Source organism: Pseudomonas sp. UW4 (assembly GCF_000316175.1).
Classification (GTDB): Bacteria; Pseudomonadota; Gammaproteobacteria; order Pseudomonadales; family Pseudomonadaceae; genus Aquipseudomonas; species Aquipseudomonas laurylsulfatiphila.
This window is the reverse complement of sequence record NC_019670.1, coordinates 4218100-4441941: the sequence shown is the minus strand read 5'-3', so window position 1 is coordinate 4441941 and position 223842 is coordinate 4218100. Positions and strand designations below refer to the sequence as shown.

Here is a 223842-nt window from a genome sequence, read left to right as displayed (position 1 = left end):
TGTTTTAACGACTTGTTTGTGTTTGGCGGTAGTGGGCTTGTAGTTTGTGCGTTGACAGGTGGAAACATAATTATTTAAGTATTGTTTGCGAGAGGTGTTCAAAAGGAATCGATAAAGGAAAGAGTCGGATGAAAAAAATTTATATTCTGGGCGCTGGTCATATGGGTGGCGCAATATTGTTCGGGTTAAGAGGCAGGTATGGGGCTGGCCATCTAAGGGCGGTTGAAACCAACGCAAGTCGAGCTGCATATCTCACAGCCTGTGGGTTCGAGGTGAGTGAACGGATTGAAGGCTTTGATTGCAATGATATTGTTGTTTTAGCAGTCCCGCCGCAGCGGTTTCAGATTGCAATTCAGGATAATCAGGTACTGCTTTCTCACGAAGGTCCGGTCATATCCGTAATGGCCGGTATTACGACTAAATCGCTTTGCAGGACTTTAGGACATTCACGAGTCATCCGTTCGATTCCAAACACGCCATCAGAAGTGCGGGAAGGAATTACTATTTACTACGCTCAAAAAAATGCTGGCACTGATGTGATTGCAGCTGCGCAGATGGTTTTTGGGGCGATTGGGGACTATATAAAAGTTGATGATGAATGCCTGATTGATTCGGGCACTGCACTCGCGGGGGGCGGCCCCGCACTGGTCGCTTATTTTGCTAACGCATTACAGCAGTATGCGGAGAATGAGGGATTTGACTCCGAGGTCGCTTGGCAAGTTTGTATGCAGTTGTTATATGGAACTGCATTGTTGATGAGGTCGACTGGCAAAACGTCGATGCAACTATGTGAAGAGGTGCAAACGGCTGGCGGTACAACTGAGCGTGCTATCCAGATTTTCGAGCGGAATGACTTGAATAGGACTGTTGCACTGGCTTTGACAGCTGCTGCTGAGCGGTCGGTAGAGTTGGGAAACAGTGCTTTTCAAGGGAGGGGTTATGAAAAGTGAACAACTGCCGTTTAAGTTTGCTCGAGCCAGTACCCCAAGCATGGAGGGGAGTTTATATAGTGTTTATTTTGGAATGGGTCTCAGCTTTAAGCTGATTGATGAGCCTGGAGTTTTTAAAGTCAGTCTTGCCGGATTGGCGTTTGGCTCGCTGTTGATGCGCTATTTGAATAAAGAATGCATTGGTTCCAGATTTTTGGATCTTGGGACTGGGAGTGGCGTGCATTCTTTTTTGTTGAAAGGAATGGGTGTTAAGTCCATAACCGCGACTGATATTTCCAAGGAAGCAGTTTTTGTAGCACGGAGGAACGAGTTGTATAATTTTGGGGCAAATACTATCGATTTTGCATTTGGTGATCTTTTTCAAGGACTTTCAAGCGGTTCAGAAAAATACGATGTTGTCTTGTTTAATGCGCCAGGCTGGAGAACTCCTTCTGCTTCCTTTCTGAAAGCTCTCAAAAAGTCAGGCTGTGGAGAAGGGCTTCCGATTGATTCGATGTTTTATGGCGATAGAACATTGGAGAGGTTTTTTGAGGAATTGCCAGATCATTTGAGCGATGGTGGCAAGGTCATAATAGGGCTGAATTCATTAGTCGGTATTCGGCAGGTAATGAGCAGGCTTCAAGAGTTGCATGCAGAAAAATATGTGATCGATTGTAGGCTTTTGGAACGACATGACTTTCCATTGCTTTTCTATACAGAAGAATGGGCGCGGATACGAAATCTTTTGGTTGATGAAGTAATGAGTTGGACAAGGAAGGGCGAAGCCTATTGCAGCATGCAGGAGGGTGGCAAAATAATATGGTCGTATGAAATAGTTGAAATAACTTTGTGGAGAAGGTAGAGGGATGGTGCCTTCAAATAGAGGTCAACATTTTTTTATCGGCGCGCTCAGTGGGATATTGGCGAACGTTCTATTGGGATTGTCTTCAGTTTTTTGGAAGTATATCGGGTCTTTGAGTGCAGTGGCGTTGCTCAGCTATAGGGTTTATTTGTCTTTGCTGACGGTGTTTCTTGTCGTGTACGCTGGTCGGGAGCTAAGACCACTTTTTGCTCAACTTAACATTAGGCTACTAGTGTTACATGCCGTCGCAGCCATACTGATAGCGATCAACTGGGGGGCGTTCATTTGGGCATCTGTACACGGTCGAGTACTTGAAAGTAGTCTCGGTTATTTGGTGGCACCTATTTTGAGTATCGCGGTTGGTGTTATTGTTTATAAAGAGCCAGTCACTGTGTTTAAAGCTGTGGCCGTGTTGGTTATGCTGATTAGTGTGATGAGTCTTTTCGTCTTGAGTAGCGATCTTGATGTGAGAGTTTATCTAGGTATCGGTCTCGCTTGGGGTTTTTATTCGTGTCTGAAAAAAATGACATCTTTGAATGTTTTTAGTGGTTTGTTGTTGGAGTCACTTGTGCTTTCTTTTTTGTGCACTTTGATTTTTGTTTTTTCAGATCTCGGTATGGCGATTCCCGATGATTTTGGTTTGTGGCGCACGCTTCTTGTTTTTAGTTGTGGGGTCGTATCAATTGTTCCGTTGGCGCTGTTTTCGTTTTCAGCTAAAAGACTTTCTGTGATGTCTATGGGGTTGTCGCAGTTTGTATTGCCACTCACGCAGTTTTTTGTGGCAACGATGATTTACAGGCAAACTGCTTCTCCAGTAACTGTAATGGCTCTTTTAGCCGTAATAATTGGGCTGTTAGTAGTTGTGTTCGAGCCAATTCTTAAAAAGCTGTGTTTTTGTAATGGCGGAGGTCAAGATGAAGTGTAAATACAAAGTCGTCGTAGTTGGCCTGGGTGTTGTTGGAAGTGCTTCGCTTTGGAGGCTTTCGTGCTCTGAGCGCGAGGTGCTTGGCGTCGATTCAGGGGCACCTGTAAACCTGTCGGCATCATCGCATGGCGCTTCCCGTATTTTTAGGCGTGCTTATTGGGAAGGTCAGTCTTACCTGCCATTGCTTTCCCAATCAGATAAATTGTGGCGTGAGCTTGACAGAACTTGTAGTAGGCATCTGATTTTTCATACTGGAGGGCTGTTTATTGGGCCGGTTACTTCAGGTGTTGTGCCAAAAAGTGCAGCCACCGCTCAGCAGGGTAATATCAATCATGCGTTGTTTTCTGCGGAGCGGACTGCTGAGTTTTTCCCCGCGTTTCACATTCTTGAGGGTATGGAAGCGGTTTATGAAGACGGTGCATACACTATTGCAGCGGATGATTCAAAGTTACATATGCTTAATTTGGCTGTCAGGAACGGTGCTGAAGTCCGATTTGGAACTTCAGTGGCGAGTATTATTAAAACCTCGCAGGGGTTGGCGGTGCAGTTCGGTGGAGGGGAGCTTGTCCACACTGAACGAGTTATCTTGTCGATAGGCGCTGCTTTAGGTAATACCCTGATTAGCGATCTCTCGGGATTGCTACAACCTAAAAGCGTACCCGTTTACTGGTTTAAACCAAAATCCAAGGGGGATTTGGATTTTTTAAAGGGATTCCCCGCTTTTTTGTATCAATTGCCAGACGGGCGCCTGCTTTATGGTACACCGGAAATCGGCACGGAAGAGCCAGGAGTAAAAATTGGGTTTCATAATTATCAACAGCTCCGATTTGATGCTAGCACGCACGCCCAGCCGGTAAAGGATAGTGATGTTGAGCAGATATCTGCCTGTGTCGAGCAGATATTTCCTGGATTGAATTCGATTCCATTTGCATCTAAAAAGTGCATATATACGATGAGTCAGGATGAGTCTTTTATAATCGGCGAGTCAGTGGATTTGTCAGGCGTATTTTACGTTTCTGCATGCTCCGGGCATGGATTTAAATTCGCCACGGGTTTGGGGGATGTGCTTGCGAGAGCTGCTTTAAATGGTTTTCTTTCAGAGGAAGTGTCGATATTTTACGCAAGCAGGTTTTCTGTTAATAATAAGTAATGGTGTTCAATAGTTACGAGGGGTATGTGCTGATCTCCGTTGTTGAGTGTCTCTCAGTGTTGATCAATAGTCGTCCCCACGATCCGTCACATCCTTCTCCACCATCAGCGCATCCGGGTCCTGTCCCGCCGGAAACTTCCCCTTCAAACTCCACGCAAACGCAATGATCTCGGCAATCGTCAGATACAGCTCCTGTGGAATGCTGTCCCCAAGCTCCATGCGCGCCAGCAGCCTCACCAACTCGGCATTTTCGTAGATCGGCACTTGGCAGTCGCGGGCTATCCGCAGGATTTCTTCCGCCAGTTCTTCGTCGCCCTTGGCGGTGAGGGTGGGGGCGTGGGTGCCGTCGTATTTGAGGGCGATGGCCTGGCGTGGGGCGTTGGGGTTTTTCATGCGGTTTCGTCGACCCAGCGTTGTTCGAGGCGGGTTTGTGGGCCTTGGGGCGGTGTGCCGAGGTGGCAGTCCAGGTCGCCGACGTTCAGGCCGGCGGCCAGCAGGCGATCACGCAGCCCGGCCAGATTGCTTTCGATCAGGCTGGCGGTGTACGGCCGTTCGGCCCAGAGCTGGCTGGAGAGGCTGCCCTTGATCAGTTGCGCCTGGATTTGCAGGGGGCCCAAAGGCTCCATGGCGAAGGCCAGTTCGACTCGCCACAGCTGTTGCCTGGGTTCGCGTTCTTCGCGACGCTCCTTTGGCTGTTCTTTCTCGGGGGCGTCCTCGCGCTGGAACTTGACCTGCAAGGGCACGATGTCCTGCATGTTGCGCATCGGGATTTCCAGCTGCCAGGTGCTCATCAGCCGTCCGTCGGCGGTGACGCCGGTTTGTTCCAGGCTCGCCAGCTGATGGCTTTGCAGGCGTGAAACCGCAGCGGCGGCCAGGCGAAGCAGGTGTTCGAGGTCATTTTCACCCACGACGCTTTGCAGCAGGCGGTCGGGCAGCGGGAAACCGCTCGGCGACGGTTTTGCGCTGACCTGGCCGAGCATGCCCAGGGCATTGCGGACAAAATTCGGCATGGCCTGGGCCAGGGTGTTGGCGGCGATGATCGCGCCAAGGCTGGTGTTGGCCGGCAAGCCCTGGCTCAACTGCGCAACCAGCTTGAGCAGGTCGCCTTTCATGTCCGGCGTGAGTGTCGGGTTTTGCCCGTTCAGCAGTTTGCTTTCGAGGAACGCACCACTGCTGGCCAGGGCTAGGGCCAGGCCCTTGGGGGTGCTCAGTTGCTGGACATCCGGCAGGTTGGCGAGCAACCGGGCAGCGGCGCTGCGCAGTTCGGCGGAGGTCTGGTCCGAGGGCGCAAGGTTCTGCAGGCGCTGGAGCAAGCCATCCAGCGAGCCCTGGCGGCTTTGCTGGTCGACCAGTTGCCGGGTGACTGCCAGTTGTTCCTGGCGGCTGCTCAGGGGCACGAATTTCAATGTCTGGCTGTCTTGCACCTGCGCGCTCAACAAGGTGCCGATGCGCAAGGGCTGCGGACTGTCGATGCTCAGGGTGCTGCCGCTCAGCGCGGTATTGAGCAGGCTCACCATCGAGCGAAACACCAGGGGCTGGCCGGGCACTTGCGGCAGCACTTGCGAGGTCAGCACCTTGCCCTGCAGCAGGGTGCCAACGGGCAGTTGCGCGGTGTCGAGGCGGGTGAGGGTGGCGACGCTGGAGGCGATGGCCTGTTGCACCGTCACGGCCAGGTTGCCGGCCGAGGGCTGGCTGACGACCAGCGTGGTGCCCAGGGCCAGCGGTTGATTGCTGGTGGTCTGGACCGTGGTCTGGCGGCCGCTGTCGAGGGTGACCTTGAGCAGCATCTGGAAAGTCTGATCCGCCTGCTTGAGCGACAACACTTCGGCCTGAGCGGTTTGACCGACGCTGATCAACCCCTCCACCGGCGTCAGCAACTTGAGCAGCTCACCGCTGAGCACCTGCGGGCGTGAGGTCGCCGGGAGAGGCTGCGGTAGCGGGAGGATGTTCATTTCGCCTGTCATACGCGGTCACAACCTGAGGAAAATGCACTCTTTAGAGTAGGGCCTGGCATGTATAATGCCGCGCCGTTGTATCCAAAAATGGCGAAAACTTTGCAATTGTTTGACGCAGCTCTCTAGAACAAGACGTCATTGCATCTATGCTGCATCTCTTTAACGGCCGCGCCAGTGCCGACTTGAACCGTATAAGGCCCGTGAACCCTTGACCAGTCCTGTCCTGCAAACCGTAGCCCTTGCTTGTGAGCGAGACCTTCGGCTGCTCTTCGAAAATCTCGATTTGAGACTGGCCAGTGGCGAAATGGTGCAAATCAGTGGCCCCAACGGCAGTGGCAAGACCAGCCTGTTGCGCCTGCTCTCGGGGCTGATGCAGCCAACCGCCGGTCAGGTGCTGCTCAACGGCCAGCCGCTGAACGAGCAACGCGGCGAACTGGCGCGCAACCTGTTGTGGATCGGCCACGCGGCCGGGATCAAGGATTTGCTGACACCGGAAGAGAATCTGAGCTGGCTGTGTGCCTTGCATCATCCGGCGACCCATGAAGCGATCTGGCAGGCGCTGGCTGCGGTCGGGCTGCGCGGATTCGAGGATGTGCCTTGTCACACCCTGTCTGCCGGTCAACAGCGCCGCGTCGCGCTGGCGCGTCTGTATCTGGATAGCCCGGCGTTGTGGATCCTCGATGAACCCTTTACCGCCCTCGACAAGCAGGGCGTGGCGCAACTCGAAGAGCACCTGGCCGGCCACTGCGAACGCGGCGGCATGGTGGTGTTGACCACTCACCACACGCTGAGCCGGATGCCGGCCGGTTATCGCGATATCGATCTGGGGAGCTGGGCCGTATGAGTGTGTTCGGCCTGTTGGTCGCCCGCGAGGCGCGTCTGCTGTTCCGTCGTCCGGCGGAGCTGGCCAATCCGCTGGTGTTCTTTGCCATTGTCGTTTCGCTGTTCCCGCTGGCGGTCGGACCCGAGTCTCAATTGTTGCAAACCTTGTCTCCGGGCTTGGTCTGGGTGGCAGCACTTTTATCGGTCCTGCTCTCGCTGGACGGGCTTTTCCGCAGTGATTTCGAAGACGGATCCCTTGAACAGTGGGTCCTTTCGCCGCACCCCCTGGCTCTTCTGGTTTTGGCCAAAGTGCTGGCACACTGGGCTTTTTCCGGCCTGGCACTGGTTTTGCTGGCCCCCTTGCTGGCGCTGATGCTCGGTTTGCCTGCCGCCTGTCTGCCGGTGTTGCTGCTTTCGTTGCTGCTCGGTACACCGGTACTGAGCCTGCTCGGTGCAGTGGGTGCGGCGCTGACGGTCGGCTTGAAGCGCGGTGGCCTGTTGCTGGCCCTACTGATTCTGCCGTTGTACATCCCGGTGTTGATCCTTGGCAGTGGCGCCTTGCAGGCAGCCTTGCAGGGGATGCCGGCGACCGGTTATCTCCTGTGGCTTGGTAGCCTGACCGCCCTGGCGATAACCCTGACACCTTTTGCAATAGCCGCTGGCCTGAAGATCAGCGTCGGCGAATAATGAGGTCTGGTTAAAAAATGACCAGTAAAGGCCCTGGCTCTTCACAGTAAAGAGCAACCGTGATGGAAACAGTATGAACTGGACGTGGTTTCACAAGCTCGGCTCGCCCAAATGGTTTTACGGCATCAGCGGCAAAATGCTGCCCTGGCTGAGCGTCGCGGCGTTGCTGCTGATCAGCGTTGGCGTGGTCTGGGGGCTGGTCTTCGCGCCGCCGGACTATCAGCAGGGCAACAGCTTCCGCATCATCTATATCCACGTTCCGGCCGCCATGCTGGCGCAGTCCATCTATGTGATGCTGGCGGTGTGCGGCATCGTCGGGCTGGTGTGGAAGATGAAACTGGCCGACGTCGCCCTGCAGTGCGCGGCGCCCATCGGTGCGTGGATGACTGCCGTGGCGCTGGTCACCGGGGCGATCTGGGGCAAACCGACCTGGGGCTCGTGGTGGGTCTGGGATGCACGCCTGACGTCCATGCTTATCCTGCTGTTCCTGTACTTCGGTCTCATTGCGCTGGGCAACGCGATCAGCAATCGTGACAGCGCGGCCAAGGCCTGTGCGGTGCTGGCGATTGTCGGCGTGATCAACATCCCGATCATCAAGTACTCGGTGGAGTGGTGGAACACCCTGCACCAGGGCGCGACCTTCACCCTCACCGAAAAACCGGCAATGCCTGCCGAGATGTGGCTGCCATTGCTGCTGACGGCGCTGGGTTTCTACTGTTTCTTCGGCGCGGTGCTGTTGCTGCGCATGCGTCTTGAAGTGCTCAAGCGCGAAGCCCGGGCCAGTTGGGTCAAGGCCGAAGTGGAAAACAGCCTGGAGGTCGCTCGATGAGTTTTGCTTCATTCGGCGACTTCATCGCCATGGGTCATCATGGCCTGTATGTCTGGTCAGCCTATGGCATCTGCCTGGCGGTATTGGCCCTCAACGTGGCGGCGCCGATCCTGGCCCGCAAGCGGTATCTGCAACAAGAGGCGCGTCGTCTGCGCCGGGAGAACGGCAAGTGAATCCGCTGCGCAAAAAGCGTCTTATCATCATTCTCGCGATCCTGGTCGGGGTCGGCGCTGCCGTCGGCCTGGCCCTGAGCGCCCTGCAGCAGAACATCAACCTGTTTTACACACCGACCCAGATCGCCAACGGCGAAGCCCCCCATGACACGCGCATCCGTGCCGGTGGCATGGTCGAGGCCGGTTCCTTGCAGCGTTCTGGCGACTCGCTGGACGTGAAGTTCGTCGTCACCGACTTCAACAAATCCGTGACCATCACCTATCGCGGCATCCTTCCGGACCTGTTCCGCGAAGGGCAGGGCATCGTCGCCCTGGGCAAGCTCAATGCCGATGGCGTGGTGGTGGCCGATGAAGTGCTGGCCAAGCACGACGAGAAGTACATGCCGCCGGAAGTGACCAAGGCGTTGAAGGACAGCGGTCAATCGGCTCCAACGCCCGCGAAGGAGGGTTGATCCATGACATCCGGCATCTTTATTCCCGAGCTTGGCCATCTGGCGATGATCCTGGCCCTGTGCTTCGCCCTGGCCCAGGCCGTGGTGCCGCTGTTCGGTGCCTGGCGCGGTGACCGCCTGTGGATGAGCCTGGCCCAGCCGGCCGCCTGGGGGCAGTTCAGCTTTCTGCTGTTTGCCTTCGGTTGCCTGACCTACGCCTTCATGGTCGATGACTTCTCCGTGGCCTATGTGGCCAACAACTCCAACAGCGCCTTGCCGTGGTACTACAAGTTCAGTGCGGTGTGGGGTGCCCACGAGGGTTCCTTGCTGTTGTGGGCCTTGATTCTCGGTGGCTGGACCTTCGCGGTGTCGGTGTTCTCCCGGCAGTTGCCACAGGTCATGCTGGCCCGTGTGCTGGCGGTGATGGGCATGATCAGCACCGGTTTCCTGATGTTCCTGATCATGACCTCCAACCCGTTCAAACGCATCCTGCCGCAAATGCCCAGCGACGGTGCCGACCTCAACCCCTTGCTGCAAGACATCGGCCTGATCGTGCACCCGCCAATGCTGTACATGGGCTACGTCGGGTTCTCGGTGGCCTTCGCCTTCGCCATCGCCGCGCTGATGGGCGGTCGCCTGGATGCCGCGTGGGCGCGCTGGTCGCGTCCGTGGACCATCGTGGCCTGGGCGTTCCTCGGCATCGGCATCACCCTCGGTTCGTGGTGGGCGTACTACGAACTTGGCTGGGGCGGCTGGTGGTTCTGGGACCCGGTGGAAAACGCTTCCTTCATGCCATGGCTGGTGGGTACCGCGCTGATTCACTCGCTGGCGGTCACGGAAAAACGTGGCGTGTTCAAGAGCTGGACCGTGTTGCTGGCCATCGCTGCGTTCTCGTTGAGCCTGCTGGGCACTTTCCTTGTGCGCTCCGGGGTGCTGACGTCGGTTCACGCCTTTGCCTCCGATCCGGAACGCGGCGTGTTCATCCTGATTTTCCTGCTGTTCGTGGTTGGCGGTTCATTGACGCTGTTCGCCCTGCGCGCGCCGGTGGTCAAGAGCCAGGTCGGCTTCAACCTCTGGTCCCGGGAAACCCTGCTGCTGGGCAACAACCTGGTGCTGGTGGTGGCCGCCTCGATGATTCTGCTGGGCACCTTGTACCCACTGATTCTCGATGCCATGACTGGCGCCAAGCTGTCGGTTGGCCCGCCGTACTTCAACGCGCTGTTCATTCCGTTGATGGCGTTGTTGATGGTGGTGATGGCGGTCGGCGTGATCGTGCGCTGGAAAGACACCCCGGTGAAATGGCTGCTGAGCATGCTGACGCCGGTATTGCTCGGCAGTGCGGCCATGGCCGTGGTGGCTGGCGTCGCGTACGGGGACTTCAACTGGGCAGTGCTCGCGACCTTCATGCTTGCCGCTTGGGTGCTGTTGGCCGGTGCGCGTGACATTGTCGACAAGACCCGCCACAAAGGCCTGATCAAAGGCCTGCCCACCCTGACCCGCAGCTACTGGGGCATGCAGATCGCACACCTTGGTATTGCCGTGTGTGCGCTGGGTGTCGTGCTGTCGAGCCAGAACAGTGCCGAGCGCGACCTGCGCCTGGCGCCGGGCGAGTCCATGGACCTGGCCGGTTATCACTTCATCTTCGAAGGCGCCAAGCACTTCGAAGGCCCGAACTTCACGTCCGACAAGGGCACCGTCCGGGTGATCCGCAACGGCAAGGAAATCAGCGTGCTGCACCCGGAAAAACGCCTGTACACCGTGCAGAACTCGGTGATGACCGAAGCCGGCATCGACGCCGGTTTCACCCGCGACCTCTATGTCGCCCTCGGTGAACCGCTGGGTAACGGCGCCTGGGCTGTGCGCGTGCACGTCAAACCCTTCGTGCGCTGGATCTGGTTCGGTGGTTTGCTGACAGGTGCAGGTGGTTTGCTGGCGGCGCTGGATCGGCGTTATCGGGTCAAGGTAAAAAGCCGCGTGCGTGAAGCACTGGGCATGTCGGGAGCCACTGCATGAAGCGTTGGTTGATGTTGTTGCCACTGGCGATTTTTCTGGTGGTTGCCGTATTTCTCTACCGTGGGTTGTACCTGGATCCGGCCGAGTTGCCTTCGGCCATGATCGGCAAGCCGTTCCCGGAGTTTTCCCTGCCGGCGGTGCAGGGCGACAAGACCCTGACCCGCGCCGACATTCTGGGCAAGCCGGCGCTGGTCAACGTCTGGGGCACCTGGTGCATTTCCTGCCGGGTCGAGCACCCGGTGCTGAACAAGCTGGCCCAGCAGGGCGTGGTGATCTACGGCATCAACTACAAGGACGTCAACGCCGATGCCTTGAAGTGGCTGACGGACTTCCACAACCCGTATGTGCTGGACATCCGTGACGACGAAGGCTCGCTGGGCCTGAACCTCGGTGTGTACGGCGCGCCGGAAACCTTCTTCATCGACGCCAAGGGCATCATCCGTGACAAGTTCGTCGGCGTGATCGACGAGCAGGTCTGGCGCGAAAAACTGGCGGGCAAGTACCAGGCGCTGGTCGACGAGGCCAAGCCATGAAGCGCTGGATTGCTGCCGCTGTCCTGGGCTTGAGTCTGGCGGGCGTAGCCCACGGGGCCATCGACACCTATGAGTTTGCCAAGGAAGGTGACCGCGAGCGTTTCCGCGAGCTGACCAAGGAGCTGCGTTGCCCCAAGTGCCAGAACCAGGACATTGCCGATTCCAACGCGCCGATTGCCGCCGACCTGCGCAAAGAGATTTTCCGCATGCTCGGCGAAGGCAAGGACAACCAGCAGATCATCGACTTCATGGTCGACCGCTACGGTGACTTCGTCCGCTACAAACCTGCGTTGAACGCCAAGACTGCCTTGCTCTGGTTCGGCCCCGCCGGCCTGTTGCTGGGTGGTGTCGTGATCATCGCGGTGATCGTCCGCCGTCGTCGCGTGCAACGCGCTGGCACCCCGGGCTCGCTGTCTGCCGAGGAGCGCTCGCGCCTCGACCACCTGTTGGATAAAACCAAGAATGATTGATTTCTGGCTCGCTGCAGGTCTGCTGCTTCTGGTTGCCCTGAGTTTTCTGTTGATCCCGGTTTTGCGCAGCCGTCGTGCCCAGCGTGAAGAGGATCGTACCGCCTTGAACGTCGCGCTTTATCAGGAGCGCGTGGCTGAGTTGCAGACTCAGCAGGAAGAGGGCGTGCTCGATGCGGCGCAAATGGACGCCGGTCGCGCCGAAGCCGCCCGTGAGTTGCTGGCCGATACCGAAGGCGTCGAAGCGCCGCGGGTGTCGCGACTGGGCAAACCCCTGCCGTTGCTGGCGGCCGTTCTGGTGCCGGTGCTGGGCCTGGGGCTTTACATGCATTACGGTGCCAGCGACAAGGTCGAACTGACCCGCGAATTCTCCCAGGCACCCAAGTCGATGGAAGAAATGACCCAACGCCTGGAGCGTGTGGTCGCCGCTCAACCGGATTCCGCCGAAGGCATGTACTTCCTCGGTCGTACCTACATGGCGCAGGATCGCCCGGCGGACGCGGCGAAGATGTTCGAGCGCACGGTGAACCTGGCCGGTCGTCAGCCCGAGCTGCTCGGTCAATGGGCCCAGGCCCAGTACTTCGCCGATGGCAAGAAGTGGTCGGACAAGGTCCAGGCCCTGACCGACGAAGCGCTCAAGGCCGATCCGAAAGAAGTCACCAGCCTCGGCCTGCTCGGCATTGCCGCGTTTGAAGGCGAGCGTTATCAGGACGCCATCGATTACTGGAATCGCCTGTTGGCGCAGTTGCCGCCGGATGACCCATCCCGTGTGGCGCTGCAAGGCGGGATCACCCGGGCCACGGAGAAACTGGTGGCCAGTGGTGGCAAGGTTGCGCAAGCATCGGCGACCAAGTCCACGGCGTTGCTAAAGGTCAGCGTCGATCTGGCTGCGGAGCTCAAAACCAAGGTCCAGCCTGGCGACAGCGTGTTCATCTTCGCCCGTGCGGTCTCCGGTCCGCCGGCCCCGCTGGCGGTCAAGCGCATGACCGTGGCCGACCTGCCGGTGACCGTCGAGCTGAGCGATGCCGACGCGATGATGCCGCAATTGAAACTGTCGAACTTCCCTGAAGTCCAACTGGTTGCGCGTATTTCCCGTGCCGGCAAACCGACCGCCGGCGAGTGGATCGGTCGCAGCCAGCCTTTGGCCAGCAGCACCACCGCGCCGCAAACACTGACCATCGACAGCCCGGACAAATAACAGGAAACGCTACCATGACCGCCATCGCTCGTATTGCCCTGCTCAGCGTCGTTTTGGGGTTAAGCGCTTGTGCGGTCCAGCGACCACCGGAGCAAACGGCTCCGCCGCCGATTCCGCCGTCGCAGCCCAGCCCCACGCCATCGACGTCGCCGGTACCGAGCAAGCCGTCTGTTCCGGTAAAACCCTCCAAGCCGCTGCCGCGCACGTCCGCCAGCTTTGCGCCACCACCGGGGGGCAATAGTCATTGGGATCCGAAGCTTGGGGTTTATGTGCTTGATGATCAGCCCAATACCTTTTATCGCCAGCGTACCTATTACCGCTGGGATAACGGCTGGAGCCGGTCGATCAGTCCGAAAGGGCCGTGGGAGGAAACTGACATTCACGGTGTTCCGGGTGGGCTTGGGCGGCAATTCGGGCAGTGAGGCACTAAGGCGACTTTCGGGTCGCCTTTTTTGTGCCTGCTGAAATGTGATCGTTGGGCTAGTGCTGAACCCCTGTGGGAGCGGGCTTGCTCGCGAAGGCGGCCTGACAGCCGACCTGTCTTTGTTGACTGTGTACATATCCGTTTCTTCGGTAACGGCGACTTACGGTTCCGCTCTTACAGCGGGTCACTTTGGCAAACGCCCCAAAGTAACCAAAGGTCTCGCCCCTTACGTACGGCCCCTCGCTGAGGCTCGGGGTTCCTTCGCTCCGGTGTCCATCCGGGGGCATTGCCCTCCGGTCGGCTTCGCTTCGACCTACATGCAATGAGTTCGACTGCGTCGAACGGCGCTGCGCGCCCATCCCCGGATGAACACCTGCGCTCAGCCTGCCGAGGGGGCGGGTGGATCAAGATCAAGAGCGGCAGGCGAGCTAACGCTCGGCCTGTTGAGTGGTGAAGAGCGTTTGTGTACACCGTTCGGCTAAACGCACTCCCCCTGTAGGAGCTGCCGAAGGCTGCGATCTTTTGATCTTGATCTTCCGCCCCTTCGACATTGTCAAAAATCAAATTCAAAAGATCGCAGGGTATGACTCACCCACATAGGTAACAAAACAGTTCAAGCACATAGGTAACAGTTTTTAACCGGCACTGGTCGAACACCCTGGGCCTATACCGTGATCGGGTGGAAAACCTGCTGGTGCAACGGGTGCAGGTGATGGATCATTCGCCGGGCCAGCGGGCTGATCGGGTGCAAGCGCAGTCAGGATGGTTTGCCGGTGGTCCAGCAAGCATGGCGACAAATGAAGAGGGTGTTTTGATGGCGGGCAGGTTGATCTATCTCATCGGGCCTTCAGGTTCGGGCAAGGACAGCCTGCTGGATGCCGCGCGAACGCGGTTGGCCGAACGCGGCTGTCGTATCGTGAGGCGGGTCATTACCCGCTCGGCCGAAGCCGTGGGCGAGGCGGCGCTGGGTGTCAGTGCGCAGCAGTTTGCGGATATGGAAGCTCAGGGCGCGTTTGCCCTGAGCTGGCACGCCAATGGGTTGTCCTATGGCATCCCGCGGGAAATCGACGATTGGCTGGCCGCCGGCCAGGACGTGCTGGTCAATGGCTCTCGGGGGCATTTGCAGAGCACGCGCCTGCGCTATCCAGACGTGTTGGTGCTGTTGTTGACTGTGGATCAAACGGTACTGCGCCATCGCTTGCTGGCGCGCGGACGAGAATCGTTGATCGAGATCGATCAGCGCCTGGCGCGCAATGCGCGATTCAGCGAGCGGCTGCTGGCCGACGACCCGGCCGTGCTCCTGCTCGACAACTCCGGGCCGCTGGAGTCCACTGTCGAACACTTGCTGGCCTGTATTGACGAGCAATCCCCATGTGCCTGACGTTGCAGTGCATCGTCGAGTTGCAGCCGAAGCCGCTGGTGTTGACCCGTGTCGGGCACACCCTGGATGCGTGGTTGATAGAGCATCGTGGTGATTTTCAAAGCATTGCCCGGAAACTGTTCAATGCCTTGACCGACTGAACCAGGCCTTGACGTAACAATAGATCGAGATAAGTGTCACTGTTCATCGGTGGGGCCTTCAGTTGCTTGCGCTGTCGTTGTGCCGCGGCGACCACTGCTGCCGGATCCAGGTCGAAAAGGTCATTGACGAATTCGTCGGGGTGCTGGGCCTCGATGCCATAAGGTTGCAGCGCGGTGCGGGGGAAGTCTTTCTGGTTGAAGGTGACAATGACGCTGGCGTTGCAACGAATGGCAGCCGCCAGGACATGTCGGTCATTCGCATCGGGCAGCGTCAGTCCCTGTATCAAGGCTTCGTACCCCGACACGCAGGCGTCGGGAATCGCCAGATCCATTAGCTCGCAGGTGCGATTCAATTGCGTGGCGTTGAGATCCGGGCGGTTTTTCAGCAGATTGCGTTTCCATTCATCGTGTATTGCCACTGACCATTTCGCCCTGAAAAGCCCGGAGAGCGCTAGCCACATCAGAAAGTCTCTCAAGGGCGCGGGGTAAAGCACGCAAGCGTCATATACAGCGGTAAATGAAGAGTGCCTCACTCGTATCCTGTCCTTAACGCCTGTGCCTGCTCGGCGAGAAGCATCATTGCCTGCTCGCTGGCGGTGTCGCGCCGGTTTTTATAGTTCATCAAATCGGCAAAACGCACACGTCGGTGCTTGCCGGTTTTGTGGTAGGACAGTTCGCCGGATTCGAGCAGTTTGATCAGGTGTGGACGTGAGACATTGAGCAGGTCTGCCGCTTCTTGCGTAGTCAGTTCAGCGTGAATCGGGACTACTTTCACAGCGTTACCGGCTGCGAGTTCCGCCAGAATATCGACTAGCAAACGGAGCGCCGAGGTGGGCAGTTCGATGTTATGCGCTTCGTTCTGCTCATCGAATATCTGGATATGCTGAGTTTCGAACTGGGTGGCGAGATAGGCAGCCAGGGTGCGTTGCCCCTCGATTGCGGCCTGTATTTCGTGTTTCGCGGGCAAATTGATTGGCGGATGGATGACGGTCGACATGACGGCTTCCAATTTCTGAATAATCGATTTCAGCAGGCTATTCGAATTAATCGAAAATCGCAATAAACGAAACGTCTGCTTTCAAACCTTGTTCTTCAACACCCCCTGCACATTCTCCCGGTGGGGAACCGCGCCTACAGATCCAGGTTCGGCGAGGATTAAGGTTTTAAGCTGTCGCCAACGATGCCTTCGACGAAACACTCAAGAACCGCAACAACGCCAGCAGCGGAAAAGCACTGCCGACGATCACGATCCACAACCAGCTGCCCTGTTCGTACACCGCGCTGGCCACCGAAGAACCGAAGGCGCCGCCGATGAAGATGCTGGTCATGTACAGCGCATTCAGGCGGCTGCGGCTTTTGCCGTCGAGGGCGTACACCGCACGCTGGCCGAGGACCATGTTCATCTGCACGCAGAAGTCCAGCACCACACCGGTCACGGCCAGGCCGATGACGCTGTAGGCCGGATGGATGAACGCCGGCATAAAACTCAGGCTGGCGAACAGCAGGGCCAGCAACGACGCGATGCGGGTGTGCCCGGCATCGGCCAGGCGTCCGGCGATCGGGGCGGCAATGGCGCCGATGGCCCCGACCAGGGCGAAAATCGCGATTTCGCTTTGCGACAAACCGTGATTGCGCGCCAACTCCAGCGGTACGGCGGTCCAGAACAGGCTGAAAGTGGCAAACATGCAGCCCTGGTAAAACGCCCGCTGACGCAGCACCGGTTGCTTGCGCAGCAGCGTCCACAGCGAGCCCAGTAACTGGCCATAGGAGGCGCTGTGATCAGGCTCACGCTTGGGAATGGTCACGGCCAGCACGATGCTGATGGCCGCCATCAACACGGCGGCAATTACAAACATCGCGCGCCAGCCGAAGTGGTCGGCCACCACGCTGGACACCGGCCGGGCCAGCAAAATGCCGAGCAGCAAACCGCCCATGATCCCGCCCACCACACGGCCACGGGTTTCCTCCGGCGCCAGGTGTGCGGCCAGTGGAATCAGGATCTGCACCGAAACCGAGCTGAACCCCACCAACAGCGAAATCAGCAAGAACACGTTCGGCTGATCGGTGAACGCCGCACCCAGCAGGCTGGCAATCGCCACCAGGGTGGTGATGATCATCAACCGGCGATTCTCCAGCAGATCCCCCAGCGGCACCAGGAAAAACAGCCCCAGTGCATAGCCGATCTGGGTCAGGGAAACGATCAGGCTGGCCATGGTGTTGCTCAGGCCGATGTCCGGGGCGATCAGGCCGATGACCGGCTGGGCGTAGTAGATGTTGGCGACAATGGCGCCGCAGCAGAAGGCGAACAGCAGCACCATGCCTCGGGTCATTGTCGCGGTGCCGCGGGGCGCCTGGGTCGCTGGGTTCATAACGGGTCTCGCTGTACGGAAAGGAATGCGCGCAGGCTAACGGGCTGACTGAAACGGCGGAAGCGGGATTGGAGTGATAGCTATCATTCCATTGCGGAATGACTGGCGGACGCGTGTGTCGTCCGCCGAATGGCCTTGCCTGTAGGAGCGAGCCTGCTCGCGATGGAGTCACGGTCAACGCGTTTATTCAGAAAAAACGCATTATCGTTGACGTCCATCGCGAGCAAGCTCGCTCCTACAGGTGTTTATTGCGCATAAATCTGGTCGAAAATCCCGCCATCGTTGAAGTGGGTCTTCTGCACGGTACGCCAGTCACCGAAGGTCTTCTCGACGGACAGGAAGTCCACTTTCGGGAAACGGTCGGTGTACTTGGCCAGCACGTCCGGGTCACGCGGACGCAGGTAATTGGCGGCAGCGATCTCCTGGCCTTGCGGCGACCACAGGTACTTCAGGTATTCCTCGGCGGCGGCGCGGGTGCCTTTCTTGTCGACGGTTTTGTCGACCACCGACACCGGTGGCTCGGCTTCGGCGGAAACGCTTGGGTAGATGACTTCGAACTGATCACGGCCGAACTCGCGGGCGATCATTTCCGCTTCGTTCTCGAAGGTCACCAGCACGTCGCCGATCTGGTTGGTCATGAAGGTGGTGGTGGCGGCGCGGCCACCGGTATCGAGTACCGGCGCTTGCTTGAACAGCTTGCCGACGAAGTCTTTGGCCTTGTTCTCGTCACCGCCGTTTTTCAGCACATAACCCCAGGCCGAGAGGTAGGTGTAGCGACCGTTCCCTGAAGTCTTCGGGTTCGGCACGATGACTTGCACGCCATCCTTGAGCAGGTCCGGCCAGTCTTTCAGGGCTTTCGGGTTGCCCTTGCGCACGATGAACACGGTGGCCGAGGTGAACGGCGCGCTGTTGTTCGGCAGGCGCGTGACCCAGTTGTCCGGAACCAGTTTGCCGTTGTCCGCCAGGGCATTGATGTCGGTGGCCATGTTCATGGTGATGACATCCGCCGGCAGGCCGTCGATCACCGAGCGCGCCTGTTTACTGGAGCCGCCGAAGGACATCTGCAGGGTGATGTTTTCGTTGTGCTCGGCTTGCCAGTGTTTCTGGAACGCAGTGTTGTAGTCCTTGTAGAAATCGCGCATCACGTCATACGAGACGTTGAGCAGTGTCGGTGCGGCCTGAGTTACGCTTGTCAGTGCCAGGCCAGCGGCTAGAAGAGAGGCGCTAAAGAGTTTTTTCACTGCGCAATCCTTGTTCTATTTAAAAGATGGGGCATTTTGCCAGCGACTATAACCGTGCTCGCATAGATCTTTAAAGATTAAAAATCTCTTTGCTTATTCCAGATTTTTGAATAGTGCGTTGCCACAACGGGAGCAGAATGCAGCACCCTGTTCGTGGCTGTTTTTCTTGCACACCGGGCAGTCGTGTTGAAGTTGATCGCCGCGCATGGCGTTGGCCAGTTCAGCGGTGAAAATCCCGGTTGGCACGGCGATGATCGAGTAACCGGTGATCATCACCAGCGACGAAACAACCTGGCCCAGCGGCGTCTTCGGCACGATGTCGCCGAAGCCCACGGTGGTCAGCGTCACGATAGCCCAATAGATGCCTTTGGGAATGCTGGTGAAGCCATGTTCCGGGCCTTCGATCACATACATCAGCGTGCCGAATACCGTCACCAGCGTGCAGACGCTGACCAGGAACACCACGATTTTCTGCTTGCTGCCGCGCAGCGCCGACATCAGGTAGTTGGCTTGCTTGAGATAAGGGCTGAGCTTGAGCACGCGGAAAATCCGCAGCATGCGGATGATCCGGATAATCAGCAGATACTGCGCATCGGCGTAATACAGCGCGAGGATGCCGGGCACGATGGCCAGCAGGTCCACCAGTCCGTAAAAACTGAAGGCGTAGCGCAGCGGTTTGGGCGAGCAGTACAGGCGCAGGATGTATTCGCCGAGAAAGATCACCGTGAAGCCCCACTCGATGTAGGCGAGCACATCGGCGTAGTTGCGGTGAATGCTGTCGATGCTGTCGAGCATCACGATCACCAGGCTGGCGAGGATGATCAACAGCAGGATGCCGTCGAAGCGCCGACCCGCCTGGGTGTCGGTCTGGAAAATCATGACGTAAAGGTCTTCACGCCAGTGTTTGTTGCTGTCCATGGATAACGCCTGACTCGATGATCAGCGCAGCCTAGGTTGATTCTCCCCGGTAGCGCAAGGCGCGCTTTCGACTGTGGCTTTGCCGAGCATCTGCACAATCGTGCGGATCAGCCAGCAGGCAAGAATGAACGGCGCGGTCAGCGTGGGCAGACCAATGGCGGCAAACACCGGCGTCAGCATCAGCGCCAGGCCGATGCCAACCAGCGGCAGCCACGGTTGGCGACGCTGCGAGCTGAAGGCGAGGGCGGCGAGTACGGCGTTGTAGCCACCGAGGCCGAGCAGTGCGGTGTAGAAGTCGTGCTGCAGCAGGCTCCAGCCCATGCCCGCGACAGACGCCAACAACGCCCAGCAGAAAGCGCGGCGATCAGCGATGAGCAAACCGGCGGCAATCATCGCACCGGCCAGCGGATGACCGAGGAGCATCACCTGGCCGATGCCTTTGAAAGGGGCGGCGAGCATGTTCAGGGTGCTGACCTCGATCAAATGCGCCTCTGTCGAGGGAGTGGCGAAGCACAGCAGCACCCAGCTCAGCACCACGAACGGCGTGGTGTAGGCGGGGAGGTATTGGCTGAACCGGACGCGCTTTAGCCACTGCTGGGTGAGAATCGCGCTCAGGCCGCCGGCGGCCAGAATCAGCGGCGGCATCATCGCCGACCAGGGGAAGTACAGGCTCAGCAACAGACCGAGCAGAACGCCGTTGTAGCTGAACAACCCGGCCTGACGGTCAGCCTTGGCGTAGTTGCGACGTTGTGCGGTGAACAACCCGGCGACACCGCCGAGCAAGGCACCGCCCAGCAAGGCGGGCGCAGTGAACAGAATGGCCAACAGACACAGCAGGCCGCACAGCGGATTACGCTGGAGAAAGATCTGGCTGAAGCCGTTGAGCAAGGCTTCGGCCCAGTCGGGGCAGTGGGTGTTGAAGTGATTGGCAGGCATGGCAGGTCTGAAAGTCAGTGAAACCGAGTTGCCTGCATCGCGAGCAAGCTCGCTCCCACATTGAGTCTTTGCTCAGTCATTGTATTTGTGCCGTACACAAATCAACTGTGGGAGCGAGCTTGCTCGCGATGAGGCCGGTATGGGCGCTAGATCAATGTCTCGATACGCAGAGAGTTAGTCGATCCCGGCTGCCCAAAGGGCACACCGGCGGTGATCAATAAGGTGTCGCCACGCTGCGCCATGCCTTGGGCCTGGGCGATCTCCAGCGCTGTGGAGCAGACTTCATCGACCTGGCGCAGGCGATCGTTGACCACCGAGTGCACACCCCACGCCACGCTCAGGCGACGGGCGGTCTGCAGGTTCGGCGTCAGGTTGAGGATCGGCACGGTCGGCCGTTCCCGCGCCGCACGCAGGCTCGACGCACCGGATTCGCTGTAATTGACCAGCACCGCCACCGGCAGCACGTTGCTGATACGGCGAATGGCGCAGCTGATCGCGTCGGAAACAGTGGCCTCGGCTTTCGGTCGGCTGACGTCGAGTTGAGTCTGGTAGTCCGGACCGTTTTCCACCTGGCGGATGATCTTGCTCATCATCTGCACGGCTTCGAGCGGGTATTCGCCGGACGCGGTTTCCGCCGACAGCATCACCGCGTCCGCCCCTTCGGCCACGGCGTTGGCGACGTCTGTGACTTCGGCGCGGGTGGGCGCCGGCGAGAAGCGCATCGACTCCAGCATCTGCGTGGCCACCACCACCGGCTTACCGAGCTGGCGGCAGGTACTGATGATGTTCTTTTGAATCTGCGGCACGCTTTCGGCCGGCACTTCCACGCCCAGGTCACCGCGGGCGACCATGATCGCATCACTCAATTCGGCGATCTCGCGCAGTTGTTCGACAGCCGAGGGCTTCTCGATCTTGGCCATCAGGAAGGCCTTGTCGCCGATCAGGCTGCGGGCTTCGCGGATGTCGTCGGGACGCTGCACGAACGACAGCGCCACCCAGTCCACGCCCAGCTCCAGACCGAAGGTCAAGTCGCGGCGATCCTTGGCGGTCAGCGGGCTCAGGTCGAGCACCGCTTGCGGCACGTTCACGCCTTTGCGGTCCGACAGTTCGCCGCCATTGAGCACGGTGGTGTCGATGGCGTCGGCGTATTTGGTCACGACCCGCAGGCGCAATTTGCCGTCGTCCAGCAGCAGGTCCATGCCCGGCTCCAGCGCGGCGATGATTTCCGGGTGGGGCAGGTTGACCCGGCGCTCATCGCCCGGCGTGGCGTCAAGGTCCAGGCGCAAGGCCTGGCCGCGTACCAGTTGCACTTTGCCTTCGGCGAACTTGCCGACCCGCAGTTTCGGGCCTTGCAAGTCCATCAGAATGCCCAATGGATAATTCAGTTGGCGCTCGACTTCACGAATCCACTGAAAACGCTGGGCGTGGTCGGCGTGATCGCCATGGCTGAAGTTCAGGCGGAAGATGTTGACCCCGGCCAGCACCAGCTCACGGATGGCGTCGATGCCATCGATGGCAGGGCCGAGCGTAGCGAGGATTTTGACCTTTTTGTCAGGCGTCATGTTTAGTGCTCTCAAGGATCAGAATGGCGCGGAAGTCGTTGACGTTGGTTCGGGTCGGCTCGGTGACGATCAGGGCGTCGAGTGCCTCGAAGTAGCCGTAGCCATTGTTGTTGTCCAACTCGTCGCTGGCGCTCAGGCCCTTTGCGGCGGCGCGGGCGTAGCTGTCCGGGGTCATGATTGCGCCGGCGTTGTCTTCCGAGCCGTCGATGCCGTCGGTGTCACCGGCCAGTGCGTAGACGCCGGGCAGGCCTTTGAGGCTGTCGGTCAGGCTCAGCAGGAACTCGGCGTTGCGCCCGCCGCGGCCATTGCCGCGCACGGTGACGGTGGTTTCGCCGCCCGAGAGAATCACGCAGGGCGCCGCCAGCGGCTGACCGTGCAGGACGATCTGTCGCGCGATGCCAGCGTGGACCTTCGCTACTTCGCGGGATTCGCCTTCGAGGTCGCCGAGGATCAGCGGGCTGAACCCGGCCTGACGGCATTTCACTGCCGCCGCTTCCAGGGATTGCTGCGGACGGGCGATCAATTGGAAGTGACTGCGCGCCAGGCTCGGGTCGCCGGGTTTGACGGTTTCCGATTCGGGGCTTTGCAGCCAGGTGCGCACCGACGCCGGAACCTCGATGGCATAACGCTTGAGGATCGCCAGGGCTTCGGCCGAGGTGCTCGGGTCGGCCACGGTAGGGCCGGAAGCGATGACCGTGGCGAGGTCGCCCGGTACATCGGAAATCGCATAGGTGTAGACAGTGGCCGGCCAGCAGGCTTTGCCCAGGCGGCCGCCCTTGATCGCCGAGAGATGCTTGCGCACGCAGTTCATCTCGCCGATGGTCGCGCCGGACTTGAGCAGGGCTTTGTTGATCGACTGCTTGTCCGCCAGGGTGATGCCTTCGGCCGGCAGTGCCAGCAGGGCAGAGCCGCCGCCGGAGAGCAGGAAGATCACGCGGTCGGATTCGTTGAGGTCGCTGACCAGTTCCAGCACACGCGTGGCCACGGCCAGGCCGGCGGCGTCCGGTACCGGGTGCGCGGCTTCGACCACTTCGATTTTTTCGCAAGGTGCGCCGTGGCCGTAACGGGTCACCACCAGGCCTGACACTTCACCCTGCCAGCAGCGCTCGACCACCTGGGCCATGGCGGCTGCGGCTTTGCCGGCGCCGATGACAATGACGCGACCGCTGCGGTCGGCAGGCAGATGGGCTTCGAGGACTTGTTGCGGATGCGCCGCGTCGATGGCTGTGGCAAACAGCTCGCGCAGCAATTGTTGCGGATCGACCGACATGGCGGGCTCCCGGAATTCTTGTTATTTGAATGGCAACTCGGATCCCTGTGGGAGCGAGCCCTGTGGCGAGGGGGCTTGCCCCCGTTTGAGTGCGTAGCACTCACAAGATCTTCGGTTCATCAGAGATTTTGGGGCTGCTTCGCAGCCCAACGGGGGCAAGCCCCCTCGCCACAGGCCCGCTCCCACATGGGGATGGGGCAGGACTTACTTCTTGTCGCGAATCGAGAAGTTCGCCATGTGTTCCAGACCCTTGATCAGCGCCGAGTGGTCCCAGTTGCTGCCACCGATGGCCGCGCAGGTGCTGAACACTTGCTGGGTGTTGGCGGTGTTCGGCAGGTTGATGTTCAGTTCCTTGGCGCCTTGCAGGGCCAGGTTCAGGTCCTTCTGGTGCAGGCTGATGCGGAAGCCTGGATCGAAGGTGCCCTTGATCATGCGCTCGCCGTGCACTTCGAGGATCTTCGAGGAAGCGAAACCGCCCATCAGTGCTTCACGCACCTTGGCTGGGTCGGCACCGTTTTTCGAAGCGAACAGCAGGGCTTCGGCCACCGCCTGGATGTTCAGGGCCACGATGATCTGGTTGGCCACCTTGGCGGTTTGACCGTCGCCGTTGCCACCGACCAGGGTGATGTTCTTGCCCATGGCCTGGAACAGCGGCAGGGCGCGTTCGAAGGCGTTGGCATCGCCGCCGACCATGATGCTCAGGGTCGCCGCCTTGGCGCCGACTTCACCGCCGGAGACCGGGGCGTCGAGGTATTGCGCGCCTTTTTCGTTGATCTTCGCGGCGAAAGCCTTGGTGGCGGTCGGCGAGATCGAACTCATGTCGATCACTACTTTGCCTTTGCCCACGCCAGCAGCGATACCGTCGGCACGGAACAGCACGTCGTCGACCTGCGGGGTATCCGGCACCATGACGATGATGAATTCAGCTTCCTGGGCGACTTCTTTCGGGTTCGCCAGAGCAACGGCGCCAGCGGCGACCAGGTCGGCAGGGGCGGCGTCGTGGTGCGCCGACAGGAACAGGCTGTGACCGGCTTTCTGCAGGTTCAACGCCATTGGGTGGCCCATGATGCCGGTGCCGATAAATCCGATTTTAGCCATGAGAAAATCCTCTTGTTTTTGTGTTGCTCCCGGTTTTGGGCCGATGAGCTCTTTGTGGCGAGGGGGCTTGCCCCCGTTGGGTCGCGAAGCGGCCCCAATTGTTTTCGTCAGTTGAGGCGCGGGTGCAGCGCTACGACTGCTTCGCAGCCGAACGGGGGCAAGCCCCCTCGCCACAAGGGCACAACTTCAATCTCAGATTGCGTTATGGGTTTTGAGCCAGCCCAGGCCCGCTTCGGTGGTGGTCAGCGGCTTGTATTCGCAACCGACCCAGCCCTGGTAACCGATGCGGTCCAGGTGTTCGAACAGGAAGCGGTAGTTGATTTCACCGGTGCCTGGTTCGTTGCGCCCCGGGTTGTCCGCGAGCTGCACATGGTTGATCTCGCCCAGGTGCGATTGCAGGGTGCGGGCCAGGTCGCCTTCCATGATTTGCATGTGGTAGATGTCGTATTGCAGGAACAGGTTGGCGCTGCCGACCTGCTCGCGAATCGACAGGGCTTGCGCCGTGTTGTTCAGGTAGAAACCTGGAATGTCACGGGTGTTGATCGCTTCCATCACCAGCTTGATGCCCGCCGCTTGCAGCTTGTCGGCTGCGTACTTGAGGTTGGCGACGAAGGTTTTCTCCACGGTGGCATCGTCAAAGCCCTGCGGCCGAATACCGGCCAGGCAGTTGATCTGGGTGTTGCCCAGCACTTGCGCGTAGGCGATGGCCAGATCGACACCGGCACGGAACTCCTCAACCCGGTCCGGCAGGCACGCGATACCGCGCTCGCCCTTGGCCCAGTCACCGGCCGGCAGGTTGAACAGCACTTGGGTCAGACCGTTGGCGTCGAGCTTGGCCTTGATTTCGGCGGAGCTGAAGTCGTACGGGAACAGGTACTCGACACCACTGAAGCCGGCTTTGGCGGCCGCTTCGAAACGGGCAAGAAAGTCCTGTTCGGTGAACAGCATGGACAGGTTGGCTGCGAAACGCGGCATGGTGGTCTCCTGTATATGTATGAAGTCCCTTGTGGGAGCGGGCTTGCTCGTCGAACGGCGGAGTGTCAAGTCGACATCAATGGTGAATGTCAGACTGCCTTCGCGAGCAAGCCCGCTCCCACAGGGAGAGCGGTCAGCAGTTAGTCCAGCAGCGAAATCGCGGTTGGTGCGTCGTTGCCGACCAGCGCCAGGTCTTCGAATTCATTGACGGCGTTGATCTCGGTGCCCATGGAAATGTTGGTCACGCGCTCCAGGATGATCTCGACGATCACCGGCACCTTGAACTCTTCGATCAGTTCCTGAGCCTTGCGCAGGGCAGGCTGGATCTGAGCCGGTTCGAACACACGCAGCGCCTTGCAACCCAGGCCTTCGGCCACTGCAACGTGGTCGACACCGTAGCCGTTGAGTTCCGGCGCATTGAGGTTGTCGAAGGACAGCTGTACGCAGTAGTCCATGTCGAAACCGCGTTGCGCCTGGCGGATCAGGCCCAGGTACGAGTTGTTTACGACAACATGGATGTACGGCAGCTTGAACTGCGCGCCCACCGCCAACTCCTCGATCATGAACTGGAAGTCATAGTCCCCCGACAGGGCCACGACTTTACGGTTCGGATCAGCCTTGACCACGCCCAGCGCTGCCGGAATGGTCCAGCCCAGAGGGCCTGCCTGACCGCAGTTGATCCAGTGACGCGGCTTGTAGACGTGCAGGAATTGCGCGCCGGCAATCTGCGACAGACCGATGGTGCTGACGTAGCAGGTGTCCTTGCCGAACACCTGGTTCATCTCCTCGTAAACGCGCTGCGGCTTGACCGGCACGTTGTCGAAGTGAGTCTTGCGCTGCAGGCTGGCTTTACGCTGCTGGCAGTCTTGCAGCCAGGCGCTGCGGTTTTTCAGTTTGCCGGCGGCTTGCCATTCGCGAGCGACTTCGATGAACACGGTCAGCGCGGCAGCGGCGTCGGAAACGATGCCCAGGTCCGGGGTGAACACGCGGCCGATCTGAGTGCCTTCGATGTCGACGTGGATGAACTTGCGGCCTTCGGTGTAGACGTCAACCGAACCGGTGTGACGGTTGGCCCAACGGTTACCGATGCCCAGTACCACGTCCGACTTGAGCATGGTCGCGTTGCCGTAGCGGTGCGAGGTCTGCAAGCCAACCATGCCCACCATCAGTGGGTGATCGTCCGGGATGGTGCCCCAGCCCATCAGGGTCGGGATCACCGGAATGCCGGTCAGCTCGGCGAACTCCACCAGCAGGTCGCTGGCGTCGGCGTTGATGATGCCGCCACCGGCCACCAGCAATGGACGCTCGGCCTGATCCAGCAAGGCCAAGGCCTTCTCGACCTGAACCCGGCTAGCGGTCGGCTTGGCCAGTGGCAGTGGCTGGTAAGCGTCGATGTCGAATTCGATTTCCGCCATTTGAACGTCGAACGGCAGGTCGATCAGCACCGGGCCTGGACGGCCGGAGCGCATTTCATAGAAGGCTTTCTGGAACGCGTAAGGCACCTGGCCCGGTTCCAGAACAGTGGTCGCCCACTTGGTGACTGGCTTGACGATGCTGGTGATGTCGACAGCCTGGAAGTCTTCCTTGTGCATACGGGCGCGGGGTGCTTGCCCTGTGATGCAGAGGATTGGAATCGAGTCGGCCGAGGCGCTGTAGAGCCCGGTGACCATGTCGGTGCCGGCAGGGCCGGAAGTACCGATGCACACGCCGATGTTGCCGGCCTTGGTGCGGGTGTAGCCCTCGGCCATGTGCGAGGCGCCTTCAACGTGGCGAGCGAGTACGTGATCGATGCCGCCGACCTTTTGCAGGGCGGAGTACAGCGGGTTGATCGCGGCACCCGGGATGCCAAAAGCGGTATCGACCCCTTCACGGCGCATCACCAGAACGGCGGCTTCGATTGCTCTCATTTTGCTCATGGTTTTGTGCCTCTTTACGTTTTGTAATTGTATACAAGTGGCTTTGCGCAGAGTGTATTCACGGCGGACGGCGCAGGTCAATCCATTTTCTCAAGCGCTTGTTTCATTCGTCGGAAGCCCGTTCTACTGTGGCTTTTCGTCGCATGTGGCGCCTTTCGAGAATTATTGTATACAAAAAAATAATTCATTGTGTTCTATTTGTTGCATCGGGCCGCGGCACAAACGCGCAGCCCCACGACTTTCCCTATAACAAAATGAGGACGGCACCATGAGCGCTTTAACCTTGAAAGTCGCAGTCAATCTGGTCAACGAGGCCATCACCGCCGGGCGTGCAATCGCCGCGGCACCCTTGACCATCGCAGTACTGGATGCCGGTGGGCATCTGATCACCCTGCAACGCGAAGACGGCGCCAGCCTGCTGCGCCCGCACGTCGCCATCGGCAAAGCCTGGGGCGCCATCGCCCTGGGCAAGGGCTCACGCCTGCTGGCGCTGGACGCCCAGCAACGCCCGGCGTTTATCGCCGCGTTGAACAGCCTGGGGCAGGGCAGCGTCGTGCCGGCACCGGGTGGTGTGCTGGTGCGGGATCAGGATGGGAACGTGCTGGGGGCGGTGGGGATCAGCGGCGATCTGTCGGATGTTGACGAGCAGTGCGCGATCAATGCCATCGAGGCGTTGGGGTTGGTGGCGGATGCGGGGGTGGCGGCTTGATCTGTAGCGCCTGATCAATCGCCTTCGCGAGCAGGCTCGCTCCCACAAGGGACGGTGGCGGACACAAAATGTCCGATCAGCGCAAACCTATTGTGGGAGCGAGCCTGCTCGCGAAGGCATTCTTCCAGTCACATTCAGCTAAAAGTCTGCATTAGCCTCCAGCAAATGCGGGGCTAGCCTTTTCATGACTTCATCATGAGAGTGGCAAGGGAATGCCCAAGTTGTCTGCCTCACATCGCCTGCGTATCGGCCGTTACGCAGAACAAAACCGTATCTACCTATTGACTGCCAATACCTTCGAACGCAGACCTGTCTTCAAGGATTTCACCTTGGGCAGATTGGTCGTTGACCAATTTCGCAATGCTCAGGCGCAAGGTTGTGCCAAGTCATTGGCATGGGTCGTCATGCCTGACCATTTTCATTGGTTGGTCGAGTTGCAGCGGGGTTCGCTCAGTGGATTGATGCAAAGGACCAAGTCGCTAAGCACCAAGGCAGTCAATCGGTCCGTCGGCCGGAAGATCTGCCTTTGGCAACAGGGTTATCACGACCGAGCACTGAGGCAAGATGAGGATTTGGTGAAGATGGCGCGGTATGTTGTGGCCAACCCGTTGCGGGCAGGGCTGGTCGAGAAGCTGGGCGACTATCCACTGTGGGATGCTGTTTGGGTTTGAGTTGAAACCGTGGTGTTGCTATTCGCGAGCAGGCTCGCTCCCACAATGGATCTCCAGTGCTCACAGATTCCCTGTGGGAGAGCCTGCTCGCGAAGGCCGCGCTACGGTCTACCGCTCCGGCTCACACCCCTTGAGCACCAACCGGATAATCGTCTGCGCCGCCGCTTCGTAGTCTTCTTCATCCAGCCTGGCCTTGCCGGTGATGGCGGTGATCTGCCAGTCGAAGTCGGCGTAGGTCTGGGTTGCGGCCCAGATGCTGAACATCAGGTGGTTGGGGTCGATGGGGGCGATTTGTCCGCGGTCGATCCAGGTCTGGATGCACTCGATGTTGTGTTTGGCCTGGCCATTGAGTTGTTCGACCAGGTCGCTGCTCAGGTGGGGCGCGCCGTGCATGATTTCGCTGGCGAACACCTTGGAGGCGAAAGGCAGGTCGCGGGAGATGCGGATTTTCGAGCGAATGTAGCCGCTGAGCACTTCACCGGGTTCGCCGTCCGGATTGAACGGTGTCGAAGCCTGCAGGATCGGTTCGATGATGCTTTCCAGGACCTCGCGGTAGAGGTTTTCCTTGGATTTGAAGTAGTAGTAGACGTTGGGCTTGGGCAATCCCGCCTTGGCTGCGATGTCGCTGGTTTTGGTCGCAGCGAAGCCTTTGTCGGCGAACTCCTCACTGGCGGCACGCAGGATCAATTGTTTGTTGCGCTCGCGGATAGTGCTCATAAACCCGGTGATTCCTTGCCTGTTCTGGCGGTTGCGCATGGTATCACCGGCCTCGCGCGGCGCTCAAGAATGCACCGTAGGCTCTTGTGTCGCGCTATGCTGCTGCGCATTCATTGCAGAAGGAAACCCGATTCATGGCAGGAAGCAGTTTGCTGTTGCTGATCGACGATATCGCGGCCGTGCTGGACGACGTGTCGGTAATGACCCAAATGGCCGCCAAGAAAACGGCCGGCGTACTCGGTGACGACCTGGCACTCAATGCCCAGCAAGTCAGTGGTGTGCGGGCCGAGCGGGAAATCCCGGTGGTCTGGGCGGTCGCCAAGGGTTCGTTCATCAATAAATTGATCCTGGTGCCGTCGGCATTGGCGATCAGTGCGTTCATTCCGTGGCTGGTCACGCCGTTGTTGATGGTCGGCGGCGCTTATCTGTGCTTCGAAGGCTTTGAAAAGCTCGCGCACAAGTTCCTGCACAGCAAGGCTGAAGACGCCGCCGAGCATGCGCAACTGGTCGAGGCGGTGGCCGATCCTGCCACTGACCTGGTGGCGTTCGAGAAGGACAAGATCAAAGGCGCGATCCGCACCGACTTCATTCTTTCGGCGGAGATCATCGCCATCACCCTCGGCACCGTGGCCGGTGCTCCGTTGACCCAGCAGATCATCGTGCTTTCGGGCATTGCCATTGTCATGACGGTCGGCGTGTACGGATTGGTGGCGGGTATCGTCAAGCTCGACGACCTTGGCCTGTGGTTGACCCAAAAACCCGGGCAGATGGCGAAAAGCATCGGCGGCGCGATTCTGCGTGCGGCACCGTACATGATGAAGAGCCTGTCGGTGATCGGTACCGCGGCGATGTTCCTGGTGGGCGGCGGGATTCTCACGCACGGTGTGCCGGTGGTGCATCACTGGATCGAAAGTGTCGGTGCGGCGGCGGGTGGCGGCGGATTTATCGTGCCGGTGTTGCTCAATGGCGTGGCGGGGATTGTGGCGGGTGCGGTGGTGTTGGTTGGCGTGATGGCCGTCAGCAAAATCTGGAAAGCCCTGAAAGGCTGAAGGCAACACATAACAAATGTGGGAGCGGGCTTGCTCGCGAATAGGGTGTGTCAGTCACCTAAAAGGTTGTCTGACACACCCTATTCGCGAGCAAGCCCGCTCCCACAGTGTTTTTCGGCTACCGGGTTTACTCGGCAATCTGCAACTTGCGCGCTTCGGTGTACACGTAACGCACTTTCTCGTACTCGAACGGCGAGTTCATCTGGCCATAACGGAAGCTGGTCTGGTTGCGCTTGTCGATGCCACGCAGGATCAAGACTTCCGGATGGTTGGAGCTGACCTCGGCCACGTTGAGGTAGTTGATCGCATTCTCGGCCGTGTAATCCACCAGCAGGCCGCCGGTATCACGCAGGTTCGACGGACCGAGGACGGGCAGCACGAAGTAAGCGCCGCCCGGCACGCCGTAGAAGCCCAGCGTCTGGCCGAAATCCTCGCTCTGGCGCGGCAGGCCCATGGCGGTGGCCGGGTCCCACAGGCCGGCGATGCCGATGGTGGTATTGACTAGCAGTCGCCCGGTGGTTTCCAGTGAGCGCTGGCCCTTGAGTTGCAGCAGGCTGTTCAACAGGTTCGGCACGTCGCCGAGGTTGTTGAAGAAGTTGCTGACGCCGGTGCGCAGGAAGCTCGGGGTGACGTAGCGGTAGCCATTGACCACCGGCAGGAACACCCATTGGTCAAAGCGGTAGTTGAAGTGATAGACGCGACGGTTCCACTCTTCCAGCGGATCGTAGACGGCCAGTGCACCGAGCGTCGAACGCTCGAACTCGCGCTGATCCAGGCCCGGGTTGAATTTGAGTTTGCTCAATGGTTCCTTGAAGCCGTCACTGTCGACGACTACGGGGGCGTTGGCTTTGCTGTTGTCTGCATGGGCGACGCCTGCACAGAGTAACGCTGCGAAAAGCAGGAGAAATTTAGCCACGGAAGAACTCCAGCATGGCGTCGCTGTTGACGCGGTAGTTAATGTTGCCGCAGTGGCCCCCGTACGGGTAAACGGTCAGGCGATCACCGAAGGTCTTGCGCAGGAAGCCCAGGTCGCCTGGACCGAGGATCACGTCGTCGGCGTTGTGCATGACGGCGATTTTCGGGCTTTCGTGCAGATAGTCCTTCAGCGCATACAGGCTGACCTGATCAATCAGTTGCAGCAGGCTGCCGCCATCGGTGCGGGCGCGCCACATAGGGATGACTTGTTCGGTGATGTAGCAGTCGAAGTCGCATTGCAACGCACGCTTGAGGAACGGCGTGAGGCTGGTGCCCTCGGTGATCGGGAACTTGGGCGGGGTGATCAGGCCGCGACGGTTGACCAGGTCCGAAGTGAAGGCGATGTCCGCCGCCGAAAAGCGGAACGAGGTGCCGATCAGCATGGCCATCTGTTCGTTGGTCAGGTGCTGTTTGGACTGCTGGAAGTCGTAGAGCAGGGCATCGTTGAGGTCGATGTAGCCCTTCTGCTGGAAGTAGCGGGTCAGTTTGTTCAGAACCAGTTCATAGAACGTGGTGCTGTTGTTGATGCCCTTGACCTCGGTCTGGACCAGCTTGTCGAGGTTGGTGATCGAGGTGTAGAGGTTGACCGGCGGGTTGAGCAGCAGGACTTTCTTGAAGTTGAAGCTGCGGCGGGTTTCGTCCAGGTGCGCGACGAAGGCGGCATCCAGTGCCCCCAGGCTGTACCCGGTCAAGTAGTAGTCGGTGACTGGTACTTTCGGGTTCTGTGCCCGCACGGCCTGCATCACCCGGTACAGATCTTCGGCATCTTCCTTGGAAACGCCCGGCGTGGCGAAGCGCGAGGCGGCGCTCATGAAGTCATAGCTGGTGGGCGATGACAACTGCACCACGTGGTAGCCGGCTTTGTAATAGAGCTTCTTCAGGTATTCGTTCAAGGTACTGTCATAGCGCGCACCGGTGCCGGCGATCAGGAAAATCAGCGGCGCGGCGTGATCCTGCGTGGCAATGCGGTAGTCGAGTTTCTTGACCGCCCAGAAATTGTCCGGCAATTCGAACGCCCGTTCCGGACGCAAGGTGACGCTGCGCACTGCCTGATCGATGTCATCGTCCAGGGGGAGCTCCGGACGCAGGTCCGGCGGCGTGGTCGCGATGGTCGCCTCGAACGGGTTGGTCAGGGGGTAGCCATAACTGGCGGCGTCAATGTCGACTGCCAGTGCGGACGCACTCAAAATAAGGCCGCCAAACAGGGCGGCGAAGCGCAAGGAACGGAGCATGACTAAATCCCTTAGAAGAAGGTGTCAAATGAATTTCGCAGGCTATGACCACCGGATATACGCCAAAGTGCCAACCCTCGGCACCAAACAGGCCTGATTTCGAAGTTATAGTAGCTGGACGATACACTTTGCAGCGATTGAATGCCCAGTTAACAGTTGTTATCGCTTGCGAAACGCTTAAGGGCGATTAAGCTGGCCGCCGTTTTTCGCCAATTGGAGTGTTTCATGTCCCGCCACCTGCCCGTGATCCTGCTGCTTGTTTTGTTGCCTGTATGGCTGGCCGCCAGCTATGGCGCGCGTTATGGCTTCATGGAGGATGCGCAGTGGGTCGGCATTTGCGTGGATGAGGCGAGCCGTTGGGAATGCCAGGTGCGTTCGAACCTGGGGCTGATGATTCACTTCGCAGTCCTGGGATGGGTTGCGTTGGCGGCTGCGATCGTCGGCTTCGTTGTTCCGGGGCGGGCAGGGTGGTGGCTGGCGGTGCTGGCGCTGGTGTTCGGGTTTCCGGCATTGGCGTTGTACAACACGACGCTGGCGGTGTTTGCGGTGGTGATTGCGGGGTTGCGGTTGGTCAGGGCTTCCCGCAGCGCCTGATAGTTCGCTATCGCGAGCAAGCTCGCTCCCACAGTGGATCTTCAGTGAACACAAAATCCGTGTGCGACAAAGATCAATTGTGGGAGCGAGCTTGCTCGCGATGAGGCCAGTCGGGTCAATGCAACATCAAGCTGTGCGAACCCGCAAGCAGCGCCACAACGCCGCCACCATCAACACACTCACCAGCGCCCAGCCCCAGGCCTGCTGGTTCAGTAAACCTTCACGAAACAGCTGCGGTGCGATGCCGGCGCCAATGATGAAGGTCAGCAGGGCGATTTCCCGGCGCGGCACGCTCACCGGACGGCACAGATACACCAGCGCCGGCACGATGAACGCCACGCTCGGGAAGCTGCGATAGCGCGGGTCGAATACCAGTTCCAGCATCATCACGGCCGCCGCGAAACCTGCCGTTGCAACCAGCCAGCCAGCACGGCGCTCCAGTAAATCGAAAGCCTGCCCGCGCCACCCGTCACGTGGACTCAGTGTCAGTGCTGCATGGGTCAGCACCAGCAGATTCAGCACGGTCAGCAGTCCGACCCACAGCCATTCACTGGTGAAGCGAGTGGTGACGCGTGCCAGGTCGCCCCAGGCGCCAATCGAGCAAGCGGCCAATGCGCCGAGCAGTGGCAGTACCAGCGCCGCTCGCGTTGTGCGAACCCGGCCGCCAAGCAGCAGGGTGCCGATAAAGATCAGGCCGCCCACCGCCAGCCATTGCGACCAGTACGGGACGTTTGTCACTGGCCCGGCCAGTACGCCCTTGTCGTGGCGATCGGCATCGAACAGTCCCCAGTAGCCGCCGACCGCGCCTTCACTGGCGCGCTTCCATGGCTGGTCGAAGGCTTCGATCAGGTTGTAATGCCAGCCTTGCTGCTCGGCCATGGCGACAAAACCACGAATGAATTTGGCTTCATTGACCCGGCTCGGCAGGGCGGTTTCGCGCTGGCGGCCTTCGCTCGGCCAGCCGGTTTCGCCGATCAGTACGTCCTTGGGCGCGAATTTGTTGCCGAACACCTGACGCACTTCGGCCACATGCTGCAGGGCGGCGTCGATGTTCGATGGATCGTCCTCCCAGTAAGGCAGCAAATGGATGGTCAGGAAGTCCACGGCAGGGGCAATTTCAGGGTGCTTGAGCCAGAACTCCCAGACGTCGGCATAGGTGACGGGCTGTTTGACCTGGCTCTTGACCTTGTTGATCAGCTTGGCCAATTGCGCACCGGTGACTTCCTTGCGCAGCAGGGTTTCGTTGCCGACGATCACTGCGCTCACCACATCCGGGTTGGCGTTGGCCGAAGCGATCAGCAGGTCGACTTCTTTTTCCGTGTCCACCGGGTTGCTGTTGACCCAGGCGCCGATAATCAACTTCAGACCGTGTTTGCGCGCAAGGTCCGGCAGGGCTTCAAGGCCGGTCATGGAATAGGTGCGGATGCACTCGAAACGGGTCGCCAGCAACGCGAGGTCGGCGTCCATGCGCTCGGGGCGCAGCTTGAAGGGTTGGTCGAACGGCGATTGGTCCTTGTCGAACGGCGTATAGGACGCGCATTGCAGCTTGTGCGTGGCGCTGGCCGCGTCCGGCAGGACCACCGGTTTGCCGAGGCCGTACCAGAAGCCGCCAAGGGCGAACAGCCCGAGCAGGCAAGCGAATAGATAAGCAGCAAGAGGGAAGCGGTATGTCGCGGACATGGTCAGGCCGTGTGGGAGCAAAGCGGCGCATGTTACCTGCATTTACCGCGTGCTTGGTGGCCTGCATGATTTTGACATGCAAAGTTCGGGCGGTTTGGCAGGCGCGTTTTCCGTGGTCAGGATTAATGGCTTTCTGATGTCGTTTCTCGATGCCTTGAGGTCGCTGGCAGAGCAGGTCGCGATGAGCGTCAGGTTGATCATCGAAGGCGTCAGTACTCCGCTGATGTCGGGACGGGTTTGCTGTGAGGCGTGATGGGGGCGCTGTGCACCATAACTATACGTTTAAGCGACTCGGCATCCGTCGAGCGCAGCACTTTCGGGGAAGTAACGATGAAGATGCGACGACTCTTGGGCGCAGGTGCCGCTTTGGTGCTGGCGATCAGCTCTACCGTGGCCAGTGCCGCCGGAAAGGAAGTGACGATCGGTTACGTTGACGGCTGGTCGGACAGCGTTGCCACGACCAACGTGGCCGCTGAAGTGATCAGGCAGAAACTCGGTTATGACGTGAAGCTGCAAGCCGTTGCCACCGGGATCATGTGGCAGGGCGTGGCGACCGGTAAACTCGATGCCATGCTTTCGGCCTGGCTGCCGGTGACCCACGGCGAATACTGGACGAAGAACAAGGATCAGGTCGTCGATTACGGCCCGAACTTCAAGGACGCAAAAATCGGATTGATCGTGCCGGAGTACGTCAAAGCCAAGTCGATCGAGGACCTGAAAACCGACGACACCTTCAAGAATCGCATCGTCGGCATCGACGCCGGTTCAGGCGTGATGCTCAAGACCGACCAGGCAATCAAGGACTACGACCTGACCGGTTATCAGCTCAAGGCCAGTTCCGGTGCCGGCATGATTGCCGAGCTGACCCGTGCCGAGAAGAAGAACGAATCCATCGCCGTTACCGGCTGGGTACCGCACTGGATGTTCGCCAAGTGGAAACTGCGCTTCCTCGAAGATCCGAAAGGCGTGTATGGCGCGGCAGAAACCGTGAACAGCATCGGCAGCAAAGGCCTTGAGGCCAAGGCTCCGGAAGTGGCCAAGTTCCTGAAGAACTTCCAGTGGGAATCCAAGGATGAAATCGGCCAGGTGATGCTGGCTATTCAGGATGGTGCCAAACCTGAAGCCGCGGCGAAGGACTGGATCGCCAAGCACCCTGAGCGCGTGGCTGACTGGACCAAGTAATAACAAAGAGCACGCTTGACCCTGTGGGAGCGAGCCTGCTCGCGAAGCGTTCTGTCAGTTGACTGAGTTGTCGGCTGATCAGGCGCCTTCGCGAGCAGGCTCGCTCCCACAGTTGTTTGGTGCATGCTGGAAATTGGCAAAAACGTCATGTCGTTCTAAGACTAAGGTCGTCTGGAACCTGCCCCGCAGCCGCATAGAGTGGATACCGTTCCAACTCAATCTGTGCTGCGAGGATAAAAACAATGAACGACAGCATTTACCTCTCGATTCAAAACAGCCCGCGCTTCAAGGAGCTGGTTAGCAAGAGGGAACGATTCGCCTGGATTCTTTCGGCGATCATGCTAGGGCTTTACTCCGGATTCATTCTACTGATTGCCTATGGGCCGCAGGTGCTGGGGGCGAAAATCAACCCTGAGTCCTCGATTACCTGGGGCATACCGATAGGCGTCGGGCTGATTGTTTCGGCCTTCGTCCTGACCGGTATCTACGTACGACGCGCCAATGGCGAGTTTGACGACCTGAACAATGCGATTCTCAAGGAGGCTCAGCAATGATCCGCCGTCTAATGGCTCTTTTGAGCATCGCAGCCTTCGCGCCTGGTGCCTGGGCGGCTGAAGCCCTGACCGGTGCCGTACAGAAGCAACCGCTTAACGTGTCCGCGATCGTGATGTTTGTCGCCTTCGTCGGTGCCACCCTGTGCATCACCTACTGGGCCTCCAAGCGAAACAAGTCGGCTGCCGACTACTACGCCGCTGGCGGCAAGATCACCGGGTTCCAGAACGGCCTGGCGATTGCTGGCGACTACATGTCGGCGGCGTCTTTCCTGGGGATTTCCGCGCTGGTGTTCGCTTCTGGCTACGACGGGCTGATCTATTCGATCGGTTTCCTGGTGGGCTGGCCGATCATTCTGTTCCTGATTGCCGAGCGCCTGCGTAACCTGGGCAAGTACACCTTTGCCGACGTGGCGTCCTACCGCCTGGGGCAAACCCAGATCCGTTCGCTGTCCGCCTGCGGTTCGCTGGTGGTGGTGGCGTTCTACCTGATCGCCCAGATGGTCGGTGCCGGCAAGCTGATCCAGCTGTTGTTCGGCCTCGACTACCATGTCGCGGTGATTCTGGTGGGCGTGCTGATGTGTCTTTATGTGTTGTTCGGCGGCATGCTGGCAACCACCTGGGTGCAAATCATCAAGGCTGTTCTGCTGCTGTCCGGCGCTTCCTTCATGGCGCTGATGGTGATGAAGCACGTCAACTTCGACTTCAATATGCTGTTTTCCGAGGCGATCAAGGTTCACCCTAAAGGTGAAGCGATCATGAGCCCGGGCGGTCTGGTGAAAGATCCGGTCTCGGCGTTCTCCCTCGGGCTGGCATTGATGTTCGGTACTGCGGGTCTGCCGCACATCCTGATGCGCTTCTTCACCGTGAGTGATGCAAAGGAAGCTCGCAAGAGTGTGCTGTACGCTACCGGCTTCATTGGCTACTTCTACATCCTGACCTTCATCATCGGTTTCGGCGCGATCCTGCTGGTCAGCACCAACCCGGCCTTCAAAGACGCGGCCGGCGCGTTGCTCGGCGGTAACAACATGGCGGCGGTGCACTTGGCCAATGCGGTCGGTGGCAGCATCTTCCTGGGCTTCATCTCGGCCGTGGCGTTCGCGACCATTCTGGCGGTAGTGGCCGGCCTGACCCTGGCGGGTGCTTCGGCGGTGTCCCACGACCTGTATGCCAGTGTGATCAAGAAGGGCAAGGCCAACGAGAAGGATGAGATTCGCATTTCGAAGATCACCACCGTTGCCTTGGCTGTGCTGGCCATCGTTCTGGGCATTCTGTTCGAAAGCCAGAACATCGCGTTCATGGTGGGCCTGGCGTTCTCCATCGCGGCGAGCTGCAACTTCCCGGTACTGCTGCTTTCCATGTACTGGAAAAAGCTGACCACTCGCGGCGCGATGATCGGTGGCTGGATGGGCCTGATCAGTGCGGTAGGCCTGATGGTCCTTGGTCCGACCATCTGGGTGCAGATCCTGCATCACGAGAAGGCTATCTTCCCGTATGAGTACCCGGCGTTGTTCTCGATGATGATTGCCTTTGTCGGGATCTGGTTCTTCTCGGTCACTGACAAGTCGACTGCGGCTGACAATGAGCGGGCGCTGTTCTTCCCGCAGTTTGTTCGTTCGCAGACTGGCCTTGGGGCGAGCGGGGCGGTATCGCACTAAGTCTTGATGCTTTGATATAGCTGGCGATGTTTTATGAAGTGCTCCGGTCGAGAGATCGGGGCACTTTTTTATTGTGCGTTAATCGACCTGAATTTTGCGGATGTACCGATTTACTGTGGGAGCGGGCTTGCTCGCGAAGGCGGCCTGCCAGCCGACCTGTCTTTCGCTGATCGTGTACATATCCATTGCTGCGGTAACGGCGGCTTATGGTTTCGCCCTTACGGCGACTCACTTTTTTACAAGCGCCTAAAAAGTAAGCAAAAAACGCTCGCCCCTTACGTACGGCCCCTCGCTGAGGCTCGGGGTTCCTTCGCTCCGGCATTCATCCGGGGGCATTGCCCTCCGGTCGGCTTCGCTTCGACCTACATGCAATGAGTTCGACTGCGTCGAACGGCGCTGCGCGCCCATCCCCGGATGAACACCTGCGCTCAGCCTGCCGAGGGGGCGGGTGGATCAAGATCAAGAGCGGCAGGCGAGCTAACGCTCGGCCTGATGAGTGGTGAAGAGCGTGGGGGTGCACCGATCGTCCTTTGCTCTTCTGTGGGAGCGAGCCTGCTCGCGAAGGCGGCCTGACAGGCGCAGGTACATCACAGACGAACGAACCCAGCAAACAGGCCGGCCGGTAGGCCGCCTCGCTTTGCTTTTGCGGTGTACGCCCCCTCGTGAGGCCGAGCGCAGGTACTGCGCAGTGGGCAACCCGGCATGGATGCCGGGTTAGCCGCCCCCGGCCATGGATGGCCGATGGCGACGGGCCCACGGAGCAGGACCGGAGCGAGGGCATGCCGAGCCACGGCGAGGCACCGAATGTCAGGGGCAAGAGCCCTTTGGTTACTTTGGGGCTTTTCCAAGTGACCCGCCGTAAGGGCGGAACCATAAGCCGCCGTTACCTAAATAACGGATATGCCCACGATCAAAAAACCGCCAAACACAAACAAAAACGGCCTCTATATAAATAGAGGCCGTTCCCGGTACAACTCAACTCGCTACAGCAAGACAGATCTTACTTGCGGTCTTCCAGCTTGGTGATGTCACGCGACTCGTAGCCGGTGTACAGCTGGCGCGGACGGCCGATCTTGTACGGGCTGGAGAGCATTTCCTTCCAGTGGGAGATCCAGCCGACGGTCCGCGCCAGGGCGAAGATCACGGTGAACATGCTGGTTGGAATGCCGATCGCCTTGAGGATGATCCCCGAGTAGAAGTCGACGTTCGGGTACAGCGAGCGCTCGATGAAGTACGGGTCGGTCAGGGCGATCTCTTCCAGGCGCATGGCCAGTTCGAGTTGCGGATCGTTCTGGATGCCCAGTTCCTTCAATACTTCGTCGCAGGTTTGCTTCATGACGGTGGCGCGCGGGTCGCGGTTTTTGTAAACGCGGTGACCGAAGCCCATCAGTTTGAACGGATCGTTCTTGTCCTTGGCCTTGGCGATGAACTTGTCGATGTTCGAAACATCGCCGATTTCATCGAGCATGGTCAGTACGGCTTCATTTGCACCGCCGTGGGCAGGGCCCCACAGTGCAGCGATGCCGGCAGCGATACAGGCGAACGGGTTGGCGCCCGAGGAGCCCGCCAGGCGCACGGTGGACGTCGAGGCGTTCTGCTCGTGGTCGGCATGGAGGATGAAGATCCGGTCCATGGCCTTGGCGAGTACCGGGCTGATCGGTTTGATCTCGCACGGGGTGTTGAACATCATGTGCAGGAAGTTTTCCGCGTACGACAGGTCGTTGCGCGGGTACATCATGGGTTGGCCCATGGAGTACTTGTAAACCATCGCTGCCAGGGTCGGCATCTTGGCAACCAGGCGGATCGCGGAGATTTCGCGATGCTGCGGGTTATTGATGTCCAGGGAGTCGTGGTAGAAGGCCGAGAGGGCGCCGACTACGCCACACATGACGGCCATCGGGTGAGCGTCGCGACGGAAGCCGTTGAAGAAGGTCTTCAACTGCTCGTGAACCATGGTGTGGTTTTTCACGGTGCTGACGAACTGGGCCTTCTGTTCTGCGGTCGGCAGTTCGCCGTTGAGCAGCAGATAGCAGGTTTCCAGGTAGTCCGACTTTTCAGCCAGCTGTTCGATCGGGTAGCCGCGGTGCAGCAGGATGCCGTTGTCGCCGTCGATATAGGTGATCTTCGATTCGCACGAGGCGGTCGACATGAAGCCTGGGTCAAAAGTGAAACGGCCCGTGGCCGTCAGGCCCCGAACATCGATAACATCGGGACCAACGGTGCCGGTTAAAATGGGCAGCTCGACGGGGGCTGCGCCCTCGATGATCAACTGCGCTTTTTTGTCAGCCATGTGGCCTCCTATTTATGCTTGAAATCATCAGACAGACCCCCCACGCAGGGCCCGCACCACTATAGTGAGATAAATTCGAATGTCAATTTGCCTAAAGTCTTGCTCCAGAAGGCTTTAACCGGACTTTTTTCTCGAAATTGGCTGCCATTTACGCCTTTTATGTCAGTTGCGCAATCAGCTGTTTGGGTTAGGTCTTTGCGTTGTCATTAGTAGCCTAACTGTCTATACTCGGCCACCGACCGCCAGGGGCTTTTGGGCCTGCTTTATTGGGGGTCGCATCCCTGGGTGGTGGTTACCTGACCAGTGCACTCCCCAACAACTTTGCCCTGATTGTTAGGGGCTCTTCAGTGTGAAAAAAAAGCCGTGAAAAGCCAACGACCTGTAAACCTAGACCTAAGGACCATCAAACTCCCCATCACCGGCGTTACGTCGTTTCTTCACCGTGTTTCCGGCATCATCCTCTTCCTGGGCCTTGGCTTCATGCTTTATGCATTGGGCAAATCCCTGGGTTCCGAGGAAGGTTTCGCCGAGGTGAAGGCATGCTTGACCAGCCCGCTGGCCAAGTTCGTAGCATGGGGCCTCCTGTCCGCTCTTCTGTATCACCTGGTAGCCGGTGTGCGCCACTTGATCATGGATATGGGCATCGGTGAGACGCTGGAAGGCGGCCGCCTGGGCTCGAAAATTATCATCGCCGTTTCCGTGGTGTTGATCGTTCTGGCAGGAGTTTGGATATGGTAACCAGCGTTACGAACCTTTCGCGTTCCGGTCTTTATGACTGGATGGCGCAACGTGTGTCTGCGGTCGTTCTCGCGGCTTATTTCATCTTCCTGATCGGATACCTCGCAGCGAACCCGGGCATTGGCTACGACCAATGGCACGGCCTGTTCGCCCACAACGGGATGCGTATCTTCAGTCTGCTGGCCCTCGTTGCCCTGGGCGCTCACGCCTGGGTCGGCATGTGGACCATCGCGACCGACTACCTGACGCCGATGGCGCTGGGCAAGTCCGCAACTGCAGTACGTTTCCTTTTCCAGGCAGTATGCGGCGTTGCGATGTTCGCTTACTTCGTCTGGGGTGTGCAGATTCTCTGGGGTATCTGATTCATGGCTAACATTCCAACGATTTCTTTCGACGCCATCATTATTGGTGGTGGCGGTGCCGGCATGCGCGCAGCGCTGCAACTGGCACAAGGTGGTCACAAGACTGCCGTGATCACCAAGGTGTTCCCGACCCGTTCGCACACTGTATCCGCCCAGGGCGGCATCACCTGCGCGATCGCGTCTGCTGACCCGAACGATGACTGGCGCTGGCACATGTACGATACCGTCAAGGGTTCCGACTACATCGGTGACCAGGACGCTATCGAATACATGTGTCAGGAAGGCCCGGCCGCCGTTTTCGAGCTGGACCACATGGGTCTGCCGTTCTCGCGTACCGAACAAGGCCGTATCTATCAGCGTCCGTTCGGTGGCCAGTCCAAGGACTACGGCAAGGGCGGCCAGGCTGCGCGTACTTGCGCTGCCTCCGACCGTACCGGTCACGCACTGTTGCACACCCTCTATCAGGGCAACCTGAAAGCCGGTACCACGTTCCTGAACGAGTACTACGCTGTCGATCTGGTGAAGAACGGCGAAGGCGAGTTCGTCGGTGTGATCGCGATCTGCATCGAAACCGGTGAAACCACCTACATCCGCGCCAAAGCCACCGTGCTGGCGACCGGCGGTGCAGGCCGTATCTACGCGTCGACCACCAACGCCCTGATCAACACCGGTGACGGCGTTGGCATGGCGCTGCGTGCCGGCGTACCGGTACAAGACATTGAAATGTGGCAGTTCCACCCGACAGGTATCGCCGGCGCCGGTGTACTGGTTACAGAAGGCTGCCGTGGTGAAGGTGGATACCTGATCAACAAGCACGGCGAGCGTTTCATGGAGCGTTATGCTCCGAACGCCAAGGACCTTGCCGGTCGTGACGTTGTTGCCCGTTCGATGGTTAAAGAGATCATCGCCGGCAACGGTTGCGGTCCGAATGGCGACCACGTGATGCTCAAGCTCGACCACCTGGGCGAGGAAGTGCTGCACAGCCGTCTGCCAGGCATCTGCGAACTGTCGAAGACTTTCGCACACGTTGACCCGGTGGTTGCTCCGGTTCCGGTTGTTCCGACCTGCCACTACATGATGGGCGGCGTTGCCACCAACATTCATGGCCAGGCGATCACCCAGAACGCCGAAGGCGTCGACCAGATCATTCCTGGTCTGTTCGCTGTGGGTGAAGTGGCTTGCGTATCGGTTCACGGTGCCAACCGTCTGGGCGGCAACTCGCTGCTCGACCTGGTGGTATTCGGCCGTGCTGCCGGCCTGCACCTGGAAAAGGCGCTGACCGACGGTATCGAGTACGACGACGCTACCGAAGCCGACATCGAAGCTGCCTTGTCGCGCCTGAATGCACTGAACAACCGTACTGATGGCGAAGACGTGGCTACCCTGCGTCGCGAGCTGCAAAGCTGCATGCAGAACTACTTCGGTGTATTCCGTACCGGAGAATACATGCAGAAAGGTATTGCCCAGCTGGCCGAGCTGCGCAAGCGCATTGCCAACGTGAAGATCAACGATAAGTCGCAGGCGTTCAACACTGCCCGTATCGAAGCGCTGGAACTGCAAAACCTGCTGGAAGTGGCCGAAGCTACCGCTATCGCTGCTGAAGTTCGCAAAGAGTCCCGCGGTGCACACGCCCGTGAAGACTTCGAAGATCGTGACGACGAAAACTGGCTGTGCCACACCCTGTACTTCCCGGGTGACAAGCGCGTCACCAAGCGTGCCGTGAACTTCTCGCCGAAGACTGTTCCGACTTTCGAACCTAAAGTCCGGACTTATTAAGGGTGACCGCCATGTTGCAAGTCAGTGTATATCGTTACAACCCTGATCAGGACGCTGCGCCGTTCATGCAGGAATTCCAGGTCGATACCGGTGGTAAAGACCTGATGGTGCTGGACGTGCTGGCCCTGATCAAAGAGCAGGACGAAGGTTTCTCCTATCGTCGCTCTTGCCGTGAAGGTGTTTGCGGTTCCGACGGCATGAACATCAACGGCAAAAACGGCCTGGCGTGCATCACGCCGCTGTCTGCCGTCGTAAAAGGTAACAAGTTGATCGTTCGTCCTCTGCCAGGTTTGCCGGTTATCCGTGACCTGGTCGTCGATATGAGCATCTTCTACAAGCAATACGAGAAGGTTAAGCCATACCTGCAGAACGACACGCCGGCTCCGGCCATCGAGCGTCTGCAGTCCCCTGAAGAGCGTGAAAAGCTGGACGGTCTGTACGAGTGCATCCTGTGCGCTTGCTGCTCGACTTCCTGCCCGTCCTTCTGGTGGAACCCGGACAAGTTCCTGGGCCCGGCTGCCCTGCTGCAAGCGTACCGCTTCCTGGCAGACAGCCGTGATACCAAGACGTCCGAGCGTCTGGCTTCGCTGGATGACCCGTTCAGCGTATTCCGCTGCCGCGGGATCATGAACTGCGTCAACGTATGTCCGAAAGGCCTGAACCCGACTAAGGCCATCGGTCACATCCGTAACATGTTGCTCTCGAGCGGCGTGTGATTCAGCTGCTGTACCCGCTGTACCCGTAGATGCTGCGGCGCAGGCTTCAACCGGCGCCGTAGTTTTAACCTGGGCAGCAGCTTAAAAGGCTGCGGCTCTTATTTTGAAGAAATGAGACAAGCAGGGGCATCCGGGCTGGTACCCGGACTATCAGTGTGATCCTAGTGGCTTGTTTTGGTCGCTGCATTCGGACTTCTGCAAGTTTGCTCGGTGTCGACACCGGTGGTGTTCCCCTAACCGAGGGTGACCAAGCATGCAAGAAAGCGTGATGCAGCGCATGTGGAACAGTGCCTACCTATCCGGTAGTAACGCTGCCTATGTGGAAGAGCTTTATGAGCTCTACCTGCACGACCCTAACGCTGTGCCAGAAGAGTGGCGCACCTACTTCCAGAAGTTGCCTGCTGACGGCAACTCTGCCACCGATGTTTCGCACTCCACAATTCGCGATCATTTCGTCTTGCTGGCAAAGAACCAGCGCCGCGCCCAACCGGTTTCCGCCGGCAGCGTGAGCAGTGAGCACGAGAAGAAGCAAGTTGAAGTGCTGCGATTGATCCAGGCCTACCGTATGCGTGGCCACCAGGCAGCCCAGCTTGACCCGCTGGGACTGTGGCAGCGTCGTGCACCTACAGACCTGTCGATCAATCATTACGGCTTGACCAATGCCGATCTTGATACGACCTTCCGTGCCGGCGACCTGTTCATCGGCAAAGAGGAAGCGAGCCTACGCGAAATTCACGAAGCGTTGCAGCAGACATATTGCCGCACCATCGGCGCCGAGTTCACGCATATCACCGATTCCGAGCAGCGCCAGTGGTTCCAGCAGCGTCTGGAAAGCGTGCGCGGCCGTCCGACGTACTCCGCCGACATCAAGAGCCACCTGCTCGAGCGCGTGACCGCCGGTGAGGGCCTGGAAAAATACCTGGGCACCAAATACCCGGGTACCAAGCGTTTCGGTCTGGAAGGCGGTGAAAGCCTGATTCCGATGCTCGACGAGCTGATCCAGCGTTCCGGTTCCTACGGCACCAAGGAAATCGTCATCGGCATGGCCCACCGTGGCCGTCTGAACGTGCTGGTCAATACCTTCGGCAAGAACCCGCGCGAGCTGTTCGACGAGTTCGAAGGCAAGAAGAAGGTCGAGCTCGGTTCCGGTGACGTGAAATACCACCAGGGCTTCTCGTCCAACGTGATGACCACTGGCGGTGAAGTTCACCTGGCGATGGCGTTCAACCCGTCCCACCTGGAAATCGTTTCCCCGGTGGTCGAAGGTTCGGTTCGCGCCCGTCAGGATCGTCGCAACGACCCGACCGGCGAGAAGGTTCTGCCGATCTCCATCCACGGTGACGCTGCTTTCGCAGGTCAGGGCGTGGTCATGGAAACCTTCCAGATGTCGCAGACCCGCGGTTTCAAGACCGGCGGCACCGTGCACATCGTGATCAACAACCAGGTCGGTTTCACCATCAGCAACCCGCTGGACTCGCGTTCCACCGAGTACGCGACCGACGTTGCGAAAATGATCCAGGCGCCGATCCTCCATGTGAATGGTGATGATCCGGAAGCCGTATTGTTCGTGACCCAGCTGGCCATCGACTACCGCATGCAGTTCAAGCGTGACGTGGTGATCGACCTGGTCTGCTACCGTCGTCGCGGCCACAACGAGGCCGACGAGCCAAGCGGCACCCAGCCTCTGATGTATCAGCAGATCACCAAGCAGCGCACTACCCGTGAGCTGTATGCCGATCGCCTGACTCAGGCCGGTGTGCTGGATGCAGAGCGTGTTCAGGCGAAAGTCGACGAATACCGCAACGCACTGGACAACGGTCTGCACGTTGTGAAGAGCCTGGTCAAAGAGCCGAACAAGGAACTGTTCGTGGACTGGCGTCCGTATCTGGGTCACACCTGGACCGCGCGTCACGACACTCGCTTCGATCTGAAGACCTTGCAGGAACTGTCCGCCAAGCTGCTGGAAATCCCGGAAGGCTTCGTGGTTCAGCGCCAGGTTGCCAAGATCTACGAAGACCGCCAGAAGATGCAAGCCGGTGGCCTGCCGATCAACTGGGGCTACGCCGAAACCATGGCGTACGCGACCCTGGCGTTCGAAGGTCACCCGATTCGCATGACTGGCCAGGACATCGGCCGCGGTACGTTCTCGCACCGTCACGCTGTCCTGCACAACCAGAAAGACGCGGGCACCTACATCCCGCTGCAGAACCTGTACGACGGTCAGCCGCGTTTTGACCTGTACGACTCGTTCCTGTCCGAAGAAGCGGTATTGGCGTTCGAGTACGGTTACTCGACCACCACGCCGAATGCCCTGGTTATCTGGGAAGCCCAGTTCGGCGACTTCGCCAACGGCGCCCAGGTCGTAATCGACCAGTTCATCACCAGTGGCGAGCACAAGTGGGGCCGTCTGTGCGGTCTGACCATGCTGCTGCCGCACGGTTATGAAGGTCAGGGGCCGGAGCACTCCTCGGCTCGTCTGGAGCGTTACCTGCAGCTGTGCGCCGAGCACAACATTCAGGTGTGCATGCCGACGACGCCGGCTCAGATCTACCACTTGCTGCGCCGTCAGGTGATTCGCCCGCTGCGCAAACCATTGGTAGTCCTGACTCCGAAGTCGCTGTTGCGCCACAAGCTGGCCATCTCGACGCTGGAAGATCTGGCCGAAGGTTCGTTCCAGACCGTCATCCCGGAAATCGATGCCCAAGACCCGAAAAAGGTCGAGCGCGTTGTTCTGTGTAGCGGCAAGGTCTACTACGACCTGCTGGAAAAACGCCGTGCCGAAGGTCGTGACGACATCGCCATCGTGCGTATCGAGCAGCTGTACCCATTCCCTGAGGACGACTTGAAAGAAGTCCTGGCTCCTTATACCAACGCCAAACATGCCGTCTGGTGTCAGGAAGAGCCGATGAACCAGGGTGCGTGGTACTGCAGCCAACACCACATGCGTCGCAGCATCAGCAACCTCAACAAGTCTCTCGTACTCGAGTACGCGGGCCGTGAGGCTTCTGCTGCACCGGCATGCGGTTACGCATCGATGCACGCCGAACAGCAGGAAAAACTGCTGCAAGACGCCTTTACTGTTTAACGCCTTCGCGCACCTGAAACCGAATTTAAGGAACCACAGACAATGGCTATCGAGATCAAAGCCCCCACTTTCCCGGAATCGGTTGCCGATGGCACCGTTGCCACCTGGCACAAACAACCGGGCGATGCGGTCAAGCGCGACGAACTGATCGTCGACATCGAAACCGACAAAGTCGTGCTGGAAGTGCTGGCTACCGCTGACGGCGTGCTGGGCGCTATCGTCAAGAACGAAGGCGACACCGTTCTGTCCGACGAAGTCCTGGGCTCCATCGTTGAAGGCGGCGCTGCTGCTGCCGCTCCGGCTGCCGCTGCTGCTCCGGCTGCTGCTGCTGCTGCCGCAGCTCCGGCTGCCGGCGCTGACGAAGACGCTATCGCCGCTCCAGCCGCTCGCAAGCTGGCCGAAGAGAACGGCATCAACCTGGCTTCCGTCAAAGGTACCGGCAAAGATGGCCGTGTAACCAAGGAAGACGTGGTTGCCGCTGTCGAAGCCAAGAAAGCCGCTCCTGCTGCCGCACCTGCCAAGGCGGCTGCTCCGGCTGCCGCTGCTCCTGTGTTCGCTGCTGGCGACCGCATCGAGAAGCGCGTGCCGATGACCCGCGTTCGTGCCACCGTGGCCAAGCGTCTGGTTGAAGCCCAGTCGAACATGGCGATGCTGACCACTTTCAACGAAGTCGACATGACCGAAGTCATGGCGCTGCGTTCGAAGTACAAGGACCTGTTCGAGAAGTCCCACAACGGCGTGCGCCTGGGCTTCATGTCCTTCTTCGTGAAAGCGGCTACCGAAGCACTGAAGCGCTTCCCGGCTGTCAACGCCTCGATCGACGGCGGCGACATCGTTTACCACGGCTACGCTGACGTCGGCGTTGCAGTTTCCAGCGATCGCGGCCTGGTTGTACCGGTTCTGCGTAACGCCGAACTGATGAGCCTGGCTGAAATCGAAGGCGGCATCGCCACCTTCGGCAAGAAAGCCCGCGACGGCAAACTGTCGATGGATGAAATGACCGGTGGTACTTTCACCATCACCAACGGCGGTACTTTCGGTTCGATGATGTCGACCCCGATCGTCAACCCGCCACAAGCCGCCATCCTGGGCATGCACAACATCATCCAGCGTCCTATGGCCATCAACGGTCAGGTCGTTATCCGTCCGATGATGTACCTGGCACTGTCCTACGATCACCGCCTGATCGATGGCAAAGAAGCTGTGACCTTCCTGGTGACCATCAAGAACCTGCTGGAAGATCCGGCTCGTCTGTTGCTGGATATCTGATAGAAGCAGCCATGAGCTGCAAGCCCGTGCTGTCGGAAAACCCGCAGCCTGGCTTGCCGCTCGCGGCTTGAAGCTTTTCGCTAAAGAGGATTTTTTGAATGTCGCAGAAATTTGACGTAGTAGTGATCGGCGCTGGCCCTGGCGGCTATGTGGCTGCCATCAAGGCCGCCCAGCTTGGTCTTTCGACGGCCTGCATCGAGAAGTACACCGACAAGGAAGGCAAACTGGCTCTGGGCGGTACTTGCCTGAACGTCGGCTGCATTCCATCCAAGGCCCTGCTGGACAGCTCGTGGAAATTCCACGAAGCCCAGGACGGTTTCGCGATCCACGGTATCAATCACGCTGGCGTGACCATGGACGTACCAGCGATGGTCGGCCGTAAAGCCAACATCGTCAAAGGCCTGACCTCCGGCGTTGCGACCCTGTTCAAAGCCAACGGTGTGACCTCCATCCAGGGTCACGGCAAGCTGCTGGCCGGCAAGAAAGTCGAAGTCACCAAGCCTGATGGCTCGGTAGAAATCATCGAAGCCGAAAACGTCATCCTGGCACCAGGTTCGCGCCCGATCGACATTCCGCCAGCTCCGGTTGACCAGAATGTGATCGTCGATTCGACTGGCGCCCTGGAATTCCAATCCGTTCCAAAACGTCTGGGCGTTATCGGCGCTGGCGTGATCGGTCTGGAGCTGGGTTCGGTCTGGTCGCGTCTGGGTGCAGAAGTGACTGTCCTGGAAGCCCTGGACACCTTCCTGATGGCAGCCGACACCGCTGTTTCCAAGGAAGCGCTGAAAACCCTGACCAAGCAAGGTCTGGACATCAAGCTGGGCGCTCGCGTCACCGGTTCCAAAGTGAACGGCGATGAAGTCGTGGTGAACTACACCGATGCCAACGGCGAACAGAACATCACTTTCGACAAGCTGATCGTAGCCGTTGGTCGCCGTCCGGTGACCACTGATCTGTTGGCTGCCGACTGCGGCGTGACCCTGGACGAGCGCGGTTTCGTGCACGTTGACGATCACTGCGCCACCACCGTACCGGGCGTTTACGCCATCGGCGACGTGGTTCGCGGCATGATGCTGGCGCACAAGGCGTCCGAAGAAGGCATCATGGTTGTCGAGCGCATCAAGGGCCACAAAGCCCAGATGAACTATGATTTGATCCCTTCGGTTATTTATACTCACCCGGAAATCGCGTGGGTTGGTAAAACCGAGCAGGCCTTGAAAGCCGAAGGCGTTGACGTTAACGTCGGCACCTTCCCGTTCGCAGCCTCCGGCCGTGCCATGGCTGCCAACGACACCGGTGGTTTCGTCAAGGTCATCGCAGATGCCAAGACAGACCGCGTACTGGGCGTCCACGTGATTGGCCCAAGCGCTGCCGAACTGGTTCAGCAGGGCGCGATCGGTATGGAATTCGGCACCAGCGCTGAAGACCTGGGCATGATGGTTTTCTCCCATCCGACCCTGTCTGAAGCCTTGCACGAAGCTGCTTTGGCAGTGAATGGCGGCGCCATCCACATCGCCAACCGCAAGAAGCGTTAAGAGATAATAAGAAACCACGGCGGTTTGGCCCGTCGTGAGCCTTGCATGCAAGACTCACCGCGGAATATCCGCTGGACGCAGTCTTGCATAGCTCAGCTATGCAAGCAGCAGTCACAGGTGGTGCGGCACTTGAATAAGTGCAGCACCGAATGCGCAGTACCTAACGAAGACGGTAATAAGCATGAATCTTCACGAGTATCAGGGTAAGCAGCTGTTCGCTGAGTACGGCCTGCCAGTATCCACCGGTTACGCGGTAGACACCCCGGAAGCAGCAGCAGAAGCTTGCGACAAAATCGGCGGCAGCGAGTGGGTTGTCAAAGCCCAGGTCCACGCCGGTGGTCGCGGTAAAGCGGGCGGCGTCAAGCTGGTTCGCAACAAAGAAGACGCCAAAGCCTTCGCACAGCAGTGGCTGGGCAAGCGTCTGGTGACTTACCAGACTGACGCCAATGGTCAGCCAGTCACCAAGATCCTGGTTGAATCGTGCACTGATATCGCTAAAGAGCTGTACCTGGGCGCTGTCGTTGACCGTTCGAGCCGTCGCATCGTGTTCATGGCTTCCACCGAAGGTGGCGTGGACATCGAGAAAATCGCTCACGACACTCCAGAAAAAATTCTGAAAGCCACTATCGATCCACTGGTTGGCGCTCAGCCATTCCAGGGTCGTGAGCTGGCTTTCCAGCTGGGTCTGGAAGGCAAGCAAGTTGCCCAGTTCGCCAAGATCTTCGTAGGTCTGGCCAAACTGTTCCAGGATCACGATCTGGCCCTGCTGGAAGTGAACCCGCTGGTGATCAAGGCTGACGGCGATCTGCACTGCCTGGACGCCAAGATCAACATCGACGCCAACGCCATGTACCGTCAGCCTAAGCTGAAGACTTTCCACGATCCGTCGCAAGACGATCCGCGCGAAGCGCACGCTGCCAAGTTCGAACTGAACTACGTAGCACTGGAAGGCAACATCGGTTGCATGGTCAACGGTGCTGGCCTGGCCATGGGTACCATGGACATCGTCAACCTGCATGGCGGCAAGCCAGCCAACTTCCTCGACGTGGGCGGCGGTGCTACCAAGGAACGCGTTACCGAAGCGTTCAAGATCATCCTGTCCGACACTAACGTCGCTGCAGTACTGGTCAACATCTTCGGCGGCATCGTTCGTTGCGACATGATTGCCGAAGGCATCATCGGCGCGGTGAAAGAAGTCGGCGTGAAAATCCCGGTTGTTGTTCGCCTTGAAGGCAACAACGCTGAGCTGGGCGCTAAAGTACTGGCAGAAAGCGGTTTGAACATCATCGCTGCTACCAGCCTGACCGACGCTGCTCAACAAGTCGTTAAAGCTGCGGAGGGCAAATAATGAGCGTCCTGATCAATAAAGACACCAAAGTTATCTGCCAGGGTATTACCGGTTCGCAAGGTAGTTTCCACACCCAGCAAGCCATCGAGTACGGCACCAAGATGGTTGGTGGTGTAACTCCAGGCAAAGGCGGCACCGAGCACCTGGGTCTGCCAGTGTTCAACACCGTTAAAGACGCAGTCGCTGCCACTGGCGCTACCGCCAGCGTGATCTACGTTCCGGCTCCTTTCTGCAAGGACTCGATCCTGGAAGCTGCTTTCGGCGGCATCAAGCTGATCGTCTGCATTACCGAAGGCATTCCTACCCTGGACATGCTGGACGCTAAAGTTAAGTGCGACGAGCTGGGTGTTACCCTGATCGGCCCTAACTGCCCAGGCGTGATCACTCCAGGCGAATGCAAGATCGGCATCATGCCAGGTCACATTCACTTGCCAGGCAAGGTCGGTATCGTTTCCCGTTCCGGCACCCTGACCTACGAAGCTGTCAAGCAGACTACTGACGCCGGTTTCGGTCAGTCGACTTGCGTCGGCATCGGTGGTGACCCGATCCCGGGTTCGAACTTCATCGACATCCTGAAGCTGTTCCAGGAAGACCCGAAGACCGAAGCGATCGTGATGATCGGTGAGATCGGCGGTTCGGCTGAAGAAGAAGCGGCTGCCTACATCAAGGCACACGTGACCAAGCCGGTTGTTTCCTACATCGCTGGTGTGACTGCTCCTCCGGGCAAGCGCATGGGCCATGCTGGCGCAATCATCTCTGGCGGCAAAGGCACTGCAGACGAAAAATTCGCTGCTCTGCAAGACGCAGGCGTTAAAACCGTGCGTTCGCTGGCAGACATCGGCAAGGCCCTGGCCGAGCTGACTGGTTGGGCTGTCAAGTAAGCCTCGTGCTTGGCTGACGCCTTACCAAACAAAGGCCACCTTCGGGTGGCCTTTGTCGTTTCCGGGATATGTGTTGATCGAACTGACGCCTTCGCGAGCAGGCTCGCTCCCACATCGGAATGCGTCCACCTGTGGGAGCGAGCCTGCTCGCGAAGACGGACTTACAGTCGACAATCATTAACATGTAAAAACGCGACACAAAGATGTCGTATATCGGATAGTTCGCCCTCTAACAGTGCGTTTCTGATCCAAATTCGTTAGGCTACGCGCCATTTTTGCGTCTGCGGCCCACAAGGCACCAACGCGCTAAAAGGGTCGGTCTTATACGGACTGACAGCATTTCCCTCACCCATAGGGAAATCCCTCTCTAAATTCCGATTCAGTAGTGTGGTATTTCCTTAATGAAAGTGTTGAAAGGCCAGGACATCCTGGCACTTGGTTTTATGACGTTTGCCCTGTTCGTCGGGGCTGGCAACATCATCTTCCCGCCTATCGTCGGTTTACAGTCCGGGCCTAATGTCTGGATGGCGGCGCTGGGTTTCCTGGTCACGGCCGTTGGTCTGCCGGTGATCACCGTTGTGGCGCTGGCGAAGGTCGGCGGCGCAATGGATGCCTTGAGCAGCCCGATCGGTAAAGTCGCCGGTGGCCTGTTGGCAGCGGCCTGCTACCTCGCTGTTGGCCCGCTGTTCGCGACGCCACGTACCGCGACGGTATCCTTCGAAGTGGGCCTGGCACCGCTGACCGGCGAGAGCCCGCTGGCATTGTTCCTGTACAGCTCGGTTTACTTCCTGCTGGTGTTCTTCATCTCGCTGTACCCAGGCCGTTTGCTGGATACCGTAGGGCGCTTCCTGGCTCCGCTGAAGATCATTGCCCTGGCCGTGCTGGGCATTGCAGCATTCGCCCTGCCGGCCGGAGACATTGGCCAGGCTACGCCTGAATACGTGGCGGCGCCGTTTTCCCAAGGTTTCATCAATGGTTACCTGACCATGGATACCCTGGGTGCCCTGGTGTTCGGCATCGTCATCGTCAACGCCATTCGCTCCCGCGGCGTCGAGTCGCCAGCACTGATCACCCGTTATGCGATCATCGCCGGCCTGATCGCCGGCGTCGGCCTGGCGCTGGTTTACGTCAGCCTGTTCCGTCTCGGTTCGGGCAGCCATGAAGTGGCCGCTGGCGCTACCAATGGCGCGGCGGTACTGCACGCTTACGTGCAGCACACCTTCGGTTCGCTGGGCAGTGGTTTCCTGGCCGTGCTGATTTCCCTGGCGTGCCTGGTGACCGCGGTCGGCCTGACCTGTGCCTGCGCCGAGTACTTCAGCCGAGTGCTGCCGCTGTCCTACAAGACACTGGTGATCATCCTCGCGGTGTTCTCGCTGCTGGTGTCCAACCTGGGCCTGACCAAGCTGATTGCGTTCTCGATCCCGGTGCTCACCGCGATCTACCCACCGTGCATCGTTCTGGTGGCGTTGAGCTTCTGCAAGGACTTCTGGCATGAGCAGGGTCGTATCCTCGGCCCGGTCATGCTGGTGTCGTTCCTCTTCGGCCTGATCGACGCCCTCAAGGGTGCAGGCCTGGCGGACTGGATGCCGACGCAAATGGCCCACCTGCCGCTGAGCGAGCAGGGCCTGGCCTGGCTGGTGCCTTCGGTGATGACGCTGGTGGTTGCCGTGGTCTGCGACCGTCTGCTGGGCAAGCGCGAAGAAGCGCTGGCTTAAGCTTTACCGGCCCGTCACAAAACAGAAATGCCCCGTATCAATCGATGCGGGGCATTTTTTATGGGGTGATGCGGTGTCTTTTGCGTTGAGCTAACGTCGAAGCACTGCAACACCCTTTGTGGGAGCGAGCCTGCTCGCGAAGGCGTCGCTTCATTCAACGCAAATGTTGATTGATCTACCGCTTTCGCGAGCAGGCTCGCTCCCGCAGGGGGTCGGTACTCCTCTTGCACATCACAAGGACCTGCATGTCGTTTATCCAAGCCAACCTGATCCACATCCTTGCCGCCATCTGGTTTGTCATCTGCTGGGGCGGGTACACCCGTTATGCCACCTGGAAAGGCCGTGACACCGCGTGCCTGGCCAGTGTGCTGCACCTCTATCGTGAAGACTGGATGCGCCGCATGCTGCTGCGCGACAACCGCATCGCCGATGCCAGCGTGATCGGCAACCTGGAGCGCAACGCTTCGTTCTTCGCCTCCAGTACGTTGATTATCCTGGCCGGTATTCTCACGGTGCTGGGGGCTTCGGAAAGGGCGGTATCGTTGCTGGCGGATATCCCGATGGTGCAACAGGCGTCCCAGGGCATGTCAGAAATCAAGTTACTGTGCCTGGCGCTGGTGTTTGTCTATGCGTTCTTCACGTTCAGCTGGTGCATGCGCCAGTACAACTTTGCGGCGGTACTGGTGGGGTCGGCGCCAATGGTCGGCGAGCGTCTTGTGTCGGAGCAAGAGCGCAAGGCGTTTGCTTCCCGTGCGGCCCGCGTCATCTCCATGGCCGCCAACCAGTTCAACTTCGGGCTGCGTTCCTACTACTTCGGCATGACCATGCTGGCCTGGTTTGTCAGCCCCTGGTTGTTCATGTTGATGAGTGCCGGCGTGGTATTTGTGTTGTACCGTCGCGAGTTTCATTCCGACGTTCTCGACGTGATGGTCTATACCCCTACAGAGGCGCCATCGCCCGAGGTGATCAAAGAGGCTGCTTGATGAGTGTTCCGTTCTGGTGTGTGTTTATCAGTGCCGTGCTGATTTACGTGGCGCGTATGCCTGTGACCAAGGCCATGAAAGAGCAGGGCGGTTACAACAATCACCTGCCGCGCCAGCAGCAGGGCCAACTCACAGGTTTTGGTGCCCGTGCGCTGGCGGCGCATCAGAATAGTTTTGAAGCCTTCATATTGTTTGCGGTGGGTGTGCTGATGGCGCATACAACGCAGACGGCAGGCTGGCTCATCGATTTGCTCGCGATCATCTTTGTGATCACTCGGGTTATTTATCTGGTGTGTTACTGGAAGGACCTTGCCTGGCAACGCAGCCTGGTCTGGCTGGTGGGATTAATCTGCTCGCTGTTGCTGATGATTAGTCCGACTTTTCGAACGATTTTGCTCTAAGCATTTTTTTGAAGGCAAAAGAAAACCCGCACTTGGCGGGTTTTCTTTTATCACGCTAAAAACCGGATTAGTTCTTAGGCGCTTCCGGAGCGGCTGGAGCGGCTGGAGTGGCCGGAGCAGCCTCTTTTGCCGCTTCCGCGTTCGATTCAGCCTGAGCTTTGGCAGCTTCGGCGTTTTCTTTCGCGGCGTCGTTCACTTTATCCTGAGCTTTGCTCATGTCTTGCTGAGCTTGCTCAGCATGTTTGTTAGCTTCTTGAGCTTTGTCCTCGGATTTTTTATCGCAGGCAGCGAGACCGAGGGAAGCGGTCAACATCAAGGCAATAGCTAAAGTCTTACGCATGGGGTGTTTCTCCTGATGAAAAGCATGTACTGGCATTAAGAGCTCAGACATCAGGGTTAAGTTCCTTAATTCTTTCAGATATATAAGTTTTGTTCTAATGCGGAACTTTTACCCCGACTGCCACCGCATTGCACGAACGTAAACAAGAGTGTTTATCAAATGGCTGAGAACCCCGTTTTTGAGCGAGCGAAGCGTCTTTTTGTCGGCGCTGCGACATTGTCAGGTACTTGGACTAAGCGTTCACAGCGCCAGCAACGAAGGACTGACGATCGTGCTGCCGTACAGCCCACAGATCGTTGGCAATCCCGAAACCGGCGTGATTCATGGCGGGGCACTGACCTCGCTGATGGACACGGCCTGTGGCATGGCGACGCTCTGTGTGCTCCCGGAGTTCGAAGTCTGTCCGACCCTCGACCTGCGCATCGACTACATGCACGCCGCTGAACCGCACAAGGACGTCTATGGCTTCGCCCAGTGCTACCGGGTCACCACCGACGTAATTTTTGCCCGTGGCTTCGCCTATCAGGATGATCCCGGGCAACCCATTGCCCATGTGATGGGCACATTCATGCGCATGGGCAAGAACATTAAAGGCACCAAGGGCTTTGGTGGCGCGGTTGCCGGAGGTGCGCAATGAGCGACTCGTTGAAGGATCAATTGCAAAAGGCCCATGAGCAGGGTGATTACGCCTCGCTGCTGGGTTTGATTCCCTATGCCCGGCTGATCGGCGTCGAATGTTCACGGGTGGGCGATGAGCTGCTGTTCAAGCTGCCGGCGAGCAAGGACAACATCGGTAACCCATTGCTGCCGGCGATTCATGGCGGTGTGATCGCCGGGTTCATGGAATTGGCAGCGGCGCTGCACCTGCTGGTGTTTACCGGATCGCCCGGGGTGCCGAAGATCATTGACTTCTCCCTGGATTACCTGCGAGCCGGGCAGTTTCGCGACACCTGGGCCCGATGCCAGGTTTGCCGCCAGGGGCGGCGGGTTGCCAACGTGGCGATTACCGCCTGGCAAAGCACTGAGGCCGAACCCATCGCCACGGCCCGTGCACATTTCAAACTCGAGGAGCCCTTGAAATCCTGAACTCAGCCCCAAACTCTGATGACAACCCGCCGCTGACCCTCAAGGTCGCGGCTTATGCCATCTGATTGGAGTTTGATGACCATGAGTGTGGAAACTCAAAAGGAAACCCTGGGCTTCCAGACCGAGGTGAAGCAGCTGCTGCATCTCATGATCCATTCGCTGTATTCCAACAAGGAAATTTTCCTTCGCGAATTGATCTCGAACGCCTCTGACGCTGTCGACAAATTACGTTTCGAAGCCCTGGCCAAGCCAGAGCTGCTGGAAGGCGGCGCCGAACTGAAAATCCGCGTGAGCTTCGACAAGGACGCTAAAACCGTCACTCTCGAAGACAACGGTATCGGCATGAGCCGCGAAGATGCGATCACCCACCTGGGTACCATCGCCAAGTCCGGCACCGCCGATTTCATGAAGCACCTGACCGGCGACCAGAAGAAAGACTCGCACCTGATCGGCCAGTTCGGTGTCGGTTTCTACTCCGCCTTCATCGTCGCCGACAAGGTCGATGTGTACAGCCGTCGTGCCGGCAGCGCTGCCAGCGAAGGCGTGCACTGGTCGTCCAAGGGCGAAGGTGACTTCGAAGTCGCGACAATCGACAAGGCTGAGCGCGGCACTCGCATCGTCCTGCACCTGAAATCCGGTGAAGACGAGTTCGCCGATGGCTGGCGCCTGCGCAACATCATCAAGAAATACTCCGACCACATCGCCTTGCCGATCGAGTTGCCCAAAGAAGTGGCAGCCGCCGAAGGCGAAGAGAAGCCTGCCGTTGAATGGGAAACCGTCAACCGCGCCAGCGCTCTGTGGACCCGTCCGCGTACCGAGATCAAGGACGAGGAATACCAGGAGTTCTACAAGCACATCGCTCACGATTTCGAAAACCCGCTGAGCTGGAGCCACAACAAGGTCGAAGGCAAGCTGGAATACAGCTCGCTGTTATACGTGCCGACCCGTGCTCCGTTCGACCTGTACCAGCGTGAAGCGCCAAAAGGCCTGAAGCTGTACGTGCAGCGCGTGTTCGTCATGGATCAGGCCGAGTCCTTCCTGCCGCTGTACCTGCGCTTCATCAAGGGTGTGGTCGACTCCAACGACCTGTCGCTGAACGTGTCGCGGGAAATCCTGCAGAAAGACCCGATCATCGACTCCATGAAGTCGGCGCTGACCAAGCGCGTGCTGGATATGCTGGAAAAACTGGCGAAAAACGAGCCTGAGCAATACAAGGGCTTCTGGAAAAACTTCGGTCAGGTCATGAAGGAAGGCCCGGCAGAAGATTTCGCCAACAAGGAAAAAATCGCCGGTCTGCTGCGTTTCGCATCGACCCAAGGCGACGATGGCGAGCAGGTTGTCGGCCTGGCCGAGTACCTGGCGCGCACCAAGGAAGGTCAGGACAAGATCTACTACCTGACCGGCGAAACCTACGCGCAGGTCAAGAACAGCCCGCACCTGGAAGTCTTCCGCAAGAAAGGCATCGAAGTGCTGCTGTTGACCGACCGCATCGACGAGTGGCTGATGAGCTACCTCAGCGACTTCGACGGCAAGAGCTTCGTCGACGTGGCGCGCGGTGACCTGGACCTTGGCAACCTGGACTCGGAAGAAGACAAGAAGGCCGCGGAAGAAGTCGCGAAGTCCAAAGAAGGTCTGGTTGAGCGTCTGAAAACTGCACTGGGCGAATCCGTTGCGCAAGTTCGGGTGTCCCATCGCCTGACCGATTCGCCGGCGATCCTGGCCATCGGCGAGCAGGACCTGGGCCTGCAGATGCGCCAGATCCTCGAAGCCAGCGGGCAGAAGGTTCCGGATTCGAAGCCGATCTTCGAGTTCAACCCGGCTCACCCGCTGATCGAGAAGCTCGACAACGAGCAGAGCGATGAGCGCTTCGGCGATCTGTCGCACATCCTCTTCGATCAGGCGGCCCTGGCAGCCGGCGACAGCTTGAAAGATCCGGCGGCCTATGTGCGCCGTCTGAACAAACTGTTGGTCGAGCTATCAGCTTAACTGTGTTGTAGAAAAACCCGCTTCGGCGGGTTTTTTCATTCTGGTGTTCAACAATCAGGAGTCAGAAATGAGCCAAATCACTGTACGTTCCGTTGCCTATCAGATTGATGGCCAGGCCTACGAAAGCCGTCTGGCCTTCGATGCCGACCATAAAGGCCCGCGTCCGGGCTTGTTGATGGCACCGAACTGGATGGGCGTCAGCGCCGGTGCCGAGGAGATCGCCAGGTCCGTGGCGGCCAAGGGCTACGTGGTGCTGATCGCCGACCTTTACGGGCAATCACTTCGTCCGTCGAACAATGACGAGGCCGGGGCGGCAATGATGCCGTTGAAGAATGACCGTGGGTTACTGCGCAAGCGCATGCAGGTGGCGTTCGAGCAGTTGCAGAGCCAGGGCGAGGCGGCAGTCGATACGTCGAAGCTGGCGACCTACGGTTTCTGTTTCGGCGGTTGCTGTGCCCTGGAGTTTGCCCGTACCGGTGCGCCGGTGAAGGCTGCGGTATCCTTCCACGGCACGCTGGACACACCGAATCCGGCCGACGCGAAAAACATCAAGGGTAAGGTCCTGGTCCTGCACGGTGCCTCCGATCCACTGGTGCCGAAGGAGCAGTTGCCGGCGTTCGAAGATGAAATGAACGCGGCCGGTGTGGACTGGCAGTTGCTGAGCTACGGCGGTGCGTTTCACTCGTTCACCGACCCGCATGCGAATGTGCCGGGGATGATGATGTATGACGCGAAGATCGCCGCTCGGGCGTTCACGTCGATGCATAACTTGCTGGATGAAGTGTTCAAGGTTTAATTCAGTATCAGGTACTGACAGAGTCGGTGTCTGATTAGGCCTCTTCGCGAGCAGGCTCGCTCCCACAGTTGACCGCGTTCCAGTGTGGGAGCGGGCTTGCCCGCGAAGGCAGCCTGACTAACAATAGAAAAACTAAGGCAATTCGATCCTCTCACTTTCCCCCGGCACCGTCGGCCAGTCCCCGGCCGCCCAGCGCCGGCGCGCTTCATCAATCGCCGCCGGATCGCTCGCGACAAAATTCCAGTTGATCCGCCGTGGCCCGTCCAGCGGTGCGCCGCCAAACAACACGGCGTGACTGTCGCTTTCAGCAAACAGGGTCAACTCTTCTCCGGCAGGCAGTACTACCAGCGAATGCGGTTCTATCAGCTCGCCATCCAGTTGCATCTCGCCGCTCAACACATACAGCGCACGTTCTTCATGCTCGGTGGGAATCAGCAATGTCGTCGCCGTTTGCAGATGCAATTCCGCGTACAGCGTAGGAGAAAGCACCGGAACTGGTGATTCCAGGCAAAAGCCCGACCCGGCAATCATGCGGATCTTCACCCCCAGGTTTTCGCTGACTGGCAAGGTGGACGCCGGATGGTGGCTGTAATGCCCCGGACCCTGTTCTTTGTCCTTGGGCGATGCCAGCCAGATCTGCAAACCGTGCATCGTGAAGCCGCTCTCCTTGAGAGCCTCGGGCGTGCGTTCGACGTGGGCAATGGCGCTGCCGGCCGTCATCCAGCTGACATCGCCGGTATCAACAACCTGATCGGAACCCAGGCTGTCCTTGTGCTGGATTTGCCCCTGGAACAAATAGGTCAGGGTGGACAGGCCGATGTGCGGGTGCTGGCGGATATTCATGCCTTTACCCGGCGGATAACGGGTTTCCAGCATGTGATCGAAAAACACGAATGGCCCGACGCTGCGGCACTTGGCGGATGGCAGTGGACGCAGGATCGGCTGACCTTCGACGTCTTCGGTGCGGGGGCGGATCACGAGCGGAGTGTTCATGGTGCGTTCCAGGCTGGGCGGGTGATGCGTTCGAGCATAACCCGCTTGCGCAGCCCTTGCCGCTATTGGCTGAAGGCGCCTTCGGACAAATGCGTTTCGATGCTGACTTCAGACGTGGTCATCAGCTTGTGGATCGGGCAGCGATCGGCCACGCGGTGCAGCTCGTCGCGCTGGGCGTCGCTGAGTGCGCCCTTGAGGGTCAGTTTGACGTGCAGCGTGTATTGGCCTTTCTGTTCCAGGCTGTTGTCGCGCTTGACCTCGACGCCGACACCGGTCAACGGGATGTCTTTCTTCTTCGCATAGAGCTTGAGGGTCAGGGCTTTGCAGGCGCCGAGCGCAGCATCGAAATAATCGTGCGGTTCCGGCGCGCTGCCTTCACCGCCCGCCGTGACGGGCGCGTCGGCGAAGAGTTCATGGTCATCGATTTGTACGCTGTGGCGAAAGCCTTCGGCAGAAACGGTGTTGACGGTGACAGTCATGGGAAACCTCGCAAGCAACAGGATATTTATTCGATCAAAAAGACCTTGAAGGTATAGAGCATGGTGCCGGATGTGCGTTCCGGTTTTCTTGTACAGGTGGGGCTTTTCGCTGAATCGTTACCGTAGCAGTGATGGTGTTTTGCATGCAGCAACGTCGCAAGCTTCGCGCGAGTCCGACCGCATTGCCCGGCACGGACGAGAACAAGTGCACCAGACGGTGCTGTCGATCGAGTCGCTGGCCGAGGAGTCAAAAGATCGCAGCCTTCGGCAGCTCCTACAGGGTTATGCGAGCCATGTAGGAGCTGCCGAAGGCTGCGATCTTTTGATGCAAAAAAAAGCCCCGCGATGGCGGGGCTTTTCGTGTCGATCCGGATCAGCTGCCTTTGACAGTCTTGCCGTTGACCTTGCCGTCCAGGAGCATGATGTTGTACTCCTTTCCGTCGGTTTCGACCTGTTGCAGGCGGACCAGCAGGTGATCCCAGTCCTTGGCGAACCACATCACGGTGATGCGTTTGCTCTGCGTCGGGTCGCGCACGCGCTCAACCTTGATTGCATCGATCTGACCGGCCTTGGTGTCGACTTTTTCCGGGCCCAGCACGCGGAAGTCATAGGTGTCGACTTCACCGCCATCGACCACTTGATAGCTCATGGTCTTTTTGCCGGCAGCGACATCATGTTGCAAAGCCAACTGGTAGGTGGACTTGTCGAGCATGCCGCGGTTGAGGGGGAGCTTGACGGCGTCACCGCGGTCGGTGCCGGTGATCATCTTGGTGTTCCAGTCGAAATCCAGGTCCGATTTCTTGGCTTTGCCCAGGCCGCCACGTTCAAAGTGGTACGACTCCGGAAGAAGCGTGTCCTTGTCCAGGGTCAGGGTGCTTTCCTCGGACAGGCTGGCAATCATCATCGATGCCTTGAAACTCAGTTTCCATTTGCCGTCGCTGGTTTTTTCGAGGCTGCGCTCGGCAGTGCCGCTCATGGGGAGCTGTTTCCAGTCGGCGGTGTAGCTGGCGGAGAAAGGTTGAAGTTCTGCCGCCTGAGCGAAGGGCATAGCGAGCAGAGCGCAAGCGAAGAGCAGGGCGCGACGCATAAAATCTCCTAGTTTCGAATCAAGTGGCCGCTGGCCGCGAGTAGCTGTCCATCCAGTAAAGCACCTTGCTCGCCGAGGGCCAGACGACCTTCGGCAAACCAGCGTACGGCCATCGGGTAGACCAGGTGTTCCTGAACATGGACCCGCTGCGCCAGACTCTGCGGCGAATCCTGTAACTCTACCGGTATTACAGCTTGTACGACCAGTGGTCCGCCATCGAGTTCCTCGGTGACGAAGTGCACGGAGCAGCCGTGCTCGGCGTCGCCAGCCTCCAGCGCGCGCTGATGAGTGTGTAACCCTTTGTATTTGGGTAGCAGCGAGGGATGGATATTGAGCAGGCGACCCTGATAGTGGCGTACGAAACCCGCGCTGAGAATGCGCATGAATCCGGCCAGTACCACGAGTTTGGGATTGAAGGCGTCGATCAGTTCGATCAGCGCGGCATCGAAGGCCTCGCGACCTTCGAAAGCCTTGTGATCCAGGGTGCGGGTGTCGATACCCGCGTCCCTGGCGCGTTGCAGGCCGTAGGCGTCGGCGCGGTTGGAAATCACCGCAGCGATGCGGACCGGGCTGTCGCCGGTCCGCGTGCTGTCGATCAGGGCCTGCAAGTTACTGCCGGTGCCGGACAACAGCACCACGACATCACAGGTCTTAGGCATCAGTGAGCCTTGAGGTTTTTCAGTTCTACCTGAGCCGCGCCTTCGGTAGCGGTGGAGATCTGGCCGATGACCCAAGGCTGTTCGCCCGCTTCACGCAGAACGTTCAGCGCGGTTTCAACGTGCTCTTGAGCGACGCAGATAACCATGCCGACGCCGCAGTTCAGCACGCGGTGCATTTCGTTCTCTTCGACGTTGCCTTTCTCTTGCAGCCAGTCGAACACGGCCGGACGGGTCCAGCTCGCCACGTCAACCACGGCTTGAGCGCCTTTTGGCAGAACGCGCGGGATGTTGTCCAGCAGGCCACCACCGGTGATGTGGGCCATGGCTTTGACCGCGCCGGTTTCCTTGATCAGCTTGAGCAGCGGCTTCACGTAGATGCGGGTCGGGGCCATCAGCAGGTCGGTCAGCGGCTTGCCGTCGAGCTGGGTGTTTTCGATGTCGGCGCCGGACACTTCGATGATCTTGCGGATCAGCGAGTAGCCATTGGAGTGCGGGCCGGAAGACGGCAGGGCGAGCAGGGCGTCGCCGGCAGCAACCTTGGAGCCGTCGATGATTTCGGATTTTTCCACGACGCCGACGCAGAAGCCGGCCAGGTCGTAGTCTTCGCCTTCGTACATGCCCGGCATTTCAGCGGTTTCACCGCCAACCAGCGAGCAGCCCGACAGTTCGCAGCCAGCGCCGATGCCGGTAACAACCTGGGCAGCGGTGTCGACGTTCAGTTTGCCGGTGGCATAGTAGTCGAGGAAGAACAGTGGTTCTGCGCCGCACACCACCAGGTCGTTGACGCACATGGCAACCAGGTCGATGCCGATGCTGTCGTGCTTGTTCAGGTTCAGTGCCAGGCGCAGCTTGGTGCCGACGCCGTCTGTACCGGAAACCAGCACAGGCTGTTTGTAGCCGGCCGGGATTTCGCAGAGGGCGCCGAAACCGCCCAGGCCGCCCATGACTTCCGGGCGCGCAGTGCGCTTGGCGACGCTCTTGATGCGTTCGACCAATGCTTCACCGGCGTCGATGTCTACACCGGCGTCCTTGTAGCTCAGGGAGGGTTGCTTGCTCATGATCCAGGCCTTTAGGGGGGGATTTCTGGGTAACGACCGAGTCCGTCGGGAGCGCCGAAGCTGCGTAGGCGAGAACCATGCGCGCTATTCGGACACTGCCCGGCTGTTGCCGGTCTGCGAAGGCGCGCGATTTTATCAGGCTTGAGCCGCAGCGGCCATCCTCAGGCCGACAGCAGGGCCATATCCGTTAAAAAAAACCGTTGATGCGCGGTGTCGGTGGCATCCTGCCTGGCTGTATAAGGTGTCGCGATTAACCGTCTATCGTTATGACAGTGCGAAAACTTACCCGGAACGTGTGAATGTTTTGCATCGGGCAATGGTCACAGCCTTGCTCGATCGTCTTCATGCGGTCTGTTCCAGCCGCTCTTGTCGTCAGGAATCTTCCATGCGTTTTTGTAAATTCTTGCTTGTGAGTTGTTTGTCAGTGGTCAGCCTGGTCAGTCAAGCCGAAACCGTCAAAGGCCTTTATCAGGTGCGCGAGCCGGTGAATGGCCAGTCGCCCGAGGAGCGTGAGCAGGCGACTCAACGTGCATTGGACACTTTGGTGTTGCGCCTGACCGGCGATCCCAAGGCCGCTCAAAATCCGGGGCTGGCGGCCATTCGTAAAGAGCCGCAACAGATCATCAGCCAATACGGCTTTGAAGCCGGTCCGCCGGAAGTCCTGAAAGTCGATTTCGACCCGGGTACCACCGAGCAGGCCTTGCGCCGCGCCGGCCTGGCCATGTGGGGGGCCAATCGGCCGTCGATCCTCGGCTGGTGGCTCAACGATTCCACCGAGGGTTCAAGCCTGGTGGGCGACGGCCAGGCCAGCGCGGCTCCGCTGCGTCGGGCTGCCCAGCACCGGGGCTTGCCATTGCGCTTGCCATTGGCGGACCTGAACGAACAGATCGTCGCGACCGCACCGAATCTGGAAGGCGCAGATTCCGGCCCTTTGCTTGCGGCATCGGAACGCTACAACGCCGACGCCCTGCTCGCGGTACACGCCAAAGAGGAGGGCGGGCAGTGGCAAGCCAAGTGGCAATTGTGGCTGGGAGATAAAAAAGAGGCAGGCAGCGTGCAGGGCGCCGATCAGGCCGCCGTGGCCGATGCGGTGATGCTGGCGGTCAATGAGCGCCTGGCGCCGCGGTTTGTCGCCAAGCCCGGTGCTTCAAGTGCGCAATTGCTGGAAGTGCAAGGCATGAATCTTGAACACTACGCGTCCCTTGGGCGCTTGCTGGAGCCATTTGGCGGGCGCGTGCAAAGCGTTGACGGCGACCGGATCGTCTACCGGGTCAATGGCAGCGCCGAGCAGTTGCGTGCTCAACTGTCGCTGGCAAGGTTGCAGGAAGCGCCGGCGGCTCAGGCACCGACTCCGGCAGTGCCGGTTCAGCCTGCCGTCGGTGGTGCGGTGCCTACCCCGGCGCCTGCGCCAGCCCCGACACCGCAACTGCGGTTTCGCTGGTAGTTTTTCTCTCTTTATATAGAAGCAATGGAGTGGTTCATGGCCGATACGCGGCGTTGGTTCTGGCTCGGCGGGGTGGTCCTGCTTTGTGTTTTTGTCTGGTTGTTGCATCCGATCCTGACGCCGTTCCTGGTGGCCCTGCTGTTGGCCTATCTGTTCGACCCGCTGGTGGATCGACTGGAGAAGGCGGGGCTGTCTCGAACCTGGGGTGTAGTGGCGGTGTTTGCCCTGTTTACATTGATCCTCACCGCGCTGCTGTTGGTCCTGGTGCCGTTGCTCGCCCGGCAGCTGTTTCGTTTGTATGAACTGGCCCCGCAAATGCTTGACTGGCTGCAGCACACGGCGTTGCCCTGGGCGCAATCGAAGTTCGGCCTGTCGGAGGGCTTCTGGAAGTTCGACCGGCTCAAGGCAGCCATCGGCGAGCATATGAGTCAGACCTCCGATGTTGTCGGCGTGGTACTGAGTCATGCCACTGCCTCCGGGCTGGCGTTGATTGGCTGGTTGGCGAATCTGGTGTTGATCCCGGTGGTGAGCTTCTATCTGTTGCGCGATTGGGACCTGATGATGGCCAAGGTCCGCAGCCTGCTGCCCCGGGATCGTGAAGCGCGCGCGATGTCGCTGGCGGGTGAATGCCATGAAGTGCTCGGAGCGTTCATTCGTGGCCAGTTGCTGGTCATGGTGGCCCTGGGGGTGATCTATGCAGCAGGCCTGATGCTGGTCGGGCTGGAGCTGGGCTTGCTGATTGGCGTGATTGCCGGTCTGGCAGCGATCGTGCCGTACATGGGGTTTATCATCGGCATCGGTGCGGCGCTGATTGCAGGGCTATTCCAGTTCGGTGGCGATCCATACCCGATGCTCGGCATTGTCGCGGTGTTCATGGTCGGCCAGGCGCTGGAGGGTATGGTGCTGACACCGTTGCTGGTCGGTGACCGGATTGGTCTGCACCCGGTGGCGGTGATTTTCTCGATTCTGGCCGGGGGTGAGCTGTTTGGCTTTACCGGTGTGCTGCTGGCATTGCCGGTCGCCGCGGTGATCATGGTGCTGGTGCGCCATGTGCAAGATTTGTATAAGGATTCCGATATCTACGGGGGGGTCGACGAACCGCAGGGGTAAAGGGTGTCGATGGGCGATGGCGGGCTGCCCGGGTTCGTGCCGGGTCAGCCTGATTACACAGCGCGAGTGTTACATGCACCGCCAAAGAAACTGTCATAAAACCGGTGCGTTAACGCAAACCTTTGATTTTGCTTGTGGTCTATCGCATTGTGCGGCCCGCTTCACGGGTATAAACTTCGCAAACTTTACACAGAGGCCACTAACGGTTCCTTTGGAACTGTTCAGTCAGCATGAAACCGATTCAGCTGCCCCTAGGTGTGCGTCTGCGTGACGACGCCACCTTTATCAACTACTACCCAGGCGCCAATGCCGCTGCACTCGGCTATGTCGAGCGGCTATGCGAAGCCGACGCCGGCTGGACCGAAAGCCTGATCTACCTTTGGGGCAAGGATGGGGTAGGGCGTACGCACCTGTTGCAGGCTGCGTGCCTGCGCTTCGAGCAATTGGGAGAGCCTGCGGTGTATCTGCCGCTGGCCGAGCTGCTCGATCGCGGTATCGAGATTCTCGATAACCTTGAGCAGTACGAACTGGTTTGCCTCGATGACCTGCAGGCGGTTGCCGGCAAGGCAGACTGGGAAGAGGCGCTGTTCCATCTGTTCAATCGCCTGCGCGACAGTGGCCGGCGCCTGCTGATTGCCGCGTCGACATCCCCGCGCGAGTTGCCGGTGAAGCTGGCGGACCTCAAGTCACGCCTGACCCTGGCCTTGATCTTCCAGATGCGCCCACTGTCCGACGAGGACAAATTGCGTGCCCTGCAATTGCGCGCATCCCGTCGCGGACTGCACCTGACTGATGAGGTCGGGCATTTCATCCTGACTCGCGGCACCCGCAGCATGAGTGCACTGTTCGAGCTGCTTGAGCGCCTCGATCAGGCCTCCCTCCAGGCTCAGCGCAAGCTGACAATCCCGTTTTTGAAAGAAACCCTCGGCTGGTAGATCCGCTGAAACCGGGGCTTACAGCCAGTTCGGCATATTTCAGGCGCCAGAAAATCCGCTTTCCTGCAAGGTTGCAGGCCGCGTGCATGTTTAAAATGGGCTTAAGCGCTTAGATGTAAACGAGAAACCAATAAGTCACAAAAAGATTGATTGAATTTGCAAATGAGGTCGATAGCGGGCATAGTCTCGACTTCTTTACAACTTCAGCCACGGTCGTGCCCATGCTAAATCGCTTCGCACCCCTCGTGCCTCTCGCACTCGTCACCCTGTTGTTCGGTTGCGCTGCCCACACTCCAGTGGCCCAGCAGCAACAGCAGGTTCAAAACCCGGCCACTGCCCAGTCTTCCGCTCTTTATCAGGAAGCTTTTTACCAGGAAGAGAAGGCCACCGAAAAAGAACTCGCAGACTTCGCTGGCGGCAAGTCCTACCAGCTTCCGGTCCTGGCCGACAGCATCCTCGAACGTGGCATGTCCCTGATCGGTACCCGTTACCGTTTCGGCGGCACTTCTGAAGCCGGCTTCGATTGCAGTGGTTTCATCGGCTACCTGTTCCGCGAAGAAGCGGGCATGAACCTGCCGCGCTCCACCCGCGAAATGATCAACGTGGACGCTCCGCTGGTCTCGCGCAGCAAGCTTGAGCCGGGCGATCTGCTGTTCTTCGCAACCAACGGTCGTCGTGGTCGCGTCAGTCACGCCGGGATCTACCTGGGTGACAACCAGTTCATCCACTCCAGCAGCCGCCGCAGCGGTGGTGTGCGCATCGATAGCCTGGGCGACAGCTACTGGAGCAAGACCTTCATCGAGGCCAAGCGCGCCCTGGCGATGGCACCTAACACGTCGCCAATCGTCACAGCACGTAAATAAGCGGACATTTTGTAAGGCGAACTTAAAGTCTTACTTGAAGTTTGTCGTGTAGCCGCTAAAATCTTGATCTACAAATGATGGCAAACCGCCTGCGTCCAGCGCAGGCGGTTTTCTTTTCTGCGCTCCCCGCAGAAAAAAGCCGCAGCCAGATCAGGATGTTCTGCTTATGACGACGTCGGCCCGCCTCGCAATCATGTTCTTCGCAGCGCTGCTCAGTGCCTGCGCCAGCCGCACACCGCCTCCTGCGCCGGTGGTTCGCGCGCCCATCGTATTTGGTTCCCCACAAGCATTTTCGCCCGAAGCGGAAGACGTGCTGTTTCGCGCGCTCGGCCTGGTGGGTACGCCTTATCGCTGGGGTGGCAACACGCCGGATTCCGGATTTGATTGCAGCGGCCTGATCGCGTACGTGTACCGCGATGTCACCGGCATTGCCTTGCCGCGCACGACTCGCGAGATGATCTCCATGCAAGCGGCGAGTGTTGGCAAGGAAGGCCTGCAGACTGGCGACCTGCTTTTCTTCGCTACCAATGGTGGTTCCCAGGTCAGTCATGCCGGGATCTACGTGGGAGAAGGGCGTTTCGTCCACGCGCCGGCCACTGGCGGCACCGTGAAGCTCGACAGCCTGTCCAAGGCCTATTGGCAAAAGGCTTACCTGAGCGCCAAGCGTGTTCTGCAGCCTGAACATCTGGCGCGTAACCCGTAACGTCCGGAGCTGCTGCTCATGACTGCTCGCACGCTCAATCTCGACGACGCTCTGTATCAATACCTGCTTGATGTTTCCCTGCGCGAAACACCACTGCTCAAGCGCTTGCGCGATGAGACCCAGGCGCTGCCGATGGCGCGCTGGCAGGTGGCGCCGGAGCAGGGACAGTTTCTCGCCTTGCTGGTAAAGCTGACAGGCGCCAGGCGCTTGCTCGAAGTCGGTACTTTCACCGGATACAGCGCGCTGTGCATGGCGGCGGCATTGCCGGCTGACGGTTCGCTGATTTGCTGTGATATCCCCGGCGACTACAACGCCATCGCACGGCGCTACTGGCAGGAAGCGGGACTCACCGGACGGATCGACCTGCGCCTGGCACCCGCACTGGAAACCCTCGCCGAGCTTGAGTGGCAAGGTGGGGGCGAGCAGTTCGACCTGGTGTTCATCGATGCCGACAAGGCTAACTACCCGAGTTATCTGGAACATGCCCTGCGTTTGCTGCGGGTCGGTGGGCTGGCGCTGTTCGACAACACCCTGTGGAGCGGGCGCGTGCTTGAGACCAACCCCGAGAGTGCGGACACCCGGGCGATCCAGGCGCTCAACCTGGCGTTGAAGGATGATGTGCGGGTGGATTTGTCGTTGTTGCCGTTGGGGGATGGACTCACACTCTGTCGCAAACGCTAAGCCCTTGTGGGAGCGAGCCTGCTCGCGAATGCGCACGGTCAGTCGACAAGTTTGGTGACTGATACACCGCTTTCGCGAGCAGGCTCGCTCCCACAGGTTAAGTGGCTTACTTGACTGCCGACACCCGCCACACCTTGTTCCCCACATCATCGGCCACCAGCAGATCGCCCTGCCGGTCGATCACCACGCCCACCGGGCGGCCCATGGCTTCTTCCTTTTCGTTGAGAAAACCGCTGAGCACTTCAATCGGTTGTCCCGCAGGTTTGCCTGCGCTGAACGGCACGAAAATCACTTTGTAGCCACTGTGGGGGTTACGGTTCCAGGAGCCGTGCTGGCCGATGAAGGCCCCTTGGGTGAACGGCGCCGGCAGCTTGCTGTTTTCGGCGAAGGTCAGGCCCAGTGATGCCGTGTGCGGGCCGACGGCATAGTCCGGAGCGATGGCCTTGGCCACCAGACCGGGGTTTTGCGGCTCGACGCGGCTATCGACATGCTGGCCGTAATAGCTGTAAGGCCAGCCATAGAATGCGCCGTCCTTGACCGAGGTGATGTAGTCCGGGACCAGGTCGCTGCCAATTTCATCCCGTTCGTTGACCGCAGTCCACAGCGCGCCACTGTGCGGTTCCCAGGCCATGCCGTTGGGGTTGCGCAGGCCGGAGGCGAAGATCCGCTGCTGGCTGGTGGCACGATCCACTTCCCAGATCGCTGCGCGACCTTCTTCCTTGTCCATGCCGTTTTCCGCGACGTTGCTGTTGGAGCCCACGGTGACGTAGAGCTTGCGGCCGTCCTTGCTGGCGATGACGTTTTTGGTCCAGTGGTGGTTCAGCGGGCCACCCGGCAGGTCGACCACTTTGACCGGTGGTGACTTGATCTGCGTATCGCCACTTTCATAGTGAAAGCGCAGCAGGCGATCAGTGTCGGCCACATACAGGTCCTTGCCGACCAGGGTCATGCCGAAGGGCGAGTTGAGGTTTTGCAGAAACACCGTGCGGGTTTCCGCGACGCCATCGTGGTCCTTGTCGCGCAGCAAGGTGATGCGGTTCGCGCTGGGCACCCTGGCCCCGGCGCGTCCCATGACTTGCTTCATGACCCAGCCGCGAATGCCTTTGCCGTCTTCGGGTTTGGGTGGCGCGTTGGTTTCCGCCACCAGTACGTCGCCGTTGGGCAGTACATAAAGCCAGCGGGGGTGATCGAGGTTTTCGGCAAAAGCGGCCACTTGAGTGCCCGCGGCGGCGACGGGTTTCGCGTCCTGTGGCCAGCCGATGGCCGGGGCGATGTTCACAGTCGGGATCAGGGTTTTGTTGGGGGGCGGCAGTTGGGGTGAAGGGCCGGTGCCGTCGGAGACTTGCAGGCCGGCGGTCTCACTACAACCGGCGAGCCCTCCGCAGATCGCGAAAACGAGAACGAGCGGGGGCGTGCGCATACGGGTGTTCCCTATGAATGCCTTGTTCTAATCATAGAGACGCGTTGTCGTCCAATGGTTCAACCCCTAGCCACGTGCTTCCTTGAACAGCACCGCAATGCCGGGGTGATAGTTGCCGGCTTCATTGCGCAACTTGCGGTAGGCATACGGGAAATACCAGGCGACTGCGCAGGTGTGTTCCTTTTGCAGGTCGTCGACCATGTCCTGGAGTTCTTCCGGTGTCGCGCCTTGCTGGGCTTTTTGCGGGGCGACGAACAGGCAGCCGAGTTTCAGGTCGCTGGCGTGGCTCAGGCGCTTCGCATCGCTGGCGATGTCGAGCAGGGCCTGGCTCAGATTGAGGCTGTTGACCCGTGGCCAGCGCTGGCTGGTCTGGATGTAGGCGCGGGTTTCGGGCGAGGCGAGGAACAGGTCGGCGCGGCTGTTGCGTTCGCCTTCTTCGGTCTGCTTGCGGGTGGGTGTCTGTTGCAGTGTGACCATCTCGGCCATCCAGGCGGCGGCCGACAGCAGTCCGAGATTGGCTTTTTCGTCGTGCCAGTAGGGTGTGTCGCCATCACCGCGGACGGCGTTGTAGCGGTCGATGCATTCGAACCAGCGCTCGAGCACAGGGCGCAGGAATTCCAGCTTTGGATTGCTGATGATCATGCCTTGCATGGGCTCACCCTTGTTATTGTGTTGTGAGGTTGTGGCTCTTTGATATCACTGCTGAGAGCGAGGCACAAGATTGACGTCAGTTTTTTGATTGACGACAGTTATTCGGCAGCTGGCCTCCCGGCTTTAATTGACGCTCCACCCCCAACCCTCTAACCTTCGCGGCTTGTTTCAGGTGCTCTGTGACTTGGGTCGACAGAGTGAAACAGGGAAGCCGGTGAGCGAGTTCTTCTGTTGGTCGAGGAACCGCAATTCCGGCGCTGCCCCCGCAACGGTAAATGAGTGAAAACTGTGTCTGATGCCACTGTGTCGATTCGATGCGGGAAGGCGCACAGTCTGGCTTTGCGCCACTCATGAGCCCGGAGACCGGCCTGATTCATCCAGCGGCATCACGGTGGGCGATGCCAGGCTTGTTGCCTTCTATTGCTGTGCCTGCCCGCCGTTATTCCTGCCTCAACGGAGAGCTCCCCCATGACTGATACCCCCGATCGTGACGAACGCCACCTGGCGCGCATGCAGCGCAAAAAAGCCGTGATCGACGAGCGCATCGCCAATTCCCCGAACGAGTGTGGTCTGTTGCTGGTGCTGACCGGCAACGGCAAGGGCAAGAGCAGTTCGGCTTTCGGCATGCTCGCCCGCGCCATGGGGCACGGCATGCAATGCGGCGTGGTGCAGTTCATCAAGGGCCGCAACAGTACCGGCGAAGAGTTGTTCTTCCGGCGCTTTCCCGAGCAGGTGCGTTTTCATGTGATGGGCGAAGGGTTTACCTGGGAAACCCAGGACCGTCAGCGCGACATCGCTGCCGCCGAAGCGGCGTGGGCGGTGTCCCGGGAACTGCTGCGCGATCCGTCCATCGGCCTGGTGGTGCTCGATGAGCTGAACATCGCCCTCAAGCACGGCTACCTCGATCTCGATCAGGTGCTCAGCGACTTGCAGGCACGGCCGCCGATGCAACACGTGGTGGTCACCGGGCGTGCCGCCAAGCCGGAAATGATCGAGATGGCCGACACGGTCACCGAAATGGGCATGATCAAACACGCCTTTCAGGCCGGGATCAAAGCGCAGAAAGGCGTCGAGCTGTGAACCAGCCTCGTCATTGCCCGGCGGTTCTGATTGCCGCGCCGGCCTCCGGCCAGGGCAAGACCACCGTTACTGCGGCGCTGGCCCGCTTGCATCGCAATCAGGGGCGCAAAGTTCGCGTGTTCAAGTGCGGCCCCGACTTTCTCGATCCGATGATCCTCGAACGCGCCAGCGGTGCGCCGGTGTATCAACTGGACATGTGGATGGTCGGCGAGCAGGAGAGTCGCCGGTTGCTGTGGGAAGCGGCTGCTGACGCCGACCTGATCCTGATCGAAGGCGTCATGGGGCTGTTCGACGGTACGCCGTCGAGCGCCGATCTGGCGCGGCATTTCGGTGTGCCGGTGCTGGGTGTGATCGACGGCACCGCCATGGCCCAGACCTTCGGCGCACTGGCCCTGGGGCTGGCGCGTTATCAGCCGGACTTGCCGTTCGCCGGCGTGCTGGCCAACCGCGTCGGCACGCTGCGCCACGCGCAACTGCTCGAGGGCAGCCTGACTGAAGGGTTGCGCTGGTACGGCGCGCTGTCCCGGGAAACCGGGATTGAACTGCCGAGCCGACACCTGGGGCTGGTTCAAGCCAGTGAACTGAATGATCTCGACCTGCGCCTCGATGCGGCAGCCGATGCCCTGGCCAGCAGTTGCGAGGTCGCGCTGCCACCGGCAGTCGAGTTCGCCGCCCCCGATGTCATCGTCGCCGAACCGCTGCTGGCCGGTGTGCGCATTGCGGTGGCCCGTGATGAAGCCTTTGCGTTCACCTACGGTGCGAGCCTGGATTTGCTGCGGGCGATGGGTGCCGAGTTGTCGTTCTTCTCGCCGATCCGCGACCGCCAATTGCCGGAGGCGGACAGCCTGTATCTGCCGGGCGGTTACCCGGAACTGCACCATGTTGCGCTGGCGCAAAACACTGAGATGCTAGAGGCGATCCGCGCCCACCACCAGGCGGGCAAACCCTTGCTCGCCGAGTGTGGCGGCATGCTTTACCTGCTCGACTCCCTGACCGATGTCGAGGGTACTCGCGCTGAACTTGCGGGCTTGCTGGCCGGTGATGCGGTCATGCAAAAGCGTCTGGCGGCGCTGGCGTTGCAAGCGGTGGAACTGCCCGAAGGTTCGCTGCGCGGGCACACCTATCACCATTCGCTGACCAGCACTGAATTGGCGCCGATTGCCCGAGGCGTGAGCCCTAACGGCGGGCGCGGCGCGGAAGCGGTTTATCGCGAGGGGCGGATGACCGCCTCTTACGTGCACTTTTATTTTCCGTCGAACCCCTCGGCGATTGCCGCGCTGTTTGCGCCGGACCGTGGGACGGCCTTCGCGAGCAGGCTCGCTCCCACATTTGATGGTGAGTTGCCTGAAGAAACGCAATCCTCTGTGGGAGCGAGCCTGCTCGCGAAGAGGCCATGACGAACAACACATTTTCTGAAGCCGAACGCGCAGCGGTCTATCGCGCCATCGCCGAGCGCCGCGACATGCGCCACTTCAGCGGCGGCACCGTCGAGCCCGAGTTGCTCCAGCGCCTGCTCGAGGCTGCGCATCAGGCACCAAGCGTCGGCCTGATGCAGCCCTGGCGCTTCATCCGCATCAGTGATCGCGCCTTGCGCGGGCAAATCCAGGCCCTGGTGGAAGAGGAGCGCGTGCGCACCGCCGAAGCCCTCGGCGAGCGCAGCGACGAGTTCATGAAGCTCAAGGTGGAAGGCATCAACGATTGCGCCGAGGTACTGGTCGCCGCACTGATGGACGACCGCGAGCAGCATATCTTCGGCCGTCGCACCTTGCCGGAAATGGACATGGCCTCGCTGTCCTGTGCCATCCAGAACCTGTGGCTCGCGTCTCGCGCCGAAGGGCTGGGCATGGGCTGGGTGTCGCTGTTCGAACCCCAGGCACTGGCGGACCTGCTGAGGCTGCCGCCGGGAGCCAAACCGCTGGCGGTGTTGTGCCTGGGGCCGGTAAAGGCGTTCTACCCGGCGCCGATGCTGGTGCTCGAAGGCTGGGCGCAGGCGCGTGCGCTGCATGAATTGCTGTATGAAAATTATTGGGGAGTGAGTCAATGAGTGTGGCGTTGTTGAGTGTCGCCGCGGTTGCGCTGGATGCGCTGCTGGGTGAACCCAAACGCTGGCATCCGCTGGTGGCGTTCGGCCGTTTTGCCGATCGCATCGAACAACGTTTCAACGGCGGCGGTCGCGGCTGGCGCAGCCATGGCGTCACCGCGTGGGTGATCGCCGTGCTGCCGCTGGTGCTGCTGGTCACGGCATTCTCCTGGGCGCCTTACGTTGGCTGGATCGTCGAGATTCTCGCGCTCTATTGCGCCCTCGGCATGCGCAGCCTCGGTGAACACGTCACGCCGGTGGCCAAGGCCTTGCGCGGCGATGATCTTGATGAAGCACGCAAGCGTGTGAGTTATCTGGTCAGCCGTAAAACCAGTGACCTGGATAAAACCGAAGTCGCCCGTGCCGCCACCGAGTCGGTGCTGGAAAACGGTAGCGACGCGGTGTTTGCCGCGTTGTTCTGGTTTGCCGTGGCCGGTGCGCCGGGCGTGGTGCTCTATCGCCTGAGCAATACGCTGGATGCGATGTGGGGCTATCGCAATGAGCGCTTCGAACGGTTCGGCTGGGCGGCGGCGAAGATCGATGACGTGCTCAATTACATTCCAGCGCGTCTGGTGGCACTGACTTACGCGCTGCTGGGCAAAACCCGGCTGGCGTTGAAATGCTGGCGCGCCCAGGGCCCGACCTGGGACAGCCCGAACGCCGGCCCGGTGATGGCGGCAGGGGCAGGGGCCCTTGGCGTCGAGTTGGGTGGCGCGGCGATTTATCACGGCGAACTGCACCAGCGTCCGCAACTGGGCGAAGGCGTGCCGGCGGACGCCGACTCCATTGATCGGGGCTGGCAACTGGTCCAGCGCGGGGTATGGTTATGGCTGCTGATTCTCTGCCTGGGGGCCGAATTTTATGCTTGAGCACGGTGGACGATTGCGCAAGGCGGCGCTCGAATACGGCATAGATGAAGCCGACTGGCTGGACCTGTCGACGGGCCTTGCGCCCTGGCCGTTCCCGGTGCCGGATATTCCGCTGCGGGCCTGGGCCCGTTTGCCGGAGGCGGACGATGGTCTGGAACAGGCCGCCTGTGATTACTACGGCACCTTGCAGGCATTGCCGGTGGCCGGTTCGCAAATGGCGATCCAGCTGCTGCCGCGATTGCGGCGGGCAGGCAAGGTGGGTGTGTTGTCGCCGTGTTACGCCGAGCACGCCGAAGCCTGGCGTCGCAACGGCTACATCGTGCGGGAAGTACTGGAGCAGGAAGTCGACTTCTTCATCGACAGTTTCGACGTGCTGGTGGTGGTCAATCCGAATAACCCCACGGGCCTGAGCCTCACCCCCAGTCGCCTGCTCGACTGGCACACGCGACTGGCCCAGCGCGGCGGCTGGCTAGTGGTGGACGAAGCGTTCATGGATAACACGCCGCAACTGAGCCTGGCGCCGTTTGCCCATCAGGTCGGGCTGATCGTCTTGCGCTCCTTCGGCAAGTTTTTCGGCCTGGCCGGTGTGCGCCTGGGGTTTGTGCTGGCCGAGCGCAAGTTGCTCAAGTTGCTGGCAGAACAAGTGGGGCCCTGGGCCGTGAGCGGGGCAACCCGGGTTGTGGGACAGGCCTGCCTGCGCGATACGCAGGGGCAAACGCGGCAACGGGTGCGCACCGAAGAGGCCAGCGAGCGCCTGGCGTCGTTGCTGCAGCAACACGGCTTCGAGCCCCAGGGCGGCTGTGCGCTGTTCCAGTGGCTGGTCACCGAGCGCGCCGAAGCACTGCATGAATTCATGGCCCGGCGCGGTATTCTCCTGCGGTTGTTCACGCACAACAGCAGCCTGCGATTCGGCCTGCCCGGTGACGAAGCCGCTTGGGTGCGACTGGCTCAGGCCTTCGAAGATTTCGCCAAGGAAAACCAATGACCACGCTGATGGTGCAGGGCACCACGTCGGATGCCGGTAAAAGCACGCTGGTGACTGCGTTGTGCCGTTGGGCCACGCGTCAGGGCGTCAGGGTGGTGCCGTTCAAGCCGCAGAACATGGCACTCAACAGTGCGGTGACCGCCGACGGCGGCGAGATTGGCCGTGCCCAGGCGGTTCAGGCCCAGGCCGCGCACCTCGCACCGCACACCGACATGAATCCGGTCTTGCTCAAGCCCAACAGTGATACCGGTGCCCAGGTGATCATCCATGGCCGCGCCGTCACGACCATGAACGCCGTCGCCTATCACGACTACAAAAGCATCGCCATGCAAGCGGTACTGGCCTCCCACGAGCGCTTGAGCGCGGCGTATCCGCTGGTGATGGTCGAAGGCGCAGGCTCGCCGGCGGAAATCAATTTGCGCGCCGGCGACATCGCCAACATGGGCTTCGCCGAAGCGGTGGATTGCCCGGTGTTGCTGATTGCCGATATCAATCGCGGCGGGGTTTTCGCCCATCTGGTGGGTACCCTCGAACTGCTGTCGCCGAGCGAACAGGCGCGGGTCAAAGGCTTCATCATCAATCGTTTTCGCGGTGACATCGCGTTGCTGCAACCCGGTCTCGACTGGCTTGAAGAACGCACCGGCAAACCGGTGATGGGCGTGCTGCCGTACGTGATGGACCTGCACCTGGAGGCCGAAGACGGCATCGATCAACGCCAGACCGATAAAGCCGAACGGGTGCTGAAAGTCGTGGTGCCGGTGCTGCCGCGCATCAGCAATCACACCGATTTCGATCCGCTGCGCCTGCATCCGCAAGTGGACCTGCAATTCATCGGGCCCGGCCAGGTGGTTCCACCTGCCGACCTGATCATTCTTCCTGGTTCGAAAAGTGTCCGCAGCGACCTCGCGTACCTGCGGGCCAACGGCTGGGAAAACGCGATTGCCCGGCATCTGCGTTACGGCGGGAAACTGCTGGGGATCTGTGGTGGCCTGCAGATGCTCGGTGAGCAGGTGCATGACCCGCTGGGCCTCGAGGGCGCGCCGGGTTCCAGTGCCGGTTTGGGGCTGCTGGCGTTCCAGACCCGGCTCGAACAAGAGAAACAGCTGCGCAATGTCTGCGGTCGCCTGGCGCTGGAAGATGCGCCGGTATCAGGCTATGAAATCCATGCCGGCGTGACCACCGGACCGGCTCTGGAAAATGCCGCCGTGCATCTGGATGACGGACGCTGCGATGGTGCGCAAAGTGCAGACGGACAGATTGTCGGCACCTACTTGCACGGGCTGTTCGAGTCGCCGGCGGCGTGCAGTGCGCTGTTGCGCTGGGCCGGTTTGCAGGAGGTGCAGGCCGTGGATTACCACGCCTTGCGCGAGCGCGATATCGAGCGGCTGGCGGATCTGGTGGAGAAGCATCTGGATACCGGGCTGTTGCGGCAGCTCTGTGGAATTTGAGGCGTCTGTGCTGGCCTCATCGCGGGCAAGCCAGCTCCCACAGGGGATTGCAACTAGACACAAATCCCGGGAACGCCCAATAACCTTGTAGGAGCGGGCTTGCCCGCGATGAGGCCAGTCGCCTCAGCGAAAATTTCAAGGAAAACAACCATGCTCCAACTGATCCTCGGCGGCGCCCGCTCCGGCAAGAGTCGCCTGGCTGAAAAACTCGCCATCGACAGCGCCCTGACCGTGACCTACATCGCCACCAGCCAGCCACTGGATGGCGAAATGAGCGAGCGGGTGGCTCATCACCGCGCCCGTCGTCCTGCCGAATGGGCACTGATTGAAGAACCGCTGGAACTGGCCCGGGTACTGCGTGAAAGCGCCCGTGCCGACCACTGTCTGCTGGTGGATTGCCTGACCCTATGGCTGACCAACCTGCTGATGCTCGACGATGCCGGGCGCTTGCAAGCCGAGCGTGATGCCCTGCTGGACTGCCTGGCAGCGTTGCCGGGTGAAATCATTTTTGTCAGCAACGAGACCGGAATGGGTGTTGTGCCGCTGGGTGAATTGACTCGCCGCTATGTCGATGAAGCCGGTTGGCTGCATCAAGCTCTGGCTGAGCGCTGTCAGCGTGTCGTCCTGACCGTCGCCGGCCTGCCCCTGACTCTGAAAGGAACTGCGTTATGACTCAATCCTGGTGGCTGAACCCGTGCAGGCCGGTCGATACCCAAGCGCTCGAACAGGCCCAGGCGCGGCAACAGCAACTGACCAAGCCGGCCGGCTCCCTCGGTCAGCTGGAATCGGTGGCGGTGCAACTGGCAGGCTTGCAGGGGCGGGTCAAGCCGAGTCTGGAACAGGTGTGGATCGCGATATTTGCCGGCGACCATGGCGTGGTCGCCGAGGGCGTGTCGGCCTATCCCCAGGAAGTCACCGGGCAGATGCTGCTCAACTTCGTCAGCGGTGGTGCGGCGATCAGCGTACTGGCGCGACAACTGGGCGCTTCCCTTGAGGTGGTTGACCTTGGCACGGTGACGTCGTCGCTGAACCTGCCCGGTGTGCGTCACCTGAACGTCGGCCCGGGCACGGCGAATTTTGTACAGGGGCCGGCCATGACCGCAGCCCAGGGACAACTCGCTCTACAGGCTGGCCGTGACAGCGTGCAACGGGCGATTGCCAGCGGCGCGCAGTTGTTCATCGGTGGCGAAATGGGCATTGGCAACACCACCGCCGCCAGCGCCCTGGCCTGTGCCTTGCTCGATTGCCCGGTGGGCCATTTGACCGGGCCTGGCACCGGGCTCAACGCCGAAGGTGTCAGCCACAAAGCCCGGGTGATCGAGCGCGCCCTGGCATTGCATGGCCCGCAGCGTGGCGATGCCTTGCAGACCCTGTTCAACCTCGGTGGCTTCGAGATTGCCGCGCTGGTCGGTGCCTATCTCGCCTGTGCTCAAGAAGGTGTCGCGGTGCTGGTGGACGGCTTCATCTGCAGTGTCGCTGCGCTGGTCGCGGTGCGCTTGAATCCTGAATGCCGTCAGTGGCTGTTGTTCGGTCATCGCGGCGCCGAGCCGGGGCACCGTCATGTGCTGGAAACCCTGGATGCGCAACCCTTGCTTGATCTTGGTCTGCGGCTCGGTGAAGGCAGTGGCGCGGCATTGGCTGTGCCGCTGTTGCGTCTGGCGTGCGACCTGCACGGGCAAATGGCGACCTTCGCCGAAGCCGCCGTGGCAGATCGTCCGGCATGACCCTGCGCGTGGATCTGTTGCGTCACGGTGAAACCGAATTCGGCGGTGGCCTGCGCGGCAGCATCGATGATGCCTTGACCGACACGGGATGGGCGCAGATGCGCGCCGCCGTGGTCGGGCAGGGGCCATGGGACCGGTTGGTCAGTTCGCCGTTGCAGCGTTGTGCGCGGTTTTCCGAGGAACTCGGTGCACAACTGGGTGTACCGGTGCAGTTGGATAAAGACCTGCAAGAGTTGCATTTCGGTGCCTGGGAAGGGCAGAGCGCGGCGGCGTTGATGGAAACCGACGCGCAGGCGCTCGGCTTGTTCTGGGCCGATCCTTACTCGTTCACGCCGCCTCAGGGTGAGCCGGTTGCAGGCTTTTCGACACGGGTATTGGCAGCGCTGGAGCGTTTGCACGCGACCTGTGCCGGTGAGCGCATTCTGCTGATCAGCCACGGCGGGGTGATGCGCCTGTTGCTGGCACAAGCTCGCGGGCTGCCGCGAGAGCAGCTGCTCAACGTTGAGGTCGGGCATGGCGCACTGTTTTCGCTGACGATGGAGTCCGATGGTTTGTTGAAGGAAGTGCTTTGACCATGTTGCCATTCTGGATCGCCCTGCAATTTCTCAGCAGCCTGCCGATTCGCCTGCCCGGCATGCCTGAGCCTGGGGAACTGGGGCGGTCACTGCTGTTTTATCCGCTGGTGGGATTGCTCTTTGGCGTGATTCTGTGGGCAGTGAGCTGGCTGTTGCAGGGTACGCCGGCGTTGTTGCACGCGGCGTTATTGCTGAGCGTTTGGGTACTGCTCAGCGGCGGGTTGCATCTCGATGGACTGGCGGATAGCGCCGACGCCTGGCTCGGTGGTTTTGGCGACCGTGAGCGTACGCTGACCATCATGAAAGACCCGCGCAGCGGGCCGATCGCCGTGGTGACGCTGGTGCTGGTGTTGTTGCTCAAGTTCACTGCGCTGCTGGCGTTGATCGGGCAACCGGATTCGCTGGCATTGATCATCGTGCCGTTGATCGGTCGCAGCGCCTTGCTCGGCTTGTTCCTGACCACACCCTATGTGCGTGCCGGTGGCCTGGGGCAGGCATTGGCCGATCATCTTCCGCGCTCGGCGGGCAGGCAGGTGTTGGCGGTCAGTGCACTGGCCTGTGTGCTGATTGCCGGTTTGAGTGGTGTGCTGGCGGTGGTGTTGGCGGTTCTCGGGTTTGTCTGGTTGCGGCTGGTGATGCTGCGGCGTCTGGGTGGCACGACGGGGGACACGGCGGGCGCAATGCTGGAGTTGCTGGAAGTTGCAGTGCTGGTAGGCTTGGCGCTGTTCTGATGGGGGTGTATTGAATGTTCCGGCCTCATCGCGAGCAGGCTCGCTCCCACAGTTGATCGCATTCCAATGTGGGAGCGAGCCTGCTCGCGATGGCGATGTACAGGACGCCGTCCATTCACCGGTCAAAACCCATGCCACTTGATTTAACCGACTCGCGGGTATATACACGCACCATGCTCGATTCCCAATGTTTATGCATCAACCTGCGTCGCGCCGCCCGTGGCGTCAGCAGGCATTACGACGGCGCTCTCGACGGCTTCGGGATCAACGTTGCGCAGTATTCTTTGCTGTGCAATCTGCAGCGTCTGGATCAGCCGAGCATTTCAACCCTGGCCGAGGCCATGGGCCTGGATCGCAGCACCTTGGGGCGCAATTTGCGGGTGCTGGAGGGGGAGGGCCTGGTGACACTGGTCGAAGGCGAAGACATGCGCAACCGCATCGTCCTGCTGACCGAGGCCGGGGCGGAGCGTCTCAAGGCTGCCTTGCCGGCCTGGGAAGCCGCACAACAGCGCTTGATCGATCGCCTGGGGGCCGAGAAGCGCGAAATCTTATTGAAGCTGCTGGACGAACTGGCGTGACGCCGGTTTTTCCGAGCATAAGCGGGTATATACCCGCTACCGGAGAACAACAATGACATCAATGTGGCGTACGTGCGGTTGGGTTCTGTTGGGGAGTGCGCTGATCCTCGCGTTGTCTCTGGGGGTTCGACATGGCTTCGGGCTGTTTCTGGCGCCGATGAGTGCCGAGTTCGGCTGGGGTCGTGAAGTCTTTGCCTTCGCCATCGCCTTGCAGAACCTGATCTGGGGCCTCGCCCAGCCATTCACCGGCGCGCTGGCCGACCGCTTCGGTGCGGCGAAAGTGGTGTTGATCGGTGGCGTCCTTTACGCAGCCGGGCTGATTTGCATGGGGCTCTCCGACTCGGCAGTGACCCTGTCCCTGAGCGCCGGCCTGCTGATCGGTATCGGTCTGTCCGGCACGTCGTTCTCGGTGATTCTGGGTGTGGTCGGCCGCGCAGTACCACCGGAAAAGCGCAGCATGGGCATGGGGATCGCCAGTGCTGCCGGCTCGTTCGGCCAGTTCGCGATGTTGCCCGGCACGCTCGGGTTGATCGGATGGCTTGGCTGGTCCGCGGCTTTGCTCGCGCTGGGCTTGCTGGTGGCGTTGATCGTACCGCTGGTGAGCATGCTCAAGGACAAGCCATTACCCGTCCTGGGCCATGAACAAACCCTTGGCGAAGCACTGCGCGAAGCCTGCTCGCATTCCGGATTCTGGCTGCTGGCGTTCGGCTTTTTTGTCTGCGGATTCCAGGTGGTGTTCATCGGTGTGCACTTGCCCGCCTATCTGGTGGATCAACATCTACCGGCCACGGTCGGCACCACGGTGCTGGCGCTGATCGGCCTGTTCAACATTTTCGGCACCTATACCGCCGGGTGGCTCGGTGGGCGCATGTCCAAGCCGCGTTTGCTCACCGGCCTGTACTTGTTGCGGGCGGTGGTCATTGCGTTGTTTCTGTGGGCACCGGTGACCACCACCACGGCCTACCTGTTCGGCATGGCCATGGGCTTCCTGTGGCTGTCGACGGTGCCATTGACCAACGGTACGGTGGCGACCTTGTTCGGCGTGCGAAACCTGTCCATGCTCGGTGGGATAGTTTTCCTGTTTCACCAGCTCGGTTCGTTCCTGGGCGGCTGGCTGGGCGGGGTGGTGTATGACCGAACCGGGAGTTATGACTTGATCTGGCAAGTGGCAATTCTCCTGAGCCTGTTGGCCGCTGCCCTCAACTGGCCGGTGCGTGAACGGCCGGTGGCGCGTCTGCAAACACAGATGAGTGCGACATGAACAGTCTTTGGCCTCGGATCGCTGTAGCCGCCATCTGCGCCTTGTTGCTGGCGTTGTCGTGGTGGGGCTGGCATCAGGGCGGGCTGGCGCTGATGCAGTTGGGCATGGGGGCTTGCTCGTGAGCGGCGAGGGCGAGTAACGTCGCTTTTGACGAATTATCAAGGAGGCTCGAGATGCTCAAGCGCTGGTGTGCTGTTCCCGCGTTGCTGATGGCGTTGTCCGGGCCGGCTTGGGCCGCTGACTGTCCGGAGGTGCTGCAGGGCTCGCTGCCGAAGTTGCGGGCCAAGGAGTCCATCGACCTGTGCCAGCGTTACGCCGACAAGCCGCTGGTGGTGGTCAATACCGCCAGTTTCTGCGGCTTCGCACCGCAGTTCGAGGGCCTTGAGGCACTCAATCAGCGCTACAAGGGGCAAGGGCTGGAAATACTCGGCGTGCCGTCAAACGACTTCAAGCAGGAGTCCAAAGACAGCGCCGAGACTGCGAAAGTCTGCTATGCCAACTACGGCGTGACCTTCACCATGACTGAGCCACAGAAGGTTCGCGGCGAAGACGCAACGCACTTGTTCAAAGTCCTCGCCCGTCAAACCAGTGCGCCGAAGTGGAATTTCTACAAGTATGTGGTCGATCGCCAGGGCAAGGTGATCGCCAGTTTCTCCAGCCTGACCAAACCGGATGATCCCGAGTTCATCGCCGCGGTAGAAAAAGCCCTGGCTTCGCCACCGCTCGCTTCGACCCCCTGATCGACGCCCACAGAAAAAGCCCCGCCTCTATAAAGAGAGCGGGGCTTTTTTTGATTCCGATGGCGAGCGGTTCAGGCTCGCCGGGAATCATCAGAAGCGGTAGGTTGCACCGAGACCGAAACCGTTCGCGTAGTTTTCATACTTGGCGTTGTAGTGTTGGTTGCGGTCGTTGCTGTTGTCGATCTTGACCGACTCTTCGCGCAGGTACGAGTACGCCAGGTCGATGGTCAGGTCGTCGGTCGGGCTCCAGCCAGCGCCCACGCTGAAGATCTTGCGATCGCCCGTTGGGATGCGTGGGGAACGGTCAACGTTGTTGGTCGGTGCCTGGTCAATGGACAGACCGGTACGCAGTACCCACTGCTTGTTCAGCTGATAGGACGCGCCGATGGCGTGAGCCCAGGTGTCGTGCCAGTTCTGTTCTTCGGTGATGGTACCGAACTGGCCATTCAGAACGGTTGGAACACCTTTGTTTTCAACGGTGATTTCTTCCAGGCGGCTCCAGCGGGTCCAGGTACTGCCTGCGTACAGAGTCCACTTGTCGTCGAGCTGGTGAGTGACCGAGAAGTCCACCGATTCAGGTGTGGTCAGGTCCAGCGAGGCATCGTACTTCTGGTTCGGGTTCTGGCCGATCAGGCCCAGCACGCCGTAGTTGACCTTGGTGTCACCTTCGAGCTTGTACTTCACTTTCGAGTGGTAGGTCAGGCCGACGCGAGTGCTGTCGGTGGCTTGAACCAGCAGGCCGATGTTGTAGCCCAGCGCGGTGTCGTCACCTGTGATCTTGACCTTGCCATCTGGCTGGGACTGGGTGATCGACAGGTTCGATTCCAGGGTGCCGTCGATGCGGTTGATGGTCGGGCCGAAACCAATGGAGACCTTGTCGTTGAAGGCGTAGCTGACAGTCGGTTGCAGGGTGACGATTCTAACTTCGCTCTTGCTGCCGAAGTAGCGGCCGGCAAAGTTGTTTTCGTAGTCGGTGACCAGACCGAATGGTGCGTACACGCCTACACCGAAGGCCCACTGGTCATCGATTGGCTTGACGTAATAGCCCATAGGCACGCCCATGAAGGGGACCATGTCACCCTTGTTGGTGCCGCTGTTCGGACTGGAGCTGGCATCACTGATGTCGGTGTGTGCGTCGATAAATGCAACGCCGCCGGTCACTTGTTCGCGTTTGAGGCGAGACATGCCGGCAGGGTTGCCAAAAATGGTGGATGCGTCGTCGGCAGAGGAAGATCGCCCGGCAAAACCTGACCCCATCCCGCTGATGCTTTGTTCGTTGAGGGCAAAGCCACTTGCGAAAATCTGGGTGGATGCCATGGCAACGGCGAGACTAATGGTGGTTTTGAGCATTACTTTTTTCATTATTAGAACTCCTGGTGATCAGCGGGGCGAAAATTACCAACATTTTCGTCCCGGCGCCATAGGCTGTATGCCTTGAGTTAGAGCGGTTTTGTAGGACAATCAGACCAAAATCACCACATGTTTCGCGATGTTTGGATCCAGAGGTGTCAGCAGGCTACCTGATTCAGGGGTGAAACACAGGTTTGCCAGGCGCTGGTGAAATCACGCAGACGGCCCTGGGGATGAAATGTCTGGCGCCAGATCCTGGCCATGCCCAACAGATCATCAGGGGAGGGGAGGGGGGTATTCTGTTCTTCCACCAGCAGCCAGGCGATGGCTGTGGCGTAACGCAGGTTGACGGTCAACTCGAGGTGCGGCCCGCTCAGAAACGCATGTTGGCTGGCCAGGCCGCGGACCAGGCTTGCACGCTCCGGATCAAGGGCCAGGTAATGGTCCCAAAGGGCCTGGTGGCGGGGCTCGGCGATGCGATACAGGCCGTGCCCACGGCGGTCATGCAGGGCGGAGCCAAGGGCTGACTGGCTGGCGGCAATGCCCAGCAGCAGGGATTCGGCAGTAGCGCTATGACGTCCGAGGTAGATCAATGTCGGACGAATCACATAGCGGCACAGTTCGCTGGCAGCGATACCCATAAAACCCTCGAAACATGAATTGGACGGCGATGCCTGAAGGGGGGGCTTGGCAGCTGTGAATCGGTTCAGGCTCGCCGCAAGCGGGTCAAGCCGCTTGAGTTGAAGTGTAGTGTCATATTCGCGCTGTAAAGGACTGTTTTTAAAATATTTCCAGCGACCAGTTATAACCCTTATATCGGATCGTGCTTAGTCGTGGTTCGAGGATAGGGAAACATCGGGCAATAAAAAGCCCTGCTTTTCGGGCAGGGCTTTCGGGTTTTTCAGCCTTTCTGGCGTTTCAGGCAACCAGGGCCTGACGGGTACGTTCGATCACGGCCTGCAGCGGCTCGGCGCTGGAGTATTGATCGGGGTACAGGCGTTCGCTGTGACGAGCGATGCCGTGTTCGTTGACCAGGGTGAAGCTGAAGCAGCCTTTGCGAGCGGCCATGATCAGGCAGTTCATTGGTGCAAAAGCGTTGGTTAGGGTGCGAATGGCATCCTGAGTGTGGATTTGAGTAGACATTATTGGGTGTTCCTACAAATGACACGGATAAGAACCGTGCAACGTTAAAACGTTCCAGTAACGTCGATCACCATTGATCGAACGAAGAACCCGACTGGAACAAAGCAGCCAGTTTGAAGCGCTGATAAGTTGGCGCGCTTGGGCTGGCAGGTAGGTACTTAGGAGGGCAGGCAACACATCGAGGGCAAAGGTTCTGGGCCCGGGGTGAAGATCCTGATCAATTTGCAGGTTGGTTCGAGCAGAGTAGGCAGGCGGAGTAACACCCTTTGCTTTCGATTCAAAGGTTGTGTCGGCGCAAGATTTACCTGGAAACCATCGAGGTGGTCGATCCCGCTTGTTCGGTGGAGGCTTCCTTCGGGAAGGCTGACCGGGGGGATTTGTTCGACCAGAATTGACTTTCAGCTTGGTACTAACGCCGCGGATACTAACGGATTGAACCGGCCAAGGGAAGTGCGATAGCAAAAAGAATTTCCCTGCGGGTGCTGTTTTGCCTTGTAGATAAGCGCATGAAGCGGCGCTGCCTCCAATTGATACGCCCTGTAGCAGAGCAGAATCCGACCATCGGTCATCGATGTTGGTAGCAACGCAGCTGTCTAAATACCGGGTTTGCCAGGGCTTATCCCCAGGCATGACCAAAAAACGCGCCGAAAAAGTGCATTGATATAACCGTCGCAGAGGCACTTGTGCACATTAGTTGCAGAGTCTGTCACCCCGCTGTCATCTCACGTTCAAGCGCAATGGCTGCCTGTAACCAAAATTTAAGTCAATGAAAAACATCGCTTTTTTTTACTGGTGAAAAAATCGTCAGTTTGACTGCGAACCCCATTCCACAGGGCTTTGAGCGGGTTCAAGGACGGTTGTCCACTGAGTTATCCACAGCTTCTGTGGATTGTCCCGAGCGCTTGCTCTAGGACGGGCGTGCCGGGACATTTTCAGCTTTACCTGTAAGAAAAAGAGAGTAAAGTTGCGCGCCTTCCGATCTGCCCCACAGTGCTTTATGAAGTTTCGCTCAGCCCCTGTTTCCTCTACCTCCACACCACCCTCTGTTGCCCCTACCAAGCGCTTTTCCATGCGCGTGGCAGAGTGGCTGTTGGACAGTCCGCACCTGGGCGAAAACCCTAACGTCAAACACATTGCCGGACGTCTGCTCAAGCAACCGGCCCGTGAGGGCGTGGTAGCTGCGCAAAGTCGCCTTGGCCAGTTGATGTGCCGCGAATGCGGGAATGCCCGGGATCGCCGTATCGGTCAGGACCTGTTGCGTCAGGCCGCTCGGGCTGGCGATCGCCGCGCTCAACAGGAACTGGGGCTGATCGAAGACTGAGCTGTCCAAGACCGGACGCCTTGGTTAACCTTCAGGCTTTACCCGAATGGCAGGAGTGGCTATGGCAATGGACTTGACCAGCGTATTGCTGGGTCTGGCAGCGGCAGGGTTGCCGTTGCTGGTATTGGCCTGGCAACTTCAGCGTCGGGCCAGCACCACGCAGGCAGACGTTGCACTGCTGCAGGAACGGCTGGCCATGGCTCAACTGGCGCAGGACGGCTTGAATGCACAACTGGAGTCCAGCCGCGATGAAATCGCTGATCTGACCCAGGCCAACTCCGTAAAACTGGCTGATCTGGCTGCACTGCGTCGTGAAGTCGAACTGTTGCAGATCGAGCGCGACGACGCCCGGGACGCCGCTCATGCGTGGAATATCGAACGCGCTGGCAAGGAAGCCGAACTGCGCCGCCTGGATGCCCAGGCCGCGTCGCTCAACGCCGAATTGCGCGAGCAACAGGACAGCCATCAGCAACGCCTTGCCGACCTGCAAGGTTCGCGGGACGAATTGCGCGCGCAGTTTGCCGAGCTGGCGGGGAAGATTTTCGATGAGCGCGAGCAGCGTTTTGCCGAAACCAGCCAGCAGCGCCTGGGGCAGTTGCTCGATCCGCTCAAGGAGCGCATCCAGTCCTTCGAAAAGCGTGTCGAGGAAAGCTATCAGAACGAGGCCCGTGAGCGTTTCTCCCTGGCCAGGGAACTGGAGCGCCTGCAACAGCTGAACTTGCGCTTGAGCGACGAAGCCACCAACCTGACCCGCGCCTTGAAAGGGCAGAAGACCCAGGGCAACTGGGGTGAACTGATCCTTGAGCGCGTGCTTGAGCATGCGGGGCTGGAGAAGGGCCGCGAGTACCAGACTCAGGTCAATCTCAAGGGACCGGACGGCGAACGCTTCCAGCCGGACGTGATCATTTACCTGCCGGGCGACAAGCAGGTGGTGGTCGACTCCAAGGTCAGCCTGACGGCCTATCAGCAATACGTGGCGGCTGAGGACGAGGCCATCGGCCAGATCGCCATCAAGCAGCACGTGCTTTCATTGCGCAATCACGTCAAAGGCCTGGCCGGCAAGGATTACAAGCGCCTCGATGGCTTGCACAGCCTGGATTTCGTGTTGCTCTTCGTGCCGATCGAGGCGGCGTTTTCTGCTGCGTTGCAGGCTGAGCCGACGCTGTTTCAGGAGGCATTCGACCGCAACATCGTGATCGTCAGCCCCACCACGTTGTTGGCGACCCTGCGTGTCATCGACAGCCTGTGGAAACAGGAACGCCAGAGCCAGAACGCCCGGGAAATCGCCGAGCGGGCCGGGTGGCTGTACGACAAGTTCGTGCTGTTCATTCAGGATCTGGACGAGGTCGGCAATCGCCTGCAGCAACTGGACAAGGCCTACAGTTCGGCACGCAACAAGCTGACAGAGGGGCGTGGCAATCTGGTCAGTCGCAGTGAGCAACTCAAGCTGCTGGGGGCACGGGCGAGCAAGAGCCTGCCGGCGGATTTGCTGGAGCGGGCGATGACCGATGTCGATGGGTTGGTCGAGTTGCCGGAGTAGCTGAAAAGCATCGTCGGAACGCCGCCCGGAGCAAGCTCGCTCCCACAGTTGACCGCGTACCCTGTGGGAGCGAGCTTGCTCGCGATGACGGCAGTCGCGCCATCGCAAAGGTCAATTCTTGAGCGTTACAACGGCAAATACCGGCTCAACAACGCCCGCAACGCCGCCGGTTTCACCGGTTTGGCCAGGTAATCCAGCCCTGCTGCATGCACCTTGTCGACCGTCTCCGGCCGGCCATCGGCGCTGATCACCACACCAGGAACCGGCTCGCCCATTTGCGTGCGCAACCAGGCCATCAGATCGGTTCCGGTTTCGCCATGATCGAGGTGGTAATCCACCAGCGCCAATTGCGGGCGCATGCCTTCGCCCAGCAGTGTTGCGCATTCCTCGCGATTGCGTGCGGTCCAGACCTGGCAACCCCAGCGGCTGAGCAAACTGTTCATGCCGATCAGGATGCTGTCCTCGTTATCGATGCACAGCACCTGCGCGCCATTGAGCAATTTGCCATTGAGTTCGGCGACTTTGACCGGCGCTGCGGTTTGCGCCCGGGCCAGCGGTACGCTGACGCTGAACACGCTGCCACGTCCCGGCCAGGAGCGCACGCGCAAGGTATGACCGAGCACGCGACATAGCCCATCGGCAATCGCCAGCCCCAGGCCGAGGCCTTTTTCGGCCCGTGTCTGGTGGCTGTCGAGGCGCTTGAACTCTTCGAAAATCACCTGTTGTTTATCTTCCGGAATACCCGGCCCGCGGTCCCAGACTTCCAGGCTCAATGCTTCCTTGTGCCGGCGAACGCCCAGTAGTACCGGCCCTTTGCCGTAGCGAAACGCATTGGTCAGGAAGTTCTGCAAAATTCGCCGCAGCAGTTTGATGTCGCTGTCGACTCGCAGCGTGCTGCCACGAACGCGGAACTCCAGGTCTTGTTCCTGCGCCAGCACCTTGAACTCTGCACCGAGGGTGTCGAACAGTTCGTTGAGCGCGAACGGCTGGCGATTCGGGTTGATTTTGCCGTTCTCCAGGCGGGAAATGTCCAACAGGTCGCTGATCAGGTCCTCGGCCGAGCGCAGCGAGCTGTCCAGGTGTCCGACCAGTTTCTGCGCTTCGCCGGAGAGTCCATCGTGCTGATGGGAGAGGGCGGCGGAGAACAGGCGTGCCGCATTCAACGGTTGCATCAAGTCATGGCTGACGGCCGCGAGAAAGCGGGTCTTGGACTGGTTGGCCGCCTCGGCGGTGCCCTTGGCTTCGGTCAGGGCGACGTTGAGCTGCGACAGTTCGTGGGTCCGTTCGGTGACCCGTTGCTCCAGGCCTTCGTTGGCTTCGGTCAGCGCCTGCTCGGCTTCGCGGAATGCGGTGATGTCGGTGAAACTCATGACGAAGCCGCCGCCCGGCATCGGGTTGCCGATCAACTCGATGACCCGGCCGTTGGGGAACAGGCGCTCGGAGGTATGCGCGCGGCCCTGGCGCATCCAGTGCAAGCGACGTGCGACGTGAACTTCGGCTTCGCCGGGGCCGCACAGGCCGCGCTCGGCATTGTGGCGAATGATGTCGGCGATCGGCCGACCGACACTGATCAAGCCGTCCGGGTAGTTGAACAACTCCAGGTAGCGACGGTTCCAGGCCACCAGTTTCAGCGACTGGTCGACCACGCTGATGCCCTGGGTGATGTTCTCGATGGCGCCTTGCAGCAAGGCGCGGTTGAATTGCAGCACCTCCGAGGCTTCGTCGGCGATGCGCACGACGTCTTCCAGTTGCATCTCCCGGCCTTCAATGGCGGCTTTGACCACCGCGCGGGTCGAAGAGGCACCGAGTACACCGGCCAGCAGGCGTTCGGTATGGGCGATCCATTCCCCGTCAGCGTTCTGGCTCGGGTTGAAGCCTTTGCCCTGGCGATAGGCAAAGCGGATGAAGCTCTGACGGGCGCGTTCTTCGCCAACGAAGCGCGCCGCCAGTTGCAGCAGGTCGTCGATGTGCACTGCCAGCATCGAGCGTGCGCTGGGGCGGGCACTGATTTCCTGGCCGATGAAGCGGCCCGCCTGCCAGTGCTCGGAAACCCGGGTGCGCGACAGCACCGAGACCCAGGCGAACAGCGTGAAGTTGCCAGCCAGCGACAGCACCACGCCTTGGGTCAGCGGGGTGATCGGCAGGTTCAGTGGATTGCTGTGCAACCAGGCCAGCCCCGGGAATGTGCTCAAGGAAAGGCCGAGACTGAGGGCGGCAATTGGCAGGATCAGGGTGTAGAACCACAGGAAGGTGCCTGCGGCAAGGCCGGCGAAAACGCCGCGGCGGTTGGCCTGTTTCCAGTACAGCGCACCGAGCATGGCAGGGGCCAGTTGGGTCACGGCAGCGAAGGCGATCTGGCCGATGGTCGCCAGGCTGGCGGTCGAGCCCAGCAGGCGGTAACTGACGTAGGCCAGCAACAGAATGACCACGATGCTGACGCGGCGCACCGACAACATCCACTGGCGGAACACTTCGAACGGGCGCTCGGCGTTGTTGCGACGCAGCAGCCAGGGCAACAGCATGTCATTGGATACCATGGTCGACAGCGCCACGCTGGCCACGATCACCATACCGGTGGCCGCCGATGCGCCACCGATAAACGCCAGCAGGGCCAGCGCCGGATGCGCCTGTGCCAGGGGCAGGCTGATTACGAACGAGTCCGGCAACACCGAACTGGGCAGCAGCATCTGGCCGGCCAGGGCGATCGGCACGACAAACAATGCAGCAAGGGCGAGGTAGGCCGGGAATACCCACTTGGCCAGGCGCAGATCCTGGGGGTCGATGTTCTCGACAACGGTCACGTGGAACTGCCGCGGCAAGCAAATGATCGCCATCATCGCCACACCGGTCTGCACCACCATCGACGGCCAGTTGATGGTTTCCTTCCAGTACTGTTCGAGACGCGGCGCCAGCATGGCCTGGTCGAACAGGTCGTCGAAACCGTCGTACAGGCCGTAGGTCACGAACGCGCCGACGGCAAGAAACGCGAACAGCTTGACCAGTGATTCGAAGGCAATGGCCAGCACCATGCCCCGGTGGTGCTCCGTGGCGTCGAGGTTGCGGGTACCGAAGACGATGGTGAACAGCGCCAGCACCAGCGACACGATCAGCGCCGTGTCCTGGGCCCGGGTGCCCATGGCATCGGCGCCAGCACCGATCAGCAGGTTCACACCGAGCACAATGCCTTTGAGCTGCAACGCGATATAGGGCAGCACGCCGACCAGGCAAATCAGTGCCACCACCACCGCCAGCGACTGGGATTTGCCATAGCGCGCGGCGATGAAGTCGGCGATCGAGGTGATGTTCTCCTGTTTGCTGATCATCACCATTTTCTGCAGGACCCACGGCGCGCCGACCAGCAACAGGATCGGCCCGAGGTAGATCGGCAGGAATGACCAGAGCTGTTCGGCGGCCTGACCCACGGCGCCGAAGAACGTCCAGCTGGTGCAATAGACCGCCAGCGACAGGCTGTACACCCAGGCACGCACACGCGGCGGCAAGGGCGCGCTGCGACGGTCGCCATAGAAGGCGATGGCGAACATGATGGCCATATAGGCCAGGGCGACGACGGCAATCAGCCCGGTGGACAGCGGCATGGGGACTCCAGACAAAGACACCCGGGCCTCTCGCCCGGACAGACAGTCTCGCACGACCGCCAGCGTTAGTCAGTGTCGACCAAGGTCGTGGCGTGGCTGGGTGTCGCAGGTTGATTTTCAGTGTCTGGACTGGCCTTGCCACATTCCACCAGCACTTGTATCCGGGTTAGCCTTGGCCTCTTCTCAGCTCACTCGAAGGATCGGACCATGAAGATCATCCGCAGCAAATCTTTCACTGGCGAGCGTGCCTGGGCCGCGCTGGACATCGCCAGCATGAACGGCATCACCACGCGGCTGCATTGGACCGATCAACCCTACAAATGGCACGTCAACGACGGCGAGGAAGTGTTCGTGGTGCTCGATGGCCAGGTGCGGATGCTTTATCGCGAAGAGGGGGTGGAGCGGGAAGCGTTGCTGGAAGTCGGTGACATTTTTCATGCCTCGGTCGGTACTGAGCATGTGGCGCATCCGGTAGGGCCGGCTCGGATATTGGTGGTCGAATCGGAGGGGAGTGTCTGACCATATATAGGTAATATCGATAAGATATAGAGATATTACCCGTTATATAGATATTCTATTCGGATCTAACATGGACTCCACCTCACGAGAGGACAGGAGTTCGCCATGACATGCGCCAATAGCATCAAGCCCGGAATCAAACCTTTCAGTCACTTGCAGCATCCCCGCGAAGTGATCCGCCAGTTCACCCCCAACTGGTTCGCGGCCACCATGGGCACCGGTGTGCTGGCGTTGGCACTGGCGCAATTGCCGGTCGCCATGCCCGCCTTGCGCGCCTTTGCCGAAGCCCTGTGGCTGTTCAACATCGCGTTGTTCCTGCTGTTTACGGCGTTGTACGCCGCGCGTTGGCTGCTGTTTTTCGACGAAGCACGACGGATCTTCGGCCACTCCACGGTCTCGATGTTTTTCGGCACTATCCCGATGGGCCTGGCGACCATCATCAACGGCTTCCTGGTGTTCGGCCTGCCGCGCTGGGGCGACGGTGTGATTCACCTCGCCGAGGTGCTGTGGTGGCTGGATGTGGCGATGTCGCTGGCCTGCGGTGTGCTGATTCCCTACATGATGTTCACGCGTCAGGAGCACAGCATCGACCAGATGACCGCCGTCTGGTTGTTGCCGGTGGTCGCTGCAGAAGTGGCGGCCGCCAGCGGTGGCCTGTTGGCGCCGCATTTGGCCGACGCTCACTCGCAACTGGTGGTGCTGGTGACCAGCTACGTACTCTGGGCCTTCTCCCTGCCGGTGGCCTTCAGCATCCTGACCATTCTGTTGCTGCGCATGGCCTTGCATAAGCTGCCCCACGAAAACATGGCCGCCTCGAGCTGGCTGGCCCTTGGCCCGATCGGCACCGGCGCGTTGGGCATGCTGGTACTGGGCGGCGATGCACCGCTGATTTTCGCGGCCAACGGTTTGCCGGGCGTCGGTGAGATTGCTGCGGGATTGGGCCTGGTGGCCGGTATCACCCTGTGGGGCTTGGGCCTGTGGTGGATGCTGATGGCGTTGCTGATCACTGTGCGCTACCTGCGGGCCGGCATCCCCTTCAATCTGGGCTGGTGGGGTTTCACCTTCCCGTTGGGCGTCTATTCTCTGGCGACGTTGAAGCTGGCCAGTACCTTGAACCTGACGTTTTTCAGTGTGTCTGGTTGTGTGCTGGTGGCGTTGCTGGCGGTGATGTGGCTGATCGTCGGCAAGCGCACGGTGCTGGGCGCCTGGCGTGGTGAACTGTTTGTCTCGCCATGCATTGCCGGTTTGAAGAAATAACCGGCAAAGATTAGGTAAGGTGTGGCCTGGATCGAGTTTCGATACTCCAATTACAGTATCCAGGCCACTCTCTACATAATCAGGGACACATGGAAGATGAGTCACCCCTCACAGTTCACCTTGTTGCGTACCCGGCGCTTCCTGCCGTTCTTCATTACCCAGTCCCTTGGGGCATTCAACGACAATGTGTTCAAGCAGTCGTTGATCCTGGCGATTTTGTACAAGCTGAGCATCGAGGGTGACCGCTCTGTCTGGGTCAACCTGTGTGCGCTGCTGTTTATCCTGCCGTTTTTCCTGTTCTCGGCCCTGGCCGGGCAATTCGGGGAAAAGTTCGCCAAGGACGCGTTGATCCGCCTGATCAAGCTTGGGGAAATTGCCATCATGGCGGTCGGCGCCGTCGGTTTTCTGTTCGATCACCTGTCGTTGATGCTGCTGGCGCTGTTCGCCATGGGCACCCATTCGGCGCTGTTCGGGCCGGTGAAGTATTCGATCCTGCCGCAGGCCCTGCGTGAGGAAGAACTGGTCGGTGGCAACGGTCTGGTGGAGATGGGCACCTTCCTGGCGATCCTCGCCGGCACCATTGGCGCCGGAATCATGATGTCTTCGGCGCATTACGCACCGGTGGTGTCCACGGCGATCATCGGCATTGCCGTGCTCGGCTACCTGGCCAGCCGCAGCATTCCCCGGGCGGCGGCCGCCACGCCGCAAATGCGCCTGAACTGGAACATTTTCAGCCAGTCCTGGGCCACATTGAAACTGGGCCTGGGGCAAACACCGGCGGTGTCACGCTCGATTGTCGGCAACTCATGGTTCTGGTTTGTCGGGGCGATCTATCTGACGCAGATCCCGGCCTATGCCAAGGAATGGATGCACGGCGACGAAACCGTGGTGACGCTGATTCTGACGGTGTTCTCGGTCGGCATCGCATTGGGTTCGATGCTGTGCGAGAAGCTTTCCGGGCGCAAAGTCGAGATTGGCCTGGTGCCGTTCGGATCGTTCGGCCTGACCGTCTTCGGTCTGCTGCTGTGGTGGCATTCCGGTGGAATTCCGGACAGCGCCGCCGGCCATGGCTGGATCGACATCCTCGGTTTCGGCCACACCTGGCTGGTGTTGCTCGACATCCTGGGTCTGGGCGTCTTCGGCGGTTTCTACATTGTCCCGCTGTACGCGCTGATCCAGTCGCGCACGGCGGAGAACGAGCGGGCGCGGGTGATTGCCGCCAACAACATCCTCAACGCGCTGTTCATGGTGGTGTCGGCGATTGTCTCGATCGTCTTGCTGAGCGTGGCCAAGCTGTCGATCCCGCAGTTGTTCCTGGTCGTGTCGTTGCTGAACATCGGGGTCAACGCCTACATCTTCAGGATTGTCCCGGAGTTCACCATGCGTTTCATGATCTGGCTGCTCAGCCATTCCATGTATCGCGTGGAGCACCGCAATCTGGACCTGATCCCCGACGAAGGCGCAGCGCTGCTGGTGTGCAACCACGTGTCGTTCGTCGACGCCTTGCTGATTGGCGGCGCGGTACGTCGGCCGATTCGCTTTGTGATGTATTACAAGATCTACAACCTGCCGGTACTGAACTTCATCTTCCGTACCGCGGGGACGATTCCTATTGCCGGGCGCCAGGAAGACATCCAGATATATGAACAAGCCTTCACGCGCATTGCCCGGTATCTGAAGGACGGGGAGCTGGTGTGCATCTTCCCCGAGGGAAAATTGACCGCCGATGGCGAGATCAACGAGTTCAAGGGCGGGTTGACGCGGATTCTCGAGGAGACACCGGTGCCGGTGATTCCGTTGGCCTTGCAGGGGTTGTGGGGGAGTTTCTTCAGTCGCGATCCGAATAAAGGGCTGTTTCGCCGGTTGTGGTCGCGGGTGACGTTGGTGGCCGGGCCGGCGGTAGCGGTTGAGGTGGCGCAGCCGGTGAAGTTGCAGGCGTTGGTGGGGGATTTGCGTGGGGCTGTTAGATAGCCGGTGACAGTTCGGGCCTCTTCGCGAGCAAGCCCGCTCCCACACTTGGAATGCGATCAATTGTGGGAGCGGGCTTGCTCGCGAAAGCGGTAGTGGCCTAAGCGCTGACCTTGAGCCCAACGAGCCCGCTAATGATCAACGCCACACTAGCCAGCCGCACCAGCGCCATCGACTCGCCAAACAGAATGATCCCGGCGATCACTGTGCCAACGGCGCCGACACCGGTCCAGATCGCATAGGCTGTGCCCAGCGGCAATTCCTTCATTGCAAGGCCGAGCAAGCCAAGGCTGATGGCCATGGCCGCTACGGTCAATACAGTGGGGAGGGGGCGGGTGAAACCGTCGGTGTACTTGAGGCCGACGGCCCAGCCCACTTCGAAAAGGCCGGCGAAAAACAGAATGATCCAGGACATGAAGACCTCCATCGTCTGACGGGGTCGTCCCCTGATTAATGACTCGATCGAGCCGCGAGGTCGTCCTCGCGATGGGCAATATAGTGCCCAGCATTAACCCGGGGATCAAGTTTTCCAGTCAGTCGCTGACCTGTTGCGCTGTCATTTCCCGATCCTGTTTCTCGCTCATGCGACGGAAATACGTGGAGAGCAATGCCCCGGAAATGTTGTGCCAGACACTGAACAATGCACTGGGCACTGCCGCCAGCGGCGAGAAGTGCGCACTGGCCAACGCGGCGCCCAAGCCGGAGTTCTGCATGCCGACTTCCAGGGCCAGGGACTTGCGCTGGGCCAGAGGCAGCTTGAACAGGCGCCCTGTGAAGTAACCCAGCAGGTAGCCAAAGCTGTTGTGCAGCATGACCACGACCATGATCAACAGGCCCGACTCGGCAATCTTCGCCTGGCTGGCGGCCACCACTGCCGTGACAATGATCACGATGCTGACCACCGACACCAGCGGCAACACGTCCACAGCGTGGCGAACCTTGTCGCCGAGCACCCGTTGGGCAACCACGCCCAGCACGATCGGCAACAGCACCACTTGCAGGATCGACCAGAACAACTCCATGAACGACACAGGCAACCAGGCCGAGGCCAGCAGCCAGATCAGCGCCGGCGTCAGCAGGGGGGCGAGGAGGGTGGTGACGGCGGCGATGGCCACCGACAGCGCCAGGTCGCCACGGGCCAGCCAGGTCATTACGTTCGACGAGGTGCCGCTTGGGCAGCAGCCGACCAGAATCACACCGACGGCGATTTCCGGCGGCAAGTGGAACGCCTGGCAGAGCAACCACGCCACGCCCGGCATGATCACGAAATGGGCAACCACGCCCAGGGCCACGCGCCAGGGATGGCGAGCGACTTCGGCGAAGTCTTCGAGCTTGAGGGTCAGGCCCATGCCGAACATCACCAGCCCCAGCAGTGGCACGATGGCGCCTTTGAGACCGAGGAACCATGCCGGCTGCAGAAACGCCACGACAGCGAAAATCAGTACCCAGTAAGCGAAGGTGTTGCCGACAAAACGACTCAATGCAGCCAGTGCGCGCATGGCCATATCCTTTTTATTGAGTAGCACCACAAAACCAAATGTGGGAGCGGGCTTGCTCGCGAAAGCGGAGTGTCAGTCAATACTTATGTCGACTGACACTCCGCTTTCGCGAGCAAGCCCGCTCCCACAGTTTGAGATCACAAGGCTTTAGATACCCTGAGGAGTCTCTTCGCCGCCCAGTGCTTCAACCAGCGCCGGCAGGAAGTCGCCGAAGGTCAGCATCATCAGGGTGAAGCTGGCGTCCAGTTGGCCCAGGGCTTCGTCTCCGCCGTCCTGTTCCGCCTGGTCTTGCAGCAGGTCTTCGAACTTCAGGCGCTTGACCACCATCTTGTCGTCGAGGACGAACGACAGTTTGTCCTGCCAGGCCAGGGACAGTTGAGTGACCACTTTGCCGGTGCTCAGGTGCAGCTGGATTTCTTCGCTGGTCAGGTCCTGGCGCTTGCAACGCACAATGCCGCCGTCTTCGTGGGTGTCGCGCAGTTCGCACTCGTCCAGCACAAAGAAATCGTCCGCGGCTTTCTGCGTGGTGACCCACTCGGTCATGGTCGCGGTCGGCGACATTTTCACGGTCAGCGGACGCACCGGCAGGGTGCCGATCACTTCACGCAAGGTCGACAGCAAGTCTTCGGCGCGCTTCGGGCTGGCCGAGTTGACCAGGATCAGGCCCTGTTTCGGCGCGATGGCAGCGAAGGTCGACGAGCGGCGGATAAAGGCGCGGGGCAGGAAGGCCTGGATGATTTCATCCTTGATCTGATCGCGTTCCTTCTTGTAGACCTTGCGCATTTGCTCGGCTTCGATCTCTTCGACCTTTTCCTTGACCGCGTCACGCACGACGCTGCCTGGCAAAATACGTTCTTCCTTGCGCGCGGACACCAGCAGGAAGTCACCGCTGACGTGCACCAGTGGCGCATCTTCGCCTTTGCCGAACGGCGCGACGAAACCGTAGGTGGTCAACTCCTGGCTTGCACATGGGCGCGCCAGTTTGGTGGCCAGTGCAGTTTCCAACGCCTCGGCATCAACAGGCAGATCTTGGGTCAGGCGATAGATAAGCAGGTTTTTGAACCACATGGGGTGAGTCTCTCCTTTATACAAAGGGGGGCATTATTGTCTTCGCCGTGCCATAGGCCAACCTTTCTCTAAGCCTTTGGAAGGCCTGAGAAAATTATTTAAAAAAGTGCTTGCCAGAGGTTGGGTCGCTCCGTAGAATGCGCGCCACACCGAAGCGAAGGGTGATTAGCTCAGCTGGGAGAGCGTCTGCCTTACAAGCAGAATGTCGGCGGTTCGATCCCGTCATCACCCACCATTCGTTTCATGTGTTTAGCGCAGCGGTAGTTCAGTCGGTTAGAATACCGGCCTGTCACGCCGGGGGTCGCGGGTTCGAGTCCCGTCCGCTGCGCCATATTCGGTAACCTGGAACACTGAACGCCAGGTCACCACGGAAAAACCCGCGATAGCGGGTTTTTTTCTGCCTCAAGTTTGTACGTTGTACCCGCGGGATGTGTCGTTTTTCCGGTTTTCGGATTTATTTGAAAAAACTTCAAATAAATCAACACTTTACGAAAACTTGTGGCATAATGCGTCCCGTAACGAAGCGAAGGGTGATTAGCTCAGCTGGGAGAGCGTCTGCCTTACAAGCAGAATGTCGGCGGTTCGATCCCGTCATCACCCACCATTCGTTTTAAGCGTTTCGCGCAGCGGTAGTTCAGTCGGTTAGAATACCGGCCTGTCACGCCGGGGGTCGCGGGTTCGAGTCCCGTCCGCTGCGCCATATTCGGTAACCTGGAACACTGAACGCCAGGTCACCACAGAAAGCCCGCCTTGTGCGGGCTTTTTGCTGTCTGGCATTTGGCCGGCCTTCAAAGCGATCCCGGGATCGCTTTTTTGTGTCTGCGCAGTTATTGCTCGGCGTTGCGCCTGTGTCGGTAGTCGCTGACAGCTTCATACACGGCTTTGCGCAGGCGATTGATCCCGCCGATGGGACGGTGTGCCTCGATACCGAACCAGGGATTGAATGACTGGTTGTCGCATTGCAGGTTCAGTGCCGGTGTATCGAAGTCCTGCGCCGGCACCCTGATCTGCGCCACCGTCTCGAAGGGCGCATCGCTTTCGCGCCATTCAATGCTGGTGTCTTCAATCGGCATGTACTTGTTGGCGTCCTGTCGCTGGATTTGCAAGACGAAACACGCGGGTACCCGGTCGGTCGACAGCTGTTGATTGAGCGCATTGCGCAGGAAGTTCGGCAACTCGCGGTTTTGTTCCGGCAGGTTGTAGGCCGGGCAACTGCCCGGATCGGGCATGACCCGGAACTTCGCATTGGCCTCACCGAATTTGTAGGGTGAAACCGAAAAGTAGGTCGTCCGGGTTGGGCTCGATGGAGCGGGGGACAACGTCGCCAGGGCAATAAACAGGTGGCGAACCTGCCACGAACGCGGATCCCAGCCCGGGAAGAACGCCATCATTTTTTTACCCTCGGCCTGGGCAGCAACGTTCTGACGGTATTCGGCCACGTTACTTACAAAGAAGTTCGGATGGCTGAACATCACAAAGTCCTGTTCGCTTCGCCCCGGCTGATCGCTCAGTAATTGTTTGCCCGCAACATCGAACAGCTTGATCGCCATGCCCCGGGCGTCGCGGATGCTGTCGAACTGCGGGTAGGCATTGCCATTGGACAGGCGCATCGTCGCTTGCCAGGTTTTGCCCGGTTCGCTGAACACGCCCTGGCGCAATTCGCTGGCCAGTTCCGGTAACACCTGGACTTCGGCTTTGACGCAACCGTGGGCCTTGGCGTGGGCATCGCGCAGGTAGCGGGTGCTTTCGCGGTGCTGATCGACGATGCGCACGGCGGTCTGGATGATATCCCGGGTCATCGCGGCTTCACCGTCCGCAATCGACTCCTGCGCCGACACCGGTCCGCGCTGCTGCCAGGCAAACCAGGCGGCGGCCAATGCCCAGCCAAGCACGCCGAGAACCAGCAGCCACAGCAACAGCTTGCCGAGGAAGGCGCCCAGGCGCAGCCAGAGTGTAATCAGCATGAGAGCGTCCTTTTGGCTGAGTCCGTGGTCATGGCAATTGCGCTTCCAGCGGGCCGCCCAGCACTTTCAGATACTCCAGCAGCGCCCAACGCTCCTGCGGCTGCAACCAGCGGCCGATCACGCCATTGCCGAGTTTGCCGGCACGAAATTCATGACCACTGTTGTGGTTGCCGGTGATTCGCGTGTCGAACAGAAAACCGTTGGTAAAGGCTTCGGTGCGGTAACCCAGGTGTCTTGGGTCATATTCGAAAGTGCCTTTGTAGAACGTGGTTGCTCGCTCATCCTGAGGCGACAGCAATTGATAAAGGCTCGGTACCGAGCCGTTGTGCAGAAACGGCGCTGTCGCCCATACACCCGCCAACGGTCTGGCCTTGTACGAACGCAATTCGCGTACGCCGATTGGCAGGCCGAAACCGTCCATTTCCGGGTGCTCGGCGGGGGGGACATTGGCGTCCTGATAGGCGCGGTCGCGGACAAATGCAGTGACATAGGCCAGCCCCGAGGCCACGGACATCTTGCTCAGGTCCAGTGGTTCGTCGGGTTTTGGCTCTATATCGAGTTTTTCCAGTTCCGCCTGCTTCCATTGCAGCGCCGTCAGGTCAAAGCGATGGTCGGCGATGTTGCTGGCCGCGCCCGGGTCTGTGCCGATGTCATCCACCGGGAGCATTTTCAGGTGCTGAACGTATCGTCCCTCGCCCTGGGTAGTACGCGGTACATGACAGCCCGCGCAGTTTTCTGCGAACAGGTTGCGCCCCTTGGCGGCCAGCGGCTTGTCGATCGCGCCCAGCAGGTCTTCCGGCCAGGCCGGAGGCGAGAGTCGTTGCAGGGTTTGTTCGATCAGGTGCAGGTCGCGCACACGGACACTGGAGGGATAGCGGGCATCGCCCATCAGCGGCTGGCCGTTCTGGTCGAAGAAGTTCAGCGTGGCACCGACGCCCAACGCCTCGCCGATGTTGCGGGCCATCGGTTGTTTCGCCGAGCCGTTCCACTGCACCCATTCGAACGTCCACATGTCCCACAACTGCGGATAATCGACCGGAGCGTTGGCCACGCGGTAGTTGTCAGGGGAAATCGCGTCACCGAAGCTGGCGTTGGCAATGCGCCCGAAGGCATCGGTGCGGCCCGGGCCTTCCTCGGTTGGATAGAGCCCGCGATAGGTGTCGTTCCAGGCCACTTTGAGGAATGTATCGAGTGAAGCCTTGAATTCTTTGCGCAGTTGCTTGTGGCGCGTCTCGTAGTCCTGGCCCAGTACGTTGCGTGCGAAACGTTCGAATTTCCACGGGTTGTAGTAGGTCGAGACCAGGCTGGCGACCAGGGCTTGTCCGAAACTGCCCCCTTTGAGCGTAGGAACGCTGGACGGCAGCACATGCTGCGCCGAACCGCCGTCGATACGCACGGCTTGCCCCTTGAAGCGCAGTTCGCCGGTGTGGCAGGCCGCACAGGTGATATCCAGAAACACATCCGGGCTGTCGGCATTCTGATGCCGGGTAAAGCCTGCGGGGAGGTTGCCGGGGTTGTTCGGCGTCGGTTTCTGGCCGGGGTCCACCAGAAAGCCGAAGCGCGCGAGGTACTCGGGGGCGGCAAAGCGTTGCTGCGAGAAGGGCAGTTCGAGGGCGGTGAACCAGTCATAGCGCAAGCCTTTGACCTGGGTGCCCTGGGGGGTGAAGTAATAAGTCTCTCGGTCGACGGCGCTCCATTGCTCCAGGTAATGCACCTGTTGAGCAGGCGACCAGGCCGGCAATTTCGGGTTGGCGACGTAATAGAGAACCACGGCCAGGGCCAGCCCGAGCAGGACTGCTATGAGAACCAGCAAGCGTAGGAAGAGGCGCAAGATAAACATCCTTGTCGAATTATCATGCCGTTATGCCCGAGTGCCCAAGGTGCGGCAAGAGGCCATTACGCCAGATTGCCGGTTCAGCAATCAGCCTCTGTCGGAGCAAGATGAAAGAAGCTTCATCACTCCAATTATGAAAAGCGTTTAAACACCTGAACTTATCAATTGATTCCGGCTCTCATGCCGGTAGCCATTGGTCGTGGCGGCCTGATAAGCTCGCGGCTTTACTCGATTGCCCTTTAGGCGCATGAACAAGGAAATAGCATGAAACAGCATCGGTTGGCGGCGGCGGTGGCCCTGGTTGGCCTGGTACTCGCGGGTTGTGATTCGCAGACCAGCGTAGAGCTGAAAACTCCGGCGCAAAAAGCTTCCTACGGCATTGGCCTGAACATGGGCAAGAGCCTGGCTCAGGAAGGCATGGATGACCTGGATTCCAAGGCTGTAGCCCAGGGCATCGAAGACGCCGTCGGCAAGAAAGAGCAGAAGCTCAAGGACGAAGAACTGGTCGAGGCGTTCGCCGCACTGCAAAAACGTGCCGAAGAACGCATGGCCAAGATGAGCGAAGAGTCGGCCGCTGCCGGCAAGAAATTCCTCGAGGAAAACGGCAAGAAAGCCGGCGTGACGACCACTGCTTCGGGCTTGCAGTACGAAGTCGTGCAGAAAGCCGATGGCCCTCAGCCAAAGCCGACTGACGTGGTGACCGTTCACTACACCGGCAAGCTGACCAACGGCACCGTTTTCGACAGCTCCGTCGAGCGCGGCAGCCCGATCGATCTGCCGGTCAGCGGTGTGATCCCGGGTTGGGTCGAAGGCCTGCAACTGATGCACGTTGGCGAGAAGTACAAGCTGTACATCCCTGCTGACCTGGCTTACGGCGCCCAGAGCCCGAGCCCGGCGATTCCGGCCAACTCGGTGCTGGTATTCGACCTGGAGCTGATGGCCATCAAGGACCCGGCAAAAGAAGACGCCGCTGCCAAGTAAGCAGCGCCTGCTTCGATAACAACGCCTCGCTCATGCGGGGCGTTGTTGCATCTGGCGTTCGGCAGGGGTAAACAAAACGAACAGACGCTCTAGGCCGGAGTCTTAGGCATAGTAGTGTCGGCGGTAGACGCACAAGGCCGCCAAGTCAATGAAATTATGGGTTTTTTTTGATGAGTAAAAAACGCCCGATCTGAACGCAGGCCTTGTAAAACGGGGCTTGCAGCGATGAAAAGCAGCTCTGTTCACAAGGTTATCCACAATTTGTGTGGATAACATTTCAACGGGAGGAATGATGAAAGCACCCTGGAGTTTCGCTCGTTTCCTGCCACTGGCCGGACGTCTGCTGGCACGCGGTCGATTGCCGACCCTGTTGTTCGCAGTCGCCAGTAAAGGCGCAAGCCAGGGCAATCGACTAGGCAAGATCAAGGACGACCTGAAGCTGTTGCAGGCACTCTGCCTGGCCTACTGGCGTGGCGAGTATCGCGCCATCAGCCCCAAGGCGCTGGTTTCGGTTGTCGCGGGCCTGATGTACTTCCTCAGCCCGTTGGATGCGGTCCCGGACTTTATTCCGCTGTTCGGCATGTTCGACGACATCGCAGTCCTGGCGTGGTTGATGAAAGTGCTCGACGACGAGCTCAATGCCTTCCGCGCCTGGCGCAAACGGCAGGTCCCGGAGAAGCTCGCGGTGGTTGAGCGTCTACCCGATACCCCCGAGCAACTTCAACTGCAAGGCCCGAGAAAACGCTGAGTCGATTTCGACGACTTCATAGATTGATGCCCCCCGCGACCTTGGCCGCTGTTAGGATTACACTTCTAGGGAAAAGTGCCGACTCGCTAAGTGTTGTTGTCCTACGGGGTAGTGATGGATATTCAGATAATTACACGCGAAGGCGAGCCCGAGTATGCGGTTCTGCCATGGGCTCAGTATCAGGCGTTATTGAACGCAGCGGGCATCAAGGAGCAAGCGTCGCCTCAAGCCACGAAGCCTCAGGCGGCGACACCAGACGCGATTCTTCCGGGTCTGGATCAACTACGCAGTTTGCGCGAGGGGAAGGGCATCGCCATCGAGGCGCTGGCCCGCACGGTAGGCATCAGCCCGTCTTACCTGGCCATGATCGAAAGTGGCGAGCGTCTGCCCGACGCCGCGATTCGCCGCAGCCTGGCTTGGGAATTGACGGTGCCAGGATGGAGGGATGAATCGTGAGTGTACGCATCAGCCGTCAACACTGGGACGGATTGCTGGGCGAACTGGATCAGGCGCGGCGCCAGCGCCATCTGTTGACGTATCGGGCATTGCTGGAGCGTTTGCAGTTGCCGACCCCGGCCATGCAGACCCTGACGGCGGCCCTTGAGCATCTGGCGGCTCTGGACGCCAAGGCGGAGCAGCCACTGCGCAGTTCGCTGGTGATCAGCCAGGGCGCCAGCCGTTTGCCGCGCACCGGATTCTTTGAGTGTGTCGAGCGTCTCGGGCGTTTTTCCGGGCCGTCGGACGGCGTTGCCGCCGCGTCCTGGCACGCTTCGGAAGTGGTGCGGGTGTTCGAGTACGAATACCCGGAATCGGCCGAGGCCTGAATGTTTTTGCAACTCAAGGCGCGAGCCGGGTACTGGCTCGCGCGCCGGTTGTTTCACTGGTCGTGGTTTGTTCGCCAGCCGCAGGGCTGGCGCTGGCTCGAAGGCCAGTTTGCACGCATGGCCAACCTGGGCGACGTCGGCGCCCAGAGCTTCTATGGGCACATCCTGACGTTTCGCGGTGTCGGCCTCGGTGCTCGTGAAGAGGGCGCGCGTTTGTTGCGCATGGCGGCATTGGCGGGCGATGGCAAGGCGGCTTATCAGGTTGGCGTGATCTGTCTGGCCGGGACGGCGAGCAAGGCGCCGGATCCCCTTGAAGCGGCTCGGTTTTGGGAGATCGCGGCGAAGGCCGGGCATCCGTTGGCGCCGATCAAGTTGCAAGAGTTGGCGTCTCGCGAGTCTGAGCTATAACCCTGGGCTGGCAGGTGGATGGCTATTTGGGGAGTTGTCCTGCGCCTGTTTGCAAGGCGGCCTGCTCGCGAAGGCTGCTTGTCTTTTGTTGACTGTGTACATATCCGTTTCTTCGGTAACGGCGGCTTATGGTTTCGCCCTTACGGCGACTCCCTTTTTTACAAGCGCCTAAAAAAGGAAGCAAAAAACGCTCGCCCCTTACGTACGGCCCCTCGCTGAGGCTCGGGGTTCCTTCACTCCGGTATTCATCCGGGGGCATTGCCCTCCGGTCGGCTTCGCTTCGACCTACATGCAATGAGTTCGACTGCGTCGAACGGCGCTGCGCGCCCATCCCCGGATGAACACCTGCGCTCAGCCTGCCGAGGGGGCGGGTGGATCAAGATCAAGAGCGGCAGGCGAGCTAACGCTCGGCCTGTTGAATGGTGAGGAGCGTGGGGGGACGCGGATCTGCTTTTGCTCTGCTCTTCTGTGGGAGCGGGCTTGCCCGCGAAGGCGTCCTGTCAATCACCGCTACCCCATCAGGCAAGCACCTTCACGTCCCTGCACCACCCGGCTATCAATCACATGCACGCTATACCCCTGCGCATTCTTCGCATGGTGCTTGGCTTGTGACGCCATTTCCGCCAGCTGGCTTGCATCGAGTTGTCCACAGGCCTGTGGATGAAGATGCACCACGCCGATCGACAGCGACAACAGCGAAAACTCCTGCCGCATGCCCTGGCGATTCGGTGCGATGAAGCAGCCGGCTTCCAGGTGCTCGCTGCGGTAGAAGCGCCGGCACTGGCTCTGGAAGTCGTCGAGCAACTGGTTCAATCGTTTGCGCCAGTCTTCCGGGCCGAGCACCAGCAGGAAATCATCACCGCCAATGTGGCCGACAAAGTCGCGGGACGGGTCGATGCGGTCGTTCAGGCATTGCGCCAGGCACAACAGGACTTCGTCGCCGCGGCCATAGCCGTAGATGTCGTTGAAGGGTTTGAAGCTATCGATGTCCACGTAGCAGATCACCGACTCCCGTTGCTGTTGCAGCAGCCGCGTCAGGCATTGCTGGATCGGCACGTTGCCCGGGAGCAAGGTCAGCGGGTTGGCGTAGCGGGCTTGCTGGATCTTCAGTTCGGTAATCAGCTTGAGTACGTCTATCACGCGGCCCAGCCCGAGATAGCCGCCATTGAGGGTGATGATGAAATCTTCTTCGATGCGCTGGCGGGCACGGCCTGTGATCAGGCGGCTGACTTGTTGCAGCGACTGACTCAGCTCGACGGCGAGGAAGTCATCGTTCATCAGGCGGCTGATGGGTTTGCGGGCGAACAGATCAGTGGCAAAGGGCTTGAGCAGGGCATCGGAGAGCGAATGCCGATGGACGATACCGCAAGGCTGACCCTGTGCATCCAGGACCGCCAGCGAGTTCAGGTTGGCCTGGCGGCGAAAGGCTTCGAGCACCGTGGCGGTCGGGGTGTCCCGATTCACGGCGGGTTGCTCGTTGAGCAGTGCGCTGAGGTCGCTGCCGTCTTCGCTCAGTACAACGCTGGTGCTGTCCTGGCGGGGCATCATTGCCCGGGCATCCCGTGGCGGGTGTTCCTGGGGGCGGCAGAGCAGATAGCCCTGGACCAGATCCACGCCCATTTCGGTCAGTACCGTGAGTTCTTCCGGTAACTCGATACCTTCGGCTATGACTTGCGCCCGCGAGGCCTTGGCGATTTGCAGGATCGAGCCGACGAACTCGCGCTTGAGCGCATCCTGATGAATGCCATCAATGAAATGCCGGTCGATTTTCACGTAATCCGGCCGCAGTTCGGACCACAAGCGCAAACTCGAATAACCCGCCCCCAGATCGTCCAGCGCAATCGAAAATCCCATCGCCCGATAGTGATGCAGGGCGGTTTGCAGCAGCTGGAAATCATCCGTCGGTGTCTGTTCCGTGAGCTCGATGACCACCTGACCCGGCGCAATGCCGAAGTCCTGCAGCAATTGCAGGGTGCGTCCCGGTTGATGGGCCGCTTCGAGCAGGGATTCCGGGGATACGTTGAGGAACAACAGGCCGGGCAGTTGTTGTTCATTGAAGCGTCGGCAAGCGCTTTCGCGGCAGGCAATTTCCAGCTCGCTCAAACGACCGGCCTGACGGGCGACGGCGAACAGGGCGACAGGGGAGTGCAAAGGGCTGTTGGACGGCCCGCGACTGAGTGCTTCGTAGCCGAGAATGCGCCGCTCAGAGAGGCTGATGATCGGTTGGAACAAACTGTGCAAACCGCCTTGAGTCAGGATCGAGCTCAATGCACTCAGCTGTTCGGTTGTGGTCATGGCGATCTCTGGCGATAAAAAAAGGACTGGCGTGGTCCCTTTCTACAAGGGGCACGCCAGTCCCGTATTTCACGACAGAATGATGACTGTTTGATGACGCCCCGGAGGGCGTTAGCATTAAATTGCCATCAGTCGCTTAACACTCAGTGCTTTGCCACTGCCGTATTGAGTTTCAGGTAGTCCAGCAGAATCCGCCCGGTTTCGCTCAGGTAGGCATCGTCTTCCGGTTTGGTCTTGTCATCCTCGGCCGCGAGGGCATCTTCGTCTTCTTTCTTCAGCTCTTTGAGCGGTTCTTCGCCCTTGGCCTTGCGACGGATGTTTTCCATGGTCAGCTGTTTGGTTTCGATGTCGGCGTGCTGGGCACGACGCTCGGCTTCATTGAGGCTGACGGTTTTTTCGGCCATCAGTTTCTGCGCCAGGGCCAGCTTGTCGCGGATGAACACGAACTCCGCATCCTTGGCCGTACGCATGTCATGCTCGGACTTGAGCTGCGAAATGTACGGTTTGAATGGGTCGACCGCCGGCTTGATCGCCGCCTTGATGGTGTCCCACGGCATGGCTTCGGGCAGGGCGCTTTCGCCGATTTCCTTGGTGTCGATGATCGACGGGTAATCGATGTCCGGCAAGACGCCCTGATGCTGGGTGCTCTGTCCGGAAACCCGGTAGAACTTGGCCAGGGTCAGCTTCAGCTCGCCATGGTTGAGTGGCTGAATGGTCTGCACGGTACCTTTGCCGAAGGTCTGGCCGCCGATGATCAGTGCGCGGTGGTAGTCCTGCATGGCGCCGGCAAAAATCTCCGAAGCCGAAGCGGACAGGCGGTTGACCAGCAACGCCATCGGGCCTTTGTAGAACGCGCCCGGGTTTTCATCTTCCAGCACGTCAACACGGCCATCGGCGTTACGCACGAGCACGGTCGGGCCTTTGTCGATGAACAGGCTGGTCAGCTCGGTGGCTTCCTGCAAGGAGCCGCCGCCGTTGTTGCGCAGGTCGATGACCACGCCGTCGACTTTCTCTTTCTGCAGTTCGGTCAGCAGTTTCTTGACGTCGCGGGTGGTGCTCTTGTAGTCCGGGTCGCCGGCACGGAAGGCCTTGAAGTCCAGATAGAACGCCGGGATCTCGATGACGCCGAGCTTGTAGTCCTTGCCGTCCTGCTTGAGGTTCAAGACCGATTTCTTCACGGCCTGGTCTTCGAGCTTCACCGCTTCGCGGGTGATCGGCACGATCTTGGTGGTCTGGTCGTTCGGCGCATTGCTGGCCGGAATCACTTCCAGGCGTACCACGGTGCCTTTCGGACCACGGATCAGCTTGACCACTTCGTCCAGGCGCCAGCCCACCACGTCGACCATTTCCTTGTTGCCCTGGGCAACGCCGATGATCTTGTCGGCCGGTGCCACCTGCTTGGTCTTGTCCGCCGGACCTGCCGGCACCAGACGCACGACTTTCACCTGGTCGTTATCGCTCTGCAACACGGCGCCGATGCCCTCGAGGGACAGGCTCATGTTGATGTCGAAGTTCTCCGCGTTATCCGGCGACAGATAGTTGGTATGCGGGTCGTAGGACATGGCGAAGGTATTGATGTACGCCTGGAAGATGTCTTCCGCGCGGGTCTGGTCCAGGCGCGCCAGCTGGTTCTTGTAGCGCTTGGTCAGGGTTTCCTGGATCTGCTTGGAATCCTTGCCGGCGATCTTCTGGCGCAGGACCTCGTCCTTGACGCGTTTGCGCCACAGGTCGTCGAGTTCCGCGGTGGATTTGAGCCAAGGGGCGTCCTTGCGGTCGATCAGCAAGGTTTCCCTGGTGTTGAAGTCGATCTTGTCGACGCCTTTGTTCAGCTCGGCAAGGGCAAAGTCCAGACGCGCTTTTACGCGGTCCAGGTAGCGCTTGTAGATGGTGAACCCGGCGTTGAGGTCGCCGCTCTTGAGAAAGTCGTCGAACTGCGTCTTCCACTTGTCGAATTCGGCAATGTCGCTGGCCATGAAATAGCTGCGCGATGGATCCAGCAGCTTGAGGTAGCTGTCGTAGATGATCACCGAGCGCGCGTCATCGAGTGGCGGCTTGCTGTAGTGGTGGCGTTTGAGCAATTCCACGACGTTCAGACTGGCGATCACTTCGTCACGATCGGGTTGAAGCTTGTCCCAGCTATTGGCTGCGAATGTATTGCTCGACAGCGGCAGCAAGCCGATACCGATGAATAAGGCGAGGGCAGTGCTGGGGAACAGATGCTTCATGCTGATTCGACGCGGGGACAATTGATAACGCATATTAGGCCGTCTTTGAAGTCGCCGGCTCTTTGGGAACCGGTCGCATAATGCAAAAAGCCCGGCGATATAGCTTCGGGCTCAGTCCAGACTCACTATGGAGGCACTGTGAAAGCATTGCAAGGCGTTGACGGTCAAGTGGTATGGGTTGATGAGCCCGGTCCTGCATGCGATGTAGGGCAAGTTCGTATTCGAGTGGCGGCAGCGGGCCTCAATCGCGCCGATTTGTTGCAGAAAGCCGGTCTTTATCCGCCGCCACCAGGGGCCAGCAAGGTGCTCGGTCTAGAGTGCTCGGGGGTCATCAGCGAGGTTGGCGCCGGCTCCTCCTGGCAGGTGGGCGATCGGGTTTGCGCCTTGCTGGCCGGGGGCGGGATGGCCGAAGAGGTGGTTGTCGACGGGCGGCATGTGCTGCCGGTTCCCGACGGAATGTCACTGGTCGAAGCGGCGGCATTGCCTGAAGTTTATGCAACAGTCTGGCTGAATTTGTTTCAACTGGCTGCGCTCAAGCCGGGACAGAAAGTTTTGCTGCACGCCGGAGCAAGTGGCATTGGTTCAGCGGCCATTCAGCTGTGCAAGGCCTTCGGTAACCCGTGCTGGGTCAGCGTCGGCTCTGCCGAGCGACTGGCGTACTGCGAAGGGCTGGGTGCCCAGGGTGGCGTGGTGCGTAACGGTGATCTGGAGGGCTTGCGGGATCTGGGGCCGTTCGACGTGATTCTCGACCCGGTGGGCGGCAGTTACGCGGCATTGAACCTGAAGTTACTGGCTCAGGATGGTCGCTGGGTGTTGATCGGTCTGATGGGCGGGCGCGAGGCCAAGCTGGATCTGGCCCAGGTACTGGCCAAGCGCGTGCAGTTGCTGGGCTCGACCCTGCGCAGCCGGGATGATCAGTTCAAGGCAGATCTGTTCAGCGATCTGGGCCTGCACGTGTGGCCGTTGTTCGCCGAGGGGCGCTTGAGTGCGCAACTGGCCAGGACATTCCCGATCAAGGATGCCGAGGCAGCGTTTGCCGAGCTCGCGAGTAATAACGTGGCGGGGAAGGTGGTGCTGGTGATTGATGAGAGCCTGAGCTGACAACGAGAAACCTGTGGGAGCGAGCTTGCTCGCGATTAGCGGAGTGTCAGTTGATATTAATGCAACTGACTCGCCGCCATCGCGAGCAAGCTCGCTCCCACAGGGGGGCGGGTTATTTCCAGTCGTGGATCGGCCACCCGGCCTTTTCGGCCTGCTCGCGCAACACGGGGTCAGGATTGACCACATGCGGGTAGTCCACCTTCAGCAACAGCGGCAAATCATTACGTGAGTCGGAATAGAAACTCGCGCCTTCGAGGTTTTCCTCCTCCGCATCCAGCCACTCCAGCAAGCGGGTGATCTTGCCTTCGCGGTAGGTCAGGGTGCCCACGGTATGGCCGGTGTAAGCGCCGTGGGCCACTTCCAGTTCGATGCCCAGAATTTCGTCGATGCCCAGGCGCTCGGCGATGGGACCGACCAGATGGGTGCCCGAGGCCGAGATCACCAGAATCCGGTCGCCGGCCTTGCGATGCGCCGCGATGGCTTTGGTGGCGTCACTGAAAATGATTGGCTCGATGTAGTCCTCCACCCACGGACCAATCAAGTGCGCGACTTCTTCAGGCGTACGACCAATCAACGGTTCCAGGCTGAAGGCCATGTAGTCTTCCATGGCCAGATGGCCCCTGCCGTAGGCATCCATCAATTCCTTGTCGCGACGCAGGAACGATTCGCCGTCGACCCAGCCGAGGCGAACCATTTGCTCGCTCCACAGTGAGGCGCAGTCGCCGTGGATCAGGGTTTCGTCCAGATCAAAAATTGCCAGGGCCATCAGTGCAGTTCTCTCTTCAGCATAAGCAAAGGCATCAGGCTACCTCACACAGGGCCGTCGGATCGATGGAAAGCGCCAGGCGCTGACCATCGGGATGCAGGTCGGCCGCCGAGCGGTTCAGCACATCCACCACCAGTTCCACGCCCCGGGCTTCGACCCGGTAGCGGATTACGTTGCCCAACAGGCTGTGGCTGCGCACCTGCGCGTCCAGTTCGCCGTTGAGGCTCAGTTCGATGGCTTCCGGGCGAATGGCGATGCGCTTGTTGATTGGCCGCTGCAGCAGCTTCGAGGCGCTGTCGGCGTCCAGCAGGTTGTAGTTGCCGATGAAACCGGCAGCGAACACATCCACCGGCGCAGTGTAGAGGGTTTCGGCGTCGCCGCTTTGTACGATTTTCCCCTGATTCATCAGGAAAATGCGGTCAGACATGGTCAGGGCTTCTTCCTGATCGTGTGTAACGAAAATCGTGGTCAGGCCCAGTTCGCGCTGGATCTGACGGATCTGTTCGCGCAGGTGCTTGCGAATGCGCGCATCCAGCGCCGACAGCGGTTCGTCCAGCAGCAACAGGCGTGGCCGGGTCACCAGCGAGCGGGCGAGGGCGACGCGCTGGCATTGGCCGCCGGACAGCTGATGTGGATAGCGTGCGGCGAAGTCCTGCAGCTCCACCAGTTTCAGTACTTCGGCGACGCGTTTGTGGCTGTCATCGGCATTGACCTTTTGCATGCGCAGACCGAAGGCGACGTTTTGCTCCACGGTCATGTTGGGGAACAGCGCATAGCTCTGGAACACCATGCCGATCCCGCGTTTCTGCGGGCTCACCGGCACGATATCGGCACCATCGAGCAGGATTTTGCCGCCATCCACCGAAGTCAGGCCGGCGATGCAGCGCAGCAGGGTGGATTTGCCGCAGCCGGAGGGGCCGAGCAGGGTGACGAACTCACCTTTCTGGATTTCGCAATTGATGTCGCTGAACACTGTGGTGCCGGCGAAGCTTTTCTGAAGATGTTGGACGCTGACATAGCTCATTCGCTTTTGTCCCTGTTCAAGATATTGGCAATCCAGGTCAGAACCAGCACAAAGAAGAAGTAGGAAATCACCAGCGCACTGGTGAAATGACCGCTGCTGTTGCGCATGTTGTTGAGGTAGACCTGCAGGGTTTCGTAGCGGGTGCCGACGAGGATGTTGGCGAACACGAACTCACCGAACAGGAACGAGAACGACAGCAGCAGCGCCACCATCAGCCCCTTGCGCAGGTTCGGCAGCACCACCAGGAAGGCGGCTTGCCAGGTGCTGGCGCCGAGCAACTGGGCGGCGTCCATCAGGTCGCGCAGGTTGATCGCCTGCAGGTTGTTGGTGATCGCCCGGTACATGAACGGCAGCGCCACGGTGAAGTAGCAACCGATCAGGATCCAGGGTGTACCGACCATGGCGAACGGTCCGGAACCATAGAGCTGCAGCAGCCCCACCGACGACACCACCGGTGGCACGGCGAAGGGCAGCAGGATCAGGATGTTCATCAGCGCATCGAGTTTCGGGAAGTGGTAATGCACCACGAACAGCAACGGCAGGATCAGCACCACGGAAAGAATCAGTGAGCCGACGCAGACCAGCAGCGATTGCCCGAACGCATGCAGGAAGCGCGGATCGCTCCACAGCTGGATGTACCACTTGAGGGTGAAGCCGCTGGGCAGAATGGTGGCCGACCAACTGCTGGCGATCGAATAGACCAGTGTGCCGGCCAGCGGCAACAGCAGGATGGCAAACAACAGGTAAACCACGACGCGGTGGTAGACACCGGCGGGCCCCAGTTCAGCGCGAGACATGGTAGCTCCTCTTCAACAGCAACTGATGCACGATGGTCACCAGGGTCATCAAGGCCACCAGTACCACGGCCAGGGCGCTGGCCAGGTTCGGGTCCAGGGAAATGTCACCGGACACCATCGCCGCAATGCGGATCGGCAGCACGTTGAAGTTGCCGGTGGTCAGGGCGTACACCGTGGCGTAGGCACCGAGGGCGTTGGCCAGCAGGATCACGAAGGTGCCCAGCAGTGCCGGCGTCAACACCGGCAATCCGATGTGCCGCCAGTACTGCCAACTGTCGGCGCCGAGTAGCGCAGCGGACTCTCGCCAGTCTTCGCGTAGCGCATCGAAGGCCGGGTATAGCAGCAGCACGCCGAGGGGAATCTGGAAGTAGGTGTAGAGAATGATCAGCCCGGTTTTCGAGTACAGGTTGAAATCCTGGATGATGCCGGCCTGCTTGAGCATGATGGTGAAGCTGCCGTTGAAGCCGAGCAAAATGATGAACGCAAAGGCCAGGGGCACGCCGGCGAAGTTGCTGGTCATGTTGGCGAAGGCGTTGACGAAGTTGCGCAGTTTCGAATCGACCCGGCGCAGGGAGTAGGCGCCCAGTATCGCGATGATGATCCCGAACACGCTGGACCAGAAGCTGATCTCGAGGCTGTACTGGATCGCCTGCAGGTAAAACTTCGAACTGAAGATTTTGTTGAAGTTGGCCAGGCCCCAGCCGAATTCTTCCGATTGCAGGCTGTTGATCATCACCCAGGTCAGCGGTGCGATCTCGAACACGATGAAGAACAGTGCGAACGGAACCAGGCATAAGGCTGCCAGCCATTTACTGCGGGTCATGGCATTCACTTGAGCAGCTCCCGGCAGACCGGTTTGTCGTGGGGCGCGCCCAGCAACTCGCAGATGGTGCCGCAGATCTCGGTCTGTTTCGGCGCTGCACCGGCGTCGAAGCTGAATGCGTCACCGAGAACGAACAACGGCACCTCACGTTCTTCCGGCAGCAGGCCGTTGTGGGAGCGGTCGTTGTTCATGCCGTGGTCGGCAGTGACCAGCACCTGATAACCGGCATCGAGCCAGCCTTGCAGGTAATCGGCCAGGATGATGTCGACCGAGCGCGCGCTGTTGCGGTACTGCGGGGTGTCGAGGCCGTGCTTGTGCCCGGCGTCGTCGATGTTCATCGGGTGGATCAGTAAAAAGTGCGGCGCATGGCGCTGGCGCAGGTTTTCGGCGTCGGCGAACAGGTGCGAATCGGGGTAGTGGTCGTTCCAGTAGAAATGCCCATGCTGGATCGGCAGTTGCGGGTCGTCGGTGTGGCGGTCCCGTGCCGCCACGAAGGGCGAACGGTTGTACAGTTCGCTGACCCAGTGATAGGCCGCCGCCGCGGTGACAAGACCTGCGTCGCTGGCGTAGTGATAGATGCTGCGCTGGTTGGACAGGCGCGAAACGTTGTTGTGGACGATACCGCTGTCGATGGGCGAAACGCCGGTCAGGATGCATTCGTACAGCGGGCGGGACAGGGCCGGCAATTCGCACTCCAGCTTGTAGAGTGCCGCTCGTCCTGCACCGACGTACGCCTGCAGGTGCCCCATGGCGTGACGGGCGACCTCGTAGTTGAGGCCGTCGAGCACCACAAGGATGACGTTGTGCTTCATAGGGGGCAAAACTCCGTGAAACAGATATTCGAAGCTCACTCGATCCACTGTGGGAGCGGGCTTGCTCGCGAAAACGGACTGACATCCTGCATCGATGTCGACTGACGCACCGCTTTCGCGAGCAAGCCCGCTCCCACATTTGGATCGCCATCAGATCCCGAAATGGGGATCTTCCCGGTTATTGCATATTGATAATGACTTCTTCCTGCCACTTCTGAGGAAGGGCCTTGGAGGTCTTTTCCCACGCATCCGCGTCTTTGATCGGCGTCACTTTCTTGTACTGCTCATTAGGCAGCAGCTTGGCCTTCACGTCGGCCGGCAGTGTGATGTGCTCGGCACGGATCGGACGGGCGTTGCCCTTTGCCAGGTTGATCTGGCCGGCGTCGCTGAAGATGTATTCGCGGGTCAGCTTGGCGGCGTTCGGGTTTTTCGCGTACTTGTTGATGATGGTGGTGTAACCGGAAATCACCGAGCCGTCGGACGGGATCAGCACCACGTAGTCATCCGGGTTGGCCATCTTGGCCTTGTAGCTCAGGCCGTTGAAGTCCCAGACCACGCCGACTTCGATTTCGCCTTTTTCCATGGTGGCAATCGTCGGGTTGGACATCGACAGGCGACCTTGCTTGGCGATGTCGGCGAACAGATCCAGGGCGGGCTTGAGGTTTTTCTCGTCGCCACCGTTGGCCAGTGCCGCAGCCAGTACGCCGTTGGCTGCCTGGGCTGCAGTGCTCACATCACCGATGGACACCTTGTATTTGCCGCTCTTGAGGTCAGCCCATTTGGTCGGGGCTTCGGAGCCGTGTAGCAACTTCTTGTTGACGATGAAGGCGATGGTGCCGGTGTAGGCCAGTGCCCAGTTGCCGTCCTTGTCCTTGGCCCAGGCTGGCACCTGATCCCAGGTGGAAGGCTTGTAGGGCTGGACCACGCCTTGCTTGACCGCGATCGGACCGAACGCTGCACCGACGTCGCCGATGTCGGCGCTGGCGTTGTCTTTCTCCGCGGCGAACTTGGCGATCTCCTGGGCCGAGCTCATGTCGGTGTCGATGTGCTTGAGGCCGTACTTGTCGCTCAGGTCTTTCCAGGTGCCGGCCCAGTTGGCCCAGTCATCGGGCATGCCGACGCTGTTGACGGCGCCTTCCGCTTTCGCAGCGGCTTCCAGGGTTTTCAAATCATCGGCCGCCATGGCGGCAGTGCACATTGCGATGGTCGAGCCTAACAGTGATGCCAGGAAAAGCTTTTTCATTCCGAAGCTCCTTGGGTCGTGTTCAACGCTGCGATTGCGGTTTGTGTTGGTCTAGGTCAGCAATACCTGAGCCAATTTAAGGGGGCTGGATGACACTTTGATGTCGCTCGTCGCCCTGGAGGACTTTTTGTTCAGCGGTATCGCGACTGGCCTGATAAGCGTAGACCATGGTCAAGGCCTCGGCTGGCAAGGGACTTGGCCGATGAATTGCAGGTTTTCGAGTTCGCAGAATGGCGACCGTTGGGCAGCTTTGTCACATCTCGGTCATCTACGCTGCCTACGCTTGCAGACTATTGAATGAGCCGGTTTGCGCGGCGGTTCTGCCCTGAATTGGTGCTGGTCTAGTCCAGATAGGAAACATTGATGCGTGACGAGGCAACAAAAGCGGTAACAGCCATCGGCCAGGTGCTTCAGGAGCAGATCGACCACGGCCTGTTGACCCCTGGCAGCAAATTGCCGGCCGAGCGCAAGCTCAGTGAATTGTTCGGCACCACGCGGATCACTTTGCGTGAGGCGTTGTTGCAGCTGGAGTCGCAGGGGCAAATCTATCGCGAGGAACGACGTGGCTGGTTCGTCTCACCGCCACGCCTGGCGTACAACCTGATGCAGCGCAGCCACTTTCACGCGATGGTCAGTGCCCAGGGGCGGGTGCCGTCCACCGAGGTGATTTCGGCGCGATTGCAACCCGCGTCGGCGGCCGTTTGTGCCTGGCTGCAATTGCCGGCGCTGTCGAGCGTGATCCAGATCTGCCGCTCACGGCGGATCGACGGGCGGCTGGTGCTGTATGTGGAGCACTATCTGAACCCGCAGTACTTTCCGGGAATCCTCGACTTCGATTTGAATCAGTCGATCACCGAGTTGTATGCGCGGCATTACGATTTGCACTACGGACGGGTGCGCTTCGAGATTGTGCCCACGGCGTTGTCGGTGGATGCGGCGGCAGCGCTGAAGGTGTCGGCGGGTAGCCCGGGCTTGCGGATTGCCCGTGTCAACTATGACCAGCATGAACGACTGATCGACTGCGACCTGGAGTTCTGGCGACATGATGCAATTCATGTCGGTGTGGATGTTGTCTAGCGTCCGACCTTCCTGTAGGAGCGAGCTTGCTCGCGATGGTCGTTAACGATTACGCGTGTTTACTGGCTAAACGCGGTGTTCTTGAGTTCATCGTCGGAACGCCGCCCGGAGCAAGCTCGCTCCTACAGGGGCTATTCATCCTGCGGGCCACCACCCGCGGTAATCACCTGAATGCTCATCCGCGGTGTCGCCAGGTCCAGCCCGGCTTCATCCATGTGCCGCTTGAGTGACAGGTTGAACGCTCGCGACACTTCCCACTGCTTGATCGGCGCGGTCTTGAATCGGGCGCGCAGGATCGCGTTGCCCGACTCGAAACTTTCCACTCCCTGGAACTCCAGCGGCGACCAGATATTGCGCCGCTGCAACGGATCGGTGCGCATTTTCTGGCCGACTTCGCGCATCAGTTTGATGGCGTTGTCGATGTCCATGTTGGCCGGCACCGCTACCCGGAAGATTGCGTAGCCGAATTCCCGGGAGTAGTTCTTGATGCTTTTGATTTCACTGAACGGAATGGTGTGGACGATGCCGTCGATGTCCCGCAGGCGCACGGTGCGGATGGTCAGGCCTTCGACCGTGCCGAGGTGGCCGCCGACATCCACGTAGTCGTCGATGGCCAGTGAGTCTTCGATGATGATGAACAATCCGGTAATCAGGTCGGCTACCAGCGATTGCGCACCAAAGCCGATGGCCAGACCGATCACCCCGGCACCGGCCAGCAGGGGCGTGACGTTCATGCCCATGTTCGCCAGGGCAACGATCAGCGCGACAATGAAAATGGCCACGAACAGCACGTTGCGAATCAGCGGCATCATCGTCTGCGCGCGGGCATTGGCCAGGCCTTTGCGCGAGCGGGTCAGTGCGTGATGCACGGCGGTGTCGCTGAGAATCCAGATCAACCAGGCGAACAGCAGCGTGCCGGCGAGGCTGAACAACTTGACGCTGACTTCGTGGCCGTCGCCTTCGGTAAAGCGGATCAACGACATGCCCCAGACCCGCAGGCCGAGTTCGATAAAGGCCAGCCACACCAACAGGTGGAGGATTGTGTAGAAGAAATTCTTCAGCCGTTCCGAATACACGGCGTAACGCCGGATGCCACGCTGGGGTTTGAGGGCGTGGCGGCGTACCAGGCCGTTGATGACCATGCACAACACCAGCAACACGGTGCAGATCAGCGACTGGCGTAGGGCCGTGCTGGTGTCGCCGGCGGAAATGAAGGTCGCGAACAGGGAAATGGCCACCAGCACCAGCGCCGGCACGTACCAGAAGGTGCCGAGAATCGAGAGGGTGTCGTTGAGGGCGCGGCGGGTCAGGCGTCGGGACAGCGGCTGGTTGCGGATCAGGTGGGCGATCGGGCGGCGGAAACGCAAGATGAACCGGGCGGTGGACAAGGCTGCCAGGACGTTGGCAATCGTGGCTGCCGTATGGGCCAGATGGCTGCCGAGGCTGTCGACCAGTTTTGGATCGCTCAGTGCTTCGCCAAACGCAGCGAAACTGCCGATCAGCCACAACGGTCGAAACGCCTGGTGCCGCAGAATGTACAAGGCGCGGTGGCGGTGTGGGCCGTCGAGCAGGGAAAAGGCAATCACGCAGATGGCCGAGAAGCAGGTGCCGACGACCAACGCATAGGCCAGCACCATGGCCAGGCTTTTACCCAGGGACGAGGGCAGGGCATAGCTCATGTAGATCGTGATCACCAAGGCGATCAGCCATGGCCCGAGCTTGCGCAAGGCAAAGCGCAACATGTCCAGGGCACGGGGGTGCTGCGGCAGTTCTTCAGTCAGGCCGAAACGCATGCGCACGCGGTGGCTGATCCAGATCAGCGCGGCGGCCAGCAGGCTCCAGACCATCAGGATCATGGCGAACGCAAAGAGCATCGGCAGCCATTCATTGGCCGGCAGCGCCAGGGCCATCAACTCTTCCTGGGCCTGGTCGAACTCGCTGGACCAGCGCGTGAGCGGACTGTCGTCGCCGGAAAATTTCTTTTCGATCGTGGCCAGGGTTCCGCCAATCAGGCCCAGCACGCCTTCTTCGGTAATCGGCTGGGCCTGTTTGGTGGTGTCACGCAGCCTTTTCAGATCGGCCAGCAGCTTTGTGCGTTGCTGATCGTTTTCCAGTGACTTGATCACTTCGTCCAGGGACTGCCCCAACGGTTCCTGTGCTTCGGGCTGTGCCTTGGCCTGGCCGCCGAGCAGGCTTGGCAGTCCGGCCGCCTGGGCAGGTGCCACTGGCAGCAGCATCAGGCAGACAAGGAAAAAATACGGAAGGGCAAAAAGACGAGCGAACACTAGGCGGTCAACCTCGCAAGGAGCGGATCGACCGAGTGTACGAGCCCGTCAAAATCAATGCGAGCCAAGGGCGATGAATTATTCGTTGAGTTTGGCGAGGATCTTGATCACCACGGTCGCGAGGATGGTCAGCATGCCGATCCACATGGCGAACACACCGGCATTTTTGTCGCGAAAGTTGAAACCGACGGCCAGCAGGAGCATCCCGGCAAGAATCGGGATCAGCATGGCGTGGAAGGAGGACATCGAAATCATGGAGACAGCCTTGTCGAAGGGATACTTGAAGTCTAGGCCGCTTTTGACGCGGCCGGCGTGATGTGTGTGTAGGAGCGAGCTTGCTCGCGATGGATTTCAGGGCGCCGCGTTTATCCAGTAAGCACGCATGACCGTTCACGTCCATCGCGAGCAAGCTCGCTCCTACAGGATTTACGGCAATTCGCGGCAGGCGTAGAACGCGCTCAGTACCTTGACCAGGTGTGCCAGGTCGTGGCTGCCGCACAGTTCGCGGATCGAGTGCATGGCGAACGTCGGCAGGCCGATGTCCACGGTGCGCACGCCCAGGTGGCTGGCGGTGATCGGGCCGATGGTCGAGCCACAACCCATGTCACTGCGCACCACGAAGCTTTGCACCGGCACTTCTTCAGCCATGCACAGATGGCGGAAGAACCCGGCGGTTTCGCTGTTGGTGGCGTAGCGTTGGTTGCTGTTGACCTTGATCACTGGGCCGGCGTTGAGTTTCGGGCCGTGGTTGGCATCGTGCTTGTCGGCGTAGTTGGGGTGCACGCCGTGGGCGTTGTCAGCCGAAACCAGCAGGGATTTCTGAATGGTGCGTACGAATTCATCCCCTTCAGGCAGCAGGCGACGCAAGGTTTGCTCAAGCATCGGGCCGTCGGCACCGCAGGCCGAGCAGGAACCGACTTCTTCGTGGTCGTTGCAGACCAGCACGCAGGTTTCGTCGGTGTCGGCCGTCAGCAGTGCTTGCAGGCCGGCATAGCACGACAGCAGGTTGTCCAGGCGCGCGCCGGCAATGAAGTCGCCATGCAGGCCAATGACCGCAGCGCTTTGGGTGTCGTAGAAACTCAGCTCGTAATCGAGCACCACATCAGCGTTCAGGCCATGTTCGCGGGCGAGCTGGTCGGTGAGCACTGCGCGAAAGTCCACGCGTTCGTCACCGGCGAATTGCGCGAGGATTGGCGGCAGTTCGGTCTGTGCGTTGATGGCCCAGCCCATGTTGGCTTCGCGGTTGAGGTGAATCGCCAGGTTCGGAATGATCGCGACCGGGGCCTTGAAGTCGATCAACTGGCTCTCGACCTTGCCGTCACGCCGGAAGGTCACGCGGCCGGCCAGGGAGAGGTCGCGGTCGAACCACGGTGCCAGCAGTGCGCCGCCATAGACTTCGACACCCAACTGCCAGAAACCCTGGCGCTGCAGCTCCGGTTGCGGCTTGACGCGCAGGCACGGGCTGTCGGTGTGGGCGCCGACCAGGCGAATGCCGCCGTGCAGCGGCGAATGGCGGCCCATTTTGATCGCGACAATCGAAGAGTCATTGCGGGTGACGTAGTAGCGGCCGTTGGCTTCGGTATTCCACGGCTCGCGCTCGTCGAGGCGTTGATAGCCCGCCGCTTCCAGGCGCTGAACAAGGCTGGCGGTGGCATGGAACGGGGTAGGGGAGGCCTTGAGGAAATCGATCAGGCCTTGGTTCAACTCTTCGCGCATAAAGTAGCTCCAGACAGCAGTGGCGCCAGTTTAACGTATTGGTCAGGGAATTGGCGGTGGTGTGCGGGTGGAGTGGCGCCCCGCCCCGCCCTGTAGGAGCGAGCTTGCTCGCGATGGTCCCAAGAACACCGCGGGGCGCCAGGCTTCCCGCGTTATCGTTGACGACCATCGCGAGCAAGCTCGCTCCTACAGGTGGGAGTGCGTTGCGTTCAGAACGGTGCCGGGCACTCGAAACGCAGGCGCTCGCCACTTTGCGGATGGGTGAAGGTCAGCATGCTCGCGTGCAGACACAGGCGCGGCCAGGCCGCCAACGCCTGCTCGTGGGCATAGAGCCCGTCACCCAGCAGCGGATGACCGATCGAAAGCATGTGCACGCGCAACTGGTGGGAGCGGCCGGTAATCGGTGTCAGCTCAACGCGGCACCAGTCGCCGCAACGCTCCAGCACGCGCCAGAAGGTCAGCGCATGTTTGCCGAACTCATGATCGACCACATGCCGCGGCTTGGTCGGCGGGTCGTAGCGCAAGGGCAGGTCGATGCTGCCGCTGTCCAGTTCCGGTTGACCCCAGCACAGTGCGGTGTAGGCCTTTTCGGTTTCGCGGTCGTGAAATTGCCGGGACAGCTCGCGATGGGTATCCGGGTCGCGGGCCAGCAGGATGATGCCGGACGTTTCCCAGTCCAGCCGATGGACGATTCGCGCTTCCGGGTAGCCGTTTTCCTGCAGGCGGGTAATCAGGCAGTCCTTGTTGTCATCGGCCCGGCCAGGGACAGAGAGCAACAGGGTCGGTTTGTTCACCACCAGTACGGCAGCGTCCTGATGGATGATGTGGATGTTGGACAGCGGCATTAAAACAGCCTCGTAACAAACGCCAACGGCGGCTCAGGCCCCTTCCGGTTGCAGAAGGGGCCTGAGCCGCCGTGGCTCCTGGCGGATCGACTCAGCGATCAGGCAGGGTGATGTTGAGTTCCAGAATCGAGCAGCTGCCCTGGCTTTCCAGTGCGACGTGCACGTCATCGGACCCGATATTGACGTACTTGCGGATCACCTCGACCAGTTCCTTCTGCAAGGCCGGCAGGTAGTCCGGGGTGCTGCGTTGGCCGCGTTCGTGCGCCACGATGATCTGTAGACGCTCTTTCGCTACCGACGCGGTGCTTTGCTTTTTGTTGGCACGAAAGAAGTCAAAAAGGTTCATTGCTTAGTTGCCTCCAAACAGGCGCTCGAAGAATCCCTTCTTCTGTACATCAAGGAATCGATGATCCACGGTCTTGCCCAGCAGGCGGTCAACGGTATCGCTGTAGGCCTGGCCGGCATCGCTCTGGTCGTCGAGAATCACCGGAACACCCTGGTTGGATGCCTTGAGCACCGCCTGGGATTCAGGGATCACGCCGAGCAGAGTCACCGAAAGGATTTCCTTGACGTCTTCTACGCCGAGCATTTCGCCTTTGCTCACACGCTCCGGGTGATAACGGGTAATCAGCAGGTGTTCCTTGATCGGGTCTTCGCCGCGTTCGGCGCGACGGGACTTGCTGGCCAGCAGGCCGAGCATGCGGTCGGAGTCACGTACCGAGGACACTTCCGGGTTGGTCACGACGATCGCTTCATCGGCGAAGTACATGGCCAGGTGGGCGCCTTTCTCGATGCCCGCCGGGGAATCGCAGACCACGAACTCAAAGTCTTCCTTGAGTTGCATCAGGACTTTTTCCACGCCTTCGACGGTCAGCGCGTCTTTGTCGCGGGTCTGGCTGGCGGCCAGCACGTAGAGGTTTTCCAGGCGCTTGTCTTTGATCAGGGCCTGTTGCAGGTTGGCTTCGCCGTTGACCACGTTGACGAAGTCATACACCACGCGGCGCTCGCAACCCATGATCAGGTCGAGGTTACGCAAGCCCACGTCGAAGTCGACGATAACTGTTTTGTGGCCGCGCAGAGCGAGGCCGGTACCGATAGCGGCGCTGGTGGTGGTCTTACCCACACCACCCTTGCCGGATGTAACCACGAGAATCTTGGCCAAGGTGTTTCACCCCTAAGGAAAAAGGACTTTTCAGCCCCTGAAAAACATCTCCTGAAAAACTACTGCAGTCGGACAGCCTTGGCTGGAATCCGGTTTTGAGCGGCGCTTACCCCCGGTAAACACTGCTTTCGGCCTTTTTCCTACTTCGTTTGAGCCGTTTTCGCTACGTTTTAGAGATGCTTGGAAAATGCGGCAGTATCCGTTAAAGCCGAATGATGTTCAACACGTCGCCGGACAGGCTGACCTGCACACCCGAACCCCACAGAGGATCGCGGCGCAGATCTTCGGAAACCTTGTAATGTCCGGCAATGGAAATCAGTTCAGCACTCATTTGCTGACAGAAAATCCGCGCCTTGGTGTCGCCCTTGACGCCGGCCAATACGCGACCACGCATCGGGCCGTATACATGGATGTTGCCATCGGCGAGAAGTTCCGCCCCCGGGCTGACCGAGGAGATCACCACCAGATCGCTGCCCTGGGCATAAATCTGCTGGCCACCACGTACCGGCGAGGTGATGATTTTTGTCGGCTTGATGGTCGGTTCAGGCGGTTTTTCCGGTTTTTTCTTCGGTTCGCCTTCGGTCAGGTCCAGTGGACGCTCCCGGGCACCGGACGGTGGCAGCACCGGCAGGTCGACCGCAATGGCGGCGGCAATGTCTTCGATGCGGCTGGCGCGGATCGCCAGGGTGCGCAGGCCGTGCTGGCGGCATACGCGCATCAGGCCGGGCAGATCGACGGCGCCTTCGTTGGCCGGGAGTTTGTCCAGGGCCAGTACCAGCGGCGCGTTGCTGAAGAAGTTGGGCGCCTGGGCGACCTTGGCGGCCAGTTGCCGATCAAGGCTTTCCAGGTCGTTACGGGCCAGTTCCAGCACCGTAATGGCCAGCATGCTGCCCTTCAACTGGAACACGGGATCTTGGTCTAGCGGTTCGGTTTGGCTCATGGTCGGCATACAACGACTTGTCACTAAAAGTGCCGAGACTTATAACGAGAACGCCCGCAGGCCGCAAGCCGGGTCGAACGATGTAGAATGCGCGGCCATTGTCATTCCGGAAGCATTAATGGACCGCCCGCGTTTTCGAAAAGCATTTCTATCTCCACGTTTCTGGCCGTTGTGGTGTGGCCTGGGGCTGTTGTGGCTCATCGTCCAGTTGCCGTATCCGGCACTGCTGTGGATCGGCCGAGCATTGGGCGCATTGATGTATCGCGTGGCCGGCGACAGACGGCGCATTGCCAAGCGCAATCTGGAACTGTGTTTTCCGGAAAAAACCGCCGCCGAACGCAAACGCCTGCTCAAGGAAAACTTCGCCTCCACCGGTATCGCGTTTTTTGAAATGGCGATGAGCTGGTGGTGGTCGCGCAAGCGCCTGGCGAGTCTCGCTCACGTTGAAGGGCTGGAGTATCTGCAGCAGGCCCAGCGCGAAGGCAAGGGCGTGATCCTGATGGCGCTGCACTTCACCACGCTGGAAATCGGCGCGGCGTTGCTCGGTCAGCAGCACACCATCGACGGCATGTACCGCGAGCACAAGAATCCGCTGTTCGACTACATCCAGCGCCAGGGCCGCGAGCGGCACAACCTCGATTCGCTGGCGATAGAGCGTGAAGACGTGCGCGGTATGCTCAAATTGCTGCGCTCGGGCCGCGCGATCTGGTACGCGCCGGATCAGGACTACGGCGCCAAGCAAAGCATCTTCGTGCCGCTGTTCGGCATTCAGGCGGCGACCGTCACCGCCACGAGCAAGTTTGCGCGGCTGGGCAAGGCGCTGGTGGTGCCGTTCACCCAGGAGCGTCTGGCGGACGGCAGCGGTTATCGCCTGGTGATCCATGCGCCGCTCGAAGGCTTCCCCGGTGAAACCGAGGAAGAAGACTGCATTCGCATCAACCAATGGATCGAAGGCGTCCTGCGCCAATATCCCGAGCAATACCTGTGGGCCCACCGCCGCTTCAAGAGCCGTCCACCGGGCGAGCCGAAGCTGTACGCCAAACGCCGTTGAACCCCGATCCCCTGTAGGAGCGAGCCTGCTCGCGATGGACTGGAGAGCGCCACGGGGCGTCAGGTTACCCGCGTTATCGTTGACGTCCATCGCGAGCAGGCTCGCTCCTACAAGGCAGCGTCATCCCATCAAGCACCATGGAGAGTTGTGCATGAGTCCAGCTGAACCGGTTACAGGGCTGATTCTTTCCGGCGGCGGGGCTCGGGCGGCTTATCAGGTCGGGGTGCTGGCGGCGATTGCCGAATTGCTGCCGCCGGGGGCGAGCAATCCGTTTCCGGTGATCGTCGGCACTTCGGCGGGCGCGATCAACGCCGTCAGCCTCGCCAGCGGGGCAATGGATTTTCGTCATGCCATCCAGCGCCTGACGGCCTTCTGGCAGGGCTTTCGCAGCCCTCTGGTATTGCGCAGCGACTGGCCCGGGGTCATTCGCCAGGCCACTCGCTTTGTCAGCCACAGTTTGCTCGGCATCGGTTCCCAGGTTCCGGTGGCGCTGCTCAACAGTTCGCCGCTGCGGGATCTGCTCAACGACAAGCTGCATATGGAGGGCATCGCCGAAGCGATCGCACAGAAGCAATTGCATGCGGTGGCGGTCACGGCGTTCGGCTATGAGTCCGGCCAGGCCGTCACTTTCTATCAGGGCGGCGGCAAGATCGATGCCTGGTTGCGCCATCGACGCATCGGCGTTCCCACCCGACTGTCGGTTGAACACTTGCTCGCCAGTTCAGCGATTCCGCTGCTGTTCGCCCCGGTGAAGATCGGTGAAGAGTATTTCGGTGATGGCGCGGTGCGTCAGTCGGCGCCGATCAGCCCGGCGCTGCATCTGGGCGCCAGTCGGGTGCTGGTGGTGGGCGTCAGCGGCAACCCCCGCGGTATCGACCCGCAACAACCCTTGCAGCGCAGCTACACCGGGCAGCAGCCGACCTTGGCGCAGATCGGCGGGCACATGCTCAACAGCACGTTCATTGACAGCCTGGAAAGTGACATCGAGCTGTTGCAGCGTCTGAACCAGTTCAGTCACCTGATGCCTGACGGCACACCGACCCGCGCATTGGGCGTGGCGCCGGTGGACGTGCTGGTGATTTCACCGAGCCAGCCGATCGATGAGATTGCCGCGCGACATCGTCAGGAGTTGCCGGCGGCGCTGCGTCTGTTCCTGCGGGGCCGGGTGCGACCAAGACCAGCGGGGCAGGGGTACTGAGCTACCTGCTGTTCGAGGCGGGGTATTGCAGCGAGTTGATCGAATTGGGGCGCAGCGATGCGTTGGCCAAGCGCGGGGAGTTATGCCGGTTTCTCGGCTTGGCGGAGCCTGCAGTCTCGGCTTGAGATAGGTGGTGCAGCCATTCGCGAGCAAGCCCGCTCCCACACTCGATTTTCAGCGAACACAATAATTGCGTACGGCGCAGATCAAATGTGGGAGCGGGCTTGCTCGCGAAGGCGCCCATACAGACGCCTACAGAATTAAATGATCAGAAGTGAACCTTGACCAGGAAACTGGTCACGCTCTGATCCGTCTTGAAGCCTTGGCTGTCTTCAATCCCGTACTTGTTTTTCCAGTAGTCATACTCGACACCGACGTACAGCTGCTTGGCACCCAGGTTCAGCGCCTTGCCCAGGTCGTATTTGACCTGTGGGTTGAAGTGCAGGTTGGCGTGGTATTCGCCTTTGCTGTTGACGTCGTTGTCCACCACCCAGTCCATGAAGCCGTCGATCAGCACGTCCGAGTCACCCACCGGGATGGTGTAGGACCAGACCGGTGTGACCTGCCAGATGTTGTCGCCCGGGCGGTCGCCTTCGCTGTGACGGTTGTAGAAGTTCAACTGGAAGTAGTCGAAGCCGGGGATGGCCAGGTCGAAACCTGGACCGATCAGGTACGACTCGGTGTCGTCTTCGCCGAACTCATAGGTCATGGCCAGCAGGACGTCCTTGATCGGGCCTAACTCGAACTTCTGGTCGAAGATCTTGTTGAACGACAGGCGCGGGCTGAGCTCGCCATAGTGGGTGTTTTCACCCGCGAAGTGGTCTTCCTTGCCGTTGTAGAAGATCTTGTCGATGAAGAAGAAGTTGTCACCGTACTTCCAGCCATCGGCGTGTTCGAAGGTCACCGTTTGCTGGATGCGCGGGTTGACCTGAAAGTCCTTGCCATACAGGTAGGTCAGGCTGTTGTTCTGCCACTGCAGCAAATCGCCGGCCATGGCCTGGCCCCCGGCCAGCATCGATCCCGCCAGCATCAGGCTAGTGCACGTACGTTTCATTCGGTTGCTCCCAAAAAGTAGGTGGTTCCACGTTATTTTTTTAAGGTCGACGCTCTGGTGTGGCGCCTTTTTCCGTAGCGGTAAAAAATCATCCAGTCGGTCAGCTTTGTGCTGATAGCAAGAGCTGAGCCAAGGCTTTCAAAAAGCAAAAAAACTCCCGCTCGACGGCTCAAAAGCGGTCGATTGAGAGGGGGGTGGAGTGCCTTGGTGCCTGCCAGCGCCGGGATAAGTTGGCCTGCTGGTCAGGTTTTACATCCGGGCTTTTTTTTAAACCGGATTCGGGCGGCCGCGGAGAATACTGACTCCTCGGCCAGGTCTCAAGTGCTCCGCAACGGCGCACCGACGACAGGTTTGGCGCACGGTTGCGGGGCAGCATCAGAAATGCACCTTCACCAGCAGGCTGGTGGTGTTTTCATTGGTGTCGAATTTGCCGCTGTTTTCGATGCCGTATTTGTCTTTCCAGTAGCTGTATTCGGCGCCGACGTACACCTGTTTCTCTCGCCAGCCCAGGGCCTTGCCCAGGTCGTACTTGATCTGCGGGTTGAAGTGCAGGTTGGCGTGATAGGTGCCATGGGCGTTCTGGTCGTTATCCACTACCCAGTCCATGTAGCCGTCGATCAACAGGTTCGAGTTGCCCAATGGCAGGGTGAAGGACCAGGCCGGCGTGATCTGCCAGACATCGTCGCCGGGACGCGAGCCTTCGGTCTGGCGGTAATAGAAGTTCAGGGTGAAAAAATTGAAGCCCGGTACTGCCAGGTCGAATCCGGGGCCGATCAGGTAGGCCTCGGTGTCGTCTTCGCCATTTTCGTAGGTCATGGCCAGCAGCACGTCCTTGATCGGGCCGAATTCGAAGCGACGGTCGAGGATCTTGCCCAGGGAGAGGCGCGGGCTGAACTCGCCGTAGTAGGCGTGGACACCTTTGTTCCGGTCTTTCTCGCCGTTGTAGTAGGTGCTGTCGATGAACATGAAGTTGTCGCCGTACTTCCAGCGGTCGGCGTGCTCGAAGGTTATCGTCTGCTGGATCGACGGGTTGACCGCGAAATCCTTGCCGTACAGATAGCTCAGGCTGTTGGTTTGCCACAGCAGTAAATCGCCGGCCATGGCCTGACTCGCGGCCAGCAGGCCGGCACCCAACAGCAGGTTGGTTTGTTTGCGAATCATCTGTTGCTCCCTCTTGTTTTTATTTTCAAGGCGCAGGAAACCCCTACCCCTGTAGGAGCGAGCTTGCTCGCGATGGTCGTCAACGATTACGCGTGTTATCTGGATAAACGCGGTGTTCTCGGGTTCATCGCGAGCAGGCTCGCTCCTACAGGGGGGTGTGTATTTCTGTCTTAGTGGGCGTGGCAGTCGTTGATGGCCGCGCGTTCGGCGCCACCGAGGATGTTGAACAGCAGGTTCAGCGTCAGCGCGCTGAGGGTGGCCATGGCAATGCCGCTGTGGGTGATCGGGCTCATCCATACGGGCAGGTGGGCGAAAAACTCCGGGCGCACCACCGGGATCAGGCCCATGCCGATGCTCACCGCCACCAGCAACTGGTTGCGACGGTCACCGATGTCGGCTTCCTGGAGAATCTTGATGCCGGTGGCGGCGACCATGCCGAACATCGCAATCGCTGCGCCACCCAGAACTGCCGGAGGGATCGAGGCCACCAGGAACGCGGCCTTGGGGAGCAGGCTCAGGACGATCAGCAAACCGCCGGCGACGATGGTCACGGAGCGGCAGCGCACGCCGGTCATCTGCACCAGGCCGATGTTCTGGGCAAAGGAGGAGTGGGTGAAGGTGTTGAAGAACCCGGCGAAGAACGAGGCGCCGGCATCGCACAGCAAACCGCGACGCAGCATCCGTGGGCAGACTTCCTGGCCGGTGATCTTGCCCAGCGCAAGAAACATCCCGGTGGACTCGACGAAAATGATCACCACCACCAGGCACATCGACAGGATCGGTGCGAGTTCGAATTTCGGCATGCCGAAGTGCAGCGGGGTGACGAATTGCAGCCATGGCGCCTGAGCCATGCCGCTGAGGTCGACCATGCCGAGCAGGCCGCAGAGCACGTAGCCCAGGCACATGCCGATCAGCACGGAAATATTGACCCAGAAGCCGCGCATGAAACGGTGGACCAACAGGATGGTGCCCAGCACCAGGGCGGCGATGGTCAGGTAGATCGGCGAGCCGAATTGAGCGGCGCCGGCACCGCCGCCGGCCCAGTTCACGGCCACGGGGAACAGCGACAAACCAATCGAGGTAATGACCGTGCCGGTCACCAGCGGCGGGAAGAAGCGAACGACCTTGGACATGAACGGGGCGATGAGCATGCCGAAGAAACCGGCGGCGATGGTCGCGCCGAAGATCCCTTGCAGGCCGATACCGGGCATGCCGGCCATGGCGACCATGCTGCCGACGGCGGCGAAACTGGCCCCCATCATCACCGGCATGCGAATGCCCATGGGGCCGATGCCGAGGGACTGGACGATGGTGGCAATACCGGCCACCAGCAGGTCGGCGTTGATCAGAAAGGCGATTTCTTCACGACTCAGGCCAGCGGCCTGTCCGATGATCAGCGGCACCGCGATGGCGCCACCATACATCAGCAGAACATGTTGCAAACCGACCAGGATCAGTTGCAAGAGGGGCAAACGCTGAATGGCGGGTGCGTCGGGGATGCGCGCTGCGGATAGCTCGGACATGCAACACCTCGGATCTTTTTTATTCTTGTGATTTTGTGCATCGGGCAAACCTGTGGGAGCGGGCTTGCTCGCGAAGAGGCCATAACATTCAACATCGTTGTTGACTGACCCGACGCTTTCGCGAGCAAGCCCGCTCCCACAGGTTTTGTGTTGCCTGTGTGGGAGCGAGCCTGCTCGCGAAGCGTTCAGCGATTAATTGGTCTGGGCTCCCTGCACAATCCAGGCACCGATCAGGTCACGTTCCTGCTGGGTCATCTGGGTGATGTTGCCCAGTGGCATGATCTGGCTGGTGACGGCTTGCGCCTGGATCCGCGGTGCGTTCTGGCGGATTTGCTCGGGGGTGTCGAGCATCACGCCGGCAGGGGCCGCACTGAACAGCGGGCTGGTGGGCTTGGCCGAGTGGCAGACCGTGCAACGTTCCTGAATCACGCTGTGCACTTTGTCAAAGCCAGGGCCGGCGTTGGACGCTTGCGCCGGAGCGGCGGCTGGCGTTTCTGCAGGTTTGGCTTCGGCGGGTTTCAATCCACCGCCCACTGCGGTTTCCGGTAGCGGCTGGTATTCGATTGTCGCTGGAGCGTTGGCCACTTCAGGGGCGCTGGACATCGGCTTCGGACCGGACACATAGGCCAGGCAGATCATGCCCACCGCTGCCACCGGCAGGGTCCAGGCAAACTTGTGGCTGTCATGACGGGTGTTGAAGTAGTGACGCACCAACACCGCCAGTACCGCGATCCCGGCCAGGATCAACCAGTTGTACTGGCTGCCGTAGGTGCTCGGGAAGTGGTTGCTGATCATGATGAACAGCACCGGCAGGGTGAAGTAGTTGTTGTGACGCGAACGCAGCAGGCCTTTGGCCGGCAGGGCCGGATCCGGCGTGCGGTTCTCGGCGATCGCCGCCACCAGTGCGCGCTGTGCCGGCATGATGATGCGGAACACGTTGCCGACCATGATGGTGCCGATGATCGCGCCGACGTGCAGGTACGCACCGCGACCGCTGAACACCTTGCTGAAGCCGTAGGCTGCGCCGATGATCAGCACGAACAGGATGAAACCGAGCAGGGCAGGGCGTTTGCCCAGGGCCGAGTCGCACAGGAAGGAGTAGATGAACCAGCCGATGAACAGCGAGCCGAGACCGATGGCCACGCCTTCAGGACCGCTCAGGGTGCTGCCCGGAGCCAGCAGGTAGAGCGTCGGGTTGGAGTAGAACACCACGCACAGCAGCGCGATCCCCGACATCCAGGTGAAGTAGGCTTCCCATTTGAACCAGTGCAGGTTGTCCGGCATGGTCGGTGGAGCCAGTTTGTATTTTTCCAGGTGGTAGATACCGCCGCCGTGGATCGCCCACAAATCACCGGCCAGACCGCTTTTCGGGTTGACCCGATTGAGGTTGTTTTCCAGCCAGACGAAATAGAACGACGCACCGATCCAGGCCACGCCAGTAATCATGTGAACCCAGCGCACGCTCAGGTTCAGCCATTCCAACAGATGTGCTTCCACAGTCTTTACCTCTCGCCCGTCACTCTGTTGTCGAGTGATCGGACCTTCTCTTATTGGTGGGGGGCGAGGATCAAACGCTCATCCTCTTTGAAAAAATGCTCATCGCAGTTATTGCCTGTGCCACTGCGATCAACCACCAGGAAGTCATCCCGCTTTTCGATCGTCAGCACCGGGTGGTGCCAGACGCCGCGATGGTAATTAATGCCCTGCCTGCCGTTGGTGACGAAGGCGCGGACCAAGCCTGATACAGGTTCATCGCCAAGTGGCGCGACCACGATCAGAAAGGGGTTGCCGAGCAGCGGAATGAAAGCCTGGCTGCCCAGCGGATGGCGCTCCAGCATGCTGACGGTCAGCGGCATGTCCTGCGCGTCGGCGCGGAAGATGCTGATGATCGCCTTGTCCTCTGGCGTAGCGGTTTCGACCGTCGCCAGTTTGTGGAAGCGCATGGTCGAACCGTTGTTGATCATGAAGTGATCGCTGCCGTCGGTTTCGATCACGTCACCGAAAGGGGCGAAGGCTTCTTTGGTCAGCGGTTCAATCGTCAGTGTGCGCATGCTGTTCTAATCCGAATTCTGTGTTGTTTGTTTTGACGCCATCGCGAGCAAGCTCGCTCCCACAGTGGACTGTGGCGTTCACAAAACCTGTGGGAGCGAGCTTGCTCGCGATTGGGTTCAGCGCTTATTTAGCGACCTTGCCCAATACGCGCAGGCGGCTTACACCACCATCCGGGAACACGTTCAGGCGGATGTGGGTGATCGGGCCCAGAGCCTTGATCTGCTCGGCGAAGGTGTGTTCGGCGTGCATTTCCAGCTTCTGGCTTGGCAACAGTTCGCGCCAGAACAGCGATTGGGTTTCGATCTGGCTGTCGGTGCCGCCCTTCACGAAGGCGCCCTGGATCGAGCAGCTGTCCGGGTAGTTGCCCTTGAAGTGCAGGGTGTCGACGATGACTTTCTCGACTTCACCGGCATGACCCAGCGCGACGATGACCCAGTCATTGCCCGGGGTACGGCGACGCGCGGTTTCCCAGCCGTCGCCCATGTTGATGCCACGGCCCGGGTTGAGGATGTTGCTCATGCGGCCGAAGTGCTCGTCGGAGCAGGCGAGGGCACGGCCACCGTTGAGGGCGGCGGCGAGGTCGACTTGCTCGTTGTCGCCGATGGCCGACCAGTCACGGAACGGCACGCCGTACACACGCAGACGGGCCACGCCGCCATCCGGGTAGATGTTGAAACGCAGGTGGCTGAAGGCCTGGTCATTGCTGATTTCGTGGTAGTGGTGGCTGTTGCCTTGCAGCTCGACGGCGGACAGCACTTCAATCCACTGGGTATTTTCATCAGGCTCGCCCGACGCCAGGAAGCAGGCTTCCAGGGACGCCGATGGCGGGAAGTTGCCGGTGAAGAATGAAGTGTCGATGTCGACGCCCTTGATCGAACCCGGTACGCCCAGGCGGATCACGGCGCTGTCGAAGCCTTCGAAGCGCTTGCGGCGCGATTCCCAGCCATCCATCCACTTGCCGTTGTCATCGAACACGCCCTCCTTCCATACGGCCGGGGTCGGTTGGAACAGACGGTTGGCGTCTGCGAACCAGTCATCGGTGACCGAGATGATTTTGGTGCCCAGGCGGGCGTCGGCCAGGTTGACGAACTTCTCGAAAGGTACGGCGTAAGCTTTCATTCTTCTTGTCTGCCTTTAATAAGTTGGCTTGGGATGCTTGCAAGGCCCTGGGCGGTTTCGGCGTTCATGAAATCGCTGGGCCAGGCTTGCTATAGGGTCAGTAATCGGAACAGGGCGATCTTGTTGATCTGCGCCAGCGCGCATTTGAACTCGGTGTCGACCGGGTTGTGGATGCGCGTTTCGAACGCTGCGAGGATCTGATGCCGGTTGCTGCCTTTTACCGCCATGATGAAGGGAAACTTGAACTTGGCTTTGTAGGCGTCGTTCAGCTCGGTGAAGCGCTGGAACTCTTCGGCCGTGCATTGGTGAATACCGGCGCCAGCCTGTTCATTAGTGCTGGCTTCGGTCAACTGGCCCTGGACGGCGGCTTTGCCGGCCAGGTCCGGGTGAGCGTTGATCAGGGCCAGTTGGCTTTGATGATCGGCGCTCAACAGGATGTCGCTCATGCGCTGGTGCAGGGTTTCGATCTCGTCGATCGAGGCATCCTGGCCCAGGTCGAAGGCCTTTTCGGCCACCCATGGCGAATGTTCGTAGATGTCGGCGAAGGCTTTGACGAAGGCGTCGCGGCTCAATGTCGAGGGTTTCAATGTTTGAAAGGCGCTCATTTCGCGGCCCCTTGGTACGGGTGGGTTTCCTGCCAGTGGCGGGCAATGTCGACGCGACGGCTGAACCACACCTGTTCATGACTTTTAGCGTATTCGATAAAGCGCTTGAGCGAAGCCAGACGCGCCGGACGGCCGATCAGGCGGCAGTGCAGGCCGATCGACAGCATCTTCGGTGCTTCGGCGCCTTCGGCGTAGAGCACGTCGAACGCATCCTTGAGGTATTCGAAGAAGTCGTCGCCCTTGTTGAAACCCTGGACCTGGGTGAAACGCATGTCGTTGGTGTCCAGGGTGTACGGGATCACCAGGTGCGGCTTGCCGGTCGGGTTGTTCGGTTCCCAGTAGGGCAGGTCGTCGTCGTAGGTGTCGCAGTCGTAGAGGAAACCGCCTTCCTCCATCACCAGGCGACGGGTGTTCGGGCCGGTGCGGCCGGTGTACCAGCCCAGCGGGCGTTCGCCGGTGATTTCGGTGAGGATGCGGATCGCTTCGAGCATGTGCTCGCGTTCCTGGGCTTCGTCCATGTACTGGTAGTCGATCCAGCGGTAGCCGTGGCTGCAGATCTCGTGGCCGGCATCGACCATGGCGCGGATCACGTCCGGGTGACGCTGGGCGGCCATGGCCACGGCGAAGATGGTCAGCGGAATGTCGAATTCCTTGAACAGCTTCAGGATCCGCCACACGCCGGCACGGCTGCCATACTCGTAAAGCGATTCCATGCTCATGTTGCGCGCGCCTTGCAGCGGCTGGGCAGACACCATTTCCGAGAGGAAGGCTTCGGACTCTTTGTCGCCGTGCAGGATGTTGCGCTCGCCGCCTTCTTCGTAATTGAGTACGAACGAAAGGGCAATGCGGGCATTGCCCGGCCAGTGTGGATGAGGAGGGTTACTGCCGTAACCGACCAGGTCGCGTGGGTAGTCAGCGCTCACTGCAGGCTTCCTTCTTGTTCGATGATGACGGTTGGTGTGACGCAGCTGAAGATTGGTGGCAGGCTGGCGTCACAGCGATGGGCTGATTGTATACAACTTTATATTCACTTTGTAAGCCTGAATTTTCGCATTTTTAACCGACTGTCATCTTTTACTGCTATTGGCGTGAGCCTGCAAGAAATCTGCCTGACTGGTCAGTAATTTGATGACGGGTCCATGGAGTGTGCAGTTCGGCGGGAAATCGCCGGTAAATGTGCAAGTGCCGGGTATAACGCGAAAAATGTCGTTTTTATTGTGTACAATTTTTTTAAAAGTGTCTTAATCAGTCGCTCGCCGCAACTTTTCGTGCTCCGAATCGGTGCGGTCTCCTTTTCAACTGACTTCGGGAGGCGCGAAGTCTGACTGCTCCACGCAGGCAGGCGCGCAGAATCAATGGGACGTTTGACTACACACGTTTTGGACGCAGCACACGGTTGCCCGGGCAGCTCGATCAAGGTCGAGTTGTACCGCGTTGAAGGATCGCACCTGGAATTGGTCGCCAGCGCGATAACCAACAGCGATGGCCGTGTCGATGCACCGCTGCTGCAAGGTGATGACTACCGCACCGGGGTCTATCAGGTTCAGTTTCATGCCGGCGATTACTACCGCGCCCGCGGCGTCAAGCTGCCGGAGCCGGCCTTCCTGGATGTCGTGGTGCTGCGTTTCGGCATCTCCGCCGAGCAGGATCACTACCATGTGCCGTTGTTGATTTCGCCTTACAGCTACTCCACCTATCGCGGCAGCTGATCCCCCAAGCAGCTGCTGCACCCTGGAAGCGACTGCGCATATAGCTTCTTTGGTCTTTCGCCCGCTCACACTGCGGGCTTTTTTTCGTCTGTAGGAGCGAGCTTGCTCGCGATGGAGGCCCAGACAAAGCGGGCATTCAGATGGCCCGCGTCATCGTTAACGTCCATCGCGAGCAAGCTCGCTCCTACAGCTTTTAGCGGCTCAGCAGGGACGCAGTCCCCGCACCACTGAACAACCCCGCACTGATCCGGTTAAACCAGCTCTGGCCCTTGCCACTGCGCAGATACCGCGCCGCACCATGGGCACCGAGGCCATAAGCCAACTTGCAGGCCAGATCCAGCAGTGTCCAGGTGACTATCATCACCAGCAGCTGCGGCAGGAACGGCTGTTCGGCACTCAAGAACTGCGGCAGGAAAGCGGCGAAGAACAGGATGTCCTTCGGGTTGCTGGCGCCCAGCATGAACGCACGCCCGAACAGCGCACGAAAGCGTGGCACCGGCGCGGCTTGTGGCACTTCAGCGCCATGGGAAGGCAGGCGCGACTGTTGCCAGCTCTGCCAGGCGAGGTAGAACAGGTAAAGGGCACCCAGAATCTTCAGGGCGCTGAACAGCTGTTCCGACGCCAGTAGCAACGCCCCCAGACCCAGCGCCGAAGCACTCAGCAGGCAGATCGATGCAGACACGCCGCCGAGAAAGGCCGGGTAAGAGCGGCGCAGGCCGTAATTCAGACTGTTGCTGATCATCAGCAAAGACAGCGGCCCCGGGATCAGGATCACTATCAGCGCAGCGCCGCTGAACAGCAGCCAGGTTTCCAGACTCATCACTTTCCTCCATTTGCACAAAAGCCTCACCCGACGGGGTGAGGCTGTTTTGAAGCGGGTCCCGCGTAAGGTTTAAAGGAAGATGAACTTGGCGATGAAGATCGCGCAGAGCACCCACAGGCTTACGGAGATTTCCTTGTACTTGCCGGTGCCGGCCTTCAACGCCACGTAGGTGATGAAGCCCAGCGCGATGCCATCGGCGACCGAGAAGGTCAGAGGCATCATGATTGCAGTGACGATCGCCGGGATGCTGTCGGTCGCTTCATCCCATTCGATGTGGGCCATGCCGCCCATCATCAGCATTGCTACGTAGATCAGTGCACCCGCGGTTGCATAGGCAGGGATCATCCCGGCCAGCGGCGCGAAGAACATGGCTGCAATAAATAACACACCTACGGTCACTGCGGTAAGACCAGTCCGACCACCCGCTGCAACACCGGCAGCACTTTCCACGTAGCTGGTGACCGGCGGAACGCCGACTACTGCTCCGAATACGCTGGAAGCACTGTCGGCTTTCATGGCGCGGGAGAGGTTTTCGATCTTGCCGTCAGCGCCTACCAGGTTGGCGCGTTGAGCAACCCCCATCAAGGTGCCGGCGGTGTCGAACATGTGTACGAAGAGGAACGCCAGGACCACGCTGATCATGCTGACGTTGAACACGCCGGCGACGTTCATGGCCATCCAGGTCGGAGCCAGGCTTGGCGGGGCCGACATGATGCCCTCGTAGTGCACCAGGCCCAGACCCCAGCCAGCGAGGGTCACGGTGATGATACTGATGAGGATTGCGCCGAACACCTTGTGATAGCTGAGGATGGCGATCATCAGGAAGCACACGGCAGCGAGCAGCGGGCCGGGTTCGCGCAGGGAGCCGAGCTTGATCAGCGTGGCCGGGCTATCGACGACGATACCCGCGGTTTTCAGGCCGATCAGGCCCAGGAACAGCCCAACGCCGGCGCCCATGGCGAAGCGCAGGCTGACCGGGATGCTGTTGAGCAGCCATTCGCGGATCCGCGAGAAGGTCAGGATCATGAACAACACACCGGACACAAACACCGCGCCGAGGGCGGTTTCCCAGTTGTAGCCCATGGTGCCGACTACGGTGTAGGTGAAGAAGGCGTTGAGCCCCATGCCTGGCGCCAGGCCGACCGGCCAGTTGGCGTACAGGCCCATCAACAGGCAACCGAGTGCTGCAGCGATACAGGTGGCGACGAATGCCGCACCATGATCGATCCCGGCGTCAGCCATGATGTTGGGGTTGACGAAAATGATGTAAGCCATGGTGATGAAGGTTGTCAGACCGGCAATCAGCTCGGTCTTCACCGTGGTGCCGTGCAAGCTGAGTTTGAACAGACGCTCCAGCAAGCCATTGCGTAATGGCGGCGAGAGATCCAGCGTCGATGCTTCGGATTTGCGGCTTTCCACAGCGAATACTCCTCAAGAGTTTTATTTTTATTTCCAGGGCCGGACCCATGAGGGTGGCAGCGGCCCTTTGAGGCACTTGCGAATTTGTTGACCGCTTGGTCAGGAACTCGCACGAAGTGGATTATGCTTTTGTATACAAAGAATGCAAATAATGTTTTTGATTTTGTCGACGAAAAGTTTGGCAATAGGGATATATCGCCTGTACCGGCCCCTTCGCGGGCAAGCCCGCTCCCACAGGAAACCCGGTCAGGCACAAGATTTGTGGACACCATCCATCACTGTGGGAGCGGGCTTGCCCGCGAAGAGGCCGGAACAGCCAGCATAAAAATCAGCAGGCAGACTGATTCAGTCGGTAAGCGCCTGACTTTTCCCCAACGCCAGATTCACCGCCAACCACCCATTCACCGCCGTCTCTCCAGCCTCGGCAAACACCCGCTCCAGCAATTTCACCTGCTCGCGCCTCAACGCTTGCTCAAACCGCGCGCCTTCCGCAGTCAACTCCAGCAACCGCTTACGCTTGTCCGATTCGGACGCGACGCTGTCGACCAGATGCATCTCCAGCAATTGCCGCAACGGCATGTTCAGCGCCTGCTTGCTTACGCCAAGCAAGGCCAGCAATTCCTTGACGCTCAGGTTCGGATAACGAGCGATGAAAAACACAATGCGTTGATGCACCCGGCTCAGGCCGCGGCGTTCGAGCATTTCATCGGCCTTGGCGGTGAAAGCCTGGTAGCCGAAGAAAAACGCTTCCATGGCTTGCTGTTGGGAAAGCGGATTTTTAAGGTCAAGCATGTTGACGTATCCATTCGAAGAAGCGTAATTTCGGTCAACAAGTTTGACTCATTTTCCTCATGCCTCGCTACCGGTGATCCCCATGGCTTTTTCCGAACGTGTCTCACGCCTTAAAAGTTCTTTGATCCGTGAAATCCTCGCCGCGGCCCAGCGCCCGCAAGTGATGTCGTTCGCCGGAGGTCTGCCGGCTGAAGCCATGTTGCCGAAGGTCGATTGGGCCGACATGCCGCTTTCCATGGGCCAATACGGCATGAGCGAGGGCGAACCGGCGTTGCGTGAGGCGTTGGCCGCCGAGGCGCGAGCGTTGGGAGTGGCATGTGAGGCAAGTCAGGTACTGGTGGTCAGTGGTTCACAGCAAACTCTGGATCTGGCCGCCAAGCTCTACATCGACAAGGGCACCGAAATCCTGCTCGAAGCGCCGACTTATCTGGCGGCATTGCAGATTTTCCAGCTGTTCGGCGCCGATTGCCTGACCGTGCCGCTGGAGGCTGACGGGCCGGACCTGGCAGAGCTGCGCGCTCGCCTGGAGCAACACCGCCCGGCCTTCATCTACCTGATCCCGACCTTCCAGAATCCTTCGGCGGTGCGTTACAGCGAAGCCAAGCGCGACGCGGTGGCAGCGCTGCTCGACGAGTTCGGCGTCACCCTGATCGAAGACGAGCCTTATCGCGAACTGACTTTCGACGGTGGCAGCGCCACGCCGATTGCCGGTCGCTTGAACAAGGCCAGCTGGATCTATACCGGTACGGTGTCGAAAACCCTGTTGCCAGGTTTGCGCGTTGGCTATCTGATCGCCAGCCCGGACCTGTTTCCCCATCTGTTGAAACTCAAGCAGTCGGCGGACCTGCATACCAACCGGGTTGGCCAGTGGCAGGCACTGCAATGGATCGGAACCGAGAAGTATCAGCAGCATCGCAGTGAACTACGGGATTTTTACCGGGAACGCCGGGATGCGTTCCAGCTGGTGCTGCAAACCCACTTCTCTGATCTGGCGGACTGGAACGAGCCACAGGGCGGGCTGTTTTTCTGGTTGAAACTCAAGCAGCCGCTGGACACTCGAACCTTGCTCAATGCGGCGTTGGCCAAGGATGTGGCGTTCATGCCGGGCGAGCCGTTCTTCCCCGAGCCGGACAAGCATCACGGGTATTTGCGGTTGAACTTCAGCCACATTGACCCGGCGCGGCTGGAGGAGGGGCTCAAGCGGCTGGCGGCGGTGGTGCGTCAGGCGCAGGCGGCGCAAGCGGCCTGAAAACTAATAAACCGGCGCAAGGGCCGGTTTACTTTTGTCTGAAGTTTGCGGTGCCTGTGCCGGCCTCTTCGCGAGCAGGCTCGCTCCCACAGGGAAATGCGGTCAACTGTGGGAGCGAGCCTGCTCGCGAAGGCGTCAGTCAGAACACCACAAGCAAATCAGGCTGCCGCGAAACGCTTGTCCAGATAATCAATGATCACCTTGGACTCATACATCCAGGTGGTCTGGCCATTTTCTTCGATACGCAGGCACGGCACCTTGATCTTGCCGCCTTGCTCGAGCAAGGTCTGGCGATCCTGTTCGTTGTTCTTCGCATCGCGAAGGGCCACCGGCACGTTCAGGCGGCGCAGGGTGCGGCGAGTCTTTACGCAGAACGGGCAGGCGTGGAATTGATACAGGGTCAGGCCTTTGGCGGCCGCTTCGACCTGGGCCTGAGCCGCGGCGGGGCGCTTTTTCTTGCCCGGACGCGTGATGAAGTCGATGAAGATGATCAGTTGGCCAAGGCCGACACGAAGCGCTTTTACGAACACGTTGAAAGCCTCACGGTGCTAACGAAGAAGGGCGCGCAGCTTACCTGATTTTTCACGGACGAAAAAAAACCGGCGATGAATGCCGGTTTTCTTCGTGCCGCGAATTACTTGATGAGGCTGAGGAATTCGCTGCGGGTGGCGGCGTTCTCGCGGAATTCACCGAGCATCACCGAAGTGATCATCGTCGAATTCTGCTTCTCCACACCGCGCATCATCATGCACATGTGCTTGGCCTCGATCACCACCGCAACGCCCAGGGCGCCGGTGACCTGCTGGACCGCGTCGGCGATCTGGCGGCTGAGGTTTTCCTGGATCTGCAGGCGGCGGGCGTACATGTCGACGATCCGCGCCACCTTCGACAGGCCCAGGACCTTGCCGCTCGGGATGTAGGCAACGTGCGCCTTGCCGATGAACGGCAGCAGGTGGTGTTCGCACAGCGAGTACAACTCGATGTCCTTGACCAGCACCATTTCGCTGTTGTCGGAGCTGAACAGGGCACCGTTGGTGACCTCTTCCAGTGTCTGTTCATAGCCGCGGCAGAGGTACTGCATGGCTTTGGCGGCACGTTTTGGCGTGTCGAGCAGGCCTTCGCGGGAAACGTCCTCGCCGAGCTGGCCGAGGATCGCCGTGTAATTCTGTTCCAGGGACATGAAACTACCTGTGGGATTTTACGCAAAGGGCAAGGGTACGGTGACGGACACGACGCTGCAAGCGTGGCGCATCAGCTTTACTCGTCGCGGCCTTCCATCATGGTGCGTTTGAGCATCACATAAACCGCCCCGGCACCGCCATGTTTGGCCTGGCACGAGGTGAAGCCGAGCACTTGCGGATGCTGGCGCAGCCAGGTGTTGACGTGGCTTTTGATCATCGGCCGCTTGCCGTCCAGGCGTACTGCCTTGCCATGGGTGACGCGCACGCAGCGGATTTCGAATTTGGTTGCTTCGGCGAGGAACGCCCAGAGGGTTTCCCGGGCCTTTTCCACGCTCATGCCGTGCAGGTCGAGGCTGCCTTCGAATGGAATCTGACCGATCTTGAGCTTGCGCATCTGGCTTTCCTGCACGCCATCGCGGGCCCACATCAGCTCGTCTTCAGGGCCGACGTCGATGACGAATTGATCGGACAGACCGTCAACGGTGGTGGCATCGGTGCGCACGGTGGCCGCTTGACGCAGCTTGGCAATCTGCGCACGGTCACTCTTGGGTTTGCCGGTTTCGGCGCGATCGTGCTTGATCGGCTTGACGCCGTGGATCGCGCTTTTGAACAGGGAAAAATCGTCGTCTTGCATGTCAGCCTCCGCGAAGGGCGGCCAGTTTACCCAACTCGAAGCGAATCGGGCGCGACAAAAACGCGCGCGGCGTTTGGCTCAGTCGTGTTTTTTCATCAGGTGCGGGGACATGGCCAGTTCCCGCGACTGCCGCGAGCGACGGCGGCAACGGCGCCACAGCCATACACCGAGGTACAGCACGAACAGGCCAATGGCCAGGATCACGGCAGCACCGGTGCGGCTGGTGTTCAGTTCACCCAGGGCAGGTACGTGGCCGAACAGGCTGGCGGCACCGGCCATGGCGAGCAACACGCCGCACATCGCCAGCAATGCCGCGAACGTCGCGCCGATTCGAAAACGCCAGTTGCGTTGGCCTTTGGGCCGCAAGCGGCGAGCGTCAAAACCATCGGATAACTTCATTCCGACCTTCCTCAATGGGTATCGGCCCTTCGACCGGGAGTTGACCGGGATGTTCCTGAGGCTAAGACAATTACGGCAAATGAGAGGTTTTTGCGGATGAGCGGCGCTCCTGGCCGCTCATTGAGCGTCGATCAGATCAGTTCACAGGTCAGCGCGAGGGTGGCGAAGTTGTCGCCCATGATCGCCATTTCGGTCTGATGAACGTGCGCGGCGCTCAGGACACCGCCCTTGTAGGGCAGGTCGCGTGTGGCGCAGGCGTCTTCGATAAGCGTGCAGCGGAAACCCAGGTTCTTCGCCGCGCGCACAGTGGTGCTGACGCTCGAGTGACTCATGAAGCCGCAGACGATCAGGTCGAGGGCGCCGAGGTCCTCCAGGCGTTTGGCCAGTTCGGTACCGTGGAACGCGCTCGGCAGCAATTTGCCGATGATGGTTTCGTCGCTCTGTGGCTCAAGACCCGGAATGAATTCACCACCGACGCCTTGCGGGTTGAACATGCCACCGAGCGTGCCGAGGTGGCGCACATGCACGATCGGCCGGCCGGCGGCACGGGCGGCGGCGAGTAACTGCTTGATGTTCGCGACGGCCTCATCCATGCCGCTGAGGGCCAGCGGCCCGCTCAAATACTCTTTCTGGGCATCGATGATGATAAGGGTCGCATGACTCAGTTTGGCTGCCGGATAACCGCGACCGCTGAGTTGAAACATCGTTTTTGGAACGGACATTCTGGGGCTCCTTGGAGTGGGGCTTTTGCGCCATTGTCCTCTGGCTGAGCGGTTCTGTGAATCGCTACGATCGTAGGTGCCGTGGTTGCTGGCCTCTAGCCTTGTCAATAGTCACGTTTTGTTCAATAGCCTGGCGAAAAAACGGATAACTCCTACATTTGAGTCGGTCGTTTTCCTGCGTCGTCGTGGCGCCGTTTGACTGGTAGAATCGCCCGTCGATTTTTCTGGAGTTTGCCGTCGTGATCACTTCCCGCCTTCGCACCCTGCGTGACCATATCCGTTGGGCCGTCAGCCGCTTCCATGGGGAGGATCTGTTTTTCGGCCATGGCACCGACAATGCCTGGGACGAAGCCCGTCAACTGGTGCTGGGCGCGCTGCACCTGCCGTGGGAAATCGCCGACAGCTACCTCGACTGCAATCTGGAAGAAGACGAAGTGGTTCACCTGCAGCTGCTGCTCAAGCGCCGCATCGAAGAGCGCGTGCCAACGGCCTACCTGCTGGGCGAGGCCTGGTTCTGCGGCATGTCGTTCATCGTCGATCAGCGTGTGTTGATCCCGCGTTCGCCGATTGGCGAGCTGATCGAAAATCGTTTTACCCCGTGGCTGGCCAACGAGCCGGCGCGGATTCTCGACCTGTGCACCGGTTCCGGCTGCATTGGCATCGCCTGCGCCTACGAGTTCCAGAACGCCGAAGTGGTGCTGGCGGACCTGTCGTTCGAAGCACTGGAAGTGGCCAATCAGAACATCGAGCGCCATGGCGTCGATGAGCGCGTGTACACGGTGCAGGGCGACGGCTTCGAGGGCTTGCCTGGCCAGCGTTTCGACCTGATCGTGTCGAACCCGCCCTACGTCGATGCGGAAGATTTCGCCGACATGCCGGACGAATACCAGCACGAGCCGGAACTGGGCCTGGCGTGCGGCGATGACGGTTTGAACCTTGTACGTCGCATGCTTGCCGAAGCGGCGGATCACCTGACCGAGAAAGGCTTGCTGATTGTCGAAGTGGGCAACAGCCAGGTGCACGTCGAGGCGTTGTACCCGGAAGTCGACTTCGCCTGGCTGGAGTTCGAGCGCGGTGGTCACGGTGTGTTCATGCTGAGCGCGCAGCAGTGCCGGGAGCATCAGGCGTTGTTCGCTTCCCGCGTCTGATTGGTTGAAATCCTATCGCTGGCAAGCCAGCTCCCACAGTTTCAGTGTGTGCCGCATCATTTGAGTACGGCGCGAATCCTGTGGGAGCGTGGCTTGCCCGCGATAGCCGCACCGCGGTCTCAAGCCTTCAGCGGTGCGTGGCAATCCAGATCAGCAACCCCGCCTGAAACACCGCAAACGCCACCAGGCACGTAATGGTGAAACGCAGCCCGGCGTCTTCGCGTTTGTATTTGCTGACCTTCTCTTCGTGTTTCTTGAGTTTGACTTCCTGCTCGGCCAGGTTCTGCTCGGCTTGCTGGAGCATCTGTGCTGCCTCGAGAATTTCCACGACCTGCAGTTTTTCGCTGTTCCAGTCCCCCGCGAGGTCGCCGACCTTGACTGCTTTGACACTGCCTTTCAAATGCTGGGCATCGGCATACACCACGTCGAAACCGTGCACGCGCAAAAAATGATCGCGGCGCAGGCGGGTGTCTTCGTTGAGCGCTTCCTTGTTGTTCAGGTCAAAGCCGTCGACGGTGTAGGTGGGCCAGCGCTTCTTCGCCCAATTGATGCCCTGGGCGATCATGAATCGGCCGATGCCGCGGTTCAGCGGTTCGACCTGCAAACCGCTTTCCGGTCCGAAATGCACGCGTTTTTCGGCGTGATCGACCCACACATCCAGATGATTCTGTTCCTTGCGCACGCGTTGGGAGGGCAGGGTGATGCTCATGCGCATCAGGCTGCGCGCTTTGTCGTTGCGCTCGGCATAGCCGAACTCGACAAAGCGCAATGGGCGCCCGCCTGTGTTGCGGTCAGTCTGCAGCGGCGCCAGACGGAGCATCTTGTGGTGCTCGACGTGGACGTCCGCCCAGGGCAGCTCGACCGCTGGCGGTGCTTCTGTTTCAGCGGTGGTGTCGGTTGAAGTCTGGGTGTCAGTCATAACGGCGAGATCCTGTCCAAGCTCAGCTTGTTGCCAACCAATGTGTTGGCGACAAAGGCTTATCGGCCGTTTTTCCCGGGGCTGGAGGGTAAGGAGCCGTTAACTGGTGCGAATTCCGTCAATAAACCCGAGGATTCGCGCGCCCAGTTCCGCTGCCAGAGGCAATTGCGGGTCTTTATAGGAAGCCAGCTGGCGTTTGACGTCGTTGGGCACGATGCGCATGACGTGGTTCATGCCCTCGATCAGGGCCAGTTCGGCGTCCGGTTTGGCGGCCTTGAGCAGCCTGGCGTCATTGACGCCGACCTGGATGTCGTTGCTGCCCTGGATGATCAGCGCCGGCATCTTCAACCTGGCAAACGCTGCAGCCGGTTCCTGGCGGAACAGTGAAATCAGGTACGGCTGCACGCTCGGACGGAAAATGGCCTGCAAGGGTGGTGGCACATTGTCGTCGGGCTTCCCGGCCTTGAGGCTGTCGAGCAACTCATTACTGCGCAGCAGCAACGGCGGTGGCAGGCGATTGCCCAGTTGCTGGCGGATCACCTGATCGACCGGTCGCGCGCTACCCGAGACGGAAATCACCGCATCGGCGTCGATGGTTGGCGCGGCCAGGCTGGCGATCAAGGCGCCTTCGCTGTGTCCGAGCACGATCAGTTTGCCGAAGCGCGGATCAGTCTTGAGCTTCTGGCCCCAGGCCTCGGCGTCGGAAACGTACGCGTCGACCGTCAGATTGCGTTCGTCCGGCGTCGCGGCCAGGCTTGCTGCAACACCGCGTTTGTCGTAACGCACACTGGCGATGTTGTGTTTGGCCAGCACCCAGGCCAGGCGCTTGAGACTGTCGTTGCGCCCGCCGTCAGGGTTGTTGCCGTCGCGATCCGTAGGGCCGGAGCCGGAAATGATCAGGACAACGGGTACCGGGTTGTCGGACTTGGGCAGCAGCAAAGAGCCGAAAAGCTCGCCGGTGCCGGTGTCCAACGTGATCGGCCGTTGCAGGACAGTCGCCTGGGCGAAGCCGGAAATCAGGGTAAGGCTCAAGGCTAGAACTCGCAGCATCATCACGCCATCATCAAGAAGATGCCGGTTGGACTCACAGGCACCCATAAGGTTCGAGGATGAACTACTTGGGTAGCCTGCGTATACTGGCGCGCATTACGTATTCAGGTTCATTTCACGGAGCGTCCTGCATGTCCGGCAATACCTACGGCAAGCTGTTCACTGTCACCACCGCGGGCGAAAGCCATGGCCCGGCGTTGGTCGCCATTGTCGATGGCTGCCCGCCGGGCCTGGAGATATCCCTGGAGGATCTGCAGCGTGACCTGGACCGCCGCAAGCCCGGCACCAGCCGCCACACCACCCAGCGCCAGGAAGCCGACGAAGTCGAAATCCTCTCTGGCGTGTTCGAAGGCCGCACCACGGGGTGCGCCATCGGTTTGTTGATTCGCAACACCGACCAGAAGTCCAAGGACTACTCGGCGATCAAGGATCTGTTCCGCCCGGCCCACGCCGACTACACCTACCACCACAAATACGGCGAGCGCGACTACCGCGGTGGCGGTCGCAGCTCGGCCCGCGAAACCGCGATGCGCGTCGCGGCAGGGGCGATTGCGAAAAAATACCTGGCCAGCCAGGGCATCGTGATTCGCGGCTACATGAGCCAGCTCGGGCCGATTGAAATTCCGTTCAAGACCTGGGAGTCGGTCGAGCAGAACGCTTTCTTCAGCCCGGATCCGGACAAAGTGCCGGAACTGGAAGCCTACATGGACCAATTGCGCCGCGACCAGGATTCGGTCGGCGCGAAAATCACCGTGGTGGCCGAGGGTGTGATGCCAGGCCTGGGCGAACCGATCTTCGACCGTCTCGATGCCGAACTGGCCCATGCGCTGATGAGCATCAACGCGGTCAAAGGCGTGGAAATCGGCGCCGGTTTCGCCAGCGTCGCCCAGCGCGGCACCGAGCATCGCGATGAAATGACTCCGCAAGGTTTCCTCAGCAACAACGCCGGCGGCATTCTCGGCGGTATTTCCTCCGGTCAGCCTATCATTGCGCACCTGGCGCTGAAGCCGACGTCGAGCATCACCACGCCGGGCCGTTCCATCGACATCCATGGCAACCCGGTGGAAGTGATCACCAAGGGCCGTCACGACCCGTGCGTCGGTATCCGTGCCACGCCGATCGCCGAGGCGATGATGGCCATCGTGCTGATGGATCATCTGCTGCGTCACCGTGGGCAGAACGCCGATGTGCGTGTGAGCACGCCGGTGCTGGGTCAGCTGTAAATGGCTGACCTCCTGGTCGCAGCCGTCTGATGGCGACTGCGGCGCTCCCGTACTGGCGGCTCTCCAGTTTCTATCTGTTCTATTTCGCCTTGCTCGGTTCGACAGCGCCGTTTCTGGCGCTGTATTTCGATCACCTGGGATTCAGCGCCGCACGCATCGGCGAGCTGGTGGCGATCCCGATGCTGATGCGCTGCGTAGCGCCGAACATCTGGGGCTGGCTGGGCGACTTCACGGGGCAGCGGCTGGCCATCGTGCGTTTTGGCGCGGTGTGCACGCTGCTGACCTTCTCGCTCATTTTCGTCAGCAAGACCTACGCCTGGCTGGCGATGGTCATGGCCTTGCATGCGTTCTTCTGGCACGCGGTGTTGCCGCAGTTCGAAGTCATCACCCTGGCGCATTTGCAGGGGCAGACCTCCCGCTACAGCCAGATTCGCCTGTGGGGATCGATCGGTTTCATCATCACCGTGGTCGCACTGGGCCGGCTGTTCGAATGGCTGAGCCTCGACATCTACCCCGCGGCGCTGGTGCTGATCCTGGTCGGCATCGTGCTCAGCAGCCTGTGGGTGCCCAATGCCCAACCGACACCGGGCAACCGGGTGGCGGGGGAAGGATTTCTCAAGCAACTGCGCAGCCCTGGGGTATTGGCGTTTTACGCCTGCGTGGCGCTGATGCAGATGAGTCATGGGCCGTATTACACGTTTCTGACCCTGCACCTTGAGCGGTTGGGTTACAGCCGCGGCGTGATCGGCATGCTCTGGGCGGTCGGCGTGGTCGCCGAGGTGCTGATGTTTCTGGGCATGAGCCGGATACTCGCGCGCATTTCGCTGCGTAGGGTGCTGATGGCCAGTTTTCTGCTGGCGGCGTTGCGCTGGCTGTTGCTGGGCTCGCTGGCGGAGTTTCTCTGGGTGCTGTTGTTTGCCCAGGTGTTGCACGCGGCGACATTCGGCAGCTTTCACGCCGCTGCCATTCAATTCGTGCAACGTAGCTTCGGTGCGCGCCAGCAAGGTCAGGGTCAGGCACTGTATGCCGCATTGGCCGGCACCGGTGGGGCATTGGGCGCGTTGTACTCCGGTTACAGCTGGAACGCCCTTGGCGCCGCATTGACCTTTAGTATTGCCAGCCTCGCAGCGCTCGCGGCTGCCGTTATCATTGCCACATGTATGCAAGAGGACAGGCCATGAGCCTTACCCGTGAACACCTCGCCCAACAAATCATCGACGCCGGGCGTTTTCTCTATGGCCGCGGCTGGTCGCCGGCCACCAGCAGCAATTACTCGACCCGCCTGTCGCCGACCGAAGCCTTGCTGACCGTCTCCGGCAAGCACAAGGGCCAGTTGGGCATGGACGATGTACTGGCCACCGACCTGTCAGGCAATAGCCTGGAGCCGGGCAAGAAGCCGTCCGCCGAAACCCTGCTGCACACTCAGCTTTACAGCTGGCGGCCCGAGATCGGCGCGGTGCTGCACACCCATTCGGTGAATGCCACCGTGCTGTCACGCCTGACGCCGCAAGACTTCATCGAATTCGAAGACTACGAACTGCAAAAAGCCTTCAGCGGTGTGACGACCCACGAGTCCCGGGTGCGTGTGCCGATTTTTGACAACGACCAGGACATTGCGCGCCTGGCCGCCAAGGTGCAGCCTTGGCTGGACGCCCATCCCGATTGCGTCGGCTACCTGATTCGCGGGCACGGCCTGTACACCTGGGGTGCGCGCATGAGCGATGCCCTGCGGCAGATCGAGGCCTTTGAATTTTTGTTCGAGTGCGAGTTGAAGATGCGCTCGCTCTCGAACGTTAAAGCATGAACCGTTAAGGAGTTGCCCTGATGAGCAGCCTGTCCGTTTATCACGTCTCCAGCCCTGAAATCCCCAACAAGGTGCTGACCCATTTCGAAGACATCGCCTCGACCCTGGCTGAACAAGGCGTGCGCTTCGACCGCTGGCAAGCCGCCACCAGGCTTCAGCCGGGCGCCACTCAGGAAGAAGTGATTGCCGCCTATCAAGAGCAAATCGACCAGCTGATGACCGAGCGCGGTTACATCACAGTCGATGTGATCAGCCTCAACAGCGATCACCCGCAAAAAGCCGAACTGCGCGCCAAGTTCCTCAATGAACACCGCCATGGCGAGGACGAAGTACGATTTTTCGTTGCCGGCCGTGGTCTGTTTACCCTGCACATCGACGATTACGTCTACGCCGTGCTGTGCGAGAAAAACGATCTGATCTCGGTGCCGGCCGGTACCAGACACTGGTTCGACATGGGCGAGCACCCGCATTTCATTGCGATCCGCCTGTTCAACAACCCGGAAGGCTGGGTGGCCAATTTCACCGGTGAAGACATCGCCAGCCAATTCCCGCGTCTGGAGGACTGAGTCGATGCCGATCAAAGCGATTCTCACCGACATCGAAGGCACCACCAGCGCGGTGAGTTTTGTGTTCGACGTGCTGTTTCCCTATGCCGCCAAACACCTGCCGGCGTTTGTTCGTCAGCAGGCCGGGCGCGCTGACGTAGCCGAACAACTGGCCGCCGTACGCCGCGACAGCAATGAGCCGGACGCCGACGTTGAACGGGTCGTCGAGATCCTGTTGGGCTGGATTGCCGAAGACCGCAAGGCCACGCCGTTGAAAGCGTTACAGGGCATGGTCTGGGAGCAGGGATATAAGGCCGGGCAGTTGCAGGGCCACGTGTACCCGGACGCCGTTGAAGCGCTCAAGCGCTGGCATCAGGATGGCTTTCAACTGTTCGTTTATTCGTCCGGCTCTATCCAGGCCCAGCGGTTGATCTTCGGCTGTTCGGAGGCGGGGGACCTGACGCCGCTGTTCAGCGGCTATTTCGATACGACTTCAGGGCCAAAGCGCGAGGCGCAGTCCTACGCCAACATCACCCAGGCGATCAACCTCCAGGCGCGGCAGATTCTGTTCCTGTCGGACATCGTCGAAGAGTTGGATGCGGCGCGTGCAGCAGGGATGGCCACTTGCGGCCTGGCTCGTGAAGGTGGGGAGCTGGCGGGGCACGTGACCGTGGACAGCTTTGCGCGGATAAACCCCGCAACTTTCTAAACGCCACAAACCCTGTGGGAGCGGGCTTGCTCGCGAAAGCGGTGTGTCATTCAACGTTGATGTTGACTGACACACCCTCTTCGCGAGCAAGCCCGCTCCCACATTTTTTTACAGCGAGTGATAAGTCGGCAAGGCAAACCGTTGCTGGCTTTGCAGCAAGGAAATCTGCGGCAGTTCACTGGCTTGTTCGGCGAGGTCGCGGCGAATCGCACTGATGACCCACGTCAGTTGGTCGCCGTTGTGCAATTGCTGGTAGGAAATCGAGCGTTTGAACACTTTGCCTTCGCCGCCGCTCAGGGTCAGCAGGATCCCGCCGTCAGGACGGGCCTGGGTGGCGACTGTGTAGTTGGAGAACAGGGACGAAAACTTTTCCTGGATCAGGCTCATGTCGTTCAGCTCCGTGATGACTTGAATGGCGTGGAGAGACCGTTGCAGCCTTTGTGCCAGTGTTTTTAGTTGATCAATATCAATAAAAATCAATGGCTTACTGTTTTTGGCGATTTTTGCATTCGTGCAATCTGCATGAATGGCCATCGTGCATCCTGCATTTTGCGAGGTCGCTCGGCGATTCGATGGAACCATTGTTCATGGCAGGGTTCACGCGGGGCATCGTATCGACCGTGGATCAGATCGCGGATCAAGATCGCAGATACAAAACATTTCAAAAACCGCGTGTACAGCTCAAGAACCGTTGACGTATTTTCGGCCTCAGACATCGCCGCCCGACAATAAAAAAACAGCGAACGGGAGCATCATGAGCCGCACGTCGAACGACACGATTACCTGGGGCATGATGCTCCGCAAGCTGCCTTCCATCGCCAAAGCCATCCCCCGGGTGGTCAAGGGCATGAAGGCCGCCAACGTCAAGGACCCGACCCAGGCGTGTGGTTTGGGCTGGAGTTTCGAGCAAGCCACATTGCGCAATCCGGATGGCCCGGCGCTGCTGCAGGACGACGTCACGCTCAGTTACTGCGAGGTCAACCAGTGGGCCAACCGCATCGCCCATCACCTGATTGGCCAAGGTATCGGCAAGGGTGACGTGGTGGCGGTCTTCATCGAGAACCGCCCGGAACTGCTGGTGACGATTCTGGCGGTGGCCAAGGTCGGCGCGATCAGTGCCTTGCTCAATACCTCGCAGACCCGCGACACCCTGGTGCACAGTGTGAATCTGGTGGCGCCGGTGGCGATCATTGTCGGTGAGGAGCTGGTTCCGGCGTATCTGGCGATACGAGATCGGGTGGCGATCCAGTCTGCCCGAACCTGGTTCGTCGCCGATCAGGACACCTCTCGCCAACCGGGTATCGCGCCTGAAGGGTTCATCAACCTGATGACTGTCAGCCTCGACGACGCCTGCGACAACCCGGCCAGCAGCCAGCAGATTTTCTTTGACGATCCCTGCTTTTATATCTACACCTCGGGCACCACGGGGCTGCCCAAGGCCGGAGTGTTCAAGCATGGCCGCTGGATGCGCAGCTGCGCGAGCTTCGGCATGATCGCGCTGGACATGCGCCCGGACGATGTCGTCTATTGCACCTTGCCGCTGTACCACGCCACCGGCCTTTGCGTGTGCTGGGGCTCGGCCGTCAGTGGTGCCAGCGGGTTCGCCATCCGCCGCAAATTCAGCGCCAGTCAATTCTGGAGCGATGTACGCAAATACCAGGCAACCACCATCGGTTATGTTGGCGAACTGTGCCGCTACCTGGTCGATCAGCCACCGAGCGTCGACGACAGCCGGCACGATGTGAAGAAGATGATCGGCAACGGCCTGCGTCCCGGCGCCTGGAACGAGTTCAAGACCCGCTTTGCGGTGAATCACATTTGCGAACTCTATGCCGCCAGCGACGGCAATATCGGGTTCACCAACATTCTCAATTTCGACAACACCATCGGTTTTTCCCTGATGTCCTGGGAACTGGTCGCGTACGACCACGACAGCGGGGCACCGATTCGTGAAGCCAACGGCTTGATGCGCAAGGTCGCCAAGGGCGAGCAAGGGCTGTTGCTGGCAAAAATCGACGACAAGGCTCCGCTGGACGGCTACACCGACCCGCAGAAAACCGCCAGGGTCGTGCTTGAGGATGTGTTCCAAAAGGGTGACCGCTACTTCAACACCGGCGACCTGTTGCGCAACATCGGCTTTGGTCATGCGCAGTTTGTCGACCGCCTGGGCGACACCTACCGCTGGAAGGGCGAAAACGTGTCGACCACGGAGGTCGAGAACATCCTCCTGCGGCACCCGCATATTTCCGAAGCCGTGGCCTACGGCGTGGAAATCCGCAACACCAATGGCCGGGCCGGGATGGCCGCGATCACGCCCGCCGAATCCCTGGCCACCCTGGACTTCAGCGAACTGCTGGCCTTTGCCCGTGAGCAAATGCCGGCCTATGCGGTGCCGTTGTTCCTGCGGGTGAAAGTGAAAATGGAAACCACCGGGACTTTCAAGTATCAGAAGACCCGGCTCAAGGACGAAGCCTTCGACCCGGGTAGAACCGGTGATGATCCGATCTATGCCTGGCTGCCGGGAACCCAGACTTACGTGCAGGTCACGGAGCAATTGTTGTCCGACATTCACGGCGGCAAGTACCGCTATTGAATCTGGCTATGGCGGTCCATGAGAAAAAACAAGTGACAGTGCCAGGACCGCTCGGGAAACTGTCGGCTTTTACGAATGACAGAAAAGGGAGTGCCCAATGTCAGACAAAAGCCGCCAGATGACCCCCGAAGAAGCCGCCGAATTTGCCGAACAGGTATTCAACAAGGCACGGGAGGGCGATGCGGCGATGATGGCCGCGCTGCTGACCAAGGGTTTGCCGCCGAACCTGCGTAACCACAAGGGCGATACCTTGCTGATGCTGGCCGCGTACCACGGTCATGTGGACACGGTAAAAGTCCTGCTGGAGCACAAGGCCGACCCGGAGATCCGCAACGACAACGGCCAGAGCCCGATTGCCGGGGCAGCCTTCAAGGGCGACCTGGCGGTGATCAAGGCCTTGGTCGAGGGCGGCGCGCAGGTTGAAGGCTCGTCCTTCGATGGCCGCACGGCGCTGATGATGGCGGCGATGTTCAACCGCGTCGAAGTGGTCGACTACCTGATCAGCAAGGGGGCCGACCCGCAGGCCAAGGACGCCAATGGCATCACTGCGCTGGAGGCTGCCAGGACCATGGGGGCTGCCGATACGGTTGCTCAACTGGAAAAACTGCTGGGCTGACGTTGAACCCTTTGGCGAGGGAGCTTTTGTGGCGAGGGGGCTTGTCGGGACGCCGCACCGCCCCGTTCGGCTGCGCAGCAGTCGTAAACCCGGTAGACACGATTTATCTGAATTTCCGCCATTGGGGCCGCTTCGCGACCCAACGGGGGCAAGCCCCCTCGCCACAGGGAATGCCTCACCACAGGTCCGCATTTCCCTCATTAATGCGCTATCCTTCGCGCCCTCAAATCCCCCTCGCTACAGGATCCTCCCCATGAAAACCGCACTCGTCGAACTCATCAGCAAAATCAGCTCCGGGTGCATGGGCGAAGACGAAATCCTCAAGGTCGCAGACGAAGCGGCCCAGGCCTACGCCGATCCGCAGGCTTTTCTGAGCGCCAATCCGGACATCAACTACGACGAAACCTTCCCGATCCCGTTGGGTGAATGGGTGGTGGTCGGCAGCCTGCCGGAAACGGTGCTGTTCCAGGCTGACACCTACATGGACCTGTTCGCGCAGATCGTCGCCTCGTTCGGCCCGGGTGTGGAATTCAATCTCAAGCCCAAGCAACTGGCCAAGACCGAAGCCTTGACCGCGCTCAACCGCATCCAGGTGCAAATGAGCAGCCTGAACAAGGAAAACGGGGGCTACACGCTGATGAACTTCAGCCAGTTGCTCGATGACGAATTGCAGGTGGTGCTGGTGTACGGCAATGACGTGCCCCGCGTGCTGCAATTGTGCGCAGAAGCCGGCATCGCAGCCGCGCCCGCCCTGGAAGCCCTGAAAGTGGCGATTCACGTCTGATAGCCAAATACTGTCAAATCAAAGGGAACCCTCACGACGACCGTCTATCCTAAGAGGGCAAATCACCTTTCAGGAGCGTCACCATGGGTTCCACGTTCAACAGCCTGGTTGCCTTGATCATTTTTGCCCTGGACATCTGGGCCATCATCAACGTATTCAAAAGTAGTGCCGGGACCGGGATGAAAGTCCTCTGGGTACTGTTGATCGCACTGTTACCGGTGCTGGGGCTGATCATTTGGGCTATCGCCGGGCCGCGGGGCAACGTACGGGCCTGAACAAGCGGCACTGAACCTGTGGGAGCGAGCCTGCTCGCGAAGAACGATGACGCGGAGCAACTGAACACCGCATCGTCCGCTTCGCGAGCAGGCTCGCTCCCACAATGTTCTGCGGGTACATCGATGACGAAGGTTCGACCTGTCATGTTCCGCAACGTAGAATGCGCGCCTTTCCCGGTCATTCGAGACGAACGAATGGCCATCATGGGCGGGTAACCGTCCGTTGCCACCCGCATTCATCGGAGCACTTCCCATGAGCATCACCCCGACCAGCGACTACCTGGAAACCCTCTACGAAGGCTACGGCCAGCGTTTTCGCATGGAAAAACTGCTGCACGAAGTGCGCACCGAACACCAGCACCTGGTGATCTTCGAGAACCCGCGCATGGGCCGCGTGATGGCGCTGGACGGCGTGATCCAGACCACCGAAGCCGACGAATTCATCTATCACGAAATGCTGACCCACGTACCGATCCTCGCCCATGGCACCGCCAAGCGCGTGCTGATCATCGGCGGCGGCGACGGCGGCATGTTGCGTGAAGTAGCCAAGCACCGCAGTGTCGAGCACATCACCATGGTCGAGATCGACGGCACCGTGGTCGACATGTGCAAGGAATTCCTGCCGAATCACTCCAAGGGTGCATTCGATGATCCACGCCTGAACCTGGTGATCGACGACGGCATGCGTTTCGTCGCCACCACCACTGAAAAGTTCGACGTGATCATTTCCGACTCCACTGACCCGATCGGGCCGGGGGAAGTGCTGTTCTCGGAAAACTTTTACCAGGCTTGCCACCGCTGCCTGAACGAAGGCGGCATCCTGGTGACCCAGAACGGCACGCCGTTCATGCAGATCGAAGAAGTGAAGACTACCGCCGGTCGCCTGCGCAGCCTGTTCCCGGACTGGCACTTCTACCAGGCTGCTGTGCCGACCTACATCGGCGGCTCGATGACCTTCGCCTGGGGCGCGACCGATACCGCTTATCGCAAGCTGACCCGCGAAACCCTGCAACAGCGTTTCACGGGCAGCGGCATCGTCACGCGCTACTACAATCCTGAGATCCACATCGGCGCTTTCGCCCTGCCGCAATACGTGTTGCAGGCAGTGAACAAGCCAAGCAACGACTGATATCCATCGGTTGGTTCGCAAACCTGTGGGAGCGTGGCTTGCCCGCGAATACGGTGTGTCAGTTGACATTAATGTGCCTGAAACACCGCCTTCGCGGGCAAGCCACGCTCCCACAGGTCCTTATCTGACCCCGATGGAACAATTAGCCAGCTAACAAGGTCCAGATATGTGTAAGCCCATCCATGGGTTTTATCGAGGAGGCATCAATGCAAAAGTGGAAAATCACTTTCGTGGATGATCATGGCGAAACCGTTAACGAGGTCTTTGAGTGCGATGAGCGCCCGGACAACGAGTGCGCCGCCAAGCTCATCAAGTCCCGGCTTCTTCCTGTCGCTGCCGAACTGGATCTGAACGATCTGGAAGGGCGGACCGCCGATGCGAGCGTCAAAGAGCTCAAGTCCCAGAACAGCATTGAAATCCTCGACATTACTCCAATCTGAACAACACCTGTCGCATTCACATCCGGGCCTTGGCAGAGGCTCTATCTTGAGGCTACTCTGCAAGCGAGATCAGCGAATGAATCGCTAAGGTCTGGTCTTGTCAGCTCCATGCTTGTTTCCCGCCGGCACATCGTTTGCCGTCGCTCGCGCTGTTCGGTTGCGGGTGAGGGAGTACGGAAAGTCTATCCATCGTTTTGAGGAGGACGTTTCATGAGCACAGCCTATCAAGAAGACATCAGCAGCAGCGTGCTGCGCCGCATGAAAGAAGGCGGTTTTGACTTTTCACGGTTTCATCCCATCGAGTTCTACGCCATTTTCCCGGATGAGGAGCGGGCACGCAGGGCGGCAGGTCATTTCCACCGTGGTGAATCCCTGGATGCGCAAGTCAGTGTGCGCGACGATGGCGCCTGGGCGCTGGAGTTGTGCAAAGTCATGTATGCCACCTACGACGACATCGGCGACTTCGAACAGGGTTTCGAAGCGGTTGTCGAGCCGTTGGGCGGCATCATCGAAGGCTGGGGTGTGAAACAGGAGGTACGAGGGCGACTCGCATAAGCTTATGAACAGTGACAACCGGCATTGACGGCTGACCTTTGGGTTGGCCGTTTTCATTTATGGCCTGTAGGAGCTGCCGAAGACTGCGATCTTTTGATTTTGATTCTCAACATTTCAACAAGGCAAAAAAAAGCCGCCTGAGCAGGCGGCTAAAAGGGAAGTTCGGTGTGCTTTTCAGCGAATGCCTGGATTATCCGCACCCGTTACCGGGCAGTGAAATCAACTCTGGCTATGCTGGTGATAGGCGATAGCCACGCCTTGCAATGAAGCGGGGGCGATCAGATTGGAGCATTTGCCGCACAGGAATGGTGCGGTACTTGCGCATTGATTATCCAACTGATTGATATCAAAGCGTTTATGCCGCTGGCACGGGCCTTGCGAAGGTCTGGACGTCCGAGTGACAAGGAGTACGGCATGATCCGCACCTATTTTGATGAGATGTACGATGCCGGCGGCCAGGTCCGCCCGCATTATCGGGAGTTTGCCCGTTGGCTGGCCGAGACGCCTGACGAGCTTCTGGCACAACGGCGACGCGAGGCCGATCTGTTGTTTCATCGCGCCGGGATTACCTTCACGCTCTATGGGGACGAGCAGGGCACAGAGCGCCTGATTCCCTTCGACACCATCCCCCGCAGTATTCCCGCCAGTGAATGGCGGGTCGTCGAGCGCGGCTGCATCCAGCGGGTCAAGGCGTTGAACATGTTCCTCGCCGACCTGTATCACGAGCAACGCATCATCAAGGCCGGCATCATTCCGGCCGAGCAGGTGCTGGCCAACGAGCAGTACCAGTTGGCGATGCAGGGGCTGGACCTGCACCGCGATATCTACTCGCACATCTCAGGTGTCGACCTGGTGCGCGACGGTGACGGCACCTACTACGTGCTCGAAGACAATCTGCGCACACCGAGCGGCGTCAGCTACATGCTCGAAGACCGCAAGATGATGATGCGCCTGTTCCCCGAACTGTTCGCGGCGCAACGCATCGCGCCCATCGATCACTACCCGAACCTGTTGCTCGATACCCTCAAAAGCTCAAGCCCCATCGATAACCCCAGCGTGGTGGTGCTGACGCCGGGGCGCTTCAACAGTGCGTTCTTCGAGCATGCGTTTCTGGCGCGGGAAATGGGTGTGGAACTGGTGGAAGGCGCGGACCTGTTCGTGCGTGACGACAAGGTCTTCATGCGCACCACCGACGGGCCGAAAGCGGTCGACGTGATTTATCGTCGCCTCGACGACGCCTTCCTCGATCCGCTGGCCTTCAACCCGGAATCGATGCTCGGCGTGCCGGGGCTGCTGTCGTCCTACCGTTCCGGCAACGTGGTATTGGCCAATGCCATCGGCACGGGGGTGGCGGACGACAAATCGGTGTATCCGTTCGTTACCGACATGATCCGTTTCTACCTCGATGAAGAACCGATCCTGAAGAACGTGCCGACCTGGCAGTGCCGAAATCCGTCTGAGCTTTCCCATGTGCTGGCCAATCTTCCAGAACTGGTGGTCAAGGAAACCCAGGGCTCCGGCGGTTACGGAATGCTGGTGGGGCCGGCCGCGACGGCGGCGGAAATCGAAGCCTTCCGCGCGCGCATCATCGCCAAGCCCCATGCCTATATCGCACAACCCACGCTGTCGCTGTCGACCTGTCCGACCTTTGTCGAAAACGGTATTGCGCCACGCCACATCGACTTGCGGCCGTTTGTCCTGTCGGGTCGTGAAACCCGGGTGGTGCCCGGCGGCTTGACCCGTGTCGCCCTGCGCGAAGGCTCCCTGGTGGTCAACTCCTCCCAGGGTGGCGGAACCAAGGACACCTGGGTGGTCGAGGATTAAAGGAAGCCTGCCATGTTAAGTAGAACTGCCTCGGATTTGTATTGGATGTCGCGTTACCTGGAGCGGGCGGAAAACCTCGCACGGATGCTCGACATCAGCTATTCACTGTCGTTGATGCCGCAAGACGGCCGTGGCGACGGTTTGCACGAATTGGCCATGCCGTTGTTGATCACCGGCACCCTGGACGATTATCTGGAGCGCCATGGCGAACTGCATGCCGAACGGCTGCTGCATTTCTTCGCCCTGGATGCGGCCAACCCGGCGAGCATCTACAGCTGCCTCGGTGCTGCACGGGCCAGCGCCCATGCGGTGCGTGGACGCATCACCGCCGACATGTGGGAAAACATCAATGCCACCTGGCTGGAAATTCGCGGCATCGCCGAGCAGGGCCTCAGTCGCTACGGCATGAGCCGTTTCTGCGAGTGGATCAAGGAGCGTTCCCACCTGTTCCGGGGCGCGTCCTACGGCACCATCATGCGCAACGATGCGTTTCGCTTCATTCGTCTGGGGACCTTCATCGAACGGGCGGACAACACCTTGCGCCTGCTCGATGCCCGCTACGAAATGGCCGGCGACCAGGCCGAAGCGGTCAGCGATGGCACCGCTCACGCGTATTACCAGTGGAGCGCGTTGTTGCGGGCGTTGTCATCGTTCGAGGCCTACACGGAAATCTACCGCGACGCCCCTGGCGCCCGGCATGTTGCCGAATTGCTGTTGCTGCGCGCCGATGTGCCGCGTTCCCTGCGCGCCTGCACCGAAGAAATCGACCAGATCCTCGCACAATTGCCGGGGGCCAACGGTCGTCCTGCACAGCGCCTGGCGGCGGAAATGGATGCACGCCTGCGCTACACCGGCATCCATGAAATTCTCGAAGAAGGCCTGCACGCCTGGCTGACCGAGTTCATCCCGCTGGTGCGCCAGTTGGGTAACGCGATTCACAGTTCTTATCTGGAGGCGGCATGAGACTTTCCATTAGCCACGAAACCACCTATCACTACGAAGACAAGGTGCGGGCGAGCATCCAGTACCTGCGGCTGACGCCCCACGACAGCGAGCGCCAGCACGTGCTCAGTTGGCAGCTCGACCTGCCGCGTCCGGTGCGGGCGCAACTCGATCCGTTCGGCAATATTCTGCATGTGCTGACCATGGATGAGCCTCACGAGGCGATCATCATCGGTGCCCGCGGCCAGGTTGATATCGATGAATTACGTGAGGCCGAACACGAGAGCCAGTCGGCACTGCCGTTTCTGCGCTTCACCCGTTTGACTGAAGCCGATGGCGCCCTGCGTGCGTTCGCCGAGAAGGCGTGCAAGCAACGCCGCGACCGCACGGCGTTGATCGATCTGATGCATGGACTCAACCAGCATATGACCTACACGCCCGGTTCCACGGAAGTGGACACCAGCGCGGCCCAGGCCTTTGCCGGACGCTCCGGCGTATGTCAGGACCATACCCATGCGTTTCTTGCCTGCACCCGCAGCCTGGGCATTCCTGCACGTTATGTGTCGGGCTATCTGTACAGCGAAAGCAGCGAACACCTGGCCAGCCACGCCTGGGCCGAAGCCTGGCTGGATGACGCCTGGTACAGCTTCGACGTGACCAACGAACTGGCCCGGCCGGAGCGTCACCTGAAACTGGCCGTTGGCCTGGATTACCTGGATGCCTGCCCGGTACGAGGGATGCGCCGGGGCGGCGGGTGTGAGCAGATGCACGCGAAGGTGCTGGTCTCACCGACGCCGGCGCCGGTGATTTTGGTGCAGCAGCAATAACTAGAGGTCTGCAAAATCCTGTGGGAGCGAGCTTGCTCGCGATGGCGATCTTTCAGTCGATACTACCGTGACTGACACACCGCTATCGCGAGCAAGCTCGCTCCCACAGGGATCATGTCAGTGCTAGTGCTGAATCTTGCGCCCGACCATATGCTGCAAATACCCCACCAGCATCCCCAGATCCCCATCCGGCAACACCTCGGCCGAGAACCCGGGCATCTTCGCCTGCGGCCATTGGCGCAAACTCTGTGGATCGCGAATGTAGCGCTTGAGGAAGTCCGCGCCGAAATACTCGGTCGGGTTGTATGGAATATTCAGGTCCGGCCCGAACTGCGCATCCCCGGCACCATTGAGTCGATGGCATGCCAGGCAGTTCTTCTGGAACAACGCAAAACCCTTGTTCACCGGATCATCCGCCTTCAAGGACGGATCGGGCAGCAGGGCAGGAAAACGCTCGGCCACGGGCGCCAGACGCTTGATGCTCGCCACCTGGAACGGCCATTGCTCGGGGCTGATGTTGCCGGCCTGCGGATCGGTCCAGACCAGGTAGAACGGCCCGGCACCCGGCTTGCCTTCCGATAGCGCTGGCCACGGTTTGGCCGGGTCTTCAATCGCCAGCCAGGCCCGCGCCCCTTGGGTATTGAGCAGCGGCGCCGCGGCCATTTCGGCGGCAAAGCCATCCAGGGCCACGGCTTGCAGGTGGTCGTCCGGCTTGATGCCGGTCAGCAGCGCGGACAGAGGCACGGCGCGGTAGCTCATGTCCCGTTTGTAGGAAACGTCGTTGCTGATGTTGATGGTTTGCACTTGGGGATGCTTGAGCAATTCCTCCGTCCGCCAGGTGCGACTGTTCGCGCCCAGCTCCAGATTCAGCTGTGCGGCATAAAGGGGCGAGCCGAACAGCAGGGCCCCGAGCAGAATGAGCATTTTCAAAGTGATTGCCGTCCATGTCGTGGAAGTGCCATGAAGGGTGGCACAGCCACGCTGGCCCGGGTAGCGGGCCAGTCACATTTTGATAGTGGCAATTCAAAAACTGTGACGCCGTATCTTTCAGACGCGACTAGCCGATGACCTTGGTCAGGTTCGGCACTATCAACAACAGCGTGGTGGCAAAAAGGATGAGCCCGGCTTGACGTACTTTCGATTGTTTGAACATGGCTTGACCGCCTTTATTGTTATTTCCTGATGCCTGCCTGCATATCTCCATGTTGGCAGCGCGTTGCACTTCCTGTAGTGACGAGCGCCTCGGCAAAACCCGACGACAACTTCGTACAAGTTCACCTTAGAGCCCGCGCAGCGCTTGGTTTAGATCCATTTCGTATGGTGTTGTCACGATTTGCTTTAAAAAAGGTATGAGGCCTATTGCCATCTTCTTTGCCGCCCGTTGGCTAGACAGCTTGGTGTCCTGAATCGGTTAATCCGCTCATTCACGACCGTCCGTCTGAGCGTGTGCGTCAACATCTGTGAGCGCTGCGGTCATTGAATCAAACGCGGCTCGGGCCAAGAGTGAGCGCTCTGCTTTTACTCTCCTGCACTGCGGTTCGAGGACGTCATGACCCAAGCATTGATTTTCGACGCATTACGCACGCCCCGTGGCAAAGGCAAGGCCGACGGCGCCTTGCACAGTGTCAAGCCGGTGAACCTGGTGGCCGGTTTGCTCACCGCGCTGCAGCAGCGCACGGCGCTGGACACCAGCCAGGTCGATGACGTGGTGCTCGGCTGCGTGACGCCGATTGGCGATCAAGGTTCTGACATCGCCAAGACCGCCGCCCAGGTGGCCGATTGGGATGTCAGTGTGGCGGGGGTACAAATCAATCGTTTCTGCGCTTCGGGGCTGGAGGCGGTCAACCTCGGCGCAATGAAAGTGCGTTCCGGCTTCGAGGATCTGGTGGTGGTCGGTGGTGTCGAGTCGATGTCACGGGTGCCGATGGGCAGCGATGGCGGCGCCTGGGCGCTGGACCCGGCGACCAATCTGCACAGCCATTTCACGCCGCAAGGGGTGGGTGCCGACCTGATCGCTACCCTTGAAGGCTTCAGCCGTCAGGACGTCGATGCCTACGCCCTGCATTCCCAGCAGAAGGCAGCTCGGGCGCGGGCCGATGGTTCGTTCAACAAGTCGCTGGTGCCGGTGCAGGACCAGAACGGCATCATCCTGCTCGATCATGATGAGTTCATCCGCGCCGAATCGACCCTGGAAGGTCTGGGCAAGCTCAAGCCGAGTTTCGAGATGATGGGGCAGATGGGGTTCGATGCCACCGCGCTGCGGGTCTACAGCCATGTCGAACGGATCAATCATGTTCACACCCCCGGCAACAGCTCCGGGATTGTCGATGGCGCGGCGCTGATGCTCATCGGCTCCGAAGCCAAGGGCCGGGAGCTGGGACTGCAGCCCCGGGCGCGGATTGTCGCCACGGCGGTCACCAGTACCGACCCGACCATCATGCTCACCGGTCCCGCGCCGGCGACCCGCAAGGCATTGGCCAAGGCCGGGCTGCGGGTCGAAGACATCGACCTGTTCGAGGTCAACGAGGCGTTCGCTTCGGTGGTGTTGAAATTCATCAAGGACATGGCGATCGACCCGGACAAGGTCAATGTCAACGGCGGTTCCATCGCCATGGGCCACCCGCTGGGCGCCACCGGTTGCGCCATTCTCGGCACGCTGCTCGATGAGCTGGAAGCCCGACGCCTGCGTTATGGCCTCGCGACCCTGTGTGTCGGCGGCGGCATGGGCATTGCCACCATCATCGAACGCCTCTGAGCCCGGACTTCAAGGAACCCCGTTATGAGCGAAGCCATTCGTTACGAAAAAGACCAGGACCGCATTGTCGTCCTGACCATAGACCTGCCGGACCAGAGCGCCAACACCATGAACGCGGTGTACCGCGAGGCCATGGCCGACTGCGTCGCGCGCCTGGTGGGTGACAAGGACAACATCGCCGGTGTGATCATCACTTCGGCCAAGAAAACCTTCTTTGCCGGTGGCGACCTCAATGAATTGATCAAGGTCGGCAAGCCCGAAGCCAAAGCCTTCTACGACATGGTGCTGACCCTCAAGGGGCAGTTGCGCACCCTGGAAACCCTGGGCAAACCGGTGGTTGCGGCGATCAACGGCGCGGCACTCGGCGGCGGCTGGGAAATCTGCCTGGCCTGCCACCATCGGGTGGCGCTGGATAATCCTGCGGTGCAACTCGGCCTGCCGGAAGTCACCCTCGGCCTGCTGCCGGGCGGTGGTGGCGTGGTGCGCATGGTGCGTATGCTCGGGATCGAAAAAGCCCTGCCGTACCTGCTGGAAGGCAAGAAGGTGCGGCCGCAACAGGCATTGCAGGCAGGCCTGATCGACGCTTTGGCAACCGACCGCGAAGATCTGTTGGCCAAGGCGCGGGCGTGGATTCTCGCCAACCCGGTGGCGGTACAACGCTGGGACGTGAAGGGCTATCAGATTCCGGGCGGTACACCGTCAAGCCCGAAAGTCGCCCAGATGCTGGCGATTGCCCCGTCTATCCTGCGCAGCAAAACCCAGGGCACGATGCCCGCGCCGGAGAAAATCCTCTGCGCAGCGGTCGAGGGCGCGCAGGTGGATTTCGACACCGCGCACCTGATCGAAACCCGCTACTTTACCGAACTGACCACCGGCCAGGTCTCGAAAAACCTGATCGGCACGTTCTGGTTCCAGCTCAACGAAATCAACGCCGGTGGCTCGAGGCCGCAAGGTTTTGCGCCTTATGTCACCCGCAAGGTCGGCGTGCTCGGCGCCGGGATGATGGGCGCCGGTATTGCGTTTGTCAGCGCGTCGGCGGGTATCGATGTGGTACTCAAGGACATCAATCTCGCCGCAGCCGAGAAGGGCAAGGCGCATTCGGCAGCGCTGCTGGACAAGAAAGTCGCTCGCGGACAAATGAGCATCGAGCAACGTGATGCGGTGCTGGCGCGCATCCAAACCAGCGAAAACGATGCTGACCTGGCCGGTTGCGACCTGATCATCGAGGCGGTGTTCGAGGATCGTGACCTCAAGGCCAAAGTCTCGTTGGCCGCGCAGAAGGTCGTCGGCGCGGACGCGGTGATCGCGTCCAACACCTCGACCTTGCCGATCAGCGGCCTGGCGTGCGCCGTGCCCGATCAGAGCAAGTTCATCGGCCTGCATTTTTTCAGCCCCGTGGAAAAAATGCCGCTGGTGGAAATCATCAAGGGTGCCAATACCAGCGACGAAACCCTGGCCCGCGGATTCGATTACGTCCTGCAAATCAGGAAGACCCCGATTGTGGTCAACGACAGCCGCGGTTTCTTCACGTCGCGGGTGTTCGGCACCTTCACCAACGAAGGCATTGCCATGCTGGGCGAAGGTGTGAACGCGGCGATGATCGAGACTGAAGCACGCAAGGCCGGCATGCCTGTAGGACCGCTGGCGATCTCTGATGAAGTTTCCCTCAGCCTGATGAGCCATATCCGCCTGCAAACGGCCAAGGACCTGCAAGCAGAAGGCAAGCCACTGACAGAACATCCTGCGTTTGCCGTCATCGACTTGCTGCTCAATGAGTTCAAGCGTCCGGGCAAGGCTGCCGGTGGAGGTTTCTACGAGTATCCGGTGGGCGGCCAGAAATACCTGTGGCCGGAGTTGAAAAAACGCTTCGAGAAAGCCGACGGGCAGATTTCGCCAGTGGATGTGCGCGATCGCTTGCTGTTCGTGCAAGCCATCGAAACCGTGCGTTGTGTGGAGGAGGGCGTGTTGACCTCGACGGCGGACGCCAACGTCGGCTCGATCTTCGGCATCGGTTTCGCCGCCTGGACTGGCGGTGCACTGCAGTTCATCAACCAGTACGGCGTACAGGACTTTGTCGCCCGCGCCCAGTACCTGGCCAAGCAATATGGCGAACGGTTCGCGCCGCCTGCACTGCTACTGGAAAAAGCGGCAAAAGGGGAGGCCTTCTAAGGGCGCGATGACACATTTCGGGGCTTGCCTTGTCACAGTGTTTCGAGGCAGGCTCTGGGGTGTGCATTATTCCCATCACGTGTCAGGTATTTTTTATGTCGTTACGCATCTGCATTCTGGAAACCGACCACCTGCGTCCGGAATTGGTTGACCAATATCAGGGCTACGGGCAGATGTTCAAACACCTGTTTTCGCAGCAGCCGATTGCCGCCGAGTTCACCGTCTACAACGTGGTGCAGGGTGAATACCCAAGCGACGACCTGACATTCGACGCCTACCTGGTGACGGGCAGCAAGGCCGATTCCTTCGGCACCGACCCGTGGATCGAAACCCTCAAGAAGTATCTGCTGACCCGCTACGAGCGTGGGGACAAGTTGCTCGGCGTCTGCTTCGGTCATCAGTTGCTGGCATTGCTGCTCGGTGGCAAGAGCGAGCGTGCGACCCAGGGTTGGGGTGTCGGCACCCACAACTACAAACTGGCCGCCAAGGCCCCGTGGATGAGTCCTGTACGCGAAGAGCTGACGCTGTTGATCAGCCACCAGGATCAGGTCACGTCGCTGCCGGAGAACGCCACGGTCATCGCCTCCAGCGATTTCTGCCCCTATGCCGCCTATCACATCAACGATCAGGTGCTGTGCTTCCAGGGGCATCCGGAATTCATCCACGACTACTCCCGCGCCTTGCTGGAGATTCGTCAGGATGCGCTGGGCCAGCAGATTTACTCCAAAGGCATTGCGAGCCTGGAGCAGGAGCACCACGGCACCACGGTTGCTGAATGGATGATGCGGTTTGTCGCGCACAAGCCGGCCGCTGTCAAAGGCTGAAAACATCGCGAGCAAGCTCGCTCCCACAGTGGATCTTCGGTGTTGCAGAGATCGATGTGGGAGCGAGCCTGCTCGCGAAGGTCGTGAACGATAGCGCGTTGAACCAGGTACACAGCGGCGCCCCTGGATTTTTCGCGAGCGAGCTCGCTCCTACAGCCAGCCGGACTTTTTGAAGCTGGCCCACAACCCCAGGCAGCCCACCGTAATAAACCCCAGCACCCCGAAATAGCCGTAGTGCCAGCCCAACTCCGGCATGTTCTGGAAGTTCATCCCGTAAATCCCCGCCACCGCCGTCGGAAAGGCCAGAATCGCCGCCCAGGCCGCAAACTTGCGTTGCACCACGCTCTGGCGAGAGGCCTCCAGCAGCACCCCGACTTCAATCGTCTGGCTGGCAATATCCGCCAGGGTAGTGAGGTCTTCCATCTGCCGCGTTACATGGATCTGCACATCGCGAAAGTACGGACGCATGTTCTTGTCGATGAACGGGAAGCTCAGATTTTGCAGTTCTTCGCCAATCTCCACCATCGGCGCCGCGTAACGACGCAGGCGCAAGACATCCCGACGCAAGCCATGAAGTTTCTGAATGTCATGCTCATTCAGCGCACTGCACAGCACGTTGTGTTCCAGCTCATCGATTTCAGCATGGATGGCTTCACCCATTGGCTGGTAGTTTTCGATGACGAAGTCGAGGATGGCGTAAAGTACGAAATCTTCTCCGTGCTCCAGCAGAATCGGACGTGCCTCACAGCGCTGTCGGACATAGGCGTAGGAAGCCGAATGGCCGTTGCGTGCGGTAATGATGTAACCCTTGCCAGCAAAGATATGTGTTTCGATGAACTCGAGTTTGCCTTCATTGCGAATCGGCGAGTAGGTAACGATGAACAGCGCATCGCCGAAGGTTTCCAGCTTCGGCCGACTGTGCTTTTCCAGGGCGTCTTCAATGGCCAGCTCGTGCAGGTTGAACTGGCGTTGCAGGTTGTAGAGTTCCTCGGCATTCGGCTCTTCCAGGCCGATCCAGACAAAGTGCCCGGGCTTTGCCGCCCAGGCTGCGCCTTCGTCGAGGGTGATATTGGTGACTTTCTTACCGGCGCTATAAACCGCAGCAGCAACAACTCTACCCATGATGGTGATTCACTTCTTCTTGGCAGCTTTCAATTGGCAACAAATGCAATGGCAGTGTCGATCAGCTTAGCCTCGCGAGGGTTTGAGAGTCAGTTAAATCTGCCGAGTTCGCCGGTAAAGTCTCGCAGGCAAAAGAAAACCCGCACCAGGCGGGTTTTCTTGTTCAGGCGGCTTGCAGTTGCCGGTCCATCGACTCGATGCATTCACGCATCTGCTCGCGGCACTGGGCAATCAGCATGGGCATGTCGTCCAGGCTCAATCCGGCGGTAGGAATCGCCGGCAACGAGCGGATCAGGATTTTCCCGCTGCGCCAGCGGTTCAATTGCATGTGTTTGACGTAACTGCTGACACACACCGGCACGATGGGTACCCCTGCGGCAATGGCCATCTGGAATGCGCCTTTCTTGAAGGGGAGCAACTCCTCACCCAGGTTGCGCGTGCCTTCCGGGAATACCCAGATCGAGGTGTCTTTGTTTTGCAGGGTGTGGGTGGTGGTCAACATCGACTTGCGCGCCTTTTGCGCATTGCCGCGGTCGATCAGCACATTGCCGGCCAGCCAGAACAACTGCCCGAACAGTGGCACCCATTTCAGGCTCTTTTTGCCGATGCACACGGTACGGCGGGGTACCACGTTGCCAAACACAAACAAGTCATAGTTGGACTGGTGATTGGCGATGATCACGCAGCTGGCAGGTTTATCCATCAAAGGCCCGACATCGGTCTTCACCCGCAAACGCAAAATGCACATGGCCGGCCACGCATACAGGCGTGCGCACAGGCGGCTGTTGTCCGGGTTGAAAGGCCGGCACAGGCCGAGGATTACACCCAGCACGCCCGCCACGATAAAATGCAGACCCATCAATGACATACGGAACAAAAACAGCATTTACAGGCCCCGCCGGGACAAAAGGTGGCGCAGTGTACGGACGTGCACTGTTTTCGGCAATTGCTGCCAGAGTAGTGAGAGATAGCCGATGTTTGTGCTGATGTTTCCGACCAATTGGTCAGATGCGGTCTAGAGCGGTCACAGAAGTTTTACCAGGACAGGTACGAAAAAGCCCGACACGACGGTCGGGCTCTTCGTTGCAGCAGATCCGGGCTTAACCCAAATGCTCCTGGTCCTGGATGATCGCGTTATCCAGGGCTTCCAGCAGTGCTTTGCGCACTTTCAATTTGGTGTTCTTGTGCGCGGTCATGTTGATCTTCTTCAACTGACGAGCCGCCGCCAGTGCCGTGCCTTGCAGTTCTTCCGCCGACACCACGACATCCAGGAAGCCGGCAGCCACGGCGCCTTGCGGGCTGAACATCTCGCCGTTGACCACCGAGCGCTGAAGCGCCACTTTGTTCAGGCGGTCACGGGCAATCTCGATGCCCGCGTGGTGCATGGTCATGCCGATCTGCACTTCGTTCAGGCCAATGCTGAACGGACCGTCTACGCCGATGCGATAGTCGGCCGACAACAGCAGGAACGCACCCTTGGCCACCGCATGCCCCGGGCACGCCACGATCACCGGGAAGGGGTGCGACAGCAGGCGGCGGGCCAGGGTCGAGCCGGAGGTCACCAGTGCCACGGCTTCTCTAGGACCGGCCGTCATCACCTTCAAGTCATAACCGCCAGAGAGAATGCCCGGCTGCCCGGTAATGATCACCACCGCACGATCAGTCACCGCCTGATCCAGCGCAGCGTTGAATTCGGCAATCACATCCGGGGAGATGGCATTGACCTTGCCATTGCTCAAGGTCAGGGTCGCGATACCGTCTTCGAGATGGTAGGAAATCAACTCACTCATGACGCTATTCCTTTCAATAAAGTTGGGCAGACGTTACCCACCGCCGCAGGCCAGGTAAAGCGCCGTGACTGACCCGCCAGTCACCCTTTGTCTGCCCGCCAGGCGCAGCCCGCCGCGCCTGCTGCGCATTCCCCTCTATATAGATGAGGGTACGAAGCCGGAGATTGGCCGGTTTGCCATGGCCCAGAGGGCGCGCAAACGCTGAATCGCGTTAACCGCATGAAAATTCTGAAAAAAATATTTGCCATCGGAAAAGCTTTCGACTACATTAGCGCGCCTCGACAGACAGAACATGTTTGAAGAGATACGGTGAAGTGTCCGAGTGGCTTAAGGAGCACGCCTGGAAAGTGTGTATACAGGAAACTGTATCGAGAGTTCGAATCTCTCCTTCACCGCCACATTCTGAAAACCCCCGCAAGCTTACGGTTTGCGGGGGTTTTTCTTTTTCAGTTGTGCCAATCAATACATCCCGCCACTTCCCGAGTCTCCGCTACGTCAGCTCAAACCGCTCTTGCGCATAATCCTTACCTGCCAGGGTAAGTTCAAAAATGGTGGCGCCGAACGTACCCCGTGTCACTTTTTGATTCACAAGACGTTTAGCCTGGAGTTGCTTCAGACCCTCTTCCACTTCAAGCTTGCTGAGTGAGACCAGTTTGCAAATCGAGTCCAGGTTTGCAACTTTTCTGAAGTTTGCGTGATAGGCCAAAGCTTCCATCAGCAGCGTTTGGTTATCTGTCAACTGTGGAAACTGTGGGTTGTTCTTTTTGTAAATTTTTCGCTCTATCTCATGTAGCTCGCTGTAGGCTCCCTCATTGCCGCGGTAGTAGATCACTAAAGTCAGGGTGCTGACGAAAGCCACGATAATCGTCAGTAGTGACCAATTCGGCATTGGCGTTTCCAGCTGAAGCCAACTCCATGTACGTAGCAGCCAGCCCTTGGTCTCAGCCAACAACGTCAGCTCGAAGTAAGTGTCGAGCAGCTTTGTGGCAATGATCAAGGCGATAAGGAAGCCTGTGGCCGAGTAGGCCATAGCCTTGCAAGTGAATGGGGAATGATTGCCTTCTGCCGCCATGCTGATGGTCTCAAGTGCAGGGAACCGATTTTTTCAGCATAGCAGCAGGGCACTCTGGCATTGGCCACGCAAGCAGTGAACAAGGCGAGCCGGCTGTTAGACTGTCCGGATTCTTCGAATGGAATCGACATCATGCTCCATCCTCCGCAAGTTTTCGTGGCACAGCCAGGTTCATAGCGACTGTGCCGATGGTCATCGTCCGTTACGCATCACACCCAGTGACCAGCAACTCGGCCAATGATCCCGTGACTTTGCCGGCGTTTGATGCGCCGGCTGAATATCTGAACAGGAATAAACAGCAATGATCACCACCACAACCCACTCCATTGAAGGCCGGCAAATTACCGCCTACCTGGACATCGTCAGCGCCGAGTCAGTGCAAGGGATCAACGTTGTTCGTGACGTATTTGCCGGTATGCGCGACATTTTCGGCGGGCGTTCCCAGACGCTGGAGCGAGCGTTGAAGGAAGCACGCATTCAGGCCACCGATGAGATCAAGGAGCGGGCGCGGGCGCTTCAGGCGGACGCGGTGGTGGGGCTTGACTATGAGATCAGCATGCCGGCCGGCAAGGGCGGGATGGTCGTCGTGTTTGTGACCGGGACAGCGGTCAAGTTGCGATGAGGGATCGCAGCCATTCGTCGGTCACATGGGAATTCGAACGGACAGTCCATTGGTGACCGGCTAGTCTCAAAAGCCTTGGAGGTCGATATTTTTCAGGCAAAAGGCTTGCCGGTGTCGATCCCGCTCTTTGAAAGGGGTGAAGAGATGGCTGATCCGTATATCGAGGACGATGGCGCAGAGTTTCCGATCAACAATTGCGTGCAGTGTGGCCAGACCCAGTATGTGGCCAGTTTCGGCGAAGACCAGACAGAGGTCGGCAAGATCAAGACCAGGGCGTGCCGGGTCCTGAAGGGCAAGTTCCTGCCCAAGGTGACAGCACCGGTCAGGAAGTAGACGAACGCAGGCAGACCCCGTCATTGAACGGGTTTTTTCATGTCTGAAAGGTTTTCATGACAAGTTCTTTAAAGTGGAGATCTTTCACAAACTTTTCACAACAGCTGCCGTAGTCTCGACTTATCCGTTAGAAAGCAACACCTGGCCCGTTTCCCCAGCGGGCTTTTTTTTGCCCGTCGTAAAACCTTTTCCAAAATAGCTGTCCAACCGTCGCCAATCGCGAAGTTGGACCGGCGTGCCGGACTCTATCCGCGCAAAAGCATTCAATCTCGCCCCTTTTTGTGTACCCCTATTTTTTGAGGTTTTTGTCATGCGTTTAACACTGCCTGCTCTGGTTCTGGGGCTTCTGGTTGCTCAAGGTGCAATGGCCGGTGACGGTACTGCCGCACTGGGTGGTGGCTTGGGCGGCGCATTGGGTAACGTGGTCGGCCAGAAGATGGGCGGCAGCACTGGCGCAGTGATCGGTGCGGGCGTTGCTGGCGCGGCAGGCAGCGCAGTTGCCGCCAAAAAAGGTCATCGCACCAGCGCTGCCATCGGTGGCGGTGTCGGCGCAGCCGGTGGTTCGGTGATCGGTAAAAGCCTGGGTGGCAAGTCCGGTGCCACCATCGGCGCAGGTCTGGGCGGTGCATTGGGCGGCGGCGTAGGCAGCAACCTGGCCAACGGTCACAAGCGTCACTGATGCTGATCCAGATTTGAAACAGCCCGGCTTGATGCCGGGCTTTTTCATATATGAACGATTCCCGCCGCAGCGGCTCAAAACTTCCATACCCCTGAAGATGCGAGGCGTGCCATGAACTCCCAAACCGACGGCAAACAGAACGCAAGCCCGATGACTCGACGATTGATGTTGCCTGCGATTGTTTTTGGATTGCTGCTCTCCCAGGTGGCGCTGGCAGGCGGTAATGGAGATGCCGCGGTGGGCGGTGGTCTCGGTGGGGTGCTGGGCAACGTGGTTGGTGGCCAGGTGGGTGGCAGTACTGGCGCAGCGATTGGTGCGGGTGTCGGCGGAGCGGCCGGCAGTGCCGTTGCCGCGCCCAAGCACAATCGCACCGAAGCGGCGGTAGGCGGTGGTTTGGGCGCGGCGGGAGGATCGGTGGTCGGCAACAGTCTTGGTGGTTCGACCGGATCGGCCATCGGTGCTGGTCTTGGCGGTGCAGCCGGCGGTGCGATCGGCAATGATCTGGGGGATGACAGTGGCCGATCCCATTCCGGTGGCGGCCATAAACACTCGAACAAGCACCACAAAAAGCATCACTGATTGAGCGAGGCATACCATGACTCTGGAATCCGAAGGCACGGAAGACAAAGACCCAAGCGGACAGCCATCCATCAACGATCCCGGCAATGAAGATCCGGGGTCGCTGATGGATGATGCGACGGTGCCACTTAACGATGCTGATGATGCAGGCGATGTGGGAAATATCGAGTTTGATGATGAGGAAGAGGACGAAGATTGATTGAACCCTGTTGCCAAATCAACCGATCGTCTACCTGGTCGAACGCGTCCATCGCGCAGCCCTCGATATGTCATGACCTGCTCTTGAGGTCAGATGAGAGGTGCAATATGAACACTGATCCAAAGGCCTCCGACGTTGATGAAACTCCGGAATATCCGCTGCCGTCACCTACCGACTCCTTGAGCCGCGACCAACGACCGCCGGACGATGATGCCGGCGTGGAGCAAGTGCCGAGCGACGAGAGCGACGAGAATGTCGAGGCAGATCCGCACGATCGACGCGATGCAGATACCGATGGCTCGGGAGAGCCGGCTACTTCGAAGCTGCGGTGAGGGCATCCGGGTCTTTAATGCTTCCTGAGTGAATCGAGCCGAGGGGATCACCCGATCCCAGCGGATCCACCCACCCCGTCGGGTTGCGGGTGTACCGATACGGGTTCAACCCAGCGCCCGACCTGAGCGGATCCGGTGTCAGAAAACGACCGAAGTCCGGATGGTAATAGCGATGCCGGTTGTAGTGCAGGCCACTCTCAGCGTCGAAGTATTGCCCCTGAAACCGTAAGGGTTGTTCGAGCCATTCGCGGCTCGATTTGCGGAGTTTGCCGTGGGCGGTGTATTTGGCCGACCAGACGATCGCTCCGCCGTGGCCGGTCAGTTCCAGCGGGGTACCGAGGTGGTCGAGTTGAAAGTAGTAGGCGCAGGCTTGTGCCCGGCCTTTGCCGTCGAGCAGCGCTAGCGGGCGGAAGCTACCGGGCTCGCCGGGCTCGCTACGTTCGTAGATGTAGCTGCGGTAGTGCCGGGGGCCGCTTTCGGCGATCAGCCGGTCGTCTTGCCAGACGTATTGCGTGGTGTAGCCTTCAACCGTTTTCTGGACGCGCCGGCCGAAAGCGTCGTAGCGATAGCTGACACTTTTACCGTCCGGGGGGCTGACGCCGATCAGGCGGTGCTGGCTGTCGTAGGCGTATTCGGTGACCAGGGGCGGCAGGCCGCGGCGTTCGCGGATCAGATTGCCGAAGGCGTCGTAGTCGTAGTAGCTGCCGTCATTGCCACTGCCACTGCGCTGCAGGCGGTTGCCCTGGAAAACACACGGGCCGGGATGTTCGTGGATCAGCAGGTTACCGGCCGGGTCGTGGGTGAAGTGCTCTGCGCACTGGTCGCGGGCGTGATGTACGCCGGTCAGGCGGTCGAGTGCATCGTATTGATAGCGGCGTGAACCGTGGCGGCTGTCGGTAACCTTCAAGAGGTTGCCCTTGGCGCTGTAGGCATACTCACGGCGGTACAGCGGCCGTTGTTTTTGGCTGATGACATGGGCCTGCAAACGGCCTTGCTCGTCGTAGGCGTAATCGCTGAGCAGAAGGCCCTGTTGGCGCTGCTGTTCGCGCCCGCCGACAAAACGATGGCGGGTCAGGGGTGTACCGTTGAGGTCGATGGCCGTGAGGGCGCCTCCCTTGGCGTGGTGATAGACGAGGATACAGGCGTCGGGCAGGTGCAGGCACTTGAGCCGACCGCAGACGTCGTAGTGGTAACGCAGGGTGCCCCAGCCCTGATGCTCGGTGATCAGTCGGTCCTGAAGGTCGTATTCGAACTGCAACGGAGAATCCCGGCCATCATCCACGCTGACCAGTCGCCCGAGCGTGTCGTAGCGGTACTCGATCCGGACCCCATCGGGCAAGGTTTTGACCCGTAATCGCCCAGCGCTGTCATGCTGATAGCCGGTAACCAGCTGCGAACCTTCGTCGCCAAACTCGGTTTTCTTCAGCAATTGGCCTTTGGGGTCGTAGCTGTAGGTGGTACGACGTCCATCGAAGGCGGTTTCCTGTCGGATCAATCCTCCCGGGGTGTAGTCCAGACGGTAAGTATCGCCCACCTCGTTTTCGATCTCGGTAAGCAACAATTGCGCATGGTCGTAGCGGTACTTCAGCGCGCTGCCGTCGGGGTTGATCCGGCGGCTGATCAAATGCAGGTCGTCGGCGTATTCGTAACGGGTTACCCGTCCCAGTTCGTCGGTCTCGGCGGTGATCCGACCGTAGGCGTTGTAGCGCCAGGCACGGCAGGCGCCCGTGGGCAGCTTGGTCCGGCTCAGTCGACCCACGGCGTCCCACTCATAACGGGTGATAGCACCGTGTTCGTCCTGCCCGGTAATCCTCCGCCCCAACGCATCGTAGGAAAAAATGCGCTGAGAACCATCGGGCAAGGTTTCTTCCAGCAATTGCCCCAGGGAGTTCCAGGCAAGCCGGTGAATGCTCTGGTCTGGAAACCTGATTGTCAGCAAGCGCCCCAGCGAGTCGTAGGAATAGTGGGTGGTCTGTCCGTTGGGATCGGTGACGGCAGTGATGTCTCCCTGGGCGTTGCGCTGGTAGCTCCACGTCGCCTGAGCGCGGGTTCGGGCGTGCAGGAAGCCGTGGCGATACTTGTAGGACGTGGGCGCCTCATCCGGGGCAAGCAGCGCGCTCAGTCGACCGGTTTCGTCATAATGGTACTGGGTGACGGCACCGAGGGCGTCCTGCTCGAAGATCAATCGACCCAGATTGTCGTAGGCCTTGTGCTGTTCGCCGCCGTCCAGCCCGATGTGGCGCACCAATCGCGCGAATGGGTCATGAACGTAAACCTCTTGGCTGCCGTCGGCGTTGTTCACCGTCACGGTGCCTTGATCGTCCCAGACGTAACGCGTCTCCATCTGCGCAAACGAAGCCCAATGATGGACGCAGCGGGCGGTTTTGCCGGAGCGTTCCCACGCCCAGAAGAAACTCGCGCCGCCCGCCAGTTGCCGTTGCAGGATCACGTGCTGCTCGTCGTAGTCATAACGCTCGCTTTCACCCGCGGCGTTGGTCACCTCGACCAAGCGCTGGCGGGCGTCGTAGCGGTAGCTGGCCAGTGTCTGTTCGGTGCGCCAGGTGTACGCCTTGGGCCCGCAGCGCTGAAACACCTGATAGTCGACGGCCACCAGGTGCTTGAGGTCATAACGCAGCAGCAAGGCACGATCAGCGCCGTTATCCAGGCGCTGAATCCGCTCAAGGCCGTCCCGATGTACCGTCAGGCGGTTGTCGTAGGCGTCGCTGATCGCGATCAGTCGGCCATCGCGGAAATGAAAAAAGCGTGCCGCGTCGCCAGCCTGGGCGAGGATCAGTTCGCCGGGTTCTTCGCCGAGGTAAATCGCCGCCCGCGACAGTCTGTTACGGATCATTGGGCGCGCCGTCGTCGGCCATGGAAATGGCGTGCGGCGGTTTTCGGCGTTGATCCACAGCACCTGCTCGCCGTGGAATTCCAGATGCTGGGACAGCGAGTGCCGCCAGCCGAAACCGAGCCCGTTGTCGAGTTCGACGGTACGGGTGCGATAGAGGCGGGTGAAGTCGAACGGCAAGTTCCCGTCGAGGGTGCCGTCCGTGAGGGCCAGCGAAACTTCACCGGTGACCATCGACACCGGGCCTTTTTGGGGGCGGTGCGCTCGATGGTATCGATACTGGCGGCGAACCTGTGCGCCTGTGTCAGGGAACCGCTGGCGGGACATGCCAATACCTTTTGGGAATCGAACATCTGCAGACTTTCGCTTGGCGGAATGTAGGACCTGAGACTCTGCGGAGGATCTTCCAGGAAAGAAGTCGGGAAAGTTGGCGTTTGATGTAGGGCGAATCGCTAAATCACGAGAGCCATTCGGCGTGGATCGGGATTTCAACGTTGCTCTGATACGGCCACGCTCGTTATGCTGCTGAATCCTTTAATCCATTCGGGTGCGGGCCTCACCTGCGCCGCCCGGGATGCCTTGGAAAACGGATCAGATGCGATGAATGCACCACTGAAAACATTCGGCCCGATCAAGGCCGTGATTTTCGATATGGACGGCTTGCTGCTGGATACAGAGGGCATCTACACCGAAGTCACGTCCATCATCGCCGCGCGTTATGGCCGAACGTTCGACTGGAGCATCAAGCAGAACATCATTGGCCGGGGCGCAGGGGATCTGGCGCGCTATGTGGTTGAAGCGCTCGACCTGCCAATTACCGCCGAAGAGTTTCTGGTGATCCGCGAGCCGCTGATGCGCGAGCGCTTTCCTACAGCACAGGCGATGCCTGGCGCACAGGAACTGGTACGGCATCTGAAGACCAACAACATTCCCATTGCCGTGGGTACCAGTTCATCGAGCCAGTCGTTCGGTCAGAAAACCACCCTGCACCGCGACTGGTTCACCCTGTTCGACTTCATCGTCACCGCCGATGACCCCGAGGTGGCGGCGGCCAAACCGGCACCGGATATTTTCCTGACGGCGGCGCGGCGTCTGGGCGTCGCGCCTGAGGATTGCCTGGTGTTCGAGGATTCGCCATTCGGTGTCACCGCGGCGAAAGCGGCAGGGATGACGGCGATTGCGATTCCGGATGCGGCAATGGCCGACGCCAGGTACGCACACGCCGATGGCATTCTTCGTACGTTGAAGGCGTTCGAGCCGGGCGCTTTTGGTTTGCCTGCGCTTGAGTGGGTCTGATCCAGGAGGCTACATGTGGGAGCGAGCCTGCTCGCGAAAGCGGTGTTTCAGACAACATCAACGTGTCTGATATTCCCTCTTCGCGAGCAGGCTCGCTCCCACAGTTATTGCAGTTGACAGATATGCATCAGGCCCCGAAGCCACCGTCGATGGTCAGGCTGGCCCCGGTGATGTAACCCGCTTCCGGGCTGACGAGGTAGGCGACGAAGCTGGCGATCTCTTCAGCCTTGCCGTACCGGCCCACGGCCATCAACGGGATCAGGCTCTCCGCAAAGTCACCCTCGGCCGGGTTCATGTCGGTGTCGACGGGACCCGGCTGCACGTTATTGATGGTGATGCCTTGGGGGCCGAGGTCACGGGCCAGACCTTTGGTCAGACCGACCAGTGCCGATTTGCTCATGGCGTACGGGCCGCCACCGGCAAAGGGCATGCGATCGGCGTTGGTGCTGCCGATGTTGATGATGCGACCGCCTTCGGTCATGTGTCTGGCGGCGGCCTGGGTGGCAATGAACACGCTGCGTACGTTGATGGCCAGAGTCTGGTCGAAGTCTTCGAGTTTAAAGTCGGCCAGTGGAGCGACGGCCAGCACGCCTGCATTGTTGACCAGGATATCCAGGCGACCGAAGGCTTCCACCGTGGCGGACACGGCGCCGCGGATCGCGTCGGCGTCGGCGCTGTCGGCCTTGATGGCCAGGGCCTTGCCGCCCTTGGCGGTGATGCTGTGTTGCAACTCTTCGGCTTTGGCTGTCGAGCTGACATAAGTGAAGGCAACGGTCGCGCCTTCAGCGGCCAGGCGCTTGACGATGGCTGCACCGATACCGCGCGAACCACCTTGAATCAATGCCACTTTGCCGCTGAGGTTCTGAGTAGTCATGTCGATCTCCAAGTCCCGAGGCGAGATGTCCCGGTTGATGGAGGCTAGTATCGATTCAGGATTACGAGCTGTGTAGGCCATAATTGCGATAGTCTGTGTAAACCAAAAGTTTATAGTGGCGTCTATGGAAACCTTCAGCAGTATCGAATGCTTTGTGCGCAGCGCCGAGGTCGGCAGCTTTGCCGAAGCGGCGCGACGCTTGAGCCTGACGCCGGCGGCGGTGGGCAAGAGCGTTGCCAAGCTTGAGGCGCGCCTGGGCGTCAGATTGTTTCAGCGCAGCACGCGCAGCCTGACGCTGACCGAGGCCGGTCAGTTGTTTCTCGGCGAAGTCAGCACCAGCCTGCACACCATCCAGAATGCCGTGGCCAACCTCGCCAGCGCCGGTGGGCAGCCAGCGGGTACATTGAAGGTCAGCATGGGGACGGTATTCGGTTGCCTGTACATAGTGCCGATGCTCGGCGAGTTTCTGCGGCGATTCCCGGCGATCAACCCGGACTGGCACTTCGACAACCGCCAGGTCGATCTGATCGGGCAGGGGTTTGACGCGGCAATCGGCGGTGGCTTCGAATTACCCCAGGGCGTAGTCGCGCGCAAGCTGAGTCCGGCGCATCGGGTATTGGTGGCTTCGCCGGATTACCTGGCGATTCATGCGTCAATCACCGAGCCGGACGACCTCAAGCACCACGACGGGATTCTGATCCGCTCGCCGCAAACCGGTCGCGTGCGCTCCTGGCAGTTGACCCACCGCAATCAGCAACACAGCCCGTTGACGCTAAAGGCGCGGATGACCATGAGCGACTCCGAGGCCGCCTGCGTCGCCGCCGCACAAGGTCTGGGCATTGCGCTGGTGAGTATGCCGTTCGCCTCGGGATACCTGGAGGCGGGCAGGTTGCAGCGGGTGTTGCCGGACTGGTACATCGACGACGGCTACACCTCCATCTATTACGCCGAACACAAACTGCTGCCCGGCAAGACCCGGGTGTTTGTCGATTTCATCATCGAGCAGTTTGCCGAGCGGGGGTTGGGGCAGAGGTTCAGTGCGGTTTGAGTCAGGCTCGGGACCGAGGCGTGGCCATCGCGGGCAAGCCACGCTCCCACAGGTATTGCTTCGTTCTCATCACCGCGATACGACGCAGAACCTGTGGGAGCGTGGCTTGCCCGCGATGAACGATAACGCGGTCTACCGGGCAAACCGCCCCGGCCAGCCAATGATGTTTTTCGGCCGCGGCGTCGCATAGGTCCGCACCTTCGAGGTCGACAGTCCCAACCGCACCAGCGACTCGGCAATGGTCACCGCCGCCGTCACCCCATCCACCACCGGTACCCCGGTACGCCGGCGAATCTGCTCGTCCAGCCCGGCCATGCCGCCGCAACCGAGGCAAATCACTTCGGCCTTGTCCTGGGTCACCGCCAGTTCGGCCTGGTGCACGATGGCTTCCAGTGCGCGTTGCGGTTCGTGTTCCAGTTCCAGCACCGCCAGGCCACTGGCCCGTACCGAGGCGCAACGGTCCCACAGGCCCGAGAGCTTGAGGCGGTCTTCGATCAGCGGCACGGTGCGGTCGAGGGTGGTGACCACGCTATAGGCGTGACCGAGAAACATCGCCGTGCTGGCGGCGGCATCGGTGATGTCCACCACCGGCACGTTGAGCAGTTCCTGCAAGCCTTCGCGGCCGTGCTCGCCGTAGCCAGCCTGGATTACCGCGTCGAATGGCTGGTCGTAGGACATCACCCGGTCCATGACCGCGATGGCCGCCAGGTAACTTTCGAAATTGCCTTCGATGGAGTCGGCGCCGAAGTGCGGGGTTAGGCCGACGATTTCCGTGCCGGGTGAGGCCACGGCCTGCGCCGAGCGGGCGATGGCCTGGGTGATGGATTCGGTGGTGTTGACGTTGACCACGAGAATACGCATGGGGAGTCCTTATTGCGGATGGTTCTGCGGCCCGACTTTGCCGGGCCGCCATGGAGTCAATGGCTGACGTTTTCGACCGCGATGGTTTCGCCGCTGACATCGGCGTAGTGCTGCTGGCGCTTGGCGATGATCAGGTAGAGCATTCCGGCGATGCCGGCACCAATCAGCCAGGAGAACGGCGACACGCTGTGGAAACCCGGCACCAGGGCCAGGACGATGGCGATCAACGCTGCGGGAATGAACGCCGCCACGGCGCGCAAATTGACCCCGCGGCTGTAGTAATAAGGACCGTTGGGGTCTTCGCTGTACAACTGCGGCACGTTGACCTGGCCTTTTCGTACCAGCCAGTAGTCGACCATGATCACGCCGTACAAAGGGCCGAGCAGGGCTCCGAGGCCGGACAGGAAGTAAACGATCACCAGCGGACTGTTGTAGAGGTTCCACGGCAGGATCAGCACGGCGATGGTCGCGCTGATCAGTCCGGCGCGACGGAACGTCAGGTATTTCGGCGCCAGGTTACTGAGGACGAACGCCGGGGCGACGAAGTTGGCCATGATGTTCACCGCCACGGTGACGATCAGGAACGCCAGGCAACCGAGTACCAGGAAGAAGGTGTTGGGGATCGAGGCGATGATTTCGGTCGGGCTTTCGATGATCCGGCCGTTGATCTGAAACTGCGCGCCGCACAGCAGGACAGTGATGCTGGCGAACACCAGAATATTCACCGGCAAGCCCCAGAAATTTCCGACCTTGATGGTCTTGCGGCACGGTGAAGAGCGGGCGAAGTCGCAGAAATTGAGGATCAAGGTACCGTAGATCGCCAGCCACAGTGCGCCACCGGCAAAGATGTTGCGCCACATCTCGCCACCGGTCAGCGGCTCACGGATCGACCAGGCAATGGTCGCGTTGGCCTGCAAGTACATCCACGCGGCGAGGGCGGCAACGGTCAGCAGAATCACCGGGCCGGCAAACGCCTCGTAGCGCCGCACCATCTCCATGCCATAGGCAAGGATCGCCAGTTGCACGAACCAGATCGCGACAAAACACACCCAGCCCAGGGTCGACAGGCCGAGGATCGAGTTGTGGTCGTAGTCGGCGAACCCGGGATGGATCGCCGTCAACAGCACACGGAAGACGACGGACGCGAGGTACGTCTGAATTCCGAACCAGGCGATGGCGATCACGGCGCGGATCAACGCAGGAATCTGCGCCCCATGAATACCGAAACTGATCCGGCTGATGACCGGAAACGGCACCCCGGTTTTCTGGCCCATGTAGCCAGACAGGTTCATGAAGAAGTAAACCAGCGCCGCACCGATCCCCAGGGACAACAGGATCTGCCAGCCGCCCAGGCCCAAGGCATACAGGCCGATGGCAAAGGAGTAGTTGGCAATGTTGTGAACGTCATTGGTCCACAGGGCAAAGATGCTGTAGCGACCCCAGCGCCGGCCTTCGGCCTTGGTCGGTGCCAGGTCCTTGTTGTGCAGTCGAGGACTGAGCACCACGGGGGAGTCCTGCGCCTGATTGTCGGCGGTGTGGGTAGATTGGGGGGAGGGTAGATCCAGAGCGATATTGTTATTGGAGAGACTGGTACGCATTCCGGCAGGCTCCTGATGCTCGACGCCGCGATGACTGTGCATGAGCCTTGGCTCGACAAATCTTCGTCGCGGGTGGCGAATATCATTGGTTACGGGGCATCTGCAGCCTGTACGGGATAGGGCGCTTCAGGCTTGCGGATCTAAGGTGTGTGTATGTTTTGAGATGATTGTATACAAAACATGTATGCACTTAAGCTAGATCCATGCCAGTCGAGCGTTCTATGAACGGCGCTGTTCATTTCTTTTTGTTATGGCTTTTCGCCAAGTTATTGAAAAATTGACAATATAAATTGACCGTTTGAACAGGTATTTATTTTTTTGAGAGGGGTTCGGTGAGGCGACGGGAAAGGAGATGTAACTTTTTGGGGCGCAAAAACTAAAAGTGCACACACAAATGGCACCTATGGTGACAATCGTGTGTACAAATTTTTTGAAACTGCAGATAACACTGTAGGAGCGAGCCTGCTCGCGATGGTCGTCAACGATAACGCGGGGTGCCTGATACCCCGCTGCGTTCTCGGGTTCATCGCGAGCAGGCTCGCTCCTACAGTGGGCTTACGCTTTGGACTTGCTGATGATATTCCCCGCGTGCAACCCGCATTCCTTCTGCGTCGCTTCTTCCCACCACCAGCGGCCTTCGCGCTCATGCTGGTTCGGCAATACCGGGCGGGTGCAGGGTTCGCAGCCGATGCTGATGAAACCGCGTTCGTGCAGGCTGTTGTAAGGCAGTTCCAGCATGCGGATGTAACCCCAGATCTCTTCGCTGGTCATTTGCGCCAGCGGGTTGAACTTGTACAGGGTGCGTTCCGGGGTGGAGAACGCGGTGTCGATTTCCATCACCGCGACGGCGCTGCGGGTACCGGGGCTCTGGTCACGACGCTGGCCGGTGGCCCAGGCTTTCACGCCGGAGAGCTTGCGGCGCAGCGGTTCGATCTTGCGGATGCCGCAGCATTCGCCATGGCCGTCCTTGTAGAAGCTGAACAGGCCTTTTTCCTTCACGAAGGGTTCGAGTTTGGTGTAGTCCGGCGACACCAGCTCGATGTCGATCTTGTAGTGCTCGCGCACCTGATCGATGAAGCGGTAGGTCTCGGGGTGCAAGCGGCCGGTGTCGAGGCTGAACACCTTGACGTTCTTGTTCAGCTTCCAGGCCATGTCCACCAGCACCACGTCCTCGGCGCCGCTGAAAGATATCCACAGGTCATCGCCGAACTCGGCAAACGCGAGTTTCAGGATGTCCTGGGCGGATTTGTTGGCATAGGTCGTGGCGAGTTCCACGACGTCGAACGTTGGGCTCATCAGGGCGGCTTCCTACAGGTCGGTGGCGCTGGGCGCTCTATATAGGGCCGATGGTAACAAAAAGCTGCACGGGCCGGGGCATCCTCTGCGTTGCGCAGGCAGGCCCTAGCCGCTAGAGTTCGGCAATCTTTTTGCTCGCTCGACTCAATAATCTATACAAATGGGAGTGTCTTGTGGAAATTGCCTGTCTGGATCTTGAAGGTGTGCTGGTCCCGGAAATCTGGATCGCCTTCGCCGAAAAAACCGGGATCGAATCCCTCAGGGCCACCACCCGGGACATTCCCGACTACGACGTGCTGATGAAGCAACGCCTGCGGATTCTCGACGAGCACGGCCTGAAGCTTTCCGACATTCAGGAAGTGATCGCCACGCTCAAGCCACTGGATGGCGCCATCGAGTTCGTCGACTGGTTGCGCGAGCGCTTCCAGGTGGTGATCCTGTCGGACACATTCTATGAGTTCTCCCAGCCGTTGATGCGCCAACTGGGCTTCCCGACCTTGCTCTGCCATCGTCTGATTACCGACGACAGCGGGCGAGTCACGGGCTATCAACTGCGTCAGAAAGATCCAAAGCGCCAGTCGGTCCTGGCCTTCAAGAGCCTTTACTACCGGGTGGTCGCGGCGGGGGATTCCTACAACGACACCACAATGCTGGGCGAGGCCGATGCCGGGATCCTGTTCCATGCGCCGGATAACGTGATCGCCGAGTTCCCGCAGTTCCCGGCGGTGCATACGTTTGAAGAGCTCAAGCAAGAGTTCATCAAGGCTTCGAACCGCCCCCTGACCTTGTAAGCCGACCCCCTGTAGGAGCGAGCATGCTCGCGATGAACCCGAGAGCGCCGCGGGGTGTCAGGTACCCCGCGTCATCGTTGACGTCCATCGCGAGCGTGCTCGCTCCTACAGGTTTTGCAGGGTATCGAGCAGGATTTTCACCTTGGTGATCGACTCCTGATACTCAGCCTGCCACTCGGAATCCGCGACTATCCCGCCGCCGCCCCAGCAACACACCTGCCCGTCCTTGACCAGCAAACTGCGGATGGCGATGGAGCTGTCCATCTCACCGCGCACGTCCAGGTACAACAAAGAACCGCAATACAGGCCGCGTCGGGTCGGTTCCAGTTCGTCGATGATCTGCATCGCGCGAATCTTTGGCGCGCCGGTGATCGAACCGCCGGGGAAGCTGCCGGCGATCAGGTCCAGAGCGTCTCGATCATCCGCCAGTTCACCGGTGACGCTGCTCACCAGGTGATGCACGTTCGGATAACTTTCCAGGCTGAACAACTCCGGCACCCGGACCGAGCCGATGCGGCAGGTCCGGCCGAGATCGTTGCGCAGCAGGTCGACGATCATCAGGTTTTCCGCGCGGTCCTTGGGGCTGGCCAGCAGTTCGGCGGCATTCGCGGCGTCTTGCCCAGGCGTCAGGCCCCGAGGCCGAGTGCCCTTGATCGGGCGGGTTTCCACATGGCGCTGGCTGACTTTGACGAAGCGTTCCGGCGACAGGCTGAGTACGGCATCGCCGTCAGGCAAGCTCTGGAATCCGGAAAAAGGCGTCGGGCACGCTTCACGCAAGGCGCAATAGGCGGCCCACGAATCACCCTGGCAGGGCGCGCGAAACCGTTGGGCGAAATTGACCTGGTAACAGTCACCGGCCTGAATGTACTGCTGGATGCGCTCGATGGCCTGTTGATACTCATCAGCGCTCAAGTCGGCGGTCATCGGGGTGAGCAGTTTGAAGGGCGCGATCGCTTCAGGTGCCGGTTGGCTGAACAGCCCGATCAGGCGCTGACGCTCGCTGTCGGGCAGGGTCGGGTGGAACACCAACTGGCTGGTCAGCGCCAGGTGATCGCTGACCAATGCCCAGCCGTACAGGCCGAAACGCGCGTCGGGCAGATGCAGGTCGTCACTGGCCTGGCTCGGCAGGCGCTCCAGATGTCGGCCGAAGTCGTAACTCAGGTAGCCGATCAACCCACCGGCAAACGGCAACTCATAAGGTGCCGGCAAAGAGGCTTCGCCCAGACGTGTCAGGTTATCGCGCAGGCGTTGCAGGAAAGCCTCGCCACTTTCGTCGGGCGATACCGCCAGTTGTTCCAGCGGCCAGGCGCTGAGCAGGTCATAGCGGCCGCGGTCGGCGCTGGGGCGGCCGCTGTCGAGCAGCACGGCGCCGGGGGCATGGCGAATCGCCGCGAAGTAGTGGGCGGGGTTGGCGCGATAGGGCAGCGGGTGTACGGAGCAGGTCAACATGGGCGGGGGAGATCAGCCATCGAGGCGGGGTGGCGATTGTAGTCCTCTCGGAGAATTGCTCCTAGAGGGGGATGTAGTGTAGGAGCGAGCTTGCTCGCGATGGACGTGAACGATGACGCTGGGAGCCTGACACCCCGTGGCGCTCTCTGGTCCATCGCGAGCAAGCTCGCTCCCACAGGGTTCAGTGCTGCTCTTGTGGGAGCGAGCCTGCTCGCGAAAGAGGCGACTCGGTTCTGGATCAACCCTCGACCGCAGGAATATGCCCAAACATCTCCTGCACAAACGCCACGCGCTCTTCGACCGTTTCGGTCACGCCACGAGCCTTCAGGTCTTCCAGTCGTGCTTCCACCGCATGAGTACGCAACGTCAGCCCGCAGTCATTGGCAATCTGGATATTCAGCCCCGGCCGGGCGTTGAGCTCAAGGATCAGCGGGCCTTTTTCCTGGTCCAGGACCATGTCGACACCGATGTAGCCCAGCCCGCACAACTCATAACAGCCAGCGGCGAGTTTCATGAAACCGTCCCAGTAGGGCAGTTGCACGCCATCCACCGCGTTGGTGGTGTCCGGGTGTTTGTTGATGATGTTGTTCAGCCAGGTGCCGCGCAGGGTCAGGCCGGTGGCCAGGTCCACGCCGACGCCGATGGCGCCCTGGTGCAGGTTGGCCTTGCCGTTGGACTGGCGCGTCGGCAGACGCAACATGGCCATCACCGGGTAACCCATCAAGACAATGATGCGGATGTCCGGCACGCCTTCGTAGCTGATGCTCTTGAAGATCTGGTCCGGAATCACGCGGTACTCGATCAGCGCCCGGTCGCGGTGACCGCCCAGGGAGTACAGGCCGGTCAGGATGCTGGAAACCTGGTGCTCGATTTCTTCATGGCTGATGATCCGGCCGGACACCGTGCGATAGCGCCCTTCGAAGCGGTCGGCGATGACCAGAATGCCATCGCCGCCAGCGCCCTGGGCCGGTTTGATCACGAAGTCATTGCGTGCGCCGATGATCGCTTCGAGATTGTCGATTTCCTTCTCGGTGGAAATCACGCCATAGAGCTCGGGCACATGGATGCCGGCGGCGATGGCGCGTTCCTTGGTGATGATCTTGTCATCGACGATCGGGTACAGGCTGCGCTTGTTGTACTTGAGCACGTAGTCTGCGTTGCGCCGATTGATCCCCATGATGCCCCGGGCTTCCAGGGCTTTCCAGGTCTTCCAGAAGCCGAACATCAGGCGTCAGCCTTTTTCAGGAAGGCCTTGAAACGCACCAGTTCGGTCAGGCGATAGCCGCGATAACGACCCATGGCCAGCATGAAGGCCACCAGGATCAGCAGAATCGCCGGGAAAGTGAACACGAAGTACACCAGTTCCGGCACGCTCATGATCAGGTGCGCCAGGGACGCGGCGAACAGCGTGCCGATGGCCACTTTCATGGCATGGCCACCGCCGCGCTCTTCCCAGGTGATCGACAGGCGTTCAATGGTCATGGTCAGGATCACCATCGGGAACAGCGCCACCGACAAGCCGCGCTCCAGACCGAGTTTGTGGCTGAACAGGCTGATGGCCGCGATCAGCACCACCACGAAGGTCAGTACCACCGACAGCCGCGGCAGCATCTGCAGTTTCAGGTGTTCGAGATAGGAGCGCAGCGACAGTCCCAGCGCCGTGATGATGGTAAACAGCACGATACCGAAGCCGAGCTGGGTTTCGCGGAAGGCCAGGGCGATCAGCACCGGGGTGAAGGTGCCCAGGGTCTGGATGCCGATCAGGTTGCGCAGGATCAGGATCACCAGCACGCCGATCGGGATCATCACCATGATCATGAAGGTCTGCTGGGTTTGCAGCGGCAGGCCGTACAACGAGTACTCGAGGAAGTTGGCGTCGGTGTTTTCGTCGGTCAGCTTGGCCAGGCGGATGGCGTTCATTTCGCTGTTGTTGAGGCTGAAGGTCACATTGGCCTTCTTGCCGCCGTCGACGGTGATCAGGTTTTCGTCGCCGGTCCACCACAGCAGGCGGTCGGTCGGCAGCCCTTGCTCACCGGTTTCCGGGTTGAAGTACAGCCAGTCGGTGCCATTGAAACTGCGCAGCCACAGTTCCGGTATCTGCGGCTGGTCCGCCACCAGGCGAATGGTGTGGACCTTCTCGATCGGCACGTGGGCGATGGACAGCAGCAGCTCGACGATTTTCGCTTTGTGCGCGGTGGATGGATCACCGGCCAGCAACAGTTTCACGTTGTCGTCGTTGAGGTTGTTGACCCGCTTGATGGCTTCGCCGACGAAGGTTTCGACGTCGGCCGAGTGCTGGCGAATCGGTGCGAGCAGGGCTTCGGCGGCGATTTTTTCCGGGCCTTCGATGGTGATGCTGTCGCGAAAGGTCGGGCCTTTGATCTTGGCCTTCTCGCCGGAATAACGCTTGGTCAGCACCAGGCGGTAATACAGCGTCTGATTGCCTTTGGCCCGGCGTGCCGACCAGGTGACCTTGCGGTTGCCGTCGACCCGGTTCACGGCCACGCCGTAGTTATTGGAGATGAAGCTCTCGTTGAGGCTGACGAAGTCGCGGCTCAGCGGTGGCACGAACATCTGGATCTTGACCGGATCCTTGGCGCTGGCGACGAACTCGACCTTGGCGTCGATGTTCCACAGGTCGTCAGTGGCGTCTTCGGTCACCGGGATGCCCAGCACGAAGATCTGATAGGCCGTAACTGAAATGCCCAGCACCACCAGGATGGCGATCAGCAGTTTCAGATGAAGGGTAAGAGAGCGCATTTGAATTACTCGGCGGTATGAGCGTCGGTGGTGCAGGCGGGTTTGCCGGCAGCATATTTAAGGCTGGGGTCAACCAGTGCATCGAAACGCTTGAGCGCTTCGGAGCCAATCAGGAGCGGATATTGGAACGCGCTGCGGTCGGTCAGGTTCACTTCGATGCTGCGCAGGGCCGAGCCCATGCAGATGTCCAGTTCGATCACGGGGCGGGCGGTGTACTTCTTGCCTTCCTCGGGGTCGTAGTCGCCGGCCCGGCGCTTGATCTTGCTGACACGGGCCAGCGGGCGTTCGATCGGATGCGAATGGGCGGCGTCGATGGCCAGGTAAAACCGCACCCAGGATTCGCCGTTGCGTTTGAAGCGTTTGATGTCCCGTGCACTCAAGGAAGCGGTTTTCGCCCCGGTGTCGAGTTTAGCCGCCACTTCCAGGTCGATGCCATTGAGCGATGCGTACTCATTGAGGCCGTACACGGTCTTTTCCCCGGCCAATGCGAACCCGGGCAGGCAAAGAAAGTAAAGGAAAGCAGGGAAGGGCTTGAGTCTCATAAATCCTGGTGCGCAGCGGTCCGACTTGATTCAAGGCCCTGGCATCGCTGCGCAAGCTCCCTCGTATGCCTGGCAGGTTTATATGACAGGCAGTGCAGATGTGACAAACAAATGCGGCGGCATTCTAGCACGGTGGTTTGATGGCGCCAGCGCTGGCCGGTGGCTATAAACCAGCGGGTTGCTTCGTTATGGTGCAACCGGTTATCAGAAGATTGTCGACAATATCGATTTAACCTTTGACTGCGCTCCCGGTATTCGTTAGTTTTTGCGGCATTGGCTCATAAGGTGTCGACAATATGCTGGATCAACTCGATCCCCCGGTTTCTACGCAAGACGATACGGAGACACTTTCCGAGAACGTCTTCCGCCGCATTCAGGCGGCTATCGTCAAAGGCGAGATCGCGCCGGGCAGCAAAATCTCCGAACCGGAGCTGGCGCGTACCTACGGCATCAGCCGTGGCCCGTTGCGCGAGGCCATCCATCGCCTGGAAGGCCAGCGCCTGCTGGTACGCGTGCCGCATGTCGGGGCTCGGGTGGTGTCGCTCAATCATGCCGAGCTGCTTGAACTCTACGAAATCCGCGAATCCCTGGAAGGCATGGCCTGTCGCCTGGCCGCCGAGCGCATGAGCCTCGAAGAAATCGACGAGCTGCGTCGGGTGCTGGAAACCCATGAACGTGATGAGGCATTCCAGGCAGGTCGGGGCTACTACCAGCAGGAAGGCGATTTCGACTTCCATTACCGAATCATCCAGGGCAGCGGCAACCGCACGCTGACCCAAATGCTCTGCGGCGAGCTCTATCAATTGGTGCGCATGTACCGCATCCAGTTTTCCACCACGCCCAATCGCCCGCATCAGGCGTTCGCCGAGCACCACCGCATTCTCGATGCCATCGCCGACCGTGACGGTGAGCTGGCCGAGTTGTTGATGCGCCGTCACATCGGCGCCTCCAAACGCAATATCGCCCGTCATTACCAGGACGGCGTCAACCCGACAGCCAAACGAGGTGAGTCATGAGTTCGAACAAGAGCACACCAGGTCAGCGTTTCCGCGATGCGGTCGCCAGCGAACATCCACTGCAAGTGGTCGGCGCAATCAACGCCAATCACGCGCTGCTGGCCAAGCGCGCCGGTTTCAAGGCGATCTACCTGTCGGGTGGCGGGGTGGCTGCCGGCTCCCTCGGCTTGCCTGACCTGGGCATCACCGGCCTGGATGACGTGCTGACCGACGTGCGCCGTATCACCGACGTCTGCGATCTGCCATTGCTGGTGGACGTGGACACCGGTTTCGGTTCCTCGGCGTTCAACGTCGCTCGTACCGTCAAGTCGATGATCAAGTTTGGCGCGGCGGCGATTCACATCGAAGACCAGGTTGGCGCCAAGCGCTGCGGCCACCGTCCTAATAAAGAGATCGTGACCCAGCAGGAAATGGTCGACCGCATCAAGGCTGCCGTCGATGCCCGTACCGATGACAGCTTCGTGATCATGGCCCGTACCGACGCCCTGGCGGTGGAAGGCCTGGAGTCTGCCCTGGATCGCGCCGCTGCCTGCATCGAAGCCGGCGCCGACATGATTTTCCCGGAAGCCATCACCGAACTTGAGATGTACAAGCTGTTCGCCAGCCGCGTGAAAGCGCCGATCCTGGCCAACATCACCGAATTCGGCGCGACCCCGCTGTACACCACCGAGCAACTCGCCGCTGTCGACGTGTCGCTGGTGCTGTACCCGCTGTCGGCCTTCCGCGCCATGAACAAGGCCGCGGAAAACGTCTACACCGCACTGCGCCGCGATGGGACGCAGGCGAATGTCATCGACACCATGCAGACTCGCATGGAGCTTTACGATCGCATCGACTACCACACCTTCGAGCAGAAGCTCGATGCGTTGTTTGCCGCGAAGAAGTAACGAACACCTTGTACCTGTGGGAGCGAGCCTGCTCGCGATAGACGTCAACGATGACGCGGGAAGCCTGATACCCCGCGGTGTGCCGTCCACCATCGCGAGCAGGCTCGCTCCCACAGAAGAGCAATGAGTTTCCCCTAAAAATTTCAAAAAATTGGAGACAGCAATGGCCGAAGCAAAAGTACTCAGTGGCGCCGGGCTCCGTGGCCAGGTAGCCGGGCAAACCGCACTGTCCACCGTGGGCCAGTCGGGTGCCGGTCTGACCTATCGTGGTTATGACGTACGTGAACTGGCGGCTGACGCACAGTTCGAAGAAGTTGCCTACCTGCTGCTGTACGGCGAACTGCCGAGCAAGGCGCAACTGAATGCCTACATCGCCAAGCTGAGCAAGCTGCGTGACCTGCCGCAAGCGCTCAAGGAAGTGCTCGAGCGCATCCCCGCCGACGCCCACCCGATGGACGTGATGCGCACGGGCTGCTCGTTCCTGGGCAACCTCGAGCCGGAGAACAATTTCTCCGAGCAACACGACAAGACCGACCGCCTGCTGGCTGCATTCCCGGCGATCATGACTTACTGGTATCGCTTCAGCCACGAAGGCAAGCGCATCGATTGCGTCAGCGACGAGCAGTCCATCGGCGGCCACTTCCTGCACCTGCTGCACGGCAAGAAACCAAGCGAGCTGCACGTCAAGGTGATGAACGTTTCGCTGATCCTCTACGCGGAACACGAGTTCAACGCGTCGACTTTCACCGCCCGTGTCTGCGCATCGACCCTGTCCGACCTGTATTCGTGCATCACCGCGGCCATCGGCTCGCTGCGCGGCCCGCTGCATGGCGGCGCCAATGAAGCGGCGATGGAAATGATCGAGCGTTTCTCGTCGCCGGAAGACGCGATCAAGGGCACCCTCGGCATGCTCGAGCGCAAGGACAAGATCATGGGCTTCGGCCACGCGATCTATAAGGACAACGATCCGCGCAACGAGGTGATCAAGGGCTGGTCGAAAAAACTCGCCGACGAAGTGGGTGACAAGGTGTTGTTCCCGGTCTCCGAAGCCATCGACAAGACCATGTGGGAGCAGAAGAAGCTGTTCCCGAACGCCGACTTCTACCATGCCTCGGCATACCACTTCATGGGCATCCCGACCAAGTTGTTCACACCGATTTTCGTCTGCTCGCGCCTGACCGGCTGGGCTGCACACGTGTACGAACAACGCGCCAACAACCGCATCATCCGTCCAAGCGCCGAATACACCGGCGTTGAGCAGCGCAAGTTCGTGCCAATCGAACAGCGCTGAATGGTGGAGGGCTTGAACCTCGGCAACTGAAGGAACCGAGAACCTGTGGGAGCGAGCCTGCTCGCGAAGACGGACTGACATTCAGCATCGATGTTGACTGATATACCGCTTTCGCGAGCAGGCTCGCTCCCACAGTGGATGGTGTGACCTTTAGTGCTGGTGCCAGGCCCCACCTTTTGTAACTACCGTGACCGAGTCCTGACGATGAACACACAATTCCGTAAACCGCTGCCTGGCAGCCACCTGGATTACTTCGATGTCCGCGCAGCGGTCGAGGCGATCCAGCCTGGCGCCTACGACACCCTGCCGTACACCTCCCGTGTGCTGGCGGAAAACCTTGTGCGTCGCTGCGACCCGGCCACGCTCACCGAATCCCTGAAGCAATTCATCGAGCGCAAGCGCGACCTCGATTTCCCGTGGTTCCCGGCCCGCGTGGTGTGCCACGACATTCTCGGCCAGACCGCGCTGGTCGACCTCGCCGGCCTGCGTGACGCCATCGCCCTGCAAGGCGGTGACCCGGCGCAAGTCAACCCGGTGGTGCCGACCCAACTGATCGTCGACCACTCCCTGGCCGTCGAACGCGGTGGCTTCGATCCGGACGCGTTCGAGAAGAACCGCGCCATCGAAGACCGTCGCAACGAAGACCGTTTCCACTTCATCAACTGGACCAAGAAGGCGTTCAAGAACGTCGACGTGATCCCGCCGGGCAACGGCATCATGCACCAGATCAACCTGGAGAAAATGTCTCCGGTGATCCAGGTGCGCGACGGCGTGGCCTTCCCTGATACCTGCGTCGGTACCGACAGCCACACCCCGCACGTCGATGCGTTGGGCGTGATCGCCATCGGTGTCGGTGGTCTCGAAGCCGAAAGCGTGATGCTCGGCCGCGCATCCTGGATGCGTCTGCCGGAAAGCGTTGGCGTCGAACTGACTGGTAAGCTGCAACCGGGCATCACCGCCACCGACATGGTGCTGGCGCTGACCGAGTTTCTGCGCAAGCAAAAAGTCGTTGGCGCGTGGCTGGAGTTCTTCGGCGAAGGCGCCTCCGCGCTGACCCTCGGCGACCGCGCAACCATTTCCAACATGGCCCCGGAATACGGCGCCACCGCGGCGATGTTCTACATCGACCAGCAGACCATCGACTACCTCAAGCTCACCGGCCGTGAAGACGAGCAGGTGCAGTTGGTCGAGAACTACGCCAGGCAGGTCGGCCTGTGGGCTGACAGCCTCAAAGGCGCGCAGTACGAGCGCGGCCTGACGTTCGATCTGTCCTCGGTTGTGCGCAACATGGCCGGCCCGAGCAACCCGCACGCCCGTGTGGCGGTTTCGGATCTGGCCGCCAAGGGCATCTCCGGTCAGTGGGACGATGTGCCGGGGCAAATGCCGGACGGCGCGGTGATCATCGCCGCCATCACCAGCTGCACCAACACCAGCAATCCGCGCAACGTGATCGCCGCCGGCCTGCTGGCGCGCAACGCCAACAAGCTCGGCCTGACCCGTAAGCCTTGGGTCAAGTCGTCCCTGGCACCGGGTTCGAAGACCGTGGCGCTGTACCTCGATGAAGCCGGCCTGACCGAAGAGCTGGACAAGCTCGGCTTCGGCGTCGTGGCCTTCGCCTGCACCACGTGCAACGGCATGTCCGGCGCACTGGACCCGGTGATCCAGCAAGAGATCATCGACCGCGACCTGTACGCCACTGCGGTGTTGTCCGGTAACCGTAACTTCGACGGCCGGATTCACCCGTACGCCAAGCAAGCGTTCCTCGCATCGCCGCCCTTGGTGGTTGCGTATGCGATTGCCGGCACCATCCGTTTCGACATCGAAAAAGACGTGCTGGGTGTGGTCGATGGCAAGGAAATCCGCCTGAAAGACATCTGGCCGAGCGACGAAGAGATCGACGCGGTGGTCAAGGCGTCGGTGAAACCGGAGCAGTTCCGCCAGGTGTACATCCCGATGTTCGCCATCCACGAAGACACCGGCCCGAAAGTCGCGCCGCTGTACGAGTGGCGCGAAATGAGTACCTACATCCGTCGTCCGCCGTACTGGGAAGGCGCGCTGGCCGGTGCTCGTCCGCTCAAGGGCATGCGTCCGCTGGCGGTGCTGCCGGACAACATCACCACCGATCACCTGTCGCCATCCAACGCGATCATGATGGACAGCGCCGCCGGCGAATACCTGGCGAAAATGGGCCTGCCGGAAGAGGACTTCAACTCTTACGCGACTCACCGCGGTGACCACCTGACGGCGCAGCGCGCCACCTTCGCCAACCCGAAACTGTTCAACGAAATGGTTCTGGAAAACGGCAAGGTCAAGCAGGGTTCGCTGGCCCGTGTCGAGCCGGAAGGCAAAGTGATGCGCATGTGGGAAGCCATCGAAACCTACATGGATCGCAAGCAGCCGCTGATCATTATCGCCGGTGCCGACTACGGTCAGGGTTCGTCCCGCGACTGGGCGGCCAAGGGCGTGCGTCTGGCGGGTGTGGAGGCGATTGCCGCTGAAGGTTTCGAGCGCATTCACCGCACCAACCTGGTGGGCATGGGCGTGTTGCCGCTGGAATTCAAGCCGGGCACCAACCGCCACACCCTGGCCATCGACGGCAGCGAAACCTACGATGTGATCGGCGATCGCACTCCGCGCGCCGAGCTGACGCTGGTGATCCATCGCAAGAACGGCGAGCGCGTCGATGTGCCGGTGACCTGCCGCCTCGACACCGCCGAAGAAGTGTCGATCTACGAGGCCGGCGGTGTGCTGCAACGCTTCGCCCAGGACTTCCTCGAAGAGTCGGCGGTTGCCGTTTAACACAGGCTGTACCGACACGGGACTTTGAGTCCCGTGTCTGTTTTCAGATCAGGAGTAACGAGCACCATGGCTCACGCAGCTACGTTTCCAAAGCAAATAAGGATACCCGCCACTTACATGCGCGGCGGCACCAGCAAAGGCGTGTTCTTCAGTCTCAAGGACCTGCCTGAAGCGGCGCAAGTCCCGGGCCCGGCCCGCGACGCGTTGCTGCTGCGCGTGATCGGCAGCCCCGACCCGTACGACAAACAAATCGACGGCATGGGCGGCGCGACCTCCAGCACCAGCAAAACCGTGATCCTGTCGAAAAGCACCAAGGCCGATCACGACGTCGATTATCTGTTCGGTCAGGTGTCCATCGACAAGCCCTTCGTCGACTGGAGCGGCAACTGCGGCAACCTGTCGGCAGCGGTCGGTTCGTTCGCGGTCAGCAACGGCCTGGTGGACGCCAGCCGTATTCCGCATAACGGCGTAGCCGTGGTTCGCGTGTGGCAGGCCAACATTGGCAAGACCATCATTGCCCACGTGCCGATCACCAATGGTGAAGTGCAGGAGACCGGCGATTTCGAACTCGACGGCGTGACCTTCCCGGCGGCCGAGGTGCAGATCGAGTTCCTCGATCCGGCAGCGGAAGAAGAGGGCGGCGGCGGTTCGATGTTCCCCACCGGCAACCTGGTCGATGACCTGGAAGTGCCCGGCGTCGGCACCTTCAAGGCGACCATGATCAATGCCGGCATCCCGACGATTTTCGTCAATGCCGAAGACATCGGCTACAAGGGCACCGAGTTGCAGGGCGCGATCAATGGCGACCCGAAAGCCTTGCTGATGTTCGAAACCATCCGCGCCTACGGGGCATTGCGCATGGGCCTGATTTCCAACATCGACGAAGCGGCCAAGCGTCAGCACACGCCGAAAGTCGCCTTCGTGGCCAAGCCGGCGGACTACGTGGCGTCCAGCGGCAAGGCGATTGCCGCAGGCGATGTCGACCTGCTGGTGCGTGCGTTGTCCATGGGCAAGTTGCACCACGCGATGATGGGTACCGCGGCCGTGGCGATCGGTACGGCTGCAGCGATTTCCGGCACTTTGGTGAACCTTGCGGCAGGCGGTATCGAACGCAACGCGGTGCGCTTCGGACACCCGTCCGGCACCCTGCGCGTCGGCGCCGAGGCCAGCCTGGTCAATGGTGAATGGACCGTGAACAAGGCGATCATGAGCCGCAGTGCGCGGGTGTTGATGGAAGGGTTTGTGCGGGTGCCGGGGGATTCTTTCTAAACCCGATCTGAAACTCAACACAAGACCCTGTGGGAGCGGGCTTGCTCGCGAAAGCGGTGTGTCAGGCAATGTAGATGTCGACTGACACGGCGCCTTCGCGAGCAAGCCCGCTCCCACACTGGATCGACGGTGTACAAAGATCAAATGTGGGAGCGAGCTTGCTCGCGATAGGGCCGGAGCTTACCCGGGAGCTTTACTTGAAACGCCGCTCCACACCTTTCTCCACGAGAATCTTCGCGGAGATTTCTTCCACGGAAAAATGCGTGGAGTTGATGTGCGGAATGTTTTCGCGACGGAACAGGTTCTCGACCTCGCGCACCTCGAACTCGCACTGGGCGTAGCTCGAATAGCGGCTGTTGGGCTTGCGCTCGTTGCGAATCGCGGTGAGGCGGTCCGGGTCGATGGTCAGGCCGAACAGCTTGTGCTGGTGGGCGCGCAGGGCGTTTGGCAGTTGCAGGCGCTCCATGTCGTCTTCGGTCAGCGGGTAGTTGGCTGCGCGGATACCGAACTGCATCGCCATATACAGGCACGTCGGCGTCTTACCACATCGCGACACGCCCACTAGTATCAGGTCGGCCTTGTCGTAATAGTGCGTGCGGGCGCCGTCGTCGTTGTCGAGGGCGAAGTTGACGGCCTCGATACGCTCCATGTAATTGGTGTTGGCGCCGATGGAGTGGGACTTGCCGACGGTGTAGGAAGAATGCTCGGTCAGCTCCTGCTCAAGCGGTGCCAGGAACGTCGAGAAAATGTCGATCATGAAACCATTCGAGGTTGCGAGAATCTCACGAATGTCCTGATTGACGATGGTGTCGAAGATAATTGGACGGAAACCGTCGGTTTCGGCGGCTTTGTTGATTTGTTGTACCATGGCCCGCGCTTTGTCCACGTTGTCGATGTACGGCCGCGTGACTTTGCTGAAGGTAATGTTTTCGAACTGCGCCAGAAGGCTTTGACCCAGGGTTTCGGCGGTAATGCCGGTACCATCGGAGATAAAGAAAGCAGATCGTTTCATTTGCACCTTGGGCCTTAAGCTAGTGACGAATCTTGGATATGATAGGCGCGATTTGCCGGCCGCCAATGGCCTGCATTCTCACTTATTTTCCAGGTCCAGGCCATATAGCCGGCAAATGCTCACTTAAGCAGCCGGTTTCTGAGCTTTTCCAACACAGTTAGTGGAGAGATCACCTTGGTAGAGTACGTAGTTTCCCTCGATAAGCTCGGCAAACACGATGTTGAGCATGTGGGGGGCAAGAACGCATCCCTGGGCGAGATGATCAGCAACCTTGCAGGTGCCGGTGTATCGGTGCCCGGCGGCTTCGCCACGACCGCTCAGGCTTATCGTGATTTCCTGGAGCTGAGCGGCCTGAATAAGCAGATTCACGACGCACTCGATGCCCTGGACGTCGATGACGTGAATGCCCTGGCCAAGACCGGTGCCCAGATCCGTCAATGGATCATGGAAGCCGAATTCCCTGAAAAACTGAATGCCGAAATTCGCACCGCGTTCGCCACGCTGTCCGCCGGCAACCCCGACGTGGCCGTGGCCGTGCGCTCTTCCGCTACCGCCGAAGACCTGCCGGACGCTTCCTTCGCCGGTCAGCAGGAAACCTTCCTGAACATTCGTGGTGTCGAAAACGTCATTCGCGCCGCCAAAGAGGTGTTCGCCTCGCTGTTCAACGACCGTGCCATTTCCTACCGCGTGCACCAGGGCTTCGACCACAAGCTGGTTGCCCTGTCGGCCGGCGTGCAGCGCATGGTCCGTTCCGAAACCGGCACCGCCGGCGTGATGTTCACCCTCGATACCGAATCGGGCTTCCGTGACGTGGTGTTCATCACCGGCGCCTACGGCCTGGGTGAAACCGTCGTTCAAGGCGCGGTGAACCCGGATGAATTCTACGTCCACAAGGGCACGCTGGCTGCCGGTCGTCCGGCGATCCTGCGTCGCAACCTGGGCAGCAAGGCCATCAAGATGATCTACGGCGACGAGGCCAAGGCCGGTCGTTCGGTCAAGACCGTCGACGTGGACAAGGCCGAGCGCGCACGTTTCTGCCTGACCGACGCTGAAGTCAGCGAGCTGGCCAAGCAGGCGATGATCATCGAGAAGCACTACCAGTGCCCGATGGACATCGAGTGGGCCAAGGACGGTGACGACGGCAAGCTGTACATCGTGCAGGCCCGTCCGGAAACCGTGAAGAGCCGCACCCAGGCCAACGTCATGGAACGTTACCTGTTGAAAGAAACCGGTACCGTGCTGGTTGAAGGTCGCGCCATCGGCCAGCGTATCGGCGCCGGCAAGGTCCGCATCATCAAGGACGTGTCCGAGATGGACAAGGTCCAGCCAGGCGACGTACTGGTGTCCGACATGACCGACCCGGACTGGGAACCGGTCATGAAGCGCGCCAGCGCCATCGTCACCAACCGTGGCGGTCGTACTTGCCACGCGGCGATCATCGCCCGTGAGCTGGGTATTCCAGCGGTAGTCGGTTGCGGCAACGCCACCCAGCTGTTGAAAGACGGCCAGGGCGTGACCGTTTCCTGCGCTGAAGGCGACACCGGTTTCATCTTCGAAGGCGAACTGGGCTTCGACATCAAGAAGAACTCCGTGGATGCCATGCCGGAGCTGCCGTTCAAGATCATGATGAACGTCGGCAACCCGGACCGAGCTTTCGACTTCGCGCAACTGCCGAACGCCGGCGTTGGCCTGGCCCGCCTGGAGTTCATCATCAACCGCATGATCGGCGTGCACCCTAAAGCACTGCTGAACTACGACGGTCTGCCGCTGGACATCAAGGAAAGCGTCGACAAACGCATCGCCGGTTACAACGACCCGGTCGGCTTCTACGTCGAGAAACTGGTCGAAGGCATCAGCACCCTGGCGGCTGCGTTCTGGCCGAAGAAGGTCATCGTGCGTCTGTCGGACTTCAAGTCCAACGAATACGCCAACCTGATCGGCGGCAAGCTGTACGAGCCGGAAGAAGAGAACCCGATGCTGGGCTTCCGCGGTGCTTCGCGCTACATCAGCGAGTCGTTCCGCGACTGCTTCGAACTCGAATGCCGCGCCCTCAAGCGCGTGCGCAACGAGATGGGCCTGACCAACGTCGAAATCATGGTGCCGTTCGTTCGTACCCTGGGAGAAGCGAGCCAGGTGGTCGATCTGCTGGCGGAAAACGGTCTGGCCCGTGGCGAGAACGGCCTACGCGTGATCATGATGTGCGAACTGCCGTCCAACGCCATCCTGGCTGAAGAATTCCTCGAGTTCTTCGACGGTTTCTCCATCGGTTCCAACGACCTGACTCAGCTGACCCTGGGCCTGGACCGCGATTCCGGTATCATCGCGCACCTGTTCGACGAGCGTAATCCGGCGGTCAAGAAGCTGCTGGCCAACGCCATTGCCGCCTGCAACAAGGCCGGCAAGTACATCGGCATCTGCGGTCAGGGTCCTTCGGACCACCCGGACCTGGCCAAGTGGCTGATGGAGCAGGGCATTGAAAGCGTTTCGTTGAACCCGGACTCCGTACTGGAAACCTGGTTCTTCCTGGCAGAGGGTCAGGCGCAGGCTTGATCCCCTATATACGGGCCGCTCTCATACCTTTGTAGGAGCGAGCTTGCTCGCGATGGACGTCAACGATCACGCGTTTATTTTGGATAAACCTGGTGTCCTGAAGTTCTTCGCGAGCAGGGCTCGCTCCCACAGGGAGCGGTCTTTTAGAGATTCAAGCAGGGCGGGCTCCTCCGGATGCCGCCCTTTTTTGTGCAAGAGATTATGCAAAGCAGCAGCAACCTATTTCCTGTCGCCCTGATCAGCGCCGAACGGCGCGGCGATCTGAGCGAAGATGTGTATCGTTTGAAACCCGGTAACAGCCCCGACTTTACCGTCGAACTGGCTGTGACACGCCTTGGCATGGCCGATGAGCCCTCATCCCGTGGTGTGCCGGTGATCCTGCTGCACGGCAGCTTTTCCAATCGCCGGTTCTGGTTTTCTCCCAAGGGCCTGGGGTTGGGCGCCTATCTGGCCCGCTTGGGGTTCGACGTCTGGATTCCGGAAATGCGCGGCCATGGCCTGTCCCAGCGCAACCACGACTACCGCAAGAACCGGGTCGCCGACTACGCACGCTATGACCTGCCGGCCATTGGCGCGTTCGTGCGTGAACAGAGCGGGCAGGTGCCGCACTGGATCGGTCACTCGCTGGGCGGTACCACACTGGCCGCAGCGCTGGGTGGCGAGTACATCGGTGAGCCGGTGGTGGCCTCGGCCGCGTTTTTCGGCACCCAGGTCAGCCGCACCTACTGGCCATTGAAGATTCCGCCGGTGGAGTGGAGCAGTCGCTTCATTCTCAAGCGTTTTGCCCAGTTGTCCGGAGCAAGGCTCAAACGCGGCCCGGAGGACGAGCCGATCGGCCTGGCCCTGGAAAGCATGCGTTGGTTCGGTCTGTTCGGGCGCTTTGGCGATGCCGATAAAGACTGGTGGGCCGGTTTGGCCGAGGTCAGGTTGCCGGTGCTCGCCGTGAGTGCAGCGGGTGATCATCAGGACCCGGCGTGGGCGTGTCGCAAACTGTTCGAGCAGTTCGGTTCCGAACACAAGCAATTTATCAATCTGGGTCGTGATCAGGGGTTCAGCGACAATTTCGGTCACGTTGAAATGCTCGTCAGCAAACCTGCCCAGGCCGAAGTCTGGCCATTGGTGACCCGCTGGCTGGCGGATCAGCAGACACCCTTGTTGGGTGAACAAGGGGATTTGGCCGCGGCGGTTTGAGCCTGATGCTCTAACAAGGGCATTTCGCTCCGGTCGGCTTGCGGCTAAGATATGACGCATTGAGCTGTTCCAGTCACTTTGCGTGATTGAGTCATCACTGATGTTCGTGCTGTCTTCCTCTTTAACAGGAGTTTCTCGATGAACCATTACCTCACGCCTGACCTGTGCGACGCCTATCCGGAGCTGGTGCAGGTGCTGGAACCGATGTTCAGCAATTTCGGCGGCCGTGATTCCTTCGGTGGCGAAATCGTGACCATCAAGTGCTTCGAAGACAACTCGCTGGTCAAGGAGCAAGCCGAGCTCAAGGGTAATGGCAAGGTCTTGGTCGTCGATGGTGGCGGTTCCCTGCGCCGTGCGTTGCTGGGCGATATGATCGCCGAGAAAGCCGCGAAAAACGGCTGGGAAGGCATGGTGATCTATGGTTGCATCCGTGACGTCGACGTCATCGCGCAAACCGATCTGGGGGTTCAGGCGCTGGCCAGCCACCCGATGAAAACCGACAAGCGCGGTATCGGCGATCTCAACGTTGCCGTGACCTTCGCCGGCGTGACCTTCCATCCGGGCCATTACATCTATGCGGACAACAACGGCGTGATCATCTCGCCCAGCCCGCTGAAAATGCCGGAATAAAAACGGCTGCAGACCAGAGGAGTGCGGATGTTCGAGGAAGAAAACGCGCAATGGGGGCTGGTGCATGCCCTGGTGCTGGACGGTAGAGGCGGTGCGCGTTCGATTGCCCGGACTGAACTTGACGACTTGCAGTTGCAGGCCCATGAAAGCCTGTGGTTGCACTGGGATCGCAGTCATCCGCAAACCCGGACCTGGCTACGCAAATCCAGCGGTCTGAGCGAATTCAGCTGTGACCTGTTACTCGAAGAAAACACCCGTCCGCGACTTTTACAGCTTTCGGACGGCGAACTGCTACTGTTTTTGCGCGGGGTCAATCTGAACCCCGGTGCCGAACCGGAAGACATGGTGTCGGTGCGGATCTTCTGTTCTGCCCAGCGTGTCATTTCCCTGCGTTTGCGTCCATTGCGTGCCACTGACGAGTTGCTGGTGCAACTGTCCGAGGGCAAGGGGCCGAAAACCGCGTCCGAACTCATCCTGTGCATGGCGCAGTACCTCACCAACAAGGTGCAGGATCTGGTCAGCTGTCTCTCGGAAGTGGTCGATGAGGAAGAGGAAAAGCTGGATGCCGACGAACGGTATACGCCTGAACACGGGGCGGTTTTGCAGATTCGTCGGCGGGCGGCAGCGTTGAAGCGCTTTCTTGCTCCGCAGCGGGATATTTTCGGGCAATTGACGCGAATCAAGTTGCCCTGGTTCGTCGAGGACGACGCTGATTACTGGAACGAATTGAACAACAGCCTGACCCGCTACCTCGAGGAGCTGGAACTGACCCGGGAGCGGGTGGGGCTGGTCCTGGAGGCTGAAGACCGTCGCTTGAGCGTGCGCATGAACCGCACGATGTATCGCTTCGGGATCATCACCGGGATCTTTTTGCCGATGAGTTTTCTGGCCGGGCTTTTGGGGATCAACGTCGGTGGCATTCCATTCTCTGCCAGCCCTTACGGCTTTCTGATCGCCTGCCTGATGATGGCCTCGGTGGCGCTGGGGCAATGGTGGTTATTCCGACGTTTGCGCTGGGTCTGAGGGAAAGCATGTGACCCGACCAAAACTGACCTCGTCTCCCACAGACATCACGAGAGGTGCGTATGCACGATCCGTTTGAACAGTCTTTGCGCGACATGCTCAACGCCTCACCGTCCACCCGGGACGACGATGCGTGTCTGGGGCGTGTGCTGAAAACCGCCAACCGCCAGGTCGGCGCCGGTGATTTGTTCAGCTTGCTGGGGCGCTGGTTGCCCGCACTGATGATTGCCCTGAATAACGGATCGGCCCATGTCTCGCCGGTATCCCGTCTCCGTAAACCTGCTGCCCGCACTGCTGATAAGGCTGATTGAATATGGAACTTGATCTCTGGACACAGAGCCTCGTCACTGCAATGACTGCGTTGTGGACCAAGGTTGCGAACTTCATTCCAAACCTGTTCGGCGCACTGGTTGTGCTGCTGTTGGGTTTTGTCGTGGCCAAACTGCTGGACACCTTGCTTTCCAAATTGCTCGCCAAACTGGGCCTGGACCGCTTGATGGGCGGCACTGGCCTGACCAAGCTGATGTCCCGCGCCGGCCTGCAGGTTCCCATTTCGACCCTGATCGGCAAGATCGTCTATTGGTTCGTTCTGCTTATTTTTCTGGTTTCTGCCGCAGAATCCCTTGGACTTGAGCGAGTATCAGCTACGCTGGATATGCTTGCGCTGTATTTGCCGAAGGTATTCGGCGCGGCGCTGGTGTTGCTGGTAGGTGTTTTGCTGGCGCAACTGGCCAACGGGCTGGTGCGCGGAGCGGCAGAAGGCGTGGGTCTGGACTATGCTTCAGGGCTTGGACGAATTGCCCAGGGCCTGGTGATCATCATCAGTATTTCGGTGGCGATCAGCCAGTTGGAGGTCAAGACCGACCTGCTGAACCACGTGATCGTGATTGTGCTGATTACCGTTGGTCTGGCGGTAGCGCTGGCCATGGGGTTGGGAAGCCGGGAAATTGCCGGCCAGATTCTTGCGGGAATCTACGTGCGTGAGCTGTACCAGGTTGGGCAACAAGTGCGTGTTGGCGAGGTCGAAGGCCAGATCGAAGAGATCGGCACGGTTAAAACCACATTGCTGACCGATGAGGGTGAGCTAGTCTCTCTTTCCAATCGGATCCTCCTCGAGCAGCATGTGAGTAGCCGCTAACCCGGCAAACCCTGCTAATGTATGCCGCCGCAAATGCCAGCTGACGCTGGCTGCGGAGGATATTGACCTGACTGTCGGCCCGACTTGTTTTGAATAAAGCTCAATCGCTCTCCATGCGCTACGACCCCCGCGAGCTCTCTGATGAGGAGTTGGTCGCGCGCTCGCATACCGAGCTGTTTCACGTAACACGCGCCTACGAAGAACTGATGCGGCGTTACCAGCGAACATTATTTAATGTGTGCGCAAGATATCTCGGGAACGATCGCGATGCAGACGATGTCTGTCAGGAGGTCATGTTGAAGGTGCTGTATGGCCTGAAGAACTTCGAGGGTAAATCGAAGTTCAAGACATGGCTATATAGCATCACGTACAACGAGTGCATCACACAGTATCGCAAGGAACGGCGAAAGCGTCGCTTGATGGACGCATTGAGTCTTGACCCCCTCGAGGAAGCGTCCGAAGAAAAGACGCCGAAACCTGAGGAAAAAGGCGGACTTGATCGCTGGTTGGTGTATGTGAACCCGATTGATCGTGAAATTCTGGTGCTACGATTTGTCGCAGAACTGGAGTTTCAGGAAATCGCAGACATCATGCATATGGGTTTGAGCGCAACAAAAATGCGGTACAAACGCGCTCTAGATAAATTGCGTGAGAAATTTGCAGGCATTGCTGAAACTTAGTTCAGCGCAAATATCTCTTACGTGTAGGCAAGTTCTGTTAGACTTGCCGCCGAGTTGTCCCCCGGTTTGCGGGACTGCTTCACAATCACCAGATGGGGATTTAACGGATGAAACTGAAAAACACCTTGGGCTTGGCCATTGGTTCTCTTATTGCCGCCACTTCCATCGGCGCTCTGGCACAGGGCCAAGGCGCAGTTGAAATCGAAGGCTACGCAAAGAAGCAATATTTCGATAGCGACCGTAACTTCAAGAACGACGGCATCCTGCCGGGTGGTTCGATCGGTTACTTCCTGACAGACGACGTTGAACTGCGTCTGGCCTACGACGAAGTGCACAATGCCCGTGCAAACGATGGCAAGAACGTCAAGGGCGCGAACACCGCTCTGGACGCTCTGTACCACTTCAACAACCCAGGCGACATGCTGCGTCCTTACGTCTCGGGCGGTTTCTCCGACCAGAGCATCGACCAGAACGGCTCGAACGGTCGTAACCGTTCCACCTTCGCCAACGTTGGCGGCGGTGCCAAGCTGTACTTCACCGACAACTTCTACGCCCGTGCTGGCGTTGAAGCTCAGTACAACATCGACCAGGGCAACACCGAGTGGGCTCCTAGCGTCGGTCTCGGTGTGAACTTCGGTGGCGGCAGCAAGCCAGCTGCTGCTCCAGTTCCAGCTCCGGAAGTTTGCTCTGACAGCGACAACGATGGCGTTTGCGACAACGTTGACAAGTGCCCAGACACCCCAGCTAACGTAACTGTTGACGCTGACGGCTGCCCGGCAGTTGCTGAAGTTGTTCGTGTTGAGCTGGACGTGAAGTTCGACTTCGACAAGTCGGTAGTCAAGCCAAACAGCTACGGCGACATCAAGAACCTGGCTGACTTCATGAAGCAGTACCCATCCACCAGCACTACTGTTGAAGGTCACACTGACTCCGTCGGTCCTGACGCTTACAACCAGAAACTGTCCGAGCGTCGTGCAAACGCCGTTAAACAAGTTCTGACCAACCAGTACGGTGTTGAATCGTCCCGCGTTCAGTCCGTTGGCTACGGCGAATCCCGCCCAGTTGCTGACAACAAAACTGAAGCTGGTCGCGCTGTTAACCGTCGCGTAGAAGCGCAGGTTGAAGCTCAAGCTAAGTAATTAGCCCGCAGCTCTGAGAAAAGCCCGGCTCAGGCCGGGCTTTTCTTTGTCTGCGATTTGGGTTTCAGCATTGGTTTTGCGTTGCTTCTAAAGGATCGCAGCCTGCGGCAGCTCCTACAGGGATAAATGCCGAACCAGTGTAGGAGCTGCCGCAGGCTGCGATCTTTTGATCTCATCACAGGCCGCCACAGCACCGATCACCAGGATCGCCGGACTTTTCAACTGGAAGCTATGGGCATCGTCCTCCATGGCTGTCAGGTCGCTCCAGCATTCCCGTTGGTGCGGCAGGGAAGCATTTTCGATCATTGCCACGGGCGTATCGGCTGCCATTCCACCGGCCAGCAATTGCTTGCGAATTTCACTGAGCTTTGCCACCCCCATGTAGATCACCAGTGTCGTGCCACCTTGGGCCAGCGCTTGCCAGTTCAGGCTGCTGTCATCCTGAGTGTGGGCGGTCACCAGCGTTACCCCTCGTGCCACGCCGCGCAGGGTCAATGGAATATCGCATTGCGTCGCGCCCGCCAGGCCGGCGGTAATGCCATTGACCAGCTCAACCTCGATACCACGCTCGCGCAACCACTGCGCTTCTTCACCGCCACGCCCGAAGATGCACGGGTCGCCACCCTTGAGGCGCACCACGCATTTGCCCTGGCGGGCATAACGCAACATCAGGCGATGGATAAAGGCTTGCGGCGTTGAACGACAGCCACCGCGCTTACCCACAGGAATTATCCGCGCGCCGGGGCAGTGCTCCAGCACCGCATCGTTGACCAGATCGTCGATCAGCACGACATCCGCCTCTCTCAACGCCCGAACAGCTTTGAGGGTCAGTAATTCAGGATCACCGGGACCTGCACCCACCAGCCAGACTTTTGCGCTCATAGTGTTTTCCTCACGAGATGGCGGCTTGCGGCTGCGCGGTGGCGGCCAACAAACGCTTGATTTCCGGGACGCAGGAGCCGCATTGCGTGCCGCAACCCAATTCTTGTTTCAACCCCGGCAAGTCCAGGCCTCGGCGGATGCCGGCGCAGACCGCGTTTTGGCTGACGTTCTTACAGTTGCACAGGGTTTTGTTACCGATCGCTTCGGCGTCAACCTGGCCCGGTGGGGCACTCAAGGGCGCGAGCAGCCAGCGCCGTAGCTGTTCATCGGCGCGACCTTCGAGCCAGAGGTTTTGCAGCCAGTGCCGGGCGAGGGTTTCACCCGCCAGGCGGATCGCGGTGATCCGGCCGTTCTCGATCCGCACCCGCTTACCGATGGAGCGTCGTGGATCGTCGTAGGCCAGCACCGGTCCGTCGTTTAGCCCCAGGCATTGATCGATATCGCGCAGCAGTTGCGGATCTGGCGCCGTGGCGCTGGCAGCGCGTATCAGCAGCGCAGGGCGCTCACGACCGGTGAGACTGAGGCTGACGTAGGAAAACGCCTCGCAGAGGGGGCGTAGAGTCTCAAAGTGTTGTTGGACATCGCCTTCTATCAGCGCGAAAAGGTGCCAAGGCAATTGCACCGGTTCCAGGCGCACGCCGCTGTGTTTGAGCTCCGGTTGTTTCGACAACGGGTCGAAGGCGGGCAGGGTGAGGCTGTTCACGCCCCCCTTGAGAAAACGGTCACCAAAATGCATCGGCAAGAAGGCTTGGCCCGGACGTACGCTGTCGTCACTGGCGACCGGCACGATCACCGCGCTGCGGCGGCTTTTCAGGCTGATCAAATCGCCCGTTTGCAGGCGATGCCTGCGCAGTTCATCCGGGTGCAGGCTCAATACGGCTTCACTGACATGGCCGAACAACTGCGCGGCGGTGCCGGTGCGGCTCATACCGTGCCACTGATCGCGCAGACGACCGGTGATCAGCGTCAGCGGAAAACGCGCATCCCGTTGTTCCTTGGCGGCGCGATACGGATCGGCCACGAACTGCGCGCGTCCGCTGGAAGTCGGGAAAATGCCGTCGAGATAGAGGCGGGCGGTGCCTGCGCTGGACCCCGCAGGAAAGGGCCATTGTTGCGGGCCGATGGTGTCGATCAAATCGTGGCTGATCCCGGACAAATCCAGATCCCGGCCCCGTGTCAGCTGTTTGTATTCGTCGAAGATCTGCGCCGGGGTGTCAAAGGCAAACAGGCTGGTGGCTTCCGGGCGCAGATGTTTTTCCAGGCGCTGTGCGAAATCCACCGTGATTGTCCAGTCCGGGCGCGCTTCACCTGGTGCGACGATTGCGCGGCGGACGTGGGAAATACGCCGTTCGGAGTTGGTCACCGTGCCGTCCTTTTCGCCCCAACTGGCGGCGGGCAACAACAGGTCGGCAAACCTGGCGGTTTCGGTGGTGCGAAAGGCCTCCTGCAAGACCACGAACGGGCAGGCCTCCAGTGCCGTGCGCACGGCAGCCTGATCGGGAAGAGACTGCGCGGGGTTGGTGCAGGCGATCCACAAGGCTTTGATCTTGCCGCTGCCCACCTGCTCAAACAACTCGATGGCAGTCAGCCCCGGGTTTTCAGGCAGTTGATCAACACCCCAATAAGCGGCCACGTCGGCACGGTGCTCAGGGTTGGCGGCGTCACGATGACCCGGCAGCAGGTTAGACAGGCTACCGGTTTCCCGCCCGCCCATGGCATTCGGCTGACCGGTCAATGAGAAAGGACCTGCACCCGGACGGCCAATCTGCCCGGTGGCCAGGTGCAGATTGATCAGTGCACTGTTTTTCGCGCTGCCGGCGGTGGATTGGTTCAACCCCATGCACCACAGCGACAGGAAAGACGGTGATGTGCCGATCCACTCGGCACATTGCTGCAATTGCCCGACGCTGATTCCGCAGAGCTGCGAGACCATCTGCGGTATGTAATCGCGCACCAGTTTCTTCAGCTCGGGCAAGCCTTCGGTATGGTCCTTGATGAAGTCACGGTCGATCCAGTCTTCCCACAGCAGCAGATGCAAAATCCCATGGAACAAGGCGACATCGGTGCCAGGCAAAATCGCCAGGTGCAGGTCAGCCAGATCGCAGGTGTCTGTCCGGCGTGGGTCAATGACGATGACTTTCATCTGCGGCCGGCGGGATTTGGCTTCTTCCAGTCGGCGAAACAGTACCGGGTGGGCGTAGGCCATGTTACTGCCGACGATCATCACGCAATCGCTCAATTCCAGGTCTTCATAGCTGCATGGCGGGGCGTCGGCGCCCAGGCTGCGCTTGTAGCCGACCACCGCCGACGACATGCACAGCCGCGAATTGCTGTCGATGTTATTGGTGCCCACCAGCGCTCGAGCCAGTTTGTTGAAGGCGTAGTAGTCCTCGGTCAGCAACTGCCCGGAAATGTAGAACGCCACGCTGTCCGGGCCATGCTCGGCAATGGTTTGGGCGAAAACGCTGGCGGCGTGATCAAGCGCGCTATCCCAGTCGGTGCGGCTGCGCGCCAGGCCTTTGCCCAGGCGCAACTCCGGGTACAGCGCCCTTGCCGTCAAGTCGCCGGTCAGATGCAGGGTTGATCCCTTGCTGCACAACTTGCCGAAGTTGGCCGGGTGTGCCGGATCGCCGCTGACGCCGAGGATGCGCTCGCCGTCATGCTCGATCAGCACGCCGCAGCCAACCCCGCAATAGCAGCAAGTGGACGCGGTGATCTGGCGGTCCATCAGCCTGCATCCCGCAAGGCCAGCATCACTCGGCCATTTTCGACCCGCGCCGGGTGGTGGTGGGCGCAGCCGACGTCCGGGGCCAGGGCTTCGCCGCTTTCCAGGTCGATTTGCCAGTTGTGCAGTGGGCAGGCCACGCGTTTGCCGTAGATCAAACCTTGGGACAGCGGTCCGCCCTTGTGCGGGCAACGGTCGTCGAGGGCGAACACTTCATCGTCGCTGGTACGAAAAATCGCGATGTCGCCTTTAGGGCCGGTAACGATCCGCGAGCCCAGGGCATTGATTTCATCCAGTGCGCAGATATCCAGCCAGTTCATGCCAGCACCTCCAGGTTTTTCACGGGGATGACGTCGAATTCTTTTTTCAGTTGTGGCTGTTCCAGGCGTTCCTTCCATGGGTCCTGTTCGAACGACAGGGAGAACTGCAGGCGATCGTTGAGCGCCTTGCGCCGCTCTGGGTCCTCAAGCACGGCTTTCTTGATGTGGTCCATGCCGACCCGTTGCAGGTAGTGCACGGTTCGCTCGAGGTAGAAGGCTTCTTCGCGATAGAGCTGCAGGAATGCGCCGTTGTATTCGCGGACTTCCTCGGCGGTTTTCAGTTTGACGAAGAATTCCGCGACTTCGGTCTTGATCCCGCCATTGCCGCCGATGTACATCTCCCAGCCGGAATCGACGCCGATGATGCCTACGTCCTTGATGCCCGCTTCCGAGCAGTTGCGCGGGCAACCGGAGACAGCCAGTTTCACTTTGTGCGGCGACCACATGTTGAACAGGTCATGTTCCAGTTCAATGCCAAGTTGTGTGGAGTTCTGCGTGCCAAAGCGGCAGAACTCGCTGCCGACGCAGGTCTTCACGGTGCGGATGGATTTGCCATAGGCATGGCCGGACGGCATGTCGAGGTCTTTCCAGACGCCTGGCAAGTCCTGCTTCTTGATCCCCAGCAAGTCGATGCGCTGGCCGCCGGTGACCTTGACCATCGGCACGTTGTACTTGTCGGCAACGTCGGCAATGCGTCGCAGTTCTGAAGGATTGGTCACACCGCCCCACATCCGCGGGACTACCGAGTAGGTGCCGTCTTTCTGAATGTTGGCGTGGGCGCGTTCGTTGATCAGGCGCGATTGCGGATCATCCTTGGCTTCCCCCGGCCAGGTGGAAATCAGGTAGTAGTTGAGTGCCGGCCGGCAGGTGGCGCAGCCGTTGGGTGTGCGCCAGTTCAGGTAGCTCAGGGTGCCGGCGATGGTCAGCAGGTGTTGCTCGCGGATGGCCTGGCGGATTTGTCCGTGGTTGAGGTCGCTGCAGCCGCAGATGGCCTTTTCGCTTTTCGGTTTGACGTCGGCGGCACCGCCCACGGTGTTGATCAGGATCTGCTCCACCAAACCCGCGCACGAACCGCAGGAGCTGGCAGCCTTGGTGTGTTTCTTCACTTCGTCGACACTGAACAGCCCGTGTTCCTGAATGGCCTTGACGATGGTGCCTTTGCACACGCCGTTGCAGCCGCAGACTTCGGCCGTGTCGGCCATGCTCATGGCTTTGTCCTGGCCTTGGTGCCCTACGTCGCCCAAAGCGTTTTCGCCGAACATCAAGTGATCGCGGATCTCGCCGATGGCGTGGTTTTCACGGATCTGCCGGAAATACCAGCCGCCATCGGCCGTATCGCCGTACAGGCAGGCGCCGACCAGCACGTCATCCTTGATCACCAGTTTCTTGTAGACCCCGCCAATCGGGTCGGAGAGGGTGATGGTCTCGGTGCCTTCACCGCCCATGAAGTCGCCGGCGGAAAACAGATCGATGCCGGTGACTTTCAGCTTGGTCGAGGTCACCGAGCCCTTGTAGGTGGCAAACCCCAGTTGGGCGAGGTGGTTGGCGCAGACTTTGGCTTGTTCGAACAGCGGCGCCACCAGACCATAGGCGATGCCGCGGTGGCTGGCGCACTCGCCGATGGCGTAGATCCGCGGGTCATAGGTTTGCAGGGTGTCGTTGACCACAATCCCGCGGTTGCACGGAATGCCGGATTTCTCCGCCAGTTCGGTATTGGGGCGAATGCCGGCAGCCATCACCACCAGGTCAGCGGGGATGATGTCGCCATTCTTGAATTGCACCGAACCGACCCGACCGTTGCCAGCGTCGTGCAAGGCCTGGGTCTGCTCGCACAGACGGAAATGCAGGCCGCGAGACTCCAGGGCGGTTTGCAGCAACTGGCCGCTGGTCTTGTCCAGTTGCCGCTCCAGCAGCCACTCGCCGAGATGCACCACGGTGACGTGCATGCCCCGCAGCATGAGGCCGTTGGCGGCCTCCAGGCCGAGCAGGCCGCCGCCGATCACCACGGCGTGGCGGTAGGTTTTCGCGGTGTCGATCATGGCCTGGGTATCGGCGATGTCGCGGTAGCCGATCACGCCCTCGAGGGTGTTGCCGGGAATGGGCAGGATGAAAGGCGTCGAGCCGGTGGCGATCAGCAGGCGATCGTATTCGGCTTCACTGCCGTCTTCGGCAATGACCCGGCGCTTGACCCGGTCGATCTCCACCACTTTGCGGTTGAGCAGCAGTTTGATGTTGTTGTCCAGGTACCAGTCCAGATCGTTGAGCACGATCTCCTCGAAGGTCTGTTCGCCTGCCAGCACCGGCGACAACAGGATGCGGTTGTAGTTGGTGTGCGGTTCGGCGCCGAAGACCGTGATGTCGTACAGCTCAGTGCTCAGCTTGAGCAGTTCTTCCAGGGTCCGGACCCCGGCCATGCCGTTGCCGATCATCACCAGTTTTAGTTTTTTCATCAGGTTCTCCGGGGAGCTCAGGCCTGCCTCAACAGGGTTCAGGCCATGCTCGACAAATTTTGCGCAAACAAAAAAAGGCGTCCCGCTAGTTGCCTAGCGAGGACGCCTTTGTCCTGGTCCCGTTCTCTCGGGAAGTGCAGCCTTCGTCGTTGAAGCCTGCGCTTTATGTCTGTTGAAAAGGGTAATGCAGTGGTTGTGCCAAGTCGCTCAGGTCCCGTGTTTGTTGGCGTTCTTCCCGTTCGCAAGGGCAGGTTTGTGAGGGAATGCACCGATTAAAGGCGCGTTGCCCGCTAATGGAGCGCCACCACCAGCAGCACCAGGTTGAGCAGCAGCGATACCAGCGCCAACGTCCGCCAGACTTTCAGCGGTTCACGCTCCAGCAAGGGTTTTGGACGCACGCTCAAACTGCGGCGTTCGCCTTGCTCGATCAGCAGCAACCATTCTTCCGCCGTTTCGAAACGCTGTTCGGGGGCCGCCGCCACGGCGCGCTCCAGGTGATGGGCGATCCAGTCCGGCAGGTCGGGCCGGTAGCGGCTGGCGTTGACCGGGAGACCAAACCTGGGGCGCTGGAACGCTTCGATTTCACCATAGGGATAGTGCCCGGTGAGCAGGAAATACAAGGTCACACCAACCGCATACAGGTCCTGCTGTGGCGTCGGCACGTCGCCCCGAAAGGCTTCCGGCGCGATGTAACTGGGTGTACCAGGCAAAGCCCAGGGCAGGTCTTGCGAGAGACCGGGGCAGTAGGCGAGGCCGAAATCCAGCAGTCGCAGTTCACCGTCGTCCCCCAGCAACAGGTTTTCCGGTTTGATATCGCGATGCAGAATCTGCCGTCGATGCAACAGGCCGACCGCTCGCAGCAAGCGTTCGGCGATGTCTTGCCACTGGGGCAGCGGCAACGGCCCGTTTTGCTCATGCCGGTGCGCCAGGGTAGCGCCCGAATATTCGCGCATCACGTAGTACAAATGCTGACGCTGACTGGCGGCATGTACTTCAGGAAAATGCCGGCCGGCCACGCGTTTGAGAAACCACTCTTCCGACAGCAACGCTTGCCCGGCTTGGTGATCGTCGTGCAGGCGCCCCGGCAGGGTTTTCAGCAGCCAGGGTCGTTGCTGAGTGTCGCGCACGCGATAAAGCAGCGATTGCTGGCTCTGTGCGACGATCCCTTCGACCTGCCAGCCCTCGAACGCCTGGCCCGGTTTCAGGGCCGGCGGCAGCGGCCATTGCTGCAAGTGAATCAACGCATCGCCAATGCTCGCTTCACCGAGGGCGTCGACCCGCACCAGCAGGGCGCTGGCGTTGTCCTGGCTGCCTGCCAGGTGTGCGGCATTGACCAGGGTTTGCGCTGCGCTGTGCAAGTCCGGTTGATCACGCAGGATCGCCGCAATGGCGGTATCGCCCAGGACGGCCCAGATGCCGTCGCTGAGCAGGACGAAACTTTCATCGGGGCGCAATTCACCGTCGAGAAAATCCAGCACCAGATGTTGATCGAGACCCAGCGCCCGTTTCAGCACATGCTGCATGCCCGGCTGGTCCCAGACGTGATCCTCGCTGATTCGCTGCAATCGGTCGGCGTGCCAGCGGTACACCCGGCAATCGCCGACATGCGCCAGGGTAAAACGCCGGCCACGCAGGACCAGCGCACTGAGGGTGGTCAGCAGCGGTTGTCCGCCGCCGTTGGCCTGCAACCAGCGGTTTTGCGCCAGCAACAGGCGATCAAGTGCCTGCGCCACGCTCCAGGTTTCCGGCGTGGCGTAGTAATCCAGCGCCAGGGCCTGCAGCGTCGAACGGGCCGCCAGGCCGCCATCGGCGCACTGGCTGACACCGTCGGCAATGGCGAACAGGTAGCCTTTGCTCGCCGCCAGCGCCGGGGCCGGCGTGACGAGGCGCAGGGCATCCTGATTCTCCTCGCGCGGACCGATGGCGCTGGCTTCGGCGAAACTCAGTTGCAGGCTCATCGAGGCGTCAGACCCGTGCAGCCGTCACGGCCGCCGAACCCCAGGTGGTTCTCCAGCGCCGTTTCACGCCGTGCAGGCCGAACCAGGCCAGAATGCCGAGGCTGGCGAACAACCACAGTGCCAGTTGATAGCTGCCAGTGCTTTGTTTGATCGCGCCCATGCCGGCCGCGAGGGCAAAGCCACCGATGCCGCCGGCCATGCCGATCAGGCCGGTCATCACACCGATCTCCCGACGAAAACGCTGCGGCACCAACTGGAATACCGCGCCATTGCCGGCACCCAGGCCGAGCATGGTGCAGACGAAAAGTGCGAGTGCGGCGTAGGAATTCGGCAGGTTGAAACCGACTGCGGTGATGCAGATCGCCGCGACGGTGTACATCGCCAACAAGGTCCGAATGCCACCGAACCGGTCAGCCAGCGCGCCGCCCAAGGGGCGCATGAGGCTACCGCCGAACACGCAGGCCGCCGTGTAGTAACCGGCCGTCACCGGGCTCAGGCCGTACTGGTCGTTGAAATAGCCGGGCAGGGCGCTGGCCAGGCCGATGAAGCCGCCGAACGTCACGCTGTAGAAAAACATGAACCACCAGCTGTCACGGTCGCCCAGGGCCTTGAAGTAGTCGGCCATGGATTTGGCTTTTGGTCGCTCGGGGGCGTTTTTCGCCATCCAGGCAAAGACGATCAGGGTCAGGATCAGCGGAATCAGGGCGAAGCCGAATACGTTGCTCCAGCCAAACGCCGCCGCCAGTACCGGAGCGATCAAGGCGGCGAACACCGTCCCCGAGTTCCCGGCGCCTGCGATGCCCATGGCCTTGCCTTGATGCTGCGGCGGATACCACTGCGAGGCCAGGGGCAGGGCAACGGCAAAGGATGCGCCGGCCATACCGAGAAACAGACCCAGCAGCAACGCTTGCTCGTAGCTGTGGATGCCGAGCTTCCAGGCGCCGAACAGCGCGCAGATCACGATGACCTGGCCGATCAGACCGGCGGTTTTCGGTGACAGGCGATCAGCCAGCATCCCCATGACAAAACGCAAGACCGCCCCGGCCAGAATCGGCGTGGCAACCACCAGCCCGCGTTGCTGTGTCGTCAGGTGCAGGTCGGCGGCGATCTGCACCGCCAGAGGGCCGAGCAGGTACCAGACCATGAAGCTCAGGTCGAAATAGAGGAAGGCAGCGAACAATGTGGGGGTATGGCCGGATTTCCAGAAGCTTGAATTCATTGCGCACCTCAGCTGTGAAGAGTCTCGAAAGGAGTCATGAGCTTGCAGGTGGGGCGCCGCTACGGCCGCTCCACCGGCCCCGTGCTCTGGGGCCAAAACGAAAAAACGCCGCCACCCGATCCGCCAAGGGCAAATGAGGTGAGCGACGTCTTTGTCGTAGGTGGGGCAACCGCCGTTGGTTACCTGTGGTGATTGCTTTGCCAGATCTGTGCCAACACTCGAAATCGAGTCGCTGCCATCGCGAGCAAGCTCGCTCCCACAGGTGATTTGTGTTCGACGCCATTCCCCTGTGGGAGCGAGCTTGCTCGCGATGGCGTCCTCAAAGGCGCCACAGCACTTCAGCCAAGCAACTCACTCATGGCAATAATCTGCTCCGCCACTTGAATCAGCTTCTGCTGGCGGCTCATCGCCTGGCGGCGCATCAGTGTGTAGGCCTCTTCTTCGTTACAGTCCTTCATTTTCATTAGCAGCCCTTTGGCCAGCTCGATGCGCTTGCGCTCGGCCAGTTGCTGGTCGCGGGCCTGCAACTGGGCACGCAAAGCCTGATCGCTTTCGAAGCGTGCCATGGCCACATCGAGAATCGGCTGCAGGCGTTGTGCGTGAATGCCTTCGACGATGTAGGCACTGACCCCGGACTTGATCGCCTGGCGCATCACATCGGGGTCATGTTCGTCGGTGAACATCACAATCGGTCGCGGTTGGTCGCGAGTGACCAGCACCACTTGTTCCATGACATCGCGGCCTGGTGACTCGGTATCGATCAGAATCACGTCCGGACGCACCGTTTCGACGCGTTCGGGCAAGTCGATGGTCAGGCCGGACTCATCGATCACTTCGAACCCGGCCTCGGTCAGGGCGGCCTTCAGGCGTCCGACTTTTTTCGCGGTGTCGTTGATCAGCAGGATACGCAGCATGTTCGTCGTCTCCTGTCAGCGGCTGGCGGATCGGTGGGAGCTGTCGCTCATGGCGTGCAGTTTGAAGCTGCGGGCATAACCGGCCGGGTCCGAACCGTCCCAGATCTTGCCATCGATCAATTGACTGCTACGCATCTCCTTGCCCAGTGCTGCGACACCTACAGCGCTGGCCGCTTCACGATACAAGTCTAGTTGATGGACTTGGCGGGCCACGGCGAGGTAATCCGGGTCATCGCGCAACAAGCCCCAGCGACGGAACTGGGTCATGAACCACATACCGTCGGACAGGTACGGCAGATTGACCTCGCCTTCACCATGCAAGCGCAGGGCGTGCGGGTCTTGCCAGCGATTGCCCAGGCCATCGACATAGTCGCCCAGCAGGCGCGGCTCGATGCATTCCAGCGGCGTATCGAGGTATTGCGCTGCACTGAGCAATTGCGCGGTGCTGCGACGATTTTCGCTGCTTTGTTCGATGAAGCGGCTGGCCTCCAGAATCGCCATCACCAACACCCGCGCGGTATTGGGGTATTGCTCGACGAACGCACGGGTGCAGCCGAGGACCTTTTCCGGGTGATCGGGCCAGAGGGCCTGGGTCGTGGCCAGGGTGAAACCCAGGTCCTGCTGCACGGCGCTGGCGGACCAGGGTTCGCCGACACAGAACCCGTCGATACGCCCGGCCCGCAGGTGGGCGACCATTTGCGGCGGCGGCACTACGACGCTGTCGACATCCAGCAGCGGGTGAATGCCCTGGCTGGCCAGCCAGTAATACAACCACATGGCGTGGGTGCCGGTAGGAAACGTCTGGGCGAAGGTGAGTTTTGCGCGAGTTTGGTGCACGTGCCGATCCAATGCCTCAGGACTGGTCACCCCAAGCGCCTGCAAGCCGCGGGACAGATTGATGCTCTGGCCGTTTTGATTCAGGCCCATCAACACGGCCATGTCGGTCGCGGCCACGCCACCGATGCCCAGGTGAACGGCGTAAATCAGACCGTAGAGACTGTGGGCTGCATCGAGTTCGCCGCTGACCAGCTTGTCCCGCAGGCTGGCCCAGGACGATTGGCGCTTGAGGTTCAGGGTCAAACCATAGGGTTGGGCGAAGCCCTGGGTGGCGGCGACCACCACCGAGGCGCAGTCGCTCAGGGCCATGAAGCCGAGATTGATTTCGGTTTTTTCCGGGGCATCGCTGCCATTGACCCAGGCCAGAGGGCCGGCTGACGGTTCGTTCATCGCGCGTTCACCTTGCAAAAAAAACGTCGTCCCGGGTCCGTGCATGGGCAGGCCGGGGACGACGCCATTGTCTTTGCACCCATTCCGACGCTGGCGTGGGTGCTGGTGCCCGGAAGGGTGCAAGGCATATGCCATCACCGGTTCATCAGCTTTACATCAGGATTCATCGCGTCATGTCTTTCATCCTGCCGGCCGTTAATCGTCAGGCCGCAAAGGAGGTTGGCGTGCAAATCCAATTACTACGCGCCACCGGTCTGCCCGATGCTCGTTGCAGCGAGCGGGTGCTGCATGTGCGGGTCAGCGAATCCCCTGTGTATCTGGCTTCTGCGCAGCGCCCGCGGGTCTGTCTGCCGGTCGGTTGGGAAGGGCTGATTGCAACGAGCGATACATTCGAGCTGAGCGGCGGCGTGCAGACCCGGGCGGTTGCAGAAGCGGCGCTGGTTAAATTGCAAGTGTTCATCGATCTGGGAAACACACTGGTTGATCAACGACCCGGCCCGACATCCTGGGCGGCATTGCCGGTGGCGTACCCCGCCGTGTGGTCCGGGCGGGTGCTTGAGCGCTGGTACATCGAACAGGCCATGGTCGGGGGGATGGCTTACCAGACCTTCGCCGGCGTGCTGCGTCATACCGAAAGTTACGGACTTGTGCGCTTCCTGCTGGAGCAGGGCAACCACAGCGAAAAGTTGACCACCCTGGCCCAGCGTTATGGCGTTTCCGTGTCGCACTTCCGTCGGCTGTGCCGGCAGGCCCTGGGCACAGCGGCCAAGCCTGCATTGCGCGGCTGGCGTGCGGCCAGGGCGCTGTTGAACATGAGCCTGCAGGACGACTCCCTTACGGATATCGCGCTGGAGTTGGGTTTTGCCTCTTCTTCGCATTTCTCCAAGGAAATCCGTGATCTGGTTGGCTTCACGCCCAGTAGCCTGGCCGACATAACCTACCTCCCAGGCAAGTGAGCCGATGAACCGCCGATTACTTTCGTTATTTGTTTTGCCGTTCTGGTTAGGCGCCCTGTTGTCGCTGGTGCCGCTTGCCGCACGCGCCAATGCCGACGGCTATGTGGCTCGCGAACAGAGCGTGCGCACATTCTTCAGCGAGTTGTCCGGACCGTTGGGCAAACCTGTCATCGTCAGCAAGACTGCCGCCGCCAAACGGATTTCCGGTGCCTTCGATCTGCGTTCGCCGCAGCGGACCTTTGAACGGGTCAGCGCGCAGATGGGGCTTATCTGGTATAGCGATGGCCAGGCGATTTATCTGTATGACGCGTCGGAAGTCAAAAGCTCGATGATGTCGCTGCAGACCCTGACTGTCACCAGACTTCAGGCGTTCCTTGAGCGTTCCGGGTTGCACGATGCACGTTATCCATTGCGCCACGACGGTTTGCGCACTTTTCATGTGTCGGGCCCGCCGATGTATGTCGATCTGGTGGTGCAAGCCGCCGGACTGATGGATAACCAGCGCTCGGAACTGTTGCTGGGCAAGCAGCAGATCGGCGTGATCCAGGTGCGCAATACCTTTGTCAGCGACCGCAAGTATGAGCTGCGTGATGACAAGGTGACCATTCCCGGGCTGGCCACCGTGATCGAGGACTTGTTGCGTGGCGAAAAGCGCGAGGTCGAGCCGTCGGTGGCACAAGCCCCAGCGCAGCGTCCTCAGGGATTGATGCCGGCGTTTCCCCTGGAAGGCCTGGCGAGCGCCCCCTCGGAGCAAGACCCGACCGCGCCGCGAATCATTGCGCGAGAGGCGGCTGCCGGAAATATACGGGTGGTGGCCTATCCCGACACCAACAGCCTGCTGGTCAAGGGGCTTCCGGAGCAAGTGCGCTTTATCGAGAACCTGGTGAGTGCGCTGGACACGCCGAAACGGCACGTGGAGTTGTCGTTGTGGATCATCGATTTGCACAAGGATGAACTCAACCAGCTGGGTATCAACTGGCAGGGCGCATTGAAGTCCAGTGGGACATTCACCATGTCGCTGAACGCCGGCTCGGCGACCACCCTCGATGGCGCTTCGTTCGTCGCCCAGGTCATGGCTCTGGAGCGCACCAACCGGGCGAATGTGGTCTCGCGTCCGGTGATCCTGACACAAGAGAACGTGCCGGCGATCTTCGACAACAACCGCACCTTTTATGCCCCGCTGGTGGGGGAGCGCAGTGTCGATTTGCAGCACGTGACCTATGGCACGCTCGTCAGTGTTCTGCCCCGTTTCGCCCAGGCGGACGAAATTGAAATGTCACTCAATATCGAAGACGGCAACGAAGTAGAAAAACCTGATGAGAACAAGCAACCTGGCAGTTTGCCGACGGTCGGGCGCACACGGATCAGCACGGTGGCGCGCGTGCCCCAGGGCAAGAGTCTGTTGGTGGGCGGTTTCACCCGTGATGATCACAGCGAGCAAGTCGGGCGGATTCCGGTACTGGGTTCGATTCCGTGGATCGGGCGCCTGTTCAGCTATCGCCAGAACCGTTCGGCCAACACGGTGCGGGTGTTCCTGATTCAGCCCAAGGAGATTCTCGACACACTGGAGCCCGCCACGACTGATCCGGCCACCCGGCTGCTGACCCCGCAGCAGCATGAGCGGGTGCGCCGCTCCTATTTGCGGGCGTCAGAAAAATGATCCTGCCGCCGGTTTCCACAGGCGGGCGAGCCGCCCAGGCACGGTTCAATGCCGAAAAGGCCGCTGAACATCCACAGCCCCAGGCAGATGCGCAGGTTGATCTCGACGACAGCTCGACGGTTACCGTTGCGCAGCGCTTTGTGCAGATCAGCGATGAAATGTCGGCGGCACTGGCTCAGTTTCGCGGGCGGCGACATTTCGAACTCAAGTCCGAGACCCTGATGGACAACTTCGAACGTGTCCTTGAAGACGACACGGTGCCCAAGGTGCAGCAGGTGCTCAGCCTCGCGCGGCTGGCGGACAAGCCGGTTACCTGGTTGCTGCAAATGGTGCGAAAACTGTTCCCCGATGACAGTGATCTGGCGTTGGTGCTGCGAGAACTGCTACGTCGCAAGAAACTGGAAAAGACCACCCGTCAGCGACTTGAAACGCTGTTACAGACTGTGGTTGCCCAAGGCTCCCCCAAGCGGATGAATGCCGGGATCAACGCCGCCCTCAAAGCCAGGATGTTCGGGGCGAGCATGGCGGTGCGCGCAGGGTTGTTGCGTGAGACCTACCGGGATTTTCTGGAGTCCGACGAGGGCCCGATCAGTTGTTATCAGGACTGGATCGCACTGTATGGTCCGTCACAACGCATGACGGTACTTGCCTTCATCGAAGCAGCATTGCTCACGGATATCAGTGCCCAGGACCCCAGTTGCTCGCGCGTGGAGTTCGGTCAACTGCTGGCCAGGGTGACCGACCTCAAGCGCCTGCGCTCAGCTGATGAGCTGTTTATCACCCAACTGCTCGGCGATGCACTCATTTGCCGGCACAACGCCAATGAGCCCGACTGGCTGGTGTTCCTGCTCGGCCTGCTGACGTACCCCGATGAGCTCGACCAGCTGTTGCTCGGTGCGTTGGGTGAGAGTGTGCTGTTGAGCCCGCACCGTGAGCGTTCGACGCTGCTGCAGAAGGTGCGCCGGCACAGCCTGCAGTTGCCGCCGCAACTGTTTGCCGATGAACTCGCACCACTGCGCCTGGCAGAACAGTTCACCCGACTGGCTGACATTGCCTACGCCCACGAATGTAAAGAACGGCGACGCCTCGGCGGCTGCTCATGACTTTTTCCCGGAGCTGACCTGCCATGCTCAATGTGTTTTTGCGCAACGTCGGCGCTCGTCCGGAGCTGCTGATCCTGACGTTGATGGTGATGATCATCGCCATGCTGATCATTCCCCTGCCGACGGCGCTGGTGGATTTTCTCATCGGCCTGAACATCGTGATTTCGCTGCTGGTGTTCATGGGGTCGTTCTACATTGAACGCATCCTCAGTTTCTCGACCTTTCCGGCGTTGCTGCTGTTGACCACCCTGTTCCGCCTGGCGCTGTCGATCAGCACCAGCCGGCTGATCCTCAGCCAGGCTGATGCGGGGGAGATCATCGCCTCCTTCGGTGAGTTCGTGATCGGCGAAAGCCTGGTGGTGGGCTTCGTGATCTTTTCCATTGTCACTATTGTCCAGTTCATCGTGATCACCAAGGGTTCGGAGCGGGTGGCCGAAGTCGCGGCGCGCTTCTCGCTGGACGGCATGCCCGGCAAGCAGATGAGCATCGACGGCGACCTCAAGGCCGGCGCCATGACGGCCGAGGAAGCCAAGGAAAAACGCAGCGTGCTGGAGCGCGAAAGCCAGTTGTACGGCTCGTTCGACGGCGCGATGAAGTTCATCAAGGGCGATGCCATCGCCGGCATCATCATTATCTTCGTCAACTTCATCGGCGGCATGGCCATTGGCGTCGGGCAGATGGGCATGGACCTGTCCACCGCCTTGTCGACCTACACCCTGCTGACCATCGGCGATGGTCTGGTGGCGCAGATTCCGGCGTTGCTGATCGCCATCGGCGCCGGCTTCATCGTCACCCGCGTCAACGGCGATGACGCCAACCTGGGGCGCAACATGCTCGCCCAGATGCTCGGTCATCCCTTCGTGCTGGGGGTGACGGCGCTGCTGGCGGTGGGCGTCGGCCTGCTGCCCGGTTTTCCGCTGCTGACTTTCCTGCCCATCGCCGCGGCCCTGGCACTGCTGGTATTCGTGCGCCGGCGCAAGGCCTCCAGGGCCGAGGGGCAGGGTGACAGCCGTCCATCGTCGACGCAGGGCCAAGCCATGCAGACCGGCTCGGGCCTGCTCGAGGACATCGATAACGTCGCCACTGAAACCATCCCGCTGATGTTGTTGGTGCCCACGGCGCGCCTCGATGAGTTGAACGCGGCCCGTTGGGCGGCGCGTTTTCGCAGTCAGTTTTTCGTCGATTACGGGCTGCGCATTCCCGAGCCGCAATTGCGCGCCAGCGATGCCTTGCCGGCGCATCAAGTGGCGGTACTGATCAACGAAGTGCGCGCCGAGCAATTCGATATCCATTTCGATCACTGGCGCCTGCTCGACTACTCGCCGGAGCTGGAACCCATGGGCTTTGCCCTGGTGCACGGCAGTGACAGCAATCGCCTGGGCGGGGTGTGGGTCAACGCCAACGACAAGGAACGGGTGCAGCAATTGGGCTATCACCTGCGCCCGGCGGACGAGGAATGCTACCGCTGCCTGGTCACCTTGCTGGCGCGCAACATCCAGGAGTTTTTTGGCGTGCAGGAAACCAAGCAACTGCTCGACGAAATGGAAACCCGCTGTCCCGATCTGCTCAAGGAAGTCTATCGCCACGTCACCGTGCAGAAGATCACCGAAGTGTTGCAGCGCCTGATTGGCGAGCGCATTTCCGTGCGCAACATGAAGCTGATTCTTGAGTCCCTGGCCCATTGGGCGTCCCGGGAAAAAGACGCGCTGGCGCTGGTCGAGCACGTTCGTGGCTCGCTGGCCCGCTACATCAGCAACAAGTTTGCCCAGGGTAATGACTTGCGGGTGTTGCTGTTGTCGGCGGAGTTCGAAGAGGTGGTGCGCAAGGGCATCCGGCAAACCTCGGGCGGCAGTTTCATCAACCTGGAGCCGGCCGAGTCGGAAGAGCTGATGGACCGGCTGAGTGTCGGCCTGGGCAGTCTGCACATTGCACACAAGGACATGGTGTTGCTGTGTTCGGTCGATGTGCGGCGCTACATCAAGAAACTGATCGAGGGGCGGTTCCGGGAGCTGGACGTGATGTCGTTCGGCGAAATCTCCGAGACCGTCTCCGTCAATGTCATCAAAACACTGTAAGGAAATACTGCAAATGGTTCCAACGGATATTGCCGACCTGTTGCGCGAAGCGCTGCGGCACAGCGGCTGCATGGACAGCCAGATAGGGCACTTCGACAGTCACAGTACAATCGAAATGCAGATGAAGAGCCTGCCTGATGTCAACGTCGCTGAGGTGGAGGGCGATGTATGGGTATGGGCGGTGGTCGCCGAAGCCGGCCCACAGTTTGCCCATCATTGTGCCGGTGAGTTGATACGGTTTTTGCTTGAAGGCAACGCTTTTTCCCGCACCGGGCAATTGCATCTGTGCGAGGTTCAGGAGCGCCTGGAACTGCGGTTGATGGCCAATGCCGATGCCCTGAGTGACGCCGGGCATTTCGCCCAGGCCCTCGACTCTTTTGTGCTGGCGCTTGAAACACTGTGCGAACTGTTGCGTCGATGAACATCCGGCTGCAACGGCACGGTGCCCATCCGTTGCGTTTGAGTGGTCCATTGATCGAGGCGGCGCTGGGCGACGTGGTGATCGGTGAAGTCTGCGAAGTGCGTCGGCATTGGCGCTTGCCTGAGGTTGCGGCCAGGGCGCAGGTCATTGGCTTCAAGCCCGGCGCGGTCGTGCTCAGTTTGCTCGGCGATGCCAAGGGCTTGTCCAGAGAGTCGATGATTGTTCCCACGGGCTCGATCCTGCAACTGACGTGCAGTGATGCCTTGCTCGGCAGCGTAGTCGACCCTCAAGGCGCTATCGTCGAGCGTCTGGCACCGTCTACGGCGTTGGCGCAAGAGGACTATCCGGTGGACGCCGACCCGCCGTCATACCAGCAGCGGCGCCCGGTGGACACCCCTTTGCGCACCGGTATTCGGGTCATCGACGGCTTGCTGACTTGCGGTATCGGCCAGCGCATCGGCATTTTCGCCGCCGCCGGCTCCGGCAAAACCACCCTGATCAATATGCTGATCAACCACACCGACGCCGATGTGTTTGTCATTGGCCTGATCGGTGAGCGCGGACGTGAAGTGACCGAATT

General features: G+C 59.9%; 212 protein-coding genes, 5 tRNA genes, 4 pseudogenes and 1 riboswitch (1 of these 222 only partly in view). Of the genes and pseudogenes, 128 read left to right on the top strand and 93 right to left on the bottom strand.

Features of this window, described 5'->3' with window-relative positions; genetic code table 11:
* Positions 1 to 128: 128 nt before the first annotated feature.
* From PPUTUW4_RS19525 to solA, 4 genes are read left to right on the top strand one after another with little or no spacing between them, the layout of a single operon-like run.
* Entirely contained in the window at positions 129 to 950 is an 822-nt protein-coding gene (locus PPUTUW4_RS19525) for a pyrroline-5-carboxylate reductase dimerization domain-containing protein (protein ID WP_015096226.1), read from the top strand.
* Positions 940 to 1791, top strand: a complete 852-nt coding sequence (locus PPUTUW4_RS19520; protein ID WP_015096225.1) for a methyltransferase — start codon at positions 940 to 942, stop codon at positions 1789 to 1791. The genes PPUTUW4_RS19525 and PPUTUW4_RS19520 overlap by 11 nt, the downstream gene beginning before the upstream one ends.
* 4 nt (positions 1792 to 1795) lie before the next feature.
* A complete protein-coding gene (locus PPUTUW4_RS19515; protein WP_015096224.1) occupies positions 1796 to 2716 on the top strand; it encodes a RarD protein in 921 nt (306 codons plus the stop codon).
* The gene (gene solA, locus PPUTUW4_RS19510) at positions 2706 to 3866 is read left to right on the top strand and encodes an N-methyl-L-tryptophan oxidase (protein WP_015096223.1); all 1161 of its coding nucleotides are present in this window, start codon (positions 2706 to 2708) and stop codon (positions 3864 to 3866) included. The genes PPUTUW4_RS19515 and solA overlap by 11 nt, the downstream gene beginning before the upstream one ends.
* A 63-nt stretch (positions 3867 to 3929) precedes the next feature.
* Here solA and PPUTUW4_RS19505 read toward each other — a convergent pair whose 3' ends face one another.
* Both PPUTUW4_RS19505 and PPUTUW4_RS19500 read right to left on the bottom strand, forming a co-directional pair.
* Positions 3930 to 4259 carry an EscU/YscU/HrcU family type III secretion system export apparatus switch protein gene (locus PPUTUW4_RS19505; protein ID WP_015096222.1) on the bottom strand — a complete coding sequence of 110 codons (330 nt, stop codon included), beginning with the start codon at positions 4257 to 4259 and terminating at the stop codon, positions 3930 to 3932.
* Positions 4256 to 5830, bottom strand: coding sequence for a flagellar hook-length control protein FliK (locus PPUTUW4_RS19500; protein WP_015096221.1), 1575 nt, complete (start codon positions 5828 to 5830; stop codon positions 4256 to 4258). Before PPUTUW4_RS19500 ends, PPUTUW4_RS19505 begins: the two co-directional genes overlap by 4 nt.
* Positions 5831 to 6029: 199 nt before the next feature.
* On the opposite strand from PPUTUW4_RS19500, the gene ccmA reads away from it, so the two are divergent.
* From ccmA to PPUTUW4_RS29945, 12 genes are all read left to right on the top strand, one after another.
* Positions 6030 to 6665, top strand: a complete 636-nt coding sequence (gene ccmA, locus PPUTUW4_RS19495; RefSeq protein WP_015096220.1) for a cytochrome c biogenesis heme-transporting ATPase CcmA — start codon at positions 6030 to 6032, stop codon at positions 6663 to 6665.
* A complete protein-coding gene (gene ccmB / locus PPUTUW4_RS19490) occupies positions 6662 to 7330 on the top strand; it encodes a heme exporter protein CcmB (RefSeq protein WP_007980754.1) in 669 nt (222 codons plus the stop codon). Before ccmA ends, ccmB begins: the two co-directional genes overlap by 4 nt.
* Before the next feature lie 73 nt (positions 7331 to 7403).
* Entirely contained in the window at positions 7404 to 8159 is a 756-nt protein-coding gene (locus PPUTUW4_RS19485; RefSeq protein WP_015096219.1) for a heme ABC transporter permease, read from the top strand.
* Positions 8156 to 8332: a heme exporter protein CcmD gene (ccmD, locus tag PPUTUW4_RS19480; RefSeq protein ID WP_007980758.1), complete on the top strand. Its 177-nt coding sequence runs from the start codon at positions 8156 to 8158 to the stop codon at positions 8330 to 8332. The genes PPUTUW4_RS19485 and ccmD overlap by 4 nt, the downstream gene beginning before the upstream one ends.
* On the top strand, positions 8329 to 8784 hold the full coding sequence (gene ccmE, locus PPUTUW4_RS19475; protein ID WP_007980760.1) for a cytochrome c maturation protein CcmE: 456 nt from the start codon (positions 8329 to 8331) through the stop codon (positions 8782 to 8784). The genes ccmD and ccmE overlap by 4 nt, the downstream gene beginning before the upstream one ends.
* Positions 8785 to 8787: 3 nt before the next feature.
* Positions 8788 to 10776 (top strand): heme lyase CcmF/NrfE family subunit, encoded by a 1989-nt coding sequence (locus PPUTUW4_RS19470; protein ID WP_015096218.1) that lies wholly within the window; start codon positions 8788 to 8790, stop codon positions 10774 to 10776.
* Positions 10773 to 11309, top strand: coding sequence for a DsbE family thiol:disulfide interchange protein (locus PPUTUW4_RS19465; RefSeq protein WP_015096217.1), 537 nt, complete (start codon positions 10773 to 10775; stop codon positions 11307 to 11309). Before PPUTUW4_RS19470 ends, PPUTUW4_RS19465 begins: the two co-directional genes overlap by 4 nt.
* Positions 11306 to 11779, top strand: coding sequence for a cytochrome c-type biogenesis protein (locus tag PPUTUW4_RS19460; RefSeq protein ID WP_015096216.1), 474 nt, complete (start codon positions 11306 to 11308; stop codon positions 11777 to 11779). The genes PPUTUW4_RS19465 and PPUTUW4_RS19460 overlap by 4 nt, the downstream gene beginning before the upstream one ends.
* Positions 11772 to 12974 (top strand): c-type cytochrome biogenesis protein CcmI, encoded by a 1203-nt coding sequence (ccmI, locus tag PPUTUW4_RS19455; RefSeq protein ID WP_015096215.1) that lies wholly within the window; start codon positions 11772 to 11774, stop codon positions 12972 to 12974. The genes PPUTUW4_RS19460 and ccmI overlap by 8 nt, the downstream gene beginning before the upstream one ends.
* Before the next feature lie 14 nt (positions 12975 to 12988).
* Entirely contained in the window at positions 12989 to 13396 is a 408-nt protein-coding gene (locus tag PPUTUW4_RS28345; protein ID WP_015096214.1) for a hypothetical protein, read from the top strand.
* Between the two features lie 816 nt (positions 13397 to 14212).
* Positions 14213 to 14779 (top strand): phosphonate metabolism protein/1,5-bisphosphokinase (PRPP-forming) PhnN, encoded by a 567-nt coding sequence (gene phnN / locus PPUTUW4_RS19450; protein ID WP_015096213.1) that lies wholly within the window; start codon positions 14213 to 14215, stop codon positions 14777 to 14779.
* Positions 14770 to 14919 carry a hypothetical protein gene (locus PPUTUW4_RS29945; protein ID WP_158467558.1) on the top strand — a complete coding sequence of 50 codons (150 nt, stop codon included), beginning with the start codon at positions 14770 to 14772 and terminating at the stop codon, positions 14917 to 14919. Before phnN ends, PPUTUW4_RS29945 begins: the two co-directional genes overlap by 10 nt.
* Here the strand turns inward: PPUTUW4_RS29945 and PPUTUW4_RS19445 are convergent.
* The 11 genes from PPUTUW4_RS19445 to gcl form a co-directional block, all read right to left on the bottom strand.
* Positions 14877 to 15452: a PIN domain-containing protein gene (locus PPUTUW4_RS19445; protein ID WP_015096212.1), complete on the bottom strand. Its 576-nt coding sequence runs from the start codon at positions 15450 to 15452 to the stop codon at positions 14877 to 14879. The two genes, PPUTUW4_RS29945 and PPUTUW4_RS19445, sit on opposite strands and share 43 nt — an antisense overlap.
* Positions 15449 to 15916, bottom strand: coding sequence for a helix-turn-helix domain-containing protein (locus tag PPUTUW4_RS19440; protein ID WP_015096211.1), 468 nt, complete (start codon positions 15914 to 15916; stop codon positions 15449 to 15451). Before PPUTUW4_RS19440 ends, PPUTUW4_RS19445 begins: the two co-directional genes overlap by 4 nt.
* A 166-nt stretch (positions 15917 to 16082) precedes the next feature.
* Entirely contained in the window at positions 16083 to 17288 is a 1206-nt protein-coding gene (locus tag PPUTUW4_RS19435; protein ID WP_015096210.1) for an MFS transporter, read from the bottom strand.
* Positions 17289 to 17533: 245 nt separating this feature from the next.
* Positions 17534 to 18529: a sulfate ABC transporter substrate-binding protein gene (locus PPUTUW4_RS19430; protein ID WP_015096209.1), complete on the bottom strand. Its 996-nt coding sequence runs from the start codon at positions 18527 to 18529 to the stop codon at positions 17534 to 17536.
* A gap of 93 nt (positions 18530 to 18622) precedes the next feature.
* Positions 18623 to 19447 (bottom strand): ion transporter, encoded by an 825-nt coding sequence (locus PPUTUW4_RS19425; protein WP_015096208.1) that lies wholly within the window; start codon positions 19445 to 19447, stop codon positions 18623 to 18625.
* Between the two features lie 21 nt (positions 19448 to 19468).
* On the bottom strand, positions 19469 to 20383 hold the full coding sequence (locus PPUTUW4_RS19420) for an urea transporter (RefSeq protein ID WP_015096207.1): 915 nt from the start codon (positions 20381 to 20383) through the stop codon (positions 19469 to 19471).
* A 146-nt stretch (positions 20384 to 20529) separates the two neighbouring features.
* The gene (gene pyk / locus PPUTUW4_RS19415) at positions 20530 to 21945 is read right to left on the bottom strand and encodes a pyruvate kinase (RefSeq protein ID WP_015096206.1); all 1416 of its coding nucleotides are present in this window, start codon (positions 21943 to 21945) and stop codon (positions 20530 to 20532) included.
* Complete coding sequence (locus PPUTUW4_RS19410) at positions 21935 to 23215, bottom strand: glycerate kinase (RefSeq protein WP_015096205.1); 1281 nt, start codon at positions 23213 to 23215, stop codon at positions 21935 to 21937. Before PPUTUW4_RS19410 ends, pyk begins: the two co-directional genes overlap by 11 nt.
* A 204-nt stretch (positions 23216 to 23419) precedes the next feature.
* On the bottom strand, positions 23420 to 24313 hold the full coding sequence (locus PPUTUW4_RS19405) for a 2-hydroxy-3-oxopropionate reductase (protein ID WP_015096204.1): 894 nt from the start codon (positions 24311 to 24313) through the stop codon (positions 23420 to 23422).
* Positions 24314 to 24505: 192 nt separating this feature from the next.
* Positions 24506 to 25288, bottom strand: coding sequence for a hydroxypyruvate isomerase (gene hyi, locus PPUTUW4_RS19400; RefSeq protein WP_015096203.1), 783 nt, complete (start codon positions 25286 to 25288; stop codon positions 24506 to 24508).
* A gap of 140 nt (positions 25289 to 25428) precedes the next feature.
* Positions 25429 to 27204, bottom strand: coding sequence for a glyoxylate carboligase (gene gcl, locus PPUTUW4_RS19395; protein WP_015096202.1), 1776 nt, complete (start codon positions 27202 to 27204; stop codon positions 25429 to 25431).
* A 268-nt stretch (positions 27205 to 27472) separates the two neighbouring features.
* Between gcl and PPUTUW4_RS19390 the strand changes: the two genes are divergently transcribed.
* The gene (locus PPUTUW4_RS19390) at positions 27473 to 27913 is read left to right on the top strand and encodes a heme-binding protein (RefSeq protein WP_015096201.1); all 441 of its coding nucleotides are present in this window, start codon (positions 27473 to 27475) and stop codon (positions 27911 to 27913) included.
* A 212-nt stretch (positions 27914 to 28125) separates the two neighbouring features.
* Positions 28126 to 28584, top strand: a complete 459-nt coding sequence (locus PPUTUW4_RS19385; RefSeq protein WP_015096200.1) for a transposase — start codon at positions 28126 to 28128, stop codon at positions 28582 to 28584.
* A 108-nt stretch (positions 28585 to 28692) separates the two neighbouring features.
* On the opposite strand, the gene PPUTUW4_RS19380 is transcribed toward PPUTUW4_RS19385, so the two are convergent.
* The gene (locus tag PPUTUW4_RS19380) at positions 28693 to 29301 is read right to left on the bottom strand and encodes a TetR/AcrR family transcriptional regulator (RefSeq protein ID WP_015096199.1); all 609 of its coding nucleotides are present in this window, start codon (positions 29299 to 29301) and stop codon (positions 28693 to 28695) included.
* Positions 29302 to 29435: 134 nt separating this feature from the next.
* On the opposite strand from PPUTUW4_RS19380, the gene PPUTUW4_RS19375 reads away from it, so the two are divergent.
* Positions 29436 to 30350, top strand: a complete 915-nt coding sequence (locus tag PPUTUW4_RS19375; RefSeq protein ID WP_015096198.1) for a DUF808 domain-containing protein — start codon at positions 29436 to 29438, stop codon at positions 30348 to 30350.
* A gap of 127 nt (positions 30351 to 30477) precedes the next feature.
* Here PPUTUW4_RS19375 and PPUTUW4_RS19370 read toward each other — a convergent pair whose 3' ends face one another.
* Positions 30478 to 31266, bottom strand: a complete 789-nt coding sequence (locus PPUTUW4_RS19370) for a VacJ family lipoprotein (RefSeq protein WP_015096197.1) — start codon at positions 31264 to 31266, stop codon at positions 30478 to 30480.
* Positions 31259 to 32557 carry a hypothetical protein gene (locus PPUTUW4_RS19365; protein ID WP_015096196.1) on the bottom strand — a complete coding sequence of 433 codons (1299 nt, stop codon included), beginning with the start codon at positions 32555 to 32557 and terminating at the stop codon, positions 31259 to 31261. Before PPUTUW4_RS19365 ends, PPUTUW4_RS19370 begins: the two co-directional genes overlap by 8 nt.
* Positions 32558 to 32782: 225 nt before the next feature.
* On the opposite strand from PPUTUW4_RS19365, the gene PPUTUW4_RS19360 reads away from it, so the two are divergent.
* Positions 32783 to 33151, top strand: a complete 369-nt coding sequence (locus PPUTUW4_RS19360; RefSeq protein ID WP_015096195.1) for a hypothetical protein — start codon at positions 32783 to 32785, stop codon at positions 33149 to 33151.
* 126 nt (positions 33152 to 33277) lie between these two features.
* Here PPUTUW4_RS19360 and PPUTUW4_RS19355 read toward each other — a convergent pair whose 3' ends face one another.
* A complete protein-coding gene (locus PPUTUW4_RS19355) occupies positions 33278 to 34873 on the bottom strand; it encodes a glycoside hydrolase (RefSeq protein ID WP_015096194.1) in 1596 nt (531 codons plus the stop codon).
* A gap of 34 nt (positions 34874 to 34907) precedes the next feature.
* On the opposite strand from PPUTUW4_RS19355, the gene PPUTUW4_RS19350 reads away from it, so the two are divergent.
* The 4 genes from PPUTUW4_RS19350 (at position 34908) to PPUTUW4_RS19335 (ending at position 38222) form a co-directional block, all read left to right on the top strand.
* Positions 34908 to 35084 carry a hypothetical protein gene (locus PPUTUW4_RS19350; protein ID WP_227698102.1) on the top strand — a complete coding sequence of 59 codons (177 nt, stop codon included), beginning with the start codon at positions 34908 to 34910 and terminating at the stop codon, positions 35082 to 35084.
* Between the two features lie 77 nt (positions 35085 to 35161).
* The gene (locus PPUTUW4_RS19345; protein ID WP_015096193.1) at positions 35162 to 36013 is read left to right on the top strand and encodes a glycine betaine ABC transporter substrate-binding protein; all 852 of its coding nucleotides are present in this window, start codon (positions 35162 to 35164) and stop codon (positions 36011 to 36013) included.
* A 242-nt stretch (positions 36014 to 36255) separates the two neighbouring features.
* A complete protein-coding gene (locus PPUTUW4_RS19340) occupies positions 36256 to 36567 on the top strand; it encodes a DUF485 domain-containing protein (protein WP_007971395.1) in 312 nt (103 codons plus the stop codon).
* Complete coding sequence (locus tag PPUTUW4_RS19335) at positions 36564 to 38222, top strand: cation acetate symporter (protein WP_015096192.1); 1659 nt, start codon at positions 36564 to 36566, stop codon at positions 38220 to 38222. The genes PPUTUW4_RS19340 and PPUTUW4_RS19335 overlap by 4 nt, the downstream gene beginning before the upstream one ends.
* 1000 nt (positions 38223 to 39222) lie before the next feature.
* Here the strand turns inward: PPUTUW4_RS19335 and gltA are convergent.
* Entirely contained in the window at positions 39223 to 40512 is a 1290-nt protein-coding gene (gltA, locus tag PPUTUW4_RS19325; protein WP_007977501.1) for a citrate synthase, read from the bottom strand.
* Positions 40513 to 40875: 363 nt separating this feature from the next.
* Between gltA and sdhC the strand changes: the two genes are divergently transcribed.
* The 12 genes from sdhC to PPUTUW4_RS19265 all read left to right on the top strand — a co-directional run bounded on the left by sdhC (position 40876) and on the right by PPUTUW4_RS19265 (position 55321).
* Positions 40876 to 41250 carry a succinate dehydrogenase, cytochrome b556 subunit gene (sdhC, locus tag PPUTUW4_RS19320; RefSeq protein ID WP_015096190.1) on the top strand — a complete coding sequence of 125 codons (375 nt, stop codon included), beginning with the start codon at positions 40876 to 40878 and terminating at the stop codon, positions 41248 to 41250.
* Entirely contained in the window at positions 41244 to 41612 is a 369-nt protein-coding gene (sdhD, locus tag PPUTUW4_RS19315) for a succinate dehydrogenase, hydrophobic membrane anchor protein (RefSeq protein WP_007977503.1), read from the top strand. The genes sdhC and sdhD overlap by 7 nt, the downstream gene beginning before the upstream one ends.
* Positions 41613 to 41615: 3 nt before the next feature.
* Complete coding sequence (sdhA, locus tag PPUTUW4_RS19310; protein WP_015096189.1) at positions 41616 to 43388, top strand: succinate dehydrogenase flavoprotein subunit; 1773 nt, start codon at positions 41616 to 41618, stop codon at positions 43386 to 43388.
* An 11-nt stretch (positions 43389 to 43399) separates the two neighbouring features.
* Positions 43400 to 44104: a succinate dehydrogenase iron-sulfur subunit gene (locus PPUTUW4_RS19305; RefSeq protein WP_003223007.1), complete on the top strand. Its 705-nt coding sequence runs from the start codon at positions 43400 to 43402 to the stop codon at positions 44102 to 44104.
* 253 nt (positions 44105 to 44357) lie between these two features.
* Positions 44358 to 47189 carry a 2-oxoglutarate dehydrogenase E1 component gene (locus tag PPUTUW4_RS19300; protein ID WP_015096188.1) on the top strand — a complete coding sequence of 944 codons (2832 nt, stop codon included), beginning with the start codon at positions 44358 to 44360 and terminating at the stop codon, positions 47187 to 47189.
* 42 nt (positions 47190 to 47231) lie between these two features.
* Positions 47232 to 48458: a 2-oxoglutarate dehydrogenase complex dihydrolipoyllysine-residue succinyltransferase gene (odhB, locus tag PPUTUW4_RS19295; protein ID WP_015096187.1), complete on the top strand. Its 1227-nt coding sequence runs from the start codon at positions 47232 to 47234 to the stop codon at positions 48456 to 48458.
* A 98-nt stretch (positions 48459 to 48556) separates the two neighbouring features.
* A complete protein-coding gene (gene lpdA, locus PPUTUW4_RS19290; RefSeq protein ID WP_015096186.1) occupies positions 48557 to 49993 on the top strand; it encodes a dihydrolipoyl dehydrogenase in 1437 nt (478 codons plus the stop codon).
* 181 nt (positions 49994 to 50174) lie between these two features.
* Positions 50175 to 51341 (top strand): ADP-forming succinate--CoA ligase subunit beta, encoded by a 1167-nt coding sequence (gene sucC / locus PPUTUW4_RS19285; protein WP_003223015.1) that lies wholly within the window; start codon positions 50175 to 50177, stop codon positions 51339 to 51341.
* On the top strand, positions 51341 to 52222 hold the full coding sequence (gene sucD / locus PPUTUW4_RS19280; RefSeq protein ID WP_003223019.1) for a succinate--CoA ligase subunit alpha: 882 nt from the start codon (positions 51341 to 51343) through the stop codon (positions 52220 to 52222). The genes sucC and sucD overlap by 1 nt, the downstream gene beginning before the upstream one ends.
* A gap of 401 nt (positions 52223 to 52623) precedes the next feature.
* Positions 52624 to 53937 (top strand): branched-chain amino acid transport system II carrier protein, encoded by a 1314-nt coding sequence (gene brnQ, locus PPUTUW4_RS19275; RefSeq protein WP_015096185.1) that lies wholly within the window; start codon positions 52624 to 52626, stop codon positions 53935 to 53937.
* A 245-nt stretch (positions 53938 to 54182) separates the two neighbouring features.
* Positions 54183 to 54920, top strand: coding sequence for a DUF599 family protein (locus tag PPUTUW4_RS19270; protein WP_015096184.1), 738 nt, complete (start codon positions 54183 to 54185; stop codon positions 54918 to 54920).
* Positions 54920 to 55321 carry an MAPEG family protein gene (locus tag PPUTUW4_RS19265; protein ID WP_015096183.1) on the top strand — a complete coding sequence of 134 codons (402 nt, stop codon included), beginning with the start codon at positions 54920 to 54922 and terminating at the stop codon, positions 55319 to 55321. Before PPUTUW4_RS19270 ends, PPUTUW4_RS19265 begins: the two co-directional genes overlap by 1 nt.
* 67 nt (positions 55322 to 55388) lie before the next feature.
* Here PPUTUW4_RS19265 and PPUTUW4_RS19260 read toward each other — a convergent pair whose 3' ends face one another.
* Positions 55389 to 55661: a hypothetical protein gene (locus PPUTUW4_RS19260; RefSeq protein ID WP_015096182.1), complete on the bottom strand. Its 273-nt coding sequence runs from the start codon at positions 55659 to 55661 to the stop codon at positions 55389 to 55391.
* Between the two features lie 159 nt (positions 55662 to 55820).
* Between PPUTUW4_RS19260 and PPUTUW4_RS19255 the strand changes: the two are divergent.
* The 4 genes and pseudogenes from PPUTUW4_RS19255 (at position 55821) to PPUTUW4_RS19240 (ending at position 59529) form a co-directional block, all read left to right on the top strand.
* Positions 55821 to 56298: pseudogene (locus PPUTUW4_RS19255) on the top strand (PaaI family thioesterase).
* Entirely contained in the window at positions 56295 to 56747 is a 453-nt protein-coding gene (locus PPUTUW4_RS19250; RefSeq protein ID WP_015096180.1) for a PaaI family thioesterase, read from the top strand. Before PPUTUW4_RS19255 ends, PPUTUW4_RS19250 begins: the two are co-directional and overlap by 4 nt.
* 81 nt (positions 56748 to 56828) lie before the next feature.
* Positions 56829 to 58733, top strand: a complete 1905-nt coding sequence (htpG, locus tag PPUTUW4_RS19245) for a molecular chaperone HtpG (protein ID WP_015096179.1) — start codon at positions 56829 to 56831, stop codon at positions 58731 to 58733.
* A gap of 67 nt (positions 58734 to 58800) precedes the next feature.
* Positions 58801 to 59529: a dienelactone hydrolase family protein gene (locus PPUTUW4_RS19240; protein WP_015096178.1), complete on the top strand. Its 729-nt coding sequence runs from the start codon at positions 58801 to 58803 to the stop codon at positions 59527 to 59529.
* Between the two features lie 132 nt (positions 59530 to 59661).
* Here PPUTUW4_RS19240 and PPUTUW4_RS19235 read toward each other — a convergent pair whose 3' ends face one another.
* From PPUTUW4_RS19235 to purM, 5 genes are all read right to left on the bottom strand, one after another.
* Positions 59662 to 60522 (bottom strand): pirin family protein, encoded by an 861-nt coding sequence (locus tag PPUTUW4_RS19235; RefSeq protein WP_015096177.1) that lies wholly within the window; start codon positions 60520 to 60522, stop codon positions 59662 to 59664.
* Positions 60523 to 60584: 62 nt separating this feature from the next.
* Positions 60585 to 61001 carry an OsmC family protein gene (locus tag PPUTUW4_RS19230; RefSeq protein ID WP_015096176.1) on the bottom strand — a complete coding sequence of 139 codons (417 nt, stop codon included), beginning with the start codon at positions 60999 to 61001 and terminating at the stop codon, positions 60585 to 60587.
* 373 nt (positions 61002 to 61374) lie between these two features.
* Entirely contained in the window at positions 61375 to 62088 is a 714-nt protein-coding gene (locus PPUTUW4_RS19225; RefSeq protein WP_015096175.1) for a DUF3108 domain-containing protein, read from the bottom strand.
* Between the two features lie 8 nt (positions 62089 to 62096).
* Positions 62097 to 62747 carry a phosphoribosylglycinamide formyltransferase gene (gene purN / locus PPUTUW4_RS19220; RefSeq protein ID WP_015096174.1) on the bottom strand — a complete coding sequence of 217 codons (651 nt, stop codon included), beginning with the start codon at positions 62745 to 62747 and terminating at the stop codon, positions 62097 to 62099.
* Positions 62747 to 63805 carry a phosphoribosylformylglycinamidine cyclo-ligase gene (gene purM / locus PPUTUW4_RS19215; RefSeq protein WP_015096173.1) on the bottom strand — a complete coding sequence of 353 codons (1059 nt, stop codon included), beginning with the start codon at positions 63803 to 63805 and terminating at the stop codon, positions 62747 to 62749. Before purM ends, purN begins: the two co-directional genes overlap by 1 nt.
* Before the next feature lie 385 nt (positions 63806 to 64190).
* Between purM and PPUTUW4_RS19210 the strand changes: the two genes are divergently transcribed.
* From PPUTUW4_RS19210 to PPUTUW4_RS19185, 6 genes are all read left to right on the top strand, one after another.
* Positions 64191 to 65249: a DUF2066 domain-containing protein gene (locus PPUTUW4_RS19210; protein WP_015096172.1), complete on the top strand. Its 1059-nt coding sequence runs from the start codon at positions 64191 to 64193 to the stop codon at positions 65247 to 65249.
* A 36-nt stretch (positions 65250 to 65285) separates the two neighbouring features.
* Positions 65286 to 66359, top strand: a complete 1074-nt coding sequence (locus PPUTUW4_RS19205; RefSeq protein WP_015096171.1) for an AI-2E family transporter — start codon at positions 65286 to 65288, stop codon at positions 66357 to 66359.
* A 230-nt stretch (positions 66360 to 66589) separates the two neighbouring features.
* On the top strand, positions 66590 to 67294 hold the full coding sequence (hda, locus tag PPUTUW4_RS19200; protein ID WP_007898944.1) for a DnaA regulatory inactivator Hda: 705 nt from the start codon (positions 66590 to 66592) through the stop codon (positions 67292 to 67294).
* 221 nt (positions 67295 to 67515) lie between these two features.
* Positions 67516 to 68157, top strand: a complete 642-nt coding sequence (locus tag PPUTUW4_RS19195; protein WP_015096170.1) for an NlpC/P60 family protein — start codon at positions 67516 to 67518, stop codon at positions 68155 to 68157.
* A gap of 166 nt (positions 68158 to 68323) precedes the next feature.
* On the top strand, positions 68324 to 68860 hold the full coding sequence (locus tag PPUTUW4_RS19190; protein WP_015096169.1) for a C40 family peptidase: 537 nt from the start codon (positions 68324 to 68326) through the stop codon (positions 68858 to 68860).
* Positions 68861 to 68878: 18 nt separating this feature from the next.
* Complete coding sequence (locus tag PPUTUW4_RS19185; RefSeq protein ID WP_015096168.1) at positions 68879 to 69541, top strand: class I SAM-dependent methyltransferase; 663 nt, start codon at positions 68879 to 68881, stop codon at positions 69539 to 69541.
* Between the two features lie 106 nt (positions 69542 to 69647).
* Here the strand turns inward: PPUTUW4_RS19185 and PPUTUW4_RS19180 are convergent, their stop codons facing one another.
* Positions 69648 to 70961, bottom strand: coding sequence for a sorbosone dehydrogenase family protein (locus tag PPUTUW4_RS19180; RefSeq protein WP_015096167.1), 1314 nt, complete (start codon positions 70959 to 70961; stop codon positions 69648 to 69650).
* A 66-nt stretch (positions 70962 to 71027) separates the two neighbouring features.
* Positions 71028 to 71612: a hypothetical protein gene (locus PPUTUW4_RS19175; protein ID WP_015096166.1), complete on the bottom strand. Its 585-nt coding sequence runs from the start codon at positions 71610 to 71612 to the stop codon at positions 71028 to 71030.
* A 153-nt stretch (positions 71613 to 71765) separates the two neighbouring features.
* A riboswitch (cobalamin riboswitch) is annotated at positions 71766 to 71999 on the top strand.
* A gap of 81 nt (positions 72000 to 72080) precedes the next feature.
* Here PPUTUW4_RS19175 and cobO point away from each other — a divergent pair.
* The 14 genes from cobO (at position 72081) to PPUTUW4_RS19110 (ending at position 83683) form a co-directional block, all read left to right on the top strand.
* Entirely contained in the window at positions 72081 to 72692 is a 612-nt protein-coding gene (gene cobO / locus PPUTUW4_RS19170) for a cob(I)yrinic acid a,c-diamide adenosyltransferase (RefSeq protein ID WP_007984541.1), read from the top strand.
* Positions 72689 to 74089 carry a cobyrinate a,c-diamide synthase gene (locus tag PPUTUW4_RS19165; RefSeq protein WP_015096165.1) on the top strand — a complete coding sequence of 467 codons (1401 nt, stop codon included), beginning with the start codon at positions 72689 to 72691 and terminating at the stop codon, positions 74087 to 74089. The genes cobO and PPUTUW4_RS19165 overlap by 4 nt, the downstream gene beginning before the upstream one ends.
* A complete protein-coding gene (bluB, locus tag PPUTUW4_RS19160; RefSeq protein ID WP_015096164.1) occupies positions 74086 to 74736 on the top strand; it encodes a 5,6-dimethylbenzimidazole synthase in 651 nt (216 codons plus the stop codon). The genes PPUTUW4_RS19165 and bluB overlap by 4 nt, the downstream gene beginning before the upstream one ends.
* Positions 74733 to 75641, top strand: coding sequence for an adenosylcobinamide-phosphate synthase CbiB (gene cbiB, locus PPUTUW4_RS19155; RefSeq protein WP_015096163.1), 909 nt, complete (start codon positions 74733 to 74735; stop codon positions 75639 to 75641). Before bluB ends, cbiB begins: the two co-directional genes overlap by 4 nt.
* Positions 75634 to 76626, top strand: a complete 993-nt coding sequence (cobD, locus tag PPUTUW4_RS19150) for a threonine-phosphate decarboxylase CobD (RefSeq protein ID WP_015096162.1) — start codon at positions 75634 to 75636, stop codon at positions 76624 to 76626. The genes cbiB and cobD overlap by 8 nt, the downstream gene beginning before the upstream one ends.
* On the top strand, positions 76623 to 78074 hold the full coding sequence (locus PPUTUW4_RS19145; protein WP_015096161.1) for a cobyric acid synthase: 1452 nt from the start codon (positions 76623 to 76625) through the stop codon (positions 78072 to 78074). The genes cobD and PPUTUW4_RS19145 overlap by 4 nt, the downstream gene beginning before the upstream one ends.
* Positions 78075 to 78224: 150 nt before the next feature.
* A complete protein-coding gene (gene cobU / locus PPUTUW4_RS19140) occupies positions 78225 to 78746 on the top strand; it encodes a bifunctional adenosylcobinamide kinase/adenosylcobinamide-phosphate guanylyltransferase (RefSeq protein ID WP_015096160.1) in 522 nt (173 codons plus the stop codon).
* A complete protein-coding gene (gene cobT / locus PPUTUW4_RS19135) occupies positions 78743 to 79798 on the top strand; it encodes a nicotinate-nucleotide--dimethylbenzimidazole phosphoribosyltransferase (RefSeq protein WP_015096159.1) in 1056 nt (351 codons plus the stop codon). The genes cobU and cobT overlap by 4 nt, the downstream gene beginning before the upstream one ends.
* The gene (cobC, locus tag PPUTUW4_RS19130; protein WP_015096158.1) at positions 79795 to 80370 is read left to right on the top strand and encodes an alpha-ribazole phosphatase family protein; all 576 of its coding nucleotides are present in this window, start codon (positions 79795 to 79797) and stop codon (positions 80368 to 80370) included. The genes cobT and cobC overlap by 4 nt, the downstream gene beginning before the upstream one ends.
* Before the next feature lie 2 nt (positions 80371 to 80372).
* Positions 80373 to 81104 carry an adenosylcobinamide-GDP ribazoletransferase gene (locus PPUTUW4_RS19125; protein WP_015096157.1) on the top strand — a complete coding sequence of 244 codons (732 nt, stop codon included), beginning with the start codon at positions 80373 to 80375 and terminating at the stop codon, positions 81102 to 81104.
* 173 nt (positions 81105 to 81277) lie between these two features.
* Positions 81278 to 81682: a MarR family transcriptional regulator gene (locus PPUTUW4_RS19120; RefSeq protein ID WP_007984513.1), complete on the top strand. Its 405-nt coding sequence runs from the start codon at positions 81278 to 81280 to the stop codon at positions 81680 to 81682.
* A 52-nt stretch (positions 81683 to 81734) separates the two neighbouring features.
* Complete coding sequence (locus tag PPUTUW4_RS19115; protein WP_015096156.1) at positions 81735 to 82943, top strand: MFS transporter; 1209 nt, start codon at positions 81735 to 81737, stop codon at positions 82941 to 82943.
* Positions 82940 to 83065, top strand: coding sequence for a hypothetical protein (locus tag PPUTUW4_RS30510; RefSeq protein WP_015096155.1), 126 nt, complete (start codon positions 82940 to 82942; stop codon positions 83063 to 83065). Before PPUTUW4_RS19115 ends, PPUTUW4_RS30510 begins: the two co-directional genes overlap by 4 nt.
* 51 nt (positions 83066 to 83116) lie before the next feature.
* On the top strand, positions 83117 to 83683 hold the full coding sequence (locus PPUTUW4_RS19110; protein ID WP_015096154.1) for a glutathione peroxidase: 567 nt from the start codon (positions 83117 to 83119) through the stop codon (positions 83681 to 83683).
* Between the two features lie 90 nt (positions 83684 to 83773).
* Here PPUTUW4_RS19110 and PPUTUW4_RS19105 read toward each other — a convergent pair whose 3' ends face one another.
* From PPUTUW4_RS19105 to PPUTUW4_RS19095, 3 genes are all read right to left on the bottom strand, one after another.
* On the bottom strand, positions 83774 to 85045 hold the full coding sequence (locus PPUTUW4_RS19105) for an outer membrane protein transport protein (protein ID WP_015096153.1): 1272 nt from the start codon (positions 85043 to 85045) through the stop codon (positions 83774 to 83776).
* Between the two features lie 146 nt (positions 85046 to 85191).
* Positions 85192 to 85674 (bottom strand): hypothetical protein, encoded by a 483-nt coding sequence (locus tag PPUTUW4_RS19100; protein ID WP_007977587.1) that lies wholly within the window; start codon positions 85672 to 85674, stop codon positions 85192 to 85194.
* Positions 85675 to 85951: 277 nt separating this feature from the next.
* Entirely contained in the window at positions 85952 to 86176 is a 225-nt protein-coding gene (locus tag PPUTUW4_RS19095; RefSeq protein WP_007898912.1) for a hypothetical protein, read from the bottom strand.
* Between the two features lie 997 nt (positions 86177 to 87173).
* On the opposite strand from PPUTUW4_RS19095, the gene PPUTUW4_RS19090 reads away from it, so the two are divergent.
* Positions 87174 to 87497 (top strand): sel1 repeat family protein, encoded by a 324-nt coding sequence (locus PPUTUW4_RS19090; RefSeq protein WP_015096151.1) that lies wholly within the window; start codon positions 87174 to 87176, stop codon positions 87495 to 87497.
* Positions 87498 to 87672: 175 nt separating this feature from the next.
* Positions 87673 to 89037, top strand: a complete 1365-nt coding sequence (gene rmuC, locus PPUTUW4_RS19085; RefSeq protein ID WP_177325119.1) for a DNA recombination protein RmuC — start codon at positions 87673 to 87675, stop codon at positions 89035 to 89037.
* A gap of 125 nt (positions 89038 to 89162) precedes the next feature.
* On the opposite strand, the gene PPUTUW4_RS19080 is transcribed toward rmuC, so the two are convergent.
* Complete coding sequence (locus PPUTUW4_RS19080) at positions 89163 to 92633, bottom strand: PAS domain-containing hybrid sensor histidine kinase/response regulator (RefSeq protein WP_015096149.1); 3471 nt, start codon at positions 92631 to 92633, stop codon at positions 89163 to 89165.
* Positions 92634 to 92840: 207 nt separating this feature from the next.
* On the opposite strand from PPUTUW4_RS19080, the gene PPUTUW4_RS19075 reads away from it, so the two are divergent.
* The 3 genes from PPUTUW4_RS19075 to PPUTUW4_RS19065 all read left to right on the top strand — a co-directional run bounded on the left by PPUTUW4_RS19075 (position 92841) and on the right by PPUTUW4_RS19065 (position 96380).
* On the top strand, positions 92841 to 93152 hold the full coding sequence (locus PPUTUW4_RS19075) for a cupin 2 barrel domain-containing protein (protein WP_015096148.1): 312 nt from the start codon (positions 92841 to 92843) through the stop codon (positions 93150 to 93152).
* A 105-nt stretch (positions 93153 to 93257) separates the two neighbouring features.
* Complete coding sequence (locus tag PPUTUW4_RS19070; RefSeq protein ID WP_015096147.1) at positions 93258 to 94409, top strand: TDT family transporter; 1152 nt, start codon at positions 93258 to 93260, stop codon at positions 94407 to 94409.
* Positions 94410 to 94505: 96 nt separating this feature from the next.
* Complete coding sequence (locus PPUTUW4_RS19065; protein ID WP_015096146.1) at positions 94506 to 96380, top strand: MFS transporter; 1875 nt, start codon at positions 94506 to 94508, stop codon at positions 96378 to 96380.
* Between the two features lie 97 nt (positions 96381 to 96477).
* Here the strand turns inward: PPUTUW4_RS19065 and sugE are convergent, their stop codons facing one another.
* The 3 genes from sugE to rdgC form a co-directional block, all read right to left on the bottom strand.
* Complete coding sequence (gene sugE, locus PPUTUW4_RS19060; protein ID WP_007977599.1) at positions 96478 to 96792, bottom strand: quaternary ammonium compound efflux SMR transporter SugE; 315 nt, start codon at positions 96790 to 96792, stop codon at positions 96478 to 96480.
* Positions 96793 to 96910: 118 nt separating this feature from the next.
* Complete coding sequence (locus PPUTUW4_RS19055) at positions 96911 to 97876, bottom strand: bile acid:sodium symporter family protein (RefSeq protein ID WP_015096145.1); 966 nt, start codon at positions 97874 to 97876, stop codon at positions 96911 to 96913.
* Between the two features lie 147 nt (positions 97877 to 98023).
* Positions 98024 to 98944 carry a recombination-associated protein RdgC gene (gene rdgC, locus PPUTUW4_RS19050; protein ID WP_007969735.1) on the bottom strand — a complete coding sequence of 307 codons (921 nt, stop codon included), beginning with the start codon at positions 98942 to 98944 and terminating at the stop codon, positions 98024 to 98026.
* A 159-nt stretch (positions 98945 to 99103) separates the two neighbouring features.
* Between rdgC and PPUTUW4_RS19045 the strand changes: the two genes are divergently transcribed.
* The 4 genes from PPUTUW4_RS19045 (at position 99104) to PPUTUW4_RS19030 (ending at position 99644) form a co-directional block, all read left to right on the top strand.
* Positions 99104 to 99179 (top strand) — tRNA-Val (locus tag PPUTUW4_RS19045).
* A 19-nt stretch (positions 99180 to 99198) separates the two neighbouring features.
* Positions 99199 to 99275, top strand: a tRNA-Asp gene (locus tag PPUTUW4_RS19040).
* Between the two features lie 197 nt (positions 99276 to 99472).
* Positions 99473 to 99548, top strand: a tRNA-Val gene (locus tag PPUTUW4_RS19035).
* Positions 99549 to 99567: 19 nt separating this feature from the next.
* A tRNA-Asp gene (locus tag PPUTUW4_RS19030) sits at positions 99568 to 99644 on the top strand.
* A gap of 127 nt (positions 99645 to 99771) precedes the next feature.
* On the opposite strand, the gene PPUTUW4_RS19025 is transcribed toward PPUTUW4_RS19030, so the two are convergent.
* Both PPUTUW4_RS19025 and PPUTUW4_RS19020 read right to left on the bottom strand, forming a co-directional pair.
* A complete protein-coding gene (locus PPUTUW4_RS19025; protein WP_015096144.1) occupies positions 99772 to 100908 on the bottom strand; it encodes a catalase family protein in 1137 nt (378 codons plus the stop codon).
* 28 nt (positions 100909 to 100936) lie between these two features.
* Positions 100937 to 102739, bottom strand: coding sequence for a di-heme-cytochrome C peroxidase (locus PPUTUW4_RS19020; protein ID WP_015096143.1), 1803 nt, complete (start codon positions 102737 to 102739; stop codon positions 100937 to 100939).
* A 267-nt stretch (positions 102740 to 103006) separates the two neighbouring features.
* On the opposite strand from PPUTUW4_RS19020, the gene PPUTUW4_RS19015 reads away from it, so the two are divergent.
* The 5 genes from PPUTUW4_RS19015 (at position 103007) to PPUTUW4_RS18995 (ending at position 105703) form a co-directional block, all read left to right on the top strand.
* On the top strand, positions 103007 to 103723 hold the full coding sequence (locus PPUTUW4_RS19015; RefSeq protein WP_015096142.1) for an FKBP-type peptidyl-prolyl cis-trans isomerase: 717 nt from the start codon (positions 103007 to 103009) through the stop codon (positions 103721 to 103723).
* 292 nt (positions 103724 to 104015) lie between these two features.
* Complete coding sequence (locus PPUTUW4_RS19010; protein ID WP_015096141.1) at positions 104016 to 104471, top strand: YkvA family protein; 456 nt, start codon at positions 104016 to 104018, stop codon at positions 104469 to 104471.
* Between the two features lie 114 nt (positions 104472 to 104585).
* Complete coding sequence (locus tag PPUTUW4_RS19005) at positions 104586 to 104927, top strand: helix-turn-helix transcriptional regulator (protein WP_015096140.1); 342 nt, start codon at positions 104586 to 104588, stop codon at positions 104925 to 104927.
* Positions 104924 to 105295 carry a hypothetical protein gene (locus tag PPUTUW4_RS19000; RefSeq protein ID WP_003223109.1) on the top strand — a complete coding sequence of 124 codons (372 nt, stop codon included), beginning with the start codon at positions 104924 to 104926 and terminating at the stop codon, positions 105293 to 105295. Before PPUTUW4_RS19005 ends, PPUTUW4_RS19000 begins: the two co-directional genes overlap by 4 nt.
* Positions 105296 to 105703, top strand: coding sequence for a hypothetical protein (locus PPUTUW4_RS18995; RefSeq protein ID WP_015096139.1), 408 nt, complete (start codon positions 105296 to 105298; stop codon positions 105701 to 105703). It abuts the gene before it with no gap.
* 510 nt (positions 105704 to 106213) lie between these two features.
* Here the strand turns inward: PPUTUW4_RS18995 and PPUTUW4_RS18990 are convergent.
* Together PPUTUW4_RS18990 and PPUTUW4_RS18985 are read right to left on the bottom strand one after the other, a co-directional pair.
* Positions 106214 to 107998 carry a bifunctional diguanylate cyclase/phosphodiesterase gene (locus PPUTUW4_RS18990; RefSeq protein ID WP_015096138.1) on the bottom strand — a complete coding sequence of 595 codons (1785 nt, stop codon included), beginning with the start codon at positions 107996 to 107998 and terminating at the stop codon, positions 106214 to 106216.
* 143 nt (positions 107999 to 108141) lie between these two features.
* On the bottom strand, positions 108142 to 110223 hold the full coding sequence (locus PPUTUW4_RS18985) for a carboxy terminal-processing peptidase (RefSeq protein WP_162139254.1): 2082 nt from the start codon (positions 110221 to 110223) through the stop codon (positions 108142 to 108144).
* Positions 110224 to 110361: 138 nt separating this feature from the next.
* On the opposite strand from PPUTUW4_RS18985, the gene PPUTUW4_RS18980 reads away from it, so the two are divergent.
* Positions 110362 to 111324: a zinc-binding dehydrogenase gene (locus tag PPUTUW4_RS18980; RefSeq protein WP_015096136.1), complete on the top strand. Its 963-nt coding sequence runs from the start codon at positions 110362 to 110364 to the stop codon at positions 111322 to 111324.
* A gap of 112 nt (positions 111325 to 111436) precedes the next feature.
* On the opposite strand, the gene PPUTUW4_RS18975 is transcribed toward PPUTUW4_RS18980, so the two are convergent.
* The 6 genes from PPUTUW4_RS18975 to PPUTUW4_RS18950 all read right to left on the bottom strand — a co-directional run bounded on the left by PPUTUW4_RS18975 (position 111437) and on the right by PPUTUW4_RS18950 (position 116789).
* A complete protein-coding gene (locus PPUTUW4_RS18975; protein WP_015096135.1) occupies positions 111437 to 112090 on the bottom strand; it encodes an HAD family hydrolase in 654 nt (217 codons plus the stop codon).
* Positions 112091 to 112124: 34 nt separating this feature from the next.
* Positions 112125 to 113114 (bottom strand): ABC transporter ATP-binding protein, encoded by a 990-nt coding sequence (locus PPUTUW4_RS18970; RefSeq protein ID WP_007974966.1) that lies wholly within the window; start codon positions 113112 to 113114, stop codon positions 112125 to 112127.
* Positions 113111 to 113911 (bottom strand): ABC transporter permease, encoded by an 801-nt coding sequence (locus tag PPUTUW4_RS18965; protein ID WP_015096134.1) that lies wholly within the window; start codon positions 113909 to 113911, stop codon positions 113111 to 113113. Before PPUTUW4_RS18965 ends, PPUTUW4_RS18970 begins: the two co-directional genes overlap by 4 nt.
* Positions 113898 to 114734 (bottom strand): ABC transporter permease subunit, encoded by an 837-nt coding sequence (locus PPUTUW4_RS18960; protein WP_162139253.1) that lies wholly within the window; start codon positions 114732 to 114734, stop codon positions 113898 to 113900. The genes PPUTUW4_RS18965 and PPUTUW4_RS18960 overlap by 14 nt, the downstream gene beginning before the upstream one ends.
* A 5-nt stretch (positions 114735 to 114739) precedes the next feature.
* On the bottom strand, positions 114740 to 115546 hold the full coding sequence (locus PPUTUW4_RS18955; protein WP_015096132.1) for an alkaline phosphatase family protein: 807 nt from the start codon (positions 115544 to 115546) through the stop codon (positions 114740 to 114742).
* Between the two features lie 178 nt (positions 115547 to 115724).
* On the bottom strand, positions 115725 to 116789 hold the full coding sequence (locus PPUTUW4_RS18950) for an ABC transporter substrate-binding protein (protein WP_015096131.1): 1065 nt from the start codon (positions 116787 to 116789) through the stop codon (positions 115725 to 115727).
* 363 nt (positions 116790 to 117152) lie between these two features.
* Between PPUTUW4_RS18950 and PPUTUW4_RS18945 the strand changes: the two genes are divergently transcribed.
* A complete protein-coding gene (locus PPUTUW4_RS18945; RefSeq protein ID WP_015096130.1) occupies positions 117153 to 117866 on the top strand; it encodes a UTRA domain-containing protein in 714 nt (237 codons plus the stop codon).
* A gap of 131 nt (positions 117867 to 117997) precedes the next feature.
* Here PPUTUW4_RS18945 and PPUTUW4_RS18940 read toward each other — a convergent pair whose 3' ends face one another.
* The 7 genes from PPUTUW4_RS18940 to minC all read right to left on the bottom strand — a co-directional run bounded on the left by PPUTUW4_RS18940 (position 117998) and on the right by minC (position 124814).
* Positions 117998 to 120103 carry a mechanosensitive ion channel domain-containing protein gene (locus PPUTUW4_RS18940; protein ID WP_227698101.1) on the bottom strand — a complete coding sequence of 702 codons (2106 nt, stop codon included), beginning with the start codon at positions 120101 to 120103 and terminating at the stop codon, positions 117998 to 118000.
* A 126-nt stretch (positions 120104 to 120229) separates the two neighbouring features.
* Entirely contained in the window at positions 120230 to 120406 is a 177-nt protein-coding gene (locus tag PPUTUW4_RS30070) for a hypothetical protein (RefSeq protein ID WP_015096128.1), read from the bottom strand.
* A 171-nt stretch (positions 120407 to 120577) separates the two neighbouring features.
* Positions 120578 to 121867 (bottom strand): M18 family aminopeptidase, encoded by a 1290-nt coding sequence (locus PPUTUW4_RS18935; protein WP_007974949.1) that lies wholly within the window; start codon positions 121865 to 121867, stop codon positions 120578 to 120580.
* A gap of 209 nt (positions 121868 to 122076) precedes the next feature.
* Complete coding sequence (locus tag PPUTUW4_RS18930; RefSeq protein WP_015096127.1) at positions 122077 to 122712, bottom strand: RluA family pseudouridine synthase; 636 nt, start codon at positions 122710 to 122712, stop codon at positions 122077 to 122079.
* Positions 122713 to 122803: 91 nt separating this feature from the next.
* Positions 122804 to 123058 (bottom strand): cell division topological specificity factor MinE, encoded by a 255-nt coding sequence (gene minE / locus PPUTUW4_RS18925; RefSeq protein ID WP_007974947.1) that lies wholly within the window; start codon positions 123056 to 123058, stop codon positions 122804 to 122806.
* A gap of 3 nt (positions 123059 to 123061) precedes the next feature.
* Complete coding sequence (gene minD / locus PPUTUW4_RS18920) at positions 123062 to 123874, bottom strand: septum site-determining protein MinD (RefSeq protein ID WP_007974946.1); 813 nt, start codon at positions 123872 to 123874, stop codon at positions 123062 to 123064.
* Positions 123875 to 124076: 202 nt separating this feature from the next.
* The gene (gene minC, locus PPUTUW4_RS18915; protein ID WP_007974945.1) at positions 124077 to 124814 is read right to left on the bottom strand and encodes a septum site-determining protein MinC; all 738 of its coding nucleotides are present in this window, start codon (positions 124812 to 124814) and stop codon (positions 124077 to 124079) included.
* A 118-nt stretch (positions 124815 to 124932) separates the two neighbouring features.
* Between minC and PPUTUW4_RS18910 the strand changes: the two genes are divergently transcribed.
* Both PPUTUW4_RS18910 and PPUTUW4_RS18905 read left to right on the top strand, forming a co-directional pair.
* On the top strand, positions 124933 to 125865 hold the full coding sequence (locus tag PPUTUW4_RS18910; RefSeq protein WP_015096126.1) for a lipid A biosynthesis lauroyl acyltransferase: 933 nt from the start codon (positions 124933 to 124935) through the stop codon (positions 125863 to 125865).
* Between the two features lie 151 nt (positions 125866 to 126016).
* Positions 126017 to 127188 (top strand): annotated as a pseudogene (locus PPUTUW4_RS18905) (patatin-like phospholipase family protein).
* 143 nt (positions 127189 to 127331) lie between these two features.
* On the opposite strand, the gene PPUTUW4_RS18900 reads toward PPUTUW4_RS18905, so the two are convergent.
* The 8 genes from PPUTUW4_RS18900 to puuE form a co-directional block, all read right to left on the bottom strand.
* Entirely contained in the window at positions 127332 to 128117 is a 786-nt protein-coding gene (locus tag PPUTUW4_RS18900) for an outer membrane protein OmpK (protein ID WP_015096124.1), read from the bottom strand.
* A gap of 375 nt (positions 128118 to 128492) precedes the next feature.
* Complete coding sequence (locus PPUTUW4_RS18895) at positions 128493 to 129278, bottom strand: outer membrane protein OmpK (protein WP_015096123.1); 786 nt, start codon at positions 129276 to 129278, stop codon at positions 128493 to 128495.
* A gap of 170 nt (positions 129279 to 129448) precedes the next feature.
* Positions 129449 to 130801: a nucleobase:cation symporter-2 family protein gene (locus tag PPUTUW4_RS18890; RefSeq protein WP_015096122.1), complete on the bottom strand. Its 1353-nt coding sequence runs from the start codon at positions 130799 to 130801 to the stop codon at positions 129449 to 129451.
* 192 nt (positions 130802 to 130993) lie between these two features.
* Positions 130994 to 132298, bottom strand: coding sequence for a urate hydroxylase PuuD (locus PPUTUW4_RS18885; protein WP_015096121.1), 1305 nt, complete (start codon positions 132296 to 132298; stop codon positions 130994 to 130996).
* A gap of 50 nt (positions 132299 to 132348) precedes the next feature.
* Positions 132349 to 132852, bottom strand: coding sequence for an ureidoglycolate lyase (locus tag PPUTUW4_RS18880; RefSeq protein ID WP_007988150.1), 504 nt, complete (start codon positions 132850 to 132852; stop codon positions 132349 to 132351).
* 124 nt (positions 132853 to 132976) lie between these two features.
* The gene (alc, locus tag PPUTUW4_RS18875) at positions 132977 to 133972 is read right to left on the bottom strand and encodes an allantoicase (RefSeq protein WP_015096120.1); all 996 of its coding nucleotides are present in this window, start codon (positions 133970 to 133972) and stop codon (positions 132977 to 132979) included.
* 89 nt (positions 133973 to 134061) lie between these two features.
* Positions 134062 to 134577: a 2-oxo-4-hydroxy-4-carboxy-5-ureidoimidazoline decarboxylase gene (uraD, locus tag PPUTUW4_RS18870; protein ID WP_015096119.1), complete on the bottom strand. Its 516-nt coding sequence runs from the start codon at positions 134575 to 134577 to the stop codon at positions 134062 to 134064.
* Positions 134574 to 135500 (bottom strand): allantoinase PuuE, encoded by a 927-nt coding sequence (gene puuE / locus PPUTUW4_RS18865; protein ID WP_007988146.1) that lies wholly within the window; start codon positions 135498 to 135500, stop codon positions 134574 to 134576. Before puuE ends, uraD begins: the two co-directional genes overlap by 4 nt.
* A gap of 432 nt (positions 135501 to 135932) precedes the next feature.
* Here puuE and uraH point away from each other — a divergent pair, with 432 nt between their 5' ends.
* A complete protein-coding gene (gene uraH, locus PPUTUW4_RS18860; RefSeq protein WP_007974925.1) occupies positions 135933 to 136286 on the top strand; it encodes a hydroxyisourate hydrolase in 354 nt (117 codons plus the stop codon).
* 193 nt (positions 136287 to 136479) lie between these two features.
* On the opposite strand, the gene PPUTUW4_RS18855 is transcribed toward uraH, so the two are convergent.
* From PPUTUW4_RS18855 to PPUTUW4_RS18845, 3 genes are all read right to left on the bottom strand, one after another.
* A complete protein-coding gene (locus PPUTUW4_RS18855; RefSeq protein WP_015096118.1) occupies positions 136480 to 137106 on the bottom strand; it encodes a LysE family translocator in 627 nt (208 codons plus the stop codon).
* Positions 137107 to 137178: 72 nt separating this feature from the next.
* A complete protein-coding gene (locus tag PPUTUW4_RS18850) occupies positions 137179 to 138528 on the bottom strand; it encodes an NCS2 family permease (RefSeq protein WP_015096117.1) in 1350 nt (449 codons plus the stop codon).
* Between the two features lie 345 nt (positions 138529 to 138873).
* Positions 138874 to 139320, bottom strand: a complete 447-nt coding sequence (locus tag PPUTUW4_RS18845) for a MarR family transcriptional regulator (protein ID WP_015096116.1) — start codon at positions 139318 to 139320, stop codon at positions 138874 to 138876.
* Positions 139321 to 139402: 82 nt separating this feature from the next.
* Between PPUTUW4_RS18845 and PPUTUW4_RS18840 the strand changes: the two genes are divergently transcribed.
* Entirely contained in the window at positions 139403 to 140569 is a 1167-nt protein-coding gene (locus PPUTUW4_RS18840; protein WP_015096115.1) for a PLP-dependent aminotransferase family protein, read from the top strand.
* Positions 140570 to 140727: 158 nt separating this feature from the next.
* Here the strand turns inward: PPUTUW4_RS18840 and PPUTUW4_RS18835 are convergent, their stop codons facing one another.
* The 5 genes from PPUTUW4_RS18835 to PPUTUW4_RS18815 form a co-directional block, all read right to left on the bottom strand.
* A complete protein-coding gene (locus PPUTUW4_RS18835) occupies positions 140728 to 141099 on the bottom strand; it encodes a glutathione S-transferase N-terminal domain-containing protein (protein ID WP_007988133.1) in 372 nt (123 codons plus the stop codon).
* Between the two features lie 104 nt (positions 141100 to 141203).
* Entirely contained in the window at positions 141204 to 141749 is a 546-nt protein-coding gene (gene folE, locus PPUTUW4_RS18830) for a GTP cyclohydrolase I FolE (RefSeq protein WP_007988130.1), read from the bottom strand.
* A gap of 77 nt (positions 141750 to 141826) precedes the next feature.
* On the bottom strand, positions 141827 to 142384 hold the full coding sequence (locus PPUTUW4_RS18825) for a Smr/MutS family protein (RefSeq protein WP_015096114.1): 558 nt from the start codon (positions 142382 to 142384) through the stop codon (positions 141827 to 141829).
* A 78-nt stretch (positions 142385 to 142462) separates the two neighbouring features.
* Positions 142463 to 142783, bottom strand: a complete 321-nt coding sequence (locus PPUTUW4_RS18820; protein ID WP_015096113.1) for a hypothetical protein — start codon at positions 142781 to 142783, stop codon at positions 142463 to 142465.
* Positions 142784 to 142914: 131 nt separating this feature from the next.
* Complete coding sequence (locus PPUTUW4_RS18815) at positions 142915 to 143505, bottom strand: cysteine hydrolase family protein (protein WP_007974909.1); 591 nt, start codon at positions 143503 to 143505, stop codon at positions 142915 to 142917.
* Between the two features lie 239 nt (positions 143506 to 143744).
* Between PPUTUW4_RS18815 and prmB the strand changes: the two genes are divergently transcribed.
* On the top strand, positions 143745 to 144653 hold the full coding sequence (gene prmB, locus PPUTUW4_RS18810) for a 50S ribosomal protein L3 N(5)-glutamine methyltransferase (RefSeq protein ID WP_015096112.1): 909 nt from the start codon (positions 143745 to 143747) through the stop codon (positions 144651 to 144653).
* 127 nt (positions 144654 to 144780) lie between these two features.
* Here the strand turns inward: prmB and PPUTUW4_RS18805 are convergent, their stop codons facing one another.
* Entirely contained in the window at positions 144781 to 145572 is a 792-nt protein-coding gene (locus tag PPUTUW4_RS18805) for a hypothetical protein (RefSeq protein WP_015096111.1), read from the bottom strand.
* A gap of 99 nt (positions 145573 to 145671) precedes the next feature.
* Positions 145672 to 146670 carry an alpha/beta fold hydrolase gene (locus tag PPUTUW4_RS18800; protein ID WP_041474930.1) on the bottom strand — a complete coding sequence of 333 codons (999 nt, stop codon included), beginning with the start codon at positions 146668 to 146670 and terminating at the stop codon, positions 145672 to 145674.
* An 83-nt stretch (positions 146671 to 146753) separates the two neighbouring features.
* Here PPUTUW4_RS18800 and aroC point away from each other — a divergent pair, with 83 nt between their 5' ends.
* The 5 genes from aroC to mtnC are packed head-to-tail and all read left to right on the top strand — an operon-like array spanning position 146754 to position 150903.
* On the top strand, positions 146754 to 147845 hold the full coding sequence (gene aroC, locus PPUTUW4_RS18795) for a chorismate synthase (protein ID WP_015096109.1): 1092 nt from the start codon (positions 146754 to 146756) through the stop codon (positions 147843 to 147845).
* Positions 147846 to 147874: 29 nt separating this feature from the next.
* On the top strand, positions 147875 to 149026 hold the full coding sequence (locus PPUTUW4_RS18790) for an MFS transporter (protein WP_015096108.1): 1152 nt from the start codon (positions 147875 to 147877) through the stop codon (positions 149024 to 149026).
* Positions 149023 to 149649: a methylthioribulose 1-phosphate dehydratase gene (locus PPUTUW4_RS18785; RefSeq protein ID WP_015096107.1), complete on the top strand. Its 627-nt coding sequence runs from the start codon at positions 149023 to 149025 to the stop codon at positions 149647 to 149649. Before PPUTUW4_RS18790 ends, PPUTUW4_RS18785 begins: the two co-directional genes overlap by 4 nt.
* A gap of 20 nt (positions 149650 to 149669) precedes the next feature.
* Entirely contained in the window at positions 149670 to 150215 is a 546-nt protein-coding gene (locus PPUTUW4_RS18780) for an acireductone dioxygenase (protein ID WP_015096106.1), read from the top strand.
* A 4-nt stretch (positions 150216 to 150219) separates the two neighbouring features.
* Entirely contained in the window at positions 150220 to 150903 is a 684-nt protein-coding gene (mtnC, locus tag PPUTUW4_RS18775) for an acireductone synthase (RefSeq protein ID WP_015096105.1), read from the top strand.
* 12 nt (positions 150904 to 150915) lie between these two features.
* Here mtnC and PPUTUW4_RS30380 read toward each other — a convergent pair.
* Positions 150916 to 151005: pseudogene (locus PPUTUW4_RS30380) on the bottom strand (DUF4381 domain-containing protein); the annotation flags it as partial.
* Between the two features lie 6 nt (positions 151006 to 151011).
* Entirely contained in the window at positions 151012 to 151290 is a 279-nt protein-coding gene (locus PPUTUW4_RS18770) for a DUF3509 domain-containing protein (protein ID WP_015096104.1), read from the bottom strand.
* 367 nt (positions 151291 to 151657) lie between these two features.
* On the opposite strand from PPUTUW4_RS18770, the gene PPUTUW4_RS18765 reads away from it, so the two are divergent.
* The 10 genes from PPUTUW4_RS18765 (at position 151658) to PPUTUW4_RS18720 (ending at position 160888) form a co-directional block, all read left to right on the top strand.
* Positions 151658 to 153496, top strand: a complete 1839-nt coding sequence (locus PPUTUW4_RS18765) for a long-chain-acyl-CoA synthetase (protein ID WP_015096103.1) — start codon at positions 151658 to 151660, stop codon at positions 153494 to 153496.
* 97 nt (positions 153497 to 153593) lie between these two features.
* Positions 153594 to 154112: an ankyrin repeat domain-containing protein gene (locus PPUTUW4_RS18760; protein WP_015096102.1), complete on the top strand. Its 519-nt coding sequence runs from the start codon at positions 153594 to 153596 to the stop codon at positions 154110 to 154112.
* 253 nt (positions 154113 to 154365) lie between these two features.
* Positions 154366 to 154896: a hypothetical protein gene (locus PPUTUW4_RS18755; protein WP_015096101.1), complete on the top strand. Its 531-nt coding sequence runs from the start codon at positions 154366 to 154368 to the stop codon at positions 154894 to 154896.
* 83 nt (positions 154897 to 154979) lie between these two features.
* Entirely contained in the window at positions 154980 to 155171 is a 192-nt protein-coding gene (locus tag PPUTUW4_RS18750; protein WP_015096100.1) for a PLD nuclease N-terminal domain-containing protein, read from the top strand.
* 253 nt (positions 155172 to 155424) lie between these two features.
* On the top strand, positions 155425 to 156300 hold the full coding sequence (speE, locus tag PPUTUW4_RS18745; RefSeq protein WP_015096099.1) for a polyamine aminopropyltransferase: 876 nt from the start codon (positions 155425 to 155427) through the stop codon (positions 156298 to 156300).
* Positions 156301 to 156506: 206 nt separating this feature from the next.
* Positions 156507 to 156740, top strand: coding sequence for a hypothetical protein (locus tag PPUTUW4_RS18740; RefSeq protein ID WP_015096098.1), 234 nt, complete (start codon positions 156507 to 156509; stop codon positions 156738 to 156740).
* Positions 156741 to 156950: 210 nt separating this feature from the next.
* Positions 156951 to 157295, top strand: coding sequence for a ribonuclease E inhibitor RraB (locus PPUTUW4_RS18735; protein WP_007971898.1), 345 nt, complete (start codon positions 156951 to 156953; stop codon positions 157293 to 157295).
* A 414-nt stretch (positions 157296 to 157709) separates the two neighbouring features.
* Positions 157710 to 159119 carry a circularly permuted type 2 ATP-grasp protein gene (locus PPUTUW4_RS18730; protein ID WP_007971899.1) on the top strand — a complete coding sequence of 470 codons (1410 nt, stop codon included), beginning with the start codon at positions 157710 to 157712 and terminating at the stop codon, positions 159117 to 159119.
* A gap of 12 nt (positions 159120 to 159131) precedes the next feature.
* On the top strand, positions 159132 to 160082 hold the full coding sequence (locus PPUTUW4_RS18725) for an alpha-E domain-containing protein (RefSeq protein WP_007971901.1): 951 nt from the start codon (positions 159132 to 159134) through the stop codon (positions 160080 to 160082).
* Entirely contained in the window at positions 160079 to 160888 is an 810-nt protein-coding gene (locus tag PPUTUW4_RS18720) for a transglutaminase family protein (protein ID WP_015096096.1), read from the top strand. Before PPUTUW4_RS18725 ends, PPUTUW4_RS18720 begins: the two co-directional genes overlap by 4 nt.
* Before the next feature lie 123 nt (positions 160889 to 161011).
* On the opposite strand, the pseudogene PPUTUW4_RS18715 reads toward PPUTUW4_RS18720, so the two are convergent.
* Positions 161012 to 161834, bottom strand: a pseudogene (locus PPUTUW4_RS18715) (cytochrome c).
* Between the two features lie 603 nt (positions 161835 to 162437).
* Between PPUTUW4_RS18715 and PPUTUW4_RS18710 the strand changes: the two are divergent.
* The 3 genes from PPUTUW4_RS18710 to PPUTUW4_RS18700 all read left to right on the top strand — a co-directional run bounded on the left by PPUTUW4_RS18710 (position 162438) and on the right by PPUTUW4_RS18700 (position 166636).
* Positions 162438 to 163643 carry an acetyl-CoA C-acetyltransferase gene (locus PPUTUW4_RS18710; RefSeq protein ID WP_015096094.1) on the top strand — a complete coding sequence of 402 codons (1206 nt, stop codon included), beginning with the start codon at positions 162438 to 162440 and terminating at the stop codon, positions 163641 to 163643.
* Positions 163644 to 163667: 24 nt separating this feature from the next.
* A complete protein-coding gene (locus PPUTUW4_RS18705; RefSeq protein WP_015096093.1) occupies positions 163668 to 165812 on the top strand; it encodes a 3-hydroxyacyl-CoA dehydrogenase NAD-binding domain-containing protein in 2145 nt (714 codons plus the stop codon).
* 95 nt (positions 165813 to 165907) lie between these two features.
* Positions 165908 to 166636, top strand: a complete 729-nt coding sequence (locus PPUTUW4_RS18700; protein ID WP_015096092.1) for an amidotransferase — start codon at positions 165908 to 165910, stop codon at positions 166634 to 166636.
* Positions 166637 to 166786: 150 nt separating this feature from the next.
* Here the strand turns inward: PPUTUW4_RS18700 and PPUTUW4_RS18695 are convergent, their stop codons facing one another.
* The 3 genes from PPUTUW4_RS18695 to PPUTUW4_RS18685 all read right to left on the bottom strand — a co-directional run bounded on the left by PPUTUW4_RS18695 (position 166787) and on the right by PPUTUW4_RS18685 (position 169548).
* The gene (locus PPUTUW4_RS18695) at positions 166787 to 167758 is read right to left on the bottom strand and encodes a magnesium and cobalt transport protein CorA (protein WP_015096091.1); all 972 of its coding nucleotides are present in this window, start codon (positions 167756 to 167758) and stop codon (positions 166787 to 166789) included.
* A 163-nt stretch (positions 167759 to 167921) separates the two neighbouring features.
* The gene (locus PPUTUW4_RS18690; protein ID WP_015096090.1) at positions 167922 to 168644 is read right to left on the bottom strand and encodes a 1-acylglycerol-3-phosphate O-acyltransferase; all 723 of its coding nucleotides are present in this window, start codon (positions 168642 to 168644) and stop codon (positions 167922 to 167924) included.
* A 214-nt stretch (positions 168645 to 168858) separates the two neighbouring features.
* Positions 168859 to 169548 carry a crotonase/enoyl-CoA hydratase family protein gene (locus tag PPUTUW4_RS18685; RefSeq protein WP_015096089.1) on the bottom strand — a complete coding sequence of 230 codons (690 nt, stop codon included), beginning with the start codon at positions 169546 to 169548 and terminating at the stop codon, positions 168859 to 168861.
* A gap of 308 nt (positions 169549 to 169856) precedes the next feature.
* On the opposite strand from PPUTUW4_RS18685, the gene PPUTUW4_RS18680 reads away from it, so the two are divergent.
* A tRNA-Ser gene (locus PPUTUW4_RS18680) sits at positions 169857 to 169946 on the top strand.
* Between the two features lie 92 nt (positions 169947 to 170038).
* On the opposite strand, the gene PPUTUW4_RS18675 is transcribed toward PPUTUW4_RS18680, so the two are convergent.
* The gene (locus PPUTUW4_RS18675; RefSeq protein ID WP_015096088.1) at positions 170039 to 170620 is read right to left on the bottom strand and encodes a hypothetical protein; all 582 of its coding nucleotides are present in this window, start codon (positions 170618 to 170620) and stop codon (positions 170039 to 170041) included.
* A 301-nt stretch (positions 170621 to 170921) separates the two neighbouring features.
* On the opposite strand from PPUTUW4_RS18675, the gene PPUTUW4_RS18670 reads away from it, so the two are divergent.
* The 6 genes from PPUTUW4_RS18670 (at position 170922) to PPUTUW4_RS18645 (ending at position 173364) form a co-directional block, all read left to right on the top strand.
* Positions 170922 to 171242: a YbjQ family protein gene (locus tag PPUTUW4_RS18670; protein ID WP_015096087.1), complete on the top strand. Its 321-nt coding sequence runs from the start codon at positions 170922 to 170924 to the stop codon at positions 171240 to 171242.
* 144 nt (positions 171243 to 171386) lie between these two features.
* Complete coding sequence (locus PPUTUW4_RS18665; RefSeq protein ID WP_015096086.1) at positions 171387 to 171575, top strand: hypothetical protein; 189 nt, start codon at positions 171387 to 171389, stop codon at positions 171573 to 171575.
* Between the two features lie 310 nt (positions 171576 to 171885).
* Positions 171886 to 172254 carry a hypothetical protein gene (locus PPUTUW4_RS18660; RefSeq protein ID WP_015096085.1) on the top strand — a complete coding sequence of 123 codons (369 nt, stop codon included), beginning with the start codon at positions 171886 to 171888 and terminating at the stop codon, positions 172252 to 172254.
* 111 nt (positions 172255 to 172365) lie between these two features.
* On the top strand, positions 172366 to 172833 hold the full coding sequence (locus tag PPUTUW4_RS18655) for a YMGG-like glycine zipper-containing protein (RefSeq protein WP_049810811.1): 468 nt from the start codon (positions 172366 to 172368) through the stop codon (positions 172831 to 172833).
* A gap of 16 nt (positions 172834 to 172849) precedes the next feature.
* The gene (locus tag PPUTUW4_RS18650; RefSeq protein ID WP_015096083.1) at positions 172850 to 173032 is read left to right on the top strand and encodes a hypothetical protein; all 183 of its coding nucleotides are present in this window, start codon (positions 172850 to 172852) and stop codon (positions 173030 to 173032) included.
* Between the two features lie 107 nt (positions 173033 to 173139).
* Positions 173140 to 173364: a hypothetical protein gene (locus PPUTUW4_RS18645; protein ID WP_015096082.1), complete on the top strand. Its 225-nt coding sequence runs from the start codon at positions 173140 to 173142 to the stop codon at positions 173362 to 173364.
* Here the strand turns inward: PPUTUW4_RS18645 and PPUTUW4_RS18640 are convergent.
* Positions 173345 to 176452, bottom strand: a complete 3108-nt coding sequence (locus PPUTUW4_RS18640; RefSeq protein WP_227698140.1) for an RHS repeat-associated core domain-containing protein — start codon at positions 176450 to 176452, stop codon at positions 173345 to 173347. The two genes, PPUTUW4_RS18645 and PPUTUW4_RS18640, sit on opposite strands and share 20 nt — an antisense overlap.
* Positions 176453 to 176812: 360 nt before the next feature.
* Here PPUTUW4_RS18640 and PPUTUW4_RS18635 point away from each other — a divergent pair, with 360 nt between their 5' ends.
* On the top strand, positions 176813 to 177508 hold the full coding sequence (locus tag PPUTUW4_RS18635) for an HAD-IA family hydrolase (protein ID WP_015096080.1): 696 nt from the start codon (positions 176813 to 176815) through the stop codon (positions 177506 to 177508).
* Between the two features lie 127 nt (positions 177509 to 177635).
* Here PPUTUW4_RS18635 and PPUTUW4_RS18630 read toward each other — a convergent pair whose 3' ends face one another.
* Positions 177636 to 178382: a 3-oxoacyl-ACP reductase family protein gene (locus PPUTUW4_RS18630; RefSeq protein ID WP_015096079.1), complete on the bottom strand. Its 747-nt coding sequence runs from the start codon at positions 178380 to 178382 to the stop codon at positions 177636 to 177638.
* A gap of 124 nt (positions 178383 to 178506) precedes the next feature.
* On the opposite strand from PPUTUW4_RS18630, the gene PPUTUW4_RS18625 reads away from it, so the two are divergent.
* Positions 178507 to 179430 (top strand): LysR family transcriptional regulator, encoded by a 924-nt coding sequence (locus PPUTUW4_RS18625; protein WP_015096078.1) that lies wholly within the window; start codon positions 178507 to 178509, stop codon positions 179428 to 179430.
* 132 nt (positions 179431 to 179562) lie between these two features.
* Here the strand turns inward: PPUTUW4_RS18625 and PPUTUW4_RS18620 are convergent, their stop codons facing one another.
* The 3 genes from PPUTUW4_RS18620 to PPUTUW4_RS18610 form a co-directional block, all read right to left on the bottom strand.
* Positions 179563 to 180291 carry an aspartate/glutamate racemase family protein gene (locus tag PPUTUW4_RS18620; RefSeq protein ID WP_007988885.1) on the bottom strand — a complete coding sequence of 243 codons (729 nt, stop codon included), beginning with the start codon at positions 180289 to 180291 and terminating at the stop codon, positions 179563 to 179565.
* Between the two features lie 56 nt (positions 180292 to 180347).
* A complete protein-coding gene (locus PPUTUW4_RS18615) occupies positions 180348 to 181889 on the bottom strand; it encodes an NCS1 family nucleobase:cation symporter-1 (protein ID WP_015096077.1) in 1542 nt (513 codons plus the stop codon).
* A gap of 555 nt (positions 181890 to 182444) precedes the next feature.
* The gene (locus PPUTUW4_RS18610; RefSeq protein WP_007971943.1) at positions 182445 to 183185 is read right to left on the bottom strand and encodes a phosphoadenylyl-sulfate reductase; all 741 of its coding nucleotides are present in this window, start codon (positions 183183 to 183185) and stop codon (positions 182445 to 182447) included.
* A 173-nt stretch (positions 183186 to 183358) separates the two neighbouring features.
* Between PPUTUW4_RS18610 and thrH the strand changes: the two genes are divergently transcribed.
* Positions 183359 to 183976 (top strand): bifunctional phosphoserine phosphatase/homoserine phosphotransferase ThrH, encoded by a 618-nt coding sequence (thrH, locus tag PPUTUW4_RS18605; protein ID WP_015096076.1) that lies wholly within the window; start codon positions 183359 to 183361, stop codon positions 183974 to 183976.
* Between the two features lie 105 nt (positions 183977 to 184081).
* On the opposite strand, the gene pabB is transcribed toward thrH, so the two are convergent.
* The 4 genes from pabB to PPUTUW4_RS18585 form a co-directional block, all read right to left on the bottom strand.
* On the bottom strand, positions 184082 to 185425 hold the full coding sequence (gene pabB / locus PPUTUW4_RS18600; RefSeq protein WP_015096075.1) for an aminodeoxychorismate synthase component I: 1344 nt from the start codon (positions 185423 to 185425) through the stop codon (positions 184082 to 184084).
* Between the two features lie 238 nt (positions 185426 to 185663).
* The gene (locus PPUTUW4_RS18595; protein ID WP_015096074.1) at positions 185664 to 186650 is read right to left on the bottom strand and encodes an alpha-L-glutamate ligase-like protein; all 987 of its coding nucleotides are present in this window, start codon (positions 186648 to 186650) and stop codon (positions 185664 to 185666) included.
* Positions 186650 to 188185 carry an inactive transglutaminase family protein gene (locus PPUTUW4_RS18590; RefSeq protein ID WP_015096073.1) on the bottom strand — a complete coding sequence of 512 codons (1536 nt, stop codon included), beginning with the start codon at positions 188183 to 188185 and terminating at the stop codon, positions 186650 to 186652. The genes PPUTUW4_RS18595 and PPUTUW4_RS18590 overlap by 1 nt, the downstream gene beginning before the upstream one ends.
* 5 nt (positions 188186 to 188190) lie before the next feature.
* Complete coding sequence (locus PPUTUW4_RS18585; protein ID WP_015096072.1) at positions 188191 to 188727, bottom strand: ATP-dependent zinc protease; 537 nt, start codon at positions 188725 to 188727, stop codon at positions 188191 to 188193.
* Positions 188728 to 189023: 296 nt separating this feature from the next.
* Between PPUTUW4_RS18585 and PPUTUW4_RS18580 the strand changes: the two genes are divergently transcribed.
* From PPUTUW4_RS18580 to prpF, 5 genes are all read left to right on the top strand, one after another.
* Positions 189024 to 189743: a GntR family transcriptional regulator gene (locus PPUTUW4_RS18580; protein WP_007971537.1), complete on the top strand. Its 720-nt coding sequence runs from the start codon at positions 189024 to 189026 to the stop codon at positions 189741 to 189743.
* Positions 189740 to 190630 carry a methylisocitrate lyase gene (gene prpB, locus PPUTUW4_RS18575; RefSeq protein ID WP_015096071.1) on the top strand — a complete coding sequence of 297 codons (891 nt, stop codon included), beginning with the start codon at positions 189740 to 189742 and terminating at the stop codon, positions 190628 to 190630. The genes PPUTUW4_RS18580 and prpB overlap by 4 nt, the downstream gene beginning before the upstream one ends.
* Positions 190631 to 190793: 163 nt before the next feature.
* Positions 190794 to 191921, top strand: a complete 1128-nt coding sequence (gene prpC, locus PPUTUW4_RS18570; RefSeq protein ID WP_007971533.1) for a 2-methylcitrate synthase — start codon at positions 190794 to 190796, stop codon at positions 191919 to 191921.
* 204 nt (positions 191922 to 192125) lie between these two features.
* Entirely contained in the window at positions 192126 to 194720 is a 2595-nt protein-coding gene (gene acnD / locus PPUTUW4_RS18565; RefSeq protein WP_007971532.1) for a Fe/S-dependent 2-methylisocitrate dehydratase AcnD, read from the top strand.
* 66 nt (positions 194721 to 194786) lie between these two features.
* Positions 194787 to 195989 carry a 2-methylaconitate cis-trans isomerase PrpF gene (gene prpF / locus PPUTUW4_RS18560; RefSeq protein WP_015096070.1) on the top strand — a complete coding sequence of 401 codons (1203 nt, stop codon included), beginning with the start codon at positions 194787 to 194789 and terminating at the stop codon, positions 195987 to 195989.
* Positions 195990 to 196182: 193 nt separating this feature from the next.
* Here the strand turns inward: prpF and PPUTUW4_RS18555 are convergent, their stop codons facing one another.
* On the bottom strand, positions 196183 to 197001 hold the full coding sequence (locus tag PPUTUW4_RS18555; protein WP_007971527.1) for a pyruvate, water dikinase regulatory protein: 819 nt from the start codon (positions 196999 to 197001) through the stop codon (positions 196183 to 196185).
* A gap of 174 nt (positions 197002 to 197175) precedes the next feature.
* Here PPUTUW4_RS18555 and ppsA point away from each other — a divergent pair, with 174 nt between their 5' ends.
* From ppsA to PPUTUW4_RS18515, 8 genes are all read left to right on the top strand, one after another.
* Positions 197176 to 199551 (top strand): phosphoenolpyruvate synthase, encoded by a 2376-nt coding sequence (gene ppsA / locus PPUTUW4_RS18550; protein ID WP_015096069.1) that lies wholly within the window; start codon positions 197176 to 197178, stop codon positions 199549 to 199551.
* Between the two features lie 201 nt (positions 199552 to 199752).
* Positions 199753 to 200742: an alpha/beta fold hydrolase gene (locus tag PPUTUW4_RS18545; RefSeq protein WP_015096068.1), complete on the top strand. Its 990-nt coding sequence runs from the start codon at positions 199753 to 199755 to the stop codon at positions 200740 to 200742.
* 138 nt (positions 200743 to 200880) lie between these two features.
* On the top strand, positions 200881 to 201372 hold the full coding sequence (rraA, locus tag PPUTUW4_RS18540) for a ribonuclease E activity regulator RraA (RefSeq protein WP_015096067.1): 492 nt from the start codon (positions 200881 to 200883) through the stop codon (positions 201370 to 201372).
* 27 nt (positions 201373 to 201399) lie between these two features.
* Positions 201400 to 202395 carry a zinc transporter ZntB gene (locus PPUTUW4_RS18535; RefSeq protein WP_015096066.1) on the top strand — a complete coding sequence of 332 codons (996 nt, stop codon included), beginning with the start codon at positions 201400 to 201402 and terminating at the stop codon, positions 202393 to 202395.
* A gap of 62 nt (positions 202396 to 202457) precedes the next feature.
* A complete protein-coding gene (locus tag PPUTUW4_RS18530; RefSeq protein WP_007971509.1) occupies positions 202458 to 202706 on the top strand; it encodes a hypothetical protein in 249 nt (82 codons plus the stop codon).
* 2 nt (positions 202707 to 202708) lie between these two features.
* Positions 202709 to 203533, top strand: coding sequence for a mechanosensitive ion channel domain-containing protein (locus PPUTUW4_RS18525; RefSeq protein WP_007916401.1), 825 nt, complete (start codon positions 202709 to 202711; stop codon positions 203531 to 203533).
* 89 nt (positions 203534 to 203622) lie between these two features.
* A complete protein-coding gene (gene sigX / locus PPUTUW4_RS18520) occupies positions 203623 to 204213 on the top strand; it encodes an RNA polymerase sigma factor SigX (protein WP_015096065.1) in 591 nt (196 codons plus the stop codon).
* Between the two features lie 107 nt (positions 204214 to 204320).
* Positions 204321 to 205352, top strand: coding sequence for an OmpA family protein (locus PPUTUW4_RS18515; RefSeq protein ID WP_015096064.1), 1032 nt, complete (start codon positions 204321 to 204323; stop codon positions 205350 to 205352).
* 114 nt (positions 205353 to 205466) lie between these two features.
* Here the strand turns inward: PPUTUW4_RS18515 and cobA are convergent, their stop codons facing one another.
* The 8 genes from cobA to PPUTUW4_RS18475 all read right to left on the bottom strand — a co-directional run bounded on the left by cobA (position 205467) and on the right by PPUTUW4_RS18475 (position 217047).
* The gene (gene cobA / locus PPUTUW4_RS18510) at positions 205467 to 206234 is read right to left on the bottom strand and encodes a uroporphyrinogen-III C-methyltransferase (RefSeq protein ID WP_015096063.1); all 768 of its coding nucleotides are present in this window, start codon (positions 206232 to 206234) and stop codon (positions 205467 to 205469) included.
* Positions 206235 to 206244: 10 nt separating this feature from the next.
* A complete protein-coding gene (locus PPUTUW4_RS18505; RefSeq protein ID WP_015096062.1) occupies positions 206245 to 208962 on the bottom strand; it encodes a nitrate reductase in 2718 nt (905 codons plus the stop codon).
* A complete protein-coding gene (gene nirD / locus PPUTUW4_RS18500; RefSeq protein ID WP_015096061.1) occupies positions 208962 to 209279 on the bottom strand; it encodes a nitrite reductase small subunit NirD in 318 nt (105 codons plus the stop codon). Before nirD ends, PPUTUW4_RS18505 begins: the two co-directional genes overlap by 1 nt.
* Entirely contained in the window at positions 209276 to 211729 is a 2454-nt protein-coding gene (gene nirB / locus PPUTUW4_RS18495) for a nitrite reductase large subunit NirB (protein WP_015096060.1), read from the bottom strand. The genes nirD and nirB overlap by 4 nt, the downstream gene beginning before the upstream one ends.
* A gap of 290 nt (positions 211730 to 212019) precedes the next feature.
* Positions 212020 to 213687 (bottom strand): bifunctional protein-serine/threonine kinase/phosphatase, encoded by a 1668-nt coding sequence (locus tag PPUTUW4_RS18490; RefSeq protein ID WP_015096059.1) that lies wholly within the window; start codon positions 213685 to 213687, stop codon positions 212020 to 212022.
* Between the two features lie 7 nt (positions 213688 to 213694).
* A complete protein-coding gene (locus PPUTUW4_RS18485) occupies positions 213695 to 214906 on the bottom strand; it encodes a nitrate/nitrite transporter (protein ID WP_015096058.1) in 1212 nt (403 codons plus the stop codon).
* A gap of 338 nt (positions 214907 to 215244) precedes the next feature.
* On the bottom strand, positions 215245 to 215820 hold the full coding sequence (locus PPUTUW4_RS18480; protein WP_015096057.1) for an ANTAR domain-containing response regulator: 576 nt from the start codon (positions 215818 to 215820) through the stop codon (positions 215245 to 215247).
* 15 nt (positions 215821 to 215835) lie between these two features.
* Positions 215836 to 217047 (bottom strand): CmpA/NrtA family ABC transporter substrate-binding protein, encoded by a 1212-nt coding sequence (locus PPUTUW4_RS18475; protein WP_015096056.1) that lies wholly within the window; start codon positions 217045 to 217047, stop codon positions 215836 to 215838.
* Between the two features lie 173 nt (positions 217048 to 217220).
* Here PPUTUW4_RS18475 and PPUTUW4_RS18470 point away from each other — a divergent pair, with 173 nt between their 5' ends.
* The 6 genes in view from PPUTUW4_RS18470 to sctN are tightly spaced (at most 23 nt apart) and all read left to right on the top strand, a layout consistent with a single transcriptional unit that may run on beyond the window.
* Entirely contained in the window at positions 217221 to 218003 is a 783-nt protein-coding gene (locus tag PPUTUW4_RS18470; RefSeq protein ID WP_015096055.1) for a helix-turn-helix domain-containing protein, read from the top strand.
* A gap of 4 nt (positions 218004 to 218007) precedes the next feature.
* Positions 218008 to 219663, top strand: a complete 1656-nt coding sequence (sctC, locus tag PPUTUW4_RS18465; protein ID WP_015096054.1) for a type III secretion system outer membrane ring subunit SctC — start codon at positions 218008 to 218010, stop codon at positions 219661 to 219663.
* A complete protein-coding gene (gene sctW, locus PPUTUW4_RS18460) occupies positions 219660 to 220766 on the top strand; it encodes a type III secretion system gatekeeper subunit SctW (RefSeq protein ID WP_015096053.1) in 1107 nt (368 codons plus the stop codon). The genes sctC and sctW overlap by 4 nt, the downstream gene beginning before the upstream one ends.
* 23 nt (positions 220767 to 220789) lie before the next feature.
* Entirely contained in the window at positions 220790 to 222841 is a 2052-nt protein-coding gene (locus tag PPUTUW4_RS18455) for an EscV/YscV/HrcV family type III secretion system export apparatus protein (RefSeq protein WP_015096052.1), read from the top strand.
* A gap of 13 nt (positions 222842 to 222854) precedes the next feature.
* Entirely contained in the window at positions 222855 to 223262 is a 408-nt protein-coding gene (locus PPUTUW4_RS18450) for an invasion protein (protein WP_015096051.1), read from the top strand.
* Positions 223259 to 223842: the start of a type III secretion system ATPase SctN gene (gene sctN, locus PPUTUW4_RS18445; protein ID WP_015096050.1), read on the top strand. It continues 703 nt past the right edge of the window; only the first 584 of its 1287 coding nucleotides appear in the window; it begins with the start codon at positions 223259 to 223261; its stop codon lies off the right edge, out of view. The genes PPUTUW4_RS18450 and sctN overlap by 4 nt, the downstream gene beginning before the upstream one ends.

What these genes read in the sequence shown, in the direction of transcription:
- PPUTUW4_RS19525 (WP_015096226.1), top strand. Translation starts at nt 129, where the DNA reads ATGAAAAAAATTTATATTCTGGGCGCTGGTCATATGGGTGGCGCAATA.
- PPUTUW4_RS19520 (WP_015096225.1), top strand. Translation starts at nt 940, where the DNA reads ATGAAAAGTGAACAACTGCCGTTTAAGTTTGCTCGAGCCAGTACCCCA.
- PPUTUW4_RS19515 (WP_015096224.1), top strand. Translation starts at nt 1,796, where the DNA reads ATGGTGCCTTCAAATAGAGGTCAACATTTTTTTATCGGCGCGCTCAGT.
- solA (WP_015096223.1), top strand. Translation starts at nt 2,706, where the DNA reads ATGAAGTGTAAATACAAAGTCGTCGTAGTTGGCCTGGGTGTTGTTGGA.
- PPUTUW4_RS19505 (WP_015096222.1), bottom strand. Translation starts at nt 4,259, where the DNA reads ATGAAAAACCCCAACGCCCCACGCCAGGCCATCGCCCTCAAATACGAC.
- PPUTUW4_RS19500 (WP_015096221.1), bottom strand. Translation starts at nt 5,830, where the DNA reads ATGACAGGCGAAATGAACATCCTCCCGCTACCGCAGCCTCTCCCGGCG.
- ccmB (WP_007980754.1), top strand. Translation starts at nt 6,662, where the DNA reads ATGAGTGTGTTCGGCCTGTTGGTCGCCCGCGAGGCGCGTCTGCTGTTC.
- PPUTUW4_RS19485 (WP_015096219.1), top strand. Translation starts at nt 7,404, where the DNA reads ATGAACTGGACGTGGTTTCACAAGCTCGGCTCGCCCAAATGGTTTTAC.
- ccmD (WP_007980758.1), top strand. Translation starts at nt 8,156, where the DNA reads ATGAGTTTTGCTTCATTCGGCGACTTCATCGCCATGGGTCATCATGGC.
- PPUTUW4_RS19470 (WP_015096218.1), top strand. Translation starts at nt 8,788, where the DNA reads ATGACATCCGGCATCTTTATTCCCGAGCTTGGCCATCTGGCGATGATC.
- PPUTUW4_RS19465 (WP_015096217.1), top strand. Translation starts at nt 10,773, where the DNA reads ATGAAGCGTTGGTTGATGTTGTTGCCACTGGCGATTTTTCTGGTGGTT.
- PPUTUW4_RS19460 (WP_015096216.1), top strand. Translation starts at nt 11,306, where the DNA reads ATGAAGCGCTGGATTGCTGCCGCTGTCCTGGGCTTGAGTCTGGCGGGC.
- ccmI (WP_015096215.1), top strand. Translation starts at nt 11,772, where the DNA reads ATGATTGATTTCTGGCTCGCTGCAGGTCTGCTGCTTCTGGTTGCCCTG.
- PPUTUW4_RS28345 (WP_015096214.1), top strand. Translation starts at nt 12,989, where the DNA reads ATGACCGCCATCGCTCGTATTGCCCTGCTCAGCGTCGTTTTGGGGTTA.
- phnN (WP_015096213.1), top strand. Translation starts at nt 14,213, where the DNA reads ATGGCGGGCAGGTTGATCTATCTCATCGGGCCTTCAGGTTCGGGCAAG.
- PPUTUW4_RS29945 (WP_158467558.1), top strand. Translation starts at nt 14,770, where the DNA reads ATGTGCCTGACGTTGCAGTGCATCGTCGAGTTGCAGCCGAAGCCGCTG.
- PPUTUW4_RS19440 (WP_015096211.1), bottom strand. Translation starts at nt 15,916, where the DNA reads ATGTCGACCGTCATCCATCCGCCAATCAATTTGCCCGCGAAACACGAA.
- PPUTUW4_RS19435 (WP_015096210.1), bottom strand. Translation starts at nt 17,288, where the DNA reads ATGAACCCAGCGACCCAGGCGCCCCGCGGCACCGCGACAATGACCCGA.
- PPUTUW4_RS19425 (WP_015096208.1), bottom strand. Translation starts at nt 19,447, where the DNA reads ATGGACAGCAACAAACACTGGCGTGAAGACCTTTACGTCATGATTTTC.
- PPUTUW4_RS19420 (WP_015096207.1), bottom strand. Translation starts at nt 20,383, where the DNA reads ATGCCTGCCAATCACTTCAACACCCACTGCCCCGACTGGGCCGAAGCC.
- pyk (WP_015096206.1), bottom strand. Translation starts at nt 21,945, where the DNA reads ATGACGCCTGACAAAAAGGTCAAAATCCTCGCTACGCTCGGCCCTGCC.
- PPUTUW4_RS19410 (WP_015096205.1), bottom strand. Translation starts at nt 23,215, where the DNA reads ATGTCGGTCGATCCGCAACAATTGCTGCGCGAGCTGTTTGCCACAGCC.
- PPUTUW4_RS19405 (WP_015096204.1), bottom strand. Translation starts at nt 24,313, where the DNA reads ATGGCTAAAATCGGATTTATCGGCACCGGCATCATGGGCCACCCAATG.
- hyi (WP_015096203.1), bottom strand. Translation starts at nt 25,288, where the DNA reads ATGCCGCGTTTCGCAGCCAACCTGTCCATGCTGTTCACCGAACAGGAC.
- gcl (WP_015096202.1), bottom strand. Translation starts at nt 27,204, where the DNA reads ATGAGCAAAATGAGAGCAATCGAAGCCGCCGTTCTGGTGATGCGCCGT.
- PPUTUW4_RS19390 (WP_015096201.1), top strand. Translation starts at nt 27,473, where the DNA reads ATGAGCGCTTTAACCTTGAAAGTCGCAGTCAATCTGGTCAACGAGGCC.
- PPUTUW4_RS19385 (WP_015096200.1), top strand. Translation starts at nt 28,126, where the DNA reads ATGCCCAAGTTGTCTGCCTCACATCGCCTGCGTATCGGCCGTTACGCA.
- PPUTUW4_RS19380 (WP_015096199.1), bottom strand. Translation starts at nt 29,301, where the DNA reads ATGAGCACTATCCGCGAGCGCAACAAACAATTGATCCTGCGTGCCGCC.
- PPUTUW4_RS19375 (WP_015096198.1), top strand. Translation starts at nt 29,436, where the DNA reads ATGGCAGGAAGCAGTTTGCTGTTGCTGATCGACGATATCGCGGCCGTG.
- PPUTUW4_RS19365 (WP_015096196.1), bottom strand. Translation starts at nt 32,557, where the DNA reads ATGCTCCGTTCCTTGCGCTTCGCCGCCCTGTTTGGCGGCCTTATTTTG.
- PPUTUW4_RS19360 (WP_015096195.1), top strand. Translation starts at nt 32,783, where the DNA reads ATGTCCCGCCACCTGCCCGTGATCCTGCTGCTTGTTTTGTTGCCTGTA.
- PPUTUW4_RS19355 (WP_015096194.1), bottom strand. Translation starts at nt 34,873, where the DNA reads ATGCAGGTAACATGCGCCGCTTTGCTCCCACACGGCCTGACCATGTCC.
- PPUTUW4_RS19350 (WP_227698102.1), top strand. Translation starts at nt 34,908, where the DNA reads ATGCAAAGTTCGGGCGGTTTGGCAGGCGCGTTTTCCGTGGTCAGGATT.
- PPUTUW4_RS19345 (WP_015096193.1), top strand. Translation starts at nt 35,162, where the DNA reads ATGAAGATGCGACGACTCTTGGGCGCAGGTGCCGCTTTGGTGCTGGCG.
- PPUTUW4_RS19340 (WP_007971395.1), top strand. Translation starts at nt 36,256, where the DNA reads ATGAACGACAGCATTTACCTCTCGATTCAAAACAGCCCGCGCTTCAAG.
- PPUTUW4_RS19335 (WP_015096192.1), top strand. Translation starts at nt 36,564, where the DNA reads ATGATCCGCCGTCTAATGGCTCTTTTGAGCATCGCAGCCTTCGCGCCT.
- gltA (WP_007977501.1), bottom strand. Translation starts at nt 40,512, where the DNA reads ATGGCTGACAAAAAAGCGCAGTTGATCATCGAGGGCGCAGCCCCCGTC.
- sdhD (WP_007977503.1), top strand. Translation starts at nt 41,244, where the DNA reads ATGGTAACCAGCGTTACGAACCTTTCGCGTTCCGGTCTTTATGACTGG.
- sdhA (WP_015096189.1), top strand. Translation starts at nt 41,616, where the DNA reads ATGGCTAACATTCCAACGATTTCTTTCGACGCCATCATTATTGGTGGT.
- PPUTUW4_RS19305 (WP_003223007.1), top strand. Translation starts at nt 43,400, where the DNA reads ATGTTGCAAGTCAGTGTATATCGTTACAACCCTGATCAGGACGCTGCG.
- PPUTUW4_RS19300 (WP_015096188.1), top strand. Translation starts at nt 44,358, where the DNA reads ATGCAAGAAAGCGTGATGCAGCGCATGTGGAACAGTGCCTACCTATCC.
- odhB (WP_015096187.1), top strand. Translation starts at nt 47,232, where the DNA reads ATGGCTATCGAGATCAAAGCCCCCACTTTCCCGGAATCGGTTGCCGAT.
- lpdA (WP_015096186.1), top strand. Translation starts at nt 48,557, where the DNA reads ATGTCGCAGAAATTTGACGTAGTAGTGATCGGCGCTGGCCCTGGCGGC.
- sucC (WP_003223015.1), top strand. Translation starts at nt 50,175, where the DNA reads ATGAATCTTCACGAGTATCAGGGTAAGCAGCTGTTCGCTGAGTACGGC.
- sucD (WP_003223019.1), top strand. Translation starts at nt 51,341, where the DNA reads ATGAGCGTCCTGATCAATAAAGACACCAAAGTTATCTGCCAGGGTATT.
- brnQ (WP_015096185.1), top strand. Translation starts at nt 52,624, where the DNA reads ATGAAAGTGTTGAAAGGCCAGGACATCCTGGCACTTGGTTTTATGACG.
- PPUTUW4_RS19270 (WP_015096184.1), top strand. Translation starts at nt 54,183, where the DNA reads ATGTCGTTTATCCAAGCCAACCTGATCCACATCCTTGCCGCCATCTGG.
- PPUTUW4_RS19265 (WP_015096183.1), top strand. Translation starts at nt 54,920, where the DNA reads ATGAGTGTTCCGTTCTGGTGTGTGTTTATCAGTGCCGTGCTGATTTAC.
- PPUTUW4_RS19260 (WP_015096182.1), bottom strand. Translation starts at nt 55,661, where the DNA reads ATGCGTAAGACTTTAGCTATTGCCTTGATGTTGACCGCTTCCCTCGGT.
- PPUTUW4_RS19250 (WP_015096180.1), top strand. Translation starts at nt 56,295, where the DNA reads ATGAGCGACTCGTTGAAGGATCAATTGCAAAAGGCCCATGAGCAGGGT.
- htpG (WP_015096179.1), top strand. Translation starts at nt 56,829, where the DNA reads ATGAGTGTGGAAACTCAAAAGGAAACCCTGGGCTTCCAGACCGAGGTG.
- PPUTUW4_RS19240 (WP_015096178.1), top strand. Translation starts at nt 58,801, where the DNA reads ATGAGCCAAATCACTGTACGTTCCGTTGCCTATCAGATTGATGGCCAG.
- PPUTUW4_RS19235 (WP_015096177.1), bottom strand. Translation starts at nt 60,522, where the DNA reads ATGAACACTCCGCTCGTGATCCGCCCCCGCACCGAAGACGTCGAAGGT.
- PPUTUW4_RS19230 (WP_015096176.1), bottom strand. Translation starts at nt 61,001, where the DNA reads ATGACTGTCACCGTCAACACCGTTTCTGCCGAAGGCTTTCGCCACAGC.
- PPUTUW4_RS19225 (WP_015096175.1), bottom strand. Translation starts at nt 62,088, where the DNA reads ATGCGTCGCGCCCTGCTCTTCGCTTGCGCTCTGCTCGCTATGCCCTTC.
- purN (WP_015096174.1), bottom strand. Translation starts at nt 62,747, where the DNA reads ATGCCTAAGACCTGTGATGTCGTGGTGCTGTTGTCCGGCACCGGCAGT.
- purM (WP_015096173.1), bottom strand. Translation starts at nt 63,805, where the DNA reads ATGAGCAAGCAACCCTCCCTGAGCTACAAGGACGCCGGTGTAGACATC.
- PPUTUW4_RS19210 (WP_015096172.1), top strand. Translation starts at nt 64,191, where the DNA reads ATGCGTTTTTGTAAATTCTTGCTTGTGAGTTGTTTGTCAGTGGTCAGC.
- PPUTUW4_RS19205 (WP_015096171.1), top strand. Translation starts at nt 65,286, where the DNA reads ATGGCCGATACGCGGCGTTGGTTCTGGCTCGGCGGGGTGGTCCTGCTT.
- hda (WP_007898944.1), top strand. Translation starts at nt 66,590, where the DNA reads ATGAAACCGATTCAGCTGCCCCTAGGTGTGCGTCTGCGTGACGACGCC.
- PPUTUW4_RS19195 (WP_015096170.1), top strand. Translation starts at nt 67,516, where the DNA reads ATGCTAAATCGCTTCGCACCCCTCGTGCCTCTCGCACTCGTCACCCTG.
- PPUTUW4_RS19190 (WP_015096169.1), top strand. Translation starts at nt 68,324, where the DNA reads ATGACGACGTCGGCCCGCCTCGCAATCATGTTCTTCGCAGCGCTGCTC.
- PPUTUW4_RS19185 (WP_015096168.1), top strand. Translation starts at nt 68,879, where the DNA reads ATGACTGCTCGCACGCTCAATCTCGACGACGCTCTGTATCAATACCTG.
- PPUTUW4_RS19180 (WP_015096167.1), bottom strand. Translation starts at nt 70,961, where the DNA reads ATGCGCACGCCCCCGCTCGTTCTCGTTTTCGCGATCTGCGGAGGGCTC.
- PPUTUW4_RS19175 (WP_015096166.1), bottom strand. Translation starts at nt 71,612, where the DNA reads ATGCAAGGCATGATCATCAGCAATCCAAAGCTGGAATTCCTGCGCCCT.
- cobO (WP_007984541.1), top strand. Translation starts at nt 72,081, where the DNA reads ATGACTGATACCCCCGATCGTGACGAACGCCACCTGGCGCGCATGCAG.
- bluB (WP_015096164.1), top strand. Translation starts at nt 74,086, where the DNA reads ATGACGAACAACACATTTTCTGAAGCCGAACGCGCAGCGGTCTATCGC.
- cbiB (WP_015096163.1), top strand. Translation starts at nt 74,733, where the DNA reads ATGAGTGTGGCGTTGTTGAGTGTCGCCGCGGTTGCGCTGGATGCGCTG.
- cobD (WP_015096162.1), top strand. Translation starts at nt 75,634, where the DNA reads ATGCTTGAGCACGGTGGACGATTGCGCAAGGCGGCGCTCGAATACGGC.
- PPUTUW4_RS19145 (WP_015096161.1), top strand. Translation starts at nt 76,623, where the DNA reads ATGACCACGCTGATGGTGCAGGGCACCACGTCGGATGCCGGTAAAAGC.
- cobU (WP_015096160.1), top strand. Translation starts at nt 78,225, where the DNA reads ATGCTCCAACTGATCCTCGGCGGCGCCCGCTCCGGCAAGAGTCGCCTG.
- cobT (WP_015096159.1), top strand. Translation starts at nt 78,743, where the DNA reads ATGACTCAATCCTGGTGGCTGAACCCGTGCAGGCCGGTCGATACCCAA.
- cobC (WP_015096158.1), top strand. Translation starts at nt 79,795, where the DNA reads ATGACCCTGCGCGTGGATCTGTTGCGTCACGGTGAAACCGAATTCGGC.
- PPUTUW4_RS19125 (WP_015096157.1), top strand. Translation starts at nt 80,373, where the DNA reads ATGTTGCCATTCTGGATCGCCCTGCAATTTCTCAGCAGCCTGCCGATT.
- PPUTUW4_RS19120 (WP_007984513.1), top strand. Translation starts at nt 81,278, where the DNA reads ATGCTCGATTCCCAATGTTTATGCATCAACCTGCGTCGCGCCGCCCGT.
- PPUTUW4_RS19115 (WP_015096156.1), top strand. Translation starts at nt 81,735, where the DNA reads ATGACATCAATGTGGCGTACGTGCGGTTGGGTTCTGTTGGGGAGTGCG.
- PPUTUW4_RS30510 (WP_015096155.1), top strand. Translation starts at nt 82,940, where the DNA reads ATGAACAGTCTTTGGCCTCGGATCGCTGTAGCCGCCATCTGCGCCTTG.
- PPUTUW4_RS19110 (WP_015096154.1), top strand. Translation starts at nt 83,117, where the DNA reads ATGCTCAAGCGCTGGTGTGCTGTTCCCGCGTTGCTGATGGCGTTGTCC.
- PPUTUW4_RS19105 (WP_015096153.1), bottom strand. Translation starts at nt 85,045, where the DNA reads ATGAAAAAAGTAATGCTCAAAACCACCATTAGTCTCGCCGTTGCCATG.
- PPUTUW4_RS19100 (WP_007977587.1), bottom strand. Translation starts at nt 85,674, where the DNA reads ATGGGTATCGCTGCCAGCGAACTGTGCCGCTATGTGATTCGTCCGACA.
- PPUTUW4_RS19095 (WP_007898912.1), bottom strand. Translation starts at nt 86,176, where the DNA reads ATGTCTACTCAAATCCACACTCAGGATGCCATTCGCACCCTAACCAAC.
- PPUTUW4_RS19090 (WP_015096151.1), top strand. Translation starts at nt 87,174, where the DNA reads ATGAAGTTTCGCTCAGCCCCTGTTTCCTCTACCTCCACACCACCCTCT.
- PPUTUW4_RS19080 (WP_015096149.1), bottom strand. Translation starts at nt 92,633, where the DNA reads ATGCCGCTGTCCACCGGGCTGATTGCCGTCGTCGCCCTGGCCTATATG.
- PPUTUW4_RS19075 (WP_015096148.1), top strand. Translation starts at nt 92,841, where the DNA reads ATGAAGATCATCCGCAGCAAATCTTTCACTGGCGAGCGTGCCTGGGCC.
- PPUTUW4_RS19070 (WP_015096147.1), top strand. Translation starts at nt 93,258, where the DNA reads ATGACATGCGCCAATAGCATCAAGCCCGGAATCAAACCTTTCAGTCAC.
- PPUTUW4_RS19065 (WP_015096146.1), top strand. Translation starts at nt 94,506, where the DNA reads ATGAGTCACCCCTCACAGTTCACCTTGTTGCGTACCCGGCGCTTCCTG.
- sugE (WP_007977599.1), bottom strand. Translation starts at nt 96,792, where the DNA reads ATGTCCTGGATCATTCTGTTTTTCGCCGGCCTTTTCGAAGTGGGCTGG.
- PPUTUW4_RS19055 (WP_015096145.1), bottom strand. Translation starts at nt 97,876, where the DNA reads ATGCGCGCACTGGCTGCATTGAGTCGTTTTGTCGGCAACACCTTCGCT.
- rdgC (WP_007969735.1), bottom strand. Translation starts at nt 98,944, where the DNA reads ATGTGGTTCAAAAACCTGCTTATCTATCGCCTGACCCAAGATCTGCCT.
- PPUTUW4_RS19025 (WP_015096144.1), bottom strand. Translation starts at nt 100,908, where the DNA reads ATGCTGATTACACTCTGGCTGCGCCTGGGCGCCTTCCTCGGCAAGCTG.
- PPUTUW4_RS19015 (WP_015096142.1), top strand. Translation starts at nt 103,007, where the DNA reads ATGAAACAGCATCGGTTGGCGGCGGCGGTGGCCCTGGTTGGCCTGGTA.
- PPUTUW4_RS19010 (WP_015096141.1), top strand. Translation starts at nt 104,016, where the DNA reads ATGAAAGCACCCTGGAGTTTCGCTCGTTTCCTGCCACTGGCCGGACGT.
- PPUTUW4_RS19005 (WP_015096140.1), top strand. Translation starts at nt 104,586, where the DNA reads ATGGATATTCAGATAATTACACGCGAAGGCGAGCCCGAGTATGCGGTT.
- PPUTUW4_RS18995 (WP_015096139.1), top strand. Translation starts at nt 105,296, where the DNA reads ATGTTTTTGCAACTCAAGGCGCGAGCCGGGTACTGGCTCGCGCGCCGG.
- PPUTUW4_RS18990 (WP_015096138.1), bottom strand. Translation starts at nt 107,998, where the DNA reads ATGACCACAACCGAACAGCTGAGTGCATTGAGCTCGATCCTGACTCAA.
- PPUTUW4_RS18985 (WP_162139254.1), bottom strand. Translation starts at nt 110,223, where the DNA reads ATGAAGCATCTGTTCCCCAGCACTGCCCTCGCCTTATTCATCGGTATC.
- PPUTUW4_RS18975 (WP_015096135.1), bottom strand. Translation starts at nt 112,090, where the DNA reads ATGGCCCTGGCAATTTTTGATCTGGACGAAACCCTGATCCACGGCGAC.
- PPUTUW4_RS18970 (WP_007974966.1), bottom strand. Translation starts at nt 113,114, where the DNA reads ATGAGCTATGTCAGCGTCCAACATCTTCAGAAAAGCTTCGCCGGCACC.
- PPUTUW4_RS18965 (WP_015096134.1), bottom strand. Translation starts at nt 113,911, where the DNA reads ATGTCTCGCGCTGAACTGGGGCCCGCCGGTGTCTACCACCGCGTCGTG.
- PPUTUW4_RS18960 (WP_162139253.1), bottom strand. Translation starts at nt 114,734, where the DNA reads ATGACCCGCAGTAAATGGCTGGCAGCCTTATGCCTGGTTCCGTTCGCA.
- PPUTUW4_RS18955 (WP_015096132.1), bottom strand. Translation starts at nt 115,546, where the DNA reads ATGAAGCACAACGTCATCCTTGTGGTGCTCGACGGCCTCAACTACGAG.
- PPUTUW4_RS18950 (WP_015096131.1), bottom strand. Translation starts at nt 116,789, where the DNA reads ATGAAAAAGCTTTTCCTGGCATCACTGTTAGGCTCGACCATCGCAATG.
- PPUTUW4_RS18945 (WP_015096130.1), top strand. Translation starts at nt 117,153, where the DNA reads ATGCGTGACGAGGCAACAAAAGCGGTAACAGCCATCGGCCAGGTGCTT.
- PPUTUW4_RS18940 (WP_227698101.1), bottom strand. Translation starts at nt 120,103, where the DNA reads ATGCTGCTGCCAGTGGCACCTGCCCAGGCGGCCGGACTGCCAAGCCTG.
- PPUTUW4_RS30070 (WP_015096128.1), bottom strand. Translation starts at nt 120,406, where the DNA reads ATGATTTCGATGTCCTCCTTCCACGCCATGCTGATCCCGATTCTTGCC.
- PPUTUW4_RS18935 (WP_007974949.1), bottom strand. Translation starts at nt 121,867, where the DNA reads ATGCGCGAAGAGTTGAACCAAGGCCTGATCGATTTCCTCAAGGCCTCC.
- PPUTUW4_RS18930 (WP_015096127.1), bottom strand. Translation starts at nt 122,712, where the DNA reads ATGCCGCTGTCCAACATCCACATCATCCATCAGGACGCTGCCGTACTG.
- minE (WP_007974947.1), bottom strand. Translation starts at nt 123,058, where the DNA reads ATGAACCTTTTTGACTTCTTTCGTGCCAACAAAAAGCAAAGCACCGCG.
- minC (WP_007974945.1), bottom strand. Translation starts at nt 124,814, where the DNA reads ATGAGCCAAACCGAACCGCTAGACCAAGATCCCGTGTTCCAGTTGAAG.
- PPUTUW4_RS18910 (WP_015096126.1), top strand. Translation starts at nt 124,933, where the DNA reads ATGGACCGCCCGCGTTTTCGAAAAGCATTTCTATCTCCACGTTTCTGG.
- PPUTUW4_RS18900 (WP_015096124.1), bottom strand. Translation starts at nt 128,117, where the DNA reads ATGAAACGTACGTGCACTAGCCTGATGCTGGCGGGATCGATGCTGGCC.
- PPUTUW4_RS18895 (WP_015096123.1), bottom strand. Translation starts at nt 129,278, where the DNA reads ATGATTCGCAAACAAACCAACCTGCTGTTGGGTGCCGGCCTGCTGGCC.
- PPUTUW4_RS18890 (WP_015096122.1), bottom strand. Translation starts at nt 130,801, where the DNA reads ATGTCCGAGCTATCCGCAGCGCGCATCCCCGACGCACCCGCCATTCAG.
- PPUTUW4_RS18880 (WP_007988150.1), bottom strand. Translation starts at nt 132,852, where the DNA reads ATGCGCACACTGACGATTGAACCGCTGACCAAAGAAGCCTTCGCCCCT.
- alc (WP_015096120.1), bottom strand. Translation starts at nt 133,972, where the DNA reads ATGAAAGCTTACGCCGTACCTTTCGAGAAGTTCGTCAACCTGGCCGAC.
- uraD (WP_015096119.1), bottom strand. Translation starts at nt 134,577, where the DNA reads ATGAGCGCCTTTCAAACATTGAAACCCTCGACATTGAGCCGCGACGCC.
- uraH (WP_007974925.1), top strand. Translation starts at nt 135,933, where the DNA reads ATGGGACGTTTGACTACACACGTTTTGGACGCAGCACACGGTTGCCCG.
- PPUTUW4_RS18855 (WP_015096118.1), bottom strand. Translation starts at nt 137,106, where the DNA reads ATGAGTCTGGAAACCTGGCTGCTGTTCAGCGGCGCTGCGCTGATAGTG.
- PPUTUW4_RS18845 (WP_015096116.1), bottom strand. Translation starts at nt 139,320, where the DNA reads ATGCTTGACCTTAAAAATCCGCTTTCCCAACAGCAAGCCATGGAAGCG.
- PPUTUW4_RS18840 (WP_015096115.1), top strand. Translation starts at nt 139,403, where the DNA reads ATGGCTTTTTCCGAACGTGTCTCACGCCTTAAAAGTTCTTTGATCCGT.
- folE (WP_007988130.1), bottom strand. Translation starts at nt 141,749, where the DNA reads ATGTCCCTGGAACAGAATTACACGGCGATCCTCGGCCAGCTCGGCGAG.
- PPUTUW4_RS18825 (WP_015096114.1), bottom strand. Translation starts at nt 142,384, where the DNA reads ATGCAAGACGACGATTTTTCCCTGTTCAAAAGCGCGATCCACGGCGTC.
- PPUTUW4_RS18820 (WP_015096113.1), bottom strand. Translation starts at nt 142,783, where the DNA reads ATGAAGTTATCCGATGGTTTTGACGCTCGCCGCTTGCGGCCCAAAGGC.
- PPUTUW4_RS18815 (WP_007974909.1), bottom strand. Translation starts at nt 143,505, where the DNA reads ATGTCCGTTCCAAAAACGATGTTTCAACTCAGCGGTCGCGGTTATCCG.
- PPUTUW4_RS18805 (WP_015096111.1), bottom strand. Translation starts at nt 145,572, where the DNA reads ATGACTGACACCCAGACTTCAACCGACACCACCGCTGAAACAGAAGCA.
- PPUTUW4_RS18800 (WP_041474930.1), bottom strand. Translation starts at nt 146,670, where the DNA reads ATGGGTGCCTGTGAGTCCAACCGGCATCTTCTTGATGATGGCGTGATG.
- aroC (WP_015096109.1), top strand. Translation starts at nt 146,754, where the DNA reads ATGTCCGGCAATACCTACGGCAAGCTGTTCACTGTCACCACCGCGGGC.
- PPUTUW4_RS18790 (WP_015096108.1), top strand. Translation starts at nt 147,875, where the DNA reads ATGGCGACTGCGGCGCTCCCGTACTGGCGGCTCTCCAGTTTCTATCTG.
- PPUTUW4_RS18785 (WP_015096107.1), top strand. Translation starts at nt 149,023, where the DNA reads ATGAGCCTTACCCGTGAACACCTCGCCCAACAAATCATCGACGCCGGG.
- PPUTUW4_RS18780 (WP_015096106.1), top strand. Translation starts at nt 149,670, where the DNA reads ATGAGCAGCCTGTCCGTTTATCACGTCTCCAGCCCTGAAATCCCCAAC.
- mtnC (WP_015096105.1), top strand. Translation starts at nt 150,220, where the DNA reads ATGCCGATCAAAGCGATTCTCACCGACATCGAAGGCACCACCAGCGCG.
- PPUTUW4_RS18770 (WP_015096104.1), bottom strand. Translation starts at nt 151,290, where the DNA reads ATGAGCCTGATCCAGGAAAAGTTTTCGTCCCTGTTCTCCAACTACACA.
- PPUTUW4_RS18765 (WP_015096103.1), top strand. Translation starts at nt 151,658, where the DNA reads ATGAGCCGCACGTCGAACGACACGATTACCTGGGGCATGATGCTCCGC.
- PPUTUW4_RS18760 (WP_015096102.1), top strand. Translation starts at nt 153,594, where the DNA reads ATGTCAGACAAAAGCCGCCAGATGACCCCCGAAGAAGCCGCCGAATTT.
- PPUTUW4_RS18755 (WP_015096101.1), top strand. Translation starts at nt 154,366, where the DNA reads ATGAAAACCGCACTCGTCGAACTCATCAGCAAAATCAGCTCCGGGTGC.
- PPUTUW4_RS18750 (WP_015096100.1), top strand. Translation starts at nt 154,980, where the DNA reads ATGGGTTCCACGTTCAACAGCCTGGTTGCCTTGATCATTTTTGCCCTG.
- speE (WP_015096099.1), top strand. Translation starts at nt 155,425, where the DNA reads ATGAGCATCACCCCGACCAGCGACTACCTGGAAACCCTCTACGAAGGC.
- PPUTUW4_RS18740 (WP_015096098.1), top strand. Translation starts at nt 156,507, where the DNA reads ATGCAAAAGTGGAAAATCACTTTCGTGGATGATCATGGCGAAACCGTT.
- PPUTUW4_RS18735 (WP_007971898.1), top strand. Translation starts at nt 156,951, where the DNA reads ATGAGCACAGCCTATCAAGAAGACATCAGCAGCAGCGTGCTGCGCCGC.
- PPUTUW4_RS18730 (WP_007971899.1), top strand. Translation starts at nt 157,710, where the DNA reads ATGATCCGCACCTATTTTGATGAGATGTACGATGCCGGCGGCCAGGTC.
- PPUTUW4_RS18725 (WP_007971901.1), top strand. Translation starts at nt 159,132, where the DNA reads ATGTTAAGTAGAACTGCCTCGGATTTGTATTGGATGTCGCGTTACCTG.
- PPUTUW4_RS18720 (WP_015096096.1), top strand. Translation starts at nt 160,079, where the DNA reads ATGAGACTTTCCATTAGCCACGAAACCACCTATCACTACGAAGACAAG.
- PPUTUW4_RS18710 (WP_015096094.1), top strand. Translation starts at nt 162,438, where the DNA reads ATGACCCAAGCATTGATTTTCGACGCATTACGCACGCCCCGTGGCAAA.
- PPUTUW4_RS18705 (WP_015096093.1), top strand. Translation starts at nt 163,668, where the DNA reads ATGAGCGAAGCCATTCGTTACGAAAAAGACCAGGACCGCATTGTCGTC.
- PPUTUW4_RS18700 (WP_015096092.1), top strand. Translation starts at nt 165,908, where the DNA reads ATGTCGTTACGCATCTGCATTCTGGAAACCGACCACCTGCGTCCGGAA.
- PPUTUW4_RS18695 (WP_015096091.1), bottom strand. Translation starts at nt 167,758, where the DNA reads ATGGGTAGAGTTGTTGCTGCTGCGGTTTATAGCGCCGGTAAGAAAGTC.
- PPUTUW4_RS18690 (WP_015096090.1), bottom strand. Translation starts at nt 168,644, where the DNA reads ATGCTGTTTTTGTTCCGTATGTCATTGATGGGTCTGCATTTTATCGTG.
- PPUTUW4_RS18685 (WP_015096089.1), bottom strand. Translation starts at nt 169,548, where the DNA reads ATGAGTGAGTTGATTTCCTACCATCTCGAAGACGGTATCGCGACCCTG.
- PPUTUW4_RS18675 (WP_015096088.1), bottom strand. Translation starts at nt 170,620, where the DNA reads ATGGCGGCAGAAGGCAATCATTCCCCATTCACTTGCAAGGCTATGGCC.
- PPUTUW4_RS18670 (WP_015096087.1), top strand. Translation starts at nt 170,922, where the DNA reads ATGATCACCACCACAACCCACTCCATTGAAGGCCGGCAAATTACCGCC.
- PPUTUW4_RS18665 (WP_015096086.1), top strand. Translation starts at nt 171,387, where the DNA reads ATGGCTGATCCGTATATCGAGGACGATGGCGCAGAGTTTCCGATCAAC.
- PPUTUW4_RS18660 (WP_015096085.1), top strand. Translation starts at nt 171,886, where the DNA reads ATGCGTTTAACACTGCCTGCTCTGGTTCTGGGGCTTCTGGTTGCTCAA.
- PPUTUW4_RS18655 (WP_049810811.1), top strand. Translation starts at nt 172,366, where the DNA reads ATGAACTCCCAAACCGACGGCAAACAGAACGCAAGCCCGATGACTCGA.
- PPUTUW4_RS18650 (WP_015096083.1), top strand. Translation starts at nt 172,850, where the DNA reads ATGACTCTGGAATCCGAAGGCACGGAAGACAAAGACCCAAGCGGACAG.
- PPUTUW4_RS18645 (WP_015096082.1), top strand. Translation starts at nt 173,140, where the DNA reads ATGAACACTGATCCAAAGGCCTCCGACGTTGATGAAACTCCGGAATAT.
- PPUTUW4_RS18635 (WP_015096080.1), top strand. Translation starts at nt 176,813, where the DNA reads ATGAATGCACCACTGAAAACATTCGGCCCGATCAAGGCCGTGATTTTC.
- PPUTUW4_RS18630 (WP_015096079.1), bottom strand. Translation starts at nt 178,382, where the DNA reads ATGACTACTCAGAACCTCAGCGGCAAAGTGGCATTGATTCAAGGTGGT.
- PPUTUW4_RS18625 (WP_015096078.1), top strand. Translation starts at nt 178,507, where the DNA reads ATGGAAACCTTCAGCAGTATCGAATGCTTTGTGCGCAGCGCCGAGGTC.
- PPUTUW4_RS18620 (WP_007988885.1), bottom strand. Translation starts at nt 180,291, where the DNA reads ATGCGTATTCTCGTGGTCAACGTCAACACCACCGAATCCATCACCCAG.
- PPUTUW4_RS18615 (WP_015096077.1), bottom strand. Translation starts at nt 181,889, where the DNA reads ATGCGTACCAGTCTCTCCAATAACAATATCGCTCTGGATCTACCCTCC.
- PPUTUW4_RS18610 (WP_007971943.1), bottom strand. Translation starts at nt 183,185, where the DNA reads ATGAGCCCAACGTTCGACGTCGTGGAACTCGCCACGACCTATGCCAAC.
- pabB (WP_015096075.1), bottom strand. Translation starts at nt 185,425, where the DNA reads ATGTTGACCTGCTCCGTACACCCGCTGCCCTATCGCGCCAACCCCGCC.
- PPUTUW4_RS18595 (WP_015096074.1), bottom strand. Translation starts at nt 186,650, where the DNA reads ATGTTCGGCTTCTGGAAGACCTGGAAAGCCCTGGAAGCCCGGGGCATC.
- PPUTUW4_RS18590 (WP_015096073.1), bottom strand. Translation starts at nt 188,185, where the DNA reads ATGCGCTCTCTTACCCTTCATCTGAAACTGCTGATCGCCATCCTGGTG.
- PPUTUW4_RS18585 (WP_015096072.1), bottom strand. Translation starts at nt 188,727, where the DNA reads ATGAGACTCAAGCCCTTCCCTGCTTTCCTTTACTTTCTTTGCCTGCCC.
- PPUTUW4_RS18580 (WP_007971537.1), top strand. Translation starts at nt 189,024, where the DNA reads ATGCTGGATCAACTCGATCCCCCGGTTTCTACGCAAGACGATACGGAG.
- prpB (WP_015096071.1), top strand. Translation starts at nt 189,740, where the DNA reads ATGAGTTCGAACAAGAGCACACCAGGTCAGCGTTTCCGCGATGCGGTC.
- prpC (WP_007971533.1), top strand. Translation starts at nt 190,794, where the DNA reads ATGGCCGAAGCAAAAGTACTCAGTGGCGCCGGGCTCCGTGGCCAGGTA.
- acnD (WP_007971532.1), top strand. Translation starts at nt 192,126, where the DNA reads ATGAACACACAATTCCGTAAACCGCTGCCTGGCAGCCACCTGGATTAC.
- prpF (WP_015096070.1), top strand. Translation starts at nt 194,787, where the DNA reads ATGGCTCACGCAGCTACGTTTCCAAAGCAAATAAGGATACCCGCCACT.
- PPUTUW4_RS18555 (WP_007971527.1), bottom strand. Translation starts at nt 197,001, where the DNA reads ATGAAACGATCTGCTTTCTTTATCTCCGATGGTACCGGCATTACCGCC.
- PPUTUW4_RS18545 (WP_015096068.1), top strand. Translation starts at nt 199,753, where the DNA reads ATGCAAAGCAGCAGCAACCTATTTCCTGTCGCCCTGATCAGCGCCGAA.
- rraA (WP_015096067.1), top strand. Translation starts at nt 200,881, where the DNA reads ATGAACCATTACCTCACGCCTGACCTGTGCGACGCCTATCCGGAGCTG.
- PPUTUW4_RS18535 (WP_015096066.1), top strand. Translation starts at nt 201,400, where the DNA reads ATGTTCGAGGAAGAAAACGCGCAATGGGGGCTGGTGCATGCCCTGGTG.
- PPUTUW4_RS18530 (WP_007971509.1), top strand. Translation starts at nt 202,458, where the DNA reads ATGCACGATCCGTTTGAACAGTCTTTGCGCGACATGCTCAACGCCTCA.
- PPUTUW4_RS18525 (WP_007916401.1), top strand. Translation starts at nt 202,709, where the DNA reads ATGGAACTTGATCTCTGGACACAGAGCCTCGTCACTGCAATGACTGCG.
- PPUTUW4_RS18515 (WP_015096064.1), top strand. Translation starts at nt 204,321, where the DNA reads ATGAAACTGAAAAACACCTTGGGCTTGGCCATTGGTTCTCTTATTGCC.
- cobA (WP_015096063.1), bottom strand. Translation starts at nt 206,234, where the DNA reads ATGAGCGCAAAAGTCTGGCTGGTGGGTGCAGGTCCCGGTGATCCTGAA.
- PPUTUW4_RS18505 (WP_015096062.1), bottom strand. Translation starts at nt 208,962, where the DNA reads ATGGACCGCCAGATCACCGCGTCCACTTGCTGCTATTGCGGGGTTGGC.
- nirD (WP_015096061.1), bottom strand. Translation starts at nt 209,279, where the DNA reads ATGAACTGGCTGGATATCTGCGCACTGGATGAAATCAATGCCCTGGGC.
- nirB (WP_015096060.1), bottom strand. Translation starts at nt 211,729, where the DNA reads ATGAAAAAACTAAAACTGGTGATGATCGGCAACGGCATGGCCGGGGTC.
- PPUTUW4_RS18490 (WP_015096059.1), bottom strand. Translation starts at nt 213,687, where the DNA reads ATGAGCCTGCAACTGAGTTTCGCCGAAGCCAGCGCCATCGGTCCGCGC.
- PPUTUW4_RS18485 (WP_015096058.1), bottom strand. Translation starts at nt 214,906, where the DNA reads ATGAATTCAAGCTTCTGGAAATCCGGCCATACCCCCACATTGTTCGCT.
- PPUTUW4_RS18480 (WP_015096057.1), bottom strand. Translation starts at nt 215,820, where the DNA reads ATGCTGCGTATCCTGCTGATCAACGACACCGCGAAAAAAGTCGGACGC.
- PPUTUW4_RS18475 (WP_015096056.1), bottom strand. Translation starts at nt 217,047, where the DNA reads ATGAACGAACCGTCAGCCGGCCCTCTGGCCTGGGTCAATGGCAGCGAT.
- PPUTUW4_RS18470 (WP_015096055.1), top strand. Translation starts at nt 217,221, where the DNA reads ATGTCTTTCATCCTGCCGGCCGTTAATCGTCAGGCCGCAAAGGAGGTT.
- sctC (WP_015096054.1), top strand. Translation starts at nt 218,008, where the DNA reads ATGAACCGCCGATTACTTTCGTTATTTGTTTTGCCGTTCTGGTTAGGC.
- sctW (WP_015096053.1), top strand. Translation starts at nt 219,660, where the DNA reads ATGATCCTGCCGCCGGTTTCCACAGGCGGGCGAGCCGCCCAGGCACGG.
- PPUTUW4_RS18455 (WP_015096052.1), top strand. Translation starts at nt 220,790, where the DNA reads ATGCTCAATGTGTTTTTGCGCAACGTCGGCGCTCGTCCGGAGCTGCTG.
- PPUTUW4_RS18450 (WP_015096051.1), top strand. Translation starts at nt 222,855, where the DNA reads ATGGTTCCAACGGATATTGCCGACCTGTTGCGCGAAGCGCTGCGGCAC.